Origin of the sequence: Pseudoalteromonas sp. CST2 (assembly GCF_028599385.1) — a bacterium.
Lineage (GTDB): Bacteria > Pseudomonadota > Gammaproteobacteria > Enterobacterales > Alteromonadaceae > Pseudoalteromonas > Pseudoalteromonas atlantica.
The window spans coordinates 115,344-346,029 of the sequence record NZ_JAQREO010000002.1 but is presented as its reverse complement, the minus strand read 5'-3'; the positions used below and the strand labels follow the sequence as shown (position 1 = coordinate 346,029).

The 230,686-nt window shown below is 40.1% G+C and carries 202 protein-coding genes, 2 tRNA genes and 3 pseudogenes (2 of these 207 only partly in view); 82 read left to right on the top strand and 125 right to left on the bottom strand.

The features are described 5' to 3' along the window. Positions 1–890: the 5' portion of a DUF1852 domain-containing protein gene (locus PSH41_RS04250; protein ID WP_004586506.1), read on the bottom strand. The gene continues 85 nt to the left of window position 1, outside the view; 890 of the gene's 975 nt are visible here — the first part of the coding sequence; its start codon is at positions 888–890; its stop codon lies beyond the left edge, outside the window. Between the two features lie 555 nt (positions 891–1,445). On the opposite strand from PSH41_RS04250, the gene PSH41_RS04245 reads away from it, so the two are divergent. From PSH41_RS04245 to PSH41_RS04230, 4 genes are all read left to right on the top strand, one after another. Beyond that, the gene (locus PSH41_RS04245; protein WP_273588227.1) at positions 1,446–2,459 is read left to right on the top strand and encodes a DUF5924 family protein; all 1,014 of its coding nucleotides are present in this window, start codon (positions 1,446–1,448) and stop codon (positions 2,457–2,459) included. A gap of 71 nt (positions 2,460–2,530) precedes the next feature. Further along, a complete protein-coding gene (locus PSH41_RS04240; protein WP_064385394.1) occupies positions 2,531–2,767 on the top strand; it encodes a hypothetical protein in 237 nt (78 codons plus the stop codon). A 17-nt stretch (positions 2,768–2,784) separates the two neighbouring features. Next, entirely contained in the window at positions 2,785–3,240 is a 456-nt protein-coding gene (locus PSH41_RS04235; RefSeq protein WP_273588228.1) for a hypothetical protein, read from the top strand. Positions 3,241–3,316: 76 nt separating this feature from the next. Then, the gene (locus PSH41_RS04230) at positions 3,317–4,222 is read left to right on the top strand and encodes a cation diffusion facilitator family transporter (protein ID WP_121637463.1); all 906 of its coding nucleotides are present in this window, start codon (positions 3,317–3,319) and stop codon (positions 4,220–4,222) included. Positions 4,223–4,235: 13 nt separating this feature from the next. Here the strand turns inward: PSH41_RS04230 and PSH41_RS04225 are convergent, their stop codons facing one another. Further along, entirely contained in the window at positions 4,236–5,435 is a 1,200-nt protein-coding gene (locus PSH41_RS04225) for an Nramp family divalent metal transporter (protein ID WP_273588229.1), read from the bottom strand. Between the two features lie 429 nt (positions 5,436–5,864). Between PSH41_RS04225 and PSH41_RS04220 the strand changes: the two genes are divergently transcribed. Together PSH41_RS04220 and PSH41_RS04215 are read left to right on the top strand one after the other, a co-directional pair. Then, entirely contained in the window at positions 5,865–6,665 is an 801-nt protein-coding gene (locus PSH41_RS04220; RefSeq protein WP_273588230.1) for a hypothetical protein, read from the top strand. A 162-nt stretch (positions 6,666–6,827) separates the two neighbouring features. Beyond that, positions 6,828–7,487, top strand: a pseudogene (locus PSH41_RS04215) (NADPH-dependent FMN reductase). Positions 7,488–7,545: 58 nt separating this feature from the next. Here PSH41_RS04215 and PSH41_RS04210 read toward each other — a convergent pair. Next, positions 7,546–9,561, bottom strand: coding sequence for a TonB-dependent receptor (locus PSH41_RS04210; protein ID WP_273588231.1), 2,016 nt, complete (start codon positions 9,559–9,561; stop codon positions 7,546–7,548). A gap of 235 nt (positions 9,562–9,796) precedes the next feature. On the opposite strand from PSH41_RS04210, the gene PSH41_RS04205 reads away from it, so the two are divergent. Next, positions 9,797–11,614: a protein kinase domain-containing protein gene (locus PSH41_RS04205; protein WP_273588232.1), complete on the top strand. Its 1,818-nt coding sequence runs from the start codon at positions 9,797–9,799 to the stop codon at positions 11,612–11,614. Between the two features lie 55 nt (positions 11,615–11,669). Here the strand turns inward: PSH41_RS04205 and PSH41_RS04200 are convergent, their stop codons facing one another. Both PSH41_RS04200 and PSH41_RS04195 read right to left on the bottom strand, forming a co-directional pair. Next, positions 11,670–12,194, bottom strand: a complete 525-nt coding sequence (locus PSH41_RS04200; protein WP_095206626.1) for a hypothetical protein — start codon at positions 12,192–12,194, stop codon at positions 11,670–11,672. A 23-nt stretch (positions 12,195–12,217) separates the two neighbouring features. Further along, positions 12,218–13,246: a YHYH protein gene (locus PSH41_RS04195; protein WP_273588394.1), complete on the bottom strand. Its 1,029-nt coding sequence runs from the start codon at positions 13,244–13,246 to the stop codon at positions 12,218–12,220. A 167-nt stretch (positions 13,247–13,413) separates the two neighbouring features. On the opposite strand from PSH41_RS04195, the gene PSH41_RS04190 reads away from it, so the two are divergent. Beyond that, positions 13,414–13,845: a DUF3859 domain-containing protein gene (locus PSH41_RS04190; RefSeq protein ID WP_004586517.1), complete on the top strand. Its 432-nt coding sequence runs from the start codon at positions 13,414–13,416 to the stop codon at positions 13,843–13,845. 255 nt (positions 13,846–14,100) lie between these two features. On the opposite strand, the gene PSH41_RS04185 is transcribed toward PSH41_RS04190, so the two are convergent. From PSH41_RS04185 to acuR, 3 genes are all read right to left on the bottom strand, one after another. After that, the gene (locus PSH41_RS04185) at positions 14,101–14,517 is read right to left on the bottom strand and encodes a VF530 family DNA-binding protein (protein WP_004586518.1); all 417 of its coding nucleotides are present in this window, start codon (positions 14,515–14,517) and stop codon (positions 14,101–14,103) included. Between the two features lie 73 nt (positions 14,518–14,590). Next, complete coding sequence (gene acuI, locus PSH41_RS04180; protein WP_273588234.1) at positions 14,591–15,580, bottom strand: acrylyl-CoA reductase (NADPH); 990 nt, start codon at positions 15,578–15,580, stop codon at positions 14,591–14,593. A 50-nt stretch (positions 15,581–15,630) separates the two neighbouring features. Beyond that, positions 15,631–16,263, bottom strand: coding sequence for an acrylate utilization transcriptional regulator AcuR (acuR, locus tag PSH41_RS04175; protein ID WP_273588236.1), 633 nt, complete (start codon positions 16,261–16,263; stop codon positions 15,631–15,633). A 608-nt stretch (positions 16,264–16,871) separates the two neighbouring features. On the opposite strand from acuR, the gene rmf reads away from it, so the two are divergent. Then, a complete protein-coding gene (rmf, locus tag PSH41_RS04170) occupies positions 16,872–17,042 on the top strand; it encodes a ribosome modulation factor (protein WP_004586522.1) in 171 nt (56 codons plus the stop codon). Positions 17,043–17,108: 66 nt separating this feature from the next. Here the strand turns inward: rmf and fabA are convergent, their stop codons facing one another. Continuing rightward, entirely contained in the window at positions 17,109–17,624 is a 516-nt protein-coding gene (gene fabA / locus PSH41_RS04165) for a bifunctional 3-hydroxydecanoyl-ACP dehydratase/trans-2-decenoyl-ACP isomerase (protein ID WP_004586523.1), read from the bottom strand. A gap of 203 nt (positions 17,625–17,827) precedes the next feature. On the opposite strand from fabA, the gene PSH41_RS04160 reads away from it, so the two are divergent. The 3 genes from PSH41_RS04160 to PSH41_RS04150 are packed head-to-tail and all read left to right on the top strand — an operon-like array spanning position 17,828 to position 19,936. Next, complete coding sequence (locus PSH41_RS04160; RefSeq protein ID WP_273588237.1) at positions 17,828–18,685, top strand: 6-carboxytetrahydropterin synthase; 858 nt, start codon at positions 17,828–17,830, stop codon at positions 18,683–18,685. Beyond that, a complete protein-coding gene (locus PSH41_RS04155; RefSeq protein WP_248442368.1) occupies positions 18,678–19,496 on the top strand; it encodes a M23 family metallopeptidase in 819 nt (272 codons plus the stop codon). The genes PSH41_RS04160 and PSH41_RS04155 overlap by 8 nt, the downstream gene beginning before the upstream one ends. 5 nt (positions 19,497–19,501) lie before the next feature. Beyond that, the gene (locus PSH41_RS04150; protein ID WP_024033640.1) at positions 19,502–19,936 is read left to right on the top strand and encodes an acyl-CoA thioesterase; all 435 of its coding nucleotides are present in this window, start codon (positions 19,502–19,504) and stop codon (positions 19,934–19,936) included. 199 nt (positions 19,937–20,135) lie between these two features. On the opposite strand, the gene PSH41_RS04145 is transcribed toward PSH41_RS04150, so the two are convergent. The 5 genes from PSH41_RS04145 to PSH41_RS04125 are packed head-to-tail and all read right to left on the bottom strand — an operon-like array spanning position 20,136 to position 25,719. Next, the gene (locus PSH41_RS04145) at positions 20,136–21,458 is read right to left on the bottom strand and encodes a Na+/H+ antiporter family protein (RefSeq protein ID WP_273588238.1); all 1,323 of its coding nucleotides are present in this window, start codon (positions 21,456–21,458) and stop codon (positions 20,136–20,138) included. Positions 21,459–21,466: 8 nt separating this feature from the next. Beyond that, the gene (locus tag PSH41_RS04140) at positions 21,467–23,428 is read right to left on the bottom strand and encodes a transglutaminase family protein (RefSeq protein ID WP_273588239.1); all 1,962 of its coding nucleotides are present in this window, start codon (positions 23,426–23,428) and stop codon (positions 21,467–21,469) included. Further along, on the bottom strand, positions 23,421–24,434 hold the full coding sequence (locus PSH41_RS04135; protein WP_443197742.1) for a DUF58 domain-containing protein: 1,014 nt from the start codon (positions 24,432–24,434) through the stop codon (positions 23,421–23,423). The genes PSH41_RS04140 and PSH41_RS04135 overlap by 8 nt, the downstream gene beginning before the upstream one ends. Further along, on the bottom strand, positions 24,418–25,323 hold the full coding sequence (locus PSH41_RS04130; protein WP_273588241.1) for an AAA family ATPase: 906 nt from the start codon (positions 25,321–25,323) through the stop codon (positions 24,418–24,420). The genes PSH41_RS04135 and PSH41_RS04130 overlap by 17 nt, the downstream gene beginning before the upstream one ends. 12 nt (positions 25,324–25,335) lie before the next feature. Next, positions 25,336–25,719: a response regulator gene (locus PSH41_RS04125; protein WP_273588242.1), complete on the bottom strand. Its 384-nt coding sequence runs from the start codon at positions 25,717–25,719 to the stop codon at positions 25,336–25,338. A gap of 466 nt (positions 25,720–26,185) precedes the next feature. Between PSH41_RS04125 and PSH41_RS04120 the strand changes: the two genes are divergently transcribed. The 6 genes from PSH41_RS04120 (at position 26,186) to PSH41_RS04095 (ending at position 32,923) form a co-directional block, all read left to right on the top strand. After that, positions 26,186–27,508, top strand: coding sequence for a hypothetical protein (locus PSH41_RS04120; RefSeq protein ID WP_273588243.1), 1,323 nt, complete (start codon positions 26,186–26,188; stop codon positions 27,506–27,508). A gap of 139 nt (positions 27,509–27,647) precedes the next feature. Further along, the gene (locus PSH41_RS04115) at positions 27,648–28,952 is read left to right on the top strand and encodes an ABC transporter substrate-binding protein (protein ID WP_064385375.1); all 1,305 of its coding nucleotides are present in this window, start codon (positions 27,648–27,650) and stop codon (positions 28,950–28,952) included. Between the two features lie 118 nt (positions 28,953–29,070). Then, positions 29,071–29,943, top strand: coding sequence for a carbohydrate ABC transporter permease (locus PSH41_RS04110; RefSeq protein WP_024033631.1), 873 nt, complete (start codon positions 29,071–29,073; stop codon positions 29,941–29,943). A gap of 2 nt (positions 29,944–29,945) precedes the next feature. Further along, on the top strand, positions 29,946–30,776 hold the full coding sequence (locus PSH41_RS04105; RefSeq protein WP_064385372.1) for a carbohydrate ABC transporter permease: 831 nt from the start codon (positions 29,946–29,948) through the stop codon (positions 30,774–30,776). A 10-nt stretch (positions 30,777–30,786) separates the two neighbouring features. After that, positions 30,787–31,800 (top strand): ABC transporter ATP-binding protein, encoded by a 1,014-nt coding sequence (locus PSH41_RS04100; protein ID WP_064385371.1) that lies wholly within the window; start codon positions 30,787–30,789, stop codon positions 31,798–31,800. 163 nt (positions 31,801–31,963) lie between these two features. Continuing rightward, on the top strand, positions 31,964–32,923 hold the full coding sequence (locus PSH41_RS04095) for a sugar-binding transcriptional regulator (RefSeq protein WP_064385369.1): 960 nt from the start codon (positions 31,964–31,966) through the stop codon (positions 32,921–32,923). 748 nt (positions 32,924–33,671) lie between these two features. On the opposite strand, the gene PSH41_RS04090 is transcribed toward PSH41_RS04095, so the two are convergent. The 14 genes from PSH41_RS04090 to PSH41_RS04025 form a co-directional block, all read right to left on the bottom strand. After that, on the bottom strand, positions 33,672–34,448 hold the full coding sequence (locus PSH41_RS04090) for a DNA/RNA non-specific endonuclease (protein WP_128581553.1): 777 nt from the start codon (positions 34,446–34,448) through the stop codon (positions 33,672–33,674). A gap of 468 nt (positions 34,449–34,916) precedes the next feature. Beyond that, the gene (locus PSH41_RS04085) at positions 34,917–35,741 is read right to left on the bottom strand and encodes an alpha/beta fold hydrolase (protein ID WP_064385368.1); all 825 of its coding nucleotides are present in this window, start codon (positions 35,739–35,741) and stop codon (positions 34,917–34,919) included. A gap of 338 nt (positions 35,742–36,079) precedes the next feature. Further along, positions 36,080–38,911 (bottom strand): response regulator, encoded by a 2,832-nt coding sequence (locus PSH41_RS04080; protein WP_273588244.1) that lies wholly within the window; start codon positions 38,909–38,911, stop codon positions 36,080–36,082. Then, entirely contained in the window at positions 38,908–40,071 is a 1,164-nt protein-coding gene (locus tag PSH41_RS04075; protein WP_064385364.1) for a hypothetical protein, read from the bottom strand. Before PSH41_RS04075 ends, PSH41_RS04080 begins: the two co-directional genes overlap by 4 nt. 9 nt (positions 40,072–40,080) lie before the next feature. Continuing rightward, complete coding sequence (locus PSH41_RS04070; RefSeq protein WP_064385362.1) at positions 40,081–40,896, bottom strand: type II secretion system F family protein; 816 nt, start codon at positions 40,894–40,896, stop codon at positions 40,081–40,083. Next, on the bottom strand, positions 40,893–41,768 hold the full coding sequence (locus PSH41_RS04065; RefSeq protein ID WP_064385359.1) for a type II secretion system F family protein: 876 nt from the start codon (positions 41,766–41,768) through the stop codon (positions 40,893–40,895). The genes PSH41_RS04070 and PSH41_RS04065 overlap by 4 nt, the downstream gene beginning before the upstream one ends. Further along, positions 41,761–43,059: a CpaF family protein gene (locus PSH41_RS04060; RefSeq protein WP_064385357.1), complete on the bottom strand. Its 1,299-nt coding sequence runs from the start codon at positions 43,057–43,059 to the stop codon at positions 41,761–41,763. The genes PSH41_RS04065 and PSH41_RS04060 overlap by 8 nt, the downstream gene beginning before the upstream one ends. 6 nt (positions 43,060–43,065) lie before the next feature. Further along, a complete protein-coding gene (locus PSH41_RS04055; protein WP_273588246.1) occupies positions 43,066–43,833 on the bottom strand; it encodes a hypothetical protein in 768 nt (255 codons plus the stop codon). Positions 43,834–43,897: 64 nt separating this feature from the next. Continuing rightward, entirely contained in the window at positions 43,898–44,287 is a 390-nt protein-coding gene (locus PSH41_RS04050; protein WP_024033620.1) for a hypothetical protein, read from the bottom strand. 395 nt (positions 44,288–44,682) lie between these two features. Further along, a complete protein-coding gene (locus PSH41_RS04045; protein WP_064385355.1) occupies positions 44,683–45,360 on the bottom strand; it encodes a tetratricopeptide repeat protein in 678 nt (225 codons plus the stop codon). Continuing rightward, the gene (locus PSH41_RS04040; RefSeq protein WP_273588247.1) at positions 45,357–47,276 is read right to left on the bottom strand and encodes a pilus assembly protein N-terminal domain-containing protein; all 1,920 of its coding nucleotides are present in this window, start codon (positions 47,274–47,276) and stop codon (positions 45,357–45,359) included. The genes PSH41_RS04045 and PSH41_RS04040 overlap by 4 nt, the downstream gene beginning before the upstream one ends. A 183-nt stretch (positions 47,277–47,459) precedes the next feature. Further along, positions 47,460–48,032, bottom strand: a complete 573-nt coding sequence (locus PSH41_RS04035; protein WP_024033616.1) for a tRNA-(ms[2]io[6]A)-hydroxylase — start codon at positions 48,030–48,032, stop codon at positions 47,460–47,462. Positions 48,033–48,107: 75 nt separating this feature from the next. Continuing rightward, positions 48,108–48,737: a sulfotransferase gene (locus PSH41_RS04030; RefSeq protein ID WP_064385351.1), complete on the bottom strand. Its 630-nt coding sequence runs from the start codon at positions 48,735–48,737 to the stop codon at positions 48,108–48,110. Between the two features lie 11 nt (positions 48,738–48,748). Continuing rightward, the gene (locus PSH41_RS04025) at positions 48,749–49,123 is read right to left on the bottom strand and encodes an MAPEG family protein (protein ID WP_054982679.1); all 375 of its coding nucleotides are present in this window, start codon (positions 49,121–49,123) and stop codon (positions 48,749–48,751) included. A gap of 118 nt (positions 49,124–49,241) precedes the next feature. Between PSH41_RS04025 and PSH41_RS04020 the strand changes: the two genes are divergently transcribed. Beyond that, a complete protein-coding gene (locus tag PSH41_RS04020) occupies positions 49,242–50,600 on the top strand; it encodes a DUF2254 domain-containing protein (RefSeq protein WP_064385350.1) in 1,359 nt (452 codons plus the stop codon). On the opposite strand, the gene PSH41_RS04015 is transcribed toward PSH41_RS04020, so the two are convergent. The 3 genes from PSH41_RS04015 to ggt form a co-directional block, all read right to left on the bottom strand. After that, on the bottom strand, positions 50,590–51,318 hold the full coding sequence (locus PSH41_RS04015; protein WP_004586601.1) for an SIMPL domain-containing protein: 729 nt from the start codon (positions 51,316–51,318) through the stop codon (positions 50,590–50,592). The genes PSH41_RS04020 and PSH41_RS04015 overlap by 11 nt on opposite strands. Before the next feature lie 153 nt (positions 51,319–51,471). Next, positions 51,472–53,166, bottom strand: coding sequence for an NAD-dependent malic enzyme (locus PSH41_RS04010; RefSeq protein ID WP_029773682.1), 1,695 nt, complete (start codon positions 53,164–53,166; stop codon positions 51,472–51,474). Between the two features lie 142 nt (positions 53,167–53,308). Continuing rightward, positions 53,309–55,087 carry a gamma-glutamyltransferase gene (gene ggt, locus PSH41_RS04005; RefSeq protein WP_273588248.1) on the bottom strand — a complete coding sequence of 593 codons (1,779 nt, stop codon included), beginning with the start codon at positions 55,085–55,087 and terminating at the stop codon, positions 53,309–53,311. Between the two features lie 97 nt (positions 55,088–55,184). On the opposite strand from ggt, the gene rrtA reads away from it, so the two are divergent. After that, positions 55,185–55,763 carry a rhombosortase gene (gene rrtA / locus PSH41_RS04000; protein ID WP_273588249.1) on the top strand — a complete coding sequence of 193 codons (579 nt, stop codon included), beginning with the start codon at positions 55,185–55,187 and terminating at the stop codon, positions 55,761–55,763. Positions 55,764–55,848: 85 nt separating this feature from the next. Here rrtA and PSH41_RS03995 read toward each other — a convergent pair whose 3' ends face one another. The 5 genes from PSH41_RS03995 to PSH41_RS03975 all read right to left on the bottom strand — a co-directional run bounded on the left by PSH41_RS03995 (position 55,849) and on the right by PSH41_RS03975 (position 63,114). Further along, positions 55,849–58,353, bottom strand: coding sequence for a S9 family peptidase (locus PSH41_RS03995; RefSeq protein WP_273588251.1), 2,505 nt, complete (start codon positions 58,351–58,353; stop codon positions 55,849–55,851). Positions 58,354–58,457: 104 nt separating this feature from the next. Continuing rightward, entirely contained in the window at positions 58,458–59,621 is a 1,164-nt protein-coding gene (locus tag PSH41_RS03990) for an endonuclease/exonuclease/phosphatase family protein (RefSeq protein WP_273588252.1), read from the bottom strand. A 116-nt stretch (positions 59,622–59,737) separates the two neighbouring features. Continuing rightward, positions 59,738–60,889, bottom strand: a complete 1,152-nt coding sequence (locus PSH41_RS03985) for a 5-(carboxyamino)imidazole ribonucleotide synthase (protein ID WP_004586607.1) — start codon at positions 60,887–60,889, stop codon at positions 59,738–59,740. 2 nt (positions 60,890–60,891) lie between these two features. Next, positions 60,892–61,374, bottom strand: a complete 483-nt coding sequence (purE, locus tag PSH41_RS03980; protein WP_024033606.1) for a 5-(carboxyamino)imidazole ribonucleotide mutase — start codon at positions 61,372–61,374, stop codon at positions 60,892–60,894. Between the two features lie 150 nt (positions 61,375–61,524). Next, positions 61,525–63,114 (bottom strand): ABC-F family ATPase, encoded by a 1,590-nt coding sequence (locus PSH41_RS03975; protein WP_083901794.1) that lies wholly within the window; start codon positions 63,112–63,114, stop codon positions 61,525–61,527. Positions 63,115–63,750: 636 nt separating this feature from the next. Here PSH41_RS03975 and PSH41_RS03970 point away from each other — a divergent pair. Then, positions 63,751–64,962, top strand: a complete 1,212-nt coding sequence (locus PSH41_RS03970; RefSeq protein ID WP_273588253.1) for a porin — start codon at positions 63,751–63,753, stop codon at positions 64,960–64,962. A gap of 203 nt (positions 64,963–65,165) precedes the next feature. Further along, on the top strand, positions 65,166–66,302 hold the full coding sequence (locus PSH41_RS03965) for an MFS transporter (RefSeq protein WP_273588254.1): 1,137 nt from the start codon (positions 65,166–65,168) through the stop codon (positions 66,300–66,302). A gap of 295 nt (positions 66,303–66,597) precedes the next feature. On the opposite strand, the gene PSH41_RS03960 is transcribed toward PSH41_RS03965, so the two are convergent. Both PSH41_RS03960 and PSH41_RS03955 read right to left on the bottom strand, forming a co-directional pair. Next, entirely contained in the window at positions 66,598–67,212 is a 615-nt protein-coding gene (locus PSH41_RS03960) for a MarC family protein (protein ID WP_273588255.1), read from the bottom strand. Between the two features lie 150 nt (positions 67,213–67,362). Continuing rightward, entirely contained in the window at positions 67,363–67,845 is a 483-nt protein-coding gene (locus tag PSH41_RS03955) for a GNAT family N-acetyltransferase (RefSeq protein ID WP_273588256.1), read from the bottom strand. Positions 67,846–67,944: 99 nt separating this feature from the next. Here PSH41_RS03955 and PSH41_RS03950 point away from each other — a divergent pair, with 99 nt between their 5' ends. Beyond that, a complete protein-coding gene (locus PSH41_RS03950; protein ID WP_004586614.1) occupies positions 67,945–68,148 on the top strand; it encodes a hypothetical protein in 204 nt (67 codons plus the stop codon). Positions 68,149–68,211: 63 nt separating this feature from the next. Here the strand turns inward: PSH41_RS03950 and PSH41_RS03945 are convergent, their stop codons facing one another. Further along, on the bottom strand, positions 68,212–68,406 hold the full coding sequence (locus tag PSH41_RS03945; RefSeq protein ID WP_273588257.1) for a CPXCG motif-containing cysteine-rich protein: 195 nt from the start codon (positions 68,404–68,406) through the stop codon (positions 68,212–68,214). Positions 68,407–68,642: 236 nt separating this feature from the next. Here PSH41_RS03945 and msrA point away from each other — a divergent pair, with 236 nt between their 5' ends. The 3 genes from msrA to PSH41_RS03930 all read left to right on the top strand — a co-directional run bounded on the left by msrA (position 68,643) and on the right by PSH41_RS03930 (position 71,266). After that, positions 68,643–69,242: a peptide-methionine (S)-S-oxide reductase MsrA gene (gene msrA / locus PSH41_RS03940; protein WP_054982523.1), complete on the top strand. Its 600-nt coding sequence runs from the start codon at positions 68,643–68,645 to the stop codon at positions 69,240–69,242. 222 nt (positions 69,243–69,464) lie between these two features. Continuing rightward, entirely contained in the window at positions 69,465–70,379 is a 915-nt protein-coding gene (locus PSH41_RS03935; RefSeq protein ID WP_138685692.1) for a 2OG-Fe(II) oxygenase family protein, read from the top strand. A gap of 137 nt (positions 70,380–70,516) precedes the next feature. Next, positions 70,517–71,266: a substrate-binding periplasmic protein gene (locus PSH41_RS03930; protein WP_273588258.1), complete on the top strand. Its 750-nt coding sequence runs from the start codon at positions 70,517–70,519 to the stop codon at positions 71,264–71,266. 53 nt (positions 71,267–71,319) lie between these two features. Here the strand turns inward: PSH41_RS03930 and PSH41_RS03925 are convergent, their stop codons facing one another. The 4 genes from PSH41_RS03925 to PSH41_RS03910 form a co-directional block, all read right to left on the bottom strand. Next, positions 71,320–73,428 (bottom strand): TonB-dependent siderophore receptor, encoded by a 2,109-nt coding sequence (locus PSH41_RS03925; protein ID WP_273588259.1) that lies wholly within the window; start codon positions 73,426–73,428, stop codon positions 71,320–71,322. Positions 73,429–73,518: 90 nt separating this feature from the next. Further along, positions 73,519–74,781 (bottom strand): DUF3526 domain-containing protein, encoded by a 1,263-nt coding sequence (locus PSH41_RS03920; protein ID WP_273588260.1) that lies wholly within the window; start codon positions 74,779–74,781, stop codon positions 73,519–73,521. Continuing rightward, positions 74,778–76,226 carry an ABC transporter permease gene (locus tag PSH41_RS03915; protein WP_273588262.1) on the bottom strand — a complete coding sequence of 483 codons (1,449 nt, stop codon included), beginning with the start codon at positions 76,224–76,226 and terminating at the stop codon, positions 74,778–74,780. The genes PSH41_RS03920 and PSH41_RS03915 overlap by 4 nt, the downstream gene beginning before the upstream one ends. Next, positions 76,226–77,041, bottom strand: coding sequence for an ABC transporter ATP-binding protein (locus PSH41_RS03910; RefSeq protein WP_273588263.1), 816 nt, complete (start codon positions 77,039–77,041; stop codon positions 76,226–76,228). The genes PSH41_RS03915 and PSH41_RS03910 overlap by 1 nt, the downstream gene beginning before the upstream one ends. 309 nt (positions 77,042–77,350) lie before the next feature. Between PSH41_RS03910 and PSH41_RS03905 the strand changes: the two genes are divergently transcribed. The 5 genes from PSH41_RS03905 to PSH41_RS03885 all read left to right on the top strand — a co-directional run bounded on the left by PSH41_RS03905 (position 77,351) and on the right by PSH41_RS03885 (position 82,540). Continuing rightward, positions 77,351–78,613: a hypothetical protein gene (locus PSH41_RS03905; RefSeq protein WP_273588264.1), complete on the top strand. Its 1,263-nt coding sequence runs from the start codon at positions 77,351–77,353 to the stop codon at positions 78,611–78,613. Positions 78,614–78,615: 2 nt separating this feature from the next. Further along, positions 78,616–79,056 carry a hypothetical protein gene (locus tag PSH41_RS03900; RefSeq protein ID WP_273588265.1) on the top strand — a complete coding sequence of 147 codons (441 nt, stop codon included), beginning with the start codon at positions 78,616–78,618 and terminating at the stop codon, positions 79,054–79,056. Beyond that, the gene (locus tag PSH41_RS03895) at positions 79,049–80,680 is read left to right on the top strand and encodes a sensor domain-containing diguanylate cyclase (RefSeq protein WP_248452134.1); all 1,632 of its coding nucleotides are present in this window, start codon (positions 79,049–79,051) and stop codon (positions 80,678–80,680) included. Before PSH41_RS03900 ends, PSH41_RS03895 begins: the two co-directional genes overlap by 8 nt. Before the next feature lie 154 nt (positions 80,681–80,834). Next, positions 80,835–81,536 carry a metal-dependent hydrolase gene (locus PSH41_RS03890; RefSeq protein ID WP_273588266.1) on the top strand — a complete coding sequence of 234 codons (702 nt, stop codon included), beginning with the start codon at positions 80,835–80,837 and terminating at the stop codon, positions 81,534–81,536. 401 nt (positions 81,537–81,937) lie between these two features. Beyond that, positions 81,938–82,540, top strand: a complete 603-nt coding sequence (locus PSH41_RS03885) for a hypothetical protein (protein WP_054982530.1) — start codon at positions 81,938–81,940, stop codon at positions 82,538–82,540. Between the two features lie 178 nt (positions 82,541–82,718). Here PSH41_RS03885 and PSH41_RS03880 read toward each other — a convergent pair whose 3' ends face one another. From PSH41_RS03880 to PSH41_RS03865, 4 genes are all read right to left on the bottom strand, one after another. Next, entirely contained in the window at positions 82,719–83,285 is a 567-nt protein-coding gene (locus PSH41_RS03880; RefSeq protein ID WP_273588267.1) for a hypothetical protein, read from the bottom strand. A 208-nt stretch (positions 83,286–83,493) separates the two neighbouring features. Continuing rightward, positions 83,494–85,545, bottom strand: coding sequence for an ATP-dependent nuclease (locus PSH41_RS03875; protein WP_273588269.1), 2,052 nt, complete (start codon positions 85,543–85,545; stop codon positions 83,494–83,496). 279 nt (positions 85,546–85,824) lie between these two features. Then, entirely contained in the window at positions 85,825–86,439 is a 615-nt protein-coding gene (locus PSH41_RS03870) for a hypothetical protein (RefSeq protein ID WP_273588271.1), read from the bottom strand. A 300-nt stretch (positions 86,440–86,739) separates the two neighbouring features. Then, positions 86,740–87,336 (bottom strand): cold shock domain-containing protein, encoded by a 597-nt coding sequence (locus tag PSH41_RS03865; protein WP_273588273.1) that lies wholly within the window; start codon positions 87,334–87,336, stop codon positions 86,740–86,742. A 415-nt stretch (positions 87,337–87,751) separates the two neighbouring features. Here PSH41_RS03865 and PSH41_RS03860 point away from each other — a divergent pair, with 415 nt between their 5' ends. Beyond that, positions 87,752–88,372, top strand: a complete 621-nt coding sequence (locus PSH41_RS03860; protein ID WP_058550084.1) for a trimeric intracellular cation channel family protein — start codon at positions 87,752–87,754, stop codon at positions 88,370–88,372. 82 nt (positions 88,373–88,454) lie between these two features. On the opposite strand, the gene PSH41_RS03855 is transcribed toward PSH41_RS03860, so the two are convergent. Continuing rightward, positions 88,455–88,964, bottom strand: a complete 510-nt coding sequence (locus PSH41_RS03855; protein ID WP_248461511.1) for a DUF421 domain-containing protein — start codon at positions 88,962–88,964, stop codon at positions 88,455–88,457. A gap of 185 nt (positions 88,965–89,149) precedes the next feature. Here PSH41_RS03855 and gloA point away from each other — a divergent pair, with 185 nt between their 5' ends. Beyond that, on the top strand, positions 89,150–89,677 hold the full coding sequence (gene gloA, locus PSH41_RS03850) for a lactoylglutathione lyase (RefSeq protein ID WP_248461512.1): 528 nt from the start codon (positions 89,150–89,152) through the stop codon (positions 89,675–89,677). A gap of 82 nt (positions 89,678–89,759) precedes the next feature. On the opposite strand, the gene htpX is transcribed toward gloA, so the two are convergent. The 6 genes from htpX to bioB all read right to left on the bottom strand — a co-directional run bounded on the left by htpX (position 89,760) and on the right by bioB (position 96,385). Beyond that, positions 89,760–90,623 (bottom strand): protease HtpX, encoded by an 864-nt coding sequence (gene htpX, locus PSH41_RS03845; RefSeq protein ID WP_024033579.1) that lies wholly within the window; start codon positions 90,621–90,623, stop codon positions 89,760–89,762. 229 nt (positions 90,624–90,852) lie between these two features. After that, complete coding sequence (locus tag PSH41_RS03840) at positions 90,853–92,424, bottom strand: FAD-dependent oxidoreductase (RefSeq protein WP_273588276.1); 1,572 nt, start codon at positions 92,422–92,424, stop codon at positions 90,853–90,855. 145 nt (positions 92,425–92,569) lie between these two features. Then, positions 92,570–93,253 (bottom strand): dethiobiotin synthase, encoded by a 684-nt coding sequence (gene bioD / locus PSH41_RS03835; RefSeq protein WP_273588278.1) that lies wholly within the window; start codon positions 93,251–93,253, stop codon positions 92,570–92,572. A 29-nt stretch (positions 93,254–93,282) separates the two neighbouring features. Beyond that, the gene (locus PSH41_RS03830; RefSeq protein ID WP_273588280.1) at positions 93,283–94,179 is read right to left on the bottom strand and encodes a methyltransferase domain-containing protein; all 897 of its coding nucleotides are present in this window, start codon (positions 94,177–94,179) and stop codon (positions 93,283–93,285) included. Continuing rightward, positions 94,176–95,333: an aminotransferase class I/II-fold pyridoxal phosphate-dependent enzyme gene (locus PSH41_RS03825; protein ID WP_273588282.1), complete on the bottom strand. Its 1,158-nt coding sequence runs from the start codon at positions 95,331–95,333 to the stop codon at positions 94,176–94,178. The genes PSH41_RS03830 and PSH41_RS03825 overlap by 4 nt, the downstream gene beginning before the upstream one ends. 11 nt (positions 95,334–95,344) lie before the next feature. Further along, on the bottom strand, positions 95,345–96,385 hold the full coding sequence (gene bioB / locus PSH41_RS03820) for a biotin synthase BioB (protein ID WP_004586639.1): 1,041 nt from the start codon (positions 96,383–96,385) through the stop codon (positions 95,345–95,347). A gap of 92 nt (positions 96,386–96,477) precedes the next feature. Here bioB and bioA point away from each other — a divergent pair, with 92 nt between their 5' ends. The 7 genes and pseudogenes from bioA to PSH41_RS03785 form a co-directional block, all read left to right on the top strand. After that, complete coding sequence (gene bioA / locus PSH41_RS03815) at positions 96,478–97,779, top strand: adenosylmethionine--8-amino-7-oxononanoate transaminase (protein ID WP_273588284.1); 1,302 nt, start codon at positions 96,478–96,480, stop codon at positions 97,777–97,779. 163 nt (positions 97,780–97,942) lie between these two features. Beyond that, the gene (locus tag PSH41_RS03810; RefSeq protein ID WP_004586641.1) at positions 97,943–98,755 is read left to right on the top strand and encodes a hypothetical protein; all 813 of its coding nucleotides are present in this window, start codon (positions 97,943–97,945) and stop codon (positions 98,753–98,755) included. Continuing rightward, positions 98,756–99,796 carry an extracellular solute-binding protein gene (locus PSH41_RS03805; RefSeq protein ID WP_004586642.1) on the top strand — a complete coding sequence of 347 codons (1,041 nt, stop codon included), beginning with the start codon at positions 98,756–98,758 and terminating at the stop codon, positions 99,794–99,796. Then, positions 99,797–101,296, top strand: a complete 1,500-nt coding sequence (locus PSH41_RS03800; RefSeq protein ID WP_126007128.1) for an ABC transporter permease — start codon at positions 99,797–99,799, stop codon at positions 101,294–101,296. It begins immediately after the preceding gene. Between the two features lie 14 nt (positions 101,297–101,310). Continuing rightward, on the top strand, positions 101,311–102,324 hold the full coding sequence (locus PSH41_RS03795) for an ABC transporter ATP-binding protein (protein WP_004586644.1): 1,014 nt from the start codon (positions 101,311–101,313) through the stop codon (positions 102,322–102,324). An 18-nt stretch (positions 102,325–102,342) separates the two neighbouring features. Next, positions 102,343–102,558 (top strand): hypothetical protein, encoded by a 216-nt coding sequence (locus PSH41_RS03790; protein WP_055253664.1) that lies wholly within the window; start codon positions 102,343–102,345, stop codon positions 102,556–102,558. Positions 102,559–102,784: 226 nt separating this feature from the next. Further along, positions 102,785–103,243, top strand: a pseudogene (locus PSH41_RS03785) (CatB-related O-acetyltransferase); the annotation flags it as partial. 18 nt (positions 103,244–103,261) lie between these two features. Here PSH41_RS03785 and PSH41_RS03780 read toward each other — a convergent pair. Continuing rightward, positions 103,262–103,696 (bottom strand): ATP-binding protein, encoded by a 435-nt coding sequence (locus tag PSH41_RS03780; protein ID WP_004586647.1) that lies wholly within the window; start codon positions 103,694–103,696, stop codon positions 103,262–103,264. Between the two features lie 446 nt (positions 103,697–104,142). Between PSH41_RS03780 and asnS the strand changes: the two genes are divergently transcribed. Beyond that, on the top strand, positions 104,143–105,540 hold the full coding sequence (gene asnS, locus PSH41_RS03775) for an asparagine--tRNA ligase (protein WP_024033570.1): 1,398 nt from the start codon (positions 104,143–104,145) through the stop codon (positions 105,538–105,540). 150 nt (positions 105,541–105,690) lie between these two features. Further along, positions 105,691–106,623, top strand: coding sequence for a PstS family phosphate ABC transporter substrate-binding protein (locus PSH41_RS03770; RefSeq protein WP_273588286.1), 933 nt, complete (start codon positions 105,691–105,693; stop codon positions 106,621–106,623). Positions 106,624–106,673: 50 nt separating this feature from the next. On the opposite strand, the gene PSH41_RS03765 is transcribed toward PSH41_RS03770, so the two are convergent. Both PSH41_RS03765 and PSH41_RS03760 read right to left on the bottom strand, forming a co-directional pair. Continuing rightward, on the bottom strand, positions 106,674–107,600 hold the full coding sequence (locus PSH41_RS03765) for an electron transfer flavoprotein subunit alpha/FixB family protein (RefSeq protein WP_121637523.1): 927 nt from the start codon (positions 107,598–107,600) through the stop codon (positions 106,674–106,676). Beyond that, on the bottom strand, positions 107,601–108,350 hold the full coding sequence (locus tag PSH41_RS03760) for an electron transfer flavoprotein subunit beta/FixA family protein (protein WP_273588289.1): 750 nt from the start codon (positions 108,348–108,350) through the stop codon (positions 107,601–107,603). 206 nt (positions 108,351–108,556) lie between these two features. Between PSH41_RS03760 and PSH41_RS03755 the strand changes: the two genes are divergently transcribed. The 6 genes from PSH41_RS03755 to PSH41_RS03730 all read left to right on the top strand — a co-directional run bounded on the left by PSH41_RS03755 (position 108,557) and on the right by PSH41_RS03730 (position 115,489). Further along, positions 108,557–110,203 carry an electron transfer flavoprotein-ubiquinone oxidoreductase gene (locus tag PSH41_RS03755; protein WP_273588291.1) on the top strand — a complete coding sequence of 549 codons (1,647 nt, stop codon included), beginning with the start codon at positions 108,557–108,559 and terminating at the stop codon, positions 110,201–110,203. A gap of 133 nt (positions 110,204–110,336) precedes the next feature. Beyond that, entirely contained in the window at positions 110,337–110,801 is a 465-nt protein-coding gene (locus PSH41_RS03750; RefSeq protein ID WP_004586653.1) for an acyl-CoA thioesterase, read from the top strand. 240 nt (positions 110,802–111,041) lie between these two features. Continuing rightward, the gene (locus tag PSH41_RS03745; RefSeq protein ID WP_024033565.1) at positions 111,042–111,611 is read left to right on the top strand and encodes an outer membrane beta-barrel protein; all 570 of its coding nucleotides are present in this window, start codon (positions 111,042–111,044) and stop codon (positions 111,609–111,611) included. Between the two features lie 292 nt (positions 111,612–111,903). After that, positions 111,904–112,608: a tRNA (N6-threonylcarbamoyladenosine(37)-N6)-methyltransferase TrmO gene (gene tsaA / locus PSH41_RS03740; RefSeq protein ID WP_273588294.1), complete on the top strand. Its 705-nt coding sequence runs from the start codon at positions 111,904–111,906 to the stop codon at positions 112,606–112,608. Positions 112,609–112,698: 90 nt separating this feature from the next. Further along, positions 112,699–114,423, top strand: a complete 1,725-nt coding sequence (locus tag PSH41_RS03735; RefSeq protein ID WP_054982550.1) for a proline--tRNA ligase — start codon at positions 112,699–112,701, stop codon at positions 114,421–114,423. Between the two features lie 226 nt (positions 114,424–114,649). Continuing rightward, the gene (locus tag PSH41_RS03730; protein WP_029773612.1) at positions 114,650–115,489 is read left to right on the top strand and encodes a UDP-2,3-diacylglucosamine diphosphatase; all 840 of its coding nucleotides are present in this window, start codon (positions 114,650–114,652) and stop codon (positions 115,487–115,489) included. 17 nt (positions 115,490–115,506) lie between these two features. Here the strand turns inward: PSH41_RS03730 and PSH41_RS03725 are convergent, their stop codons facing one another. The 4 genes from PSH41_RS03725 to PSH41_RS03710 form a co-directional block, all read right to left on the bottom strand. Further along, on the bottom strand, positions 115,507–118,563 hold the full coding sequence (locus tag PSH41_RS03725) for an ATP-binding protein (protein WP_273588297.1): 3,057 nt from the start codon (positions 118,561–118,563) through the stop codon (positions 115,507–115,509). 293 nt (positions 118,564–118,856) lie between these two features. Beyond that, entirely contained in the window at positions 118,857–120,065 is a 1,209-nt protein-coding gene (locus PSH41_RS03720; RefSeq protein ID WP_024033560.1) for an ABC transporter permease, read from the bottom strand. Beyond that, positions 120,058–120,846 (bottom strand): ABC transporter ATP-binding protein, encoded by a 789-nt coding sequence (locus tag PSH41_RS03715; RefSeq protein WP_024033559.1) that lies wholly within the window; start codon positions 120,844–120,846, stop codon positions 120,058–120,060. Before PSH41_RS03715 ends, PSH41_RS03720 begins: the two co-directional genes overlap by 8 nt. Beyond that, positions 120,843–121,655, bottom strand: coding sequence for a DUF3025 domain-containing protein (locus PSH41_RS03710; RefSeq protein ID WP_054982553.1), 813 nt, complete (start codon positions 121,653–121,655; stop codon positions 120,843–120,845). Before PSH41_RS03710 ends, PSH41_RS03715 begins: the two co-directional genes overlap by 4 nt. A 113-nt stretch (positions 121,656–121,768) precedes the next feature. On the opposite strand from PSH41_RS03710, the gene PSH41_RS03705 reads away from it, so the two are divergent. Together PSH41_RS03705 and PSH41_RS03700 are read left to right on the top strand one after the other, a co-directional pair. Continuing rightward, positions 121,769–123,394 carry a M28 family metallopeptidase gene (locus tag PSH41_RS03705; protein WP_273588300.1) on the top strand — a complete coding sequence of 542 codons (1,626 nt, stop codon included), beginning with the start codon at positions 121,769–121,771 and terminating at the stop codon, positions 123,392–123,394. Positions 123,395–123,542: 148 nt separating this feature from the next. Next, the gene (locus PSH41_RS03700) at positions 123,543–124,712 is read left to right on the top strand and encodes a putative manganese transporter (protein ID WP_273588302.1); all 1,170 of its coding nucleotides are present in this window, start codon (positions 123,543–123,545) and stop codon (positions 124,710–124,712) included. Between the two features lie 68 nt (positions 124,713–124,780). Here PSH41_RS03700 and PSH41_RS03695 read toward each other — a convergent pair whose 3' ends face one another. The 7 genes from PSH41_RS03695 to seqA form a co-directional block, all read right to left on the bottom strand. Beyond that, positions 124,781–125,146, bottom strand: a complete 366-nt coding sequence (locus PSH41_RS03695) for a DUF805 domain-containing protein (protein WP_054982556.1) — start codon at positions 125,144–125,146, stop codon at positions 124,781–124,783. A gap of 140 nt (positions 125,147–125,286) precedes the next feature. Then, complete coding sequence (locus PSH41_RS03690) at positions 125,287–126,885, bottom strand: dihydrolipoyllysine-residue acetyltransferase (RefSeq protein WP_273588304.1); 1,599 nt, start codon at positions 126,883–126,885, stop codon at positions 125,287–125,289. A gap of 8 nt (positions 126,886–126,893) precedes the next feature. Further along, on the bottom strand, positions 126,894–127,871 hold the full coding sequence (locus PSH41_RS03685; RefSeq protein ID WP_273588306.1) for an alpha-ketoacid dehydrogenase subunit beta: 978 nt from the start codon (positions 127,869–127,871) through the stop codon (positions 126,894–126,896). Continuing rightward, positions 127,871–129,085: a thiamine pyrophosphate-dependent dehydrogenase E1 component subunit alpha gene (locus PSH41_RS03680; protein ID WP_273588307.1), complete on the bottom strand. Its 1,215-nt coding sequence runs from the start codon at positions 129,083–129,085 to the stop codon at positions 127,871–127,873. The genes PSH41_RS03685 and PSH41_RS03680 overlap by 1 nt, the downstream gene beginning before the upstream one ends. A 265-nt stretch (positions 129,086–129,350) precedes the next feature. Further along, a complete protein-coding gene (gene astE, locus PSH41_RS03675) occupies positions 129,351–130,403 on the bottom strand; it encodes a succinylglutamate desuccinylase (protein ID WP_264389457.1) in 1,053 nt (350 codons plus the stop codon). 79 nt (positions 130,404–130,482) lie between these two features. Then, the gene (pgm, locus tag PSH41_RS03670; protein WP_264389456.1) at positions 130,483–132,120 is read right to left on the bottom strand and encodes a phosphoglucomutase (alpha-D-glucose-1,6-bisphosphate-dependent); all 1,638 of its coding nucleotides are present in this window, start codon (positions 132,118–132,120) and stop codon (positions 130,483–130,485) included. 10 nt (positions 132,121–132,130) lie between these two features. Beyond that, positions 132,131–132,706, bottom strand: a complete 576-nt coding sequence (gene seqA / locus PSH41_RS03665; protein ID WP_024033550.1) for a replication initiation negative regulator SeqA — start codon at positions 132,704–132,706, stop codon at positions 132,131–132,133. A 344-nt stretch (positions 132,707–133,050) separates the two neighbouring features. On the opposite strand from seqA, the gene PSH41_RS03660 reads away from it, so the two are divergent. From PSH41_RS03660 to fur, 5 genes are all read left to right on the top strand, one after another. Beyond that, positions 133,051–133,818 carry an alpha/beta fold hydrolase gene (locus tag PSH41_RS03660; protein ID WP_054982560.1) on the top strand — a complete coding sequence of 256 codons (768 nt, stop codon included), beginning with the start codon at positions 133,051–133,053 and terminating at the stop codon, positions 133,816–133,818. Positions 133,819–133,913: 95 nt separating this feature from the next. Further along, positions 133,914–134,135: a DUF2788 domain-containing protein gene (locus PSH41_RS03655; protein WP_004586672.1), complete on the top strand. Its 222-nt coding sequence runs from the start codon at positions 133,914–133,916 to the stop codon at positions 134,133–134,135. A 2-nt stretch (positions 134,136–134,137) separates the two neighbouring features. Next, entirely contained in the window at positions 134,138–134,416 is a 279-nt protein-coding gene (gene ybfE, locus PSH41_RS03650) for a LexA regulated protein (protein WP_004586673.1), read from the top strand. A 14-nt stretch (positions 134,417–134,430) separates the two neighbouring features. Next, positions 134,431–134,958, top strand: coding sequence for a flavodoxin FldA (fldA, locus tag PSH41_RS03645; protein WP_004586674.1), 528 nt, complete (start codon positions 134,431–134,433; stop codon positions 134,956–134,958). 188 nt (positions 134,959–135,146) lie between these two features. Next, a complete protein-coding gene (fur, locus tag PSH41_RS03640) occupies positions 135,147–135,590 on the top strand; it encodes a ferric iron uptake transcriptional regulator (RefSeq protein WP_004586675.1) in 444 nt (147 codons plus the stop codon). Between the two features lie 123 nt (positions 135,591–135,713). On the opposite strand, the gene glnS is transcribed toward fur, so the two are convergent. Beyond that, positions 135,714–137,378, bottom strand: a complete 1,665-nt coding sequence (glnS, locus tag PSH41_RS03635; protein ID WP_273588311.1) for a glutamine--tRNA ligase — start codon at positions 137,376–137,378, stop codon at positions 135,714–135,716. Between the two features lie 208 nt (positions 137,379–137,586). Here glnS and PSH41_RS03630 point away from each other — a divergent pair, with 208 nt between their 5' ends. Continuing rightward, on the top strand, positions 137,587–138,657 hold the full coding sequence (locus PSH41_RS03630) for a DUF3083 family protein (RefSeq protein WP_273588312.1): 1,071 nt from the start codon (positions 137,587–137,589) through the stop codon (positions 138,655–138,657). 62 nt (positions 138,658–138,719) lie between these two features. Here PSH41_RS03630 and sucD read toward each other — a convergent pair whose 3' ends face one another. The 8 genes from sucD to sdhC all read right to left on the bottom strand — a co-directional run bounded on the left by sucD (position 138,720) and on the right by sdhC (position 148,587). Beyond that, a complete protein-coding gene (gene sucD / locus PSH41_RS03625; RefSeq protein ID WP_004586678.1) occupies positions 138,720–139,592 on the bottom strand; it encodes a succinate--CoA ligase subunit alpha in 873 nt (290 codons plus the stop codon). Then, entirely contained in the window at positions 139,592–140,758 is a 1,167-nt protein-coding gene (gene sucC, locus PSH41_RS03620; RefSeq protein ID WP_004586679.1) for an ADP-forming succinate--CoA ligase subunit beta, read from the bottom strand. Before sucC ends, sucD begins: the two co-directional genes overlap by 1 nt. Positions 140,759–140,935: 177 nt before the next feature. Beyond that, entirely contained in the window at positions 140,936–142,459 is a 1,524-nt protein-coding gene (gene odhB / locus PSH41_RS03615) for a 2-oxoglutarate dehydrogenase complex dihydrolipoyllysine-residue succinyltransferase (protein WP_024033546.1), read from the bottom strand. A 3-nt stretch (positions 142,460–142,462) separates the two neighbouring features. Beyond that, positions 142,463–145,282 carry a 2-oxoglutarate dehydrogenase E1 component gene (locus PSH41_RS03610; RefSeq protein WP_004586681.1) on the bottom strand — a complete coding sequence of 940 codons (2,820 nt, stop codon included), beginning with the start codon at positions 145,280–145,282 and terminating at the stop codon, positions 142,463–142,465. Between the two features lie 89 nt (positions 145,283–145,371). Further along, the gene (locus PSH41_RS03605) at positions 145,372–146,088 is read right to left on the bottom strand and encodes a succinate dehydrogenase iron-sulfur subunit (protein ID WP_004586682.1); all 717 of its coding nucleotides are present in this window, start codon (positions 146,086–146,088) and stop codon (positions 145,372–145,374) included. Between the two features lie 10 nt (positions 146,089–146,098). Then, positions 146,099–147,871, bottom strand: a complete 1,773-nt coding sequence (gene sdhA / locus PSH41_RS03600; protein ID WP_004586683.1) for a succinate dehydrogenase flavoprotein subunit — start codon at positions 147,869–147,871, stop codon at positions 146,099–146,101. Beyond that, positions 147,872–148,219 (bottom strand): succinate dehydrogenase, hydrophobic membrane anchor protein, encoded by a 348-nt coding sequence (gene sdhD / locus PSH41_RS03595; protein ID WP_004586684.1) that lies wholly within the window; start codon positions 148,217–148,219, stop codon positions 147,872–147,874. Further along, entirely contained in the window at positions 148,210–148,587 is a 378-nt protein-coding gene (gene sdhC / locus PSH41_RS03590) for a succinate dehydrogenase, cytochrome b556 subunit (RefSeq protein WP_084554498.1), read from the bottom strand. The genes sdhD and sdhC overlap by 10 nt, the downstream gene beginning before the upstream one ends. A 416-nt stretch (positions 148,588–149,003) precedes the next feature. Between sdhC and PSH41_RS03585 the strand changes: the two genes are divergently transcribed. From PSH41_RS03585 to PSH41_RS03575, 3 genes are all read left to right on the top strand, one after another. Beyond that, positions 149,004–150,290 (top strand): citrate synthase, encoded by a 1,287-nt coding sequence (locus tag PSH41_RS03585; RefSeq protein WP_004586686.1) that lies wholly within the window; start codon positions 149,004–149,006, stop codon positions 150,288–150,290. A gap of 110 nt (positions 150,291–150,400) precedes the next feature. Next, positions 150,401–151,627: an aminotransferase class V-fold PLP-dependent enzyme gene (locus PSH41_RS03580; RefSeq protein WP_273588313.1), complete on the top strand. Its 1,227-nt coding sequence runs from the start codon at positions 150,401–150,403 to the stop codon at positions 151,625–151,627. A gap of 13 nt (positions 151,628–151,640) precedes the next feature. After that, positions 151,641–152,057: a SufE family protein gene (locus PSH41_RS03575; RefSeq protein ID WP_096739576.1), complete on the top strand. Its 417-nt coding sequence runs from the start codon at positions 151,641–151,643 to the stop codon at positions 152,055–152,057. Between the two features lies 1 nt (position 152,058). Here the strand turns inward: PSH41_RS03575 and tcdA are convergent, their stop codons facing one another. From tcdA to PSH41_RS03540, 7 genes are read right to left on the bottom strand one after another with little or no spacing between them, the layout of a single operon-like run. Further along, positions 152,059–152,862: a tRNA cyclic N6-threonylcarbamoyladenosine(37) synthase TcdA gene (tcdA, locus tag PSH41_RS03570; protein ID WP_273588314.1), complete on the bottom strand. Its 804-nt coding sequence runs from the start codon at positions 152,860–152,862 to the stop codon at positions 152,059–152,061. After that, positions 152,863–153,534 (bottom strand): TIGR01621 family pseudouridine synthase, encoded by a 672-nt coding sequence (locus tag PSH41_RS03565; protein ID WP_273588315.1) that lies wholly within the window; start codon positions 153,532–153,534, stop codon positions 152,863–152,865. It abuts the gene before it with no gap. A 2-nt stretch (positions 153,535–153,536) separates the two neighbouring features. Further along, the gene (gene kdsB, locus PSH41_RS03560) at positions 153,537–154,298 is read right to left on the bottom strand and encodes a 3-deoxy-manno-octulosonate cytidylyltransferase (RefSeq protein WP_248442250.1); all 762 of its coding nucleotides are present in this window, start codon (positions 154,296–154,298) and stop codon (positions 153,537–153,539) included. Then, positions 154,286–154,483: a Trm112 family protein gene (locus tag PSH41_RS03555; RefSeq protein WP_004586692.1), complete on the bottom strand. Its 198-nt coding sequence runs from the start codon at positions 154,481–154,483 to the stop codon at positions 154,286–154,288. The genes kdsB and PSH41_RS03555 overlap by 13 nt, the downstream gene beginning before the upstream one ends. Beyond that, a complete protein-coding gene (lpxK, locus tag PSH41_RS03550; protein ID WP_273588316.1) occupies positions 154,473–155,453 on the bottom strand; it encodes a tetraacyldisaccharide 4'-kinase in 981 nt (326 codons plus the stop codon). Before lpxK ends, PSH41_RS03555 begins: the two co-directional genes overlap by 11 nt. After that, positions 155,450–157,195 (bottom strand): lipid A export permease/ATP-binding protein MsbA, encoded by a 1,746-nt coding sequence (gene msbA, locus PSH41_RS03545; protein WP_096739572.1) that lies wholly within the window; start codon positions 157,193–157,195, stop codon positions 155,450–155,452. The genes lpxK and msbA overlap by 4 nt, the downstream gene beginning before the upstream one ends. Positions 157,196–157,255: 60 nt before the next feature. Then, complete coding sequence (locus PSH41_RS03540; protein ID WP_273588317.1) at positions 157,256–159,520, bottom strand: DNA internalization-related competence protein ComEC/Rec2; 2,265 nt, start codon at positions 159,518–159,520, stop codon at positions 157,256–157,258. Between PSH41_RS03540 and PSH41_RS03535 the strand changes: the two genes are divergently transcribed. Beyond that, entirely contained in the window at positions 159,500–160,012 is a 513-nt protein-coding gene (locus PSH41_RS03535; RefSeq protein ID WP_024033538.1) for a DUF2062 domain-containing protein, read from the top strand. The genes PSH41_RS03540 and PSH41_RS03535 overlap by 21 nt on opposite strands. A 137-nt stretch (positions 160,013–160,149) precedes the next feature. Here PSH41_RS03535 and PSH41_RS03530 read toward each other — a convergent pair whose 3' ends face one another. The 23 genes from PSH41_RS03530 to PSH41_RS03420 all read right to left on the bottom strand — a co-directional run bounded on the left by PSH41_RS03530 (position 160,150) and on the right by PSH41_RS03420 (position 191,345). Further along, complete coding sequence (locus PSH41_RS03530) at positions 160,150–161,886, bottom strand: DUF3466 family protein (protein ID WP_004586697.1); 1,737 nt, start codon at positions 161,884–161,886, stop codon at positions 160,150–160,152. A gap of 11 nt (positions 161,887–161,897) precedes the next feature. Then, positions 161,898–163,808 (bottom strand): ATP-binding cassette ATPase Uup, encoded by a 1,911-nt coding sequence (gene uup, locus PSH41_RS03525; protein WP_273588318.1) that lies wholly within the window; start codon positions 163,806–163,808, stop codon positions 161,898–161,900. Between the two features lie 13 nt (positions 163,809–163,821). Beyond that, positions 163,822–164,058 carry a glutaredoxin family protein gene (locus tag PSH41_RS03520; protein WP_004586699.1) on the bottom strand — a complete coding sequence of 79 codons (237 nt, stop codon included), beginning with the start codon at positions 164,056–164,058 and terminating at the stop codon, positions 163,822–163,824. Then, positions 164,051–166,168: a bifunctional 23S rRNA (guanine(2069)-N(7))-methyltransferase RlmK/23S rRNA (guanine(2445)-N(2))-methyltransferase RlmL gene (rlmKL, locus tag PSH41_RS03515; RefSeq protein WP_054982571.1), complete on the bottom strand. Its 2,118-nt coding sequence runs from the start codon at positions 166,166–166,168 to the stop codon at positions 164,051–164,053. Before rlmKL ends, PSH41_RS03520 begins: the two co-directional genes overlap by 8 nt. An 89-nt stretch (positions 166,169–166,257) precedes the next feature. Beyond that, a complete protein-coding gene (locus PSH41_RS03510) occupies positions 166,258–166,788 on the bottom strand; it encodes a cell division protein ZapC (protein ID WP_029772629.1) in 531 nt (176 codons plus the stop codon). A gap of 130 nt (positions 166,789–166,918) precedes the next feature. Next, entirely contained in the window at positions 166,919–167,929 is a 1,011-nt protein-coding gene (gene pyrD / locus PSH41_RS03505) for a quinone-dependent dihydroorotate dehydrogenase (protein WP_154944564.1), read from the bottom strand. 117 nt (positions 167,930–168,046) lie between these two features. Beyond that, positions 168,047–172,888, bottom strand: a complete 4,842-nt coding sequence (locus tag PSH41_RS03500) for an NAD-glutamate dehydrogenase (RefSeq protein WP_256845021.1) — start codon at positions 172,886–172,888, stop codon at positions 168,047–168,049. A gap of 213 nt (positions 172,889–173,101) precedes the next feature. After that, on the bottom strand, positions 173,102–175,423 hold the full coding sequence (locus PSH41_RS03495; RefSeq protein WP_096041646.1) for an efflux RND transporter permease subunit: 2,322 nt from the start codon (positions 175,421–175,423) through the stop codon (positions 173,102–173,104). Further along, the gene (locus PSH41_RS03490; protein ID WP_273588319.1) at positions 175,423–176,418 is read right to left on the bottom strand and encodes a WD40/YVTN/BNR-like repeat-containing protein; all 996 of its coding nucleotides are present in this window, start codon (positions 176,416–176,418) and stop codon (positions 175,423–175,425) included. The genes PSH41_RS03495 and PSH41_RS03490 overlap by 1 nt, the downstream gene beginning before the upstream one ends. Positions 176,419–176,545: 127 nt before the next feature. Then, on the bottom strand, positions 176,546–177,910 hold the full coding sequence (locus PSH41_RS03485; protein WP_024033529.1) for a DUF1329 domain-containing protein: 1,365 nt from the start codon (positions 177,908–177,910) through the stop codon (positions 176,546–176,548). A 13-nt stretch (positions 177,911–177,923) separates the two neighbouring features. Then, positions 177,924–180,017 carry a DUF1302 domain-containing protein gene (locus tag PSH41_RS03480; protein WP_004586707.1) on the bottom strand — a complete coding sequence of 698 codons (2,094 nt, stop codon included), beginning with the start codon at positions 180,015–180,017 and terminating at the stop codon, positions 177,924–177,926. A 250-nt stretch (positions 180,018–180,267) separates the two neighbouring features. Then, positions 180,268–180,489 (bottom strand): DUF2835 domain-containing protein, encoded by a 222-nt coding sequence (locus PSH41_RS03475; protein WP_024033528.1) that lies wholly within the window; start codon positions 180,487–180,489, stop codon positions 180,268–180,270. Continuing rightward, the gene (pepN, locus tag PSH41_RS03470; RefSeq protein WP_273588320.1) at positions 180,490–183,084 is read right to left on the bottom strand and encodes an aminopeptidase N; all 2,595 of its coding nucleotides are present in this window, start codon (positions 183,082–183,084) and stop codon (positions 180,490–180,492) included. It lies immediately after the preceding gene. Between the two features lie 42 nt (positions 183,085–183,126). Next, positions 183,127–184,587: a Na+/H+ antiporter NhaC gene (nhaC, locus tag PSH41_RS03465; RefSeq protein ID WP_171036153.1), complete on the bottom strand. Its 1,461-nt coding sequence runs from the start codon at positions 184,585–184,587 to the stop codon at positions 183,127–183,129. 180 nt (positions 184,588–184,767) lie between these two features. Beyond that, entirely contained in the window at positions 184,768–186,792 is a 2,025-nt protein-coding gene (gene prc / locus PSH41_RS03460; RefSeq protein ID WP_064385143.1) for a carboxy terminal-processing peptidase, read from the bottom strand. Between the two features lie 26 nt (positions 186,793–186,818). Then, complete coding sequence (gene proQ, locus PSH41_RS03455) at positions 186,819–187,457, bottom strand: RNA chaperone ProQ (RefSeq protein WP_004586712.1); 639 nt, start codon at positions 187,455–187,457, stop codon at positions 186,819–186,821. A gap of 15 nt (positions 187,458–187,472) precedes the next feature. Then, positions 187,473–187,751: a hypothetical protein gene (locus PSH41_RS03450; protein WP_004586713.1), complete on the bottom strand. Its 279-nt coding sequence runs from the start codon at positions 187,749–187,751 to the stop codon at positions 187,473–187,475. Beyond that, on the bottom strand, positions 187,751–188,209 hold the full coding sequence (locus tag PSH41_RS03445; protein ID WP_004586714.1) for a GAF domain-containing protein: 459 nt from the start codon (positions 188,207–188,209) through the stop codon (positions 187,751–187,753). The genes PSH41_RS03450 and PSH41_RS03445 overlap by 1 nt, the downstream gene beginning before the upstream one ends. A gap of 128 nt (positions 188,210–188,337) precedes the next feature. Continuing rightward, positions 188,338–188,718, bottom strand: a complete 381-nt coding sequence (locus PSH41_RS03440; RefSeq protein WP_004586715.1) for a hypothetical protein — start codon at positions 188,716–188,718, stop codon at positions 188,338–188,340. Positions 188,719–189,139: 421 nt separating this feature from the next. Then, positions 189,140–189,967, bottom strand: a complete 828-nt coding sequence (locus tag PSH41_RS03435; protein WP_273588321.1) for a CPBP family intramembrane glutamic endopeptidase — start codon at positions 189,965–189,967, stop codon at positions 189,140–189,142. 119 nt (positions 189,968–190,086) lie between these two features. Continuing rightward, positions 190,087–190,932: a LytTR family DNA-binding domain-containing protein gene (locus PSH41_RS03430; RefSeq protein ID WP_273588322.1), complete on the bottom strand. Its 846-nt coding sequence runs from the start codon at positions 190,930–190,932 to the stop codon at positions 190,087–190,089. Positions 190,933–191,111: 179 nt separating this feature from the next. After that, positions 191,112–191,202: transfer RNA gene (locus PSH41_RS03425), tRNA-Ser, on the bottom strand. 52 nt (positions 191,203–191,254) lie between these two features. Further along, positions 191,255–191,345: transfer RNA gene (locus PSH41_RS03420), tRNA-Ser, on the bottom strand. A 251-nt stretch (positions 191,346–191,596) separates the two neighbouring features. On the opposite strand from PSH41_RS03420, the gene PSH41_RS03415 reads away from it, so the two are divergent. From PSH41_RS03415 to PSH41_RS03385, 7 genes and pseudogenes are all read left to right on the top strand, one after another. Then, on the top strand, positions 191,597–192,262 hold the full coding sequence (locus PSH41_RS03415; RefSeq protein ID WP_054982586.1) for a Bax inhibitor-1/YccA family protein: 666 nt from the start codon (positions 191,597–191,599) through the stop codon (positions 192,260–192,262). A 55-nt stretch (positions 192,263–192,317) separates the two neighbouring features. Further along, the gene (gene tusD, locus PSH41_RS03410; protein ID WP_029772642.1) at positions 192,318–192,671 is read left to right on the top strand and encodes a sulfurtransferase complex subunit TusD; all 354 of its coding nucleotides are present in this window, start codon (positions 192,318–192,320) and stop codon (positions 192,669–192,671) included. After that, positions 192,668–193,024, top strand: coding sequence for a sulfurtransferase complex subunit TusC (tusC, locus tag PSH41_RS03405; RefSeq protein ID WP_273588323.1), 357 nt, complete (start codon positions 192,668–192,670; stop codon positions 193,022–193,024). Before tusD ends, tusC begins: the two co-directional genes overlap by 4 nt. Then, a complete protein-coding gene (gene tusB / locus PSH41_RS03400) occupies positions 193,021–193,287 on the top strand; it encodes a sulfurtransferase complex subunit TusB (protein WP_054982589.1) in 267 nt (88 codons plus the stop codon). The genes tusC and tusB overlap by 4 nt, the downstream gene beginning before the upstream one ends. Positions 193,288–193,290: 3 nt before the next feature. After that, a complete protein-coding gene (locus PSH41_RS03395) occupies positions 193,291–193,620 on the top strand; it encodes a TusE/DsrC/DsvC family sulfur relay protein (RefSeq protein WP_004586720.1) in 330 nt (109 codons plus the stop codon). Then, positions 193,620–194,306, top strand: coding sequence for a pseudouridine synthase (locus PSH41_RS03390; RefSeq protein ID WP_054982590.1), 687 nt, complete (start codon positions 193,620–193,622; stop codon positions 194,304–194,306). The genes PSH41_RS03395 and PSH41_RS03390 overlap by 1 nt, the downstream gene beginning before the upstream one ends. After that, positions 194,299–194,741, top strand: a pseudogene (locus tag PSH41_RS03385) (NUDIX domain-containing protein). Before PSH41_RS03390 ends, PSH41_RS03385 begins: the two are co-directional and overlap by 8 nt. Positions 194,742–194,795: 54 nt before the next feature. Here the strand turns inward: PSH41_RS03385 and PSH41_RS03380 are convergent. Beyond that, on the bottom strand, positions 194,796–196,064 hold the full coding sequence (locus PSH41_RS03380; RefSeq protein WP_273588324.1) for a sensor domain-containing diguanylate cyclase: 1,269 nt from the start codon (positions 196,062–196,064) through the stop codon (positions 194,796–194,798). A gap of 338 nt (positions 196,065–196,402) precedes the next feature. On the opposite strand from PSH41_RS03380, the gene mnmA reads away from it, so the two are divergent. The 5 genes from mnmA to PSH41_RS03355 all read left to right on the top strand — a co-directional run bounded on the left by mnmA (position 196,403) and on the right by PSH41_RS03355 (position 201,199). Further along, on the top strand, positions 196,403–197,503 hold the full coding sequence (mnmA, locus tag PSH41_RS03375) for a tRNA 2-thiouridine(34) synthase MnmA (protein WP_273588325.1): 1,101 nt from the start codon (positions 196,403–196,405) through the stop codon (positions 197,501–197,503). Beyond that, entirely contained in the window at positions 197,503–198,105 is a 603-nt protein-coding gene (hflD, locus tag PSH41_RS03370; RefSeq protein WP_004586725.1) for a high frequency lysogenization protein HflD, read from the top strand. Before mnmA ends, hflD begins: the two co-directional genes overlap by 1 nt. A gap of 32 nt (positions 198,106–198,137) precedes the next feature. Further along, positions 198,138–199,508, top strand: coding sequence for an adenylosuccinate lyase (gene purB, locus PSH41_RS03365; RefSeq protein WP_024033516.1), 1,371 nt, complete (start codon positions 198,138–198,140; stop codon positions 199,506–199,508). 77 nt (positions 199,509–199,585) lie between these two features. After that, positions 199,586–200,731 carry a cupin domain-containing protein gene (locus PSH41_RS03360; protein WP_273588326.1) on the top strand — a complete coding sequence of 382 codons (1,146 nt, stop codon included), beginning with the start codon at positions 199,586–199,588 and terminating at the stop codon, positions 200,729–200,731. 9 nt (positions 200,732–200,740) lie between these two features. After that, a complete protein-coding gene (locus PSH41_RS03355) occupies positions 200,741–201,199 on the top strand; it encodes a GNAT family N-acetyltransferase (RefSeq protein WP_024033514.1) in 459 nt (152 codons plus the stop codon). Positions 201,200–201,245: 46 nt separating this feature from the next. Here PSH41_RS03355 and PSH41_RS03350 read toward each other — a convergent pair whose 3' ends face one another. Then, entirely contained in the window at positions 201,246–201,692 is a 447-nt protein-coding gene (locus tag PSH41_RS03350; RefSeq protein WP_029772653.1) for a DUF4826 family protein, read from the bottom strand. A gap of 142 nt (positions 201,693–201,834) precedes the next feature. Beyond that, a complete protein-coding gene (locus PSH41_RS03345; protein WP_273588327.1) occupies positions 201,835–203,238 on the bottom strand; it encodes a M28 family metallopeptidase in 1,404 nt (467 codons plus the stop codon). Between the two features lie 228 nt (positions 203,239–203,466). Between PSH41_RS03345 and PSH41_RS03340 the strand changes: the two genes are divergently transcribed. Next, the gene (locus tag PSH41_RS03340) at positions 203,467–204,264 is read left to right on the top strand and encodes a hypothetical protein (protein ID WP_273588328.1); all 798 of its coding nucleotides are present in this window, start codon (positions 203,467–203,469) and stop codon (positions 204,262–204,264) included. Position 204,265: 1 nt separating this feature from the next. Here PSH41_RS03340 and PSH41_RS03335 read toward each other — a convergent pair whose 3' ends face one another. Then, positions 204,266–204,670 (bottom strand): GFA family protein, encoded by a 405-nt coding sequence (locus PSH41_RS03335; RefSeq protein ID WP_273588329.1) that lies wholly within the window; start codon positions 204,668–204,670, stop codon positions 204,266–204,268. Positions 204,671–204,880: 210 nt separating this feature from the next. Between PSH41_RS03335 and PSH41_RS03330 the strand changes: the two genes are divergently transcribed. Then, a complete protein-coding gene (locus PSH41_RS03330) occupies positions 204,881–205,720 on the top strand; it encodes a hypothetical protein (RefSeq protein WP_273588330.1) in 840 nt (279 codons plus the stop codon). A 91-nt stretch (positions 205,721–205,811) separates the two neighbouring features. After that, entirely contained in the window at positions 205,812–207,659 is a 1,848-nt protein-coding gene (locus tag PSH41_RS03325) for an ABC transporter ATP-binding protein (protein WP_273588331.1), read from the top strand. A gap of 77 nt (positions 207,660–207,736) precedes the next feature. Here the strand turns inward: PSH41_RS03325 and PSH41_RS03320 are convergent, their stop codons facing one another. After that, the gene (locus tag PSH41_RS03320; RefSeq protein ID WP_273588332.1) at positions 207,737–208,156 is read right to left on the bottom strand and encodes an MAPEG family protein; all 420 of its coding nucleotides are present in this window, start codon (positions 208,154–208,156) and stop codon (positions 207,737–207,739) included. Positions 208,157–208,300: 144 nt separating this feature from the next. Next, positions 208,301–209,395 carry an endonuclease/exonuclease/phosphatase family protein gene (locus PSH41_RS03315; protein ID WP_273588395.1) on the bottom strand — a complete coding sequence of 365 codons (1,095 nt, stop codon included), beginning with the start codon at positions 209,393–209,395 and terminating at the stop codon, positions 208,301–208,303. Positions 209,396–209,634: 239 nt separating this feature from the next. Here PSH41_RS03315 and PSH41_RS03310 point away from each other — a divergent pair, with 239 nt between their 5' ends. Continuing rightward, positions 209,635–210,897, top strand: a complete 1,263-nt coding sequence (locus tag PSH41_RS03310) for a valine--pyruvate transaminase (RefSeq protein ID WP_055253823.1) — start codon at positions 209,635–209,637, stop codon at positions 210,895–210,897. 78 nt (positions 210,898–210,975) lie between these two features. Here the strand turns inward: PSH41_RS03310 and PSH41_RS03305 are convergent, their stop codons facing one another. Beyond that, the gene (locus PSH41_RS03305) at positions 210,976–211,422 is read right to left on the bottom strand and encodes a hypothetical protein (protein WP_273588333.1); all 447 of its coding nucleotides are present in this window, start codon (positions 211,420–211,422) and stop codon (positions 210,976–210,978) included. On the opposite strand from PSH41_RS03305, the gene PSH41_RS03300 reads away from it, so the two are divergent. Next, a complete protein-coding gene (locus PSH41_RS03300) occupies positions 211,407–212,594 on the top strand; it encodes a PQQ-dependent sugar dehydrogenase (protein ID WP_273588334.1) in 1,188 nt (395 codons plus the stop codon). The genes PSH41_RS03305 and PSH41_RS03300 overlap by 16 nt on opposite strands. A gap of 153 nt (positions 212,595–212,747) precedes the next feature. Here the strand turns inward: PSH41_RS03300 and PSH41_RS03295 are convergent, their stop codons facing one another. From PSH41_RS03295 to lrp, 8 genes are all read right to left on the bottom strand, one after another. Continuing rightward, the gene (locus PSH41_RS03295) at positions 212,748–214,460 is read right to left on the bottom strand and encodes a DUF262 domain-containing protein (protein WP_054982604.1); all 1,713 of its coding nucleotides are present in this window, start codon (positions 214,458–214,460) and stop codon (positions 212,748–212,750) included. Positions 214,461–214,847: 387 nt separating this feature from the next. Next, positions 214,848–215,039, bottom strand: coding sequence for a hypothetical protein (locus PSH41_RS03290; protein ID WP_273588335.1), 192 nt, complete (start codon positions 215,037–215,039; stop codon positions 214,848–214,850). Between the two features lie 325 nt (positions 215,040–215,364). Beyond that, a complete protein-coding gene (gene serS / locus PSH41_RS03285; protein WP_273588336.1) occupies positions 215,365–216,675 on the bottom strand; it encodes a serine--tRNA ligase in 1,311 nt (436 codons plus the stop codon). Positions 216,676–216,684: 9 nt separating this feature from the next. Then, positions 216,685–217,065 (bottom strand): fluoride efflux transporter CrcB, encoded by a 381-nt coding sequence (gene crcB / locus PSH41_RS03280; protein ID WP_004586743.1) that lies wholly within the window; start codon positions 217,063–217,065, stop codon positions 216,685–216,687. Next, positions 217,058–218,401: a replication-associated recombination protein A gene (locus PSH41_RS03275; RefSeq protein WP_273588337.1), complete on the bottom strand. Its 1,344-nt coding sequence runs from the start codon at positions 218,399–218,401 to the stop codon at positions 217,058–217,060. The genes crcB and PSH41_RS03275 overlap by 8 nt, the downstream gene beginning before the upstream one ends. Further along, positions 218,394–219,020, bottom strand: a complete 627-nt coding sequence (gene lolA, locus PSH41_RS03270) for an outer membrane lipoprotein chaperone LolA (protein ID WP_029773538.1) — start codon at positions 219,018–219,020, stop codon at positions 218,394–218,396. The genes PSH41_RS03275 and lolA overlap by 8 nt, the downstream gene beginning before the upstream one ends. Then, positions 219,020–221,548 (bottom strand): DNA translocase FtsK, encoded by a 2,529-nt coding sequence (locus PSH41_RS03265; protein WP_273588338.1) that lies wholly within the window; start codon positions 221,546–221,548, stop codon positions 219,020–219,022. The genes lolA and PSH41_RS03265 overlap by 1 nt, the downstream gene beginning before the upstream one ends. A gap of 154 nt (positions 221,549–221,702) precedes the next feature. Beyond that, positions 221,703–222,182, bottom strand: a complete 480-nt coding sequence (lrp, locus tag PSH41_RS03260) for a leucine-responsive transcriptional regulator Lrp (protein ID WP_004586747.1) — start codon at positions 222,180–222,182, stop codon at positions 221,703–221,705. 142 nt (positions 222,183–222,324) lie between these two features. Here lrp and ald point away from each other — a divergent pair, with 142 nt between their 5' ends. Beyond that, a complete protein-coding gene (gene ald, locus PSH41_RS03255; RefSeq protein WP_004586748.1) occupies positions 222,325–223,446 on the top strand; it encodes an alanine dehydrogenase in 1,122 nt (373 codons plus the stop codon). A 115-nt stretch (positions 223,447–223,561) separates the two neighbouring features. Here the strand turns inward: ald and pssA are convergent, their stop codons facing one another. Further along, positions 223,562–224,887 (bottom strand): CDP-diacylglycerol--serine O-phosphatidyltransferase, encoded by a 1,326-nt coding sequence (gene pssA, locus PSH41_RS03250; protein ID WP_273588339.1) that lies wholly within the window; start codon positions 224,885–224,887, stop codon positions 223,562–223,564. A gap of 287 nt (positions 224,888–225,174) precedes the next feature. Between pssA and trxB the strand changes: the two genes are divergently transcribed. From trxB to infA, 4 genes are all read left to right on the top strand, one after another. Beyond that, positions 225,175–226,125 (top strand): thioredoxin-disulfide reductase, encoded by a 951-nt coding sequence (gene trxB / locus PSH41_RS03245; RefSeq protein ID WP_055253776.1) that lies wholly within the window; start codon positions 225,175–225,177, stop codon positions 226,123–226,125. Positions 226,126–226,218: 93 nt separating this feature from the next. After that, entirely contained in the window at positions 226,219–226,935 is a 717-nt protein-coding gene (gene aat / locus PSH41_RS03240; protein ID WP_273588340.1) for a leucyl/phenylalanyl-tRNA--protein transferase, read from the top strand. Continuing rightward, positions 226,928–227,632 carry an arginyltransferase gene (locus PSH41_RS03235; RefSeq protein WP_054982611.1) on the top strand — a complete coding sequence of 235 codons (705 nt, stop codon included), beginning with the start codon at positions 226,928–226,930 and terminating at the stop codon, positions 227,630–227,632. Before aat ends, PSH41_RS03235 begins: the two co-directional genes overlap by 8 nt. Before the next feature lie 90 nt (positions 227,633–227,722). After that, positions 227,723–227,941: a translation initiation factor IF-1 gene (gene infA / locus PSH41_RS03230; protein WP_002962494.1), complete on the top strand. Its 219-nt coding sequence runs from the start codon at positions 227,723–227,725 to the stop codon at positions 227,939–227,941. A 231-nt stretch (positions 227,942–228,172) separates the two neighbouring features. Here the strand turns inward: infA and clpA are convergent, their stop codons facing one another. Both clpA and clpS read right to left on the bottom strand, forming a co-directional pair. Next, positions 228,173–230,434: an ATP-dependent Clp protease ATP-binding subunit ClpA gene (gene clpA, locus PSH41_RS03225; protein ID WP_004586753.1), complete on the bottom strand. Its 2,262-nt coding sequence runs from the start codon at positions 230,432–230,434 to the stop codon at positions 228,173–228,175. 68 nt (positions 230,435–230,502) lie between these two features. After that, positions 230,503–230,686 carry the 3' portion of an ATP-dependent Clp protease adapter ClpS gene (gene clpS / locus PSH41_RS03220; protein WP_004586754.1) on the bottom strand. The gene runs 125 nt beyond the window's last position, so only the last 184 of its 309 coding nucleotides appear in the window; its start codon lies beyond the right edge, outside the window; its stop codon occupies positions 230,503–230,505.

Below are 230,686 nucleotides of genomic sequence, written 5' to 3'. Positions count from 1 at the left end.
GCTAATTTACTGCGCTCATCTCTGTCGTAAATAATTTGTGTGAGCGAGTGGTCGGCATTTTTTAAATTAGGCTTAAAGGCGTTACCCGCTTTGGCATTGGCGTTATAAATTTCTGGGCGATAAATTTTTTGAAAGGTTTCCATTGTGCTAATGGTGCTTATTAGCTCAAGGTTGGTGTAATCGTTTAGTAAGTCACCAAAGAAAAACAAGGCAAAGGGTGCGGCACTATTTGCAGGCATAAAGTAACGCACCTGTAGGCCCATCTTTTTAAAGTATTGCTCTGTTAACGAAGATTCGTTTGGTTGGTATTCAATACCTAAAATAGGGTGCTCGTTGGCAGTGCGATGATAGGTTTTGTTATCTGACACACTGAGGCATATTACCGGTGGCTTTTTAAAGTGTTGCTTATAGGTGTTTGAGCTTACAAACGATTGAAATAATTTACCATGCAGCTCACCAAAATTATCGGGAATACTAAATTGTGGTTTATTTTTATTATGTTGCTGCAGTAACACGCTAAAGTCGTAGTCGCGAACGTACGATGAAAAGTTATTACCAACAATACCTTCTATGCGCTTGTTTGTTTTGGTATCAATAATATTCGTTTTTAATATTTCTATAGAAGGAAAGCTTTGGCTGTTTTCATCTAAACCAATATCTACAGAAATAATCTCAAGCTCTACACTGTAGCGCTCAGCGGTTGGGTTATCCCAATTAGCAAGAGTGTTAAAGCGGTTGTTGATCATATTTAGCGCTTTTCTTAAGTTTTGTTGGCGGTGTTCGCCTCGTGCTAAGTTTGCAAAATTAGTGGTTATACGGGTGTTTTCAGCGGGTTGGTAGTTTTCATCAAGGCGCTGACTTTTAATATTAAATGTAATGTTTTTACTCATGGTGACTCTATCCATATTGTATATTTAAAACCTGAGCCTTTAGCGTGCTCAAAGGGTGGTTTTGTAATAAACAGGCTTAATGCTTATAAGCGCTGGCCGATGGATAATTTATACGTTGATTGGTGCTTTAATAAAAACGGTTTAATTTCACATAAAACATGAGTTTGATTCATTTATATAAATTAAATGTGTTACTGAGAGAACATAAACCTGTGTTTGGGCATGTAAAAAAATAGTGCAGCGTATAATTTATAGGTGTTTAGACGTCTGGATGTGTTTGTTGTGGTAATTTCACTTTGCGCATTAATAAAATTCAGGCACGGCTGTAACCCTTATTTTAATTAACGCTTAAAGTTACAGTTTTAAAAATTACTGTAGTTTTACGGCGAGTTATGGCACTTATTAATTAAAAAAGCGGTTAAAAGGGAGTGGTTTTTAATGCAACAACTAACAATAATACCTGCAGGCATCTATGTGTTGTTCATCTACGCTTAGTTACACTGGCTTAACTAACTTGATAATAATAAAGTACATTATGTACGGACACTAAAATAAATGAACAAACTAAAAAATCTCATTACTCAATTTATAGTGGCAATGCAAAAGCGACCAGGGCTATTGGCTGTATTGGCGTTTTGCTCAGGTGTTGCAAGCTATGTAATGGTTGATAGAAAAGAGTCTTTCTCGCAGGTTATTGCCATTGTTTTACTGGTGAGCTGGTTTTGGTTGATCATCGACAACTGGCTACGCGATAAAGTACAAGAGCGCTTTGGGGTAGCCGTATCTCCTAATGTAATGCGCTTTGCACTGCAAATGGTGCAACAAGAAAGCCTATTTTTTGCGTTACCGTTTTTTTTAGCGGTTACTCAGTGGGATCACCCACAAGCACTCTTTACATCGCTGATTATTATATGTGCCTTCATATCGGTAATAGATCCATTTTACTATAAAAAGTTAGCTAAAAACCGCACGCTGTTTACAGTATTTCATAACTTTGCATTATTTGTGGTTTTGCTTGTTACGTTACCTATTTTATTAAACCTAACTACGAGCCAAAGCTTAGCAATTGCGCTTGTAACCTCAGTGCTTATTACTTTACCTAGCTTAACAAACTTAATGCCTGATGCGCGCTGGTGGCGTTTTCCTATTTTAGTTTTAATTTTATGCGTAATAAGCGCCGGGGTTTGGCAGCTTCGCAGCTTTGTTCCGCCAGCAGCCCTGCGTTTAACCGATATTACCTTGGCACACAAAGTAGATGTTGAGCATAAAAAACCACTAGGTAGCATTGATACTCTTGATTTATATACACTTCATCATGAAGGGTTATACACATGGACCGCAGTAAAAGCGCCAAGAGGCCTAAACGAAAAAATATTTCATGTATGGATACACAATGAAAAAGAGGTCGACAGAATTACGCTCAATATTAATGGCGGGCGAAAACAAGGCTACAGAGCATGGACTCATAAAGTAAATTTTCCGCATGATGCTAAAGGTAAGTGGCAAGTAAAAGTGGTAACTGAGTCTGGGCAATTAATAGGGCTTACGAAATTTATTGTTACACCTTAACGCTATAAATTCGCTGATAATCAACTATAGATTTGATACGCTGTTTTTACATTACTTAATGGATGAGTGTTATGAGCATTGCTTTAGATATTGTTATGTGGCTAATAATAGAAACCATTTTAGGGTTTATTTTGTACTCTACCGGCTGTGCAATTTTAAACGTATTCACCTTTGGTAAGTTTAAAGCTGACATTAAAGATTATATGAGCTTTAAGGCAAATAAAGCTAAAAACGTTTACCTAATATGTTTACTTGGTTTTAGCTTTTACGCAGCGTTAATTGGTTTTGTTGCTAACCTAAGCCAATAACTTAGGTTTATAAGTATATGAAGTTTAATAAGCTATTGGTTATAGCGGGGGTTTTAAGTTTTATAGCGTCACTTTTACATATTACCTGTATTTTTGGCGGCCCTGATTGGTATCGCTTTTTTGGTGCTGGTGAGCACATGGCGCAGTTGGCTAAGCAGGGAAGTACGTATCCTACCTTTGTTACTTTAATTATATCAGCCATACTTGCTATATGGGGCATGTATGCGCTCTCTGGCGCGGGTGTTATTTTAAAGCTGCCTTTTTTAAAAACGGCTTTGGTATTAATAACAGGTGTTTATTTACTAAGGGGGATAGCAGGGTTAATCGCTCCTTTTGTAACAACCAGTCAGTTTATTCATCACAACTCAATTGTATTTTGGATTGTAAGCTCAATTGTATGCAGTATTTATGGGCTGTTTTATTTATTAGGTACGCTTAAACTTTTCCGAACACATACCTCATTAACCTTATAAATTAAACACAGTGAGCGCTAAAAATAGATTTTTCACAGCTCAGGTTAATCAAGTTATTTACTATGTAAGGAGCAACATGAGTCACGATCACAGCCATCATATTAGTCATTATAATCGCGCTTTTGCTATAGGCGTTTTACTCAATCTTATATTTGTCGTGATAGAAGCAGGGTACGGTTTTTTTGCCAACTCCCTCGCGCTTTTAGCCGATGCAGGACATAACCTAAGCGACGTGGTTAGTTTATTACTTGCGTGGGGGGCAAATGTTTTGGCAAGTAAAGCCGCTACCGACAAGCGCACCTTTGGCTATAAAAAATCAACGGTGTTAGCGTCTTTAATGAGCTCTGTTTTACTTATGGCTGCCCTTGCTAGCATAGCTTGGCATGCCATAGAGCGTTTTGAAAACCCTCAGCCGGTTACAGGCATGACAGTTATAGTGGTTTCGCTTATTGGTGTAGTAATTAACACATTAACTGCGTTGTTGTTTGTGCAGGGGCAAAAGCACGATTTAAATATTCGAGGTGCTTTTTTACATATGGCGGCCGATGCAGCGGTGTCTTTAGGGGTGGTAATTGCTGGCATTGTTATTTTATTTAAAAACTGGCAGTGGGTAGACCCTGTTGTAAGTTTGAGTATTGTTGTGATTGTGTTTATTGGCACGTGGGGATTATTTAAAGACTCGCTTAATTACGCCACAGACGCCGTACCCAAAAATATTAGTATAGAAAAACTAAAGCAGTATTTTTTAAGCATTGAGCATGTAACAGGTGTGCATGGGCTACATGTGTGGCCACTAAGTACCACAGAGTCTGCGCTTATTGTTCACTTAGTAACGGACAACAACGCATTAAATAACGACTTTTTAATTGAAGTACAGCACCATTTACATGACCACTTTGACATTGAACACGCCACCATTCAAGTTGAAAGCAGTCAAGGCAGCACAGGTTGTATGTTCAACCATGGGCATGCCCATGGTTAAACGTTAATTGCTTTTAAAAAATTAACCCTGATAGCTTGTAACAACTTAACGAAAAAATGAGTAGTAGCACGGGTAATATAACTACATTTAAAAGTGTTGAGTTGGTGTATTTTCCCATGACTGATTTTTGATTCACTAACCACACCAAGTACGCGGTAATGATGGGCAGTAGTAATCCATTTGCAGCCTGTGCAAATATAATTACCGCAACAGGGTCAAGCCCCAGTGAGGCCACAAATGCACCAAAAGCTAAAATAGTAATGGCGACTGTTTTAAAACGGGTGTTACTCATTTCGCTTGACCAACCAAGCATGCCACATACCGCATACGCGCCTGCTAATGGGGCTGTTATTGCGCTGGTTAATCCTGCGGCAAATAAGCCAATAGCAAAAAAGTAATGCGCTGCTTCGCCAAGTAATGGCTCAAGTTGCACGGCCATATTTGCTGCACTAATTTTACCGGCATCGGTGCCATAAAAGGCAACAGACGCGGTTGATAAAATGGCAAGGGTGATCACCCCACCGAGCGTAATTGATAAACCTGTATCTAAGTTAGTTTGTTTAATAACAGTGTCTTTATCACTTTTAGAATGATCTTGCGCTGCCAAAACACCAGAGTGCAAAAATAAGTTATACGGAACAATGGTTGTGCCAATGAGGGCCAATACCGTTGTAATTGAGCCACCTGGCATTGTAGGTATAAACCCAGCGAGCACTTTAGCCATTGGTGGCGCAGCCATAATTAGGGTAGATATAAATACCAGGCTCATAAGGATCACCAGCAGTATTAATGCATTTTCTACCACTTTGTGCTTACCACTGTATAAAAGAATAGCGCTACATACAGCAATTAACGGCGTCCATATTTGTGCACTTACCCCTGGGAAAATACCAACTAGCCCCATACTTGCACCACTGAGGTTTCCGGCTTCATATGCAGCGCTACCCACACCAATTGCACTTATTACTAAAAAACTAGCAAGCGCTTTAAGATAAGGGGTTTTAATGTGTGCACGTAACGCTTGTGCTAAATCTTGCCCTGTTGCTACTCCTAATCGAGCAGCCATAGACTGCAACAAAATAGTGGCAATAACCGAAAAAAGTAATGTCCAAATTAATGCAAACCCAAAGTTTGCACCGGCAACACTTGCCGTTGTGATTGTTCCGGGGCCAATAAATGCGGCTGTTACAAGTAATCCTGGGCCAAATCGCATACTGTTACCTTAATATTTGCTTTTAAATTTAGAACAACGTTTTATTACGTTGAACCTAGATTGCTGCCACTTTACGTGCCATGCAGCGAGAGCCCCACCTTGGCTAATTAACCTTAAACTCTGGGTAATTATTTTAATATGACTATCAAAAAGCCGCGTAGGATACCAACTTATATATAGATTTAAAGAGCCAAACGATTACCTGCTTGTTAATTGCACAATATGCGCGAGTTATATTTATAAATCAGCCATGTGCGTTGTTGGTTTCTCATTTTTATCCTACCTTATAGATTGTAAAATGAGCAAGTTACTTAGTTTTTTAATGATGTGAGCCATTTTTTAAATAAATTGTTTAAAAAGGCATCTTTTTATTGCTGAGCTTCGTTATATAGCACTACTATGCGCAACTTTTTGGTTTTGGACCTTTTAATGAAAACTAATTTAAAAATCTCTCACTTGATCTGCATTATTTCGCTGGCTTTAGGTACGAGTAAAAGCGCTGCGAATGAATCGCTACACGAGCTTGAGGTAGGTCTAGGGGGTAATATAAAAAGCGTTGCACACCCTGATCACGAAAATGAAAAATTAAATATTCATATTCATCCTTTATGGGAAAGCCATTATGTGACAGAAGGGCGCGATAACTTGCCTGGTAGCGCCTTAGCGTCTATTGCGGGCGAAATAAATTACAATGACTTTACGTTTATTCCCTGGTTAGCAACAGGCACTGATAATGACTACGATGAGCTAAATTTAAATGCGATTTATTCGACTGAGCTTGCAGAGCACCTAACTTTGTATGCAGGTTACAACCATATAAAAGCACGCGAGGAAGGAGTAAATTCCCATGATAATGAGCTTAGCCTCGATATAAGCTATTCATATGATTGGGATATACATGCAATGGCGAGTATCTACCACTCGTTATCGCTCAGCGGCTCTTTTATAGAGCTGGCAATTACAAAAGAGTATGCATTTAGTGATTTAATGCGATTGGAGCTGCAAACTGCGGCGGGTTTTAATAGTGGTTATGTAAGCGATGGCCACAATGGCCTTAATAACGTAAAACTTGCTGCTAATTTATCTTATCAACTATTAAATAATGTCATGCTATCTGGCTATTCCAGTTACAGCGTTGCAATAAACAAAGATGCTGCACACTATAGCGGTGATGAACATTTACGCTCCTTATTTTGGGCAGGGTTTGGTGTTAGTTATCAATTTAATTGAGGGTAGGCTTGGCGCTAGCGTTAAAGCGTAAGTGATGGGTGCCACCCTTATTAATTTTTGTTTAGAGTGCTAAAAATTGTGCAAACAAATAAAAGCCTCGCATTTTTAATATGTTTTAGGTTTAAGGTATAGTGGGTACAACACTCAATTAAAGAGGCTTTTATGAAATTTTTAGTTTTTTTAGGCACCGTTAGAGATAGCACACCCCCTAAGCCAGCACGATTAGGAGAGCGAGTAGCTGAGTCATGCCTCAAATGTTTAAACGAGCGCTACAGCGAGCACGAGTTTGAACTTATAGACGCGCTCGACTTTCCTTCAGAGGATGTATTTAAACCTCATTTTGCCTATGCAAAAAGCCAAGCTCCAGCACATTTAACAGCCTTAGCAGATAAAATTACCCAAGCCGATGGCTATATAATGGTAAGCCCAGAGTACAATCATAGTATGAGCCCGGCATTAGCTGATTTGCTAAACCATTTTGGCAGCTCGTTGTTCTCGTACAAGCCAAGCGCTATTGTCACCTATTCGGCAGGGCAATGGGGAGGGTTACGTGCGGCAATTAGTTTACGTACCTTTTTATCAGAACTTGGGTGTTTGCCAGTCTCTGCAATGGTTCATGTACCAAAGGCGCAAGAGGTGCTAAATAGCGACGGTTAAATGCAAGAGGGCGAAGAAGAAAAATCGTGGTTTAATTATTATTCGCGTACTTTTAGCCAACTGATGTGGTGGGCACAGGCGAGCAGCCAACATAGTAAAAACGTAGATCCCCACGCTATGTTAAAAAGTTTTAAAACAGCGCCATCTCAGCGAAATGCACCTTAAAAAATGTATTAAGGTGCGCTTTTATGTGTACTGTTTTTGTATACAGTATTTTGCTCGGTTAAAACAATAAGCTAATTGATAAGCGGGCTGTGCGAGGCTCAATAGGATGAAAGTGGTTATCTTCTACACCTTGTGCAGGCTCGCCCGGTAAGCGCGAAGCATAGTAGTAATCTATATCGTGATCGGTACTATCAAATAAATTCAGTAGTTCAAAATCGACTTTCCAGTGAGTTTGTTTATAGCTAATAGCACTATTAACTACCGTTAATGGTTCAGAGCGAATATCACCAGAGTCAGAAAGCGTACGTTTACCTATGTGGCGTACTCTAAATGATGATTGCCACAATTGCGTTATATGCCAATTTAAACCTGCACTTGCAACAACAGGTACTGCGCCTTCTATATAGTTTTTGTCAGAGTTTATATTTAATCTTGAATGAGTAAACGAGGCTTCCATGTCTAGGCTAAAGCGTTCATTAATCCAATAATACGCGCTTAGCTCTAGACCATAACGTTTTGAAGCATCACTCGGCTCTGTATTACCCGCATCACCTACAAATAAAAGCTCTGAGTCGAGTGTAAGCCACCATAAAGCGGCTGATAAATTAACGTTTTGATCATCGGCAAAACGCAGGCCTAGTTCAGCACCTTCGCTTTTTACTAGTAAATCTACTTTTTCGGCATTTTGTTGGCTAACAGGGTCAATATTAATGGTAGTGCCGCGGGCATCGTTTGAATGAAAAGACTGCCCCCAGTTTGCATAAGCGGCTAACAAATCAGTAAGTTTATAATTTAAACTGCCTTTAAAGCTTACTAAGTCATCGTTTGCTTTGCCCGAATTTACCTGTGTGATACTGCTTACATCGGTATCAAAATAGTCGTACCGCACGCCTGCTGTTGCCTCTAATTTAGGTGTGAAAAGTATTTTTGTTTGCCAATAACTCGAATAGCTTGTTTGTTTTATGGCATCTTGTCTTATTGTATTGAGTCGCTCTCGCGCTTTAGTGTTATAAAGCCCTACCTTGTCTATATCGTCATGGCGAACCTCAAGCCCTGCAGTGTGCTGCATATTTAAACCAGCAGTAAGGGAGTCAAATTGATAACGTAGCTCACCACCATAAATAGTGCGGCTATCTTGTTGGTTAAACTGATCGCCATTTATAGGGTCGTTTAAAAAATAGCTAAAGTTAGAAAACAGCGTTAAATCGTAATTTATGGCATAAATACTGGTTTTTATATGCTTGCCTTGCCAAACACTTGATAGGCTATAGCGACTCGAACTCCCCCCAAGGGTGGTATCAAGCGACCCTAAGGGTGACGTTATATTTTGTGACACTGCGCGCTGTGGAATTTGATCGGCTGATTGCCATGTGTTGTCGTAGGCCATTGCTGTAATAGATAAATCTCCATTTAAAGCTTTGCCAACATAACGAAGTAGGGCATTTTTCTTATTTACGTTTTCGTCTATATCATCCCATGGGCCATCGTAGCCTTGCCACTCAGCTGCTGCTATTAACTTGGCATTAGATACATCAACCGCACTAAGCACTACTGCACGTTTATAGTTATCTTCACCAATGCTTAGCTCTATTTGCTTGTGCTTTAAGTTATTAGCTAAATTAAATTGCGCACTCCCCGCACTTGAAAAGTCCCCTTGTGTAGCGCTGTATGATCCTTTTTGGTAATTAATAGTTGAAATAGCTTCTGGAATAATAAAATTAAGATCGGTATAACCTTGCCCGTGTCCATGGCTTCGCATATTTATGGGCATGCCCTCAATGCTGGTGGCAAAGTCGGTGCCATGATCTAAATTAAAGCCTCTAATAAAGTATTGATTAGCCTTACCCGAGCCACTGTGTTGTGTAACCGCCATGCCTGGAATAAGCTCTAACATTTCGGCGCTTCTGAGCATGGGGCGCTGCTGTATTTCTCCTTGACCAATAATACCGCTTGAGGCACTGATAGACTCGCCAATTAAACCATCTCTATGCCCATAAACAGTAATGGTCTCTATATTAGCGTAGCTGCTAATGCTATATAACGTGCTCAGTGTAAGTAAAGCTAATCTCTTCATCGCTAAAATCCCTATGTATTTACTATCTAAAATAAGCAGATAGTATAAATACGGCTTAGCTAATCGATTGGATGCAACATTTGTTATCAAGGTGTAATGGTGCATGTTTAGCACTTGGCTAGTTAGCTTTTTAGGTAAGAGTAAAAACTACAAGGTGAGTATTGTAATCTGGCTATATAACACTAATAATCATGTGGCTAACTCACTATTTAACCTATAAAACAAAGAGCCTGTATTGAAAGCCAAAGAAATTCGCAATTTTTATATTAACGAAGAGCAATCTGTTTATTTGCTGTCACATAGAGATGCCAAAAAACACCGTCAATGGCTTAATATTTGTATTAAACAACTGAGTGCGCTTGGGTATAAAAATGTAGAGATGATTGGCTCAGGCGCGTTTGGGTTTGTGTTTGCTGGCAATGACGAAAATGCCTTACCTTGGGTGTTTAAGTTCTCGCGTATTACGCTTGCCCAAAGCGTACGCGACCGCCTAGAAGACGAAGCGTATATGCTCTCGCAAATTAATAACCCCCTAGTGCCCACCTTTTATGCTTTTGAGCGTATAAAAAAACAAGGTATTTTAATGATGGCCCGCGCCATTGGAGAAGACCTTGAAAAAGTATCGCTCAAAAAAGGGCGTTTTAGTGCCGCCCATATTATGCAATTAGCGGTGCGGCTGCGTAATGTACTAATTGACCTGCGTAATCATAAAAATGGTTTAACCCCTCAACCTATAGTGCATGGCGATATTAAACCTTCTAATTTGGTATGGGATGAGCAAAGCGATGCGCTGTCTTTAGTTGATTGGGGAAGCTCTGTTTACGCACAGGTTGATAGTAAGGGTGAGCCTATAGCCAGTAATTTTATGGATTTAATGTCGGGAGATTTAAGCACTACTAATGCAAGAATGGGCGATGTGTATTTTATAGGTGATGCGCAAATGTCGGGTGAGCAGTCATCCCCACGCTTTGATGAACAAGGTGTGGCTTCTACTTTATATGCACTTGCCTCCGCTCAGTCGTGTCGTTTTGGCGCGCAAGCCATTCCTGCAAGCTCGCTTGGCTTACCCAAAGAGCTTGCCAATGTAATTGACGGCATGCTGTCTAAAAATAAAACCATACGCGATGGCGCAGGCGATTACTTTATGCGTAACATTACCAAAATGGCTCAGGCGTATTTACCTGAGCTTAAAAAAGCGGAGCCTCGTCCTGCTATCCCGTATTGGTTTGGCAAAGGTGATAAGCCCGACACCGTAGTATATAGCTCGCGCAAACAGTTTTTACGACAAGCCGATCATAATCAGCAGCTGCTAGATGTTAACGATGCTCAATTAGACCGCTACTATAAAGAGTTTTTGTTTGATACCGGCGATACCGAAAAAGCCTTTTTGGCCTCTATTAGCCGCCTAGCTAAATACCCGGTAGTGGGTGGATTGAGTTTTCATTGGAAAGATGAGTCGTTGTTTGTTGAGTCATCGCTTATTATGCATGATGAAAGTTTAAAAACAGCCTTTACCGATGCCATTAATAATACCGTAATGCTTGCTCAAGCGATAAGTCAAAAAGGTTTATTTAAGTGTTGTTTATTTGATGCGCGTAAAACTATTCAATTAGAGCGAGATGGAACCGGGGCGTTTAAGTTTGATAACCTCCCTGAGCTGGATTATGAAGTTGTCAGTATGAAGGCAAACGAAATTGCACGTCCACATTCTTACTTTGAAGATGGTAAAGATCCTGATGAGCAGCTGCAACTTCCTAAAAAAGTGATTAGATGCGTGTTTGAGCTAAATCAAATTCATCATACTGGCTGTATTATATTTGAAGCCCTGCCAGATAGAATGAAAATACACCATTACTATCGCTTACTCGATGAAAGCAAAGAAGTAGAGTTTAAACGGTTACTTAATAAATTAATGCAGTATGCAGTTAACATTACTGATGTGGGGGTAGCAGGATTTATGAAGCTTCCTTATAAAAACACCCGCGAATTTTCGCTTTGCGAAAAACAACCAGAGAATTTTTTTCCTAAAAATCCAAAATTATTAGCGCAGTAAAAATAAAAAAGGGCAGCTTAATATTAAGTCTGCCCTTGGCTACTTAATTGTTAGTTTAAAACACTGTGCTAAAAGGCGTACGCGGTGTTAAAGCAAACTGATGTGTCATTTTTTGCTGTTTGTTAGTAGCGGTAATGTGGTACTTATTTAAATCAGTATTTTGACTAAATAACCTAACGTTTAATTTTAGCTGTGCGCTTATATCAGGCACTGTATATCGGCCCGTAATCGTTATGTACTCAATGTTATTAGTATCAGTATGCGACACTTCAGGGTTTAGTAATAAGCCCTCTAAAGAAAACTTATAATGATGATCGTTTAAATAAACCCCTCGCATTATGGTTTTGCTGATTTGCTTTTTATGGGCGTTAAATTCATCCATAGATACTTTTTTATTTAAATCATCATCAAGGTTATTAAATGCAGAAATAGGCAGCGAGAGCACAATAAAGGCATGGTTATCAATCACGTTTAATGTTCCGTGTTGAGCCACCATTAAATGTGCATAAACAACCGGTGCTATAACAATGTTGGCCACTAAAATAAGCGCAACCAGTGCTTTTTTATGTAATTTCATCATGCTCACTTTGCCTATAAGTAAATTTATAGCTCGCCTTTAACACAGCGTTGAAAAAACGGATAAGTATCGGTTGCATAGTAATGGTATATGCCTTGTGGAAATTCAGGGGTCACCCCAAAGCGCCCGTTACACTCATCTAAATCGCCAGAACCAGCTACATACTCCCAATCTTGTGCAAAAGTTCCCAGTGGATAAATATCGGTAGAAGGGCGGTTATCGCTTACAGTACTAATATGTTGGTAGCTACCTGTCATCACTTTAAGTGACGAACTTGCATCATCCGCGGTGCTATAGCCATAACGCGCATAAATAGGAAATCCATCAGCCGCCCATGCAATTAGAGTCATTGTTGAGCTGTTGCCGCCTTTAAGGGAGATAAATCCCTCCGGCATGCCATGATAATGATATGTGCCATCGGGCTGTACGTGTGCGTTGTTATCGTCAGTACCAAAACTAAAGGTATCTTGGCTTAGTGCTTCAATACTCCAGTTGCCACTGTTATCGCCAAGCGAGCAATTATCGCCAAGCGAGCAATTATCGCCAAGCGAGCAATTATCGCCAGAGTCATCACAACTGCCGCCGGTACCGGCATCAATTTTAACGCCATTTAGTACTATGCCTAACACGCCTCGAGGGCCGCCCATTAAGGTTGCTGTATCGCTTTGTATAGGCGTTAACGTAAAGCTGTCACTCACAGTTTGCTCAGAAATGGTGTTTGGATTGTCGGGGTTAGGAAACGTGCCCACATCATGATCGGGAATGCCATTAGCAACTACATCGCGTGTTGTACCTGTGCATGCCCAATCAGCAGAGCTGGTGGTTTGCACTGATGTTGAGTCGTTGTATTCATTGTAACTGTATTCACATAGCACTTGCTCGGTTGAGCTGGTGCCACTTGTTGCTGTTGTACTTTCACTGCTTGAACTTGTACTTTCATCAGTGGCGGTTGTTAGGTTTTGCTCATCACTGCCACATGCAACAAGAGAAGAAATTGCTCCGCTTAATAACGAAATTTTTAATAGTTTAACTTTATTACAGAGAGTGTGATTCATCATACACAGCCAATTAAGTACTAATTGCCACTATTTTTGATCTTAAATGTGCAAGCAATGTGCAAAAATAAATCAACATTGAGTATGTTTGTTAATCAGGTGATTTTACTTAAGCTGCATGTATTATAAAATCAGTGCATTAACAGCCTAAAGTAAAGAATGGTGTAATGGCAAAATCAAAACCTGAGGTGTCGATTCAAAGTTGTGGGATTTATTCTACATGGGATAGCAAAAGTAAAGCGTTGCCACAAATTGAGCAATTTACTACCAATGTAATTGCCAAGCTTGATGTTGAATTTGGTTTAATAATTAATATCAAAAAAGCAAAAGGCGAAAAACTTCACTTTTGTATTTATCACCCCGATATACCAGACAGTAATGGCGAAATAATGCCGCCCTTTGAAGGCGTTGAATACATTAAAGAGAACGACTGGCAGTTTTATTTAGGTGATACGCTGTGGGAGCCTATTGAAAATAAACTCGGAGATTGGCGAATGACACTCACCCTAAATAATAAAATTATTGCCGATAAAACATTTAACGTAGCACTTGAAGAGCAAGGCTCTGTTAATGATTTTTGGCGTAAACGAGGTTACTAAGCCCTAAAATTGCAGAGCTAAAAAAAGCCAATATACATTGGCTTTAAAAATATAACTTAACCTGAACTCTGGTTAAGAGATAGACCAACATAATTTATCATGATGATCTTTAAGCTTAATTCTCTAGCCAGCGGTTTTCGGTGAAGACAAGGCGAATTTACGCGTCAATAGCTAGCCTATTGCAAGTAAATTCAACGCTGTTAGCGCTGAAAATAGCTGCTAGAGATAGATTTATTATCCAGAGTTGAGGTTAACTTAGTTACCCCACGGGTTAGTTGCATTTGAGCGTTGTTTTCGTGCCCTGGCGCGTTGTTTAGTGGCCTTTTTTTCCATAATTCGCTTTGCATCACTAAAACTTAATTCGCACGGCTCCCCCGGTTTATGATCAGCAGGAATAACTCTATCTCGTGGCGGTAATTCGTATTGCACATCGTCGGGTTTAGGTAAGTTTTTAAGGCGGTATAGGTAAAAGTTATCTACCTTTTCTTGTGCCCATTGTGTTTTACGTAAAAACTTAACCGCCGATTTTACATCAGGGTTGTTTTTAAAACAGTTTAATTGCAAATAAGCGTGTAGTAGCTCCCACCCATATTGCTCAACCAGTTCTTCAACCACTTGCTCTAATTTTACGCCTTGCAGTGGGTTATTACTGTAAAGATCTTGGTTGCTCATAGGTGTTGCCTCATTAATAAAAATACAAATGCCATTATAAATTTAATAACGAGGCTTTAATAGATAAAATTGCTTAACTTTGGCAATTAACAACTACGCGGCCGCGAATTTTACCTTCCATAAGTTGCTCGGCATTTTCGATTACTTGTTCAAGTGTAATTTCGGTTGAAATTTTATCAAGGTAATCGGCTTTAACTAAGCTTGCTAGTCTGTCCCATGCTTCTACTCTGTCTTTTTTAGGGCGCATAACGCTGTCTATACCAATTAAAGATACACCACGTAAAATAAAGGGCGCTACTGATGCGGGTAAATCCATGCCTTGGGCTAAACCACACGCAGTAACCACACCACCGTATTTAAGCGATGCACAAATATTAGCAAGTGTGTGGCTGCCTACCGAATCTATAGCACCAGCAAAGCGTTCTTTTTGAAGTGGCTTACCTGGGTTTGAAAGCTCATCGCGGCTAATAATTTGTGACGCACCTAGCTCTTTTAAGTAATCGCTTTGCTCCATTCTTCCTGTGGCAGCGGTTACGTTATAGCCCAGCTGATTTAATAAATAAATGGCAAAGCTGCCAACACCGCCGTTTGCACCGGTCACTAATATTTCGCCATCACTTGGAGTGATGCCTTGTTTTTCAAGGGCAATAACACTCAGCATTGCAGTGTAGCCCGCGGTACCAATTTGCATTGCTTGTTTTGGCGAAAGCGGTGCAGGGAGAGGGATTAACCAATCACTATTAAGCGATGCCTTTTGTGCAAGGCCGCCCCAGTGTTTTTCGCCCACACCAAAGCCATTTAAAATTACATTATCGCCAACAGTAAATTCATCCGTACTTGTCTCACTTACTGTGCCCACTAAATCGATGCCTGGCACCATAGGAAAACTGCGCACAACCGGGCCCTTACCAGTTATGGCTAGCCCATCTTTGTAATTGAGTGTGCTGTAAAGTACATCAAGTTGCACGTTTTGATCTGGTAGGTCACTTTGCTGCACTTCACTAAGCGCCGCAGCGTAGTTTTCGTCTTTCGTAATTACAATAGCTTTAACTGAGTTACTCATAACATATCCTTTTAGACCGATCGGTTTTTAATGGCTAAATAAAATGCGCATTAGGTAAGTAATGCGCGTAAAAACATTTCTGTATACAACGTAAGGGGTTTACTTGATTGGGTAAGTTTAGCGCGCATAACGGCGCCTTCCCAGCCAATCCAAAAATATTCACTCATAAGCTGCGTATCAACAGTTTTAGCAAGCGTGCCTTGTTGCTGTGCTTCATTTAAACACAGCTCAACTTGCTGCTGCCATGCTACGTAGCTTTGTAGTAGGCGGATTTTAAATTCATCACTTAAATGATTGAGCTCTTGATTTAAATTGCCGACCAAACAACCGCGTTTGTACTGGTATTTTTGCATGCCCATAATGGCACTTTGCGTAAAGTGAATTAAGCGCTCGAGGGGCGGGGTATTGCTATCGGTTAAATATTTTTTGAGCTTAGTAATAAAGTAGTCATCGTAGGCATTTACTAACGCAATACCAAACGCTTCTTTACTTTTAAAGTAATGATAAAACGAGCCTTTAGGCACGCCGGCTTTTTTTAAAATGGTATCAAGGCCAGTTGCGCTAAAACCAAATTCAGTTAAGGTTTCTAGGCCAACCCTAATAAGGTGCGCTTTGGTATCGGTGTTTTCGCGAGGTATTTTAGGGGGTCTTCCGCGCCGTGCAGGTGCCTGAGCAGTGTTCATTATAAGTAACCCCTAATAGCCTTTTTAAAGTTAACCCATATTAGACCGATCGACTTTAATTAATCAAGCATAAATACCAATTGTTTAAAAATAAATCGTTAAAGCTGTTTTTTAAACAAAAGGGCAAATTGCAATAAAATCGTCATGATTACATTTTTGTTTGGAACTTAGCCAAAAAAGGTGTGTCGGATAAATAGGTCGTGTTGATTTTTGCTGGTTAAATTTGCAGTGGTGTTTGGCATTTAGACAAGGCGGTAATGCACCATAAATACCAACTATATGCTTCCCATTAGCTGCTTTCATTAAGCAGTTATTTAATCGCTTTAATGGAGATATTTAAATCAGCAAAGTAGAACACGCCTTAGCACATAAGTGCATTTAAGCGGTTAGATAGCCGTATTGTAAATTAAAGAAGCAGTAAGAAATGAAGTGGTACGACCACTGTGTTTTTATTAATGTTAAATTATTTTTGCATCAGCATGTTAGTTAATGTCAAACAAATTAATTAATTTTGCTATTTGAATTTAACATTTTTATTAACTATTCATTAAATGTAGATTTCACTAATGCTACAAAATTTATAATTAAAAAAGGTGAGGATATTACCGATGAAGAGACAAAAAAGAGATCGTTTAGAAAGAGCTCATTCTCAAGGTTTTAAAGCAGGTTTAGCCGGGCGCTCAAAAGAGCTATGCCCTTATCAGCAAATCGATCCTAAGTCAGAATGGTTAGGCGGTTGGCGTGAAGCAATTGAAAACCGAAACATGTATAAAACCTAATTCATCAGATAAGAATTAACGTAAAAAGGCCTCCAACAGGAGGCCTTTTTGCATACATTACTAACTTTAGAATGCGCTTGTGTCTTGAAATAAGCCCACTTTTAAATCTTTTGCTTCGTAAATTACGCGGCCATCTACTTCAACTGTGCCATCAGCCATACCCATAAATAGTTTACGCTTAATTACACGTTTCATATCAAGGCGGTACGTTACTTTTTTAGCGGTAGGTAAAATTTGACCGGTAAATTTAACTTCACCCACACCTAAAGCACGGCCTAAACCTGGGCCACCAGACCAGCCTAAGAAAAAGCCAACGAGTTGCCACATAGCATCTAGCCCTAAACAACCTGGCATAACTGGGTCGCCTTTAAAATGGCAATCGAAAAACCATAGGCTTGGGTCAATATCAAGCTCAGCTACAATTTGGCCTTTACCGTGCTCGCCGCCATCAGCAGTGATTGAAGTAATACGGTCCATCATTAACATGTTGTCGCTTGGTAAACGGCAGTTACCTTCACCAAACATTTCACCTTGACCACATAGGATCAAATCTTCTTTTGTATAGCTATTTTTAGGTTCCATAACACTTATCTTCGCTTAGAAATTGCCAAGTACTTTAGCGTACACTTGTACGCTAAACAACTCGGAGCAGTTGAAAAAACACTTTTTTGCGTGATTTATCGCCAATCAGTAGTGGCGATTGCTTTTTGCACTATAAAACCGCGCAATTACAATCAGAAATCATTATAATTACCCCTGACTTATAACCAGTTTAAAGGAAGTTTATGATCCTTTTTGTTAACTCACTAACAGTGATTGATTTTTCTTACTTATGTAACAAACGCGGCGCCGTTGGCGAGAGCTGGATTGTTGACTTAACGTTGCATGGCAAGCTAAATGAAGAGTCTATGGTGTTAGACTTTGGCTTAGTTAAAAAGCAAATTAAAGGCATAATTGACGACTGTTTAGACCACAAACTAGCAATTGCTAAAGGTTTAAATGGCACAGTACAAGAATTTGATTCGCACAAAACGCTCGATTGCACATTTGGTGATAACCACCATTTAGCCATGAGTGCTCCGCATCAAGCTTATTGCATGATAGACGCGCCAGAAATTAGCGTTGAATCAGTGACTGAATTTCTAATCGACACTATTTTACCAAAATTGCCAGAAAACATTGAAAAAATTGAGTTGTCGCTGAAACCAGAGCACAGCCAAAGTTTTTATTACCATTACAGCCATGGCCTTAAAAAGCACGATGGTAACTGTCAGCGTATTATTCATGGCCATCGCTCGCAAATTGGTATTAGTTTAGATGGTATGTCTATGCCACGCTTACAAAAGCAATGGGCAGAAAAATGGCAAGATATTTACTTAGCCACGGCTGAGGATCAAATCGCTGCAAGCGAATTAAAACACATAAGCGCTAAAAACGATGATGTGTGTTTTGCTTATACCGCTGCACAAGGTTACTTTGAAATGGCGATAAGCGAGTCACGCTGTGACATTTTACCTGTTGATACAACGGTAGAATGTATTGCTCAACACCTTGCTGAGCAAGTTAAGGCAGAATACCCAGACAAAGACGTAAAAATTACCGCATATGAAGGCGTAGGAAAGGGATCGATTAGTTATGCTTAAAACTCTTTTAGCCACAGCGCTTGTAACCACAACTAGCTTTAGTGCATTAGCGCTTGAGCTAAAAGGGCACCTAACGCAGGGCGGCTTAGTGACTGGCAAGCTTGAAAATGTAAAGTCGGTATCGCTAGATGGTAAAACATTAAAGTTATCAGACTCTGGCGATTTTGTGTTTGGCTTTGGTCGCGACGCGAAAGCAAAACACGCCCTTACGTGGGTAGATAATAACGGTAAAACACACACGCAAGATTTAATGATTACTAAACGTGATTATAAAATTGATAAAATTACCGGTGTGGCAAAAAAGTATGTGTCGCCCCCTAAAGAAGTAAGCGCACGTATTAGCCGTGAAGCGCAAGCAATACGTAAAGCGCGCGCGGTTAACTCTGATTTACAGTACTTTTTAGACCCCGTATTAAAGCCTGCACAAGGCCGTATATCGGGTGTTTATGGTAGCCAACGTTATTTTAACGGCGAACCGCGACGCCCACATTTCGGTTTAGATATTGCCAATAAAACCGGCTCGCCTGTTTATGCTCCGATCAGTGGCACCGTGGTGTTTGCCGACCCCGATTTATACTACTCTGGCGGTACGCTTATTATTGACCATGGCCATGGCGTTACCTCTACATATATTCATTTAAGCAAATTAGATGTAAAAGTAGGCGATACAATAAGCCAAGGCGACAAAGTTGCCGAAATAGGTGCAACAGGGCGTGTAACAGGCCCACACCTTGATTGGCGTTTTAACTGGGAAGGCGAGCGCCTAGACCCAGCATTATTGATGCAAGATAAGCTTGCTAATAAAAAGTAGATACTATGACAGACATTAACCGCGATGCAATTATTGCAAAGCGTATTGAAGACTCAACGACCTCGGTTACTAAAACGGTGTTTCCTGGGCGCACTAATCATCACAACACATTATTTGGTGGCGATGCGTTAGCATGGATGGACGAGGTTGCTTTTATTGCCGCCACTCGTTTTTGCCGAAAGCCGTTAGTGACTATTTCATCTGATAGAGTTGATTTTAAAGAGGCTATTCCAGCAGGTACTTTTGCTGAGCTAATTGCTAAAGTTGTGCATGTGGGCAATACATCACTTAAAGTGGATGTGGATATTTGTTTAGAAACCATGCATAAAGATGATAAGCACTCGGCTATTTCAGGCAGCTTTACCTTTGTAGCCGTAGATGATGACCACAGACCGACACCGGTGGTATGCGATAAAATGATTTACGGTTTTGATAAGTAAATGGCCTTTAAATAAGCACCAGTATTAGGTGCTTATTTAATTATAGCATAAGAACACATCATACTATCTTGTTGTAAAAAGAAATCTTAGCAGCTATAAAAAATATATAGATTTCGTTAGCAAAATAGGGAGGTATAAAAAAGGCATGAAATACATGCCTTAAAAATAATGAATTATACACACTATAAGTGCAGAGGTGTTAAAGCACCATAGCCGCAATCCAACCAAATATAAGTAATGGAATATTAAAATGTATAAAGGTGGGGATCACCGAATCTCGTATATGGTCATGTTGACCATCGGCATTTAAACCCGAGGTTGGTCCAAGTGTAGAGTCAGAGGCAGGAGAGCCCGCGTCACCTAATGCACCCGCTGTGCCCACTAAAGCCGCAGTTGCCATAACCGAGAAACCTAAATCTAAACATAAAGGCACAAATAAGGTAGCTATAATTGGTACTGTAGAAAACGAACTACCAATACCCATTGTTATCAATAATCCCACCAATAAAATAGAGGCCGCAGCGAGGGGCTTATTGCCATCAAATAATGCAGCGCCACTGTGAACTAAACTTGCTACATCACCGGTTGCTTTCATTACTGAGGCAAATCCTTGAGCCGAAATCATAATAAAGCCAATCATCGCCATCATGGCGACGCCTTTACTAAATACGTCGCCGTTTTCTTCCCACTTAACAACACCAAATACACTAAATATCATTACGCCAACAAGGCCGCCTAATATCATAGAGCCACTTAGGTTTTGTGCAACCAAGGATGAAAGCACAGCAAACAAACCCACGATCATCACTTTTTTTGGTTTCTCAATCTCGCTAGCTTTGCTTTGTGTTGTTAACGGTTGCGCTTTGTAGTCACGGCGTTTTGCGTAACTTATAAATACCGCAATAATTAACCCAACCAACATACCGCAGGCAGGAATGATCATTGCCATAGGCACTTGGGTGTTAACTATGTCTAGGCCGTTATCAACTAAGTTTTTATGCAAAATAGAGTATAAGTAAATGCCACCAAATCCATAAGGCAATACCATGTAAGAGGTAGCTAAACCAAACGTTAATATACAGGCAATGGCGCGGCGGTCTAAACGTAGTTGATTAAACACAACGAGCAAAGGGGGGATTAAAATAGGTATAAACGCTATGTGCACAGGCACTAAATTTTGAGAAGAAATAGCGCAGCCTAATATAATTAATAAAATAAAATAGCTTAAAAAGGTTTCGCTGCCTGCACCTTGTGCATTCACTTTGTTTAATAGCTTTTCGGCGAGGATACGGGTTAATCCCGATTTTGAAATAGCCACAGCAAAGGCACCTAACATTGCGTAACTTAGTGCAATTTCAGCGCCTGCCGACAAACCAGAATTAAATGCATCAACACTTTCTTTTATCCCTAAACCCGCTGTTAAACCAGCTACAAGTGCACTAATTATCATAGCTACAATGACATTTACACGGGCTAAGGAGAGCCCAAGCATTAAAATAACGCCTATAACAACCGCATTCATAGTTTTCTCTATTTTGAAGATTTAATTAATTTTATCAGATCTTTAGCCTGATTTTTACGTTCTTTAGTAAAAGGTTTTTTAGCGTAGCGCACTTGATTAAATAAATAGCTAAATTCGCTTAAAGGTTCCGCAGTATCAGGGCTTTGCTCAGCAAAGTATATTAACTGCTGATTTGGTGAATAGTGACTAGGCGCCGCTATGTCGTTTTTATCTGCCCAGTGCTTAATTGCCTCAAATTCTGAAACTAACGGCGGGCGTTTACTTTTATTGCGTGGCCAATTTAAATAAATAAAGTAAGCAGCAAAGCTAAAAGCAAGTCCTAAAATAACCGCTAAAGGGACCAGCCAAAGATGTTTACTACCAAAAAGTGATTTTAAAAAGTTGCTTTGCTTTTCTTCGTCAAAGCCAAGTACCCAGCTGGTCCATTGGTAATCAAGGGTTTCTAGTTTGAGCCTTAACCAATTAACGGCTGCAAAGTTACTTAAACTCACTAAGCCAAAATCAAGATTACTTTTAAATTCATCATTGAGTTCTTCGTTTTGTGAAAGTGAACCATTTAAACGCTCGGGGGCGACCACCGCAGTGGCATCAAAAATTTGCCACTGATTATTAATATACACTTCAACCCAAGCGTGGGCATCGTATTGGCGAACCGATAAATAATTATTTGTTTGGTTTTTTTCGCCACCTAAATAACCGCTGGCCAAGCGCGCGGGAATACCGGCGCTTCTAAAAATATACGCTGCTGCACTGGCGTAATGGCCGCAAAAGCCGCGTTTTTTATCAAATAAAAATTGATCAATAGTGCTGTCACCCGTCATTGGCTCAGGGGTTAACGTGTAACTAAATTCTTGTTTAGCAAAGTAGCTAAGCAATGCATTATAAAAGTCGCTTTGCGAGGTTGTTGATTGTTTAAGTTCGGCAGCAAGCTTGGCTGCTTGTTGGTTTGTTTGGTTATTTAAACGTGTGTAATAAGCGGTTTGCCAATCTGAAAGTTGCTCTGTACTCAGTGCTGCACTTGATACCTGATACTGCAAGCTTTTAGCTTGATATTGTTTTTTTCGTAATAGCCCTAGCGCATTACTTTCAACATTTTTATTGTTACTGGTTGCGTAACCAAGCCCATATAACCATTTTTGATTAGCAGGCTCGGCAATAATAGTGTAGGTATTTTGTACTGCAATTTGTTTATTGGGATCAGCACTTTGATTATTATATTTTAATAAATCAGATGTTTTCCACGCTTTACCATCAAAGGTGTCATGCACAAGTGCTCGCCAATAATAAGGTGAGGCGGGCGTGTCGTTATCAAAACGCGCTCTAAAAACCAGTTCATCAGAATTAGACAGCTTTGCAATATCAAACGGATCTACCTGTTCAGAGAGCCCTGTTTTAGCAAGCTTTGGCCCAGGTAACTGCCAAAAAGCGGGCATTTTAGGTAAAAACAACAGCAAAAATATTGCTAAAGGCAAGGCAATAAATAACAGCTTAGCACTTTGTTTAGAGGCTAATTTTAAACTATGCGAAGATTCAATTAAGCTCAATACTGCAAAATTGAGTAAAAATAGGGCGCTCATGGTTAAGGTGGTTATTATGCTTTGGTTAAACAAATACGCCGATGAAATAGAAAAAAACGTGAGTGTGACAATAATATGGTAATGTTTTTTTGTTTTAGCCTGCAGTAATTTAAAAATACTAGAGAGCAATAACATAGCAACAAACAATATGACTGTATCGCCTATACCTATGGTGTAAATCATTAATATTAAGGCTAATCCGGCCAAAATATTTGCAAGCCACGCGTTAGGTTTAGGGTTGTTAGTCAGTGTTAAGTACACATTCCAAAGGCATAAAAGCGATAAAACCCCAATAAACAGTACGGGCATATGCGATAAATAAAACGCAAATAAGCAGGCGTATATAAAGCTCATTGCTAAATTAATTGCCCGGTAATTTAATAGCTCAGCCATTATTTGCTCCGCCGTATTCGCTCAGAAGTGCTAAACACTGTGATTTATCGTGCGTGTCGTTAGTTGCTTTGTAACTTGCTGAGGGCAAAATTAGTGTAAACGGCGTGTTGTTTTCGCATGCATTACACACTAAAAAGCAAAGCTGACTCAAGCGTTGCTCGGTGTTACCCGTTAGCAGGTTAAAATCAAAAACAATATCGGACTTTTTATAATCTATAAATTCTTTTACTAGCAACTGCTGCGATTTAGCGTAATGTTTCCATGAAATTCGCTGCAATCCCATTTCTGGTAAATGCGTAATTAGCTCATCAAACTCTTCGCTGCCGGGCTCTTTAATACTGCCTGTTTGCGTTGTGTGTTCAAACGTACTGTTGTAAGTGTCGTTTAATACATGCTCTGGCGCAGGGTAAACGTAAACAGAATCATTAGGTTGTATATAACTCCACACGCTTACCAGCCCAAATGGGTAATTACTGTGTATTTTAAAACGTTCAAGGGTATATTTACCGCGAGTATTGTAAGGTAGGTTAATAATTAAAGCGCTGTCTTTGGGTGTAACTTGCGTTAAGTGCTTTGCATATTCTTGGTCATTTGAGTAGCTAAGCGATACTGATTGAGTAAGTGTAGGGGCTTTTAAAATAAATTTAACAGAGCCTTTATTTGGTGAGAAGATGGCAAAACTTTTTATATAATCAACTTTTAGCCCTTTGGCATTTGTATAACCAAGCAGAACGGCAATAATCATCACCACAAACATTAAATAAGCCATCACCAAAATTAAGTTATTTTGATAATTAATGCCCATAACAAAATTTAAAATAGCCACAATAATAAAGTAAAAGCCGAGCTGCGAGGGCACTACATATATATTGTTATGAGCCAGCGTTATGGATTGCTTTGAATGCTTGTTTTTAAGTAGTTTATTAAGTAAACGCTTTTTTAAAGCGCCTAATATACCGACTTTTTCGGCTTTTTTTTTGTATAACACGTTAAACTGGCACAGCAACGGTTTTTAAAATTTCATTTACTTGCGCTTCGCCCGACTCGTTATGCAGTCCTAATCGGTGTTGGCACACACTGGCAAATACAGCTTGTACATCGTCAGGGGTTGCAAACTCTCGCCCTTCAATAAATGCCCACGACTTAGCCGCTTTGGCAAGCGCTATACTTGCCCGTGGAGAGAGCGAGCCTGCAAATGCTGCGCTTTGACGAGTATGTGTTACTAATTCAATAATGTAATCGATTACAGGGCTACTTATCACAATTTGGTTAATTAAGGTTTGAATTTGCTGTAGCTGCTTAGCGTCTATTCTTTGTGGTAATTGGCTGTAGTCTCGCGGTTTAATGTTTAAAATAAGTTGTTTTTCAGCCTCTTTAGGAGGAAAGCCTAAACTTATGCGCATTAAAAATCGATCTAACTGCGATTCTGGAAGTGGGTAAGTACCCGACTGATAAAGCGGGTTTTGTGTGGCAATTACAAAAAAAGGATTTGGTAACGTGTACTTAGTACCATCTACTGTAACTTGCTGCTCTTCCATTGCCTCAAGCAATGCACTTTGCGTTTTAGGGCCCGCGCGGTTTATTTCATCTGCTAATACAACTTGGCTAAAAATCGGCCCTTTATGAAATGTAAACGTGTGCTCATTAGCGTTAAATACATTAGTTCCTAAAATATCGGCAGGTAAAAGATCGCTTGTAAATTGTATACGCTGATACGACAGCCCAAGCACTGCAGCAAGTGCATGTGAGAGCGTAGTTTTGCCCATACCAGGTAAATCTTCTATCAGTAAATGTCCTTCACTGAATAAGCAGGTGAGTGCTAGTTTTATTTGTTGTTTTTTTCCAAAAATAACACTCGATAAATCGTCGATAATTGCCGTAACAGTGCTTTGCATACTGACCTTATATTATTCGCTTAGTTCGAGGCGCTTCATAACAGAATTAACTTTTTTAGCGTTAAAAGGTTTTTCTATAAAGCCTTTAGCGCCTAATTCCCATGTGTTTTGCACGTTTTCAAGGGTGTTGTGACCCGAGCACATAACAACGTGAGCGTGAGGGTAGCTATCATTAATATGTTCTAGAATATCAGAGCTTTCAGAATCAGGTAAGTCCACATCCAAAAATATGACATTGGGTAATTTTTTATCAAGAAGGGGTTTTGCAGAAAGGTAATCGTTGCTTTCTAAAATATCTTCAAAGCCTAGCTCCGTTAATATTTGGTTTAGGTAGTCACGTATTTCCTTAACGTCATCAATAATAAGTATAGGCTCAAGCGGGCGCACAAATTCCATATGTTAATTACTTCTATTTTTTATACATCTAAAGTAATTTAATTTTATGCTAAGCACTGTATAAGCTCAAGAAAGTAAATCAAAAAACAACCAATTAGCGCTTTTACGCGCCTAAACCTGCCGTATTAATTAAACGCCCATACCATTTAATTGGTTAATAAATGTTAAATAACGCACTTCAATAGCCCTCTACAGAACATTTTAAATAAGACTTTAGTTATAACTTGCAATTTTATTTTGGAATTCAAAACTATTAAACCCTTGTTTATAAATGTAAATTTTTATAAACACCATTTCATGTAAATGTTTTGTAATAAAAGATGTTGACGTTACATTATTCATTTGTGATTATGCTCACTAGCTGAGCCTATGCCCATTAAGAAGCTTAAAAACACATTAAAGTAAAATGCTCATTCGCTTTAGCTGCACACTGAAAATACACAACACACTAAATAGAGAGTTCATTATGTTAAATAATAAGAAAGCTAAATTTGCGCTAACTTTAGTAGCAGCAGCATTGGCGGCGCCTGCACAAGCAGAAATGTCAGATTACTTTGACCGCCTTGACGTTAACTTTCTAGCCATGCAAAACTTTCAGTCTATTCAAGCTAAAGACGGTGCATTTCGTCCTGGAGATGAAGAGCAATCATCAGGTTTTGGGCGTATCAGAGCTAACTTAATGCTTAAGTTTCATATAAATGAATACATTACTGCCGACATTGATATAGCCGAAGAGCCAAACGATTTTGGCGGCGGCGACCGTGATTTTTCGTTTCATAACGACTTTGCAGGTATTGAGTTTGATTTACTTGGCTTATACGGGACACCAAACGAAAACGAAAATTTAACGCTTCGTTTAGGTAATATTGGCGCCTCTCCATTTCAGTTTAAAGGTTTTCAAGACGGCGCTGATAACCAAGGTAATGCCTTAATTGGTAACGGCATTAACGACTACGCAACCGCAGAAAACGGTGCACAATTAAGCTACACAGAAACTTTTGATAGTGGTGTACTTCGTTCTTATAACGTGGCAGGTCACATTACTACATCAAGCTTTGGCGAAGCATTTCAAGAAGATAGAGGCTTTAATTACCGTTTACAAGGTACATTAGAGTTTGAAGGTGGCTTTAAAGTTGGCTTAAATTACTTACAAGCTAACCAAGGCGACCAACTTCGTTTTGAAAATGGCGTAGCGAGCTTAGATGGACTCACAACAACAAATTACCGTTTTGGTGATGGCGAAAACTATAACTTTTCGGCTTCTCCTTCAAGCGAACGTGATACTCACGTAGGTGTTATGCCAGGGCTTGATCAGTCTATCATTCAATTAAATTTAGCGTATCAGCCATCAGATCAAACCAGCATCATTTTAATGTTGGGTAAATCGTCTGACGATTACACCTTTGCAGACTCTGCAGGTAACGCAGTGGCAGGTATTACCTACTTTGGTACAGATGGCGTGGCAGACGAAAACGGTACCACATTTGATTCTAACAGTGTAATTAAAGGCGAAAGCTCAGTAGAATATTACGCAGTTGAAGCACAGCAATATATCATTCCTGAAAAACTTTACGTAGCCGCACGCTATGCAGAGTCAGAAAACACTTCCGATTTAATCGGCCAAAACGATAACACCGTTGAGCGCCTACAAGTAGCCGCAGGTTACTGGTTTACAGATTCTACACTTTTAAAAGTTGAGTATGTAAACCAAGAAGAAGGCGCAAACTCAGGCGGCCAAATTGGTCGTGGTTTTGACGGTTTCACCTCAGAAATCTCAGTTAAATTTTAAATAGCTTACTAACTTACTGTTTGGTTTAAAGGTAATTTCAGCGCTGTAAATACGTTGAAATTACTCACCGCTTTATTTACTAAGGCGCTTTACAGTTATTTTTTAAGCGTCATTTAACATATTTATGAGGGTTAACCCGATGAAAACTAAATTATTAATGCTCGCGTGTTCAGTTATGGCTATTAACGTAGCCGCTAAAGAAACCATAACCATTGCCACTGTTAATAATGGTGACATGATCACCATGAAAGAGCTTAGCAATCATTTTGAAGAACAAAACCCAGATATTTCATTAAAATGGGTAACACTAGAAGAAAATATTTTACGTCAACGTGTAACAACCGATGTTGCCACAAAAGGCGGCCAATACGATGTAATGACAATTGGCACATATGAAGTGCCAATTTGGGGTAAACAAAACTGGTTAACTGAGCTTGATAACCTAGGTGAAAGTTACGACGTTGATGACTTACTACCGGCTATTCGCAGTGGTTTAACGATAGATAACAAATTATACGCGGCCCCATTTTATGGCGAAAGCTCTATGGTTATGTACCGTACAGACCTAATGGAAAAAGCCGATCTAGAAATGCCAAACGCGCCTACGTGGAGCTTTATTCAAAAAGCTGCAAAAGCGATGACCAATAAAGATGAAGGTGTTTATGGCCTTTGCTTACGTGGTAAAGCAGGTTGGGGCGAAAATGTTGCTTTAATTACTTCAATGGCAAATTCGTTTGGCGCTCGCTGGTTTGATGAAAATTGGAAACCACAATTTAACACCCCTGAGTGGAAAGCCACACTCCAGTACTATGTAGATGTTATGAAAGAGTCTGGACCTGCGGGTTCGTCAGCGAATGGGTTTAACGAAAACCTAGCGTTATTTCAAACGGGTAAATGTGGTATTTGGATTGATGCAACGGTTGCTGGCGCATTTGTAACCAATAAAAAAGATTCTGAAGTCGCTGATAAAGTAGGCTTTGCACTTGCACCAGATAATGGCTTAGGTAAACGCGGTAACTGGCTATGGTCATGGACACTTGCAATTCCTTCTAGCAGTAAAAAATCTGATGCTGCAATGAAATTTATTAGCTGGGCTACATCAAAAGAGTACAGCCAATTAGTTGCCGATAACAAAGGCTGGGCAAAAGTACCGCCGGGTACTCGCGCATCACTTTATGAAAACGAGCAATACATGAATGCAGCACCGTTTGCACAAATAACGCTTGATTCTATTAATTCGGCAGACCCGAAAAACCCTACTGTTAAACCCGTGCCTTATGTTGGCATTCAGTTTGTTGCTATCCCTGAATTTCAAGGAATTGGCACTGCTGTTGGGCAGCAGTTTTCCGCTGCACTTACTGGGCAAATGACTGTTGAGCAAGCGCTTAACACATCACAACGCCTAGTTGAGCGCACAATGCGTAAAGCGCGCTACCCAAAATAAATAAGTAGGCGGGTAAGTTTAACGCTTACCTCGTATTTTTCGTCAGCATTAGCATGTTATCTAGTAGCCGTTTGTCGTTGTTGCTAAGGTTAATGCTGACTTTTTCAAGGTCACTGATATGGCAACTACACAGTCTCGTACGCTTGCACGCATAATGCTATTTCCTAGTGTAATTTTATTACTAGGATGGATGATAGTGCCGCTGTGCATGACACTCTATTTCTCGTTTGTAGATTACAACTTACTTATTCCTGGTGAACGTGAATTTGTAGGCTTTTTAAACTACGAGTTTTTTTTAACAGATCCGGCATTTGTTGAATCCTTTTTTAATACCCTTTATTTAGTAACGGGTGTATTAGCTATCACAATTTGTGGTGGTATCGGTTTAGCTGTTCTCCTCGACCAAGCAATATGGGGGCGAAACTATGTTCGTATTATGGTTCTCGCCCCATTTTTTGTTATGCCAACCGTATCGGCTTTGGTGTGGAAAAACATGTTCATGAACCCTGTAAATGGATTATTTGCACACTTTGCAATTTGGCTCGGCTTTGAACCTATCGACTTTTTTGCGCAAATGCCTTTGTTTTCAATCATTATTATTGTTTCTTGGCAGTGGTTACCGTTTGCTGCGTTGATATTACTCACGGCAATTCAATCACTTGACCGCGAACAACTCGAAGCAGCCGATTTAGATGGTGCAGGGCCTTTTAGTAAGTTTTTTTACATCGTGCTGCCGCATTTATCACGCGCTGTTACCGCTGTTATTTTAATTGAAACTATATTTTTACTGTCTATTTTTGCAGAAATTTTAGTGACAACCAGTGGCGGGCCTGGGTATGCATCAACCAATATTACTTACTTAATTTACACCCAATCGTTATTACAATTTGATGTAGGCGGGGGCTCAGCAGGGGGCATAGTTGCAGTAATTATTGCCAATATTGTAGCCATATTTTTAATGCGCCTTATTGGTAAAAACTTAGAGGGTTAATCATGGCTAGTGCAGCAAATAAAAAATCAAAACTAATTTATACCCTGGCAGCATGGACCATCAGTGGGATGATATTTTTCCCAATTTTATGGACAATAATCACCAGTTTTAAAACTGAAGCAGAAGCAATAACAGCCACACCAGCGTTATTTGCTTTTGATTGGACACTGGAAAACTATCAAGATGTGTTAGCCCGCTCGCCGTATTTTGATCACTTTTGGAACTCGGTGGTTATATCACTCGGCTCAAGTTTATTGGGCTTATTAATAGCCGTACCAGCCGCGTGGTCAATGGCGTTTGTGCAAACGAAAAAAACTAAAAACCTACTTATGTGGATGCTTTCTACAAAAATGCTCCCGCCGGTAGGGGTGTTAATTCCTATTTATTTACTCTTTAGAGACTTTGCTTTATTAGATACAAAACTGGGCTTAGTTATTGTTATGACCTTAATAAACTTACCGATTATGGTATGGATGTTATACACCTACTTTAGAGAAATTCCGGGTGAAATTTTAGAGGCGTCACGAATGGATGGTGCAACTATTGGCGAGGAAATATTTCATGTATTACTGCCAATCGCATTACCCGGCATAGCCTCAACATTACTGTTAAACGTAATTTTGGCATGGAACGAAGCATTTTGGACACTCATTTTAACCGCTGCGAATGCCGCACCACTAACGGCATTTATTGCCAGTTACTCAAGCCCTGAAGGGTTATTTTACGCCAAGTTGTCGGCAGCATCTGCCATGGCCATTGTGCCAATATTAATTCTTGGTTGGTTTAGTCAAAAACAATTAGTGCGCGGCTTAAGCTTTGGCGCAGTAAAGTAGGAGAACACACATGGGCAGCATCACACTAAAAAAAGTAACTAAAAGTTTTGATGAAGTTAAAGTAATTAAACCGCTTGATTTAGAGATAAAAGACGGTGAATTTATTGTATTTGTAGGGCCATCGGGCTGTGGTAAATCAACATTACTGCGTATGATTGCCGGATTGGAAGACACAACCAGCGGCACAATTGAGATTGATGGCCAAGATGCCACACAGACGCCACCGGCAAAACGTGGTTTAGCTATGGTATTTCAGTCGTACGCTTTGTACCCGCACATGAGTGTACGCAATAATATTGCGTTTCCACTAAAACGTGCAAAAGTAAGCCCTGCTGAAATAGAAAGTAAAATAGCAAATGCCGCTAAAATACTTAATTTAACTGATTACTTAGACCGTAAACCAGGGCAATTATCGGGCGGGCAACGCCAACGTGTAGCAATAGGGCGCGCAATTGTTAGGCAACCGTCGGCTTTTTTGTTTGACGAACCGCTTTCAAATTTAGATGCATCGCTGCGTGTAAATATGCGCTTAGAAATTTCTGAACTACACAAAAGCTTAGCTACAACAATGATTTATGTAACACATGACCAAGTTGAAGCGATGACTATGGCAGACAGAATTGCGGTATTTAATGGGGGGATTATTGAGCAAGTCGGTACGCCACTTGAGCTGTACCAGCACCCGGTAAATAAATTTGTGGCAGGCTTTATTGGTTCACCAAAAATGAACTTTATTGAAGTAGATAACGATAGCCATGCACAAACGCATAGTTTAGGTGTGCGTCCTGAGCACTTTGAAATTTCAACTGAGTCAGGAACTTGGCAAGGTACTGTGGGCGTAATCGAGCATTTAGGTTCTGAAAGCTTTTTACATGTAACTATTAACGATGGCAGTACGGTTACGGTAAAAGCAGATGGCGATTGCCCACTACAATATGGCGATACAATATATTTAAGTGCGCCTGAGCACAAGGTACATAGGTTTGATAAAAATGGTTTAACGATTAAAAACCCAACAGTTTAATCCGCCGTTTTAGGCCAATACTTTAGGAATAGCAAATTTACCTAAAGTATTGGTTATTAAATTAATGTGACACTTCGGCATTTTATAAATGAATGATATATTTGCAAATATTATAAAATGATTTATCGCTAAACTAAGCGGCTTATCAAAATAAGAGGTTTATGTGGCAAAGCTATCAAATACAGAAATACGTAAGCTCGATGATGCAGCTAGAGCAGGGTGGCTCTATTATGTTGCGGGTAAAACACAAGACGAAATTGCCAAAAAACTCAATGTATCTCGTCAATCGGCTCAACGTATGGTGGCATTATCTGTAAGCCAAGGGCTTATTAAAGTAAGGCTCGATCATCCTATTGCTAAATGTATGGATTTAGCAGAAAAAATTAAAAGCCGTTTTGGCTTAGACTCTTGTGAAGTAGTGCCTAGCGATGGCTCAGATCCAAACTCTACAGTGGGTTTAGCGCAAGCCGGTGCAGCTGAAATACAACGCCATTTAAAATCAGAAACACCTAAAATTTTAGCTATGGGTACTGGGCGCGTATTACGTGCATGCGTTGATGAACTGCCAACGCTAGATTGTAGCCAACACAAAGTAGTGGCGATGCTTGGTAACATGGCACTTGATGGGTCGGCTTCACCTTATGATGTAGTTGTTAGAATGGCGGAGCATATAAATGCAAAGCATTACCCAATGCCGCTTCCTGTATTACCAAGAAGTGTTGAAGAAAAACAGCAATTGCATTCACAACATAATATTACCAGTAACTTAAAATTGGCCACTCAAGCCGACGTAACATTTGTGGGTGTAGGTAGCCTAGGCGAAAAATCGCCATTGCATATTGATGGCTTTGTTGATGAGCAAGAGCTAAAAGAGCTACAAAGTTTAGGGGCTGTGGGCGAAATGATCAGCTGGGTTTACGACAAACGCGGCCAATTAATTGACTGCACTGTAAACCAACGTGTTGCCAGTACGCCATTAAAAATTGAAGGTAATAAACAAATTTACGCTATAGCCGCCGGTGAAGATAAAGTACTTGCGATACTTGGTGCAGTTAGATCAAATATGATCAGCGGTTTAATTACTAACGAATACACAGCAGAACGTATTTTAAGTATGGATTAGCTAAGGTTGTTTTAGGTAGCTTTTTAAAAGCTACGGATAATAACTGACTGAATGAGCCTTTATTTTCCAAAAAGGAAAATAAAGGCTCACTTAAAATACCAATAAAGTTTTAAAAAATTTAGGCTTTTTGTAAAACGTTTTAAATAGCGCTTTAATAAAAGAGCGCCGTAATAAAAGAACGTTGATGAAAATAGCAAAGCAAAAACTGGTGTAGTTAAAATTTTAAAGTAGCCAATGCTTAAAGTTCTTTGTAAGTAATATAGCTAGTAAAGTTTTAAGTGTAATGAATAATAAAAGCATAATGACCAGGAATAAACTAAAAGTACACAGCAAAGTAAGACTAGGTATAGCTTGGTAAAAACAACCTTAATGTCCGATACCGTCTAGTATTGGACATAGCAGGAGTGTAATACACACTCCTTATTATAATACACATAACTACCTATAATTTATATTATGTTAAATAAGTTAAATTAATACATAATCAAAGTTAAGTAGCTTCTATTATGTAGCCTTTCAATCTTATAAAACCAAGCAATTACAAATTCCATATAGCAGCCTCTATATTCCCTTTATAAAAATTAATTACCTTTTTTAAACAGGCTCAAATTTTGTAATTTTCGTTTCTATCATTTTATTTAAAGCTAACTTATTGCTACAAGATTTTTTGCGACTCATATCAGGTTTAATTTAAAGCCTTAGATTTAAGTTCTTCAAAACCTAAGGCCTACCGCAAAAATAATATGACTTAGTTACAACCTAGCTCAGACCTTAAACCATACACTGATGATTCAATTGTTTGTGCACTGTTATACGATAAGTTTGGCATTACATTTATACCCGAACGCGATTCAACTTCATCAATACTTACTTCGGTATTACAAAAGTTATCACTGCGACTTGCTGTTTGCTCCATAATAAATGCCGATGCTTTAATTGTGCTACCAGTTTGCTGCATAACAATTTTAAAATAGCCACTTGGAATGGTATGCGCTTCGTTAGCTTGTGGTAACTCTGCAAAATAATATTCGTATAATGGGCCTGTTACTACATATAAATCATTTCCATTTCCTACGTGATTTCGCACTGCAGATTCAAGCCTAACCCATGGGCCTTGATTTAATGCGGATGATTGCGGCGTAATATTAGAAAGTAAGTTTGTTAGTTTCCAATCATCCGTATTGCTAAAAGATGCTAATGGAACTTGATGGCCTCTATCGGTATTTATTGTTGCATATGCATCGGTGTAATCATTAGGCTCTAACGTGTAATGTGAGTATAGATCAGGATCGGCTTTCCAACTTCTGCTTCTCGATGGTCCACTCATAGTGCTAGTCGTAACATGGTAAGCCACCCAATCTGCAAACTTTGTATAACGATTATTTTTTAAAGTATAAATACTTCGCTCAATTGTATTACCATTATCTAAACCTGTTGGGCAACCTTGTAAACAATTGTCTGCACTTGCACTGTGTGCAAAACATAAACCTGTAAGTACTATTGATGCCTTTATTATTGTCTTCATTGTTTTATCCTCAATTAAATGAGGGTAAAAATTAGCAGTACATTATTACAGCAATATGTATCTAACTAATTGTTTATAAATACAATAATATCTTCTTAGGATTTTGGTATTACTAATAAAAGTCGCGAGTATACAGTTACCCTCGCCTTATATTCAACGTAGTAACATCACTTGTAGACCTAGCGAATAAAGGGGTTTTTATATACCTACATGCATTATGTTAAATTGAGTTCTTTGTGGTTTTCTATGCGTAATCACCCTGATATAAAGCGTTTACGCATACTTTTAATGTATGAATATTGAGCTATTAATAGCGGTTTATACTTAAATGGTTTAATACTAAAAAATAGATGAAAACAAAAAGCCGTTTGAGTAACTAATTATATAAAAATTAATAAAGCTCAAACGGCATGGTTTTATATACATGTTAGCCAAAGTGGCTAACTAGTCCTTTAAAACTAAGGTGTTTTAAAACTTTTTATCAGCCAAAAATTCACCCATTAACGAAGTTACTCGTTCTGGTTTTTCATCTATAACCCAGTGCCCTGCTTTTTCTATCCAAGTTAGTGTTGCATTTGGTAAGGTTTGAGCTAACTGAGGTGCATATTTAGGTTTTTGAAAGTTATCTTCATCACCCCATAAAATGAGGGTTTCATGCTTTAAGCTTTTAAGCTCACCGGCAATTGCTTGTGTATACTCTTTATTAAGTCGGCGCATATTATTAAATAACGATGCTTTACCTTGCTCATTACTCCATTGCTTTAAATACTGTTTTTTCAGCTCATCGGTCATTATGCTTTTATCGTATACACCTTTTGGCATAAAATCATTTAGCGTATCAACAAACTCATCAACTGATGTTTCTTGCTCTACACCAGGCTCAAGCAAAGGTTCAAACTCGGGTATTGGCCAAGAATCAAAGCAAACACTATCAATTAATATTAAGCTGTTTACTTTTTCTGGGTAATTTACCGCCATGAGTTGTGCAATTCCGCCACCTATATCATGAGAAGCAATGTTTGCTTTAGCAATACCTAGCTCATCCATAAATTGACTGATTATTTTGCACTGAGCATTAATTGATACATCGGTATTTTCTGGCATATCAGATTCGCCGTAATTGAGTAAATCAGGTGCAATAACACGATGTTGCTCACTCAGTGTTGGCATAACATTTCGCCATAACGATTTATTAGTCGGAATACCATGTAATAATAGTAGAGGTGTGCCCTCGCCCATTTCTTGATACGCTATTTTGTGGCCTTCAACGGTAATGGTTTGTGTTTTACTCATACTTAATATCCTCATCAATATTTAAAATTTAGCCTAAACCTGTGTATGTATAGTGATGAGCAATTATCATCCCAGCTTGTTTTTAAAATATTTTTTTTGATGTTTTAATAATTACAAAAACCTGAGAGCGTTTTAAAATGCGGTCTGCGGCTATTAATAGTAAGTAGGATTTATTTTGAGTTAAGCGAAAACAGTAAAAAATAAAGAGTTATAAAATAACCTTCATTTTTAAAATTATGAAATAAAGTAGTAGCTACATGAAATAATTACTGCCAGTTCGGGCCTATTAAAAATAATAGGCCCTGTGTATTTTACAATTTTATATTGTTTAATTTGGCCTAGCTTAGCAAATGCTTAATTTTATTAATTAATACTTGCTGCTTTACTGGTTTTTCAAGCATGTCGTCAAACCCAAGCTCAACATACTTAGCATTACTATTTGTGTCAGAATCTGAAGTGTGGGCAATAATTTTGGTTTGCTTGTCTGCGTTATGTTTTTTTATTTTAAGCATCGCGTCAGTGCCCGAGAGTTCTGGCATAACAATATCCATTAAAATAATATCGTAATTATTTTGCGACACCATCAACATAGCTTCTATTGCATTGCTTGCATAATCTATTGTTACGTTTTCATCTTTCAGCATGGCTTTAATAACCATTTCTACGAGCGGTTCATCATCAACTAATAACAACGATTTGGTGTTGTTAAATTCTGTATGCGTTGTAGTTACAGTAATGGGTTCTTGCTTGTTTGCACTTACGGGTAACAATTCTACCGTGTTAACTAATAACGATAAATTAATAGATGTTGTTTTACCGCGCTCGTGCACAGTAATATTTTTACCGCCGAGCATTTTAAAAATTGAGATAAAAAACCGCAGCTCTAAAGTAGCATCAAAATTAATATCGCTTTCAAAAGACCGTTGTTTGCTTACCATTTGTAACTGACTATAAAAATTCCCCTGATTTGCTAAGTTATTTATAGAAAAATCCAGCGACAAATAATGTTTACCTTGCTCGTTAATCAGCTCAGAATTTAACGACAATTTGCCTTGATGTGTGCTTTCTATAAGCTCACTAGCCAGCTGAATAATTAATTGCATAATCAGCTTTTCATCACTGCTTATGCCTTTATCTATGGGCACATTGTTATTAATAATTATATTTTTATCATCAGAGTCTTTATTAAGAATATCGGCCGTATTTTTAAGTAAGTCAGCTAAATTAATAGCGCTCATTTTAAGCTTTAATTTACCGGTATCGGTTTTATTTATATTAACCAACTGCTGCACAACACAACTTAACTGTGTGCATGCATTTTCTAACTCATTGCTAAAATTGGCTTTACTGTTTTTATAATTAAGCTCTACTATAGATTGCAGTGAACTAAGTGGCGCTTTTAATTGCATTGCTAAGCGTGCTACAAATTTATCTTTTAGCTGGTTAGCTTGCTTAGACTTTTCTACTACTTGGGCAAGTAATAACTCTTTTTGATGCGCTTGTGTTTCATCTCTAAAGTAACAAACAAAGCCACCAAAGTCGGTATGCCTTTGCACAACGGTGATCCAGCGGCCATCGCTAAATCCTATATCTATTAATTGGCTATGTTCATTAGCTAATTTATTATGTTCTTGATAATGGGTAATAATATTATTTTGTTGAGAAATACTCATTATTTGGCTGTAACTTAATTGCTTATTGTTTTGAATAACATGAGAAAACAATTCGTTAAATGCCTGATTAGTTATTACCGGAAATTCGTTACTATTAAAAATGGCAAAGCCATGCGGAAGTGCATCAAGCGAGCTTGAAAACAACGATTCTCTATTAAGTATAAGGGTATTTTTTTGTTTAATTTCGTCATGTAAGCGCCTTGGTAAACGTAAAAAATAATAAACAAATGCAAATATAGCTAAGCTAATTAATGCCAGTTTAAATAAGTCGAACCTAGATACATTTGCAGGCGTTATGGGTTTAATGGGTTGCACATGCAAGCGCCACGTAGCAGGAAAACGGCTACTTGCTGCGCTTATGCTGTTAGGGATAGTTTTAACATTTAGCTCCCCCCTACTTCCTAATATAAACTGAGGGGTTGATATAAATAAATTATAATTTTGCGTATTTAGCTTACCTATTATGGCATTTAAAAACTTACTTAAATCAAAGGCTGTGAGTGTATAAATAGCGCTATTACCCAAGTTTATTTCTGAAATTAAAAACGCTGTATCGGCTACAGTAAATACCTCTACTGATTGTTTATTTGCTCGCATTGAAAATGCGTTTAGCCACTTAGTAAAGCCGTAAGCTGCTAAATCAAAGTTGTTTTTAGACCATATGGCAAGTTGTTTATAGTCATTATCAAATACAACAAAACCTTTATACGTTAAACTGCTTGATACCTGCGTTTTTACTAAATCACTTAATTGTTGCTGAGTATAACTTTGTTGGCTTTTTAAAAAGCCTGCGACAATTTTATCTTTTTGAGTAATATAAAGTGCTTGGTTGTCAAAGCGCTCTAATGCATCAAACAGCGTTTGCCTTAACTGCTGAGTTTGTATGGCATAGGCACTTTTTTTATCTTTTTTATCTAACGTATATAAAAGCAAAGCCGAGAACGAGCAAATAACCAGCGCAATTAAAAAGGCCACCGGCGCTAAGCTAAATAAGTGAACAAAACGATTTAGTGATTTTGTCTCACTCGGTTTAATTGTCTTAGTTGGGGTAAAATGCTTATTAAGCTGGGTTTGCAGTAATTGCGCAAAAGATACAAATTGCTCTTTTTGAGAGCCTATAAGTGTTTTAGGTGAAATATCGGCAATGATCAGTACGCCAATTAAGCTGTTATCTAAATTATAAATGGGATATTGAGAGTAAAAGCGTACCTGTTGGCAGCGCCCTTTTGTTAGTGGGTCAAATAAGGTGTCTTCAATTATGTAGAGTTTTTCTTGTGTGCACGTTTGTGCCAAGCTATTTAATTCACTGTCGGCTTTGTATGGGTCATCGCAGCTAATAATTTGTTGCGTATACAAGGCATTATAATCAACGAACTTAACAATAGAAACATCATAAAACTGCTTCATTAGGGTCAGCGTTTCGGTTATTTCTTGTTTTATTTCATCTATTTGTGTGTTGTTAAATTCATTTATATTATTTGCATATGAACTGTTCATGGGCGCACTCCTTCACCTTTCGGCGGTGTAGAAATCCAACGCGTGCTGCTAGCACTTGTATGTGATGGAAGTTTTACTCTAAATGGCGGAAGTAAGTTATTTAAAGCAGGTTCGCCTTGTGTATTTAACACCGGCTCTGCCGAAGTTAAATTTAGCGAAGCCTCGCAGTAAGTTACGCCAGGCTCTATGCCAATAAGGGCCAGCGTTTGAATAATTATGTCGTTATTTATTAAATCGATACCTAGCAGCTCAAAGGTTGTTTCTAAAATTGTAAATACCAGTGTTTCTACTATATTTTCATCTTCTTCTAGTTGCGTACCTTGTGGGCAGCAAATACTGCCTAGCTCTACATCTACACTGCTTGCTACACCTATGAGCGACAGTGCATCAAGCGCGGTTCCTAATAACACTTCAACTTGTGGCAAATATAAATCAAGAATATCGCCTTGTGGCTCATACCCTGTTTGGCAACTATTGCACGACTGCGATAATTGCTGACTGTCTATTCCTAATAACGGATTACCAAGCGCAGTTACACCAACCAAGCAACTACTATCGGCTTGCTGTTTAGCAATTGAAAAGCTTTCGCACGGGTTACCAGTAACTACCTTTTGAGACATATAGCGCGATACAATTTCGTCACCTGTTGCCGGGCACGCTAATGCTGTACTTTTTAGTAATTGCCCCATTACGGAGTTACTTAATTGGCCAATGGCATAATTAGGCCCTTGCTGTAGCGCATTGATATAACTTACATTGCCACTATTAGCGGTGTTACTAACTCCTAGACTATCTGAAAACTCATCACTTAAACTTTTTATACACGGGTTGCCTTGGCAATTAGGCGCATCGTAATAAATGGCTTCTCGTGAGGTGAACCTGTCATCGCGTATCCCAATTAAAGCGCGATATGTTGCATTTGCTTGGCGGTCTGTGTAAAAAATTAAAGGGGCCTGGTGCTCATCAAACCCAATGGCGATTCCCAAAGGGGTGTTATTAGCATCAACCACTGTTATTTGGTTATCTACTTTTGTGTGATAGCGCTTAATAAGTGCATCGCGCACTAAAATAACACCACCAATAGAGCCAATAATTAAAATGGTAATAATTAAAATCAGCTCAATAGTGAGTATGTAGCCCTGTTGGTATTGTTTATTCATAGAGCGCTCCTATAGCACTTCAACCAGCATTTTTAGTACATTCATTACCTGCAGCGCCGCAGGAAAAAACACCAGTACTAAAAACATAGGAAAACAAATTAAGATAATGGGAAAGGTGGTATGCAATGCTTTTTTATTTACTTTTTTAGCTAATAAAATATTTTTTTTAAGCGCAAAGCTTTCTAATTGTGACTCAACCGCCTGTATTAACGGGGTGCCAAGCTTAGAGCCAATAAGCATTAAATTAGCTAATTTTTTTAAACCCGAGACCCCTGTTCTGTCATATAACGAATTAAAGGCTGTTTCGCGGTCTTTACCGGCACTGAGCTCAAACAAAAATAGTTTAAGCTCTTTATATAAAGGGTGTTTTTTACTTAACCCGTGATCAACCGCTAAAGCAAATGCGCGCTCTAGCGAAAAGCCAGCGCGCATATACACTAACAGCACACTTAAAAAAAACTCTAAGCTATTGTTAATTTGTACTTTACGCTGGCCTTTTTTAAATAAAAACCACATATCAGGCGCAAAAAAGCTAATAAAACAGATAATGGCTACAAGCGGTGTACTTAATACATAACCAGTGATCTCTATGGCAGTATAAGCACAAAATGTGGCGGCCATTTTAAAGCAGTACATGCTCAACAAAATTTTATTTAACTGATACCCTGCTTGTCTAAATTGGTTTTTTGAAATAACAATTAATGGATACCAATTTATATTTGTTTTGATAGGTTGCTGAACCTCAGCCTTTAATGACTGCTTTTGAATATGGATAAATGCACCCATACTTACCAATAAGCCAACAAATAAAAATATGTCTATCATAGCGTTACCCTCAAGCTTAGGCGAAGCCATAAAAAGCCAAATAACTGGCAAAGCACAGCAACGGTAATAAAGGCCATGCCATTGGGGTTATTTAACAGCGGATCGAACCAGGTTGGATCGGTGTAATTAAATAAAGGCACTAAAGCGTAGGGTAAAACGCCACTAAACAGCGCAGCGTATTTAGTACCAGAAAGCTTAGCTTTGAGCTGCTGGCGATCTAGCGTTCTTAACGACATCATTTTGCATACACTTTTAAGCATGTCAGTTAAATCGCACTGGCTTTGTGTATGAGTAATTATGCTATGTGCAAATAACCGCACGGTTTCGCAGTTGTAGCGTTTAATTAAAGGGGCAAACGAGTTTTGTATATCACTGCCCATATTTAAGCGCTGCAGTAATAAATGACTTTGCGGTTTAATGTATTTATCGGCGTGTTCGTCGGCAAATTGCATAGCCTGAACAAGTGAAAGCCCAGTACTTAAACACGATTGTACGGTTTCTATGTACTCTAAAAATAAGTGCTCAAACTTGGCTAATTTATAGTGTGCTAAATCAATAATCACTATAAAGCAGGTTATAAATACAACCAAAGAAACAATTAATGCACTTGTAGTTGCTTGAGGATAAAAGTACTGTGCAACATACCAAGTACTGGTGGCAAGCGAGCAAGCAACGCTTATAAATAAAGCATTACTGATGTTAATCCCAAGTACCCGCAGTGACACTGTGATAATGTCTTTATCTTCAAGTACATCAACCTCGTGCTTAGTATTTGCAGCGTGTGTTTTTACTTTAAGTGTTATAAAAACACTCAGTGCTAAGGTAAATGACATAACACTTGCTATGGCCAGTAAGTAATCAAGCTTATTCATAATTACGCTCCCTGTCCGGTTGCAGTAATGCACTTATTTCGTTTGCGTTGGCACCTTGGCTTTGCATAAAGCTCACCACGCTTGAGGTACTAATTGCCTTATCATTTACTTGCTCGGTATCACTTACGCTATACAGCGCAGAGTATTGCGCACGTGCGTCTACTCGCTTTATTTCGCCAATACTTTTTAGGGTTCTTACACCGTTTGTATTTCGAGAAACATGCACAATTAACTGAATGCTTGATGCGATTAATGCGCTGGTGTGGGTATCGCTTAGCTGCGCGTTATGTAATTGCACTAGCGTTGATAATCGGGTTACCGCATCGCTTGCACTATTAGCATGTACGGTGGTCATTGAGCCTTGGTGGCCGCAGTTCATGGCTTGCAGCATGTCTATTACTTCACCTGCGCGTACTTCACCTACGAGTATTCTATCGGCGCGCATTCTTAGTGCCGCTTTTACTAAATCACGCAGGGTAACGGCGCCTTTTCCATCGCTGTTGGTGTCGTGCGCCTCTAACTGCACCACATGATTATGATGCAAATTTAGCTCTGCACTTTCTTCTATAGTTACTACCCGCTCGTTGGTATTTATTGAATTAGCCAGTACATTTAACAAAGTAGTTTTGCCTGCGCCGGCATTTCCACATACTAAAATATTAACCCCTAAGGCCACCGCGGTTTTTAAAAAAGTGAGGCAGTTTTTGCTTAAAAACTTATTTTCGATTAAAAAATCATCGTTAATTTTTTTGTGGTTAAATTTTCTAATCGAAACAATAGCAGCACTGGTGCATGCCGGTGGCACTACAATATGTACCCTGCTGCCATCTTTTAGTTTGCCATCTACAATGGGAGTCAGTGCGTTAACTTGTCGAGCGCAACTATCAAGTAATCTATCAACAAAACGACGTAAGTGACGTTCATCGTCAAACTTACTGGCTGTACATAGCAATTTACCTTGCTTATCTATCCAAATATTTTGCGTATCGTTAATTAAAATATCGCTTACTTGGTCATCCAGCATAAATTGCGCTATTGGTCCTAAACCTTGTATTTCGTCGTAAACGGCTTGTACTACTTGAGCTTGTTGATGGCTATTAAATGATGATTGTGCAAATTCGTCAATATCACTGCAAAGGGCAGATATTTTTTCAAGCAGCGCATCATTCAGTAAAGCACTTGGGTCTTGCTCGTATTCTTCAATTACTGCATCGTGGAGAATTTTTTTAAGTGATTCAAAGGTATTTAAATTGGTTTCTACAGACTCTGGTTTACTTGATAAATTAAACATAGCGCCTCACTTAGCTACATAAACAGCTTGGTTTTTAACGCCTTTAACCACTTGAATTGTTCGGCTAGTTTGTAATTGGGAGAAATTTTGTAAGCGCCCTTGTTCAATGTCATAAGCGCTGTGCACAATTATTGATACCTTATCTTGGGTATCAATTGCGGCTAACGAATACACATCTTTAGGAAGTACAGCCAACACTAATGACACACCCGCGCTGGTTGCCGGCTCTTTTTTTGCTAGGCTGTCCATCACGCCATTTTTTTGCGCTTTACTGCTAGGACCCTTTGAAATGCCAATAAGCTGCACATCGCGCGCAACGGTTCTTACAAGCCGGTTTGTTTTAGCAACAATATCTAAGCGGTCGCCTTTGTGCACCCGCGATAATGGAATATCTAAAGTGGTTAATTTTAATGTATACAGCACTCTGCCTGCGGGGATCGCCTCTGATAAATTTTGGCTTTTAACCTGCATAAAATCTGTTTCAAATAGTGGTTGTTCACCCATTTTATTAGTGGCTAATTGCTTACCAATAAAGGCGCGGGGATTTTGTATACTTAGCGCCATATTTGCATAGTTACTGGGGTTTACATCTTTTTGGCTAATGTCGTGCACACTCACTACTTGCCCCGCCGACATATTTTTATTTACCACCCAGGCAGTAACTAAGTCTTGTTCGTTTACTTGTCTGATGCCAAGCGCTGAGGCCAACATGCCAGAGGTGATAAGTAAGGTGAGTGCAGCGGTAGTCGCCCCTTTATTATTTTTACTTTTCATAATTTCCTCCTGACAAATTTCACTGCCACACGGTTGTGGCAGTGTGATTTAGGTAGTTATAATTTTAATTACCTTGTGAACCACCTGCTGCTGTACGTGTTGCAGCATCGCCACTTGGCGTTGCATTAATAAGTGCAGCACTTTCACTAAAGTCAGAGGCAACAAAAGTAAACGAGCTACCATCACCTGCGTAAACATCTACTGCATCAACATAGCCAGAGCCTGAAATTTCTGCAGTGCCTTCGGCGTTGATCATGCCATCAAATACATAGCTTTGATCTAACGAGCCAATTGCTTCTGCAACATCTTCAAGCTCGCTGGTTACAGAGTCTCGTAAGGTTGATAAACCAATTACCAGCGCTGCCACCATAGAAGTTGAAAGAATAATTAGCTCAGAAGTAAGTACAAAGCCTTGTTGTTTTTTACCGTTTAAGTTGCTTTTCATAGTTTTCATAATGATCACCTTAAATGTGTTAGAGCTTATGCCCACTTTATATATAGCGAGGACCGTGCCATTAATTAAATCATTAAAAATCAACAGTTTAATTTTATTATTTAAAATATGCTTTGCTTATCCTTGTTATGATTCGCATTTTGCAAATCATTATTAAAGTGCGTTACAAGGCAAGCAGAGATTAATTAAAAGGCAAGGTGTTAACTCATTTATGGCAAGCTTTTAAAAGTAAGAGAGACGAGCAATTAGATGTGGGGTATTTGCAAAGTGAGCTAGGTTTAAACAACGACAGTAAGTCTATTTTAATTGTTTAGGTCGGTACGTTGTTTTTACTTTTTATGAGCGGGTTTAACTAAGGAGTGCGTAGTTTAATAAAATAAAAAGGCCTTGCGGCCTTAACTTTTACAATTACCAAGTACCGAAAGTTTCGCGTAGCGCGCTGTGGCTTGGCTGTGCTGCGCATCAAAACCTATTGCCTCATTATAATAATGACACGCCAATGCGTTATCAGGTGTCGCCTCAGCTATTAGCCCTTTGTGATAGTAATAATGGCTTTTACGCGTGCCAAATTTATAGGCAAGCTCTAAATAATTAGCTGCGATAACATAATGCCCTTGCGCATAATAAATAGACGCCATTTGTAAATACGGTGAAGCCTCAGTACCAAATTCATCAATAGCGTATTGGGCAATTTGTTTAGCTTTGGCTAAATTGCCTTGCTCAATAGCCAAGTTAATACCTAAAGATAGCGCGTTTAAAGGCGGATTAGGTAAATTAAGAAGCTTGTTTATTACCGATTGCGCCTGATTAGCTCGTCCGCTTTTATACAGCGCATAAGCTGATACAGATAAAATAACCTTATTGTTTGGGTGCTCAAGCATTAACTGATTAAGCTCATGCACTAAGGCTAAACAATTAACCGCGCTTACCCCTTCACAAGTTAAATCACTGCTGTTTAGTGCATACTTAGTAACAATATCACTTAGTGCAGTATGTGGGTTTACACTGGGCGCATAATCTATATGTGCGCAGCCCGATATACTCAGTAAAATAACGATATATATTATTTTCATAACCCTTGCTCCTGTATAAAACTGGCCATTTGGCTATCTAAATCAACTGTTTGCCACACACGTAAATTATTAACCGGCTCGCGGACTAAATTAGGGGTAACCACAATAATCAACTCGCGGTTGTTTTCGCTTTTACTGGTTGTTTCGCTTAATTTACCTAACAGGCTCTCGCCGTTTGCATCAGGTACAAAGTCGTGACTGGCGTTGTTATCTGTACTAATTAAGCCACCAATAATTAAAGGTTGTCCGTCTTGTAAACGGGTAGATGTTTGCATGCTGCGCGTATTAAATGCACTGCTGTTTAAACTGCTGCCGGTGCTTTGTGCTATTTCTGCTGTGAGTGTGGTGTCTGGCAATGAAATAACAGGATTTAAATCAAGGGTTATGCGGTCTTTGTCATCCACTAAAGCACGAACATTGAGCTCAACGCCGAAGGATTTAAACTCAGTACCACTAAACACTGAACCGCTGTTACCTTGTTGCCCGCTGGTAACGCCAGATGGGCTGTAGCTTGTAGGTACTGGCACTTCGCCGCCTACTTTAAATACCGCGCTTTCGCCTGCAAGTACGGTAAGTGTAGGTCGCGAAAGCGTTCTTGAAATTCCCTCTTGCTCTAGCAAAGAAAACAACATATCAATGGCAAATTGCGAGGTTGATAACTGCAAGTTATTTGTTAATTGTCCGCCAATTAATTGCAGTGCGTTTTCTATTGATGCTGAGCCAGACTCACGGGCATTCATGCCTTCTAGGCCAAATAAACCTTGCTCGTTGTTATACCCATTCGAAAGCACACTAATATCTGGACGCCATTGCTTTAAGCGGCGCTGATTAACTTCATAAAGCTGCACCGACACCCTCACTTGAGGTAAGTCTTCTACTTCAATGCTTGAGAGCACTTTACCTTTAGCCACCGAAAGCAAAGTAGCCCGCGCTACGTTTGAATTAACATTGCTTAAAGTCAGGCCAGAATCGTCATTTAATAACCCGCCAGACTCATTTGCGAGTACTTCAATAGCGCTTGTTTCGTTTTGCGTTGCACTACTGATAAGCCCGTTTGGATCTAGTGCCGAAGTGGGTGCTTGGCTTGCTTGCTCTGGTTCAAATAATTTATTGATGGTATTTAACAAACGCACCAGTTCAATTTGATTTTTAACAGTGCCGCTGAGCATAAACACATCGTTATCATCGTTTGATAATTCATCAACCGAAATACGTTTTACAGTTACTTTGTCAGCCCCCATCGATTTTAACACCTGCGCTATGCGCGCTTCCTTAGGCTTTGGCGCTTGCGTAACTTTAATAAGATTAATAATCGCTACTTTACTTGAGCTTTGTGCTAAGCCATTGTTTAAATTACCCATGCCCTGTAAACGCTGCGCTAAAGAATTAAACATTCCTTGGTTAGGCGCAGAGGTAATAACAGGTTGCGCCGATTGCGAGCTACTAGCGTATAAATAGTTTTTTGCCGCTTCGTGGGCTGCATGGCGATAATTAAGCGTAGGTACTTCGCCGCGTAGAACTACTGCGTGTCTATCAGGTGCGATGGTGAGCGCTAAGTTAGGGTGAATATCGTTAAGGGCATTTTCAAGTACGCTGTAGTCTTCGGTCACACCCAGTAAAAATGTTTCTGATGTGTTGTCGTCATACCACACCATCATAGAGGTGCGGCCCAACTTTTTAGCTAAAATTAATAGCTCGCGTCCGTTTACTACGTTTACATCGAGTGTGGTTTCGTGGCCTAGCGCAACACGTGCTATATCGCGGTTAAATACAAAGCGAGTATGGGTCCACTTAACTAAGTGGGATACTTTTTTTACTCTATCGCCATTGGCGTTTTCTATGTAATTTAAATTGCTTTGCTTGGCGTATACACAGCACGGTAAAAAAAGTATTACAAAAATAATGGCTTTAAACATATGCGCGTCCTCAAGTATGCGTTGAATTAACAGAGCAAGTTTAAGACCAGCTAATATTTAGCTTTAAATTCAATAAATTAAAATGATCGGAGATGTAAGCACAGGCGGCTTTAGTATTTTGATTTGCAAAATGCAAATGAAGTTAGGAGAGAAGGCACAAAGCAGTGCTTTGTGCCAAAAGTATTAATGCAGTGCGGCAGTAAAAGGAATATTTTTACAAATTTCAGCTTCAGCGACTAGTAGTTCTTCTAAACGAACATCAACTTCTTCTTTATCAAAGTATTCGTACGCTAACTCTACAAATAAGTTTTTATGTTTTTCTTCTGATTTAGCAATCGCCACATAAAAGTCTTTTTCTTTACCCTCTGGTAATGCTTGAGCAACCAATGAAAAGCGCTCGTGGCCGCGGGCTTCAATAACGCCGCCAACCAGTAATCTATCCATTAAAAATCCATCACGGCCATGTCTAAATAAAGCGCGTATTTGTTTTATGTATGGATCTTTTTTGTCATCACCTAAATTAGTATCGCGTTCAATAAGCAGTTTAAGCACTTGTTTAAAGTGTATTAACTCTTCAAGCGCTAAATCGGTCATAGCTTTTACCAGTTTACGTTTGTCTGGGTAATGAGACAGCATAGAAATAGCCATGCCCGATGCCTTTTTTTCAGCGGCAGCGTGGTCTTGTAAAAACGTATTAAAGTCGGCTAAAACCGCTTCGGTCCATTCAAAGGGGGTGTTGTATTTTAATTCAAACATTTTTTGTACTACTTAAAAAATAATGCGGGGATTTTAGCGTATTTAATAGTAAAAATCTTGCAGCGCAGGGCAAAATTAACGCATATAAGGTAAATGCTTATCTATGCGCCCTTTTGCTGTTGAGTCAATTTTTAACGGGTGTTTAATATCGTTCCATGCGGTCACTTTGCCGCCTATGTTCATTTTTTCAAAGTCGGTGCGCTCGCTTTTAATGCCCAAAAACGCAGTAAGCTCGGCAAAACTTTGTGGCTTTGCTATATCAATTTCTAAGTAGTCGTTACTGCGGTGCTTAAAATACTCACGCGCGTTGGCTAAATGTGTGTTGTAGCACTTTGCTAAATAATCATCTTGGTTAATATTATCAATCGATAAGTCAGTAAAGGTCGTTAAGTAACACCGTTTTATATGAATATTAAAACCGCCGTCTGGGCGCGTTAAATTAGTATGCATTCGCAGCAGCAATTGCCTAATTGAGGCAACCCAGGGTGTTTTTTCGCGCGCTAAATATATAAATTTAGCGCCGGGGTAATGGCTATCTAACGCTGGGTAGTCATTAAACACAGGGGTATCGGCTATGGCTGTAGCGTTTTCAAAACAATACGAGGTGTACGCAGTGTGCGCCGTGGCAATGCCAAACTCTAAAAAAGCATGGCATACACTAGTGGTGCCTGTACGCGGAAGCCCTATTATAAATATTTTACTCATAACAGCTATTACTAACTATTGCGTGTTACAAGCAATAAAAAGGCACTAATAACCATCACTAAAAAGGTGGCAATGGTACCAATTTGGCGATATTTAAGATTGTTTTCAACAATGCCTAAATTGTGAAAAACGCGCCCTATTAATAATGCGCCCCCTAAAATATTACAATAATGGCTGGCAAGGCCTTGGTATTCGGCTAAAAAAAGCAAAATAATCGCAAAGGGTACGTATTCCATAAAATTAGCATGGGCACGCACAGCACGTTGTAATTTAGGGTTGCCGTTATCGCCAAGCGACACTTGCTCACTGCGGCGCACTTTGATCACATTAAAACTTAAGTAAATATAATAAAACGCTAAAAGCGCAGCATACGTAGAAACTATCACGGTGTTGTCCTGTTTTATTTTTGGCAATAATAACATAGTTTTGCACAATCATAAGTTTACTTAGTAACTATGCTACAGTGTGTATTAGTTGAATTTTATAACGTAATGAAAGGAATTTATGTTTGTCCCTCGCAAAGTAGCCGACCGCTATCGTGAAATGATCAACAGCATTGGCTTTTACCCTTCTGTACTTTCGGTTGGTTTTTTACTTTTTGCTGTAATTACCATGTCGCTTGAATACATAGCGCCTGTAGAGCAACTCAAGGCGTTTATATCTGTTGTGCTGGTAGATAGCGCCGAAAATGCCCGCACCATTTTAAGCACGCTAGCAGGCAGTATTATATCGCTTACGGTGTTTAGTTTTTCTATGGTGATGGTGGTTTTAAATTCGGCCAGTGCCAGTTTATCTCCGCGGGTTGTACCTGGGCTTATTACCCGTAAGTCGCATCAAATGGTATTGGGCTTTTATTTAGGCAGCATAATTTACTCAATTATTATGCTCATTAATATTAATAAGCTTGAAGGTGGCGATACCGCTATTCCATCGCTTGGGGTGCTGCTGTCATTGGTGTTTGGCTTAGTATCGCTTGGCTTGTTTGTATTTTTTATTCATTCAATATCTAAAGCCATTCAAGTAGATAATGTACTTAACGGTTTATTTAGCCAAACTAAACGCGAAATTAAAGCCATTGTCGATAGGCAATCAGAAAAACCGTTCACTGACTTTCCTGATTTTACACAGTGGCACTCAGTTAATAGCACCACCGAGGGTTATTACAAAGGGGTGCATACAGATAAGTTATGCGCCATATTAGCCGAGGAAAATATTCGGGTGTATATCTCGGTAAACCAAGGTTACTTTACTGTTAAAGGCTATCCGTTTTTAAAATGTGATAAAGACATTTCTAACAACGAAGAACTTATTGCCAAAATTTTAGACTGCTTTATTTTTTATATAGAAGAGTACATTAGCGATCATTACCGTTATGGATTAACGCAAATTTCAGAAATTGCCGTTAAAGCAATGAGCCCAGGTATTAACGACCCCGGTACAGCGGTTAAATCGATAGATATGCTGAGTATTATATTAATTGAGCGCCTGTCGCTTAACGATACAAACTATTCGTTTAAACACAGCGACAACGCCCCGCTACTCTTTATACACGAAACCAGTTTTGATGAGTTACTGCACGATAACTTTACGCCACTGCGTAATTACGCAAAAGGCGATGCGTATGTAATGACGAACGTTTTAGAGGCATTTAAAAATATATTGTTTGTAGCGCATGGCAATGATGCAGCCCGAAACAGCCTATTTAATTACTTAAATGCCATTGTAGATGACATAAACGAGCATGTAAGTAACGAATACGACAGACAAGAAATTACCAACATGCTTAACGCTATTGCCCGTATTAGCAAGCCACAAGGGGATAAACTAGTGGCTCGTTTTACCTGCCAACATATTAGTCAATAAAGTAAACCGCATAGCTAGACGCTGTTACTTTAATTTCTCCAGCATGATACGCATCAGGAACAAAATTACCGGGTGCGCTATCTGCCACCATCATGGTTTTTTCTGAGCGTGCATAAGGCTGCGCAGGTACGTTCATCGGGCTTAGCGATGCCGTATATAACCCTTTAAGCTCAACGCCGTAATCGGCACTTAGTTCTTTAGCGGCTTTACGGGCATCTTGAATGGCCAATTTTTGCGCCTGTTTGTGCAGCTCTTCATAGTTACTCGCTAAAAATTGCGTTTGGTTTATTTGGTTAATGCCGTTATTTACTAGGTTTTGTAACAGCTGAGGATATTTTTCGATTTGCGAGAGTTTAACGCTTAACGTGCGCGACACTCTAAAGCCTTTAAACTCTTGCTCGCCAGAGCTTCTGTTGTATTGGCTTTCGCGATTTATAGAAATATGCCCTGCATTAATATTACCGTCTTTAATGCCAAGCTCTTTTACTAATTTGATCGCTTTAGCCATGGTTTTATCGGCCTTGTTTTTAGCATCAATTAGGTCTTTATCTATTTCTACAATGCCTACGCTTAATTGTACGTAGTCAGGCATAGTGGTTACGGTTGCTTCACCTTTAACATAAATATGAGGAGCGTTAGGTGTTGAGTTTGCATGCGCATCAACACTTAAGGTACTTAAGGCAATTGCGCTACTTAATAAAAGAATGTGTGTTTTCATTGCATTATCCATTGTATTTTTGTTGTCACCATTAAAGAGCCTACGTGGTTAACAATAAATGAACAAGCACAAAAAAACAGGCAATTGCCTGTTTTTTTGTAACTGGCTGTAACGCAACGTACAGCCTTATTTACTTTACGTTACTTAGCGTAATTAAATGCTACAACGTTTGTAGTTACGGTATTTAGGTAACCAGTAATTTTTATCAATAGCAGCCCACAGTGCATCGTCGCTAATCTCAAGAGCTACGCCCTCTTCAATTGCTTTTTTAGCCACTGCAAATGCAATACGCTTACTTAACGTTTCAATTTCAGTCAGTGCAGGTAATAAGCTGCCTTTACCGGTGTTTGCACGGGGTGATGACTCAGCAAGCATTTCGCTCGACATACTCAGCATTGCATCGGTAATGCGTGTTGCTTTTGCTGCAATTACACCTAGGCCAATACCTGGGAAAATATAACTGTTGTTACATTGTGGAATTGGGAACACTTCACCATTAAATTCTACTGGCTCAAACGGGCTTCCCGTTGCTACAAGTGCTTTACCTTCAGTCCATTTAATAACATCTGCTGGGTGTGCTTCAACCTGCTTAGATGGATTACTTAATGGGAAAATAATCGGCTGCTCACAGCCTGAGTGCATAGCGCGGATAACTTGCTCGGTAAATAAGCCCGGTTGACCCGATACACCAATTAAAATATCAGGTGCTGCACAGTGCATTACATCTAATAATGAAGCGTATTCGCCGCTGTAAGTCCACTCGCTTAATGCAGCTTGTGGTTGCGCTAGTGCTTGTTGGAAATCGCGTAAGCCTTCCATGCCTTCAGTGAGTAGGCCAAAACGGTCAACCATAAATACTTGGCTGCGCGCTTGTGCTTCGCTAATGCCTTCAAACACCATTTGGCTAATAATTTGCTCTGCAATACCACAACCGGCTGAGCCTGCGCCAACAAATACCACTTTTTGCTCGCTAAGGGTTGAGCCTTTAACACGACACGCAGCTAATAAAGAGCCTACAGTTACCGCTGCAGTACCTTGAATGTCATCATTAAAGCTACAGATTTCGTTACGGTAGCGTTTAAGTAAAGGCATAGCGTTTGGCTGTGCAAAATCTTCAAACTGCAGTAATACATTTGGCCAGCGACGTTTAACTGCTTTAATGAACAAGTCTAAAAACTCATCGTATTCATCTTGCGCAATACGCTTATGACGCGCGCCCATGTACATAGGGTCATTTAGCAGTTTTTCGTTGTTAGTACCTACATCAAGCATTACAGGTAATGTGTACGCTGGGCTAATACCACCACACGCTGTGTAAAGTGATAATTTACCAATAGGAATACCCATGCCACCAATACCCTGATCGCCTAGGCCTAAAATACGTTCGCCATCGGTAACCACAATTACTTTTACTTTGCCTTTGGTGGCGTTACGTAGAATGTCGTCAATTTGATAGCGATCTTCGTACGAAATAAATAAGCCACGTGCACTGCGGTAAATATCTGAGAATTTTTCACAGGCATCACCAACCGTTGGCGTGTAAATAATTGGCATCATTTCTTCAAGATGATCACGCACTAAACGGTAGTAAAGTGTTTCGTTGTTATCTTGAATGGCACGCAAGTAAATATGCTTGTTTAAGTTATCGTTAAAGCTTGAATACTGCTGATAACAACGCTCAACCTGCTCTTCAATTGTTTCAAAACGTGGAGGAAGCAAACCCGCAAGGTTAAAGTTTTCGCGTTCTTTTTTACTAAACGCGCTGCCTTTGTTTAAAAGCGGAGTTTCAATTAGGCCAGGGCCAGAGTAAGGAATATAAAGGTAGTTAGGATCAGTATTAGTTGTCATATTTCCAGGCTTTAACGGAGTCTTAAGTTATGATCTGCCATTATCATTGTAAAAGGTTAAATTGCAATGACAATTAAGCTTGTCAGACCATTGAGAGAAAACACATGCAGGCTTCACTGCCTGCATGGCTATTATACATAAATTAAAATTTGATAGTGGCGTTTTTGTCAGTTAAATCCGACAAAGCAACCCCTTCACGGCGCGGATCGGCACCGCCATACAATTTATTGTTTTTAACCTCTACGGCATGTAAGCCAGAGTTTAAATCAAGTACGCGTACCGCATGGCCGCGTTTAGTTAATTGTGGGGCTATGGCTTCAAGCGCAGTGCCTTTTTCAAGGCTCGTGTAATCGTTACGATTGGTGGTTCTTGGCAGGTTAATCGCCTCTTGCGCCGATAAATTCCAATCCAGCACACCAATAACCACTTGCGCTACGTAATCAATGATACGGCTGCCACCTGGCGAGCCAACCACTAAGCGTAAGCTGCCGTCGTTGTTAAACACCATTACCGGCGACATAGAGCTACGTGGGCGTTTGCCCGCCTCAACGCGGTTAGCTACTAATTTGCCGTCAATGCGTGGCGAAAGCGCAAAATCGGTTAATTGGTTATTTAAAATAAAGCCATTAACCATCACAGTTGAGCCAAACGCCATTTCAATTGAACTGGTCATTGATACGGCATTACCAAAGCTATCTACAATGGATACATGCGATGTTGATGGCAACTCAAAAGAATCATCTTTTGCGTAGCTTAAGTAGCCTACCGGATTACCTGCTTCTGCTTTTGTGTCTTGCTCAGTAATAAGCTTGGCGCGCGATGCAATGTACTTTTTATTTAACAGCTCTTTGGTAGGCACTTGTGTAAAATCAGGGTCGCCCATGTACATATTACGATCGGCAAATGCTATGCGTGAGGCTTGGCTAAAGTAATGAATTGCCTCTTCGCTATTAGGTTTAAGCGCGCTCATGTCTTTGTGTTCAAGCAAGCCTAAAATTTGTAATACCGCTACACCACCACTGCTCGGTGGTGCCATAGAGCACACATTATAAGCACGGTATTTAATACATACCGCGTCGCGTTGCTTGCTTTTGTAATTAGCCAGGTCTGATTCGCTTAATGTACCCGGTGCAATTTTTGAATTTTGCACTGCGTTTACCATTTGCTTAGCGTTATCGCCTTTATAAAATGCATCAATGCCTTGTTTAGCAATGTCTTTGTATAAATTAGCTAAGGGCTGATTTTTTTTAATCGTACCGGCTTTAATTAATTCGCCATTAGGGTAAAAGTACTCGTTAATCACCGGCATACTCATTACACCTGGGTTTAATTGGCGTGCCAATAAACCGTGTAAACGTGGCGACACCTCAAAACCCTGCTCGGCAAGTTTAATAGCGGGCTTAAATAACTCGCTCCACGCAAGTTTACCGTATTGTTGATGCGCAGTTGCAAAGGCATGCAAAATACCTGGCACACCCACAGAGCGACCGCCAACAACTGCTTCAATCCACTTAACGGCTTTACCGTGTTTATCTAAAAACAGGTTTTCGTCTGCATTTTGCGGCGCGGTTTCACGGCCATCAAAGCTTGTAAGTAGGTTATCGGCTTTGTTGTAGTACATCATAAATGTACCACCACCAATGCCCGATGATTGTGGCTCAACTAAGGTAAGCACTAATTGCGTTGCAATTGCCGCATCTACCGCGCTTCCGCCTTTAGCTAAAATCTGTTGTCCAGCTTGTGAGGCATACGGGTTGGCCGCGGCCACCATGTATTGATCACCAGTTACTAATTGTTTTTGTACAATTGAGGTGGTGGCTTCTGGCTCACGAATTTCTAATTTTGCAGGTTCTTTTGCTATTGTTGGCAGCGTTACTGCAAACAAACCAATAGTAAATAATGACTTAAGTTTAAAATGCATAAAAATACTAAAAACACTTAATTACGTAGTTGTATTTGGCATCTTAAAGTTAAACGGGCACAATATGCAAAAATTTTGACTAAAAAAACATAATAAAATGCTTAATTTACCGCTACAACCTCGTTATTTACTTCCGCCATTATTTTTGATGCTTTTTAGTATTGTTTTTGCTGCATTTGATTTAAATAATTTACTTGAATTTAACCGAGCGCTCATTGAAAACGGCGAAGTTTGGCGAGTGTTTACCAGTCAATTCGTACATGCTAACTGGGCGCATTTAGGATTAAACGCATTAGGCATATTTTTAATTTGGTTGCTGCATGGCGAATACGCATCACCTGCACGTTATGCCTTTAATGTGTGTTTTTTAGCACTGTGGTGTGGGCTCGGCGTATTATGGTTTTGCCCTGCTATATCTATATACACGGGGTTAAGCGCCCTATTGCATGGTGTCATTATTTGGGGAGCGGTAAAAGACATTACCCTGTCGCTTAAATCGGGTTATTTATTATTTATAGGCGTGTGGATAAAAATAATAATGGAACAAGTAAACGGCCCCGATGCCAGTATTGGCCAATTAATTGATTCAACCGTTGCCATTGATGCGCACTTAATTGGCGCTATTGGCGGCACATTACTAGGCATACCTTTAGCAATTAAATACTTAAAAAAATAGCGATTAAGCTTTTCAATATTTATAAAAACGCCGCGTTAGTTAACGCGGCGTTTTTGTTTTTATACTTTAATTTAAAAATTTAAGATTAAAGTGTTTCTTTAAATAATTTATGAATACGGCGGTATTCATCTAACCAGCTTGACGGCTGCACAAAGCCATGCGGCTCTACCGGGAAGATAGCTGTTTCAAAGTTTTGTTTTTCAAGTTCAATTAATCGCTGTACTAAACGTACTGAGTCTTGAAAAAACACGTTATCGTCAACCATAGGTGCGTTAATTAATAAGCGCTTGTTTAAGCCCTCTGCGTAATAAATTGGCGAGCTTCGCTCATACGCAATGGGATCTACATCTGGGTGATTTAAAATATTAGCCGTGTAAGCGGTGTTGTAATGCGCCCAATCGGTTACTGGACGAAGTGCTGCCCCCGATTGAAATAGCTCAGGGGCAGTAAATAGCGCCATAAAGGTCATAAACCCGCCGTATGAGCCACCGTATGTGCCTACTGCGTTGGTATCAACATTTGCGTTTTGCGCCATCCATTTAACGCCATCTGCTAAATCTTGCGTTTCAGGTGTACCCATTTGGCGATAAATCGCAGTACGCCAATCGCGGCCATAACCTTTAGAAGCGCGGTAATCCATATCCATCACTATGTAACCTTCATCGGCAAGTAATGAATGAAACATAAACTCACGAAAATACACAGACCAACCCATGTGTGAGTTTTGTAAATACCCTGCTCCGTGGTTAAAAATAACCGCTTTACGGGTTTTGCCTGTTTCACCTTCTACATAGTCACTTGGGTAATACACCTTGGCATAAATAGGTTGCTCTGTGTGGCTAGATGGCACAGCAACAATTTTAGGTGCGGTGAGCTTTTTAGCTAAAAATTCATCCGACACCGTATGGGTGAGCTGTGTCGCTGTGGTGTTTGCTTTAGCATCGGCAACAAAAAGCTCTGTTGGCATTGTTATTTTAGAGTGCTTAAGCAGTAATTTACGTTCGTCTGGGCTTAACGTGTAGTCGGTCATACCGTTAAGGTCAGTTACTTGCTCGTTTTTACCTGTTTGTGGGTTAACACGGTAAATTTCGTAAAGGCCTGGGTGCTCTACGTTTGCCTTGTAATAAATAGCGCTATTATCATGAGTTAACGTAATGTCCGATACTTCAAACTGGCCACTAGTTAAAGCGGTTGCTTTGCCGTTAAGCGGTTTTTTGTAAAGCTGACTATAGCCCGACTCTTCTGATAAGTAATACAGGGTGTTTGAATTATGTAACCAGCCAAAATTGTTAAACGCGTAAGCTATCCAAGCATCATCATGCAGGCGGTGCTGCGACACAAGCTCGTTTTTATCAAAGTCGATTGTGGCTATCCAGCGGTCTTTGTTATCCCACGCCTCTAGCATAATGGCAACTTGCGTGCCGTCATCGTTCCACACTATGGGGGCTTGGTTTAAACCCCAATTAGTAATTAAGTTAATACCGCGTGGCGCTTTTTTAGATTTATACGTTTTACCATCACGCGCGTAGTTTTCTTTTTTAACCTCGGCTAAAACATCTTCATCAAAGCCCGGTAGCGTATCAAAGCTCAGTGGCGTTTGTGTTTTATCTACAAGGTTAATGTGTATCACCGATGATGTTTGCTCTTTTGCATCAGCCACACGACGGCGCACTTTTTTAGGCACAATAGTGGCATCATCGGTGATGTAATTAGGCATAATATCGCCTTTATCACGCCACGATTGCTGCTTTTGCAGCACAACAATTAAAGCATCACCGTTTGGCGATAGTTGCGCTTCTTTAATTACATTGCCATCACCTAAATAAAAAGCGGTGTTAGCAATGGAGCTATTTTGCGCGTTTATTTGCTCATTGCGTGTTTGCGTATCCTGTTTGTTTTTATGCTGCAGCGCCACAAACTCAATCAGTTTGTTCTGCTCTTTTGCTATGTAACTAGTTGGCTCTTGTAAGCCTTTTGGCTCATCGGCCAATTTTAAGTTAGCAAGCTCTGTACTTAGCCCTGTTTTTAAATCAACTTTAAAAAACACATTACCTTGGCGGTAAACTAAATCGCCATTGTTTAAAAACTGTGGTTTAGACTCATTTGCTGAGGTAGCAGTTATTTGTTTAAGTTCACCCGTTGTTAGGTTTTTAACAAATACATTGCCTTTAAACGTATAAGCTTGAAGTGTTCTATCTGATGAATAAACCGCTTTAGAAGCACCTACAGTATGCAGTTTATCAAGTGATACTTGCATCGCTTTTTTGCTGTTAATTGGCTGGCTATAAATATCGTTTAGGTTACTGCCTTGCTGCTTTTGAGCATAAATAATGGTGGCTGAATCACTTGCCCAGTACGCATTTTTAGGCTGGTTGCCTATCCAATCAGGATTTGCCATGGCTTGTTCTAGCGTAATATTTTGCGAGCCAGTATCAGCAGGTGTGTTTACAACCGCAGCAACGGAAGTTGCTGGTAAAGCGCTTTGCTGTGATGAAGAGGTATTAGCGGTAGCACTACAACCTGCAAGCATAATGCTAGAGGTTACAGCAAGCGCTACTAATGTTTTTGATGACGATAGGTTAAAAATCATAGTGCTTCTATACGGTTATTATAATTGAGCCGTATTTAAGCAGAAGCACTTGAGTTATTGCAATTTTTTAAGATAAATAACACATTTTCACGGTAAAGATGAGTTTACTCTATTAGCAAATCGAGCCACACCAATCGGTGATCGCTCGATGCGTTTCTATCTTTTATTAATCTATATTGCTCGCTGTTTTTAGTGGGCCAAAACACCCCGCCGTCTTGTATTTTAAACCCATAGGTAGAAGGTAATACATAATCTACACGCGCTTGCCAGTTAGCGGTAAAGTGCTTTGCATATGGCTGCGGGTATTGCTCTTTAGCACCGGCGCTTTGCGGTACAAATTGCGAATTTATAAGTGGGTTACTTAAAATTTGATTAGTGGTTTCAACCCGTGCTTTATCCCCTTCAGGCGCGGCGTTTAAGTCACCTAAAATAACAAACCGCGAGTTTGCTTTTAATCCGCCTTTTTGGCCGTTATCGTCGTAAATATAGGCTTTATTAGCAACATAATCGGCAATTAACCTAACTTCATCATGATTACGTTTGCCGTTTCTGTCTTCGTCACCATCAAACACCGGCGGTGTTGGGTGCGAGGCAAGTACATGTACTGTTTTATTATTTACTACAACAGGTACATCCCAAAACGATTTAGAGCTAAGCCTAAGCGCCTGCCATTCTTGCGTGTTATACCAATTCTCTTTTGTTTTTGGGTCTATTGGCATTTGCGCATTAGGCATATCTTTATATTTAAACGTTTGAAGCGTGCGCAATTTCTCAAGGTTAATGGGGTATTTAGATAAAATAGCCATCGCGTAATGACCTTCAAAAAAACCAAAACCTTGTGCATCGCCCATTACAGCGGTTTTTTTACCGTTGTTATCAAGGTCAAACTCAGTAGCAAGGCCTGTATTTACAGGGGCAATAAAACTGTATGGGTAATCAATGGGAGCTTGTTTATTTTGGCTTACATTTAAAAACTGGCGTTTAAAATAATCTATACCTTGCGCTTTTGGTACGTAGTCAAACTCGTTTAATAAAATAATGTCAGGGCGAACACGCTGAATTATTTCGGCTATATTTTTTATTTGCTGGTGGTTTGATTTTAGAGCATTAACTAGCGCATCGGGGTTAACTTGCTCGCCTTTTGGCGTGTGATTAGTTGCATCCATACTCACATTAAAAGTGGCAATACGCAGGCTTTGGCTGGCTGTAGCATTTAAACTAAATGAAGCGGCAATGGCTAATGCGCCATAAAGTATGTTTAGTTTCATTTTTTTTACTTCAAAAAATTAAAAAATAGACTTTACCAGTATTACACAATTAATACCTATTTTTATGACAAAAAAATACCGGCATAAGCCGGTATTTAATTAGTTAATTGCAGCCTTTACTCACTTAGCATAAGTGCAGTAGCAGCTTTTAAAATGCCGGGGTACGCTTGCTCAGGTAGGTAATCGGTAAGTTGCCCAAGCTTATCGGCAAGGTTATTAATGTTATCTGCAGATACATTAATATGCCCCATTTTACGTCCAGGTTTTGCCGTTTTTCCGTACCAGTGGCTGGTTACATCACTGACTGTTAAAACCTCGGTAGGAATACATCCTTGGCCCAGCACATTAATCATGGCGGTAATATGCTTAAGTTCTGTATTACCTAGCGGTAAACCCGCTACAGCTCGCATGTGGTTTTCGAACTGCGAACAATGACAGCCTTGCTGTGTCCAGTGCCCTGAGTTATGAACTCGCGGCGCAATTTCGTTCACCAGTAAAGTACCGTTTACATCAAAAAACTCAATGGCAAGTACGCCAACATAATTAAGCTCGTTGGCAATTTTTGTAAATGCACTATGGGCCTGCTGCTCAACCAGCGTGTTATTTTTACCCGCAATCGACAAAGTAAGCACTCCGTTGGTGTGCTCGTTTTCAGTAATTGGGTAAATGGCCACATTACCTTGCTTATCGCGTGCACCAATAATAGAGACTTCACGGTCAAACGGGATCATTTTTTCAGCAATAATGCTGTGTGGCGCATCCTGTGTGCCAGAGGCAATAAAATCAGCCATTTCCGACCAAATTTGCTCTATTTGGTCATCTGATTTTAAACGCCACTGCCCTTTACCATCGTACCCTGCTTGGCACGTTTTAATAACCAGCGGTTTACCTAGGGTTTTAACCGCTAATTCTAAATGCGCTTTTTCTGTGATCAGTTGATACGGCGCGCATGCTACGTTTGTTTTATCTAGTAACGCTTTTTCTAATGCGCGGTCGCCACCGGTTTTAATGGCAGCTTTTCCTGGGTAAAATTTATTACTGTTGCAGCACAGTGTAAGTACATCATCGGGAATATGCTCAAACTCTGCGGTAATCGCATCAGCGTCACTAATTGCCTGCTCAAGTGTGGTTGTGTAAATTTCACCGGTTAGCGGATGCATAATTTTTTGGCTGCCTACGTCGTACGCAACCACATTTAAATTAAGGGGGGCGCCTGCTAGGCTCATCATTCGCGCAAGTTGGCCGGCACCTAAAATTAAAATTTTCATTTTTACTCTGCAGGATTAGGGTTAGCTAAAATAGTCTCGGTTTGCTCTTTACGAAATGCTTCAATTTTTGCAAAAATTTCTGGGTTTTGGCACCCTAAAATTTGTGCAGCAAGTAAACCTGCGTTTGCAGCGCCTGGCTCACCAATAGCCAGTGTACCCACGGCTACGCCTTTTGGCATTTGGCAAATAGATAACAATGAATCTACACCGTTTAAGGCTTTAGATTTAACCGGTACACCAAGCACAGGAAGCGATGTAAATGCCGCTGCCATACCCGGTAAATGCGCAGCACCACCGGCGCCAGCAATAATCACTTTTATACCACGATCTGCGGCTGAATTTGCATAATCTGCAAGAAGTTGAGGAGTGCGGTGCGCAGAGACCACTTTTGTTTCGTACTCAATACCAAATTTTTCGAGCATGAGCGCTGCGTGTTCCATGGTTGGCCAATCTGATTTAGAACCCATAATAATGCCAACAGTCATAAATACTCCTCAGTAATGTATTTTAAAAATAGCGGACTTATGTCCGGTTTTAGGCGGGTATTATACCCAAACCAAGTTTAATTGCGACTCACAAAAACAAAAAAAGCCACGTTTAAACATGGCTTTTAAAGGGTTGCAGTTACAAAGTGCTTATACTTCTTTGCTTGCTAGGTATTCGCTATAGTTGCCTCTAAAGTCAATCACCTGGCCGTCTTTTATCTCCCAAATACGGGTAGCAACCGATGATACAAACTGGCGATCGTGCGATACAAACAGTAATGTGCCTTCGTACGCTTCTAATGCAAGGTTTAACGCCTCGATAGACTCCATATCCATGTGGTTTGTTGGCTCATCCATTAACAGTATATTTGGTTTATGCATCATAATTTTACCAAATAACATACGGCCTTGTTCACCACCTGAAATAACCTTTACAGACTTTTTAATATCGTTTTGCGAAAACAACATGCGTCCTAAAAAGCCACGAACCACTTGCTCGTCGTCGCCTTCTTGTTGCCATTGCTCCATCCACTCAAACAAGTTCATGTCTTTTTCAAACTCGTCAGCATGATCTTGCGCGTAGTAACCAATATTGGCATTTTCAGACCACTTAAACTCGCCCGACTTAGGTGCTAAACGCCCAGCAAGCGTATTAAGTAAGGTTGTTTTACCTACACCGTTTTCACCGATAATAGCAATGCGCTCGCCTACTTCTACTAAACCTTCTAAATTTGAAAACAACGTATTGTCTTCAAAACCTTGGCTTAGGTTGGTCATTTCTAATGCATTACGAAATAGCTGTTTTTCTTGCTCAAAGCGAATAAACGGCGATTGGCGAGAAGAGGCTTTTACTTCTTCTAACTGAATTTTATCAATACGTTTTGCACGCGACGTTGCTTGTTTAGCCTTTGACGCGTTTGCAGAAAAGCGCGATACAAACTGTTGTAGTTCAGCAATTTGGCTTTTCTTTTTCGCGTTTTCACTTAATAGGCGCTCACGTGCTTGTGTTGCTGCAAACATGTACTCATCGTAGTTACCTGGGTAAATACGAAGCTCGCCGTAATCAATATCGGCCATGTGCGTACATACTGAGTTTAAAAAGTGACGGTCATGCGAGATGATGATCATGGTGCAGTCGCGTTGATTAAGCACATCTTCTAACCATTTAATGGTGTAAATGTCCAAGTTATTGGTTGGCTCATCAAGTAGCATAATATCAGGGTCAGAAAACAGCACTTGCGCAAGTAACACACGTAGTTTAAAACCGGGTGCTATTTCAGACATAGGGCCGTAATGCTGCTCTGTCGAAATACCTACCCCTAATAAAAGCTCACCCGCTTTAGACTCAGCTGAATAGCCGTCCATTTCGGCAAACTCAGTTTCTAAATCGGCTACTTTCATGCCGTCTTCTTCACTCATCTCTGGTAATGAGTAAATGCGATCGCGCTCTTGTTTAATATCCCATAATTCTTTATGGCCCATGATCACAGTATCAATTACAGAGTATTCTTCGTAAGCAAACTGGTCTTGGTTTAGTTTAGCCACACGTTCATTTGGATCTGTACTTACGTTACCTGCAGAGGGCTCTAGTTCGCCACTTAGGATTTTCATAAATGTAGATTTACCACAGCCGTTTGCACCAATTAAACCGTAACGGTTTCCTTCGCCAAACTTTGCAGATATGTTTTCAAATAACGGTTTAGCACCAAATTGCATGGTGATGTTAGCTGTACTAATAATAGCGCTACCCTCCAAGGGGACATGATGTATTTAAATTGCGCGCAGTTTAAACTAAATACAGCTTTTTTTCTATGAAAGTTTAAGGTTGAAAGTGCATGAACTATGCCCTATTCCACTCATTAAAGGCGTAAATTAATGCCTAACAAATAGTGCCTAAAAACGTAATTAAGCCAGTGAATGCTTATTCAACTAAAAAATGCGCTTAGCTAAAAATAATAGCGTGATTTGTGCGCCATATCAGGGTTTAAATTTTAATTAATAAACCCGTTTAACTTAATAAGTCGATTGTTTATCGCAAAGCATTTTAAAAAACAGATAACTGGGTATATGTTTATGATATAAAATGCTTTTTAGAGTTTTTGCACTAGCGTTTTATTTTTATCCAACATGAAAAAAACTCAATTTAATACCCACTTACTTGCGCTATTTTCAGCACTATTTACGTAGTTTTTAATCAAAAAAAACATATCCCTTAACAGATAAAAAACACCATTAACCTCCAGTGAATATTTATTCATTTTTGGCGCTAATTTCATTGATTATTTTTCACTTTTGAGCCCATTAGGGCTTTGCTAGTCTTCATGCCTTATAAATTTAATGTCACTTTTTAAAGTTAATACACACAAGGCATCACAAATGATTAAAAACTTTGTAACCCTACTATTAGGAACAAGCATAGTAGTTGCGCCAGCTGCTTCAGCAGTAGAGCTCTATAAGGATGAAAAGAACACTATTAAAGTAGGTGGTTACCTTGATGTGCGCGTTATTAATACGCAAAACCAAACCGAAGTGGTAAATGGTACATCGCGTATAAACTTTGGCTTTACTCGCCAACTTAAAAAAGACTGGTCGGCACTAGCGCTAGTTGAATGGGGTGTAAACCCTGTTGGTAGTAGCGATATTATTTACAATAACCGCTTTGAATCTATTCAAGATGAGTTTTTATATAACCGTTTAGGTTATGCTGGCGTTTCGCACGAAAAGTACGGGCAAATTACCATTGGTAAACAATGGGGTGCGTGGTACGACGTAGTTTATGGCACCAATAACAGCTTTGTATGGGATGGTAATGCTGCGGGTGTTTACACATACAATAAAGACGACGGTGCAGTAAATGGTACTGGCCGTGGTGATAAACTAATTCAATACCGTAATAGCTACAACGACTTTAGCTTTGCAGTTCAAGCGCAACTTAAAAACAGCGAATTTTATACCTGTGATGTTGATGACATTTCTGAAGAAGCGTGTGAAGCCCTGTGGAATGATGGCGACAGCGCAGCTCAAGAAGTAGAATTTAACTACACCTTTGGTGGGTCTGTAACTTATAACGCAACCGACATGCTAACGTTAACAGCAGGCGTAAACCGTGGTGAATTTGATGTAACGTATGGCGATGGCACAACACAAACTGTTGAAGACTTAATTTTTGGTGCGGGTGTAATGTGGGGCAGCATTGAAAAACCAGGTTTATACGTTGCCGCTAACATAAATAAAAGTGAAAACCACGATACCGATAACCTAGGGCGCTTAATTAAAGACTCTATTGGTGTAGAAACATTTATGTCGTACCGTTTTGATAACGATGTGCGCCCTTTTGTGGCTTATAACATTTTAGATGCCGGTGACGATTACGTTATTCAACCTAACTTTAATACCGATCCTAATGATGTATTCAAACGTCAGTTTGCTGTGATTGGTGTTCATTACTTAATTGACGAAAACACCATTGCCTACGCTGAAGCCCGTAAAGATTTTAGCGACTTTGAAAGTGAAGACAAAGACCAGCAATCGCAAATGGAAGCCTCAGAAGACGACGGGATTGCATTTGGTTTTAGATACAAGTTTTAATTTCCCACCATAACAACACACAAAGCCCAGCTATATGCTGGGCTTTTTTATTTTAAACGTTAAATGATGAAAAAATTTAAATGTTTGAATGCGTTAACGATGGCTATTATTTGCTATAACACTTTATAAAAGCTGTGTGCGCTGCGTATTAATAATGCCTGTAAACATGCTTACAAATTCACCCGTAAATTAATGGAGAGAAAATGAGTTCACTCAAAACCGCCGGTAATTTTACTCTACTATGCATTGCCAGCTTAACCATAATGGTTGGCACCCTGTTAGCGCCGGGTTTAGTTACCATTGCTGATGGCCTAGGCATACAAAGCAACAGCGTATTATTAATTACTTTACCTTCTTTAGGTGCGGTGGTGTTTGCCCCCCTAGCCGGAAGATTAATAGACAAATACGGCGCATACACTTTACTTATAATAGGTTTATTTTTATACGGATTAGTGGGTGCATGTGCTTACTTTTTACATGGCCCAACCTTAGTATTTATTAATCGTTTTGCATTAGGTGGTATTACAGCAATAGTGATGGCAAGTTGCACCGTATTAATTTCAACGTGGTACAGCGGCGAAGCTCGACTGAATATGATTGCCAAACAAGGCATGGCGATAGAGCTAGGTGGCGTTATATTTTTATTTTTAGGCGGTGTTTTAGCGTCAATGTATTGGGGATTACCCCTTGCTTTGTATTTAATTGCTTGGGTATTTTTAGCTATGTTGCTCATGTTTGTACCCCGGAAGCAGCAATTAAATACCCAAAACACAGAGCAAACTCAACAAATAAAAAAGAGCAATTCAAACGCATTAACGCTTAAAGGGGTTTATATAGTATCAACCCTAGCTATGACCATATTTTTTACCTCAACCGTGCTTTTACCTATTACCTTGCACGCACTAAATTTTAATGAGTCTGAAATAGGCCAACTATTGGCTTTTATATCGTTAATTGCGGTATTTACAGCGGGATTTATGCCTAAAGCAACTAAACGCCTTAGTGAGAAAAATGTATTAGCAATTGCATTTTTTGCCTTTGGTTTATCATACCTTTGCTTTATACAATCAAGTACATTGATATTAGTATTAGGCGCGCTATTAATTGGTATTGGCTTTGGTTTTAGCATTCCTCTTTTAAACCACATGACCGTAGAGCTAAGCCCAGAAAATGTACGCGGACGTAACTTATCGTATTTCACAATGGCTGTGTTCTCCGGTCAGTTTTTTACCTCGTTTATGGAATACATACCTGGGGGTGAACATAACGTATTTATAATATGCAGTATTTTAAGCGCCGTTGTAGCTATCGCCCTTCTTGTTAAACCTAAAGCGCACTAAGTAGCAATCAATAACCGGTAAAATTATTAAATTAAGTAGCCAATTATCCCCTATTTATTGGCTACTTTTAATCTTCTTCACTCTTTAGCTAAGTTAAGCACTTAATAACAATTTAGTATGATGTGTTCTTTTGCTATAAGCCCACCAGCAATGGTTGTTGCTTTAGTTAATTGCGTTGTAAAGTCAGTTTTTTAGCCTTAGCAAACAAGTATTAATTAAAGCGATTATAAGCAAAAAGGCATGCACTGTATATAAATACAGTGCATGCCTTTTTTATAACAAACCTTAAGGTTGATCAGGGCCCTAACGTTACCCACTGCTTAACTTCAAGTGCAGTCATTATCAGCTCTACAGAAAAAGCAGCCAGTATCATCCCCATCACACGTGTTAAAATAGACGCCCCGCCAATACCAATAAGCTTTATAATTTTGCCCGACAGCAACAACAAAATTAAGGTTACACCCAACACTGCCAGTGCAATTAACGCTGTGCCTATTTGGGTTGTAATTGGGTGAATGTGATTATCGGTAAGTAATATAACGGCTAAAATAGCCCCTGGTGTGGCGGTAGCAGGTATAGCAAGGGGAAACACTGCAATATCGTGCCCTGGGTCTTGTTTTGCTTTATTTGAATCATTGCCAAATATCATTTGTAAGCCAAACAAAAATAAAATTATCCCGCCCCCTAACTGAAACGATACCAGCCTTATACCCATCGCATTTAAAATAAGCTGCCCTATTAAAATAGAGCCAAGTAACACAGCGCCTGCATATAGCACAGTTTTAAAAGCAGTTTTACGACGTTGTTGATCAGTTAAATGAGAAGTGAGCGCAGCAAAAAGCGCCATAGTCCCTATTGGGTCAATAGTGGCCCAAATAACGAGGGCATCTTGAGATAGTTTTTCTAGCATATAAAATCCTTGTTAAGCGAACACGTTTTAAAAACTCGGGTAACAAATTCATTTGCTTACGCTTAACTATAAGCCAAATTGGCTATTTTTTATATTGCATTTGTTCCTCTTATGATGAAATTTCCTAACGTGTATAATGTAAATGCAGTCCTAAACGTGTTTATACCAAATAGAATGCTCACCCAAGCTAAAGCCTAATTTAACTAATAAGTTATGCGAACGCGCATTATGTGCACTTACCTGCGCCGCTAAGTAATTAAGCGGTATAGCCTGTTTAAGTGTTTTAACAAAGCCGGTTATTACCTCAAACATAATGCCCTTATCCCAATACATAGGATCAAGCTCAAACCCAATAAACGCCCTACTTTTACAAGGCGATAAATTATAAAGCCCGCAGGTACCCATAAGTTTGCCATTTATATTATGTTCAATAGCCACTCTTATCACTTCGCCTTCGTAATAGGCGGTAATATCGTCTTGTATTAATTGCTTAATTTGGCATTTACTTAAGGGGGTTTGATAGTCGTTAAATTCGCTCACTTGCGGGTGATTCAAAATAGAATATAACTGCGGGGCATGCTTATGGGTAATTAAACGCAATGTAACGCGTTCAAGCTGAGTTGTTTTAAACATTTTATACAGGAGTTAAAATAGCGCTTTATGGTTAAGCATTATTAACTTACCATAGCGTATTCACAAGCATTATCTTTATAGCCAATATTGAGAGCAATAATGAGCGACGATTTTAAAGTAATTCAACCTACCACAACCGTATACTGCCCTAAACGTGGTGAGGGCTGGACCCTAACAGGCATTACTAATATAAACGAGTTTACCTCGGTAATGTTTGACGGCACACGTTATACACTCCCCGCACGCGAAATAGTAGAAGAGCTGTTACCAAACCAACTAGCCCGAGAGCAAAATAATAGCTAGCGCCCGTGTATAAACGGAAGTGGCTGCCACTGTGCAGCCACCTATATAAAGAGTAACGAAGGATTAAAATGTATCGTCTTCACTGTATACATTTACTTTTAACTCGTCTTCATCTTCAAAAGCAACAAACGAAATAGGCTTACAACATACTTGGCAGTCTTCTATGTATTGCTCACCAATATCTGCCGCGTCTAATAATACTTCTATGCTTTCGCCGCAATACGGGCAACTTATCGATTTTTCGGTTAACTGGTTCATTTAACACCTGCTACTTTTATCTCAATGCTTTCACTTTAATAAACACACTCTAATAATACAACTTTGTGCTATAGAGGTTAGCTAATGTACGTATGGCCTTAATTAAAAACCATTACGTATATTACTTTTTCAGCTATTAACGTTAGCCTACTAAAAACAATGAAATAGGTTTTATAGTTAAAGGGTCTAACTATTAAGAATATGTATTTAAACTCATACTAGAGGTAGATTATTATATGAAAAAATCACTTACGCTTGCATTAACATCTGCCGCAATTTTGTTTAGCACCTTTTCACATGCAGCAAAAACCGAAAAAGCGGTTTTAGCCGGTGGATGTTTTTGGTGTATGGAAAGCGACTTTGAAAAGCTCAAAGGCGTAAAAGATGTTATATCGGGTTTTACCGGCGGTAAAATTAAAAACCCGACCTACAATGGTAACCATCAAGGCCATTATGAAGCAGTACAAATTACTTACGACCCTGATGTAGTAAGCTACAAAGGCATACTTGATCATTTTTGGGTAAATATTGATCCCTTTGATGCCAAAGGCCAATTTTGCGATAAAGGCCCAAGTTATTTAAGCGCCATATTTGTAGCTAACGAGCAAGAGCGCAAAATAGCAGAGCAAACCAAACAAGCCGTAATAGCAGAGTTTCCAAATCAAACAGTGGTAACGCCTATACTTAATGCCAGCACTTTTTACCCAATTAAAGGTAAGGAAAGCTACCATCAGGATTATTATAAAAATAACCCCATACGCTACAATACCTACCGCTGGCGCTGCGGACGCGATAACCGCCTAGAAGAAATTTGGGGCGATAGAGTCACACATTAAAAATCTATAGTTAAACGCTTGATGGGTTTACACAAACCCATCCCCATTACAGCTAACAGCTAACAGCTAACAGCTAACAGCTAATTCTATTCATTCCGCCCCTAATTATAAACATTATTTTGATACTGTTTCCTAAAACAGCTTATTTATCTAACTTTATAAATATAATAAATTGCACTCCTAGATTGATAAAACTTAATTCAATAACTGGAGTTACACATTATGTCTGCCACCCAATTACAACTTGCTCGTGCTCTAGCGTTACCTTCAAGAGAAGCCATGTTAAATCGTGAGCACTCAGTACAGCATTTTTGGTACAACAACGACCAATTACTTACACAAGCCTGGAAAGAGTGGGAAGAAACCGAAGTAGATACAACCACCTTTACCCTTGACGATTCATTACTAGATAAAAACTTACGTGAAGCCGTTAATGCTGCATGGCAAGATCCATCAAAAGAGCATTTAGTAAAATCACTACTAGAAGAAGTAGCAACTGATGTGTATCAATTTCAATTTTTTGATCCTGAGCGCCTAGCAGTTTTACGTGGTTACCTAGAAAAAGTATGGAATGCTAACATTCCTATGCGTCCACCGTACGGTATTGTATTAAACCGCCGCGGCGCCATGCTCGACAAACGCTCAGAGGGCTATTTAGCTGCTCCTAGTTTTCAGGAATTTTACAACCAAGTATTAAATACATACATGCGCCCTATTTCACGTTTATTATTTCCTGAGATCATAGGTTACGATACGCAAACATTTGGGTTTTCTATTTATTACGACCCAAGTACAGATGCGTCTATTCGTCCGCATACTGATGCATCATCAGTAACATTAAATATTAATTTAAACTTACCTGGGGAAGAATTTAGCGGGTCAGAGCTTGATTTTTACGACCAAGTAAACGCAAAAGTTGTACAACTTAGCTTTAAACCAGGCACCGCCATGATCCACAAAGGCAATGTACCACACGCGGCAAAACCTATAACCAGTGGCGACAGAACAAACCTAGTGTTATGGCTTTTTGGCGATAATGGCCGTATACCAGCGCCGGGTTCTAAACGTACAGATATTGATGCAAAAGAGCGTTGGACTACGCCAAAAACAACGCCAGACGGCTACGCACCTTTTTAAACGGTGCCAAGTTTAACTTTTTGTGCCTAATACTTGCCCATTAAAGGTATTTAATCATACTTTAATGGGCTATTTACTTGTTACATAACCACTTAGTTACTATCTTTTTAGTATGCTAAGTTAATTTAAACAGCCTAATGAAGTTAAACTTTTTTATAATAACTACACTGCTTGTATCCTCTTTTGCCTGTGCATCGCCTACTAAACAAAAATTAGTTGTAGGTTTTGGCGAAACCCTACCACCTTTTGTAATGTCACATACCAACAGCGGGCTAACCCTCGATATTATTAAAGCCGCATTAACGCCTTTAGGGTATGAAATAGAGCCACGCTATTATCCTTATACTCGCCGCGCTAAGGGGTATATAGATGGAAAGCTCGACATACTAGCCGACATAAACTTAAGCACAGAAAACGGTAATCTCCTAAGCGGTTATATTTCAAATGAAGCCTATGAATACGAAAACGTTGCGATAGCCCTAAGGAGCAAGCATTTTAACTTTACTAAAATTTCAGATTTAACACATTACAGCTTAATCTCGTGGCCCAGCGCCGGCATACATTTAGGTGAAGAATATGCAAAAATGGCAAAAGCCAATACACAATATTACGAAGTGCACGACCAATCTCTTCAAGTTAAAATGCTTTTTTCAAATAAGGCTAATGTGATTCAAATGGATAAACAAAGTTTTGATTACTATCGCTCAACCCTTAAAGGTATTGATAGCACACAACCTGTAGATCACTTTGCGCTGTTTGGTAAAAGCCCTAGTGGCTATTTATTTAAATCAAAAAAATTACGTGATGACTTTAATATTCAGCTGCAAAAGTTAAAAAATTCAGGCGAGTACTCTAAAATATTAAAAAAATACAAACACGCCAAATAAAAAAGGTCGCTTTAACTAAGCGACCTTTTTACGTTTACAGCGCAAAATACCAATTAAAACTTATAAGAGGCAGAAAATTTAACGTTACGCGGTGTACCAGGTTGTACCCATGCATCGGCAAACGAGTTTGTGTAATACGTTTCATCAAACAGGTTATTTACCTCAGCCGTAACACCAATCGCGTCTGTTACATCGTAATTTACAAATACACGCGCGGTTGTATAACTGGGTAGTTTAAAGTCGGTACCAAAATAGCCATTGCGTTCGTCTACAAATAATAGCCCGCCACCAAATTTAATTGCATTGCCATATAACTCGCCCGATTTAACAAGCTGCAAGCTAAGTTGATGCTCTGGTACATTTAAAAGTGACTCGCCGGCCTCTACTGTGTAGCCAAAGTTAGCATCAAAAAATGAGTTTTCTATTTGGGCATCTACATACGCATACGACGCCCAAATTTCTAAACTATCGCTAAGCTCACCCGTTAGGTCTATTTCTATTCCCTTACTTTGCGCTTCGCCAATGGCTGCGTAGGTAAACGCTGTTGGGTCATCTACTACTAGCATGTTATCTTGATCTACTTTAAATACGGCAACGGTACCAAATAACGCGCCATCGTTAAGGGTAAATTTTACACCTAGCTCAGCAGAGGTAGATTGGTTTGGCTCAAAACCATCGCCATTGGTATCTGTGCCTGAAAGCGGGCGAAAGTTTTCACCATAGGCTGCATAAACAGATACATAATCGCTTGCTTCATACACCACACCAAACTGCGGGCTCACGCGCGACTGCGTTTGTTTAGTATTAGTGCCTGCTAAACGGTTATTTAAGCGCTGCTCGTAATCATCAAAACGGGCACCAATACGAATATCTAACTTATCAGTTACGCTTATTTGGTCTTGAATAAATACCCCTACCGACTCTTGAATCTCTACGCGGTCGGTATTACATGTAGGCGTTGGTAATTCATACGCGCCGTATACAGGGTTAAATACATTAATGTATTGATCGCCCCGTACACGTAAAATAAATTGATCGTTTTCAAATTTATCAGCGTCAACACCCATAATTAAACGGTGCTTAAAACCGCCAAGCTCAAGGCTGCCGCTTAGCTCTGCACGCAATACATGGTATTTAGCATCAAAATCGCGGTAGCGCCTAAAGCGGTTTACTTCGCCATTAACTACGCCGCCAAACCCGGTTTCGGTTGCAAAGCCTTCCATAGATGTATCACGGTAGTTTGCACCAAATAAAATGCTCCAGTTATCATCAAAGTCATGAATGTACTCTAACTGATGCCCTAGTACATCGGCTTCAATTGGGCCATCGCCCGGCTCACCTAAAAAACGGCTTTGTGGAATAAGCCCAAGTTCGCCATCTATGGCTAATACGCCTCTATCAAACGGTACTTCTTGGTCGCTGTATTCAAGCTCGTAAACAAGTTGGCTGCTGTCGTTAATATTCCACACTATTGACGGGCTAAAGCCGTGTTTAGTTTTTTCTATGGTGTCTCTAAAGCTCTCGGCGTCTTCGTAAAAACCAACCAGTCTAATTGCAACGTCGTCGGTAAGCGCCGTGGTGTAATCAACATCGGCGCGGTAAGTATCAAAACTCCCTACCGAAAGTTTAATTTCACCTTGCGTATCAAACGTTGGGCGTTTAGTAACTAGGTTGACTGTACCACCTGGCTCACCACGGCCAAATAAAGCCGCGCGTGGGCCTTTTAAAACCTCAACCGACTCAATACCCGACAAATCACGCGAGCCACCAAAACCGCGCCCAGCATTAAAACCATTTACTAAGTAGTTACTGGGTAGATTTTCATCGCCTACAAAGCCACGTAACGAAAAACTATTCCAAAGCCCACCAAAGTTATTTTGCCGTGCAACAGAGGCCGATAAATCAAGCGCTTGGTCAAGGCTTACTGCACCTGCATTTTCAAGCGCTTCTAAATCAATTTTAAGCTCTGATTGTGGAGTTTCTAGTTGGCTAAAGTTACCTTGGTAAGCTTGGCGCGTAGCAACCACAGACAGCCTTTCAATATTTGTGTTAGCACTGTGTGTTTGCTGGTTTTGCTCAGCAGCCAAAGCCTGGCTGCTAAATAAGCTTACTAGGCACGCACTTAAATAGGTGAGCTTAAGCCCTGTTGTGTTGGTTTTCATTGTGAACCTTGTTAGTAATATAAGTATTTTATAATTATGGTGTTGTTACTAGGTGCGCTAAACAACGGCGTTTAGCGCACCTAGTAAGGATTACTTTGCTATAGCCTCAAAGCGTGGCTTGTTATTGAGAACTGATTTAGGCGGGTTACCCTTATAAAATAACCAAGGGTAATAAAACTCACGTAATTGCTGATGATAATCACGAATTTGCTGCTCGTATGCATACGCCGCTACTGAGTCGGTTTGGGCGGCTCGCGTTAAGCTGCGCTGCAATAAAAGCGGTGGCGAAAACCACGACACAACGCCTGCTAAGTCATATTTTTTAGCGGCTGCGTCTCGGTATGCTTTAGAGAGCGGCGCTGCTTTTAAATCGCCCATTTGCTGAAATGCGTAATACCATTTCCACTCAAACTCACTGCTCATAGCAATGTATGGCGCAAGTGCTGGGTACTCTTTAATAAAAGGCTGCATAGTGGCAGATTTTGGTAAATCCCAGGCATCATTTACCGCCTCACGCTGAGTAAGCATAATGTCGCCACCCTTAGGCGAATGCACCGACTTGTTTATAGCAAGGTCGCCTAAAATAGGAATAATAAAAGCAAATAATACCCATAAACCAATTAGGCCAGAGGCAACGCGCGGCGCACTAGTCGCGTTTTTGCCCCACCACACACTCAGCGCAGTCCAAAATGCAAGGTACGCAATACAAAGCAGCGATACATACGCAATTTCAAACGCGCTTGCAGCAGCTATAGCTGCACCTATAAAAAATGGCAGCATTAAACACACTATTACTGCTAAAAACCTTACCGTTATACGTGCGCCCCACAAAGCAAAGTACGATTTAGACGTAGTAACCAGTAGGTCGTGCCTGCCGCTAGTGCGCTCATTTGCAAATAAGTCATGAAACAGCAAAATAATAACCAGTGGTGCTAAGGCGCTAATTACAAATACAAAATCAATTTTACCGGCTTGTGCCAGCTCGGCATTTTGCGCATCGCTTTCGTAAATTTGCCCCTCTATGGCCAATAAATTAATACGGTGTTTCCACGGGAATATATCGCGTTCCCCTAATGCTGCAAAAGCAAGGTTAGATGGCTGAGAATACGTTAAATGAAAACTATAATAAGCCAACATGCCCGGATCGTCTTGCTTTTGCTGCACTTTAGCGCGATCGCTTTGATCTGCAGCTTTTAAACGCTCTATTGTTTGCTGCTGCGCGCTTACTTCGCTAAGCCCGCTATATATTGCAAAGCCCGATAAAACAAAGCTACATAACAGCAATACCACAAGGTACTTTTGACGCAGTAAAAAGCCCCATTCTCGTGTAAGTTGTGTAATTAAATAACTCATATCAAACGTTTTCCTACCAATTTAATACCGCCGACAAGTACTACAATCCACAGTATTAACTGTAAAAAAGCAGGTACACTTCTTTGCGCGCGAACATCAGCGCTATCTACATCAAAGGTAAAGTTTTGCAGTATTTGCCAGTTCTCTGATCCTACGCGCGCTTTTTTAGTAGCCTCGGTATTGGCGTTGCGGTTCATATCAACTTGGTAATCAAGCTTTTCAATGTGTACTTTGTTAAGCCCTTGCACAAAATCAAAGCGTAGCTGTTCGGTTTCGCGTAAAAAGCGATGATGGGTTTCTATGCTGGTACCCACTACAATCATCGACAGCGAGCGAATAGCCACCATAGGCGATACCCAACCAAAGTAACGCGATACCTGCGTTTGTTTAAGCTCACTTTGCATGCGCTGCTCGGCAAACTGGTTTAATACCTTAGTTTGTTTAGCCTCTGATTCACTGGCCACTAACCCTCTAAAGTTTACTGGTAGCTCATCAATGCTGCTTACGTTGTATTTTTTAAGCAGAGATTGTTTAAATTGCTTAAAGGCGGGATCGTTGGTGTTATGGCCATCACCTAGTTTTCTAAGCTCAGCTTTTACTGCAAAGTCGGTTTCTATTTTACCGGCCGATGGCACAGCCGTAGAGGCACTGGTACTTGCTACGCGCGGCATAACAATGCACAGTAAAATCCACACAAACGCAAGCGCTGTAAAGCTGCCACTATTTTTACTAAACACGCTCGATGCTAATAAAACAACTAACACCCACACGCTTAAATACAATGCATAGCCCACAATAAAACTAACAACTGCTAAAAGGCTCTCACCCGCGCTAAGCGTAAATAACGCCGACACCGCTAATGGCGCAATAATTAACCCAACAACACACAAAAGCGCCAGCCCTTTACCCGCAATCAGCGTGCTGCCTTTGGTGCCTTGCGCCAATAAATACGACAGCGTTTGCGATTCGCGCTCACGGCTAATAGAGCTGTAACCTATTAAAATAAGCAGTAACGGCGCTAATGTTTGCACAATAAAAGCAGGCGTTAAGCTGCCAAGTTTTGTTAAAGCTGTGCCTTGGCGCTGCTCGGCAAACATTGCACTGTTTTGCCTATGCCCTTCTAAAAATATTGAGTTACCTGTGTAGGCATCAATCCCCGGATCGAGTGTGCTAAGTGGTGTTGGTGTTCTAAAAGCGTAATGCCCGTAATGCACCATTCTGTGTGGGTGGCGATCGGGCTGCTCAGCAAAGCTTTGCTCTGCATTGCTTTGTAATTCATTACGAGTGCGGCTAAGTTCGTGCATTGTAATGGCAGTCACCACCACAGATGAAAGCGTAAGTAATAAACCTATGGCTAAAACGGTCATCGCCAGTTTTGAGCGAAGCCAATAGCGCCACTCATCTTTGGCAACTATCACCACCTTTGAAAAATTATTTTTGCTCATTACGCGCCTCTTTGTGCAAACGCGGCATGAACTTGCTCGGTATCAATTCGGCCGTTTTCTGGCGCGTCAAATTCGCCCACCAGCTCGCCCGCTCTTAATAAACCAATTCGGTTTGCAACTTGGCATGCACCGTAAACATCGTGCGTTACCATTAAAATAGTGGCGCCGGTTAATGCAAGCTCACGCACTAACTGGTTAAACTCATCAATAGCAACAGGGTCAAGGCCCGATGTTGGCTCATCAAGTAAAAATATCGGGGCTTCACGTAAAATGGCTAATGCAATTGCGGTTTTTTGTCTCATGCCTTTAGAATACGTTTGCATAGGACGCTCCCACGCGCCTTCTTGCAAGGCTACACGGTTAAATGCGGCATTAATTTGCTCATCTGTTTTTTTAATATCAGCAAGCGATAAAAAATACGCCACGTTTTCGCGGGCAGTTAAATGCGGATATAACGTGGCCGACTCTGGCAAATACGCCGTTTTACCGCGTACAAAATCAAGTGCGTGTCTTACCTCTTTGCCCGCTACTTTTACAGAGCCTTGAGTGGGTTTATTAAACCCAAGCAAAGTTTTTAACGTGGTTGATTTACCCGCGCCGTTACCGCCAAGTAACGCGTAAATCTCGCCCGAGCCTACGCTAAAGTTTAAGTTTTTTAAAATAGCGTTGTTTTTAATGCTAAAACTTAACGAGTCCACTTCAATAATGGCTTCGCTTTTAACGGTTTGAGCATTATTTAATTCAGAATTACTGATATTTTCAGGGCGTTGAGATTCTATTGGTGATGTTTGATTAATTGCAGTAGGTGTAGTCACATTCAAACTCTATATAAGGGGGAAATTAGAATTCGGTGAATGTTATACTATATCAAACAATAATTGCAACACTATAACATCCTTATAGTTAACAAATGATGCCAATTTTTAGTTACGTAAAACAGCCCTTTTTTAAATTTAAACCTATTAGCTTTTATTTTTAGGTAAACTTAAAAACAATCCTAAATACCGGGTGATTTTTTTTGTTATCAGCCTAATTTATTCAGTAAAAACTGTGTAGTTAAGTTGGGTATCTAAGATATTGTGCTATCTTTTTATTATATTAAATTTAAATAAATATGGGCTAACATGTTGCTTCGAAGCACAATTGTCATCGCTTTACTGGCAATCTCTGCGGCTAACAAAACCTATGCAAACGACATTGACGTGCAATTTAGTGGTTTTGCATCCTTAACCCTTAGTTACACTGACGATTCAGATATTGGTTTTGCATCTAGTTATTCAAATGTGAACGAATCTGGTTTTTCAGCAACGCGTGATTCAATTTTAGGTGGTCAGGCTAATATATCACTGGCCAAAAATTGGGACTCTGTAGTTCAACTAGTAATACAAGATCATGCCTATAAAAGCTTTGATAATTTTTTAGAGCTCGCCTTTGTACGTTATCGCCCATCACGTAACTGGGCCATCCGCGCAGGTAGGTTAAACAGCGACCTTTACTTACTATCTGAATACCCTTACGTTGGATACGCTTACTTATGGGTGCGCCCGCCTCATTCGTATTACTCGTTTGCAAATATTGCCGGTAATTTTGATGGTGTTGATGTTGAGTACAGTAAAGTTATTAACGATGGATTTTTACGTTTAAAACTCGCTTACGGTAGTTCTACAGCAAAACTACAAGCCTATAATGACGACTTTTTTATTGATTTTGATAATTTAACAACCCTTAGTGCAACATACTCTTTAGATGCATGGACAATGCGTTTTTCGTTATCAAGGTCAAATTTTGGCGATTATAAACTAACTGCGTTGGACGAATTTATAACCGCACTCGATTTAGTACCACAAAGTATATGGCCGCAAGCACAAAGTATATCTAACAAATTTAACACCAAAGGCAACAGCATTGAATACGCAGCTTTTGGCACTACTTACGATAATAATAATTGGCTTATTCAGTCTGAGTTAGGGGTTTCAGAGTCTGATTGGATAGTCGCGCCATCTGTAATTAGTGGCTACATCAATGTGGGATACAGAGTAGATAATGCAATATTTTACACAGGCTTTACGGCAGCTAAAAACCGCCATGACGTAGTTAAAATAAACAACCCTGTTTTTTTACCAGGCACAGCCCAACAAATTTCAGTACCCATACAGCAACTTGCAACTGCAACTCAAGCAGCGACTAAAATTACCAATGTTCACCAGCACTCGGTTAACGTAGGCGTAAAATGGCACTTTTCGGATGGTTTAGTATTTAAAGCGCAGTTAGACCGCTTTGATATAAAACCTCAAGGTGCAGGCCTTTGGAGCCTTAGTGATCCGTCAGACGCAAATGAAAGCAATAAAGTACATATACTTAGTTTAAATGCTAGTATGGTGTTTTAGTTATGATAAGCGCACGTAACCTAACCCTTAATGTAATGCTCCCCTTATGCCTGCTTTTTGTGAGCTCTTATGCAAAATCGACAGAATTTGTTGTAGTAGTAAATAAAAGCAACACTATTAACGCATTATCAAAACGGGAAATTATAGATATTTACATGGGTAGATATTTAACTTTTCCAGATGGTGAAACCTCAAAGCCACTTGATTTGCCGGCTAAATCAACACTTAAAAACGACTTTTACTTAAAACTGGTCAATAAAGACGAGCAAAAAATAAATGCGTATTGGGCAAGGTTGTTGTTTTCTGGCCGTGCAAAGCCCCCTACACCGTCAACATCCGTTGAAGATGCAATAAATAAAATTGCAGCATCGCAATTTGCTATTGGTTACATTCCGTTATCGCAAGTGACAGATGCGGTAAAAGTGGTATACAGATTTGATTAAAATTATTAGCCAAAAACTCTACATACGCGTTGCTATAGCAATTGCGTTAGTCGCTATTGTTGTGACTTTAGTCTCGTCAATGCTGTCTTATTATTCAGGCTTTAAAGAAAAGAAAAACACTAACTACTTACTCGTCCAACAGTTAGCCCAAACAATGGGAAAAACAGCCGCCATAGCTGCTTATTTAAACGATAAAGAGTTAAGCCAAGAAATAATTAATGGCTTGCTAAGTAACGATTTAGTGCAAGGCGCAAGCCTAGAATCAGAAGCAAACGTAAAAGGCGAAATGGAGTTGTTTATTGCAAATGGCACTATTAACAAACAAAAAGAAGCAGTGTTAGTTAAGCTAGTTCATCCTTTTTTAGATGACAACTTTATAGGTGTTTTATCAATATACCCCGACGATAATTTTATACAGCAACAAGCACAGGCTGCACTTAAAAAAGAATTTATTTTAATGCTAATACAATCTATTGTTATCGCATTTTTTGTATCGCTTGTAGTACAGCGTTGGCTTACTCAACCTATTCAAAACCTTACCGACAGTTTTGCTAAAATTAACCCTAGCGAGCCAGAAACCCTTAATATGCTGACCTTTAAGCAAGGCAAACGAGACGAAATAAGCCGTTTAACACACGGTATAAATGCTCTAATGCACGAATTGCATTTAACTATTAGTAATGAGCAAACACTTCGTAAAAAAACCCAAGAACTAGAAGCTAAATTTAGACTTATTTTTGAGCAAGCAAGCGCTGGTATTTGTTTACTCGATAGCAAAAATAATATCACCACCTTTAACCCCGCGTTTAAACATTACTTTACCGTACCCGGTGAAAAAGAGTTATCAACCCTGCACTTCCCTGAATTATTAAACAACGTTGATGAATTACACAGCCTACTGGAAGAAATTCGCTTTGCTCATAACCCACCACAAACTACGTTAGATGTAGAGTGTAAAGTTGGTTATAAAACGCTCTGGTTTCACTGCTTATTTGTAAGATTAACAGACCAAAGAAATACCAACCGAGGCCCACAACAAGAGCAACTAGTAGAAGTAATTTTACACGATGTAACCGAGCGCGCAGAGCGCGAACTTAAAACCCGCTTTGAAGCCGACCACGACCCGCTCACCGGCCTATTAAACCGCCGCGCCGGTGAAAAACGCCTTCAAAAAACGCTACGCGAATGCATAAAACATAATAAGCACTTAGTTCTTATGATGATCGATTTAGATAAATTTAAACCCATTAACGACACCTACGGCCACGAAGCCGGAGACAAAGTACTTATAGAGACAGCGCACCGATTTAAAACACTATTTCACGAACAAAACGATATGTGTATTCGCCTAGGCGGTGACGAATTTATTGTTGCAAGGCAGGTAAATACATTCAACAAAGCTGCAACCCTGGAGCAAGCAACTACCTTACTAAAGGAGCTACAACAGCAGGTTAGTATTTCAAATACTAAAACATGCGCAGTAGGTGCAAGCATAGGTATTGCAGTAGCGCCTACTGATGGCACTGAGCTACACGAATTAATGCACAACGGTGATAAAACCCTTTATCACGTAAAAGAAACAGGCCGAGGAAAAGTCGCCTTTTACGACGATATAAAAAATTAGATAGCGAATGCTATAGCGTTTTTATGGCTTTCAAATAGTCTTTATTATAAAAATACGTCGCTAAACCAGATTTACATCCAAACCTTTAAAGTAAATTGAACAATTAAGTTTTTGATTGCTAAAATGCCAACCTATTTTTCTATCAAGAGATACAATGGCAAATTTCAATACTCATCTTAATACTGCAGTCATCATCACAGGTTTAGGCTCGGCCACTTTATTAACTGCAGGCCATACTGATTTAAACGGCGCACTCTGGCTATGGTTTTTAGGCTCAATTGGCGGCTTATTACCAGATATAGATTCAGATAACTCAACATCACTCGACACTATTTTTAACTTATTTGCACTGAGCGCTGTATTACTGGTGCTGCAATACATAACCACCGAGCTAATAATCGAAATTAGCTTTATTGAGCTAATCGTAGTGCCGTTATTAGTGTACGGGTTTATGAAATACATTATTAGGCCCATTTTTGAATGGATCACCGTGCACAGAGGCAGCTGCCACTCATTATTATTTTTAGTGCTATGCGCGCTGTTAACAACGCAAGTAACGTGGCAACTAAACGAGCAAACAACCACACAAGCAGCCACCTTTGCCTGGTTAACAGGTGGGTTTATTTTAATCGGCGGGTTAATTCATTTATTACTCGATGAAATTTATAGTGTAGATTTAAGCAATGTCACCATTAAACGCTCCTTTGGCACCGCGTTAAAAATAGCCGACTTCGACAATAAATTAATTACCTTGGCATCAATAATTGCCATTGCAGGTTTAATCTATGTAGCCCCGCCTACAGAGCAAACTATTACCGCATTAAGTGATTGGTCTCACTTTAGGCTTTTATCTTAATAAATAACATTTATAGGCTTAGTCACACAAAATACCCATAAACATTGTTTGTGGGTATAGATTCTTATTTAAGTGATTGTTTTAATTCCATTTATTAAAAACAGCCACCTTAGTTAGTCGAAATCACCCCAATATTAAATTTAAAAGTTAATTCACAAAAGGATAAGAGTCACTGAATTTTTAAAGGCTTAATAGCTTAACTCAATGCGGCTTTGCCAATTTAAGTTTCATTAAAAGCGCAAGTTTTAGCCTATTTAATATTAATTATTATTTTTATTGGTTTTAGTGAAATAATTACTCCGCTTTACCTGTCTTATAGCAGCAATACTTTCATCTGTTTGATGTATGCAAAGAGACTGCAACTTTTAAAGCGTCAAATATAAAATTATAAGAGGTACATAATGGAATTTACACATAAACGCACCACCCTAATTACAGCATCGTTATTGTTGGCGTTGGCGATAACCCAAGCTATTTTTACTGCCCTTTACAGTGCTGAAATTAGCTTTTCAAGACAGTATGCATGGGGACTAGAAGCCGTGCTGTTTACTGTGCTTGTGGCCTTTGCAAGTACCACTATGGTGCAAGCTAAAAACGCTCAACTAGGTTGGTCGGCTATCACATTTAGCGCAATACTTAACATAGTACAGGTAAGCATTGGCCTAACGTTGTTTTCAACATTTGGCAAAGTAGCGGGCGCAGTAGAAGGCGCACAACCTTTAATTGGTGGCGTGGTGTCTTTGTCATTCATGATTTACTACGCAGCTAAATTATTATTAGGCTTAGCAGCTCTTGTATTTGGCCTATCTTTCATTGCTAAAGGTGGCAAAGCCATTGGCGGCCTTACAGCCCTAGCAGGAGCAGTTGCAATGCTTGCAAATGCAGTATTAATTATTGCTGGGCGTGATGGATTCCTACCATCAGGCGTTGCTGGTGCATCAGGCATGATTGCAACGTTACTTCTAGCAATCTGCTTATTTAGCCTTAACCGTAAGCAAGACTAAGGCATAATACCTTATAAGTAAGGTGGCTACTTAAATAAGTTATAATCATCGGCGTTTATTAGGGTTCTAATTCGCCGATGCCTTACATCTGGTCACAGCCATCTTATTTTTAAGACGAATTCACAAAGAGGATTAGAGGCGCTACGCTTTTAGAGGCTATAAATAGCTTATAACCAATTTATGTTTGATACATGAAGTCAATAGCGTTGAAAATATCTTCCCATTTCATAGCAAAAACTTTAACACTTTCTACATTGTCGATTACATTCTGCATTTCACTTAAATACCAGCCTTTAGACAAAAATAACTCTGAAGTAAGAACTATCAATACTTTGTTTTTAAAACCACTTTTCTCAAGGAATTTTGCTTGCCTTATAAGCTGAGTACCTGCGCTTGTAAATTTACTTCCAATTTTATTTTCGATTAATACGATTGTATTTTCGTTTTTAGAAAACGAAAGTAAATCTGCAGGCATCTGCCCCCATATATCTACAGTTTCTGAATCTGAAAAAAGAGGATATTCACAATAAAATGGGGATGAGCAATTAATATATTCTGAAGCAAAAAGTTTGTCAGATAAATATGGAATTGAATAAAGGTTAACATTACTCCAGCCAATAGAGCTATTTGCATGATGATAGGCCAATAACGTGCTCAACTCTGTCTCATTGCTAGCTTTTAAACCAGTAATTGGATCTATCATTTCATTAGGTATACTTTGGATGAATTTTCTTTTTGTTGTCAATGCAAGGCTCCTTTTTGACAAGCTACATGTGTAGAGTTTCTTACTTTGGGAGTTATTATACTGTAGGTATAAACTTAATTTTTTTAGTTAATGCCACTTTATAATCTAAAGAATAACTCACAAAAAGGTTATGAGGTGCTTCGCTTTTAGAGGGTAGAAATAGCTAATATCAAAAGCTTTTAACCAACTCATATTTTGATGTATGAAGTCAAGGTTTGACTTTATCAGCCAAGCTATGGCTGTCTTCAGTGATTGAATCTTCTTTTACGGTACTTTCTTTCTCAGGTAACCCAAGCATTATCTCAATCATCTTAATTAAAGAAGGCGACTTCAAGTTATCATTCCATGCTGACTCTAGTGCATCTGATACTGCAAGTGGATTTTTGGTTAATCCCTTTGCTCGTCCATACTTTTCAGCAGCCTTATTTTTATGTTCTTCCCACTTATCTCCTAATTCAGATTTTAAGGTGTCCGTAATATTACTTTTCCAAATAGTAATATTGGGAAAAAAAACATGATCTTCAGTCGGCCAGTTAAGTAGTTGACTTTGCTCGCAAAGTGTCAAAATTGAAGCATTGTCTTTCTTATGCTTTGCTATTTCAGAAAACAAATGTGTTGCTCTTTTAACTTTAGACTCATCTGTATCGTCTTTAATTGCTTCATATTCAGCTTGTTTGTTAGCATCACCATCTATTAATACAAAAACAGGTATCTTTAACAATTTTGCTATACACAAAGGACGTATAATTTCGCTTTTTCCATGCACAGGAACTATGTGACAACCTTGCCTTCTAAATTCATTATATCTCCCCATTAAATGAAGGTAGGTTGTTAAAATTGACACATCCTCGATTCCTTCAACAAAAATAACTTTCTGTGAGAAAAACATCTCATTAAGTTCTGGACTTAAAGCCGGACTAACTTTAGCAACGAGTGCCGATGGTGTAGTTGGTTTACTTTCGATCGTATTAAGTCTAGTCGAAATATCTTCGTAAGAAACTTGTGATACAAGTGACTCACTCGGTAAACCGTGCTCCCTAACAATTCTTAAAGCAGTAATATTGTCTGAGGGCACAAAGTATGGGCTATGAGAACATAACACTATCTGTGACTTTTCATTCGCGAGCCTAAAAAATGTTTCAGCAAGATACTTCATCTGAGGAGGGTGCTGATAAAGTTCAGGCTCTTCGATTGCCATTAACAATGTAGGACTTCCTGTATCATCCATTTCAACTAATTCTTGTAAAAGAGCAAAGATATAAGAGCGTTGCATACCATGACCAAATCTAGCTAATTCACCTTCAAATCCGTTGTCACCTATTAATACTTGAGCTGCTGGATCTTCTACTTTTATAGTTTTTTGGTCGTCATAATTCCATTTAACTTTGGCTTGTATGTCTGGTTTTGACCAAACCTGCAAGCGACTTTCAATTGAAGCGGATACAGAGGATAATACGCCTTGTTGAGCATCTAACATTTTTTGATAAGCTACTTTAGCATCATCATAGATTTTAGTTACTTCATCATCAAAGTTTACTTTCGCTCTAACTGTTCTCTCAAGTAGTATTGTTAAGGCTGAGTTTTTGGTTTCTTCACCTTCAGTAGATATGTCTTTGGTTGCAGGTATGAAAACCCACTGTATATGAGGTGCCAATCGATTAGAGCCTTTAGTGGCACCATAAAATTGATCTTCACTCGGCATTAAGGTACAAAGAGCAGAATTAGACTCCTCAAAATCCCTGAGTGCAGTTTCCATTCCACCTTTAGTTCCAATATTAGGTAGTGATGTGTAATTAGTTAAAGCCCTTATGTCGGCATAAATCGTTTTTAATTCAGCTACTTTTACACCATCTTTTGAAGCAGAGAACCATGGAGCAAAATCAGAAATGACTTTTCGCTGACCATACTGTTTTACAGTAGCAAAACCAGTATATTCATCAAAAGTGGCTTCGGCAGTAATAGTTAATTCATCTTGACGTATATATGCAGCTAAATCAGATTTTGCTTCGTCAGATAGCCCGCCAAAAGTAACTGTTATTTTGATTGGTTTCTTAGTGTTTTTATGGTGGTAGTCATCTTCTGTTAATTTTATTAAATCCGTTTGTGTATTTTTATTTTCTCTGAAAAATAAATTTAGCGCATTAATAGCTGTAGATTTTCCTGAGCTATTTGCTCCTATAAAACAGTTATAATCCGTAAATGATATAGTTTCACTTTTATATGATCTAAAATTTTCAATTTGTAATGTAAGTATTTTCATATCAACTTCCTTGTGCTGTAAACTCTAAGTTTGTATAACGACGCTGCAGGATAACTCCTTTAGCCAAACTCAATTAAAAGCGATTTATATAGTTATCCTAAGTTATTAGAGTATTAGGTAAAGTATTTGGAACCCATAAAGCAAGCTGTTTTTCTTAAAAAAGAGTAATTCTGCAGCCTCAACGCCGCACTAAGCGGACTAAAATAGTGGGTTATAATGTGTAGCGAAGCAAAAGATAACCCACTGTTTTAGTTGCATTTATGTACCTTGTTAGAATATTTATAGTTGCCATGCCAAACTATCAATAGACATACAAATATCCCACACATAATTAGCTGAAATTATTAACCCTGCCTCAGTTATCTCCAACCCCTTATGTGAGACAGTAAGTATGGAACCATGAACCAAGGAATTTCTAACTTCTCGTACATTGCTATTCAAAAAAACAACTGTAGGATCAGTGATAAAGTCACGATCATCTATTTTCTCTAACCATTTTACATAATATAAGAAAATAGACTCATTTCTTTTTTTAGCTCTAAAAGTCATATTTTGATGACTGCTAAGTTCACGTACAATGTAGCCAAAAGTATCTTCTAGCATTGCCCAAAGCATTAATACTTGGGATTTTCTAATATAATTAGGTAAATCTTGTTTAAAAGTAGCTTCCAAATCATATTGGTCATTACTAATATTTGAAACTGATACACTTTCAGAGTGCTCATGACTCGAAACACCTCTCCCGCCTGTCAAAAGCATATCTGAAAATTTTGAAGTGTAACTTTCTAGTTGGTAATTTTGTTGCTCTATGAATGCCATCATTAGAGTCACTTCTTCATATAAACCTCTACGCAGGCAAGCTTCCATATCTATTTTCTTTGAAAAATTTTCCATGCTACCAAGCCTATTAATAAGGTGAAATCACAAGCATTTTAACAGCTTATTGAATCCCACTTTGGGGCGGTCTAACACCCCAAAACGGCTTATATCACGTTGTTCGATAATCACACCAAACAACTCGTTTATAATCAGACCATAACAATTGCTACTCAGTAGCCTGTGTTATTTAACCCCATAACGCCTTTTAATTATGTTATGGCGCAAACCTCGCAACACTGTACTTATATACGCACACAGTAAAACCTATCTTAAACTTAACCTTTAACTAATTTATTTCTAAAATTACCACTCATTTTAAAACCTTGTATCGTTCTCACAAGGTTTACCATCTCTATCGCCATCCATTTTTGTATTAGGGCAGTTATTTATAAAAAACACCGCCTCTGCACGTGAGGTCATTTGGCTACAGTGCTGCCTGCCATCACAGGTAAAATTTTGTGTGTTTTTTGGAATAACGATTTTTGAGTATTGCTCATCAAAGCTGGCTAAATCGGCGTTGGTAATAACAGGAGTTTGGCTATTAAATTGCTCGTTACTTTGATAATGGTTGTATTTATTTACTGCGACAAAGCCAAGTACGGCGATAATGCTAATTGAGGCGACTTTGCCTAAAAAACTATCGGTAAAATTAGATTTAGCAACACGATGATGGTTTGGTTTTTTAGGCGTGACTTTAAGCGCAGCTACGCCTTCTATCCGGCAATTAACGGCTTTGCTTTTACCATCGGGTTGTGTAGCGACTTCAAAATAGATGATGTCGCCCACTTTGGGCTTGCGGCTCATGTGTTTGAGCGCTGAAATGTGTATAAAGGTGTCGTGAGCTAGGGTGTCTGATTTAATAAAACCAAAGCCCTTTTCGTCATTCCACGCTTTTAACAATCCTTTGTTCATGTATTTACCTGTGCTGATTAAGCTGCGATTACGCAAATTCCATTTAAGTTAAGAATGGTTAGTATACGTTCCTAAATTGCTACCACGCAACCAAATATTCATATTAGGTTAATTTAAACACACCAATTAGTTGGCAAAACACTTAACCGTATAGGGAAAATACCGATCTTTGAGCTTTAAAAAACAGCAAAAAATAGCCTGTTTTATTTTATAAATTACGGCCATTTGTCCTTTATTCTACGACAGCTAACTTTTGCGAAGCGATTAGCTTAACAGCTTGTTTACACTCGGTTTTGTTATTAGTTATTTCTATCTGAATTAAGCGTTTTTAGTGTGATTTTTCATTCGTTATTTACTTAATTTATCTATACAATCCACACCTTATTTTTACGTGCAATTTTCAAGTGATTATCTCATGCTATTAACCGTTGTTTATATTATTGGTATTACTGCAGAAGCCATGACCGGCGCACTTAGCGCTGGGCGAATGAAAATGGATTGGTTTGGCGTTGTACTGGTTGCCAGTGCAACAGCAATTGGTGGTGGCAGTGTGCGAGATATTTTACTTGGCAATTACCCGCTTACCTGGGTTCAGCACCCTGAATACCTTTTAATTACTTGTATAGCGGGCATTGTGACTACGTGGCTTGCTAAGTGGGTGGTTAAATTTAAAGGCATTTTTATGCGCTTAGATGCGCTAGGGCTTGCGGCGTTTAGCATTATTGGCTGCCAAGTTGGGCTAAATATGGGCCTGCACTATGGTATTTGTGTTGTGGCTGCGGTTGTAACGGGTGTTTTTGGTGGCTTACTGCGCGATTTAATATGTCGCCAAGCGCCGTTGGTATTACATAACGAGCTATACGCGAGTGTATCGTTACTTGTTGCCTGCTTATTCTTGGCACTGCACCATTACAATATTGATGACAATATCAGCATTATTGTAAGCCTTGTTGCAGGCTACTTAATACGTATGGCGTCAATTCGCTTTAAGTGGCGTTTACCTACCTTTAGTTTGTTAGAGCAGCACGCTAAATAAATTAGGCTTTAATAAATGATAAGGCAGGAATTAAACCTGCCTTAATTAATATAAGTATAAGTATAAGTAATAGCGCCTTACTTTATTGCTCGCTTACATCACTTAACGCGGTTTTTAACCCACTGTTATTTTGCTTAAGTACGCTAAAACTGCCGTCGGTTTCTAGCACTACAGCGGCTACATCATCTATGGCTAATATACCCGCACCACGAATGGCAGCGCGAATTTCTGATTTAGTTACCCGCTGCGATTTAAGTGCCGCCGTGCAATATTCTCCATTACTCAGCAATAGCGTAGGTTCTGCTTTTATAAGCGAAGCAAAGTTAGATGAGCGTACACTTAGCCACGTAATAAAATATTGCAGCCCTATTAACACAATAAACGCGAGCATGCCCTCTAGCAGCGCAACGCTTTTTGTAATAATCACCGAGGCTAAAATAGAGCCCAGCGCAATAGTGACAATAAAATCAAACACGTTCCATTTAGAAAGCGTACGCTTACCCGATATACGCAGCCAAAACACCAGCGCTACATAACCAAGTACGCCAATAATAAGTACGCGTATTAAGCCCTGCATATCATCAAAAAACATAGTTACTCCCTGTAGTTAAAATTACGTATAGCCTTTAGTTAAACCGTACATGCTTACAAATTAAAACTGTATGAATAAGATAGGCAATAGTAATTTAAAGCAGTTTAAATTTAGACGATGGTTGATTATGATAACTTAAGCATTATATCTAAGTTTTCGCTTCTTAATTTATACAAAGGATTACCATGTCTAGCTATAACGAATCGCCAGAGCAAATTGAACAGGCCACTAAAGGCTATGTGATGCAGCAAACTATGTTGCGTATTAAAGATCCCAAACCGTCGCTCGAGTTTTATCAAAACGTATTAGGTATGAAGCTGTTAGGTAAGTATGACTTTCCTGAAATGAAGTTTACGCTGTACTTTTTAGGCTACGAGCCAGAGCAGCCGCAAGGTGATGATAAAACCAAAGCTAAATGGGTATTTGGTCGCCCTGCACTAATCGAGCTTACCCATAACTGGGGCACAGAAGACGACGATAGCTTTGAGGGCTACCACAGCGGTAACCAAGAGCCTAAAGGCTTTGGCCATATTGGCATTAGCGTACCCGATGTATACGCTGCCAGTGAGCGCTTTGCAAAATACAATGTAGAATTTGTTAAAAAGCCAGATGATGGCTCAATGAAGGGCCTAGCATTTATAAAAGACCCTGACGGCTACTGGATAGAAATACTCTCACCAGAGGGCATTACCGATATTATTTTTGGTAAATAGCCTGAACGCTTAATAAACCGGTTACCACATACTAAAAAGCCAGCTAATTAGCTGGCTTTTGTGTTTTTAAATAAGAGTTAGCTTATTTACGCAGGGCGTCTATTCGCGCATCTAGCGGTGGGTGAGATGAAAACAGTTCAGCCATCCCTTTACCACTTGCTATACCAAAGGCCATCATTGAGCCTTGTAATTGCGACGGGTGGTTTTGCTTTAATCGCTCAAGCGCTGAACGCATTTTGTCTGCACCTACTAATTTAGCTGCGCCGCTGTCGGCTGCAAATTCACGCTTACGGCTGTAACTTGCTACCACTATGCTTGCAAGCACACCAAATACAACTTGGAATAACATATCGAATAAAAAGTAAGACCAGCTACTACCGCCCTCTTCTTCATCGCCATTTAAAAAGTTATCAACTATGCCTGCCAGTACTTTTGCGGCAAATATTACAAAGGTATTTACCACGCCTTGTATTAGCGTAAGCGTTACCATGTCGCCATTAGCAACGTGCGATACTTCGTGGGCAAGTACGGCTTCGGCTTGGTCTTGATTCATGTTATGTAATAAACCTGTGCTTACCGCCACAAGCGAGTTGTTTTTGCTTGGGCCGGTTGCAAAGGCGTTCATTTCTGGGCTGTCGTAAATTGCTACTTCAGGCATTTTTATACCTGCTTTTTGAGCTTGTGCTGATACCGTTTGTACAAGCCAGTGCTCGGTTTCGTTGCGCGGTTGTGTAATTACCTGTGCGCCCGTTGATTTTTTTGCAATCCACTTAGACATAAATAACGAAATAAACGAGCCACCAAAGCCAAATACAGAGGCTATAAGTAATATTCCGCCAAGGCTACGATGGCTTAAACCCAGCGCGCTCATTATTATTGAAAGCACTACACCTAATACCAACATAACCGCTAGGTTAGTTAATAAAAACAAAAATATACGTTTCATATTGTCCTCACAAAAATAGGTTTGATCACCGAACATAAAATTAAATTAGGTTAAAGCAATCATTACGCTATGACACACTATGTCATCACGTTGAGGCTATTCTGTGACAAACTATGTCATAACGCAAGGGTTATTTGCAGGTTTATTAATAAATTTTTTGAGGAGTTTAAAAAGGGAGTAAAGTGTGGCGTAACGTAGTTATTAAACCTCGTTACGCCAATAAAAACAATTAGTTGCTGGTTATGCCGCTAGTTGTAATGCAATTATTAATTGTTGCCATATCTGTAGGAAAGCCGCGCTCTTTTGCGAGTAATTGTGCAACCTTGGTTATATCTGCATGGTTGTGTTGTTGAAGATACGTCCACTGGTGATGAGTACGATGCTCATTTATGTGCGCATCGTCGCTTATTAAGCCAAGTTTAGTAAATTCAGCCACTATTTCATCAGCAGCGATTAAGGTAGATGACGCTTTTACGTTTTCGGCACGTGCGTAGCTAATATGCGAATATAAGCTAACATCTGCGACGCGCAAGGTATCGTCTTCTCCTGGGATTTGCTGGCCACCAAACAAGGCATTGTTTTGCGTGTTGGCGTTTTTAAATGCCGGAACAAACTCGGCTACATAATCAATGGCTTTTTGGCTACGTGCTTTTAGTACCTGCTGATCCCACCCATTGTTTATGTAATTTAAATATTTAGCTGGCAATTGCGGCTGTGCACTTTGCTCGTTGGTATCGGCTAGGCCATCGTTAAACAAGGTAATTGAGTTGGTCATACCATGAATTTGATAATAGCCATTAGGATAAGGCGTTAGCTGTGCCATACCTTCTGGCGTACCACGGTTACCATAAATAATAATTTCTGGAATTTGCCCGCCAGCGCCTTGCCAATGCGTAATGTAAGAGGCTTTAAATTCGACCATACGTTTGGCCTCTACGCCTACCATGTCATCTACAATACCGGTTTGAAAGCCGCAGGCATTAATAAGGTAGTCTACCTCTACTGTTTGCGTAGTATCGCTTTGGTTATTTTGGTATTCAATTTTCCAAGTTGGCGATTGGTTATTGGCACTGGTTTGCTCAGCTTGGCTAACTTGCTTTACCTCTGTGCTGGTAAGTACATTAGCGTGTTCGTACTGGGCAAGCGCAAGTTGGGCGCTGGCCGATAACCTAAATATATTCCACCCGTATTCTTGAGCAACAATTAGCGGGTATTTTACTTTGTTTAAGTTTAGGTGCTTAGCAACGGGGATCATCCACTCATCTAGCGTTTTAGGCTCTGCAACCTGCTCTTTTTTACTCAGCGCTATCATTTGTTCATGGCTATACAGCTGGTAGTAATTGTCGGGCTCGCCAAGTACTTTGTTGTTAGGGTCTTGCTCAACTAACTCTTTATACGCGTTGGTGATTTTATTTAATCGTGGTAGTAAATCATCGGGTGAATCGTCATCGCGCGTAGGCACTGCAAACACGGTTGGGCGTACGTCTATGGTGTAGGGGTATAGGCGTAAAATATCGATACATTGTTTGAGTAAATCTATGCAGTCTTCGTCTGGTATTTCACGGTATAAATTACCACCGGCATGTAAATGGCACATAGGTGGGCCATCTATAAGTGACTTTTTTTTCTCAAAAATAGTGGTATGAATCCCTAGCGCTGCCAATCTAATAGCTATTGTTGCCCCTGCTGTGCCGCCACCTAAAATGCCCACACGGGTTTTAGGCTGAGCACTTGGCTTTACCTCGGGTTCCCCCGTTACCTGTGTGTTTTGAGCGAAGCGTTTAATATATGGGTGCGTCATGTAGCGGTTTATTTCCTTAGTAACAATAGCTTTAACTTGTAATATGTGTACTAAAGGGGGCAATTTCAAGGCGTAAATACAATTAATAAGCTCATGTATTTAATATAAAAACTGCTTTGCATTTAAAAACGCAAAGCAGCCACAATTAGCTCTGTATATTGAGGGTATTAAGTAAGGTTTTGTATATTTGCAGTTTAGGGGTTTGCTCGCTGTATGGGCTTATAGCCAAAATAGGAAATGGCAAGCGTGCTTTTAACGAATCAAGGTTAGCTTGGTATTCGTCCATATTTGGGTCAACTTGGTTTGCAATCCAGCCTACACAATTAATGCCTAAACTTTGCATATGGGCAGCGGTGAGTAAAGCATGGTTTAAACAGCCTAGTTTAATGCCTACTACTAAAATTACGGGTAGTTGCTCGGCCTTAACCCAGTCGTATAAATAATCGATATTATTAATTGGCAGTGCCCAGCCACCAGCGCCTTCGGTTAGGTGGTAATCGGCACCTTGTTGTTTAAGTGTTGAGTACGCTGTGCTTAGTTTATCGAGCGTAATATTAACCCCTACTTGCTCTGCGGCTATGTGCGGCGCAATGGGCGGCGCAAAGGCAAAGGGATTTATTACATCGTATTTGGCACTTACCGTGGCGCTTTCCATTAGCATTAGTGCATCGGCATTAACTAGCTGATCAAACGCCATTTCGCAGCCTGCGGCAAGTGGCTTAAAGCCAATTGCGTTTTTTTTATGCTGGGCAAGTAGCTTTAATAGCAAACTAGTCACGTGGGTTTTTCCGGCGTCGGTGTCGGTACCGGTAATAAAAAATTCTTTCATTTTAGTGCCTTGATTAATTTTAGTATTAGCTACTCATGGCTTTTTTGTAATGATAACAATACCACATGGTAAGATACACACGCTTGATTGTTTAAAAGCGGATACGCATTACACACCCGCTGTAGCGCCGACTTCGTTAATAACCCTTGGCGCGAATTAGCATGATTTTGTGTTGTAGCACCAATGGCTTTAATAGATTTAATGGCTTTTAACGGGCTTGAATAACAATCGGTATAAATTACTTTTTGCGAGCTATTAATACTAAACCCTGCCTTTTGGACCGACTGGTTTATATAAGCGTGTGTATTAAATGTATTTATATGGCTACGGTTATCTAGCGCTGCAAACGCTGTTTTAATTTCGTTAAGCGAGCCCGCAACCACTGTGCTTATATAAGCCTGCCCGCCAGGCTTTAAGCTTTTATAAAGCGTATGCATTAATTTTTCAAAATTAGCCGACCACTGCACTGCAAAGTTACTAAATATAGCGTCAATACTGCTTGCTTGTAGCGGCAGGTTATCCATATCAGCGCAAACTTTTGGGTTAGTTGATGCAGCGCTTTTAAGCATGTTTAAGCTTAAATCTATCGCGATGACTTGGCCGTATTGTTTGCTTAGCTGTGAGGTATTAACCAGTGGACCAGCTCCTAAATCTACACAGCATTTACTTTGGTTGTATGGCTGGGAGTTTATTAATTTAAATAAATCGCTTGCTGCCTGTTTTTGTACATTGGCATGGCTGTTGTATTGCTCAGCTGCTTTAGAAAACTTATCACTCGCCCCCTTTTTAAGCGCTGTATGAGGGCGTACTTGCTCAGCACTTTGTATAAGCGCACGCTTTTGTGAAGCCCCATTTATAGGTAAAAGCGCGCGTTTTTTATTTAAAGCTTGCTTGCTGTCGGTATGAGCTAAAGCCTGCGCAATCATGCTATTGCGCCTTTTAAGTTTTCAACAAGAGCTGTTATATCTGCATGGGTATGCGCCGCTGTTAAGGTTACACGTAACCGCGCGGTATTATGCGCAACCGTAGGTGGGCGAATAGCGGTTAGCCAAATACCCTGCTGTTTAAGCCTTTGTGCTGCGTGTAACGTTTGCTCAGCGCAGCCAAGTACAATGGGCTGAATAGCAGTGTTTGACTCCATTACCGCAATGGCGTGTTGTTTACAAAGCTGCTTAAAAAAAGCAATGTTACTACTAAGCTGCCCGCGTTTAACATCTGCACATTTAATGGCGTGTAAGCGCGTAAGCGTAAGTGCTGCCATAAGCGGCGACATAGCGGTTGAATACGTGTAGTCGCGGTTAAACTGCAGCATGTAATTAATAAATTGGTTATTTGCTAATACACAGGCTCCGCTGCTTGCTACTGCTTTTCCAAAGGTAATAACCAGTATATCGGGAAGTGCTAAGCCTTCATCTAATAATGCCTCACAGCTACCTAAACCGGTTTTACCTAGTGCGCCAAAACCATGTGCATCATCAATCATAAGCCAAGCATTGTGCTCTTTAGCTAAAGCAAGCAGCTCTTTTATGGGGGCGGTGTCGCCATCCATCGAAAACACCCCTTCGCTAATAATTAGCTTATTGTGTGCTTTTGATTTTTCGAGCCGCGAACGTAAATGCTTTAAATCGTTATGGTTAAAGCGTATTAATGCGGCATTTGAGTGCATTGCGCCGTCAATCAAACTGGCGTGGTTTAGCTTATCTTGAAAAATAGCACTGTTTTGCGCAGTGCTTTTATCGTTAAACAGCGCTTTAATTACACTGCTATTTGCACTAAACCCCGAATTAAACAACATGCCAGCTTCGTAGCCAAGCGCGCTACATAAGTATTGCTCTAGCTGGTGTTGCTGCGCCTGATACCCAGTAACTAAAGGTGAGCTGTGGCTACCGAGTACGTTGTTTTGCTCAAGGTTAATACTGCAATCACCAAAACCTAGGTAGTCATTACTGGCAAAATTAAGGTACGTTGCGTTATTTACCGTAATGGTACGTGCTGTGGCGCGCTGCACCACATGGCGTTTACGCAATAACGCATGTTGCTGTTGTTGCTGCAAATGCGTATTTAAAAATTCAAATGGCATAAAGAGTAAGCTTAGGCTTCGTAAAATAAGGCTGAGGTTGCTTTATCGGCCACTTGAGATGACAGCGATGCGGCAACGGCTTCGTCTGAGTAGTCTTGGTGTTTTTCTGGGTTCATGCCTAATTTTTTAATTAGCTTCATGTCGGCATCGGCCTCTGGGTTTTCGGTAGTGAGTAGCTTATCACCATAAAATATTGAATTAGCGCCTGCAAAAAAACACATCGACTGCATTTGCTCGTTCATGGCGCTGCGCCCTGCCGATAAACGCACGTAGCTGTGTGGCATCATAATACGGGCAGTAGCTATAGTGCGTATAAATTCAAAATGATCTAAATCGTCTACGTTTTCAAGCGGAGTGCCTTTTACTTTTACCAGCATATTAATAGGTACGCTTTCAGGCTGTTGTGGTAAATTAGCCAGCTGCATTAATAAACCGTAACGGTCGCTTGCTTGCTCGCCCATACCGACAATACCGCCTGAGCATACTTTCATGCCGGCATCACGCACGTGATCTATGGTGTTTAATCTGTCTTCAAAGGTGCGCGTTGATATAATTTGCTCGTAATATTCAGGCGAAGTGTCGAGGTTATGATTGTAGTAATCAAGCCCTGCACTACTTAGCTCATGTGCTTTTTCGTTGGTAAGTTTTCCAAGTGTCATACAGGTTTCTAGGCCAAGTTCTTTTACTTCTTTTACCATTTTAGAAATATACGGCATGTCTCTGTCTTTTGGATCTGACCATGCTGCGCCCATACAAAAACGGGTTGCGCCTTTTTGTTTAGCTAGGCGTGCTTGCTCTACCACTTTTTCTACTTCTAGTAGGCGCTCGCGCTCTAAGTCGGTTTTATAGTGCCCCGATTGCGGACAGTATTTACAATCCTCTGGGCAAGCCCCTGTTTTAATAGATAATAAAGTAGATATTTGTACTTCGTTAGGATTAAAGTTAGCGCGATGAACCGATGCCGCTTTAAATAATAAATCGTTAAATGGCATTTCGAATAATGCCTTTACTTGGGCGTGGGTCCAATCGTGGCGAACAGGTGCAAGTTCCATAGTAGTCTCTTATTTTTCTCAGTGGTGATGTTGGATTAGTCTACGTCTTGAAGTACCATTGTCAACGAAACCCACCACGTTAAAGTTTACATATGAATAAAAAACAAACGATTGACCTTGATTTTGATCGTGACCATATTTGGCACCCTTACACATCAATGACACAGCCTATCCCGGTTTACCCTGTTACTCATGCAAATCATAATTTAATTTACCTAGAAACCGGCGAGCAACTCATTGATGGCATGGCCTCATGGTGGAGCGCAATTCATGGCTATAATCACCCGGTATTAAATAACGCCATGATTGAACAAATTAATAGCATGAGCCATGTAATGTTTGGCGGCATTACCCATAATAGCGCGATAGAGCTGTGTAAAAGGCTTATTACAATTACCCCAAAAAGTTTAACTAAGGTGTTTCTAGCCGATAGCGGTTCGGTAAGTGTAGAAGTAGCGATTAAAATGGCGCTGCAATATTGGTTAAGCCAAGGGTTTACACACAAGCAAAAATTAATGACGCCGTATAAGGGTTATCATGGTGATACATTTGCCGCTATGAGCGTGTGCGATCCGGTTAATTCTATGCATAGTTTGTATAAAGGTTTTTTACCAGAGCATGTGTTTGTACCCGCCCCTGTAAGTAAATTTAATGGCGAGTTTAACCAAGCAGAAGCCCAAACGCTTGAACAATACTTTAAAACGCACCACCACGAGGTAGCCGCCTTTATTATTGAGCCCATAGTACAAAACGCCGGCGGCATGAACTTTTATCACCCCGCGTATTTAGCCTGCGTTCGTAAATTATGCACACAATATAATGTATTACTGATTTGCGATGAAATAGCCACAGGGTTTGGCCGCACAGGTAAATTATTTGCTGTAGAGCACGCTAATATAGAGCCAGATATTTTATGTATTGGTAAAGCCCTTACCGGTGGCTCAATGACTCTTTCGGCCACACTAACCAGTGATAAAATAGCCACAGGCATTAGTGAAGGCGAAGCCGGCGTTTTGATGCACGGACCTACATTTATGGGCAACCCGCTTGCTTGTGCAGTTGCGTGCGCCAGTATAGATTTACTTTTAGCGCAGGATTGGCAACAACGCATTAGCGATATAAACACTCAACTACAACAGCTTAAAAAGTGCAATGAATTAGATGCGGTAGCCAATGTGCGTACCTTAGGCGCAATAGGTGTTGTAGAGCTAACTGATGCCGCTGGCAATGTAGATGTTGCTAAAATTCAAGCCTTTTTTGTAGAGCAAGGCGTATGGATTAGACCCTTTGGTAAACTTATTTACCTAATGCCCCCGTATATAAGTGACTCAGCCAGTATAAACACCTTATGTGATGCCATTTACACTGCAATTGCAGGTAAGCATTACTGCTAAGCGTTAAATTATACCTAAAAGGCATAGTCATTATTTGCCTGTTAGGTATTAATTTTGCTCAGGTTTTGAGCTTTGCATTGACGTATTTGTTATATTGATTTTAGTAAATATTACGGATATGATAATGTCTATCATTTACAATTACCTTTTCGGACTCTTTACTATGAAACACCTTTCTAAATCTGTAAAAACATTAGGTGCAAGCTTATTGTTAGCTTCTGCTTTTGTAACGCAACCGGCGCTAGCTAACGGCCCAATTGGTGAACACGTAAACCATTTACAAGAAAACATTAAAGACTATTCAGAAGAAGTTGAATGGATGGTTGGTAAAGTAGACACCATGGTAACTGACTACAGCAAAAGCGGTGCAAAGGCTGTAAACAGCGACGATTTAATTGAATATTGGGAGTCGGTTAAGTTTCACAGCGCCATTGAAACTAACTTTGTGCCTGTATATGCCTCAATTTGGCAAGGCATTTATGGTGTAAAAATGGCTATTGATAACAACAAGCCTGCCCAAGAAGTGCGCAATCAGCAAAAAGCCATGAACATAGCCTTGTGGCAAGGTCTTGGTGCTGTTAAGCTTGCGGCAAAATTCCAGCAAAAAGGCTTACTTGATACAGTTAAAGCCACTGCTACAGAAGGCATGACCCAAAGTGCCACCATTGACGAAATCAAGCACAAGCTTGACCGTGTTGTTGCTAAATTTGCAGAGCGCTTAAACGAAGAAGCCACTGAAATTGTTCACGATACGTATTTACACCTTTTTGAAGGCGTAGAAGGTACGCTTATCGAACAAGATGCAAAACTAGTAGAAGTGCTGGAAAAAGATTTTAACGTAACACTACCGCAAACAATTAAAAGCGCTAAAAGCGTTGATGAAGTACGTGACGTGGTAAGTGATATGCACACTAAATTAGACCGCGCTAAAACGCTAATAGAAAAAGCGGAGAAGTCGCGTAAGGATGTTTTTTAAGTGAAGCGTAGGACCTTTATACAAGGCCTAGCTGCGTTAGGGGTTGTTGGCGCTTTGCCACTGCCCCTTTCTCGCGCACTAGCTGCCGATATAGCAAACCCAGTTTCTGTTGATAATTTACCAAAGCTTAAAGGTGATTTAACCTTATACCTAGGCCGTGGTGAAGGTGGTTTGTATGAAAATGTATTACAAGCGATTCAGAAAAAAAATCCTGACTTTAACTTAGCTATTCGCCGCGGCCCGACTGCTGCACTTGCCAATACTATTGTGGCAGAGGCAAAGGCAGGTGTACGCCGCGCCGATTTATTTTGGGCGGTTGACTCAGGCGCTATTGGCCTAGTTACCGATGCAGGCCTTGCAAAGCCCCTACCGAGTGATTTATCTGCACAGTTACAACCGCAATTTAGATACGATCAATGGGCGCCGGTTACCGGTCGGATCAGAACCTTACCGTATAACACATCGCGTTTAACTAAAGATCAAATTCCAACAAGCATAATGGACATTGCAGATAGCGATTTATCAATTGGTTGGGCGCCTGCTTATGCATCGTTTCAATCGTTTGTTACCGCTATGCGTATTTTAGAAGGCGATGATAAAACCGCTAAATGGCTTAAAAAAGTTAAAAAGCGCGCTAAAACATACGCCGGTGAACTCGGTGTTGTAATGGCAGTAGAACGTGGTGAAGTAGATATTGGTTTTGCTAATCACTACTACACGCTGCGTCTTAAATCGGGTAAACCAGATGCTAAATTAGACTTAGCCTTTACCGAGCAAGATGCAGGTTGTTTAGTCAATGCCTCGGGTATTTTAACGCTAAACGATGACCCACTTGCTACTAACTTTATGCGTTACTTATTAAGCGAAGAAGTACAAGGTTATTTAGCCCGAGAAGCGTATGAAATACCGCTTGTTAATGGCATTACTCAACCGGCAGGCTTACCGTCGCTGAGTGACATATCTCCACCAAAGGTTGATTTAACTCAACTTGCGGATTTACGCCCCACCATCAACTTGATGCGCAACAACGGCGTTTTATAAATGCGAATACCTGCTTCTTACCCAATGGCGCTGCTTGCAGCGCTCATTACGATTACCCCTGTTTATATTTTAATTACCCTTGCTAGCGACACCAGTACCCTTTTTGACAGTCATAATTTAAAAATACTGGGCAATACGTTATCGCTAATGGGCTTAACCGTATTAGGCTCAATTTTGATTGGGGTACCACTGGCTTTTATAAGTGCTTATGTGCATTTGCCTTTTAAAAAAATATGGCTGGTGATTTTTGCTGCGCCCTTGGCTATTCCAAGTTATATTGGCGCATTTACTTTGTACGCTGCGTTTGGCCCAGGGGGTGAAATAAATAACCTACTTGGCTTTGAAACCCCACCCATGTATGGGTTAAGCGGTGCAGCCATTGTAATGACCTTGTATACCTTCCCTTTTGTAATGATGACCACACGCTCGTCATTGCTCAGTTTAGATGCCAGCATGGTAAATGCAGCGCGTACCTTGGGTATGTCGATGACACAAAGTGTGTTTAAAGTAATTTTACCCCGTGTAGTTAACGGTATTGCAGCGGGCTCATTATTAGTGGCGCTGTATACACTTTCAGACTTTGGTACACCCGCAATGATGCGACTAGATACCTTTACCCGGGTAATTTACGTAGAATACAATGCGTTTGCATTAGGACGTGCGGCGATGTTGTCGCTGCAATTAATGGTTATTGTTGGCTTTTTACTTTTAATAGAATCACAAATAAAAACCGCCTCTGAACGACACGGTCGCCCACTGGTTTTATTTCCCACTAAATGGCAAATAACCGCAATGATTGCTGCGTTTGGCCCTATTTTATTGTTAGCTATTGGTTTGCCGCTGGCGATATTTTTTGTTTGGTTAGCACGCGATGGTTATAGCAATTTTGACTTTAGCATAGCGTGGAACTCAGCGTACGCCTCAGCCATTGCTGCCATAGTGGCGGTTATTGTGGCTATTCCTGTTGCTCATGCCGCATTAAGCGGAAAAGCCGGCAGAATAATGGAGCGTGTTACCTATTTTGGTTTTGGTATTCCTGGCATTGTGATGGGTACCGCGCTGGTATATGGCGGCTTGCAACTCCCATTTTTATATCAAACATTAGCGCTTCTGATTATTGCTTACATGCTACGATTTTTACCGCTTGCAGTTGGCTCTATTCGCACCAGTACAGAGCATTTGGATCAAAGCTTAATAAAGTCGGCGCGCGTATTAGGTGCAAGCCCGCGTGAAGCCTTTACTCGCATTACCCTGCCGCTAACAATGCGTGGTATTATTGCCGGTGCTGCATTGGTATTTTTAGAATCAATGCGCGAGCTTGAAGCAACGCTATTGCTAGGCCCGACCGGGTTCGAAACCCTTTCAACCTATTTATGGCGTGTGTACGAAGCCGGTTACTTTGGCCGTGCTGCCATTCCCGGATTATTGTTAGTGGTGATTTCTGCCTGTGGCTTAGCTATTATGATGTCTGGCGAAAAACGTAACCAACTAGAACATTGAGGATTTAAAAACAAATGCTATCTGTAAGCCAGTTGTCTATAGATTACGGCAGTAACCGTGTAGTAAGCGATTTAAATATATCGTTAGGTGAAAATGAAATTCTCATGCTAGTAGGCCCTACGGGCTGCGGTAAAAGTACAATATTGCAAGCACTTGCAGGGCTTATCCCCATTAGTGAGGGTGAAATAAACGTAGGCAAATGGCGCGCAACGCCAAAACGTAATGTGCCCCCTGAAAAACGCAGTGTTGGTATGGTGTTTCAAGATTTTGCATTGTTTCCTCATTTAACGGTTGAGCAAAACATTTGTTTTAGATTAAAAGACACCGCCATTGCCGATCATTGGATTAAACTACTTGGTCTAAATGATTTTAGAGCAAAAAAGCCAGCCACCCTCTCTGGTGGTCAAAAACAGCGTGTAGCACTTGCTCGTACACTTGCTCACCAGCCAGATTTTGTGTTACTTGATGAGCCACTTTCTAACCTTGATGCCGCATTAAAAGACATGCTGCGCTGGGATATAAGAAACGCCCTAAAAGAAGCGGGAGTGCCTGCCGTGTGGGTTACTCACGACCAAGAAGAAGCGCTTTCGGTAGGTGACCGTGTAGGTGTATTACAAAACGGTAAAATACAACAACTCGACAGCCCTGAACAATGCTTTAGCATGCCAAACAACCGCTTTGTAGCACGCTTTTTAGGTGAGGCAAGCTTTATTGCTGGGCAGTTTGAAAATGGCCAAGCAACCACTAGCATTGGCGTAGCACCAGGCCAAGGTATAGACTGCGACAGTGGCGATGTAGATGTGTTGCTTCGCCCTGACGATGTACAGCTTATTCAAAACTTAAATCAACCTAACGGTGAAGTTGTTTGGGTACGCTTTGAAGGTGGCAGCCGTTTATGTGCGGTTAAATTAAGCTGTAATACGCTCGTTACTAGCCGTGTAAGCCACGAGGTTGTTGTTAATCCGGGTGACAGCGTTCATGTATCTATTGTTACTACTCACCCGCTGGCTGTGTATAAAAAACAATAATTAAACTATGAGGTAGCTATGTCTAAACAGGGCCCTAATCCAAATAACCCAGCCCCTGTTGAGGGCTTTCCTCAGGTTGGCTTTTTAAAAAACTTTATTACCTCGCCTAATATAGTGGTGGGTGATTATACCTATTACGACGATCCTGACGGCCCTGAAAACTTCGAAAAAAATGTCCTTTACCATTTCGATTTTATTGGAGATCGAGAGGGTCTGTTTATCTTTCGAGATTAAATTTGCAGTAGTGTGTTTGGTTTTTAGACAAGGCAGAGCCTATGTAGTGTGGTTATTTCACATAAATAGGCGATAACGCAGCATAAAGACCAAACACGCACTGCCCGAAGGGTTCTGCCTAGGGGCAAATAACTCTTTGTTGCTCCGTTTTCACTTAGCCCACTAGGTCACAAACCTCGCGCCGCGATTAAATTGCCACTAGTTTGAACAAATTTTAATCCTGAAAGGTAAACAGACCCTTATTGGGAAATTTTGCGCCATAGCTAAAAATGTGACCTTTATAATGAACGGCGCTAATCATCAAACCGCGGGGTTTTCTACCTATCCATTTTTTATATTTGGCAACGGCTGGGAAAAATCGGCCCCGCAGGCTGGCGAGTTACCCTTTAAAGGCAATACGGTTATCGGTCACGATGTATGGATTGGTTATGACGCAACCATAATGCCAGGGGTAAATATTGGCAGTGGCTCTATCATTGCAAGTAAATCGGTGGTTACCTGCGATGTACCCCCTTATAGCGTGGTAGGCGGTAATCCGGCAAAAGTAATTAAGCCCAGGTTTGATAGCAACACAATAAGTACGTTATTAGATATAGCTTGGTGGGATTGGAGCAATGAAAAAATCACTGCTCATCTAGATGCCATTACTCAATGTGATTTAAGCGCTTTAATAAAGCTTAAATAACCCATAAGTAACACTCACCTACCACTCAAACATGTACGCCATTTTACTAATGGTTTTTAAAGGCACGTTATGCGTGTTGCGCTTAGCGTATAAATGCTGCATAGACTTGTCTTTTACTTCACCAACAATAACTTCTTTAACTTGATAACCAAGTGCATGTGCTGCTTGAGAGTACGCAATAAACTCCCATTTTTTTATATTGGTGTTATCAACAATTACAAGCGGAATATTTTGCGCTAAAGCATTTATAAAGCGCGCTAAATTTAAATTATGATATTGCGGTAGTTTAAATTTATCAAAGTGATACTCGCCCTGTTCATTGACAAAGTAGTCATCGGTTGAACAAATTAAATACTGGCTTGTATCTACTCCACCAAGCTCATCGGCTAGGGTTTGTGCATAGTAAGACTTACCACTTCCTGGTAGCCCTCTTAAAATAAAAACTTGTTTCATAGCATCCATTTCTGGGTAATGGTAAATATTAAATAGTTAAATTATGATGTGCTGATTTACCGGCTTAATTGTTACTTATTATTTCATCATTGTAAGCCATTAGAATAACGCTGAAGCAGTTAGCGCGCCCACTAGCTTACACATTTTGCTCGGTGATTAAATAGCCTTAAGGTTGGCTAATTTCAATCCGTAGAGTCAACACGCAGTAATAATGCCACAAAATCACTAAATTTCAGAGCACCAAATAACAATAGTGGTAATTTAAAGCAAAAAACGCTTTAAAAGTAACCCACTTGCATAAAAACTTTTAAAGAGTTGCTCACAATAGTTTTTTTATTTTATTTAACTAGGTAAGATACACGGTTCAAGTTCAACGCACTAAATTTAACCGCTGCGTTGAGTAGTTAATATTATACAGTTAGGCAACTTATATCATTGGAGTGAAGATGAGCCATTTAGCGATTTCAGAGCTATTAAAAGGCAATGTTGCGGTAGACAGCCAAGTAACAGTAAAAGGCTGGATCCGTACACGCCGCGATTCAAAAGCAGGAATATCATTTTTAGCCGTTCATGACGGTTCGTGTTTTGATCCTATTCAAGCGGTAGTTCCTAATTCACTAAATAATTATGATGAAGTTACTAGCTTAACAGCCGGTTGTTCTGTGTCGGTTACTGGTGTGTTAGTGCAATCTGCAGGTAAAGGTCAGTCATTTGAAATTCAAGCTAATTCTGTCACAGTTTTAGGTTGGGTAGAAAACCCAGATTCATACCCTATGGCTGCTAAGCGCCACAGCATTGAGTATTTACGTGAGCATGCTCACCTTCGTCCACGTACAAACATGATAGGTGCGGTAACACGTGTGCGTAACTGTTTAGCACAAGCAATTCACCGTTTTTACCACGAGCAAGGCTTTTACTGGATCAGCACCCCAATCATCACAGCCAGTGACTGTGAAGGCGCAGGTGAAATGTTCCGCGTATCAACACTTGATATGCAAAACTTGCCACGCACTGATAAAGGCGACGTTGATTACAGCGAAGACTTTTTTGGTAAAGAAGCCTTTTTAACGGTATCTGGCCAGCTAAATGGTGAAACATACGCATCGGCTATGTCAAAAATTTACACCTTTGGCCCAACATTCCGTGCAGAAAACTCAAACACGTCTCGTCACTTGGCTGAGTTTTGGATGGTTGAACCTGAAGTAGCATTTGCTGATTTAGAAGATATTGCAAAACTTGCTGAAAACATGCTTAAGTACGTATTTAAAGCGGTACTTGAAGAGCGCCGTGACGATATGGAGTTTTTTGCACAACGTATCGAAAAAACAGCGATTAGCCGTTTAGAAGAGTTTGTAGAAAAAGACTTCGCCCAAGTTGATTACACTGACGCCGTAGAAATACTTAAATCATGTGGTAAAAAGTTTGAGTACGCCGTTGAATGGGGTGTAGATTTACAATCTGAGCACGAGCGCTACTTAGCTGAAGAGCACTTTAAAGCACCGGTTGTTATTAAAAACTACCCGCGCGATATTAAAGCGTTTTACATGCGCCAAAACGAAGACGGTAAAACCGTTGCCGCTATGGACGTTGTAGCACCAGGCATTGGTGAAATTATTGGTGGTTCACAACGTGAAGAGCGCCTTGATGTGCTTGATGCGCGTTTAGATGAAATGGGCTTAAACAAAGAAGATTACAGCTGGTACCGCGATTTACGTAAATACGGTAGCGTGCCACACTCTGGCTTTGGTTTAGGTTTTGAACGCCTAGTTGCTTATGTTACAGGTATGGGCAACGTACGTGATGTAATTGCCTTCCCTCGTACTAAAGGCAGCGCAACGTACTAATCAATTAATTGATTTTAAAAGCCAGCTTTTTTGCTGGCTTTTTAATGCCTGTTGTTTTTAATTATGGCTTTGTTAAATACTGTTTATAAATTAGAGATTTATAAATTTTGAACTATAGTTTTATAACGTATTCGTTATTTGGCTAATAGCATGATAAAAAACCTTATTTTAGCAGCCACCGTTCTGCTTTCTTCCTCTAACATTGCAACATCAGTTTCTGATATCGCCCCCGATCACAAGCCTTTACTTATTGGCGGCTCTTCTTCGGTCTCGCACCTGTTGCTTTTATTAAAGCCCAACTATGAAGAGCAAACTAATACGGCCATGCAAGTCCGCTCTATGGGCAGTACTAAAGGCATTAAAGCCATAGCACAAAACATTATTGATATTGGTACTTCATCGCGCTATTTAACCAATGCAGAGCAAGAGCAATACCCTCATGTACGTCAAATTGTTATTGCGCAAGATGCGCTGGTATTTTTTACTAACAAAAAAAATAATATTGATTCGCTAAGCGTAGAGCAACTCAGCGACATTTATGCGGGCAAATATAAAACGTGGCAAGAAGTTAACCCAGATTATAAACCAGAGACACAAAGAGATAATAAAATTCTCCTGTTTAGTAAGGCCTATAACCATGGCACCTTTGATATTTTATTAGAGTTTTTAAACCTATCTTTTATGCGGGTTCCAAATGGTAATACAATTAAACTAAAGCAGGCAGGTAACCACGGGTTATTTCCTAAAATGGAAGTGCAGATGTATGACGAATTTAACCAAGCCCTTGGCATAGTACAACGCATGCCCAATGCCATTGCTTTTGACTCTTACGGTGCAGTCTCGCAGCTGCTTGGCTCTAAAAAAATAAATAAAATAAATTTACTGGGTATCAATGGCGTTAACGTTTCAGATGAAACTATTAAAAATGGTGAATATACGTTTGTTCGCCCCCTAATTTTATTGGTAAATAGCCAATCTAGCCGCTCTGTAGAACAAGCAGAGGTGTTGCTTAATTTATTAAAAGATAAGCGTGTTTTAGATACTTTGTCAGCGCATCATTATTCTATGCTTGAGGTGGAATAAAAAAAGCCGCAGGAACCTAAGTTCACCGCGGCTTTACAACCAGAATATGTTTATAGCGCGTTTTCAAGCTGCGGTAATACCTCAAATAAATCAGCAACCAGGCCGTAATCTGCCACCTGAAATATAGGTGCGTCTGGGTCTTTATTAATCGCTACAATAACTTTTGAGTCTTTCATACCTGCTAAATGTTGAATAGCACCGCTTATGCCCACGGCAATATACAGATTAGGCGCTACGATTTTACCTGTTTGCCCTACTTGCATATCGTTAGGTACAAAGCCTGCATCAACGGCAGCACGAGACGCACCAATTGCAGCGCCTAACTTGTCAGCAATACCGTTTAATAAGGCAAAGTTTTCACCATTTTGCATGCCACGACCACCTGATATAACTACCTCAGCTGCAGTTAGCTCAGGACGCTCTGACTCGGTTTGTTCAACACTTACAAAGTCACTTAATTGAGTATCACTTAGTGTATCTAATGCATTTATGCTGGCAGGTGATTGTTGGCTTTGTAAGTCAAAACTACTCGCTCGTACGGTGATCACTTTTTTACTATCAAGCGATTTAACCGTGGCAATTGCATTACCGGCGTAAATGGGCCGTTTAAATGTATCGCTATCTATTACTTCTATTATTTCTGACACTTGTGCAACATCTAAAAGCGCTGCAACGCGAGGCATAAAGTTTTTACCTGTGGTGGTTGCACTGGCAACAATATGTGTATAATTATCGGCAATAGTTAAAACAAGCTCGGCCATATTTTCAGCTAACTGATGCTGATAAAGTGCATTATCGGCAGTGAGTACAGTTGTTACACCTTCTATACTGGCAACCTGTTCGCTCATTGCACCTACATTTAAACCCGCAATAAGTACATCTATATCAAAGCCTAATTTACTTGCCGCATTGATTGTTTTTGAGGTTTCTGGTTTTAGTGCACCGTTATCGTGCTCTGCAATTACAAGTGTTTTCATTTAAATCACCTTTGCCTCTGTTTTAAGTTTCTCTACCAGCTGGGCTACATCTTCAACAACAATCCCGCCACTGCGCTTAGCCGGCTCTTCTACTTTCATTAACTGTACGCGGGGTGTTAAATCTACACCTAACGAATCTGCTGCTATTACATCAAGTGGTTTACGCTTTGCTTTCATTATATTTGGCAGCGATGCATAGCGAGGCTCGTTTAAGCGTAAATCGGTAGTTACAATAGCGGGCAGTTTTAGTGCAACAGTTTGTAAGCCACCATCTACCTCACGGGTTACATTCACTGTGTTACCGTTTATATCCACCTTAGAGGCAAACGTACCTTGGCCGCGCTTAGTTAAAGCCGCCAGCATTTGGCCAGTTTGGTTGTTGTCTGAGTCAATAGATTGCTTGCCTAAAATAACCAGTTCTGGGGCTTCTTGCTCAACTAATTTTGCTAATAATTTAGCAATGTGCAGCGATTCTAGTTTTTCATCGGTTTCGATGTGAATGGCTTTATCTGCACCTAATGCAAGTGCGGTGCGTAGCTGCTCTTGCGCTGCTTTTGCACCAATTGTTACCGCTATAACCTCTGTTGCTGTGCCCGCTTCTTTTAATCGAATGGCTTCTTCTATCGCAATTTCACAAAATGGGTTCATTGCCATTTTTACATTTGCTAAGTCAACGTCGCTGTTATCAGCCTTTACGCGTGCTTTAACGTTGTAATCGATCACTCTTTTTATTGGAACGAGAACTTTCATAGGAACTCCATCTATATTTAAACCTACAAGCTAACGTGTACGTCAACCTATTTATTTTATGAATTCAGACTACTTCCTGTTGACGTAAACGTCAACCTAAAATAACCTTAAAGTATTCACAGCCTGTAACATTTAATGTGCAAGTATTAAAAAGGCTGCATTGCTTATCTAATTTAGCTAAGCCCGTCATTGATTAAGAGGTTATTATGGTCGAACGTGAAACCATGGAATTTGATGTAGTTATTGTAGGTGCGGGCCCAGCAGGCCTTGCCAGTGCTATTAAGCTCGCACAGCTAGCGCAAGAAAAACAACAAGAACAAACTATTTGTGTGGTAGAAAAAGGCTCCGAGGTAGGCGCGCATATTCTTTCAGGCGCGGTATTTGAAACCAAAGCTTTAGATGAGCTTTTGCCTAACTGGCAAGAGCTTGGCGCCCCCGTCACTACACAAGTGACACAGGATGAAATTTATTGGTTTAATAACAGCGAAAAAGCCACTACTCTCCCTCGCTTTGCGACCCCTAAAACATTTCATAATGAAGGTAATTACATTGTTTCTATGGGCAATGTGTGCCGATGGCTTGCCGAGCAAGCTGAAAATTTAGGCGTTGAAATATTCCCAGGCTTTAGCGCTCACTCTTTAATTATTGAGCAAGACACCGTTAAAGGCATTGTTACAGGCGATATGGGCGTTGATAAAGACGGCAATGAAAAAGATGGTTATATGCCAGGTATGGAACTTCGCGCTAAATACACTGTATTTGCTGAGGGGTGTCGCGGGCATTTAGGTAAGCAGCTTATCAACGAGTTTGCGCTTGATAAAGATGTGTCACCACAGCACTATGGCTTAGGCTTTAAAGAGATTTGGCAAATAGATGCCAGTAAACACCAGCAAGGTAAAGTAGTGCATGGTACGGGCTGGCCGCTAAGTGGCGATACCAATGGCGGCTCTTTTATGTATCACTGCGATAACAATCAAGTGGTTGTAGGGTTAATTGTTGATTTAAATTATTCTAACCCGCATTTAAGCCCGTTTGATGAGTTTCAACGAATGAAACACCACCCTGTTTTTAAACAAACCCTTGAAGGGGGTGAACGCATTGCCTATGGCGCCCGTGCAATTGCAAAAGGCGGCCTTCACTCGCTGCCTAAAATGCATTTTGCTGGTGGCTTATTAATAGGTTGCGATGCCGGTACGCTCAATTTTGCCAAAATTAAAGGTAACCATACCGCAATGAAATCGGGCATGGTGGCGGCAGACGTTATTTTTAAAGCACTCCAAAATGGCCAAGCTAATACTGATTTAGCCGATTATAAAAACGCGTTTGAAAAATCTTGGGCTTATAAAGAGCTTTACCAATCGCGTAATTTTGGCCCCGCTATGCATACCTTAGGTAAGTTTGCTGGGGGTGCGTATAATACCCTTGATCAAAACATCTTCAACGGTGCACTGCCCTTTACCTTTAAAGACAACACGCCCGATTACGACACGCTAAAAGATGCAGCTAACAGCCCTCACATTGACTACCCTAAGCCTGATGGCCTACTTAGCTTTGATAAACTCTCTAGCGTGTTTTTATCTAATACTAACCATGAAGAGTCGCAGCCTTGCCATTTAAAGCTTAAAGATCCCGCCATTCCTATTGCGGTTAATTTAGTAAAGTTTGACGAGCCCGCACAGCGCTATTGCCCTGCAGGGGTATACGAAGTGCAACAAATTGAAGGTGAAGATCAGTTTGTGATTAATGCTCAAAACTGTGTGCACTGTAAAACCTGCGACATAAAAGACCCAAGCCAAAACATTACTTGGGTAACACCCGAAGGTGCTGGCGGGCCAAACTACCCTAATATGTAACTATTTTATGCACAAAGGTGCATTAAAAACCTATCTTTTACATATAAATTATAAACCTATCCTAAATTGCAGGGGCTTCGGCCCCTTTTTTACGGTATGCTCATAGGTAAGTTTCATAAAGTGAGTATTTAATATGCCGTCGTCAAATGTTGTATTTCGTTTTTTAGCAGAGCCTACCGATGTAAATTTTGGTGGGAAGGTTCATGGTGGTGTGGTCATGAAATGGATTGACCAAGCGGGTTATGCCTGCGCTGCAGGTTGGAGCGGCCATTATTGCGTTACCGTTTCTGTTGCTGGGGTTAAATTTAGACGCCCTATTTTGGTTGGGCAAATTGTCGAAGTTGAAGCAAAAATTGCGCATACAGGGTCAACAAGTATGCAGATATTTATTCAGGTACGGTGTGGCGATCCTAAAACTCAAAACATGGTAGAAACAAACCACTGTGTTATTAGCTTTGTAGCAATGGACGAAACAGGTTACCCGGTAGAGGTTCCTGCTTTTAAAGCACAAACAGAAGAAGATATTAAATTGGAAAACTACGCTATTAAAATGAAACAAATTGCAATTGAGACAGAAAATTTGCTTCATAAAGTATAAAAGTACAATGTAAAATTCACATAGACCGTGTAAAAGGTACAACCTTTACTTAGAAAACAAAAAACTAAAAAAGTTCACCCTGCTTATAAAAAATACAAAATAGCCGTAAAAATGCCGTATAAGTCGTTTTTACGGCTATTTTGTAACCACAGCCTATTGTTGGCATGCTCACTGCAAATAACTAATTGTCGTTTGATAAGTTAAATCAAACATTTATTATTTTTTTAAAGGAGCTATACAATGATTAAAACACTTTCTCTTTCTGCAATTGCTTTAGCAACACTGGGTTTTAACTCTGCAGCACACGCTGACATTACGGATTTTGATTCTCCTCGCATTTATACAGGTGTTGGTTATGGCCAATACTCATTTGAATTTGAAGACAGCGAAAACGACACTGAATTTGATGACGATGCACAAATGCTAAAAGGTTACATTGGTACACAATTTAACGAACACTTTAGCGTTGAGTTAGCTTATCAAAACTTTGATGAAGTGAGCGACATCGACAGCAAAGCAGAAGTTGATGGTGTGTCATTAGCAGCTATTTTAGCGGCTCCGCTTTCTGAAAGCTTTTCAGTATATGCTAAAGGTGGTTGGTTTGAATGGGATGCAGATGTAGAGCAAGAGCTTCCTGTTGGTAGCATTTCAGCATCACAAGACGGCGGCGACGTGTTTTACGGAGCAGGTATTCAATACGCGTTTTCTAGCAATGTTCAAATGCGCTTAGAGTACGAACGCTACGAACTAGATGATGAAATTGACCCAGAAATGGATGTTGCATCTGTATCAATTCAATACATGTTTTAATTAGCATTTAAAACACTTAAAGGTGAGCCATGTGCTCACCTTTTTGTTGCTTATAAATAATACCCATCCGTAATAATAGCTAATCATATCGCGGCGCTAAACGTGTCGCTCCAGCCTCAAAATAGCTCCACTTAATTTAGCAGATTGGTATAAACACTAATTACTATATTTTAAACCGCTTAGTCTAATACTCGATTAAACCAGTCAGTCTAAAATATAACGCATTAACTGTACTGCTATAAATACTAAATAGAGGTAGAATAGCACCCTATTTTTTTGTTAACTGAGCATTATGAGCGATTATAGCATTTCGGCTGTTGGCCACATTCAATCCCCTTATAAACAAAAGTTTGCAATACCTAGGCAACCACGTTTAGTGCCTCAAGCTAAAGCCAAACTTATTTTTACTGCTGAGTTTAATCGTGAAGAATTTGTGCGAGGCATTGAAGAATTTAGCCATATTTGGCTGTTATTTAGGTTTCATGAAACCGCCGATAAAGGGTATTCAGCTATGGTGCGCCCACCACGTTTAGGCGGCAATGAGCGCAAAGGTGTTTTTGCAACGCGCGCCACATTTAGACCCAACGCCATTGGGATGAGCGCTGTAAAACTTGAAGGCGTTGAGTATAAAAACGGCCAACTTAGTTTACTGCTTGCTGGTATAGATTTACTCGATGGCACGCCTATTGTGGATATAAAGCCTTACTTACCGTATTCAGATGCAATGCATGACGCCAGTGCCGGTTTTGCCGATACCCGACCAGAAACACAAATGAGCGTCGCGTTTTCACCCGAGGCAATTGAATTTATTGCCAAGCAAACACACTACCCTGAGCTTGAAGATTTTATTACTAATGTACTAAAACAAGACCCACGCCCTGCCTATAAAAAACAAAAACAAGGCGAGCAAAGTTATGGTATGACACTGTATAATTATAATATACGCTGGCAGGTTAACGGCGAGCATAACTTAGTAACAATTATAGAAAATAACTAAAAAGTGCAGTTAGCGCTTTAGTGTAAAAGCAAGCGCTGGTAAACTTAGCGCCCTATTAAAAAGAACATATTACTTAATTTCGGAAAAATCATGCGTACCAGTCAATATATACTCGCAACACTTAAAGAAACGCCATCAGATGCTGAAATTGTTTCGCATCAATTAATGCTTAGAGCAGGTATGATCCGTCGCGTCGCTTCGGGTTTATATACATGGTTACCCTCTGGTTTACGCGTGCTTCGTAAAGTAGAAAATATTGTTCGTGAAGAAATGGATAAAGCAGGCGCAATAGAAATGTTGATGCCGGTTATTCAACCTGCTGATTTATGGCAAGAGTCTGGCCGTTGGGAGCAATTTGGTCCTGAACTTGTTCGCTTTAACGACCGCCATAACCGTGAGTTTGCGCTAGGTCCTACTCATGAAGAAGTAATTACAGATTTTGTTCGTAAAGAGATTAGCAGCTATAAACAACTGCCTGTTACTTTGTACCAAGTACAAACTAAAGTGCGCGATGAAAGACGCCCACGCTTTGGTGTAATGCGTGCACGTGAATTTACGATGAAAGACGCGTATTCATTTCATTTAAGTGAAGCGTGTTTAGATGCCACATATAAAGTAATGCACAAAGCGTACTGTAATATTTTTGAACGCTTAAACTTAGAATACCGCCCTGTACTTGCTGATACAGGCTCTATTGGTGGTAGCTTATCACATGAGTTTCATGTACTTGCTGAATCAGGTGAAGACGCGATTGCCTTTAGTGATGCAAGCGATTATGCAGCTAACATCGAAAAAGCAGAAGCGTTAGCTCCAACTCAAAGTCGTCCTGAGCCATCTAAAGAGCTTAAAGCGTTTCCTACACCAGATGCTAAAACAATTAGCGAGCTTAAAAAGCACTACGGCGTTAAACCACACCGCGGCGTTAAAACATTAATTGTGTACGGTACGCCTGATGAAAACGAACAACGTGGTTTAGTTGCGCTTGTACTACGTGGCGATCACGAGTTAAACGAATTAAAGGCTGAAAAGCACCCACTTGTAGACTCTCCACTTGAAATGGCCACTGAGGCTGACATTGTTGCAGCAATTGGTGCAAAGCCAGGCTCACTTGGCCCTGTGGGTTTAACAATGCCAATTATTGTAGACAGAACCGCTAATGTAATGGCAGATTTTGTTGCCGGTGCTAATAAAGATGACGAGCACTTTAGCGGAATTAACTGGGATCGCGATGTTAAAGAATATCAAGTTGCTGATATTCGTAACATTGTTGAAGGCGATCCGAGCCCGTGTGGACAAGGCACTTTACAAATTAAACGCGGTATTGAAGTTGGTCATATTTTCCAACTTGGTACTAAGTACTCAGAAGCCATGAAAGCAGGCGTACTGAGCGAGTCGGGTAAAAACCAAGTAATGACTATGGGTTGTTACGGTATTGGTGTTTCGCGCATTGTGGCAGCGGCTATTGAGCAAAATAATGATGATTACGGTATTATTTGGCCTCAATCTATTGCCCCATTTGATTTAGCTATTGTGCCAATGAACATGCATAAGTCGCATCGTATTCCTGATATTGCTAATAATCTATACCAAGGTTTAAAAGATGCAGGCCTAGATGTTTTATTTGATGATCGTAAAGAGCGCCCTGGCGTTATGTTTAACGACATGGAATTAATGGGTGTACCTTATACTTTAGTGATTGGTGAGCGTAACCTTGATGAAAATAAAGTTGAGCTTAAAAATCGCCGCACCGGTGAAAAGTTAATGGTTGATTTAGACACCGCAATAGAGACTATTAAAGCGGCTGTTAAAGGTTAACAACACCCACGCTTAAAACAAACTATAAGGCCGCATTTAAACATGCGGCCTTTTTTATGCGCGTTTAATGATAATGTATAAAACCGCTCACCTAATCTCCTTTCCATAACAATAAACTTTAATTAGCTGGTTTGATTTAAATTGTCATGGAGGCTTCGCTAAAGTGTCTCATAAGTGTCATTAGATTTATCTACAGTGTTTAATTATTACACTATGGATGACGGGCATGACAAACAATCAACAGCGTAAAAAACAACATTATCCAGCCGTTTGGATATCGGATGTACATTTAGGGTATAAAGACTGTAGAGCCGACTATTTATTAGATTTTTTAAATTCAATTGAATGCGATACGCTTTATTTAGTGGGTGATATTGTTGATCTGTGGTCGATGAAGCGCAGTTTTTATTGGCACCCATCTCATTACCAAGTGCTTAGTTGTATACAACAAAAAGCACTTGATGGCACCCGTGTAATATATATACCTGGTAACCACGACGAGACCTTTCGCCACTACATAAATCAAACTTTATTTGGTGTAGAGGTCCACCAGCAGTTTATTCATACCACTAAAGCCAATAAACGCTTTTTACTGATCCACGGTGATGACTTTGACTCGGCAACCCGCTACAACAAGCTCATAAGTATTGCAGGCGATGCAGGTTACGACTTACTGCTGTTTTTAAATCGATGGACTAACCGAGTTCGTAAAGTGTTTGGCGGTAACTACTATTCGCTTGCTGCGTGGATAAAAGCACGCGTACATAAAGCCCGGGAAGCCATTGCGGCTTTTGAAGATGCCGCTATACATGAGGCAAAAAAACAAAAGGTCGATGGCATTATTTGCGGACACATCCATCACCCTAAAATTAAAGTAGTAGATGGCATAGTGTATTGTAATGATGGTGATTGGATTGAAAGCTGTACCGCATTAGTTGAGCAACCAAACGGTAAAATAGAGCTGTTGCATTGGTCTGATACGCAAAAAGTACTTGATACAGCCGATGTAACCAGCTTAGTTAAACCTATTCAAACTGATACCAAACCGAGTAAGTCAGCAGCGTAACTGCTGACTTAGCTCATTTAGTTTAACCAGGTTAGCAGCCTATTTTTAAGCGTTTTAGGCTTTATTGGCTTGGTTATATAATCATTCATGCCGGCGGTAATGCAACGCTCTCTATCGCCTTCCATTGCACTTGCGGTCATGGCAATAATTGGAATGCTAATATACTCAACCCCAGCTTTAGCATTTCTTATCTCGCTGGTGGTATCGTAGCCATCTAGGTTAGGCATTTGGCAATCCATTAAAATTAAGTCAAACGGTTGCTCTTGATTAAATTTAAGGGCAGAGAGTGCTTCTATACCATCACTTGCACAGGTAATTTTTATCCCTGTGCGTTTTAAAATAGCCTTCGCTACCTCAATGTTGATCATGTTGTCGTCTACCAATAATACATGATACTTAGACAACTCAGGCTCTGGCTCTACATCGTTTGCTTGTTTAGGCGCGGTTAAAACAAACTCATTATTAGCACCAAAAATACTGCCTAGCTTATAGGTAAATTGATCTTGCGTAAGTGGTTTGTGCAAAATGTGGCTATGCTCAGGAAACACCTTTTTAAATTGCTTATTAACCACCATGTCTCGCAATATAAGCACGTATTTTTTATCTGCCTTTTCGCAGTAGCTTATTAGCGCATTAACTTGCGGGTGTTCGTCATCAATAATCAGTAAATCGGCATCAAATTCGCTGTGTTCACTAAAGTAGTCGAGCCTTGTAATATGGCTTGGCTGAATTTTACAGGTTTGAGTTAATAACCCGCATACATTTTTAAATACGTTATCGCGGGCAATAAGCGCCGCCACACTGACCTCTTTTGAAAGCTCAATGCCAGCATTAAGTTTTTGCTGTTGCGCCACATGTAGCTCTACCGTTGCAACAAAGGTGCTGCCTACGCCCTTTTCACTGCTAACGGTGATATTACCGCCCATTAATTGCGCCAGTTTTTTACATATAGATAACCCTAAACCGGTGCCACCAAAATGGCGCGTTGTGCTTGAATCTTCTTGGGTAAACACATCGAACAGTTTATCGATGTTTTCAGGGGCAATACCAATACCGGTGTCTTTAATTATAAAGCTCATTAAAATTTTACTGTCGGTAATGTATTTAGAGTTTAAGGTTAAACTTACTTCGCCTTTATGCGTGAACTTAAACGCATTATTTATTAAATTAATTAAAATTTGCTTAAGGCGATGGCTATCACCAATAACCATTCTATCAACCACGTTTTGGGTATTTAAAAAGACCTCTAGCCCTTTACGTTGGCCCTGCAACGCAATTGAATTAATCATATCGCTACAGACAGAGATAACATCAAACGAGTGATTATCAATATCTAGTTTACCCGCTTCAATTTTAGAAAAATCTAAAATATCGTTAATTAAATTCATTAACGAGTGCGCACTGCTATTAGCTAATTTTAAATAGTGTTGCTGTTGCTCAGTGAGGCTGTCTTCTTTTAGCATTTCAAGCATGCCTAAAACACCGTTCATGGGTGTGCGTATTTCGTGGGAAATATTGGCTACAAAGTCACTTTTTGCTTGGCTTGCGGCAAGGGCTTGGTCAATCGCTCGCTCAAGTTCAACAGTACGCTGAGATACCTTTAACTCTAACGTGCTATTTAAACCCTGTAACTGTGATTGAGTTTGCTTTAACGAGCTGATATTACGCAAAATAGCAGCAACCTGATAACGGTTGCTAAATACATCAAATACGCTGGTCAGCGTGATTGAATAGTATTCTTTATTGCCATCATCACCAGTATAAACCGCTTCAAATGGCATTTTAGAGCCATGCTCTATGGTTTCACTAATGCAGTTTTTATCTTCATCTGCAAGGGTAAATAAGTTACTAAAGCGGGTGTTGTCATTACCTAGCCTACTTGCAAAAACTTTTTTAGCCGTTTGATTACAGTGAATAATAGTTTCATCACTGTCTATGGTAAAAATAGCGTCGAGTGAATTTTCAATCACTTTATTATTTTGCTCTGTTAAAGAGTGTATAAGCAGCTTGCGATTAATATAACGCTGATATAACAGCGTTATAATTATAAATATAGTAAAAAATGTGGCGGTGATGGCAATAAAACTTTCGCGCCTTTTTGCAACGCGTTCCAACAAGGTTTCAGAATCAATAGAAACGGCCATCTCTAACGGCAGCATGGCAATATCGCCTTCAAAACTTACTCGTTTATTTAAAAAGTACTGTTTTGGCGCATCACCTATTAACAAGGTTTCGTGAGAGTTCATGTTTTGTGTGGGGCTAAATTCATCGCTCCAGGTTTTGGCTTGGTTAAATTCAAAGCCAAACCGTAAATCTGGATTTGGGTGGTATAAAAATTCGCTTTCATTATTAAGCAAATAAATATTAATCCCAGGTGGAAGTTCAAACGTTAAACTTTCAAATAACTTATCTGCGGAGTAGTTTGTCACTAAAATTGCAAACACTTGCTTTAAATGATCAAAAACAGGCTTAGCTACGCGGTATGTACTCACAAAGGGTTTTTGTATTTCACCGTTTTCGCGGTTGTAGTTAATAGGCGATATATACACGCTTTTTTCATCAAGCATGCTGGCTTTAAGTACGTAGTCTCGCCCGCCTTTTTTTTGCAGTTGTGCGCCCTCTAGCCTAATTATGTCACCTAAAAAGCGGTCTACACGTACTATCTCTTGGCCATTTTCAGCAAGCATAATGTAACGTGCTTGCAAAATAGAATCGTCGGTTTGCATAAACCCGCTAAAAATATCAGCAAGGCGGTCTTGCCATACAGCAATTGGGGTTTGTAATAGTGGGTCAATTAATTGGTTGTCGGTCGCTCTAGATATACCTTGAATAGGTGGAGTGGCGTTTAAAAAGCGAATAGCGGTAATACTGTCGTTTAAATGATTTTTTAAAGACGCGGCTTTTGTTTCAAGCTCACGGTTGAGTTCACTACGTGCATCGTTATATATCTCTGCGCGCACTTTTTTTTCAAACACATACACCGAAGGCAATGCAATAACTAAAAAAACAATAATGGCAACCAGTAATAATTTATTACCTTTTGCTGCTGTTATAAATACATTCCTTTTTAGCATTGAACCCTCACTCCTCACTATTTTCTAGGTTAGATTATAGAGGATTATTTGATAAAAAATAGAAGTAAAAATAATTAGTTACTTAAAAAAGTGTAATTAAAGTTTGAACAAATACTCTAAACCAATCACTTAGTATTACTATTAAAAAGCAGTGTTAATTTAAGATGAATACCACTCTAAAAAACGTACAAATTAATATAGACGGCAAATAAAAAAATTATAAGCGATAACAGTTAATGGGTAGTAAAAGTAAACGAGCAAGGCAATACCCTGCCCGTTTATAAAACCTTAAACTATCTAAATAATACGTCTTCGCGGTTAAACCACTTAACACAAAAGGCAAGTAACGCGCCGGCTATAATAGCTGTTGCTAAAAATATTAAGCCTACAAGGGTGTAATCTACCGTGCCTTTAACAATTTCTTTAATTGCGAGAGCTACATTAGTAACAGGAATAAAAGCAGTTTTAGCTGTTAGCTCTACATTAGGCATAATGGATACAATGATGGGAAAAAACACCCCCATACTTAATGGTGCCATGTAGTTTTGCGCTTCTTTAAATGTACGAGCATAAATAGATATTGCTAACGCCAATGCTGAGAATATCGCGGCAATAGGTAATAACAATACAAAAATCATTAATAAATCGCTTACCGCTAATGAGCTAAATGCTGTTTTAATTACTTCAAGGTCTGCAAATGCAAGGGCTACGGCTATCCACCCGCCCATACTGAGTACAGTTATAGTTGTTGATGCAATTGAGGTTGTCAGTAAGGTTATAAATTTGCCTAGTACAAGCTCTGTACGCGTAATAGGTGTAAGCAATAAGGTTTCTAATGTACCGCGCTCTTTTTCACCTGCACCTAAATCTATTGCTGGGTACGTAGCGCCCATAAGAACTATGGGAATAAGTAGGTAGGGCAAAAAGCCTCCTAGTTTTTCACCTAAGTTTTCACGTTTATCGGCGGTATCAACCTTTACTACTTCAATAGGGGTTAAAAGTGCTAAATGGGCTTCTTTTTCAATACCAAAACTGATTAATTTTTCTGTTTGTAATGCATCGCTATATTCTTTGGCGAGCTCTTTTACACGCTGAAATAAAAAGTTGATAGATTTAGCATCATTAAATACCACTTCCCACTTACTTTGCTGGGCATCATTTAAGGCTTGTTTAGCGTTAGTGGGTAAATATATACCCATGTCTATATCACCTGCGATTACCCCTTCTTTTAGCTCTTCAATGCTATTAAAGGTTTTAGCACCTTTATAAAGTTCAAAGCTTTTATGATAAAACACTTTTTCGGTAAACTCTGGCGCGTAGTCGCCATTAATAATGGCGTAGGTATGTACCTTTTGTTCAGCATCGAGTGCCGCTTGAGAGCTAATAAACGCCATAACGGCAAATAATAAGGGAAACACCGCAACGGGTAGAGCGACTACAAACAACAAGGTTTTTTTATCGCGTAGGAGTTCTGTTAATTCCTTTTTAAAAACTTCAAACATCGTGTTTCTCCGTTAATATGTTCATAAACGCTTGGTTTAGCTCTTCACTATTACCTGCCTGTTTGAATTCAGCAAGCGTGCCATCAAAGCAGCTTACGCCTTCATTAATTACCGCAACACGGTCACATAAAAGGGCGACTTCATCTAAATGGTGCGTTGAAAAAATAACAGGCGTGCCTTGCGCCTTTAAGCCTTTAATAAAGTTTATAACCGTTTGTGTGGTCATGATATCAAGGCCTGTTGTTGGCTCATCGAGTACCACCACTTCTGGGTGATGTACCACAGCGCGGGCAATATTAGCTTTTTGCTTCATGCCGGTAGATAGGTTTTCTGCACGTTTATCAATAAATTTATGCATGTCGAGCAAAGTAAAAAGTTCTTCACAACGAGCCGCTATTTGCTCTTTGTTCATTCCATGAAGCTTTGCAAAGTATTCAATATTTTCTTTAACGGTCAGGCGACCATACAAACCAGTTGAACCGGATAAAAAACCAATAGACTTGCGCCCTACTAACGGCTTTTTAATTATGTCGTTGCCGGCAATAGTTATTGTGCCTTCATCGGGCTTAAGTGCAGTTGAGAGCATACGCAATGTAGTAGTTTTACCCGCGCCATTAGGGCCTAGTAACCCTAACACTTCACCTTTTGCACATTGAAAGCTGACATCTCTTACAGAATGAAAAAAATCTTTATCTTCACGCGGGTCTATATCATCAACTTTATTTTTTTTATGATCCTTGGTTAACTTAAACTTTTTTTTAAGCCCTGCGACTTCTATCATTTTCGTATCCTTCGTTTAGCTCTAAAGTAGTCGGTATTATCATAGAACGATTCATTCTCATTTGCGTCATGCCACCCTGGTACACCTAATAATGGCAATGGAGAAAGCTGTTTGTTATCGGCTAAGCAATGCTCTATTTTTATCTTCTCATAAAGTACTTGGTCTAGGTACTGATATTGAGTAACTAAATCTTTACAAAATATTTCATCCGGTACATTTACAAATAACGCTTTACCCGTTAAACCAATATAGGGCTTTGTGAGCATTTCATAATTAGCGTGGCCAAACATAAAAGGTTGTATTGTTTTGCCCCACTCTTCTCGGTGAGTTATAAATGCAGTTTTCCATTGGTGGTCTGTTAAAAGCGTTTGCCACTTAGTATCACTAATGGCAAGCACCACGCCGCACTCGTCAAATAATGTGAGTGCATTACGATGTTTAGTACGTTGCTTTAAGCCATGTTGCGCTATTTCTTGTACGTGGCGCTGATTAATAAGCGCCTTGGTTTTTGGAAACAAACACCAAATAAAGCCACCAAATAAGTCGTGCCAATTTTTACTGCGTGTTGGCACTACGCCAGTTTCAAAAATGACTTGCTCATAATAGCGCTCACCAAAATCAACGTTTGCATCGTCTTCAAACGTTATGGGGAGGTTATTAGCATTAATGGCATTCAAATACACAGTGAACCAATCGGGGGTTGGCCAATCAGTCTGTTTATCAATATTAAACAGTGTTCGTAAGTGCTCAAACGCACCGCTTTTCAAACTACTAACTTGCCATTGCTCGGGCGGAGTAAAGCGCTTCATTTATACCTTTAACAATTTATGCTGTTAATTTGCGGGCAGTTTACCGCAAAAACTGGTTCTAATTAATAGAAGTTAATATACTAATCACATCTTAGAACAAGAATAGAGCTACTATGAAACGATATTTCTCTCTCACACTGATTGCTGGCGCTGTGTTAGCTGGCTGTGCAACAACAAGTATTACACCTACCGATGTAACAAATGGTTACAACAGTATTAAAGCAGATGAACTTGCAGCGCACATTAAAGTACTTGCCTCTGATGAATTTGGCGGTAGAGCGCCTTCATCTGAAGGTGAAAAACTAACCCTAGATTACTTAACTACACAATTTAAAGCATTAGGGTTTGAACCCGGTAATGGTGATAGTTTTTTACAAGAAGTGCCGCTTGTTTCATTAGAAGCTGATTCAAATATGGTATTAAGTATTGGTGGTAAAGATTATCAATACAAAAAAGACATGGTTATGGGCAGTAGCCGCATTAGCGCACAAGAAGGGATTGAAAATTCAGAGCTTGTATTCGTAGGTTACGGTGTAAATGCCCCTGAATATAACTGGAACGATTACGAAGGCCTAGACGTAAAAGGCAAAACTGTTGTAATGCTTGTTAACGATCCGGGTTTTGCTACAAAAGATCCTGCGTTATTTACCGGCGATGCAATGACCTACTATGGCCGCTGGACTTATAAATATGAAGAAGCGAGTCGTCAAGGAGCAGCCGGTGCTATCATCATTCACGAAACCGCCCCTGCATCATACCCGTGGTCAGTGGTTGAAAACTCATGGAGCGGTGAGCAGTTTGGTTTTCAAAAAGAGAACAACAATATGGACCGCGTTGCGGTTGAAGGCTGGGTGACCACTGATGTAGCAAAAGAGTTATTTGCTAAAGCGGGTCTTGATTTTGAGACTGCAAAAGCCAATGCAGCTAAAGGTGCGTATAACGTTGACATGGGCGATTTAACTGCATCGGTTAATGTTAAAAATACAATTAAAAAATCGGTATCGTATAACTTTATTGCCACGTTGCCGGGTAGCGAAAAAGCGGATGAACATGTTATTTATTCAGCGCATTGGGATCACCTAGGTACAGATACAACCCGTAAGGGCGACCAAGTTTATAATGGGGCACACGATAACGCCACAGGCACTGCGGGGCTAATTGAGGTTGCAGAGGCATTTACTAAGTTGCCAAAGCACCCTACTCGCTCAATGACATTTTTAGCTGTTACGGCTGAAGAGCAAGGCTTACTTGGATCTAAATACTACGCTTCTAACCCTGTTATTGCTGCTGATAAAACAGTCGCCAATATAAACATGGATAGCCTAAACTTATTAGGTAAAGTAAAAGACATGAACGTAGTAGGTTTAGGTAAGTCGCAAATGGACGACCTACTAGCCAAAGCAGCAAAAGAGCAAGGTAGAACAATAGCGGGCGACCCTAAACCATCATCGGGTGGTTATTACCGCTCTGATCACTTTGCATTTGCAAACATGGGCATTCCAGCTATGTATGCAGGCGGCGGAACTGTTGCCGCTGATGAGGATACAGCAAATTATCGTAAACGTATGAGCTTAGTGCTACGAGGTTGTTACCATCAACCCTGTGACAGATACCGCGATGAGTGGGATTTATCGGGTGCGGTGCAAGACTTACAATTGTTTTATAAAGTAGGCTTTGATATTTCTGAGCAAGCACAATGGCCAGCATGGTACGAAAACTCAGAGTTTCAACGCAAATAATATAATTCGCCTGAGCGCCTGAGCGTAGGTTATTTACCATCGAAAAACTCAAACTGAGCTATCGATTTAAATAGATGCAAATGATATTGATTATCATTTGCAAGCTGTATACAGTGTGTCCTAGTTAAACTAAAACTGGGGCACACTTATGATTTTACTCTCTCAAATAGGATTTATTACGCCAGCTTCCAAACGGTTTGTTAGCCAAAATAAACGCTTACTCCTACCACTTTTTTTATTGGTATGTTTAGCTGTTCCTAGTCTTCGCGAAATAACCATTACTGCTCTCAGTGATGCGTTTTTTCAGGTTAGTGTATTTGTAGCGGCTACGTTACATATTTACTACTACGCAATAGAACATATCCCTCAATTAGAAATGAGCTACTTAAGCGCTAAATCTAAGTCACTTGAAGTGCTGTTTGCATCCGTTCTTGGCGCTTTACCCGGCTGTGGTGGTGCAATTATTGTGGTTACTCAATACACTAAAGGCCAAGCAAGCTTTGGGGCTATTGTTGCTGTACTTACCGCCACGATGGGCGATGCTGCTTTTTTACTGCTTGCTACGCGCCCCACTGAAGGTTTAACAATAATGGCGATAGGTTTAGTGGTAGGCACACTGTGTGGATTAATAGTTAATGCAATTCACAAACCTGATTTTTTACGTCCCAGCGCACAAGAGCAAAAACACCAAGTAAAAGTTTTGCCCACTAAAATAATAAAAATTAGCAAACCTGTGTGGATGTTTGCCATTATTCCAAGTTTAATCATTGCGTTTTTAATTGCATTTAATGTGGACTTTAATCAATTTGGTCAATATACCAGCACCGGTATTAGCTTATTTGGTGCAGCAATGGCACTGTTTACGGTTGTTATCTGGGCCTACTCTTCTAAAGGCGAAAGCTATAAAGAAGTAACCTCTGAAGACGATGAATGTAATCCGCCTTCAAAGCTTATAAAAGTATTACAAGATACCCATTTTGTAACTGCTTGGGTGGTGGCTTCGTTCATGCTGTTTGAAATATTAGTCAGTGTGGTAGGCCTTGATTTAAAAACCTGGTTTATGCACTACGCCTATTTAGCACCGTTAATTGCAGTCGTCATTGGTTTTTTACCTGGCTGTGGGCCACAAATAATTGTAACCACGCTTTATATACAGGGCATTATTCCTTTTAGTGCATTAGCTGCTAATGCGATTTCAAATGATGGCGATGCGTTGTTTCCTGCTATTGCAATGGCGCCAAAAGCGGCTGTAATTGCTACCTTGTATACCTCTATACCTGCTTTAGTTGTTGGTTACGGGCTTTACTTTTTAAGTTAACAGTTTAAAAAATCATAAGTACAAAAAAGCTCAGCAATTGCTGAGCTTTTTTAATGTTAGCGTATTATTTATACAGAAACAGGTTCAGCCGCTAACTCTTTTGGATTTGGGCCATAATCGTTCTCACCTTCATGTGAGTCTTGCGCAAGGAATACAATTATAACAATCCAGCCAATGATTGGCACTAACCAAAGTAGCTGCCACCAGCCAGAGCGGCCAGTATCGTGTAAACGGCGTGCACCAGCGCTCAATTGAGGAATTAACAGTGCCAAGCTATAGATAGTACCAATTACAGCTACACCCATAAGCTCATCAACAACACCTAGTACTATGCTGATTAATAAATTTATTAAGTAAAACATCCAAAATGCTTTACGGCGATTACGTCCTGAAAAATCTGCGTAGCTACGCAGCGCGTTCATATAATGTTCCATTACAATTCCTTAGTGTTAGTTTTTATATTCCCTAGCGGGTTTGTTTTATTACCTTTTAGTAACATTTGTATCTTAATTAAAAACACCGCGCTTTAAAACAAAAAACCAGCAAATTGCTGGTTTTTTTGTCAGTTTAATTTTTAACTCATTGCCATCATCATCGCCGATGGGTTTTCTAAATACGATTTCCACAAATTATTAAAGCGAGCAATTGTACCGCCATCAATAACACGGTGATCGCCTGACCAACTCACTTGCATAATAGCTTTGCTAACAACTTGGCCGCTTTCATCAAAGCGCGGTAAGTGTTGTAACTTCCCTAATGCTACAATAGCAACTTCTGGCTTATTAATAATCGGGGTCGCAATAGTGCCGCCAATTGCCCCAATATTTGAAATGCTAATGGTGCCCCCTTTTAAGTCATCTGGTGCTACGCGCCCCTCGCGTGCTGCATCAGTTAAGCTTGTTAAACTGTTTGCAACTTCAACAATACTCTTAGATTGGCACGATTTAATATTAGGCACTAGCAAACCCACTTTTGAATCCACTGCTACCCCAATATTATGATCGTCAAAGTAGGTAAGCTCAGTGCAATCATCATTTACTTTAGAATTAAGCACTGGGTACTCTTTCATCGCAAGCGATAACGCTTTGATAAAAAATGGCATCATAGTGAGCTTTACACCTTGCGCTTTATATTGCTCTTTTAAACTCGCTCGCAGGGCAATTAATTGCGTTAAGTCTATCTCGTCACTAAAGGTAAAGTGAGGGATTGTAGAGACCGAGGCCATCATTTGCTTTGCCATAGCCGCTTTAATGCCTTTAATTGGCTCTGCTCGCATACCACCGTTTTGTGTTTGTGGCGATTGTGGCTCTTTATTTTGAGTAACGCTGTTTTGAGTAGTAGCACTACTAAGTGGTGATGTATCTATTGTATTAGGTACCTCACCTTTAATAAATTCTTCTATGTCTTGTTTATAAATACGGCCATTTTTACCACTGCCCGGTACGCACGTTAAATCAACATCAAGCTCTCGGGCTTTGCGCCTTACAGCTGGTGAGGCAACCGCTTTTTTATTAACAACTTTATTTGCTGTTGTTTGCTGCGTTGCTATAGATTTATCTGCCGCTTTACTTTGTGCTTTTACAACGGCGTCGTTTACATCTACATTTGGTTTTGCTGTACTGCCGGCTATGCTCATTTGAAATAACGGGCTATGTACCTGAGCAATTTCACCTTTTTGATAGTAAAGCTTTTGCACTGTCCCTGTGTATTTAGCCGGAATTTGTACCAGTGCTTTGTCGGTCATTACATCACACACAGCCTGATCTTCTTGTATTTCATCGCCTTCGGCAACTAGCCAATCAACTATTTCACACTCAACAATCCCCTCACCAATATCTGGAAGAATAAAATCTTCTAAATGCTCTGACGATGCGTTGTCGCTTTGTGTATTTTGCACTTGCTCTGTGTGTGTTTCATCGCTTTGGCTTTGCTCATCGGCTACATTCATAGCAAACAAGGGTGCATGAACCTGCGCTATCTCCCCTTTTTGATAATACAATTTAGTGATTACGCCATCGTGCACAGCCGGTATTTGCACTAGGGCTTTATCGGTCATCACGTCACAAATGGGTTGATCTTCTTTTACTGTGTCACCCTCTTGTATTAGCCATTCAACCACTTCGCACTCAACAATGCCTTCACCAATATCGGGTAATATAAAATCTTTAGCCATGGTATCCCCTAAAAATCCATTGATCGTTTAATTGCGGCCATTACTTTTAGCGCATCAGGCACATATTCTTTTTCAAGTGCTAATGGGTAAGGTGTATCTAACCCACATACTCGCATAATAGGTGACTCAAGGTGTAAAAAGCACTCTTGCTGAATAGTCGCCGCAATTTCGGCACCAAAGCCATTGGTAATAGGCGCTTCGTGGCTTATCACTAAACGTCCTGTTTTAGTGACCGACTTAGCAATTGTCTCAACATCCCAAGGTAATATGCTTCTAAGGTCAATCAGCTCACAACTAATGCCTTGTTCATTGGCTTGTTTTGCTGCGTTTTCAACAATTTCCATTTGCGCGCCCCACGCAAGTACAGTGATATCTGTACCTTCTTGTACTACTTCGGCTTTACCCAGCTCAATGCTGTAATCATCCTCTGGTACTTCGCCGGTAGAAGCGCGGTATAAACGTTTAGGCTCGAAGAAAATAACGGGGTTATCGTCTTTAATACTTGCTCGTAGTAACCCTTTTGCTTGGTACGGATTACGCGGTACCACTATTTTTAACCCTGGCGTATGGGCAAAGTATGCCTCTGGCGATTGTGAATGATATAAGCCCCCCGCAATACCGCCACCATACGGTGTTCGTATCGTTAAATTGCCCACGTTAAATTCATTACCACTGCGGTATCTAAACTTGGCAGACTCATTAACTATTTGGTCAAATGCCGGAAAAATATAATCAGCAAATTGTATTTCAGCAAGTGCAGGCGCGCCAAACGCGGCTAAGCCATTGGCAAAACCTAAAATACCTTGCTCTGTAAGCGGTGTGTTAAATACGCGGTGTTTACCGTACTTTTCTTGCAAACCTGAGGTCGCCCTAAAAACACCACCAAAATAGCCAACATCTTCACCAAAAATACACGCCTGAGGGTGCTCATTCATGGTGATATCGAGTGCAGAATTAATTGCGTGTAGCATGTTCATTTTAGCCATTACTTAATTCTCCCTGCTGTGATTGGGTACGCATCTGGGTGCTGCTTTATATGTGCTTTTAAATCGTTATATTGGCGCTCAAGTGAAGGAATTGGCGTATCGTAAACATCTGATATTAGCTCTTCAAGCGCTGGCTTTTGCACTTTTTCAGCACGTTTAAGGGCGGCTAAAATATCTTCACGAATAGTGTCTTTCGCTTTAGCATCGTCCTCTTCGTTTAACCACTCTTGTTTGATCAACCATTTTTTAAATTTATCAATTGGGCAAACTTTATGCGTGGCCTCTTCATCTTTTGAGCGATAACCACTTGGATCATCTGAGGTTGAGTGAGCACCTAATCTGTACGCTATTGATTCAATTAATACCGGCTCGCCCTGCGTTGCTGCAATTTCGCGGGCCTTTTGTGTTGCTGCAAACACGGCTAATGCATCTGAGCCATCAACTCGTATGGTTTTAATGCCATACCCTACGCCTCGCGATGCTATACCATCGCCTTTAAATTGCTCATCTGCAGGTGTTGATATTGCATACCCGTTATTACGTGCAAAAAATATAACAGGGGCTTTGTGTACCGCAGCCATATTTAAACCCGCATGAAAGTCACCTTCAGATGCTGCGCCCTCACCAAAGTAACAAATAGTCACATTATCTATGGTGCTTGCAAGTTCGCCGGTTTTTGCGTTAATGTGTTTTACTTTTTGCCCGTAGGCATACCCTGTAGCTTGAGGAATTTGCGTACCGAGGGGCGATGATATGGTCATATAATTTAATTCTTTTGAACCATAATGAATCGGCATTTGGCGGCCTTTTCCTAAATCTAACTCATTAGAAAACATTTGATTCATAAATTGGTCAAGCGTAAATCCGCGGTAATGCAAAGCGGCTTGCTCGCGGTATTGCGCCATAATCATGTCATCTTGATCAAGTGCGGCAGCAGAGGCTGTAACAGCGGCTTCTTCACCTAAACATTGCATATAAAAGCTTACGCGGCCTTGGCGCTGCGCCCCTTGCATCCGCTCATCGAGTAGGCGAATAAAACGCATTGTTTCGTATAGTTTAATCGCTGTGTGTTTAGAAATAGTCGGTGCGGTAGCACTAGGATGAATGTCGCCGTCCTCAGTTAAAATACTAAGGGTTGGAATAGTTAGCGCATGACCGTCTATAAACTCGAGGTCGTGGTTAATATTCAGCGATACGTTATTTGGATTACTCATAACCTACCTTCTCTTGTTGTCTGTGATACAGCACCCCTTTTAAGTTTTTATTATGGGTGAGGCTTGCGAATAAACTTTGCAGCATCTGCGCTGTATTTAATTAAAGCTGCCACCACCTTACGTTAACGTAAGATGTTATTCAACAAGTGTAAGACGAAACAAAAGTAAAATACGATTAAAAAGATGGAAAGTTAACTGTACGCATTTATTAAACTAATAAAAACATACAGTTAAATATTTAAGGTAAGTGGTCTGATGAGTTTTATTAGACGAAATTACTATCTACTTGCATAGGAATAACGGTAAGCAATGCCCTTTGCCCAAGCGCAACGTGCGCATTTGGAAAAATAATAGCTTCCCCTTCCACATCGGCATAATAAGGGGTATCGCCGTCTGTTGCTAGCAACTCACCTTTAGCAAACCCTGTGAAATTTTCTGCATCATCAGAAAACGGAAAGCTAAAGTCCTGCTGCGTTCTATTAATTGTGCGATGCACGGCAAACAGCTCAAAATCACTTGCATTAAATTGAGGGTATTGGACTTCTTTTTGGCTAATTAATGCAGTTAGCGTTTGCTTGGTTTTTGCAAAGCGAGCCATGTCGTTTTCACCAAACGGTTTAACTTGACCCAGTTCAACGGTAAATGAATCAGCGCCATGAACAAACGAAGAATAGTAACTGAATGTGGTTGCCGGTGATTTCATCATTAATACGGTATTTACACCGCAGCTAAGTAAAAATTGTAACTGTGATTTTTTCCATGGTTTACCATGAAGATAAGGATACACAGCGAATTTTTCATTTTTTGAGCCACGTATAGCAGTATGTAAATCATAATGATAACGTGCACTGCCTTGCTCACCTCGTGTAAAAAAGTCAGTTACATACTCTTCTAGTTTTGCTGCGCGTTTGCGCTCATCGTTCATTGGCACACCTTCAACAGTGTGGTGGCCGTTAAACAAACGGTTTAGGTTTTCTTCTACAAAACGCAGGCCAATATTTATTGATTTTGGATTACCAAATATAAAGAGCACACGCTGATTTAATGCAAGCTCACCTTTTATTATGGTTTTTATTAGCTCGTCACATATTTCTATAGGTGCGGTTTCGTTACCGTGTACAGCGCTTGAAAGCACAACATCTTTTGTTGTTGTACCCTGAGGTTGAAATTCAATAACACCTGTATCGTGAACAGTTACGCGCGTGCCATGTACTAGCGTGAATTCACTTGCCTCTAAATGCCATTCATTGTCGCGACTGAGTGTTAAAAAGTCGCCGCTATTTATTAGTTCATTTAAATAATCTGGTTTGGCTAACATGATAAGCCCTTTTATAGTGTGAGAGATACAAACAAAAACGGCTGAATAAATCAGCCGTTTTTAAATAGTGTAAGCCGTGTTAGCTGATCACAGAATCAACTAATTGCTTCGCTTCTTTTTCTAGTAGTGCTAAATGCTCTTCACCTTTGAAAGACTCAAGATAAATTTTATAAATATCTTCAGTACCAGAAGGACGCGCTGCAAACCAGCCGTTTTCAGTCACTACTTTTAAGCCGCCAATGGCCGCATCATTGCCAGGGGCATGAGTCAATTTTTGTAAAATAGGTTCGCCAGCTAATGTATCGGCTTTAACATCGCTTGCACTAAGTGCTTTTAAACGTGACTTCTGCGCACTGCTAGCAGGGGCATCTAAACGCTTATATAGTGGAGAGCCAAATTCTTGCTCTAGCTCTTTATAAAGCGCTGATGGTGTTTTACCCGTTACTGCGAGTATTTCAGCTGCAAGTAACCCCATAATAAAACCGTCTTTGTCGGTACACCATACGCTGCCATCAAATCGTAAAAACGCAGCACCAGCACTTTCTTCGCCACCAAAGGCAAGCTTGCCTTTGTTTAAGCCATCGACAAACCACTTAAAGCCTACCGGCACTTCTTTAACTTTACGCTCATTACGAGCTACTACGCGGTCAATCATTGAGCTAGAAACCAGCGTTTTGCCAATTTCTACACTGCTGTCCCAGTCGCGGTGTTTTAATAAATAATCAATCGCTACCGCTAAAAAGTGATTAGGATTCATTAACCCATCTGGGGTAACAATGCCATGGCGGTCGTAATCTGGGTCGTTGCCAATAGCAATATCAAAGTCGTCTTTTAATTTAATTAAATTAGCCATTGAGTAAGGTGATGAACAATCCATACGAATTTTGCCATCTTTATCAAGTGGCATAAATGCAAAACGCGGATCAACACTGTCGTTTACTACGGTTAAATCTAAATTATATTTTTGCGCTATTAATGGCCAAAAGTTAATACCAGAGCCACCTAGCGGGTCAATACCTACTTTAATACCCGCATCGCTAACGGCTTTTAAATTAACGATACTTTCTAAGTCGTTAATGTATGGCGTCATTAGGTCTTCGTATTTAATAAACCCTGAACGCGATGCTTTAGCAAATGGAAACAGCTCAACTTCTACTAAATCTTCTAATAGTAATTGATTTGCTCTGTCTTCAATCCATTTAGTTACGTCGGTATCTGCTGGGCCGCCGTTAGGTGGATTGTATTTAAAGCCACCGTCTTCTGGCGGGTTATGTGAAGGCGTTACCACAATACCGTCGGCTAATTCGTTAGGATTTAATTTGTTATGGCAAACAATAGCATGGCTAATGACAGGGGTTGGCGTGTAATCGTGATTTTGCTGGGTAATTACTTGCACCTCATTAGCCACTAATACTTCTATGGCAGAGTTAAAAGCAGCTTCACTTAATGCATGCGTATCTTTACCTAAAAAAAGCGGACCAAAAATGTCGTTTTGCTTTCTGTAGTCACAAATAGCTTGTGTAATGGCTAAAATATGAGATTCGTTAAACTTAACATCGTAAGAGCAACCACGGTGACCCGACGTACCAAAAGCAACACAATGCTCTGGGTTTTGCTCTAAGTCTGGCTCATTTAAGTAATAAGCCGATACCAGTTTTGGTACGTTAACTAAAGTTGAATGTGGCGCAGTTTTCCCAGCACCTGAATGAATAGCCATGTTTATTTCCTTACAAGTAATCGCGAATTTCTTCTGCTTGCTCTGCTGAATAACCTAAGCACAGCGCAACCTCGTGTAGCATCATTTTTTTACGTGTCGTGTTTGAATTTGTCATTACCCAGTACTCACTGTCGGTAATGTTTTTAGGGTTCATACTACTGCCGCTATTAACTAAGTCTTCTTTGCTGGTTGCAAAGTAAACGCGGTCGCGCCCTTTTATATCAAGCACAGCACTAAACTCTTTTTTATGCGTTCTATAAAAAGCACTTAAAATAAATAAAAACCTGCCTACCACCCCTTTTTGCATTGCTAGTTCTTCTTTATTTAGAATATTAAATACATTAGCGTTTGTTTGCTTCACGGGTGTGACAACCTCTTGCTCTTGGCTGTCGTTAGTAGCTGGCGTGTCGTCAAGTGGGGCTTGAGTAGCTGTTTGGTTGTTTTGATTGTTCTTAGCAACGGGAGTGTTGTCATCACCGTTTAGATTTAATAAACGACGTAAAATAGTGGATGCGCTTTCGCCAATACTTTGTGTATTGCTAGCAATATACTGATATAACTCGTCGTCTATGTCGATTTGTTTCATGTTGTTCCTGTCATTACGGGCCACATTTTTTCTTTCCCCGTGATTATACCCAAACCAAATATAAATGCGAGTTACAACAAGCACTCGCACAAACATAACCTATAAACGCGCTAATAAAGGTGTGTTGATTATTTGCTTATAAACCCAATGTAGTAATTAACAGCTTTTAAAAGTACTACCCATATTATTATCTCCATTAGGCTGGTAACACCAAAGAGCCCATAACTGGCGTAAAAATAAACGGTGTTACCCCATAAAAGGCGCGTGCAGAGCAGTTAACCGTTATATCTTTTGCTTTTTAGGGCAATGCTCGGCAAACTAAGCCAAAATTTTAGGAGGCGGTCATGCTATTAAACTATAAACAATACGGTGAAGGTCCGGATGTAGTGATCATTCATGGTTTATTTGGCTCTTTAGAAAACCTAAATGTTATTGCAAAACCATTGAGCGAGCACTTTAGGGTAACGAATGTAGATTTGCGTAACCATGGCGCTTCACCGCACAGTAATGAAATGAACTACCCTGCAATGGCCGCAGATATTGTTGAGCTAATGAACGCGTTAAATATTAACAATGCGCACCTGATTGGCCATTCAATGGGCGGTAAAGTGGCGATGGAAGTGGCGCTAATGCATAGCCAAAAAGTAAATAAGCTGGTGGTACTTGATATTGCCCCTGTGAGTTACCCTGCCCGCCACACACAAATTATTAATGCACTAAAAAAAGTGGCAACTAGCCAGGTTACTGATAGAAAACAAGCTGATGCTATTATGAGCGAGTACATTAATGAGCTAGGTGTTAGGCAGTTTTTACTAAAAAGCTTAGCTAAAAACGACGATGGACAGTTCAAATGGCGATTTAATTTAGATGTACTTGATGAAAAATATTCGACAATCACAGCCAATGTTAATGAAAATAATTCTTGTTTGTGCGATACTTTGTTTATCAAAGGTAACGATTCTGATTACATACTGCCAGAATACCGCGATGAAATAACAAAGCGCTTTAAAAATACACGAGCAAAAATTATACACGGTGCAGGACATTGGCTTCATGCACAAAAACCCGCTGCAGTTAATAAAGCAATAAATGACTTTTTAACAGGGCTTTAATGCAATTTTAATCATGTGTTTTTGGTTATCCGTACTAAATTAATGCATATTTATATGCTATAGTACGCGCCGTTTAATTTAAAGGTTATACGTTGATGGTCAGTCAGTTTATTAACGAATTTGATACCCTAGGGTTGTACTTTGGCTTAGCCGGTATTTTTGTATTCATCGGCCTGGCAATTAAAGACGTACTTAATAGTGGTAACGTACCTAAGTTTGGTCGCTACATTGTGTGGGGCGTCCTCTTTTTAGGGTGTTCTGGCTTTATTGCGAAAGGACTTATACAAGTTTTTTGGCAAGGTGCAGGTGTAGGTTAGGCATGGCGAAGTCAGAAACAGATAGAACAACTCCCGATTTATTTGAATACGAAAAGCGCCCAGGCAGGCCTAAAACGAACCCTTTACCAAGGGATATGCAGTTAAAGGTTAATAAACGTAATCAAATAAAACGAGATAAAGCACGCGGTTTAAAGCGTGTAGAATTTAAAGTTTCATCACAGTTATATCAGGCACTGAGTGATATGGCAGATGCACAAAATATTAGCCGTAGTGCGCTGATTGAAACAATTTTACAAGAAAGATTGGCTATTGATAGATAAAAGGTTTGAAGTCCATGGCAAGTGTAGGCATTTTTTTCGGAAGTGACACAGGTAATACAGAACACGTAGCAAAAATGATCCAAAAAGAATTGGGTAAAAAGCTTGTGGCTGTACACGACATTGCAAAAAGCTCTAAAGAAGAGATTGCAGAGTTCGATTTAATCTTATTCGGTATTCCTACTTGGTACTACGGTGAAGCACAATGTGATTGGGATGACTTTTTCCCTGAGCTTGAAGAAGTAGACTTTGAAGGTAAGCTAGTGGCTATTTTTGGTTGTGGCGACCAAGAAGACTACGCAGAATACTTTTTAGACGCTATGGGTATGATCAACGATATCGTTACCGAGCGCGGTGCTATTGTGGTTGGCCATTGGTCTAGTGAAGGCTACGACTTTGAAGCATCTAAAGGTATGGCTGATGACACGCACTTTGTAGGCTTAGGTATTGATGAAGACCGCCAACCTGAATTAACAGAGCAACGTGTTAAAGCATGGTGCGCACAAGTATATGATGAAATGTGCTTAAGCGAACTAGCAGACTAACCTTCCCCCCTTTTATCGCTAACTGTTTAAATAATTATCAAACAGTTAGCGACTTTAGAATTAATAGCAAAATTGATCAATTGTTCTTTGCACTCAGTGCTTAGGCGCGTTATCCTTGTTATTGCTAATGTGTCGTGTGCATCTGTAAGAGATGTCTAGTATAACCAAACAAATTTGAGACAGATTTAATGACTGATCATAACTTGGAACTTAAAAAAGCCGGTTTAAAAGTAACTTTACCGCGTATTAAAATCTTAGAAATTCTACAATCTCCAGATAACCAACACATCAGCGCTGAAGATGTATACAAAATTCTTTTAGATTTAGGTGAAGAAATTGGTCTTGCGACTGTTTACCGTGTATTAAACCAATTTGATGACGCAGGTATTGTAAGCCGTCACCATTTTGAAGGCGGAAAGTCAGTATTTGAACTTTCTGGCAGCACTCACCACGACCACCTAGTGTGTTTAAAATGTGGCAAAGTTGTTGAATTTGAAGATGACTTAATTGAACGTCGCCAGTTAGAAATAGCCGAAGAAAACGGTATTACACTAACAAATCACTCTTTATACCTATACGGTGAGTGTCAAGACAAAGCAGCGTGTAAAGCATTTAGCGATTCAAATAGCTAATAACGCGCTATAGTAATAAAAAAACCTGCTATTGCAGGTTTTTTTGTGTTTAAAATTAAGCATTTAAACTGTGTTTAATACCAATTTGCAATAATATATTATGCAAATTGGTATTTTAAAGCGTTACTGCTTCTCGATTTTAGCCCATGAATCTCTAAGACCAACCGTTTGGTTGAATACTAAATTTTCTGACTTTGTATCACGTGAGAAATAGCCGGTACGCTCAAACTGGAAGCCTTGTGCTGGTTCGGCTTTAGCAAGCGATGCTTCTAGTTTTGCATTTTCTAATACAACTAACGAATCAGGGTTAAGTGTTGATTCGAACTCTTCAGCTGCACCTGGGTTTGGTACATTAAATAAACGGTCATACAATCTAACTTCTGCATTAACCGACTCAGGCGCAGAAACCCAATGAATAACCCCTTTTACTTTACGACCGTCGCTTGGGTTTTTACCTAGTGTTTCGTTGTCGTAAGTACAGTAAATAGTGGTAATTTCACCATTTTCATCTTTTTCTACACGCTGGGCTTTAATTACATAAGCACCACGTAAGCGTACTTCTTTATTAAGTACTAAGCGTTTAAATTTATTATTCGCTTCTTCGCGGAAATCTTCACGCTCAATGAAAAGCTCACGAGTAAACGGTACTTCACGACGCCCCATTTCTTCTTTATTAGGGTGGTTAGCTACCGACAATGTTTCTACTTTTTCTGCATCAAAGTTTTCTATTACAACTTTAACTGGATCGAGTACTGCCATTGCGCGTGGTGCGTTTTCATTTAAGTCTTCACGGATACACGCTTCAAGCATGCCCATTTCAACCATGTTTTCTTGCTTAGTCACACCGATACGTAAACAGAACTCACGTATTGAAGCCGGTGTATAACCACGACGACGTAAACCAGCAATAGTTGGCATACGTGGGTCATCCCACCCTTCTACATAGTTATTTACAACTAAGTCGTTTAGCTTACGCTTAGACATAATTGTGTATTCAAGATTTAAGCGCGAAAACTCAATTTGCTGTGGGTGGCACTCAAGGCTGATATTATCAAGTACCCAGTCGTATAAACGACGGTTATCTTGAAACTCAAGTGTACACAATGAATGGGTTATCCCCTCAAGCGCATCAGAAATACAATGTGTGAAGTCATACATTGGGTAAATGCACCACTTGTCACCTGTTTGATGGTGATGAGCAAAACGAACGCGATAAATAATTGGATCGCGAAGCACCATAAATGAGCTTGCCATATCAATTTTAGCGCGTAGAACACACTCACCTTCTTTGAATTCACCCGCGCGCATTTTTTCAAACAAGGCGAGGTTTTCTTCTACTGAGGTGTCTCTGTATGGGCTATTTTTACCCGGCTCTTTTAACGTACCGCGATACTCACGCGCTTGATCGGCCGTTAAAAAACAAACGTACGCTAAGCCTTTTTCAATAAGCTCTACTGCATAGCCGTATAGGGTATCAAAATAGTTTGACGAATATTTTATCTCACCACTCCAGTTGAAGCCTAACCACTGCACGTCTTCTTTGATTGAATTAACGTAGTTAATATCTTCTTTTTCTGGGTTTGTATCATCAAAACGTAGGTTACATAAACCATCGTAATCTTTTGCAATGCCAAAATTCAAACAAATTGATTTTGCATGGCCAATATGTAAAAAGCCATTTGGTTCAGGTGGAAAACGTGTATGCGTAGTTGCATGTTTGCCACTTGCTAAATCTTCATCAATTCGAGTTCTTATAAAGTTACTTGGGCGATTCTCAATTTCCGCCATAGGAGTGCGATCCTCTGAATATTCGTGATAACAAAACTAATGCATTATTACAAAAACAAACACTAACATACAGCACTAGATGCGGGTTTATTCTAGTTATTATGGCAATGGTGCATTAGTTTATTACTTAAATTTGTTTTAGCGCAATATTTGAGTCATGAAAGGCATTTATAGTACCTAAACTTAAGCTCCTTAAAAGGATTCAAAGATGGCCAGTTCTACACAACACAGAGTTTATATTCCAACAAATGCGCGAGCTAATCACTATTTACTCGCTGAAATTACACCCACTGATGACTTTTACACTAGTTTTAGCGATATCGATAGTTGCTATACCCGCATTGCCAAGCAACTATTTGCAGGCTGTGATGAATACGAGCTACATAATGTACACCTACTCGCTAACGACAAATTACCCGTTGTCAGATTTCATGATGAGTCGTATCAATTAGAAACAGCTAAGCAAATGTTGTTTTTTTACAACCCGCGTTACCACGAGGCGCACAAACTACACTACACCCCTACTTTTAAAAGTAAAAAAATTCGCTTGTTATTTTTAGCTACCGGTGATGATTTGCGCGCAAGCTCGGCACAATTTCACAGCAGGGTGCAAAAAGTGTTAGATAATTTACAAACACAATTATTTATTGAACAACCCCAGTTTAAGCTTCGCGATCATCAGCATTTAACCTATGACTTATTTGCCAAGAGCAAAGGCTGTAACCAAAGTTACGGCTACAAACTTAGAAGCCTATACCCTCGTTATTTAGCTCGCCAATGTAAAATACCCGCCGAGCATGCAGAAATGACCTATGCAACGTTTTCTATACCGGTTTCGCGCGGCATTAAAACGCAATTTCAAAGCTTAATAAATAAAAATAATTACACTGAGTTTTATAACTACTTCGCCCAATCATTTAAAGGGTGCTGCGAGCGATACGAATTATATCACGGCGCTATGGTTGCTAATGGTGCAAGGCCCATAGTGCGTAATAGCCAAATAGATAAAAATGATGGGAATTCAGAATTACAAAAAATAAGTTTTGATGTGAATGGCACAGCCACGCAAATACATATTTTTTTCAATGCTGAAAAGTTAGTTGAGTCACTACATTTTGTGATTGTTGCCACCCATAAAGATAAACATGAAATGGGCTACGGCCGCTTTATGAATCAAGTAGAAAAAACAATACACGCTATGTGCTCAGAGCTGGCAATAAATAAAGAACGACAAGATTTATCAGTACGGTTTTTTCAACACATTAGTTACCCATACTAATTTTTAAGCCAATAACAAAAAGGCTCGCAAATGCGAGCCTTTTTAAAGATTAAGCAAACTGATTACCAGCCTGTTTTCTCTTTAAGTGCTTTACCGATATCAGCAAGTGAACGTACAGTTTGTACGCCAGCAGCTTCTAGTGCAGCAAATTTCTCATCAGCAGTACCTTTACCGCCTGCGATGATTGCGCCAGCGTGACCCATACGCTTACCTTCTGGTGCAGTTACACCAGCAATGTAAGAAACAACAGGCTTAGTTACGTTAGCTTTAATGTACTCTGCAGCTTCTTCTTCTGCAGTACCACCAATTTCACCAATCATTACAATTGCTTCAGTTTGTGGATCTTTTTCGAACATTTCTAGCACGTCGATAAAGTTAGTACCTGGGATTGGGTCGCCACCAATACCAACACACGTAGACTGACCAAAACCAGCGTCTGTAGTTTGTTTAACCGCTTCGTACGTTAAAGTACCAGAGCGAGAAACAATACCTACTTTACCAGGCTTGTGGATGTGACCAGGCATGATACCAATCTTAGTCTCACCAGGAGTGATAACACCTGGACAGTTAGGACCGATCATACGAACACCAGAGTTATCAAGCTTAACTTTAACGTCAACCATGTCTAGTGTTGGGATACCTTCAGTGATACAAACAATTAGCTCGATGCCCGCATCGATAGCTTCTAAGATTGCATCTTTACAGAACGGTGCTGGTACGTAGATAACTGACGCTGTTGCGCCTGTTTCTTTAACTGCATCGCGTACTGTGTTGAATACTGGAAGACCAAGGTGCGTTTGACCGCCTTTACCTGGGCTTACACCACCAACCATTTGTGTACCGTACTCAAGCGCTTGCTCAGAGTGGAAAGTACCTTGGCCACCAGTGAAACCTTGACAGATAACTTTTGTATCTTTATTGATTAATACAGACATTATTTGCCCTCCGCAGCAGCTACAACTTTCTCAGCAGCGTCTGTTAGTGATTCAGCAGCGATGATATCTAGGCCAGAGTTCTTAAGAACGTCACGACCTAATTCAGCGTTAGTACCTTCTAAACGTACAACTACAGGCACGTTTACACCTACTTCTTTAACTGCGCCAATGATACCTTCAGCAATCATGTCACAACGTACGATGCCACCAAAGATGTTAACTAAAACAGCTTTTACGTTATCGTCAGAAAGGATGATTTTGAATGCTTCAGAAACACGCTCTTTAGTCGCGCCGCCACCAACATCTAAGAAGTTAGCTGGCTTGCCGCCGTGTAGGTTTACGATGTCCATAGTACCCATAGCTAGGCCTGCACCGTTAACCATACAACCTACGTTACCATCTAGTGCTACGTAGTTAAGCTCGAAGCTTGCTGCGTGAGCTTCACGTGCATCTTCTTGAGATGGATCGTGCATTTCACGGATTTTTGGTTGACGGTAAAGTGCATTACCATCGATACCGATTTTGCCGTCAAGACAGTGAAGGTTACCTTCATCTGTGATTACTAACGGGTTGATTTCAAGAAGAGCGAAATCAAAATCGTTGAACATGTTGCCAAGACCCATAAAGATCTTAACGAACTGCTTCATTTGTGTAGGGTTAAGACCCAGTTTAAAACCTAACTCACGTGCTTGGTAAGCTTGAGGACCCACTAATGGATCGATCTCTGCTTTGTGGATAAGCTCTGGAGTTTCTTCAGCAACAGTTTCAATTTCAACACCGCCTTCAGTAGACGCCATGAAAACAACTTTGCGAGAAGCACGGTCAACAACTGCACCTAAGTACAATTCGTTAGCGATATCTGTACAGCTTTCTACTAAAATTTTAGCAACAGGCTGACCATTTTCGTCTGTTTGGTAAGTAACTAAGTTTTTACCTAACCAGTTAGCAGCGAATTCTTTTACTTCTTCGATTGTTTTAACTAGCTTAACACCGCCAGCTTTACCACGGCCACCTGCGTGAACCTGAGTTTTAACAACCCACATATCACCGCCAATTTTTTCGGCAGCTGCTGCAGCTTCTTCAGGTGTATCGCAAGCGAAACCTTGAGAAACTGGTAAACCATATTCGGCAAAAAGTTGTTTTGCCTGATACTCATGCAAATTCATGATGCTTTATCCAATTTTTTATACTAAAAGAGCTGAATATTTATGCAAATAAACAGCTATCCCAAATTGCGCACCTAGTATAGATCCCAAGGCTTAACATGAAAACCCCAGTAACACCAAAGGCGCAAAAAAAAAGCTGTGAATTGTCATTCACAGCTTATATTTCATACTACTCGATTAAACATCCAGTAATAAGCGAGTTGGATCTTCAAGTAACTCTTTAATAGTCACTAAGAAACCAACAGATTCTTTACCATCGATTTGGCGGTGATCGTAAGATAGTGCCAAATACATCATAGGAAGAATTTCAACTTTACCATTTACAGCCATAGGACGCTCTTGGATTTTGTGCATGCCCAAGATTGATGACTGTGGTAAGTTAATAATAGGTGTAGAAAGTAACGAACCAAATACACCACCGTTAGTAATGGTAAAGTTACCACCTGTCATATCGTCAAGTGTTAGTTTACCGTCACGGCCTTTAAGGGCTAATTCACGAATACCTTTCTCGATTTCAGCAACAGATAGTTTGTCGCAATCTTTAAGTACTGGTGTAACTAAACCACGTGGTGTAGATACAGCGATGCTGATATCAAAGTAATTGTGGTAAACAATGTCGTCACCATCAATTGATGCATTTACGTCAGGGAAACGCTTAAGTGCTTCAGTTACTGCTTTCACGTAGAAAGACATAAAGCCTAAACGAATACCGTGACGCTTCTCGAATACTTCTTGGTACTGCTTACGAAGGTCCATAATAGGTTTCATGTTTACTTCGTTAAACGTAGTTAACATTGCTGTTGAGTTTTTCGCTTCTAATAAACGATTAGCAATGGTTTTACGTAAGCGCGTCATTGGTACACGTTTTTGTGTACGGTCACCCATAGGTGCAGCAGGTGCTGAAGCGGCTTCTTTTTTAGCAGCTGGAGCAGGTGCTTTTAAGAAAGTATCAACGTCTTCTTTAGTTACACGGCCATTTTTACCTGTGCCTTTAATTTTAGACGCATCAAGCCCTTTTTCAGCGATTAAACGACGTACAGACGGCGTTAACACATCTGAGCTATCGTTAGACTCACTTGCAGCAGGCGCTTCTTCTGCTTTAGCTGCAGGTGCCGCTGGAGCGCCGCCCGCTTTAACGTTACCAATAACTTGTTCGCCAAGTACAGTATCGCCTTCTGCGTTTAGTTGCTCGCCCATGATACCGTCTTCTTGAGCTACTACTTCAAGAACAACTTTATCAGTTTCAATATCTACCAAGTTTTGGTCGCGAGTTACCGCTTCACCTGGTTGTACATGCCATGTAGCAATTGTTGCGTCTGCAACTGATTCTGGAAGTACAGGTACTTTAATGTCCACTTCTTTACCTTCTGATGCTGGAGCTGATTGCGCCGCAGGCGCGTCTTCTGATTTTTCAGGTGCGGCTTCTTCTTTAGCCGGAGCACTGTCACTTGCTGGTGCTGCATCAGCATCACCAAGTAAACCGATAACTTGGTCGCCAAGTACCGTTGCACCCTCTTCTTGTGATATTTCAGTAATTACACCGTCATTTTGTGCAACCACTTCTAAAACCACTTTATCTGTTTCAATGTCTACTAAGTTTTGGTCACGGCTTACTTTGTCGCCTACACTTACATGCCATGTAGCAACGGTAGCATCTGCAACCGACTCAGGAAGAACAGGAACTTTAATTTCTGTGCTCATTGCTTATCCTTTCTTTTGTATAGTAAGCGCGTCTGCAACGAGCGCTTGTTGTTCTTTAGTATGTACTGACATGTAACCACACGCTGGAGATGCCGACGCCTTACGCCCTGCGTAAGTCAATTTAGCACCCTGTGGGATTGCATCAATAAAGTGATGTTGCGAACAGTACCAAGCACCTTGGTTTTGTGGCTCTTCTTGACACCAAACAAAATCAGTAACGTGTTGGTAACGTTCCATAATCGTGTCCATTTCTGCATGTGGGAACGGGTATAACTGCTCCACACGTACAATAGCAATATTGTCTTGCTCAAGCTTACGACGCTCTTGTAATAGTTCGTAGTAAACTTTACCACTACAAAATACTACGCGTTCTACTTTCTCAGGGTTAATATCATCGATTTCGTCGATCATATTGTGGAATACACCTTGTGAAAGTTCTTCAAGTGAAGATACCGCAAGTGGGTGACGAAGTAGTGATTTTGGTGTCATTACAATCAATGGACGACGAAGTGGTCTAACTGATTGACGACGTAGCATAGCGTAAACTTGTGCAGGTGTTGAAGGAACACACACTTGCATGTTGTGATCGGCACAAAGCTGTAAGAAACGCTCTAAACGTGCAGAACTATGCTCTGGGCCTTGACCTTCATAACCATGCGGAAGCAAACATGTTAAGCCACATAAACGGCCCCACTTTTGCTCACCAGAGCTTAAGAACTGGTCAAATACGACTTGTGCACCATTTGCGAAGTCACCAAACTGGGCTTCCCAAAGGACTAATGATGTAGGTTCAGCTGTTGCATAACCATATTCAAAAGCAAGTACCGCTTCTTCTGATAAAACAGAATCAAATACTTCAAAGGTACCTTGGTCTTCACTTAAATTTTGAAGAGGGAGGTAAGTTGAACCATCCGACTGGCTATGTACTACAGCATGGCGGTGGAAGAAAGTACCACGCCCTGAGTCTTGACCAGTTAAACGTATATCTGTGCCTTCAGAGGCAATTGTTGCATAAGCAAGTGTTTCTGCCATACCCCAATCTAGTGGTTTTTCGCCACTTGCCATAAGCTTACGGTCATCGTAAATCTTTTTAACACGAGACTGTGCTTTATATTGCTCAGGGAACTGCGCAACTTGTTCGCCAAGTGCTTTTAGCTTATCTACCGGTACGCTTGCGTCGTACTCAACATTCCACTCATGGCCAACATATTTTGCCCAATCAGATGAGTGCGAAGTTTCTGGCTGAATTTCTTCAACAACACAGTTACCTTCATCTAAGCCGTTACGGTATTCATCAGCTAATGCTTTAATTTCACTCTCAGTGAATGAGCCTTCAGACATAAGTTGATCAGCGTAAATTAAACGCGGAACCGCATGCTTTTTAATTTTTTGGTACATAAGAGGCTGTGTTGCATTAGGCTCATCAGCTTCGTTATGACCATGGCGGCGATAACATACTAAATCGATTACTACGTCACGTTTAAACTGGTTTCTAAAATCAAGTGCAAGTTGTGTAACAAATGCAACGGCTTCAGGGTCATCAGAGTTAACATGGAAGATTGGTGACTGAACCATTTTAGCAATGTCAGTACAGTAATCTGTAGAACGTACGTCGTCTTGTTTTGAGGTTGTAAAACCAACTTGGTTATTTACAACAATACGGATACTACCACCACATGAGAAGGCATTTGTTTGCGACAAGTTAAATGTTTCTTGTACAACACCTTGGCCTGTAATCGCTGAGTCACCGTGGATAGTAATAGGTAATGCTTTGCTACCTGAACTGTCACCTAAACGGTCTAAACGCGCTCTTACTGAGCCCATAACCACAGGGTTAACAATTTCTAGGTGAGAAGGGTTAAACGCAAGTGCCATATGAACATTGCCACCTTTGGTCGCAAAGTCAGATGAATAACCCATATGGTATTTTACGTCACCAGAGCTTAACGTGTCTTTGTGTTTACCAGCAAACTCATCGAATAACTCAGATGGGTTTTTACCTAACACATTAACTAGTACGTTTAAGCGACCACGGTGGGCCATACCAATAACTGCTTCTTTTTGCCCGCTTTCGCCAGCACGGTGAATAAGTTCTTTAAGCATAGGAACTAACGCATCACCACCTTCAAGTGAGAAACGCTTAGCACCAGGGAACTTTGCACCTAAATATTTTTCAAGACCATCTGCTGCGGTTAATCCTTTAAGGATACGCAGTTTTTCTTCTTTAGAAAAAGTAGGTCGTGATTGAACAGATTCTAAACGCTGTTGTAACCAACGCTTTTCTTCTGTTGATGTGATGTGCATATACTCAGCACCAATAGAACCACAATAGGTGGTTTTAAGTGCCTGGTATAGTTCACCTAAAGGCATAGTATCGCGGCCTACGGCAAACGATCCTACGTTAAATTCGCGGTCAAAATCAGCTTTAGATAAGTCGTGGTATTCTAGCTCTAAATCTCGAACACGCTCTCGTTGCCAAATGCCTAATGGATCTAGGTTAGCATTTTGGTGTCCTCGAAAGCGGAAAGCATTAATAAGTTGTAGTACTTTAACCTGTTTAAGGTCACCGCCACTACCCTCTGCTACCACTACCTCTCTATGCTTGTTTTTAGCAAGCGCCGCAAACTGTGAACGAACTTCTGAATGCTTTACTTCAACATCCACACCATCTACTTTAGGTAATTGTTCGAACACTTCTCGCCATTCTTCTGGCACAGAAGTCGCATCATCTAAATACGCTTCATAAAGCTCTTCTACATAAGCAACGTTGCCGCCGTTTAAATGTGAAGATTCTAGCCATGCCTTCATCACACCTTCGTGCATTTATAAGCCCTTTTCTTTAGCGCAGAAATTAATAGTTGTCATAACAAGATGGCTAATAAAAATATTAGCCATCTTACGTTACTAAGTGATTAAACCGCGCGGTTTAATAACATAGATTTAATTTGTCCAATTGCTTTGGTCGGATTAAGACCCTTAGGACAAACGCTAACACAGTTCATGATACTGTGGCAACGGAACACACTGAACGCATCGTCTAAGTCTGCTAAACGTTCTTCAGTTGCCGTATCGCGGCTATCTGCCAAGAAACGGTAAGCATGAAGAAGGCCTGCTGGACCAATGAACTTGTCTGGATTCCACCAGAACGAAGGACACGATGTAGAACAACATGCACATAAAATACACTCGTAAAGTCCATCTAATTTATCACGTTCTTCAATAGATTGAAGACGCTCACCAGCCGCTGGCTGATCGTTAATTAGGTATGGTTTAACTTTTTCGTACTGAGTGTAGAACTGACTCATGTCAATAACAAGGTCACGTACCACAGGTAAGCCAGGTAAAGGACGAATTACAATAGTACCTTTGCCGCCTTTTTGCAGCGTAGATAATGGTGTAATACACGCTAAACCATTTTTACCATTCATGTTAACGCCATCAGAGCCACACACGCCTTCTCGACATGAGCGACGGAATGATAATGTTGGATCTTGCTCTTTTAATAATAAAAGTGCATCCAATACCATCATGTCCTGACCTTCCTCTGTTTGCAAAGTATATTCTTGCATACGAGGTGCGTTATCAACATCCGGATTGTAACGATAAACTGAAAATTGTACTTGTGCCATCGTCTCGCTCCTAGTAGGTACGTGCTTTAGGTGGGAACGCTTCACGCGTCTTAGGCGCGTAGTTTACGTCACGCTTGCTCATTTCATCCGTTACCGGATTGAATACTGAGTGACATAACCAGTTTTCGTCATCACGATCTGGGTAGTCAAAGCGAGAGTGTGCACCACGGCTTTCAGTACGGAAGTTTGCAGCTACTGCAGTTGAGTAAGCTGTTTCCATTAAGTTGTCTAGTTCAAGACATTCGATACGCTGCGTGTTGAAGTCTGATGATTTATCATCAAGACGTGCATGCTGCAGACGTTCACGAATTTCTTTAAGCTCTTTAAGACCTGTCGCCATAGATTCACCTTCACGGAATACCGAGAAGTTAAGCTGCATACATTGTTGTAGGTCTTTTTTGATTTGAACTGGGTCTTCACCTTGGCCAGCCGTTGAATTTTCCCAACGGTTAAAGCGTGCAAGAGACGCGTCAATATCAGATGCTGTCGGTGCTTTAGTAATTTCAACTTCGTTTAGGTATTTACCTAGGAAGTTACCCGCAGCACGGCCAAATACAACTAAATCAAGTAATGAGTTACCACCTAGGCGGTTTGCACCATGTACAGATACACAGGCAATTTCACCTACTGCAAATAAGCCTTCTACTACTTTTTCGTTGCCGTTAGCATCGATTTGTAGCGCTTGACCATTTACGTTAGTTGGAACACCACCCATCATGTAGTGACAAGTTGGTATTACTGGAATTGGCTCTTTAGCAGGGTCAACGTGTGCGAAAGTTTTAGCAAGGTCACATACGCCTGGTAGACGTAAGTTAAGCGTTTCTTCACCTAAGTGGTCAAGTTTCAGCTTAAGGTGTGGACCCCAAGGACCATCACAGCCACGGCCTTCACGGATTTCAGTCATCATTGAACGTGCTACAACGTCACGAGACGCTAAGTCTTTAGCGTTTGGTGCATAACGTTCCATGAAGCGTTCGCCATCTTTATTTAAAAGATAACCACCTTCACCACGACAACCCTCCGTTACAAGTGTACCAGCGCCTGCAATACCCGTTGGGTGGAATTGCCACATTTCCATATCTTGCATAGCAACGCCTGCACGGGCTGCCATACCAACACCATCACCCGTATTAATGTGAGCATTGGTTGTTGATGCGAAAATACGACCAGCACCGCCGGTTGCAAGTACAACAGCTTTTGATTTGAAGAAAGTGATTTCACCTGTTTCAATCTCAATTGCTGTACAGCCTACTACATCGCCATTGTCGTTTTTAACTAAATCTAGTGCATACCACTCAGAGAATACATTAGTTTGGTTTTTAACGTTTTGTTGGTATAGAAGGTGTAATAAAGCGTGACCAGTACGGTCAGCTGCTGCTGCAGTACGTGCAGCTTGTTCACCACCAAAGTTTTTCGATTGACCACCGAAAGGACGTTGGTAAACACGGCCATTTTCAAAACGAGAAAATGGTAAACCCATGTTTTCTAATTCAGTAATAGCTTCTGGGCCTGTTTGACACATGTATTCGATAGCGTCTTGGTCACCGATAAAATCGGAACCTTTAACGGTATCGTACATATGCCATTCCCAGTTGTCTTCGTGTGAATTACCTAGCGCTACTGTAATACCACCCTGTGCAGATACAGTGTGTGAGCGTGTTGGGAATACTTTAGATATTAATGCACACGTTTTGCCAGATTCGGTAATGGCAAGAGCGGCGCGCATACCAGCACCACCTGCACCAATTACTACGGCGTCAAATTCACGAACAGAATATTTCACTTAAACACCCCATAAAACGATTAGACCAATAGCTACGTAAGCAACGGCCATCAGGTTTAATACAAAGCCTAAAACAGCGCGTAGTTTAGCGTTTTTAACGTAATCCGTTAAAACTTGCCAAAGGCCAATGCGGGTATGAACCATCATGCATACAAGAGTAATAAGTGTAAAACCCTTCATTGCTAGATTAGAGAATAGGCCTGTCCAGGCTTCGAAAGTGACTTCTGGCGTTGCTAAAAAATAGCCGATAATAAAAATCGCGTATGCGGTGATTACTAGTGCCGTGGTACGTAAAGATACGAAATCTTGTACACCATCACGTTTAAGAGTTGCTTGATTTAAGACCATATCCACACCCCTGCCAGTACGGCAAATACAACGCCAAGTGCCATTGCAATTTTAGCGCTAAGGTTACCTGATTCAAGTTCTTCCCAGTGGCCCATATCCATAATGATGTGACGGATACCACCAATAAGGTGATAACCCAATACAGAAAGTGTGCCCCAAGCTATGAATTTGGCAATGAATCCGCTAAACAGACCCTTGACGAATTCAAAACCTTCAGCTGAAGAAAGAGACTCAGACCAAGCCCAAATGACAAACGTTAAAGCAAAAAATAATGCAACACCGGTGACGCGGTGAAAGATTGATGCTTTAGCCGTTGCCGGCATAGATATAGTTGTTAGATCTAGATTTACAGGTCTTTGCTTTTTCACAGTTACTTGCCCATCTTGCTCACATTGGAGCTCATCTACTTGTTTTTCTAAAACCCACCAAAATTTCTGGTGGAACTATCAAAGTAAACGTGTCAATACAGCAAAAGTTCACAAATCTGCAAAAATTACGCTGTAAAAATATGTTTACCTAAATACAAAGCGGTTTAAAACCTCCGATAGTATATATACCCAAAGGTTGTTTTACAATTCTTGTTTAGTTAGAGACGTTTGCGAATTAGCCGATAGTATAATATTTAATTAATACCGAATATTTATTATACATATATGCATAATGTTTATAAAAATTGACTTTAACCCCCTCTTTCACGTTAAAATGCGAAGATGTGCTTAAAACAAGATTTCAGAACTTTAAAAATCTAAAAATCAGAATAGATATCTTAATAGGAGATACATAGATGGCAGATAAAAAAGCCACAGTCCATATTGATGGACTAGATCCAATCGAACTTCCAATTTATCAAGGCACTGCTGGCCAAGATGTGATCGACGTACGTACGTTAGGTTCACACGGTCACTTTACTTATGACCCAGGTTTCATGTCGACTGGCTCTTGTGAATCTGCAATCACCTACATTGATGGTGGTAAAGGTGTATTACTTCACCGTGGTTACCCAATTGAGCAATTAGCTGAAGACTCTAACTACATCGAGCTTTGTTACTTACTATTAAACGGTGAGTTACCAACTAAAGAGCAATACGATGCATTTGCAAAAGAAATCACGCACAACACAATGCTTGATGAGAAAATTGCTAACTTTTTCCAAGGTTTCCGCTTCGATGCTCACCCAATGGCAATGCTATGTGGTGTAGTAGGCGCATTATCTTCTTTTTACCACGAAGATCTTGATATTACTGATGCAAGCCAACGTAAAACAAGCGCGATTAAACTTGTCGCTAAATTACCGACTATTGCAGCTATGGCGTACAAAACAAACATTGGTCAACCGTTTGTTTACCCACGTAACGATTTAAGCTACGCAGAAAACTTCTTACACATGATGTTCTCTGTACCGGCTGAAGAATACAAAGTTAACCCTGTGACAGCTAAAGCAATGGATAAAATCTTCATGCTTCATGCTGATCATGAGCAAAACGCTTCAACGTCAACAGTACGTTTAGCAGGTTCTTCAGGCGCTAACCCATATGCATGTATTGCAGCGGGTATCGCATCTCTTTGGGGCCCTGCTCACGGCGGTGCTAACGAAGCATGTTTAAACATGTTAGAAGAGATTGGTTCTGTTGATCGTATTGATGAATACGTAGCAAAAGCAAAAGATAAGTCTGATCCGTTCCGTCTCATGGGCTTTGGTCACCGTGTTTACAAAAACTTCGACCCACGCGCTACAGTAATGCGTCAAACGTGTCACGAAGTATTAGAAGAGCTTAACATTCAAGATCCGCTTCTTGATATTGCAATGAAGCTTGAACAAATTGCCCTTGAAGACCCATACTTTGTAGAGAAGAAACTTTACCCTAACGTTGATTTCTACTCAGGTATTATCTTAAAAGCGATTGGTATTCCAACAAGCATGTTTACTGTAATTTTTGCAATGGCACGTACTGTTGGTTGGATCACTCACTGGGATGAGATGCTATCTCAACCTGGTCATAAGATCAGCCGCCCTCGTCAAATGTATACTGGTTACACGCAACGTGACTTCGTATCAACTGACAAGCGCTAAGCTTAGTTAGTTAAAAAAGGCCGCTTTTGCGGCCTTTTTTGTGCGCTTTGCTTGTCAATTTTATGAAACCGATTACAATTCCTGCCTAAATTTATAGATGTTGAATAGCCATGCCTTCTCAAGAGTTTGATATAACAAAAATCCGCAACGACTTCCCTACTCTAAACCAAACCCTTAATGGCAACCCTTTAGTTTATTTAGACTCTGGCGCAACGTCGCAAAAGCCACAAAGCGTTATTGATGCAACGACTCGTTTTTATAATTTAGGCAACGCAAACGTTCACAGAGGCCGCCATACTTTAAGCGAGCGCGCTACAGAACAATATGAAGAGGCAAGATTAAAAACAGCGGATTACTTTAACGTAAATGCTAAAGAAATCGTCTGGACAAAAGGCGCGACAGAGGCGCTAAATTTACTTGCTCATGGCCTACAAAGGCAAATTACAGGTGAAGATACGGTATTAATTACCCCCCTTGAGCACCACGCTAATATTGTACCTTGGCAGGTATTAACACAAAATACCGGGGCTACGCTATCTGCACTCCCCCTTGAGCAAAACGCGACGTTTAATATAGCGCGCTGTATAGACATGATCACGCACACTAAAGCAAAGGTGCTGTGTATCAGCCAAGCATCTAACGCATTAGGTAATATTACCAATTTAGCGCCATTAATAGCTGCAGCGAAAGCAGTCGGCACGTTAGTTGTTGTTGATGGCGCACAAGGAGCCATGCATTTACGCCCTAATTTAAAGCAGCTTGGATGTGATTTTTATGTATTCTCAGCGCATAAAATGCTTGGCCCTACGGGTGTAGGGGGCTTATATGGTCGCTATGAATTACTTAATGCGCTTACCCCGTATCAAACGGGTGGTGAGATGATAGATACTGTAACCCTTGAAAAAACCACCTACAGAGACGCTCCTGCTAAATTTGAGACCGGCACCCCAAATATAGCTGGCGTCATTGGCTTTAGTGCAGCAATTGATTATTTATCAGCCCTAAACATACAACAGTTACAGCGCCATGAGCAGGCTATTTTTAATTATGCAGCTACTCAGTTGAGTAAAATTGACGGTATTACTATCTATAGCGACCTAAACAACAATATTGGCACCCTTAGTTTTAATTATAAAAGTGAACACCCTTACGATTTGGCAACTTTGCTTGACGGATTTGGTATTGCAGTACGCAGTGGACACCATTGTACGCAACCATTAATGCACCATTTAGGGGTAAAAGGCACTGTTCGAGCAAGCTTTGCATTTTATAATACCCATCAAGATGTTGATAATTTCATCAATGCCTTGAAAGAAACGATTGAATTATTAGACTAATTTAGGATAACTCATGACAAATACGTTTAAAAACGTAGTAAAACCTATACAACAGGCGCAATCTTGGCAGCAAAAATATCGCGAAATAATGCTTCTGGGCAAAACACTTCCCGCTTTAGCGGATGTACTTAAAACCGATGACGCACTGGTGCCAGGGTGTGAGAGCAAAGTGTGGATGTTTATGGAGTTTGACGATAGCGAGAATCGTTTAGTGGTTATTGGCGACTCAGACACCCGTATTGTAAAAGGCTTATTAGCGATAATTTTAGCGCTTTATAATGGCTTAACACCTGAAGAAGTCGTGAATATTAATGCGTATGACGAATTTGAAAAGTTAGGCTTAATTAAACACCTTAGTGCATCTCGAGGGAACGGAATTAAAGCCATGGTCGAGGCAATTCATAGCATGGCAACTAACAAGCTCAATTAAACTATTGAGCTTGTTGTAAACGTTGTTTTTTATCTAAATATTTACGTACCGCTTTAGCCGCTACAAAAAAGCCAAAACTTCCGGTGATCATAGTTACCGAGCCAAACCCGTTATTACAATCCATATTCATTGTACCATCAGCATTTTGTTTAGCATGGCATACACTGCCATCACTGCCTGGGTAAACAAGTTGCTCAGTTGAGTACACACAATCAATATTAAATTTGCGTTTAGGGTTGTTACTAAAATTATATTGTTTGCGTAAAATATAACGCACTTTAGCAAGTAGCGGATCTTGCGTGGTTTTAGCCACATCACCAAATGTTATTTGGCTAGGATCAGTTTGCCCACCCGCGCCGCCAGTAGTAATAATAGGCATTTTATTGCGCTTACAATGAGCAATAAGCGCTGCTTTTTCTTTAACTGCATCGATACAGTCAATAACGTAATCAAAACCTTGAATATGATCACGAATATTTTCAAGAGTAATAAAGTCATCTATCACAGTTACTTTACACTCTGGGTTTATCAGTTCGCAGCGGCTTTTCATTGCATCTACTTTGGCTTGGCCAATACTGCCGCTAAGTGCATGAATTTGCCTATTTACGTTCGTCGCGCAAATATCATCTAAATCAATTAAAGTGATTTTACCCACGCCTGTACGTGCTAAAGCTTCGGCGGCCCAACTTCCAACACCGCCTATCCCCACTACACAAAAATGGGCTTGTTGTAGCCAGTCAAATTGTTGGTTACCGTATAGGCGTTTGATCCCGCCAAAACGAATATCTGTTACTTTTTCGCTCATTTACCAATCCAGTTGCCACGGCGATTGCCATGTTTGAAATTCTTGATGATTAATTAATTGCTGGTACTCATCACCCGTAGTAGGTAGCAAAGAGCAATTAATTTGCTCCCCATGCCATAAAAAACTTAACGCATAGGCATGAAGATACGCCCGCTCAGCTGCGCTGCCACTATAAAGTGTATCGCCTAAAATTGGCGCCCCTAAACTTTTTAATGCCACTCTAAGTTGGTGGGTTTTACCCGAATACGGCTTTAAAATATACGCCCTAAACCCCGGCTTATAACTAAAAGAATAAAAGCGGGTAATGGCCGGGTTTTGCAGGGTAGGTAAAAGCTTAAACATGCCCCTGCGAGACTTAGCCATATCACCTTTTATCCACCCTTGCTTTTTTTTAGGTTTAGCATTGCTTATAGCTAAATAAAACTTGTTTATTGCGTGCTCAGTAAAAAGAGACGTAAATTTGGCAGCGGCTTCTTTATTGCGACTAAGAATAATAAGGCCAGATGTCACTTTATCAAGGCGATGAACAGCAAATAATTTTTCGCCAGTTTGCTGCTCAGCTAATACCACAAACCCTTTTTCACCTTCTGAGTGAAAATTAAGCCCCGCTGGTTTTTCAAATATATAAAAATCAGCGTGGCTAAACACTATGGGTAATTCACTTTTAACCATTATTAGGCTTGCTTAGCTTTTAGGTAGGCAATCACTTTTTCTAAATCCTCGGCCGTATCAACCCCAGCATGTGGTGTTACTTTGGCCTGCTCAATCTTAATAGCGTAACCATGGTACAACACCCTAAGTTGCTCTAGCGACTCAAGTACTTCAAGCGGCGATACACTTAGCTCAATATACTGCTTGATGAAGCCCGCACGATAAGCATATATACCCACATGGCGCTGAAAAGGCGTTATATCTAACACACTGTCGCTATTTAACATTGCGCTTCTGTCAAACGGAATACTGGCACGTGAAAAGTACAACGCATTTTTATTAATATCACTAACAACCTTCACGGCATTAGGATTAAACACTTCGTCTTGCTCTTCAATGGCTACACTTAATGTTGCCATTGGCGCACTTGAATTATTTAGTAAAGTGGCAACTTGCGATACGTTTTCGCTGGCAAGTAATGGCTCATCGCCTTGTACATTGACCACCAGGGTTTCTGCGTCTAGCTTAAGAAGGTCAACAACTTCTGCTAAACGTTCGGTACCCGATTGATGATCTTCTCGCGTCATCAGCACATCGTTTGTGAACAATTTAACAGCATCAAAAACTTTTTGATGATCGGTTGCAATAACCACTTTACTTGCACCAGATAAACACGCTTTTTCATACACGTGTTGAATCATAGGTTTACCGCATATGTCAGCTAATGGCTTGCCAGGCAAACGGGTAGACGCGTAACGTGCAGGTATAACAACTACGAATTCCACTTATCAACCTCATCTTGAGATAGCTCACGCGCTTCATTTTCTAAAAGTACCGGTATATCATCGCGTACTGGGTATGCAAGTTTAGCTGCAGTACTAATAAGTTCTGCATTTTCTTTATCAAAACGAAGCTTTCCTTTACACACAGGACAAGCAATTATTTCAAGTAATTTTGTATCAAAGGCCATTGAGGATCCCTTTTTGTTTTAATAATAAATCTAATTTATGTATTACAGCGTCTGTAGGTTTTGCATTTACGGGTAGGTAATACCAAGTATCTTTTGCAAAGTCTCTACATTTTACTGCATCTTTTTCTGTCATTAATACGTTGTCATCATTAAATTGAGTAAAATCAGCCATGCTATAAGCATAGTGATCTCGATAATGATGAGTCGAAAGCAGCTGAATATTTTGCCCCTTTAATGAATCTTCAAAACGTTGTGGGTTACCAATGGCACTTACCGCATGGCCTTTTTCAATTGTTTTATTAACAGGGGTATTGTTAGCAACGTGTTTAAGTGCACCAGTTTGCAAAACGTAGCTAAGGGATGCATCTCCCCCGTTTTCAATCACTAAATCAACACTATTTAATCTGTTTGTGGTTTCGCGTAATGGCCCTGCAGGCATAACAAAGCCATTTCCAAATCGTCTTTGGCTATCAACAATGCAGCACTCTATATCGCGTGCCATTTTATAATGCTGCATACCATCATCTGAGATTATGACATCCACACAAAATTGCTGCTCTAATAATGTAATGTTGGCTTTTCTATCGGGTCCGACAACAAGCGGACATTTTAAGCGATTAAATAAAAGTATTGGCTCATCACCAGCTTGTGCACTTGTTACGCCGCGCTCTACCACCAGCGGGTAGCTGTTGGCTTTACCGCCGTAACCTCGGCTGATAATGCCCACTTTTAGGCCTTGCTCTGACAAGTATTCGTAAAGCCATAACACAAATGGCGTTTTGCCATTTCCACCTACACTTATATTGCCCACCACAATCACTTTAGATTTAGCTTTAAAAGGCGTGGCAAAGCCAACCTTAAAAAACCATTTCCTAATACTTGAAATTAACCAAAAAAGCGTAGCTAATGGCAGTAAAAGTAGCGTTATAAAACTAAATGGTTTATACCAGCTTTGCTCTATTTTACTCACCCGTGCTCACCAAACTGCATTTTACATAGAGCTGAATAAGTACCATCTTTAGCTAATAAACTCTGATGATCGCCACTTTCAATCACCCGACCACCATCAATAACGTATATTTTGTCGCTGTTCTCAATAGTTGAAAGGCGATGGGCGATTACTATAGACGTTTTGTCTTGCATTAGGGTATCAAGAGCTTGCTGAATTAATTTTTCAGACTCTGTGTCTAAGGCTGAAGTTGCTTCATCTAAAATTAAAATAGGTGCATCTTTTAATATAGCGCGAGCAATTGCTATACGTTGACGTTGACCACCAGAGAGCATTACCCCGTTTTCACCGACCATGGTATTGAGTTGCTCAGGTAGGTCTTTAACAAATTCCCACACGTGAGCTTGTTTAACCACCTCTTCTAATTGCTGCGGTGTTATTTCGCGGCTTATGCCATAACAAATATTATTGGCAATTGTGTCGTTAAATAACACAACTTGCTGAGATACTAAGGCAAACTGGCGGCGTAAATCAGCCAGTTTATATTTCTCAAGCGCAACGCCATCTAATAAAATTTCACTTGGTGCTTCTAAATCATAATAACGCGGTAATAAATTAGAAATAGTCGATTTACCCGAGCCTGAGCGCCCTACAAGCGCGATGCTTTCACCGGCTTTTATACTTATTGATAGGTTATTTAAAACAGCTTCATCTTTAGTTGGGTATTTAAAGGTAACGTTTTTAACCTCAATTTCGCCCTTCACTTTATCTACGCTGTAAGTACCTTTGTCTTTTTCAATTTCTTCATCTAAAACTAAAAAAATACTTTGCGCTGCAGAAATACCGCGCTGCATATCACTGTTCACGTTTGCTAATTGTTTAAGCGGGCGTAAAAGCATCATCATAGAAGAAATGAGTACCATAAAATCGCCAGAGCTGATCGTATCTATCATTGAAGGCATAGATACAACCCACAAAATAACAGCCATTGCACTTGCTGCAAGCACTTGAATTACCGATACGCTTAACGCTTTAGTGGCATCCATTTTAATACGTTGCTGGCGATTATGATTATTGATTTTTGAAAACTGATCGATTTCTTGTTTTTGCCCACCAAAGCCATGAATAACTTTGTGTCCACTTAGCATTTGCTCAGAGCTACGGGTGACCTGCCCCATTGCAGACTGTATATTTTTTGAAATATGGCGAAAGCGTTTAGACACAAACGTTACAATAATTGCCACTAATGGAATGATCACTAAAAAAATCAGCGAAAGCTGCCAGCTGGTATAAAACATAAGGGCAAGTAAAAAAACGACAAAAGCGCCTTCTCTTACAACAATTAACAGTGCTTTGGTGATTGCTTGTTGAACTTGTTCTGTATCAAAAGTAATTTTTGAAATTAAATCACCTGTTGAGTTTTTATCATGAAACGAAACAGGCAAATGCAATATGTGTTCAAATAACTGCTGGCGTAACGAACGAACTACTTGCGAGCCTACATAGCTTAGACAATACGAAGACATAAAATTAAACAGGCCACGCCCTATTACCAGCGCAATTACCACAAATGGGGCATAAGCTAACACTTCGCTATTACGTTGGTTTAGGCCTTCATCAATAAAGGGTTTCATTAATTGAATAAATAAAGCATCCATACCCGAATAGCCGATCATTCCAATAATAGCGACGAAGGCAACGCTTTTATAATCACCAACGTAAGAAATCAACCGTTTATAAATTTGTGTAGTACTTTGACTCATATTACTCTCGTTATACAATTACAGCCCTTATTGTATCCTTCAAACCATTAAAACTAAACGTCAATCTTCTATAAACCAATAACTTTCGTGTTTGCGCGCCGTTGTCACTTTAAAGCTATCTTGATAAATACTTACCGTAATTTGCCCATCACGTGCCGTAACATATTGTTTAGCATTTATAGCTTTGTAGCGCGAAACCACTTTTTCACTGGGAAATTGCCATTGGCCTTGAAAAGCTGTTGAGTGAATAACCGTATGCGGATTTACATGGTTGATAAATTCCGTGCTTGAAGACGTATCGCTCCCATGATGAGGGCTTAAAATCACATCGGCTTGTAATGAGTGAGTTTTAATAAGGCTCAGCTCACGTGCTTTAGAAATATCACCCGTTAATAACATAGTAAGTTGGGGTGATTTGATTAAAAGCACACACGAATTATCATTTTCGTTATTAAATGAGCTATCAGCAAAGCTGCTAATGCGCAATCCATTAAAGTTATAATCTAAAGAGATACACCGTGTGGTTGTGCCGTGTGGGTGAAAACGCTTAAAGCTTTCACCATACCCTGCATTAATAAAATGTGCTGCGCCCCCTGCATGGTCGTTGTCTTGATGACTTATTATTGCATCACTAACGGTTAAGTTATGTTTTTTTAAATAGGGAATTAACACACTGTATGTACGGCTAAAACGGTTAAAATAACTCGGACCAAAATCGTAAACCAACGCTTGATTGTCTTTTTCGAGTAACGTCATTAATCCGTGCCCAACATCAAACACATGCAATTGCCAAAGAGGCTTTGGTAAATACAGATAATCTATTAATGTAACGCATAGAGGAATGAGTGCTAAACGTTTAAAGGGGCTAAACCAAGTAATTAGTATGCATAGGTAAGCTGCAACTAAGTACAATGTACGCGGTTTAGCTATATCTAACCATCTGTAATGCCAAGGGATTGCATCCATATACTTAAACAATGTTATAAGTACACTATCGAATAATAAAATGACGGGCGTTATATCTACCACAGCACTTATTATCGTAAATAGCAGCAAAAACGGCATGATCACCACGCTTAATAATGGAATTGCCAATAAATTAATAACCAACCCAGCAATACTTACCCCATTAAAATAAATAAGGGTAATGGGCAAAAGCCCAATAAATAAAGCAAGCTGAATAATACACAGCGCTATAAACACGCTAAGCCAATTATATTTAGTTTTAGGAAGGTACTTTATAACAAGAAAAATAATTGCAACCGCAATAAAGGAAAAATATAAACCTGGGTTTAAAACATTAAAAGGATTGATGAGTAATACAGCGACTAAAGCATATAGAATGCTTCGCCAGCGCAGTGGCTGTTTGGCAATAAAGTAAAGACCTAATACGCAACTTAACATAATAAATGCGCGAGTCGCTGAGAGTAAAAATTCACTTAAATAAACATATATAAATGCCGCTAACCAGCCGATAAAACTATAAATAATAGTTAAATTAATAGACTGCAATACATTAATTTTAAAGATGTATGCTGTGTACTTACTCAGTAAATAAAAACAGCTGAATATAAGCCCTATGTGCAACCCTGAAATGGCTAATAAATGGCTGAGCCCTAAACTTTGCATTGTTTGTTTATTTTCAAACGACATCAGTGATTTATCACCACTAAGCAATGCATAATAAAGCCAATTAAGCGTTGTTTTTTGATAAGTGTGTTTTAAAAAGGCTCTGTATTTATAAATTATTGAAGGTGAAGCCGCGTTAGTAATGCGCAATTGCTTATTAAGTACTTTGCCTTTAAATAGTATGCGTTGTTTAAAGGCATGCACATTATTATCAAACACACCGATATTTTTAATTGTTCTGAATTTTTTCAGCGCTATTATTGCCTCAAAAGTATCGCCCTGCTTAATAAGCTGTGCAGAATCGACACTTAACATGGCTTTAGGTGCTTTAAATTTGTGTATTTCATCCCCATTTAACTTTAATAACGTTGCTTTTATATACTGTGGTTGCTTTGCAGAGATAACCTCATCAACGAGAATTGTGGCAGGGTAAGCATAGTTATTTTCATCATTTGGCAATGTATAGCTATAAAACAGGTAAAAGTGCACAACAATGCAGCAAATAGCTAAAATAAACCCTAACAAAACATTCAAAAACGGCTTAAAATAGGCGCTCGCAATAAGGACAGATATTGTGATGACTGTAAATTCATGGGTTTGATAATAAAATACGGTTGAAATACAACCTATTACAAATCCAAGACTAATCCACACTGAAGTAAATGGTTGCTTGAAATGCCTAAGAAAACGATCCAACGATTTTTACCTGATCCTAATAAAATTAGGCATCATAAAACACTTAGAATATTCGGCCGCCTATTACAAGACGCCAACCTATGGCATTTAAACAGACGCTCTGCAAGGGGCGCATTTGCAGTTGGTTTATTTTTTGCGTTCATCCCTGTTCCTTTTCAAATGGTTTTAGCCGCTGCGGCAGCTATTGTATTTAGAGTTAACTTACCTATTTCTGTGGCATTGGTGTGGCTTACCAACCCACTGACTATGCCGCCAATATTTTACGGCTCATACCTTGTAGGTACGCTTGTTTTAAATCAACCAGAGCAGCATTTTGCATTTGAAGCCAGTTGGGCATGGTTCTTAGAAAGCCTTTCTACCATCGGTCCTGCATTTTTAATTGGCTCACTGGTGTGCGCTTCTGTTGCTGCTATTATTGCTTATTTAGGTATTGATATTATTTGGCGACGCTCTGTGCGCAAAGCCTGGTTAGCGCGAAATACTAATACGTAATAAAGCCAACTATTCAAGTGCGTAAATAGAATGACTTAATGAAGCAAATTGAGATAACTAATTAACGCCAAGCACTTTATTATAGACGAAAAAAAACCAACTTTTATAAGTTGGTTTTTTTATGAAAAGCAAAAAGCTTAAAATCTAAATACTCTGCGTAAGCCCACTAGCGGCAATAATAACAGTGTGTACCAAGGGAAGCTTGCTGAGCTTCTTTCATAAAGCTCTTCTTCTATAGGTGTACAGTCTTCTACTTCACCATCAATAGGTGTTAGTTTTACTGCAACAGCAACACTTTCGTACTCAATATTACCTTCAATATCGGTTTCTACATTACCAAAGGTATCGCGCTTTTCAACGGTTTTGGTAGCTACACCAAAAATTTCATTGTCTTCATTAATGACTTTCGCTTCAGCCATTGTGTAGGCGTAGTCTGTTTCACCATCTGTTTCGTAACAAGGTAGTAAATCGTTTAAATTGGTAATTTTATCGTCACCAATTTTATATATAAACGCTTCTTTACGACGGCTGTTTTCAGATGTACCTACCTCGCCTTCACCAACAACATAACCTTGGTTATTAATATCATTACCATAAGCGCTTGAGCTATTAAAGTAACCGGTAGGGAAAACGGTATTGCCAGTACTTATATCATGATAGAAAAACTGATCACGGATCGTGGTTTCAATACGCTTTGATGCATAACCAACAATTACATCGTTGTCATTGACAGCAAGCGCTTTGCCAGAAAGCCAATCATCTTCTTGGTCTATAAAATTAAACACGTCACCATTTTTAAAATAAACAGGCATTGTTAAAATAGTGTCGTCATTTTTATAGTAACGAGCATTTGAAGAGCCCACCACTGTGCCATTATTATTTAGCGCAAGAGCGGTACTTGTAAAAGCAAAGTCATCATCTTCTTCTGGCGTTAAGGCAAGGCCTAGTATTTCAGTAGAAGTGATATTAAATGCTTCATCAAGCTCCCATTTTACCGCGCGCTCATCAAATACGCCGGTGGTTACACTTGAATTTAATAATTCCACACAGGTATTGGTTGGCTCGTCTTCGTTATCACAGTTATCTTCAATATTATCAAGCCTGTCTTCAGGAATACCTGTTGAAACATAACCAACAACAGTGTACCCGTCATTTGTTTTAACAATATCGTTAGCTCGGCTAGTACCGCCGTAATCGTCAAAGTCTGGAACTAACTCAACCTTTTGCGTTCCATCTTCAGAAATAACTATTCCGCGCTCAATAAAGTCATGGGTAAACCATGTTTCTTCTTCATCTTCATCATCTGGCGTAAATAAAACTTTATCATATGGAGCTGCACTCCAACCAACGCTCACGCCATCTTCGCTTACCGCATTATAAAAGTTACTAACCGAACGCGTTAAACCATCGTAATCTACCGACTCTTCATCAAACAGTATTTGCTCAGTTACTATGCCATCGTCAAACTTAATACCAACTACCGAGCTTAACTTTTGGTACTCGTAATCTGTTGGTCTGCCAGCTAAAAAACTAACCATAAATGAATGTGCATCGGCGTTATTAAAAACCGCATCGTTATTTTCTATATCATCAAGTGTAAAAGTAATTTCTTTATCACTTAGCTCAAAGTTGTACTCTTCACTATCGTACGCATTTTCAATAACGCTTTCGGTAAAGTCGATATAGCTAATATCGATTGGTAAATTATACAATCCGTTGGCAGTACCAATAATGTGCCCGCTTTCGCTTACGTCAGTCACGTAAGAATGTTTAGCGCCGTCAAGAGTACCTAGTTCTGTTAATTCATAGGTTGCACTTAATGCAGATGTACTCAATGTCGCTAAAATACTGGCAGCGAGTAATTTATATTTCATTTTAATCCTTACTACTGATTCTGTAATTCTTCAAGTTCTTCCCAGCGCTCAAACGCGGCTTCAAGGTCAGACTCAAGTTTTGCTAAATGGTTCAATGCATTAGTGGTTACGTCGCTATCTTGTTTGAAAAAGTCAGGATCGCTCACTACAGCTTGCTGCGCTTCTACAGCGGCTTCAAGTTGTTCCATTTTATTGGGTAGTTGCTCTAATTCAAGTTTTAATTTGTAAGAAAGCTTAGTGCTTTTGTTTTCAGGCTTTGTAGCGGCTACAGGCGCAGGTTTAACGTCTTTTTTGGGTGCTTGTTGCTGTTTTTCCTGCTCGGCTAAATAGCTTAAATAAGCTTGGTAATCGGTGTAACCCCCTACCATATCAGTTATTTTTCCATCACCTTCAAACGCCCATACACTACTACACGTATTATCAATAAATTCACGGTCATGGCTTACTATAAGCACAGTACCCTGATACTGATTAATAATTTCTTCGAGTAACTCTAATGTTTCAATATCCAAGTCATTGGTTGGCTCATCGAGTACTAAAATATTTGATGGTTTTAGAAATAGTTTTGCAAGTAAAAGCCTGTTTTTCTCACCACCAGAGAGTGCTTTTACAGGTGTACGCGCGCGTGCCGGTGGAAACAAAAAGTCTTGCAGGTAACCAAGTACATGACGAGAACGCCCGCCCATCATTACCTCTTGTTTACCCTCTGCAACGTTATCTTGAACAGTGGCGTCTTCATCAAGCTTTTGCCTATATTGGTCAAAGTAAGCAAATTCTAAATTAACGCCTTGTTTAACATGGCCGCTATCGGCTTCTAAATCACCAAACAACAGTTTAAGTAAGGTTGTTTTACCAATACCATTTGGGCCAACTAAGCCAATGCGGTCACCGCGCATAACAAGAGTAGAAAAATCATTAGCAATCACTTTATCTTTAAAGGCATGACTAAGGTGTTTTGCCTCAAACACTAGCTTGCCGGATCTATCAGCCGTTTCAATATTAAAATCGGTTTTACCTACTTGCTCTACACGAGCTTTGCGCTCAACACGTAACTGTTTAAGTTCACGTACACGGCCTTCGTTGCGGGTACGACGGGCTTTAACACCTTGGCGTATCCAGGCTTCTTCCTCTGCTAAACGCTTATCAAAGAGTGCATTTTGTGATTCTTCTACTTTTAAGTCATGCGCTTTTTGTTCAAGGTAGGTCGCGTAATCGCCAGGGTAAGAGATAAGTTTACCGCGGTCTAAATCTAAAATACGCGTTGCAACAGCACGGATAAACGCACGGTCATGCGATATAAATACAATACCGCCTTTAAATTCTTTTAAAAACTGCTCTAGCCATTTAACACTGTCTACGTCTAAATGGTTTGTCGGCTCATCAAGTAACAATAAGTCAGGCTCACTCACAAGAGCACGTGCTAAAGCAACTTTACGCAACCAACCACCTGAGAGCGATTCTAACTTAGCATCAGGGCTAAGCTCTAAACGCGTGAGTACTAATTGAATACGCGAATCAAAACGCCAACCGTCACACGCTTCTAAATCGTTAGATAAACGCTCAAGCTTATTTAGCAGTTTGTCGGTACAATCGGTTTGTAACTGCGTGCTCACATGATGATAATCAATCAGCAAATTAGCAATATCAGGCATACCCTGCGCTACATAATCGAATACTGAGCCGTTTGCTCCTTTAGGAGGATCTTGCTCTAAGCGAGATATTTTGATCCCGCCAAGCTGGTTAATTTCACCATCATCTAAAATAACTTGGCCATCTAGTACTTTTAAAAGTGTAGATTTACCTGCCCCATTTCGCCCTACAATACAGACGCGCTCACCGCTTTCTATCACTGCATCAGCATCACCAAGTAATGGGTGCGTACCATAAGCTAACTGCGCTTTTTGTATTCTAATTAAATCCATAAATACTGCTCTTTTATTCTTGCGCTAAAAATTCATGCACTGTTTGTGCATCAAACGGCCAATACAAATGGTGGCCGCTTTTGCTCTCAAATACGGGAATACTTAACTGAAAACGCGCTATTAGCTGCTCATCAGTGAGTATATCAATTAATTTAAGCTCACTATTTTTATCCAAAACCGATAATAAAACCTGCTCGGCTTGCTCACATAAATGACAGCCATCGGTGTGGTATAAAACATAATTAGCCATGGGTAATTAACCAACTGTTGTGTATTTTTTTATTACGTTTGAAATCAGGTGATAACGTTTTTTCTGAAATATTTTCAGCTTTTAACCCTAAACCCATCAAACCTACTTCATCCATTACAAAACCACGTTTGTTATTAGAAAAAATTAATGTACCCGACGGACTCAAGATTTTTTTAACCCAAGTAAGTAATTTTATATGATCGGTTTGCACATCAAACGCGTCTTTCATTCGTTTAGAATTAGAAAACGTAGGCGGGTCTAAAAAGATTAAATCGTATTGGCCTTGTGCGTATTCTAGCCATTTTAAACAATCAGCTTGCTCAAAACGGTAGCGAGTATTGCTAATATCATTTAGCGCAAAGTTATCTTGGCCCCACTTAAGGTAGGTTTTTGATAAATCAACGGTGGTAATTGCTTTTGCCCCCCCTAATGCCGCGTGCACAGAGGCTGTACCTGTGTAGGCAAATAAGTTTAAAAAGCGTTTGTCTTTTGCATTTTGCTGAATATAACGACGCGCTAAACGATGATCTAAAAACAGCCCTGTATCGAGGTAATCAAACAAGTTTACTTTAAACTTAGCGCCAAATTCTTCCACCACCATTGTACGGTTTTGTTTAGCCATTGGGGTGTACTGCTCTTCCCCTTTTTGTTTTTTACGCACTTTAACGGCTATGTTTTCAGGTGCTATGTTTAGCTGCTGTGCAGTTAAGCTAATCACATCTTGAAGACGCTTTTCTGATGTTTTTTCGTCAATTTCTTTAGGTGCTGCGTATTCAAAAATAACAGCAGAATCGCCGTAAATATCAACCGCTACGTTGTACTCAGGAATATCAGCATCGTATACGCGATAAGCTTGTACTTCGTTTTGTTTAAGCCAATTTTTTAGGCCTTGTTTGTTCTTTTTCAAACGATTAGCAAACGACATTGAGCCTTCAAAATTCAGAGCCGGTTTGTCATCGCTTGTCAGGCTTACCTGTTTATCATCTAACTGATATAAATTTAGCTCTACATCTAATGGGCCGTTTTTAAATTTATAACGCTTTTGTTTAACCAGTTTTAACAGCTTAAATAGGCTTTCATCCATGCCTAGTAACGCAAGCTTCCAATGATTAAAGTGCTTTTTAAAACCCACGCCCATGCTGCGGTGTAGATTTACCAGCTCAGCCATAGAGCCAATACGTTCGCCGTACGGTAAGTTAGAAATAACCACCCCGGGTAATTTAGCAACAGAGGTAAGCTTAGTTGCATCACTTTGCTTAAACTTAATAACATTACCCAGCTCTGCTCGCTCGGCATTGGCAATGGCTTTATCAAGAACTTGCGCATCGTAATCGTGGCCAATTAACCACAATTTAGGATCGGTAATTTGCTCAATTAATTCTTCACGCAGTTGTTTAAATTTGGCCGCCCTAAAACTAGGTAAACGCTCAAAAGCAAACCCTTCTCTAAATAAACCAGGTGCTTCGTTACGCGCCATGCCCGCCGCTTCAATTAAAATAGTGCCGGCACCACAACATGGGTCAAATAAAGGTTGATTTACATTTTCAAGCCAACCACTACGTTTAATAATCGCGGCCGCTAAGTGCTCTTTAATAGGCGCTTTACCTTGGCCTTGGCGATAACCGCGCTCAGATAAACGAGGACCCGAGTAATCAATATACAAAGCCACACCATGGCGGTTTAAACGCGCCACAACACGCACATTGGCATCTTGCTTATCTACATTTGGGCGCTGTTCGTATAAATCGTTAAAGTAGTCAACAATCGCATCTTTAATTACCAAGCCTGAAAACTGGGTATTTTTTAAAGAGTCGTTGGTACCATTAAAATCAACGGCAAATGTTTGTGTAGGGCCAAACCATTCTTGCCATGGCTGAAAACGAGCAAATTTATACAGGCTATCTTTATCATTAACGCCTTCTTTTTCTTCAATAAGCATCAGCACACGTGTTGCGTAACGAGTTGATAGACAAACCTTTTGCGCCAATGTTGAATCTGCCTCAAAGCGAACAGAACCCACAGTTTGTTTAGACACGACGGCGCCTAATTCTGTTAGTTCATCAACAAGTAAATTTTCGATTCCGATAGAAGTAAGTGCGATAAATTGCAAAGTAATAACCCTTAATAGCTAATTGCGCAGGATTATAACATAGGTTGGCTGACAAACACTTGATAAACGCAGCTCGATTTGTAAATTTGCTAAGCTGATTTAGTGTGATATTGCTCAAGTAATAGCGGGTGAACACGATTGTTTAAAACGCGGATAACTTCAAACTGTTCAAGGGACAAATTATCATCAAGTTTGAATGTTTCGTTAAGGTTTAGGCAAATTGAAGCATCAGGGCAATGTTCAACAATTAAAAACTCACCGGTTTGCGCTTTTGAGGTAAGTTTAACGATGGCTTCTGTACTTGGCTGGGTGCCAGTGTACTCTTCAAAAAACCAACTTTTAGCCAGTACCGGTTTTAAATGAAATTTTACAGCGGTGGCATTGAGCGCAATTTGGCAAATTTGTGCAGGCTTATACAGCTCAAAACCATCTAAGTAATTGTATACCTGCTCATAAAAGGCAGCATCTTCTAAGCTAAAACGCGGGTTTTTAAATACACAGTCGGTGAGTTGTCTCAATTTATACGGGGTGCATAGTTGCATATCGTCATTTAAATCAAGTAGTAAGCGGTTTTTATTTGCACATGCAATCCACTGCCATTGTTTTGTTGCTTGTAACATTTGCCTCCTCCTTGTTTAAAAATTTATTTTTAATTAAGACATTAATATTAGATTATAACGGCTTTTGACCATTTTTAAAACATTTGTTTAGAACATTTATTGAACGATCAAAAGCTTACATAACTGATCCTTATAAGGAATCAACGATCGATTTTACCAATTGTGGCCCTTTGTAGATGAACCCAGTATAAACCTGCACTAAATTTGCGCCTGCATTTAGCTTTTCTTGAGCAGATTGCGCATCATCAATACCGCCTACACCAATAATTGGTAATTTACCTTGTGTTAAACGTTTAAGTTCGCTAACAACGTGTGTAGAGCGCTCTCTTACAGGGCTGCCAGATAAACCACCCGCCTCATCGGCGTATTGCTGACCCATTACTGCACTACGTTCAAGCGTAGTATTTGTTGCGATTACGCCATCAATTTGATTAGTTAATAGTGACTCGCTAACCTGATCAATTTGGATTTGATCAAGATCTGGCGCTATTTTAACCAGCATAGGCACTTGCTTATTATGCTTGGCAATTAAATCAAGCTGTTCATTCTTTAAACTTTGCAGTAAATCATCTAACGCGGCGCCATATTGTAAATCGCGCAGCCCTGGGGTATTTGGAGATGAAATATTGACCGTAATATACGAAGCATGCTCGAACACTTTACGCATACAATGAATGTAGTCGTCTTTACCTTGCTCATTTGGGGTATCTTTATTTTTACCAATATTAATACCTAAAATACCGGTGTACTTGGCATTTTTTACGTTATTAACTAAATTATCGACCCCTTTATTATTAAAGCCCATTCGGTTAATAATGGCATTTGATTGCGGTAATCTAAAAATGCGCGGCTTATCATTACCTGCTTGCGGGCGCGGGGTAACTGTGCCAACTTCTACAAAACCAAAGCCCATTTGGCTAAAGGCATCAATGCACTCAGCGTTTTTATCTAAACCTGCAGCCAAACCCACAGGGTTTTTAAACTCAAGGCCTAAAAAATTAACGGGTTTGTTTTGTAGTTGTTGTGACCAAGCTGCGTTTAAAGGGGTGTGTGCAAAACGGCGTAAATTATTAAGCGCAAACTCATGTGCCCATTCAGCATCTCGGGTGAACATAAAACGGCGGGCTAAATCGTAAAACATGAATTGTTCCTCTTTAAATTACAGACAAAAAAATACCTCAGACTAGGCTGAGGTATTGTATAACAATTTTAACAATTAACTGATTATTTACTGAATAAATAACCAATTAAAGCTAAATTATTTTCCTGATGTATCACAGTTATGGCTTAACAACATTAATTCGCGCAGTGCAACTGAGAACTTAGCAAAGTCGTGACTTTGCGAGGTTTTAAATTCAGCTAACATTTGCTTCCAACGCTGTAGCAGCAGATCTTGGCTGGCCATCCATTGATCGATTTGATTATCAACATCGTTTTCGTCACCTTCAAAGCTGTTTAGCACAACATGAGAAAGCGTACGTTGTTGCCAATCAAGCTCTTCACGGTACGACGCACGGGCAAGTGCTTGCCAATGGTTAGAAACAGGCTGGTTAGTAATTTGATCTAAGAACCAGTGTAAGCCCATACGCGAGCCAAGTTTAAAGTAGGTATTAGATACCATCGCCACACTGCGGCCTGAATTATGCGCTATTTCAGCAATATCCATTACAGAGAACAGGCTAGAAAGGTCAATAATACGCTTAGCAATTTGCTTAGGTACACCTTTTTCAACTAGCTCATTTGCTTTACCAGTTAAACATTCGTGTTCTTTGTCTTGCATGTACGTATTTAAGTTTTCGCTTAAATCTTTAAACGTTGGTGCAAAGAACTCGATAGCTTGTTCAATTGTTTGTGCCTTATTACGATGACGTAAGAACCAGCGTGTTGCACGACGAACAGTACGACGTAATTGGTACAGCATTTCGGTTTGAACTGCTGCTGGGATTTTATTATCTAGCGCACTGATTGATGACCAGGTTTCACGCATTTCAAAAATCTCACTCGCAATTGAGTAGCACATTGCGATTTCAGCTTCGTTAGCACCGGTCTCTTCGTTCATGCGTACCATGAAGTTTAAGCCCATGTCATTAACGATATTGTTCGCCAGTTTTGTTGCAATGATTTCTTTGCGCAGTGGGTGGTTATCCATCGCGTCATTAAATTTTTCACGCAGTGGACGCGGGAAAGACTTAACTAGTAGCTGACGGTAGTAAGGGTTTTCGGTAATTTCATCTGTTACTAAAGACTCTTTAAGCACCATTTTAGCGTACGAAACTAATACTGAAAGCTCTGGACGTGTTAGGTCTTTACCTGCTGCAGCGCGTTCTGCCAACTCTTCATCAGTTGGTAAAAACTCGATTGCACGGTTTAGCTTGCCTTCTTTTTCAAGGGCATGAATAAAGCGGATCTTCTCTTTAAGAGTTGATGCACCTTTAGACTGTGTAATCGACAATGTATGTGTTTGACGGTAACAATCTTTAAGTACAAGCTCAGATACTTCGTCGGTCATAGAGTAAAGTAACTCATCACGTTGTTTACGTGTTAAATCCCCTTCTGAAACTAAGCCGTTAAGTAAAATTTTAATATTTACTTCGTTATCTGAACACGCAACACCGCCTACGTTATCAATAAAGTCGGTATTTACACGCCCGCCTTTTGCTGCAAACTCGATACGCCCTAATTGGGTTGCACCTAAGTTACCACCCTCACCTAATATTTTAGCGCCTAGGTCTTTACCGTTTATGCGCAGCGCATCGTTTGCACGATCCCCTACATCAGCGTCTGTTTCGTGGCTGTTTTTAATGTAAGTACCAATACCACCGTTCCATAGTAAATCAAATTCCATCATTAATGAGGCTTTGATTAACTCGTTCGGTGTCATGCTTGCTTTTTTAGTGCCAAGCATTTTTTTCATTTCTGGGCTTAAAGAAATCGATTTAGCTGCGCGCGAGAAAATCCCACCACCCGCTGAAATCAGATCTTTATTGTAATCTTCCCATGATGAACGAGGCAGGTTAAACAAGCGCTCACGCTCTGGGTAAGAGGTCGCTGCATCTGGTGTAGGGTCTACAAATATGTGCATATGGTTAAACGCGACTTGTAAGCGAATGTGCTTAGACAATAACATACCATTACCAAATACGTCGCCAGCCATATCACCAATAGCAACCACAGTGAAGTCGGTAGTTTGACAGTCAATATCCATTTCACGGAAATGACGTTTAACAGACTCCCATGCACCTTTTGCTGTTATGCCCATTTTCTTATGGTCATAACCTACTGAACCACCTGATGCAAACGCATCACCTAGCCAGAAGTTGTATTCGTTAGCAATACCGTTAGCAATATCAGAGAAGGTAGCTGTACCTTTATCGGCTGCAACTACTAGGTATGGGTCGTCTTCATCGTGACGTGTTACATTAGCTGGCGGTACAATTTCACCACGCTCAATGTTATCGGTAATGTCTAATAAACCACGGATGAAAATTTTGTAACACTCTTGACCTTCTTTAATAAAGGCTTCGCGTTCACTAGGTAGCTGCTTACATACAAAACCACCTTTAGAACCTACCGGAACAATTACAGTGTTTTTAACTTGTTGCGCTTTTACTAAGCCCAGTACCTCAGTACGGAAATCTTCACGACGGTCTGACCAACGAAGGCCACCACGAGCAACTTTACCACCCCGTAAATGCACACCTTCTACACGCGGAGAGTATACAAAAATCTCAAATGCTGGCAGCGGAAGCGGCATATCAGGAATTAAGCTAGGCTGTACTTTAAACGACACGTAAGATTTAAACTGACCTGTTTCATCTTTTTGGAAGTAGTTCGTACGCAGTGTTGCGACAATCATATCTACGTATAAACGTATAATACGGTCATCATCAAGGTTCGCTACGTTTTCAAGCTCTAAGTAAATTTGTGCACTTAATTTCTCAAGTGTTTTAGGACTTGCAGGGCTTTTTACTGAGAATTTTTTAGCAAATAAGTTAACTATTTGCGCAGCAATATGCGGGTAATTTGCAAACGTACTCTCAATGTAGGTCTGTGAGAAAGTAACCCCAATTTGGCGCATGTATTTTGCATAGGCACGTAATATAGAGGCTTCACGACCTGTTAAACCACCCATTAATACTAAGCGGTTAAAGCCGTCGTTTTCAAGGCGGTTGCCCCATACATTAGTTAATGCAGCGCGAAAACGAGCAGAAATCTTATCAAAGTCGGCCATTCCTTTGCTGTCAATCAGCATAGAGAAGTCCATGATCCAATTGATACGACCATCACTTGTTTTAACAGAATATGGCGTTTCACCTACAACGCGTAAACCAAAGTTTTCTAGCATTGGCATAACATCAGATAAGTGAATTGGCTCATCTTTATGGAACAAGCTTAGGCGTACAATATTGCTGTTAGCTTCTTCTTGCGGACGGTAGAACAGCATTTCTAGCTTGTTCTCGTCGTTTAACAATTCTAGTTTTTCAATATCTACAACCGCAGCACTTGGTAGTACTTCATCTTTGTAAGAGCGTGCAAACGCGTTGCAATATTTACGATTTAGCTCATTACCGCGGGCTTCCCCTGCTGACTCTAACAGTGCAGATTGTAATTTATCTTCCCATGTACGAGCAGCTTCTACTAGGTTGTTTTCGATGTCTTTCACGTTATATTCGATATTGTTATCGGTCACACGAACGGTGTAATGTGTACGCGCCAGTGTTGACTCAGAGAAATAGGTAGTAAATTCGACTTTTTCGTCAGAATTAAAGGCGTTAGCTAAAATGTCTTGTGTTTCTCGGCGCAGCGCTGTGTTATATCGCTCACGCGGAACGTACACCATACAAGAGAAGAAACGTCCGTAGGCGTCTTTACGCACAAACAAGCGACACATGTCACGCTCTTGAATTTGTAAAACACCCATTGCTACTTCGAGTAACTCGCTCTCACGAGCTTGAACTAATTCATCACGTGGGTACGTTTCTAAAATATTAAGTACCGCTTTGTAGGCATGGGTACCTTTAGCAAAGTCACACATATCCATGATACGGTTAATTTTAGTTTTTAGAACAGGCACATCTGCTGCGCTGTTGTTGTAAAAGCTTGATGAAAATAGGCCGATAAAACGGTCTTCACCAACCACATTGCCTTCATCATCAAAGCGTTTAATACCAACGTAATCTATGTACGCTGGACGATGAACGCGCGATACAGAGTTCGTTTTTGTTAATACTAATAAGTTACTGCTGAGGGCTTCTTGGCGAGCAAATTCTGGTAATTCAGATAATAAACGTGTGTGCTCATCGGTTGAATTTTTCATCAGGCCAAGGCTTGTGTCCATTTTACCTTTTAACTGGTAATCACCTTGTACAGGGGTAAGCTCGTACTCGCGATAACCCATTAAAGTAAAGTTATCTTTAGCCAGCCAATCTAAAAACTCTACGGCTTCAGATACTTCGTTTTTATTTTTATTGTGCTTACGTTTTGGTACTTCTTTAGTAACAGAGACTAATTTTTCGCGAATTGGCTGCCAATCATCTACCGCAATAGAAACATCAACCAATACTGATTCGAGCTCTTTTTTGAAAGAAGCAATAACAGATGCATCGGTTTGGCGGTCAATCTCAATAAAGAACACTGTTTTAGTAGAGCTCGATTCTTGCTCTGCTTTTAAATTTGATAAACCGGAAATTTTAGCGTTATCGTCACGCTGAATTTTTAGTGGGCAGTGAAGTAATAAGTGAGAAGCTATATTTTCACGGGTCATAGCCATACGAACAGAATCTACTAAAAATGGCATATCTTTAGCAATAATTTCTACAATTGTATGTGATGACTGCCAGCCATCTTTTGCTACTTCAGGGTTGAAAACGCGAATTACTGCGTCGTCCGTGGTGTTTTTTTCTAGTGCATTCCAAAGGCTGAGTGCAGCACCGTATAGGTCACTATCATTGCGATTTGCCAAATCCTCTTTAGACATATTGCTGTACAAGGCTTTGGCGAATTTCTCAACGAGTAACACATTATCAGCGTGAACTTTTTTCTGGATAAGCTTACAGACATTATCTAGGATAACCGAGGCTTGGCCTTCATTTCGTGTCATTGTATGTTCCTTAATCTATTACTGCTTTTAGTTAAGCAGAATATTTGTACAGCCATTTATTAGCGTGGAGTCAGTTAAATTCTAACCCTTTTAGCACTAATAAACAGCCTTTTCGATGAAAACATTTTAAGCATTTCAGCTATTTGGTCATCTATTCACAAAATATAGATATAAATGACCATTACAGGTCATTTAGGAGCACAATTATTCACTTTATTTTTTCTGGTCGGTCCACAGCAGACTACCAATTGCGGGTAATAGTAGTACCGCACCTAACATATTTACTAAAAACATGAAGGTAAGCAGTATTCCCATATCTACTTGAAACTTAAGATCAGAGAATATCCACGTACTCACACCTATCGCAAGGGTAATACCGGTAAACAATACAGCACTGCCACGCTCAACAAGGGCATTACGGTACGCCACGCTCAGCGGTACGTTTTGCTTAAGTTGGCCCATCATCGAAGAAAGTATATAAATACCGTAATCCACACCAATACCTACACCTAAGGCTATAACAGGTAAAGTAGATACCGTTAAGCCAATTTCTAATTGCACCATAAGTGCTTGTGCAAGAGTTGATACAATATACAGAGGTAATACCACTGCGATTGTCGCTTTTACGCTCTTAAAGCTTAACAAACACAAAATAATAACTGCGCCGTAAACGTAAAGCATCATCGGAATTTGCGCCGCAGAAACAGACTCGTTTGTTGCCGCCATAACCCCTACAGGCCCAGACGCTAACTTAAAGGCTAACTTGTCTGTGCCTTCTTCTTGTGCAAATTGCTTAACACGTTGAATAACGGTATCGATTGTATTTGCTTTGTGATCATCTAAAAATATAATCACCGGCATGACTGAGCAATCGCCATTGAGTAATCCTGTGCTTGTTTCTACACGGGCTGTTGATTGCACTAAGCTGGCTGAATTACGCGGCAAGCTTTGCCATTTTAAGTTACCTTCGTTGTAACCTGCGTTAACCGACTGCGCCACAGAGCTTAAACTAACCGCCGATTGTACGCCTGGCACGTTTTCTACCTTGTACTGAAAACGGCTAATGCGCGCCATTACATCGTGCTCTGTACACGCCGCAGGGTAAGCCTCAACAATCACTTTTAAAATATCCGACGAAATGGTGTATTTGTCCGATATTAAAAAAGTATCTTGATTGTAGCGAGCATCTTGATGCAACGAAGGCGCACCTGCATGTAAATCACCAATTCGCATTTTATCTGCTTGCCAGTAACCTAATGCAAATAACACCAGCGTAAAACCAATAATCATTTTTGCGGTTTTAGGGTCTGTGGCTTTTACTAATAAATCGCGTATCGCATCTAGCATATTTGGCTTTTGCGCATCGCCTGATTGAATATGCACAGTGTTGGCAAAATTCATATACGAGGCCCACACTGGCAATAAAATTAAATTAGTAAATATAATAACCGCAACACCTAAACTTGCTGTGATAGCAAGTTCACGAATAATACCTATATCAATAGTCAGCAGGGTTAAAAAGCCCACCGTGTCTGAAAGCAGCGCAATACCACCAGGTACAAGTAATGCTCTAAAGCTTGATTGACAACAAATGCGGGTACTTTTTCCCTCACCTACTTTTTTACCAATGGCGTTGATCATCTGCACGCCGTGGCTTACACCAATCGCAAATACTAAAAATGGTACCAATATAGACATAGGGTCGAGTCCAAAGCCTAAACTCGACAGCAAACCCATTTGCCAGATTACGGCAATAATTGAACACGCTATAGGTAAAATGGTGAGCTTTAAACTGCCACAAAATAGCCATACCATAATAAAGGTAAAACCAATGGCAATAGCAAAAAATAGCACAACGCCTTTTGCCCCTTGAGCAATATCGCCGGCCATTTTGGCAAATCCAATAATATGAATACTGACTTTATCTGTACTTAAAGGCTCTCTTACTTGCGTTTCTAACTTATCTGCAAATGCGAGTGTATCAAGCTTTTGCTGAGTTTGCGGGTCGGTTTCGAGTAGCTGCGCGGTCACCATGGCACATGAGTAATCGCTGGCAATCATTCGCCCTACTACTTTTGCTTTTTCAATGTTTTCTTTAACTACCGCTAAACCTTTTTGGTCAGCTTTAAAGTTTGCAGGAATAATTGGGCCGCCAGCAAAACCATCTTCAACCACTTCGACAAAGCGCGCACTGGGCGCAAAAATAGAGTTAACTAATGGGCGGTTTACACCAGGAATAAAATACAGTTGATCGTGTACTGCTTTTAATTGGGTGAAAAATTCGGGGTTAAAAATGTTGCCACTGTCATCACACACCGAAATTAAAATGCTATTTGCGCCACCAAATTGTTTTTCGTGTTTGGTGTACACTTTCATGTATTCATGATTTAGCGGAATATTTTTGTTAAACGAGGCGTCTAGTTCAATGTGAGTGGCTTTATAGCCTAAAAAACATGTGATTAGCGCAAAAGCGATCAACATGATAGTACGGTGTCTAAACACCGCCTTTTCTAAAAAATCTAAAAACGTATGCATTAAGGGTTTAACTCCTTCACTTTAATGCCATCTTCTGTTGCCATGACTAATTTATTATTAATTATTACGCCATCAAGAATAGCTTTACCATCGGGGCGTTGTTCATGTGTAAGTAAGCCGTCTTTTAAATGAAAGATCACACCACTATTTGCCAGCAGTAACCAATGCTCATTATTATAATTTATAATGTTATTAACCGTGGCCGTTTTAACATTTTCAAAATGCTGCCATTGTTGTTCATTTTTATTTTTAGCAAATACATTTCCTCTGAGCCCTGCCACAATTTCTTGCTGCGGATCTGATGCTACCGCAAAAAAAGAACCTGGGTAAATTTCATCAAGGCGTTGCCATGTTTGGCCATTATCACTGCTTTTGGCCATTAACCCCATTTCACCGACTAACATCAAACCACTGTCTGTTTTTTCAATACGGTTAAAATGAGGCAGTATAGATGCTGTTTCGGCCTCGTAGCCTTGAGGATCATTTTCTTTTAAATCATTCAAATACTCTCTGTCTTCACTAAACAGTAAAGAGTCTAAAAAGCGTTTATGCCAATGCTTGCCGCCGTCACTGGTTTGATAAAACATGCCATAAGCGCCCACAGCAAAACCATTTGACTCATCTTCAAAGTAAATATCTAAACACGGCTTATCAAGCTCTGGCTTTGCTTGTTGTAATTGCCAATTTAAACCACCATCGGTGGTATTAATTATGGTGGCATCGTGCCCGCACGCCCACCCGTGGGTGTCATTAGAAAAATCGACAGCCGTTAACAATACCTGTGTAGGGACGCTTTGCGCTTGCTGCCATTGCTCAGCGTTTTTGCTTGTTATTACCGTACCGTGCTTACCTACAGCCACTAAACCTGCACCTGTATTGGTAATATCAGTTAGTAGGGTTTTATTTGCGTTGATTGCGCTAATAGCATACTGAGGTGCATCTTGTGCAATACTCGCACCGCTTATGATCAGGCTGGCATATACCAAATACTTCATAAATTTTAATCGCCTTGAACTGAAGAATTGTTTGTCTGTTTGCTGAGGAAAATCCTGCGTGTCGTATAGACAAACGCGATGAGAAAGAAAAAAGCAGCTAACGGGCTGTTAGCTGCATATTACGTTGTTATCTACCTTCACGGCGTAATGCGCTTGAAGTAAATTCGTTATCGTTAAACGACTCTGAAAAGTCGTACATTTTTTCTTGGTTATCTAAACCAATAGCTAAGTAACGGCGCGAATTTAAATCATGATACACTTCTAAGGTACTCCACTGCGTAGGTACTTCGTAGTAGTTTAAGCCATATGCCATTGCTACACGATAAAGCTGGTCGCGATTATCATAAATATCGGTCACTTGTACTTGCCAGCTATCTTCATCAATATAAAACACGCGTTTTTTATAAATATGGCGTGTATCATCTTTTAAGTTAGCTTCAACAACCCATACACGGTGCTTTTCATAACGCGTATGCTCTGGGTTAATGTGGCCTGGTTTTAAAATATCGTCGTACTCTAGTTTATCACTGTGTAACTTGTAGCTATTGTACGGAATATATAGTTCTTGCTTACCTTTTAACGTCCAGTTGTAACGGTTAGGTGAGCCATTAAACATATCAAAATCATCAGTAGTACGTAAGCTATCTGCGGCTGTACCTGGAGCGTCATATGCAACATTTGGTGCACGACGAACACGACGCTGACCTGAGTTATATGTCCACGCTTGGCGAGGCGTTAAAATTTGATCCATGGTTTCGTGTACAAGTAGCGCTGTACCGGCAAGGCGTGCTGGCTCTGTCACCTTTTGCTTAAATTTAAACAAAATGTTTGAGTCTTGAAGCTCTGCAGGAGTCGCTTTAGGATCTGAATATTTAACCAATAGTTGTTCATCAAAGCCAACATAATTGTACGAACCCGATGCGGTGGGTGCAGCTTGTCCACCAAAACGCTCTATTGATTGTCCACGATAGCGTAATAAGTGATTCCAAATAGCTTCTAAGCCAGATTTAGGAATAGGAAATGGAATACCAATTGCGGTATTTTTTATTCCGTTGCCACCTTCAATAAGCTCAGCCGTTGCAGCAAACTCTTTTGTTGCATCGTATACAAACTGTGGGTAAGACGCAGAGCGGCGCGTTTCATAAACAGGCATTTTAAACGTATCTGGGTATGCTTCAAATAAAGCAATTTGGCCAGGGCTTAAATTAGCTTTGTACTTATCAAGGTTTGTTTTATCAATGGTAAACAACACTTTGTCCGCAGAATACGGGTCTAAATGGTGCATCCCTGGTTCATAACCTTCTGGTGCAGATGTAATACCGCCATTCCACGCTGGAATTGACCCATCAGCATTGGCTGCTTTTTCTGCGCCAAATGGCGTTAAGTCTTGTCCTAAACGTGCAACTTCTTCAGCGCTCATTTTTGCCATTGCCGCTGAACTTAAAAACATGCTACACAAAGCGGTAGCGATGAGGGTAGGTTTTTTAATCATACTAATATTACCCCTAAATTGAATATTTTAAATTGAAAGAAACGTAGTCACGATCTGAGAAAGTATTGATATCGCCACCACCCCAAAATGAGTTGTAGCTCACATCAAGTGACCATGCATTTTGGTAATTAAAGTTCATCGTTACACCCAACGATTTACGGTCTTCAATAAACAAGAACATAGGATCAGGTGTGTTACCGTTTACATCATGAGAAAATACAAATCGTGGAGAGAAGTTAATGCCATTGTAAAGGTTAAAGTAATCACCTTTAGCAATTAGGCGGTAACCCCAAGATGATGCCGTTGCAAACGACTTTTCTTCTGGGCCATTAGAAAGGCCTAGTTGTAATGTTGTGTAGTCAGTAGTGCCTGGGCCTGTGATCACACCACTTCGACCTGTACCCGACACATTTAAACGCATTTCGTCGTAGTCAGGCATATCATGAATTTTAACAGCACCTACTTCACCTACTACAGCCCAGCTATCAGCACCTAATGACGGGCCAAATAAATGTGTTGCAGTAAACTGAATTTGTGATGTGTCGCGTTCAATATAACCTTGTGCAACTTCACCTGCCGCTACAGAGCTAATCGCATCACCAAAACTCATTTGCGAAATACCCGCAAAGTCTGGGCGAATACCGGCAAGCGCCAATTGTTCAGGCATGGCGGTATAAAGTAGCTCTACATCGTCTATTTGTAATGGTTCGTCTTTACGAAATGCAAACTCACCAGCAAACGCAGTTTCGCCAATTGTGGTGTTAAAGCTTAAACCGTAAAGTTTAATATCTTCTGGGTAATCATTTTCTGCTTTTGAAAACGCAACTAAATCTGCCACGTTGTCATCTGTAATTTCTGTTGTTGCAATCATCGCTAAATCTTGTGCGATGGCAGCTTGAGAAAAGTTAGATACACGACCAGAAATTAGCGGACGTCGACTATGGTAATTAACGTGGTATAACGCCACTTCTGTGTCGTTCCACTCTGGTAAAAATACACCTAAACGTAAACCATATTGGCCGCCGTCATCTGGCTCTGTTTTACCGTTATCGCCTTTACCTTTAAGCGCAACTTTAGTTGGATGAGCTAAATACATGTTTGCAAGCAGGGCTTGGCCTTCAGCACTTGTTGGGTCAATACCCTGTGCAGCGGCTACCTGAGCAAAATTAGTATAAAGGTTATTAAGGCTGTCGGTTAAAAAGGCCATATCAATGTCAGGGTTTGAAGTAAAACCTAACTGTACATTTTGCTGATAGCCGTTTTCTGCTGCAAAGTCATTGGTAGAAAAATAAGTACCCGCAGCCGGTAGGCGTGTTTCATGCCATTGGTACTGATAAAAACCTTCTAAAGTAATATTTTCAGTGATCCCTAATGACGCCCAAAGCATACCTACAGGAATAAATGCTTCTTTAAGCTCAGCACCAGGCGCTTTTAAGCGGTCAATATCGACCGGGTTTACGTTAATACCATGAGAGATAAGTGTACTCTCACCCCAGTTAACTACTTGTTGACCAAGGCGAATTGACAGCGGGTTATTGCCATCGTTTAAGTCAAAATTTGCCCAAACGTAGGCATCTAATAAACGGATGTCGGCACAGCTTTGCTCTTTTGTGTCGTCATCATCACATGGATCTACGCCTTGTCCTGAGGTTGGGTTAACGTAGGCTCTATCACCATCCATTAACTCAAAATCGTAAAAGTACATAAAACGTGTGAATAAACCGTAGTTATCTTTGCTAATTGAAAGGTCGTGTGTTCCTTTCAATAATTTTGAAAACGAATCACCGCTATCAAAATTAAGATTACCTGCATCGCCATTATTAGAGTAAGAGCCTGGTTGAGCCCAAACATCTTGAGAAGAATAAATTGTATTTAATGAAGGATTATACCCAGTCCAATCAAATGCAGGATTATTGCTTTTACCAATAATGTCGAAATCTCTGTCTTCAACACGGACGCTTTGACCATAGGAAAAAGTTGAGTCGAAGGTAACATCAAAGCCCCCTACCTCAAAATTTGCTGCATTCGCTGCTGCAGATAAACCTAAGCTTGCGGCTGCTAAACCTATAGCTATTTTGTTTTTAACAAAAAGCGATCTTCTTATCATTGTGTATCCCCCCTGTCGTGGGTAATTATGTGTGATCAAGTTATTGTTTTTAGTGTAATCTTAACGATAGAAGCGATTATAAAAAATTACAAATGGTCGCGTTCAATCAATTATTATATTTTTTGAGCTGACGTTTACGTATTGGTAAGACGTCATACCAGATAATTTATACACGTAAATTAACAATAGAACAAATTGAAATTAACAAAAAGATAATATTTTTATGTATCTATAACATAAAAACAGCAGGTTAGGCGATACGTTCGAGGCGAATAAATTTATTCTCGGGGGTAAGTAAAAGTCTAAAACGCCCTCTTATTCCTATAGATGAAATGTAAGGGCGTAAGTGCGAGGCGGCAAAGCGTATTGTTTTACCGTTATCCTCAACCACTTGTACTGAGCTAAAACGACCATGGTAGTAGTCCATACATTTGTTATAGCTCAGGTGTAAAGAGAAGTAATACTCAATCATTTAATTAAGCGCTTTTTCAACCTTTTCAAATAAATCAGCACTTAATCCTTCAAGGTTTGCTAAGCGTTGCAACTGTGCTTTCATTGCTTGAGCACGGATTGTGTCAAAGCGTTTCCACGACATGAAAGGCGTTAACATTCTAGAGGCATTTTGCGGATTAATCGCGTTTAACTTAATAAGTAAATCACCTAATAATACGTAACCTTCACCATCTTTTCGGTGAAATTGTGCGGTATTAAAATGACTAAAGCTGCCCACTAATGCCCGTACACGATTTGGATTTGAAAAATCAAAGCTAGGATGCGCGTACAACGCTTTTATATTCTCAATAGCATCATCACCAGATTGCATAGCCTGCAGCGCAAACCATTTATCCATAACTAAAACATCATGACGCCACTGGCTATCAAAATGATCTAACAACGTTGTTCTTAATGGGTGTGATGCTTTTACTACCGCACTTAATGAGGCTAAAACATTGGTCATATTCGGTGAATCTGCCGATTCTTTGATAAAGCGGTCAACTTGCTCAGAAGGTATTTTAGCTAAGTAATGTAAACAAACACCTTTAAGCGCTCTTATAGCCACTGCATCTGGATTTATACTGCCATCATCTACTAACGAGCTGTAACAATGTAAAAGCTCATCAGATAATTGCTCGGCAATCTGTTGCTCAAACAATCTTGTGATTGTAATGATTTCGTCAACAGGAATTATGTCAAACTCAGCGGCAAAGGTGTCAAAGCTTGGCAGTTTTATAAGCTCTGCTACCAGTGCTAAATCGCCACTTTGTGCGCTTATTAACACACGTAGTGCATTAATAACGTTTTCACTTAATGTTGCGGGTTCAGGTGCGTTAACTGCTTGCTTAACTGCATTAATAAATAATTGCTGCTGCGCATCCCAACGCGAAAAATCGCTGCGCGCATAACGCATAATATGCAGTAAATCAGGTTCTGAATTTTGCTGGCTTAAAATACAGGGCGCAGAAAAATCTTCAAGTAGTACAGCCACTGGGCGAGCAGGTATTTGATCAAAGTAAAACGTTTGCGTTGGCGCAGTTACGTTAAGCACGTGGTCGCGTTTTTCACCTTGATAAGTAAGTGCAATACTTTGCCCATTTTCATCTAATAATTCGATGGCAAATGGAATGTGCAGGCTCTTATTATCTGGCTGATTTAGCGGAGATGATTGCTCAATTGTTAAAGTATAAAGTTGCTTATCGTGATCATAGTGCTGTGTTGCATTTAATCGTGGTGTACCTGATTGGCTATACCAACGCTTAAATTGCGTTAAATCTATGCCTGAAGCATCACTCATTGCAGCAACAAAATCATCACAGGTAACCGCTTGACCATCATGGCGTTCAAAGTAAAGCTGCATCCCTTTTTGAAAGTTAACCTCACTTAACAGGGTGTGCATCATTCTAATAACTTCAGCCCCTTTATCGTAAACCGTTACGGTATAAAAGTTATTCATTTCGATAACTTTTTCAGGGCGAATTGGGTGCGCCATTGGCCCCGCATCTTCACTAAACTGATGTGTGCGCATTACTTTAACGGCATCAATGCGGTTAAGTGCGCGTGAGCCTAAATCGCTACTAAATTCTTGGTCTCTAAATACTGTGAGCCCTTCTTTTAACGATAGCTGAAACCAATCTCTACAGGTAACACGGTTACCCGTCCAGTTATGAAAATACTCATGACCAACAATCGACTCTATCGTGTGATAATCTTTATCGGTGGCGGTTTCTTGGTTAGCCAATACGCATTTACTATTAAATACATTTAGCCCTTTGTTTTCCATTGCTCCCATATTGAAAAAGTCTACGGCAACAATCATGTAAATATCTAAGTCGTATTCTAGGTTAAAGCGCGTTTCATCCCAATGCATGGCTTTTTTTAATGAGTTAATTGCATGTGGTGTTTTCGATAAATTGCCTTTATCAACAAATAACGCAAGCTCAATTTCGCGCCCACTTTTTGTTGTGTAGGTGTCTTTTAGTACATCAAAATCACCAGCTACTAATGCAAATAAGTAACTTGGCTTTTTAAATGGGTCTTGCCATTTAGCAAAATGGCGGCCATCAGCTGTTTCACCACTGTCAATTTGGTTACCATTTGACAGTAAATGCTTAAAGCTTTTATCAGCAATAATCGTCACATCGTACGTGCTTAGCACGTCAGGGCGGTCTAAAAAGTAGGTGATTTTTCTAAAACCTTGCGCTTCACATTGCGTGCAATACGCTCCACAAGATAAATACAAGCCTTCTAAAGAGGTATTTGTATCAGGAGAAATTTCTGTAACAATTTTAAGCTGGCATGTGTGAGGTAAATCATTAATGATTAGGTGCTCACCTTCAATCTTATAATTAGTATAAGCAACATTATCTACTTGCAGCTCCACTAATTGTAAGTCTATGCCATCTAACACAAGCGCTGAATTTTGATTTGTTGTTCTTTTAAGTGTTAGTAGCGCCGTCACTTTTGTATTTAGTGGTTGTAAGTCAAAAGTGAGTTCAGTGTGCTCTATAGAAAAATTAGGCGCAGTGTAGTCTTTTAAGTATTGCGCTTTTGGCTTTGCTGAAACAGTCATAGTTACTCCAACTAAAGCTCCTTAAAAAGGAGCTATTTAGATTTAAGCAGGTTGCTTGGGTTCAATGCGTAAAATTTTAATGCCTACGTACGCGTAAATAATGGCTAAGAAAGGGTTAATTAAATTAAAGAAAGCATACAAGGCATAGTCAAATGGGTTTATTAATAAAACGCTTTGCATGTACGCACCACAGGTATTCCACGGAATTAGCGGGCTTGTTATTGTGCCGCCATCTTCTAAAGTACGCGATAAATTAACGGGCTTTAAACCACGCTTTTTATATTCTTCTTTAAACATACGACCTGGCACTACAATAGCAATGTATTGATCAGCCGCTATTAAGTTTGTGCCCACACAAGTAGCAATGGTTGATGTAATAAGCGAGCCCGTGCTTTTTGCAATTTTTAAAATGCTCTTAACAAAAATATCTAATAAGCCGGTTTTTTCCATAATGGCACCAAACATAAGAGCCGTCATGATCAGCCATGTTGTAGTTAACATACCTGCCATTCCACCACCACTGAGTAGTGAATCCATTTTGTCATCACCTGTATCGATGCTAAAACCATCGAAAAAAGTCGTCCAAATAATTTTAAAATAACCAACCAACTCACCCTGAGAAAGGTCGATTTGTGTCGCAATTAAATCAGACTGAAACAACATTGCCCACACAGCACCAATTACAGCGCCAATTGAAATAGCCGGAAACGCTGGCATTTTTTTAATAGCTAAAACTAGCAGCACAATTAATGGAATTAACATTTCAAAGCCTATATTAAAGTTTTGCTCTAAAATCGCTGTTATTTCGTCAATCCTGCCGGCTTCGTTAGAAGCCGTTGCATTAAAGCCCATAAATATAAAAATGATTAATGCAATGACAAAGCTAGGAACAGTAGTCCATAACATGTGGTGAATATGTTCAAATAAATCAGCTCCAACAACAGCCGGTGCTAAGTTAGTAGTTTCAGAAAGCGGACTGAGTTTGTCACCAAAGTAAGCACCCGAAATAACCGCCCCTGCCGTCACAGTTTGATCAAGCCCTAACCCGGTTGCCACCCCTAAAAGCGCCACACCTATGGTGGCAGCTGTGGTCCAAGAGCTACCTATACTCATTGCAACAATGCCACAAATTAAGCAGCTTGCAGCGTAAAACCAGCTTGGGTTAATAACCTGTAAGCCATAATAAATAAGCGTTGGCACGGTGCCCGACAACAGCCAAGTACCAATTAAGGCACCCACCATTAATAAAATTAAAATAGCCCCCAATGATAAGGTAATACCTTCAATCATGGCTTCTTCAAGCTTTTTCCACGTATAGCCATTTTTTAGCCCTATTAGTGCCGCAGCAAAGGTGGCAAATAATAACGCTATTTGGTTAGGACCTGATGACGAGTTATCGCCAAATAAATATACCGCTGCGCCTAAAAGGCAAATTAAAACAGTGATAGGAACAAGTGCATCAAAAAACGAGGCGGGTTTAATCGGTTTTTCTAAAGGCTTCAAAATAGTGACTCCTGCACACCACATATCGTGGCGTGGTTATTTATTATTTTTAGCGTATCAGTGCTTTTTTAAGCCACAGTAATGTAACTCAATTTAGTAATTCGCGATTATAGCAATTTAGCGAAATTTAGGTAACAAAAAAGGCGCAAAAAGCGCCTTTTAAACGGGGTAAACACGTGTTTATTTTTTAGCGATACGGCCAAAGTTAATGTAATCTTGAGTGATCAGTGCTGCCTCTTCTAAGAAAGGGTCAAGCTCTTCAATTACCTCAGGTACATCATCTAGGTTTTCTATTGGCTCTTTACCTAAACGCTTTAAACGCTCATTAGTGCGCGCTAGAGTACGTGCTTCATTTTCATCTTTTTCTTTAATACGGTCTGCTTCAACTAAAGAAATAGTTTTGCGGTCTTTCTCTTCATTGTAACGGGCAATATCATCAAATACGTAACCAAACTCTGGCTCTGACTTAATACGTACTTCGTGCTGTTTTTCAAGATAAGTGATTACAGGCGTTAAATTACCCTGCCTATTATACTTAGCTCGTACTATGCTATCCCACGGCAATGCATTATCTTGCTTGCTCTCGCCCCACTCTGCTGGGTCTATCGCCGAAGGGAATGAAATATCAGGAATAACCCCTTTATGTTGAGTACTGCCGCCGTTTATACGGTAAAACTTAGCAATAGTGTATTGTACGCTACCTAAGTCGTTGTCGTATAAATCGTACGCACGACCTAAGCCTTTGTGCTGCTGAACCGTTCCCTTACCAAAGGTTTGCTCGCCTATAATTACTGCGCGGCCATAGTCTTGCATTGCGGCGGCAAAAATTTCAGAGGCTGAAGCACTGTAACGGTCAACTAAAACAGTTAATGGGCCATCGTAGTAGGTAATTCCGTCACGGTCTTTTTGCTCTTCAATACGGTTATTTAATGTATGAATTTGTACAACCGGACCTTGGTCAAAAAACAAGCCTGATAGCTGTGTAGCTTCATATAATGATCCACCGCCATTTTGGCGCAAATCAATAATAATACCGTCTACGTTTTCTTCTTTAAGTTTAGCTAATTCAACTTTAACGTCTTTTGAAAGATTATTGTAAAAGCCTGGGATCTCAATAACACCAATTTTTGAAGTTAAATTTGAATAACTCGCTTCAAATACTTCAGATTTAGCAGCCCTATCTTCTAAGCGAATTTTATCACGGGTGATTTCAACTACTTTAGGCGTGCCATGTGCATCAGAGCCTTTAAGATACTGTAAACGTACCTTAGTGCCTTTAGGGCCTTTAATTAAATCAACTACATCATCTAAACGCCAGCCAATAACATCAACAAACTCTTTTTGATCTTGGGCAACACCAATAATTTTGTCGTCAGCTTTTAGCTGCTCTGTTTTATCGGCAGGTCCACCTGGTACTAAGCTACGAATAACGGTGTAATCTTCATCTGGGCTTAAAACGGCGCCAATGCCTTCAAGCTCTAAGTCCATATCCATTTTAAATTGTTCTGCGCGGCGCGGCGATAAGTACGACGTATGCGCCTCAATGCTTCGCGCTAGCGAGTTCATTACAATTTGAAATGCATCTTCTGAATTTGTTTGCACTAAACGTTTTTGTGCATTTTTATAACGCTTAGTAAGGACCTCTTTGATCCCTTCCCAATCTTTGCCTGTCATTTTTAAACGTAAGGCATCGTATTTAACGCGTTCACGCCAAATTTCATCAAGCTCAGCTTGCGATGCAGGCCACGCTGAATCTTCACGGTCAAAAAAGTATTCATCGTCTTTATCAAACGTCATTTCTTTATCTAGTAATGATAAAGAGTAATCATAACGTTCAAAACGGCGCTTTAAGCTTAAGTTAAAAATATCAAACGTAAAGCCAAGCTTACCGGTGGTAATCGCATTATCAAAATCGTTGCGGTATTTTTCAAACGCAGCAATGTCGCTTGCTAAAAACACACTTTTATTAAAATCAAGGGATTCGATATAACGATCGTACACTTTGCTAGAAAGCGCATCGTTAAATCGAACCGGTGTATAGTGTGAACGAGCAAATAAGTTAGCCACTCGTTTGCTGGCAGTGCCATGTTGACTTTCTTGTTTAAGTACAGGCAAGTCTTCAAGTTTTGCCGCTTCTACGGAAGCGAATAAAGAACCCGAAAACAGGGCAGCAACTAACGGAATGAGCGTAAACTTTTTACTCATACACAACTCCTTAATTTATTTACAACTTAAATAATGTATAAGCTGTCAGCTTTGGTTTTAACTTGCATGCCAGTTACTAATTCAACATGAACTTCGTCTTTGTTTACTTCAGTAATTACCGCATTTACAAGTGCTTGGCCAAGTTTAACCTTAACCTTGTTATTAACCTTGACCTCACTTGCAGGTAAAGGTTCAACTTTTCCTGAACGTTTAGCAGGGGCTGCTTTAGCTGGTTTGTTAGCTTGTGCATTGTTTTTGCTAGCGTGGGCTGGTTTTTTCTTGAAAGATTTAGAATCTGAATCTTGGCGTGGACGCTGTTGTTTTTTGCGTTTTGCCATTTTAGCACGGCTTTCTTCTAGTGCTTTTTGAGCGTGGTCAATGTGCTCTTGCTCAACTTTTTCACCTTGATTGCCATCAAGATCAATACGAAACTCTGACTTAGTCACAGCTTCTAAATAACGCCAGTTAGACGTGTATTTTCTAAGCGCTTGACGTACTTGAGTCTTACTTACTTTTTCAGACCCTTCGATACGCTCGGCAATATCTTTAAAAATACCGACTTTAAGCGGTTTAATACCGTCTTTTTGTTTAAAACATTGTGGAAATTCTTGATAAAGAAATTCCAGCACTTCATTAATATCTTTTAGCTTGTTTGTGGTTTCCATTTTAGAACCTATTTTTCACATCTTTTCATCAAGGGACGAGTCAACGTAGTGTATTACCCAGTCGATTAACTCTTCGAAGTCGGCTTCAAGTACAGCCAAATCACCTCGAAGGTGTTCCCAAATACCATTTATTATTTCATCGATTGATTCACAATCTAAATCATCTGGAAGTTTATCCCAGGCTATGTGAATCAAATCATTGAGCGTTTCCGCTACATGTTCTTCTTCCCCTTCCCAATCGCCTACATCTTGTACTGCGAATAGGTAGTCTTGAACATTTAGCAAGTCTTTCATTATAAGCTTGCCTCTAAGCATTTAACTAATGCTTCAAGACCTGCTTGGTCATCAGTATCAAATCGACCAATAGTTGGGCTATCGATATCAAGAACAGCAACTATTTTATCATTTTTCATGATAGGTACAACAATCTCAGAGTTAGACGCTGCATCGCATGCTATGTGGCCATCAAACGCATGTACATCTTCGATTAGTTGAGTTTCTAACGTTGCTGCAGCCGTACCACACACCCCTTTACCAACAGGGATACGAATACACGCTGGATTACCTTGAAAAGGCCCAAGCACTAATTCACTTGGCGAATCCATAAAGTAAAAGCCCGCCCAATTTACATCTTCTAAAGAGGTAAATAATAGCGCACTTACGTTAGCCATATTAGCAATGACATTAGATTCACCAGCAATTAGTGATTCAGTTTGCTTAACTAATGACTGGTAAAAATCGTGCTTTTGCATACCAAACTACTTCTTATTAAACAGACAGTAGCTAAAGGTACTCTTTGTCGTGAAAAATTGAAACCTTTTACAGGCAAAAAAACAGAAATAGCGCCGTTTTTCAGCGCGCTTGATTAATATTTCTGCAATTATTTTTTTGATGTTTTACGCAGGCCAAATAAAAATAGTCCTGCGGCAAAAGCGGCCATTACACTATTAATTAAAAATATCTCGCCTGTTGTAGCACTAAGTAAATAACTAAATATTGCACCACCGAGCAGCCCAAGAGTCAGTACACCTGAATAATTCACTTTTGCATACTTAAACATAAGCAAATAACCCGGTACGACAAAAGCGGCCATAGTCAGTCCAACAATATGTGCGTTCGCGATTGCACTCATCAGTAGTTGTAAAAAAATGGTAGCCGCATCGCCATTCATAGTGAGCCCATAATAAAGGCCAAGTAAACTACCAACAATCACAGGGGATAATAAAGAAAGCGCGACACTTTTGGCTAGTTGATGTTTCATATAAGTTCCTAAATACACACTACAAACATTATCTTAAGCATGCACCAAGTTCTTAAGGTTAGAAACAGAGACTATGGTCGTAATTTATGATGGGAAAACAAGCACTCTTTAAACTGCTGTAACTAGGCATTTTAATTTTATAAAAATATACCTTAGCGTTTATAGCAAAGGTATTTAACCCCCTTTGCAAGATGTGATAATTTGAAGATTTAATTTATGTTGGGCTGTTTAGTGAATGGTTTAATAAATGGTTTTGCTAACAAAAAACAAACACGCATTGTGCTGCCAGCCCACACTTACTTTGAGCTGCTTATTCGCCTGTAAGGCAAAGCTCACTACTTTACAGGCGCTATCTTCAATAAAACCTAGCCTTGAGATTTCAATATAAATGCGTTCTTCAATTAATGGCTAATTTACCCATTTAGCCTGCGGCACTAATCTGCGGTTTGATCGGGTTATTAAGCGTCGCTGCTGATGTATTTATAAATAATGTGGACATAGTGACTTCGCGTTTTTTCCCTCGGCGGATCAGTGCTTCTACATACACGATACTTAATACAATAGCGGTGGCTTTATAAAGGTTGCCGTGCAAATCACCCACTGCGCCACCCGACATACTAAAAATGCCATAAGCTGCATTCATAAAAATATGCATCCACATAGGAAACCAAATTTTATAACCGCACTCACAATAAAGCCACGCAAACCAAGTACCCGCAACGGTGGTTACTGCGACCGCCATTAGTGCAGAAATGGCATCGCCACCTTGGTACATGTGCCCTACTCCAAATACCACCGAGCTTATCAACGCTGCGGGAATGAACCCCCAGCGGCAAAATCGGTATAAAGCGCCAAATAAAGCCGCCCTAAATATTAGCTCTTCAAAAAAACCAGCATAGATTGAGCCTGTTATTAGCCCAGACAAAGATAAATTTAAATTATTACTTAAATATGCATAGCCAAGTGTCATAGGTACACAGCACAGCAAAGCTGCAAAGGTATAGTTATTAAAGCCAGCGGGGTTGAGGCCAATTGCGTCAAGCATGTTACCTCTTTTAAATAGCAAAGTGGTTAGCACTAACAAAGGAGCATATAAAAATAGGTATTTAGCGGGGATAAATAAAACATCAGTAGACGCATCGGCCTGGGTTAATATTTTCGTCCATTCGCTACCCCAAAAGCTTTTCATTATGTAATGGCAAAAAACAAACGTGGCTATCACTAACAGTGATTTTAAAATAATGTTCATAGTAACCTTCTTAAGTTGTATTTTTTAGTTCAACTTAAGCATGCCTACTCCATCGTAAAACTACGAACAGTTAGGGATTAACAACATTTTTAGGTATCAAATACAAGTATTTGGGATGACTAACAAGCACTTGGGGTGAGTAACAAAGCCGCTTTTACATTATTTACGTAGCTGCGCGATACAGGAACGGGTAAAGGTGTATTTTTAAGTGTCAATTGCAAGCCGCCAGCGTTGCCACTATACGAATGAATAAAGGCTACGTTAACTGCATAAGAGCGATGGCACCTAATAATTGCAGAGTTAATCGAGAGCTGTTTAAGTAAGCGAGTTAAGGAAATACGCAATAGAGTTTGCTGTATTGCGTGTCCATCATAAACATTAATTTCGCAATAATTATCAGCCGCTTTTATAAACAAAATACGCTCTAATGCTATGCTGATTGCATCACTTTTATTATCGCCCACTAACGTAATTTGCTCTAGCTCTAAAGGAAGGGTTTCACTTTGCTTGTTTTGTTGCGGCTGTGGTGTTTCATCAATGCTAAACTGACTAACATGGCGATTTAACATATACATAAAAATTAGCGGAAATGCGCCAATAGCAAATATATAGCCAATAAACAGCATCTGATTTTGCCAATGCCACTTTCCTAAAAACGCCACAACAAAATAAGCGTGGTTAAATAAAGCGCAAATTAAAATATAAAGGCCGCTTATAAGCATAATACGAAGTGGCTTATAAAAATCATAACGTAACAGCACTATTTCAATAAAGCCCGATAATAGCAACGCAACAAAAGTGACTAAACCATAGCCTGAAAGCCTGAGTATTTTATATGACGATGTATCGTTAATTGTGCCAAAAGGCTGGAATACAAATAAGACAAACAACGTTACCAACGAGAACATCATTGCACGATAAACAATAAGTTTTCTTGAAGATAAATCATCCTTGAGCCACAACATACTATTTTAATTACCAATTTTAAAATCTAAAAAATAAAAGTAACACATTAATATGTTAATGATCTATTAATAGCGGCTAATAGCAAACCGAAATGGGGAAATAAGCGAGAAAACCTAAAGGTGGCCTGATCATAAAGCGTAGATACAAAAAAGCCCGCTTTAAGCGGGCTTTAATATAATGGTGGAGAGATAGGGATTTGAACCCTAGATGGGCTACAAACCCATGCCGGTTTTCAAGACCGGTGCATTCGACCACTCTGCCATCTCTCCGAAAGTGCTATAAACTACAAGTAAGAGTGTACTCATAGTTATTGTAATTAGGTGGTGGAGAGATAGGGATTTGAACCCTAGATAGGCTACAAACCTATGCCGGTTTTCAAGACCGGTGCATTCGACCACTCTGCCATCTCTCCGCACGGCCTGCATAATAGGGAAACCCATTGGCTTTGTGAAGCTTTTTTTTAAAAAAATTGTTTAAGTGCTTAAAAAACAATTAATTTGTTTAAAGATAAAACAAAAACTTTCTTTTTGGTGCTTTTATGAACTTTAATTAAAAAATAACACTCTATTGATCTACAAAGGTTTGCCCAAACATATAAGAGTTGGTAATCTAATTTTAGTTAAATTATCGAAACAAACATGTTTCACTTAAAGGAGCTCTACAATGGCATTTAATCATTCGTACAATACCGCTAAACCGGTAATGTCGACCATTGAAACAAACAAGGTACTTAAAAACACCTATTTCTTACTGGCCATGACATTAGCATTTAGTGCTGTTACGGCGGGTATTTCAATGGCATTACAATTACCTTACTTTATGGGAATTGTGTTCACACTGGTTTCGTTTGGTTTATTATTTGTTGTAAACAAAAAAGCAGACTCAGCTTCAGGCGTATTTTGGGTATTTGCTTTTACAGGCTGTATGGGCGCAGGCCTTGGCCCACTACTTAACTACTACGCGGCTATGCCTAATGGTCCAATGCTTATTATGCAGGCCCTTGGTTCAACTGCATTAATATTTTTTGGTCTATCGGCTTATGCATTAAACACTAAAAAAGACTTCTCATTTATGGGTGGTTTTTTAACAGTCGGCTTAATCGTTGTTATTGTTGCTAGCATAGTTAACATTTTCATTGGCAGCTCGCTAATGTTTATGGTGCTTAACGCTGCGGTTGTGTTAATTATGTCTGGCTTAATTTTGTTTGATACTAGCCGTATTATTAACGGCGGTGAAACAAACTACATCCGTGCTACAGTATCTTTATACTTAAATGTGTATAACTTATTTACTTCATTACTGCACCTTCTTGGCGCAAGTGATGACTAATTAAATAGTTCTGTTAAAATAGCCCCTTTATTGGGGCTTTTTTATTGGAATTGTTTTGGCACGATTTGTTCTTTCTTTACATACTCCTCCTTCAGATCATGACTCAACGCAACGTATTATAAAGTTTGCGAATGCATGTTTAGCACAAGGCCACACCATAGATGCGATATTTTTGTATCAAAATGGTATTTATCACGCATCAGCTCACTTTGAACTAGCCTCTGACGAGCTGCAAATTCCTACGCAATGGCAACAACTTGCAGATAAAAACGTTAACTTAATGCTATGTATTACCGCAGCAGAAAAACGCGGCTTAAACACAAGCCAAACAGGTGTGTTTACTGTAGCCGGGCTTGCAGAATTTGCCATGCTAGTGAGTGATGCAGATAAATGGATACAGTTTAAATGAAAAACGTTTTAGTAATGAGCCAATCCAGCCCTTTTGATGAGCTTAATACCCGTGATGCCCTAGACATGTCACTGATATTTGCCGCAGTTGATCAAAATATTAGCTGGCTATTTAGCGGCCCTGCAGTGCTTGCTTTAAAACATAATCAATCAACACAGCAACTTGGTGTAAAAGATTTTTTTAAAAACATCAAAACGCTTGAAATCTATGAAGTAGAAAACATATATGTATGTGAAAAATCGTTACTAGATTATAACTTAAACAAATCTCAATTAATTATTGATTCAACCAGCCTCAATTACACTGAGCAACAGAAGCTGATCGGCCAGCAAGATTTTGTGGTGAACCTATGAGTACATTACACATTTTTTCAAAGCCACTGGCTTATTACGACTCTACTCAGCTGGAAAACTTAATTAAAGACACAGATAAAGTACTCCTTGTTGGTGATGCCTGTTATGCCGCTAAGCAGTATTTTCAATTAAACGATTCATTATTGTTGCTTTTAGAGGATGCGCAGGCACGCGCAGTTAAACTAAGTCCAGGCCAAACACTTATTAATTACGATGAGTTTGTTGCCCTTACTCTATCTACTAACCAATCTATTACCTGGTAATCCATGCTTGAATTTAATAATCAACAAATCGACACTGATAAACAAGGCTACTTGCTAGATTACACCTTGTGGACAAAAGAGTTAGCCCCCATCATCGCCGAGCAAGAAAACATTATCTTGAGTGAACAACACTGGGAAGTGATTAATTTTGTGCGCAATTTTTACTTAGAATATAACACCAGCCCAGCAATAAGAATGCTTGTTAAAGCCATGGCTAAAGCGCTTGGCGAGGACAAAGGCAATAGTATTTATTTGTATAAATTATTTCCCAAGGGGCCTGCAAAACAAGCCACAAAAATTGCCGGCTTACCCAAGCCCGCTAGGTGTATTTAATGGCGAACAAACCAATGCATAATCGCGCAAGTAAAAGTACCACTAAACGAACCACGGGTAGAACTTACTCACGCAGCGCGCTCACTAAAAAAAGTACAATTTCGCGTGAAATTAAACCCGCTATAGCGCCTAAAGATAGAAAAATTGTTTTATTTAACAAACCTTACGATGTGCTTTGCCAATTTACAGACGATGCCAATAGAAAAACCTTGGCTGAATTTATTCCCATTAAAGATGTATACGCTGCAGGCAGACTCGACCGTGACAGTGAAGGCTTGTTACTTTTAACAAACTGCGGAAAGCTTCAAAATACCCTTACCGCACCGAATAAAAAAACCAATAAAACCTATTGGGTGCAAGTTGAAGGCGAGCCTAGTGAAGAGGCCATTAATGCCCTGTGTAAAGGTGTTGAATTAAAAGATGGGATGACCTTACCTGCAAACGTAAAAATTATTGACGAGCCAAAACTTTGGCCTCGCGTGCCGCCGGTAAGAGAGCGAAAGTCGATTCCTACAACGTGGTTAAGTATTACAATTAATGAAGGACGTAATAGGCAAGTTCGCCGTATGACCGCCCATGTTGGGCACCCTACATTAAGGCTTATTCGCTACAGTATTGGCAATTACACGCTAGATGGCATAAGCAGCGCACAGTACAGTGTTATAAAAGGTGAGGTAAATGCATAAACCCCATGTAACGGTGGCTGCTGTAGTAAAAAAGGAGAGCGTTTTTTACTGGTAAAAGAGCGAGATAAATTTACTTCTAATATTTGTTATAACCAACCTGCCGGCCATTTAGAAGTAAACGAAACACTGGCTCAAGCAGCCAGTAGAGAGCTTTTTGAAGAAACAGGTTTGTCCCTAACGCCCACTGGCTTAATCGGTATTTATAACTTACATGCGGCTAATGGGGTGCATTACTTACGCTTTTGTTTTATGTTTGATGGCACTCAAATCACCACTGAGCCCTGCCCAAAAGATGCTGATATAATTAGTGCCAACTGGCACAGTTTAGAAGACATTAAAGCACTGCCTCTAAGAAGCCATTTAGTTTTAAAATGTATTGAAGACAGCCTAAACCGCCCTATTCAAGACATAGACTTTATTTACGACGATAATTAAACATCTGCGCTTTATATAATTCTCAAAGCTATATAAATAGCCCAAGGCTATAAATTAACTTAATGCTAAACAATTTCTTCCTTGCCTTTTTGAATAATAAAGTGCGCTGTCGGCGGCCTTAATAAACTCTTTTTGATCGCAACTATCCTCTTTATTAATTGCGTGAATACCCATGCTCAGGGTTAAGTAGCCGGTAAAGCTGTCTTCATGAGGGATGTGCAGCTCTTCAATTGCCTTTTGAATATGCTCAGCAATAAATAAGGCCCCTTGTTTATCGGTTTGAGGCAGCAATACAACAAATTCTTCTCCGCCATAACGCGCCACAAAGTCCTCGGTGCGGCTTACCGTGCACGCTATTGCTTGCGCCACGTTATACAAACATAAATCACCTTCAACATGCCCGTAGCGGTCGTTAAAGAGTTTAAAGTGATCAATATCGATTAATATAATCGCCAAATCGTCACCACACTCAACGGCTTTTTCAAACTCTTTACTTAGCTTTTCATCAAAACGACGTCTATTTGCTATTTGTGTTAGCGAATCTAAAAATGCCATGTCGCGTAAAATATTTTGATCTTCTAAACGCTTGGTCGCATCATTAAATACAGCAATATATTCATCGCCCAAATTGATTCCAGATACTTCCATAGTAATTGTATTACCGTTTTTACAAGTAACATGGTAATCATGCGCGGGGATGTCTTGCCCTGTTTCATTGCCAACTTCTAACGCCGATTGCCACGTTTTTTTCACGGCCTCTCGATAGTGAGGATCTGGGTATGCATTAACCCACCACTGCTCTAAGTTAGGTAAGTCATCAACGGTATAACCAAATACATCTATAAAACGCTGATTAACTCTAATAATATCACCGGTTTTAGCACACACATTAGAGATAGGCATAGGCAAAATAGTAAATAAATGGGCGTAGTGGCTCATCTCGTGGCGCTTCATAGGATGATGCATTTTTTTAGAAAGGAAACTGTATGGCGCATCTTCTTTTTCGTGAGAAAGCGAATGCTCCATAGTTAATACAAAGTACCACTCGTTCCACCATTTTTGTGTTGCTTCAATTAACGCCACTTCAGATTGGTTAATTAAATCTAAAGATGCGGTAACTGAATCAAAAATAGCATCAACGGGACTAGTCTGTTGAGATTCTACGGGTACGCTGTGTTTAAATATTTCATGAAAAAGTTTGTAGGCAGATTGCTTAAACTCACTCGTCGGGTTTTCAAGTAACTGCTTTACATGAAAGCTTGAGTTAGTCGTATAAAACGTAATTAGGGTCGTAAGTTTTTTTACCTGAAAGGCGTAATTCATATATTCATTCCGTTGAAAATATTAAGGCAATAAAATGCAAATTTAATACAAAAATCTTGCCTGTTCCTTAATTGTACAACAAACACAAGGTAATATGGACGCTATTATTATGCGCTCAGACAATAATGGCACCGAAAAATCTTTTTACAATGACTTATTTAAATTTTTCATCATTTTTTATGTTAAATGCGATTCAGTCTTATTTGCTATTTATTATATGAATAAAATAACTACAAAATCGTGTGTTTGCGCCACTCCTCCCTTTAAGCAAAAACAAAATGCGTGCTATAATCGCGGCCTTTCCAAGTTAACAGCAATCTGTATAAGCGAAATTATTCATGAGCGAAAATAGTCACATTAAAGTCATCGTTGGTATGTCCGGCGGTGTTGATTCTTCTGTATCTGCATATTTATTACAACAACAGGGCTATCAAGTAGAAGGCCTGTTTATGAAGAACTGGGAAGAAGACGACAATGACGAATACTGTGCAGCCGCTGAAGATTTAAAAGATGCACAAGCAGTGTGTGACAAATTAGGCATCGAGCTTCATACCGTTAACTTTGCAGCCGAATACTGGGACAACGTTTTTGAGTACTTTTTAGAGGAGTACAAAGCGGGCCGTACGCCAAACCCAGATATTATGTGTAACAAAGAAATTAAATTTAAAGCATTTTTAGAATTTGCAGCACAAGCACTTGGCGCCGATTATATTGCAACAGGCCATTATGTTCGTCGTGAACTACGAGGCGACAAATACGTTATGTGCCGAGGCTTAGACGATAACAAAGATCAAAGCTATTTCTTATATACCTTAAGCCATGAACACATAGGCCAAACGCTTTTCCCAGTAGGCGATATAGCTAAACCAGACGTACGCCGTATTGCAGAAGAGCAAGACTTAATCACCCACGATAAAAAAGACAGCACCGGTATTTGTTTTATTGGTGAGCGTAAATTTAAAGACTTTTTACAAAAGTTTTTACCTGCTCAACCAGGTGTGATTGAAGATACTGACTGCAACAACGTAGGTGAGCACGAAGGGCTTATGTATCATACACTTGGCCAACGTAAAGGCTTGTTAATTGGTGGCATGAAAGAAGGCTCTGGCGAGCCATGGTACGTGGTAGATAAAGACGTTGAGCGCAATGTGCTCGTTGTAGGACAAGGTAAAGACCACCCTCGCCTTTACAGCAATGGCCTAAACGCCAATCAATTACATTGGGTAGACCGTGTTGGTCCTCAAGGTACAACGCGCTGCACCGTTAAAACCCGTTACCGCCAAGAAGATATTAATTGTACTCTTCTCGTTGGGGAAGATGGTATGGCACGCGTATTGTTTGATGAACCACAAAAAGCCGTTACACCGGGTCAATCAGCTGTATTTTATGCCGATGATGTGTGTTTAGGTGGCGGTATTATAGATTCGGTGATTAAGTAATGAATCAACACCAAGTCATGGCGCTTGCCGCCATGTGCCAAGTGGCTAAACAAGTACAAAAAATCGCGCAATACGGCAGCGCAAACGATTCAGACTTAGACGTGCTATTTACAAGTATTGTACAAACATCACCCGCATCGCCGGTTGATGTTTATCAAGGTACGCATAACTTGCGCGACGGCTATAAAACATTAATGGCGCAGCTTACTGCTGGCGCTCAAAAAGATGTCGAAATAGTTAAGTACGTAGGTGGTTTAATGCAGCTTGAACGTATTTTAAATAACGAGCCAAAAAGCTTAGCTGAACTTGGCCGTCGTATCGACGACATTCATCGTCGCTTAGATCACTTTGCCATAACCGATGACACCGTAGTTGCCGGTTTAGCAGATATATACTCGTCGGTGCTGAGCCCCCTTGGGCACCGAATTCAGGTTTATGGTAAACCCGAGTTATTAAAACAGCAGCAAACGCAAAATAAAATTCGTGCCCTTTTATTAGCAGGAATTCGCAGTGCTGTATTATGGCGACAAATGGGCGGTAAACGCCGTCACTTTTTCTTTGCAAAAAGAAAAATTCTCGCTATTGCAAAAACAAACATTTAATTATCGTTCAAAACTAAAATTTAGGAGTTATTATGGAGCTTTCAGCGTTAACCGCTATCTCTCCAGTGGATGGTCGCTACGGCAGCAAAACCACTGAACTACGCAGTATTTTCAGCGAATTTGGCTTAATCAAATACCGCGTAACCGTTGAAGTGCGTTGGTTGCAAGCCTTAGCTGCAGCAAGCGATATTAAAGAAGTACCTGCATTTAGCGAACAAGCCAATGCACTTTTAAATGCCATAGTTGATAACTTCAGCGAAGCAGACGCACAGCGTGTTAAAGACATTGAACGCACCACAAACCACGATGTTAAAGCGGTAGAATATTTACTAAAAGAAAAAGTAGCCGATAACAGCGAAATTAACGCTATTAACGAGTTCATCCATTTTGCCTGTACATCAGAAGATATTAATAACCTATCTCATGGTTTAATGCTAAGCGAAGCTCGTGATAATGTGCTCCTTCCATACTGCGACCAACTACTTAACGCTATAAAAGAAAAAGCCATTGAGTACAAAGCAGTACCTATGATGACGCGTACCCACGGCCAACCAGCTACGCCTTCAACAATGGGTAAAGAGTTTGCTAACGTATACATGCGTTTAAAACGCCAACGCGACCAAATCGCACAGGTAGAAATGCTAGGTAAAATTAACGGTGCTGTAGGTAACTACAATGCTCACCTGAGTGCTTACCCAGATTACGATTGGCATACCCACGCAAGCAACTTTGTAACTAGCCTTGGTTTAACCTTTAACCCGTTCACTACACAAATAGAGCCGCATGACTACATTGCCGAGCTATTTGATGCTATTGCTCGCTTTAACACTATTTTACTTGATTTTGATCGTGACGTTTGGGGTTACATTGCCCTTAACCACTTTAAGCAAAAAACCATTGCTGGCGAAATCGGCTCTTCAACAATGCCGCATAAAGTAAACCCTATCGACTTTGAAAACTCAGAAGGTAACCTAGGTTTAGCAAATGCTATATTTGCTCACCTTGCACAAAAACTGCCTGTTTCTCGTTGGCAGCGTGACCTTACCGACTCAACCGTTTTACGTAACTTAGGTGTGGGTATGGGCTACACGCTTATTGCGTATCAATCTACACTTAAAGGCGTAAGCAAGCTTGAAGTAAATGAGCAACGTTTACTTGATGAGCTTGATCAAAACTGGGAATTACTTGCTGAGCCAATTCAAACGGTTATGCGTAAATACGGTATTGAAAAACCATACGAAAAACTTAAAGATTTAACGCGTGGTAAACGTGTAAATCAAGAGATTATGGCCGACTTTATCGATGGTTTAGACCTGCCAGAGCACGCTAAAGTAGAAATGAAAAAACTAACACCTGCCAACTACATTGGCCGCGCTGTTGAGTTTATTGACGATTTAGTTTAAATACTAAATTGCGCATATAAAAAGCGAAAGGATAATCCCTTTCGCTTTTTTTGTACTAAAAATTATAGGCCAACTCTATGTACCAATTAAAAATAAACAACCTCTGTGAGCAAGAATTTTTAAACCAATACTGGCAAAAAAAACCGCTATTAATTAAACAAGGCTTTACAGACTTTCAAGACCCAATAGAGGCAGAAGAGCTTGCCGGTCTTGCTATGGAAGAAAGTATAGAGTCGCGAATTGTTACCAACCACAATAACGATTGGCAAGCATACCAAGGCCCATTTGAAGACTTTGAAAAATTAACTGAGCAACACGCTACTTTATTGGTACAAGCGGTTGATCATTGGCATAGCGATGCAGCACAACTGCTTCACCCATTTAGGTTTATACCTAACTGGCGAATAGATGATTTAATGATCAGCTACTCAACCCCTAAAGGTGGCGTAGGTCCGCACCTAGATCAGTACGATGTATTTATTATACAGGGCGAGGGTAAGCGTCATTGGCGTGTTGGCCTGCCTGATCCAACACTTAAACAATTTGCGCAAAATAAAAAACTACTGCAAGTTGAGCAATTTGAAGCCGTTATAGATTGTATTTTAGAACCCGGCGATATTTTATATATACCACCTGGGTGCCCTCACGAAGGTTATGCAATAGAAAACGCCCTTAACTACTCGGTTGGATTTAGAGCGCCTAATCAACAAGACTTATTTTCTAGTTTTGCCGATCATGTTATTGATACCGACAGCGGCCAAAAACGCTATACCGATCATACTTTAGCCCTTAGGGACTCTAAAGGTGAGCTTTTACAGAGCGAAACCGATAAAGTTAAAACCCTTATGCAAGCGCTACTTAATAACGATGAGCTATTTAAGCATTGGCTTGGTAATACCTTAAGCCAAGCCAAGCACGAAATGGACTTAGCCCCGCTTGAAGAGCCTATAACCTGCGAGCAAATGAGTGGGTTAATAGCAAACAATGCAGAAGAATTTGAGCGTTTAGGTGGTATACGTGCTATCTATCAGCAGCTAGAAGACACCCTATTATTAAGTATTAATGGCGAAAACTACCCGTTACCACTTTGCGACTTAAATGCCGTTAAACTATTAACAGATCATGATTATGTTAATACCGACGATTTAAACGCAGCGCAGCCCAGCCTAGTTTTTATTCAAACCTTTACTACACTAGTTAATGAGGGGATGTGGTTTAATTAGAGGTGCGCTATGGGCTATCAAATTAATAAGGTCGAGTGGGATAGGCAAAAAGACCAGCTACAACAAATACGTGAAAAAGTATTTGTGTATGAGTTACACATACCCAAACGAATAGAATTTGATAGCCAAGACAAACTAGCACACCATGTGCTAGTTACTCACAACAGTAACGCACCCGTAGCCACAGGTAGGCTGTGTACAGATGGCTTAATAGGCCGAATAGCCGTTTTACCCGCACACCGTAATCGCCACGTTTATACTTCATTACTTACTTTTATTGTTAATCTTGCCGCTAACGATGGGCACCAAGTTATTAGTATTAATTGTATTTTAAACGAAGTTGAACGCTTTAGACGAAACGGCTTTATACAACAAGGCGGTGTTTTTATGGAAGCAGGTATACCTAGGCAGCGAATGCAATGCCAAGTGTCTGAGTTTGTCACTAAACCATTTACATTAGTACATTAAAAAAGGGCCGTTAATAGCCCTTTTTTACGTTTATACAAGCGATACCTTATTTTGGTTCATTAGCCCAAAGTTGCTCGTTTTCATGCATTTCGTATAAGCCGTGTGCACGGTTTATAAGTAAGTTAGCAAAGTCGACCTGGGTTTTATCACGCGCGCCAACACTCATTATTTGATCTGCTTTCAACTGCCATTGTAATGAAAAATAACGCATAGCATCGCGCGCATCTTTTGCTGCACTTACTTCTGCATGATCAGTAGGTAAGCGCCCTGTTATTACCCAGTAGCTCTTGCCGTTTTGCGCTTTAAATTTCCACATAGCACACAATGGCGCTAAAAAGCGGCTGTCTTTGTCTATTACTGATTTAGGCATAATGCCTTTTTCGGCTAAGTATTTTTGGGCGTTTTGAAAACACTCGCGTTGCCAAGCAACCCGTTGTTGCTCTATTTGTGCTTGCTCTTGCGCTGTTAATGGTTTTTTTTCTTCTTGCTGCATTTTATTAACCTTTACTGCTTTTTTTCTACACTCTAAGTGCATAACAAATAAGGTGCAAGCATAAAACACCTGCTTTGCACCTTAAATACACCATTTGATTTGTTTTTAATCACAATTGCGCTTAAGCAATAATAAATCGCTGTTATTTTATATTGTGATCAAACGAGCCTACATCACCTGGGAACACCACTGGCGATTCAATCCCGTCTTTGCTTATCGCTGCAACACCAAAATAGTAATTATCTATAACAACGTTTTTAAGTGTAGCTTTACTTACATTGCCCACATCTTGACTAAATTGCCATTGTGGCTCACTGGTATAGCGCCAATAAATACGATAACCGGCTATATTATCATCATCTGAACTTTGCCACGAAAGCGTAGTGTCAGCCTTAACCGCGCCTTCAATTTTTACCTGTTTAGGGGGAGCTGGCGCCCAAGCCATTGAAGCCATTGTTACTGCGTTCAGTGACGTAAGCTTTGCTGTGTAGTCAAAATCAACGCCATCTATGGTATCGCCATAAACCACACCATTTTCTGTACGTAAATCTTGATGTTGTCGGTCGTAATGCTCATTAGTTTCCATAATTCTGACTGCTGCAAAACCTGCATCGTTAAACGGTCTATGGTGCCCGCCCCGGCCAAATCTATCTAACCTGTAAACTAACATTGTATCTAAATTTGGAATGTACCTATCGGCAATTGTATCTATATAGCGCGCTAAATTACGACTCGCCGAATCGACTTCACCACCTGTAAAACGGCGCGTTCTTGCTTGTTGTTTCGTTTCTACTACACGCGTGCCTTCTGAGAAAATACGAGCTGTTGTATTGTCGGTAACGCCATTAATACCGGTAATATTGCCAATCATGTCGTTATTTAAAACGCCATGTACTTGCCAATTGTGCTCTTGCGCATACGCTGTGAGTATTTTACCGCCAAATAAACCCTGCTCTTCGCCAGACAACGCTGCATACACTACTGAGCCATTAAATTTATGCTTGCTTAGTACACGTGCAGCTTCAATAACCCCTGCCACGCCTGAAGCGTTATCATTAGCACCCGGTGAATCACTGGTAAAGTCCATTACATCGCTCACCCGCGAATCAATATCACCCGACATAATAACCATTCGGTTTGGCTCAGTACTACCACGCTGAATGGCCACTATATTCACTACTTCAACAGGATTAGGAATTCGTTTTTCACCAGATATAGTGTCTTTAACTTCAATAACTTCTAGGCAACCACCACATTTCGCTGATATTTTTTCAAACTCTTTTTTAATCCAGCGCCGTGCAGCACCTATGCCCCGTGTATCTGACTTAGTTTCAGAAAGCGTATGGCGGGTACCAAAATCCACCAGCGTTTGTATGTCGCTCCCAATACGCTTAGCTGATACCTGCGCTGCAATATCATGTAGCTTTTGTTGTTCTTCATATTTTATGCTGGCATGAGCGTGTGCTGATAATCCTGCCGTACAAGCAAAGGCTAACGTACTCAATTTAATAAGTTTAGTTGTAATAGAAAAAGGGGTTTTGCGCATTATAAGCTCCTTATTTTTTACCTTACCATTACTCAACAACCTATTTAGTGCAACTATTTTGAGTTAAAGCTTTATACAAGTAAGCTCAACTGTAAAAATTAGCCACACATAAGTACTCCCCTCTTTTAAATAACCAAGCGTATTACAAACCTTGTTACATAAATACGCTATATACATAGCGTGTTTTCGTGGCAAACTAATGGGGTGTTTTATTTGTATTTGTAACCTATGCGCCAGCTTAAAGCCGACACTGTCTCTGCTAATTTAATTGCCACTAGTAACAACCAATATGGGCCTATTTGTGTTTATCAAAATACGGCCTATCGCTGGTTAACACTTGCCCAAAATGCACAAAGCGATATCACTATTCAAGGGGTGATGAGCCTTAATAAGAATGAGCAATTACTGATTGCGGTTAATCAATGTATGCTGTTATTTTTACTTAAAACAGCTGAGCCACTACGGGTTTTAAATTTAGGCTTAGGTACTGCGGGCATTGAGCGAGCCATTCATTATTTACATAACAAAACGGCTTATATAAATAACTTAGCTGTGTTTGACAGTGTAGAAATAAACCCCGCGATGATAAGCGTTGCTAAGCACCATTTTAACTTGCCCGCTAATCATACGGTGCACTTACAAAATGCAGAGCTGTTTGTTGCAACGTGCACACGCACATACAATGTCATTACAATTGATATTTTTAGTGGCGATGTACATCAAGACTTTTTATCTAACAGCGTATTTTGGCAAAACATACGTCGCTGCAGCGGGCTAAATGCGCAAATTATTATAAATTTAAACCCTAAAACAGGAAAAGAGCTCCAAGCTTTACTCGTCCTGTTTAGGCAACACTTTAGCTGTATTGCCCTTATAGAGTTTAACGAATACAAAAATATTGTCGTGATGCTTTCTCAGCAAAGCTTAGTGCACATTAATAAAGAAGAAATAGCCCATTCGCCATTATTTAAAACGTGGGCACCTTCCCTTCACAACGACATAAACAGCATTTACCACATAGAGTAATTTAGCGACCTGGTTCGTGTTTTTCATAGCACGGCAAATGGGTTTCTAATTGCTCCCAATTGGCTTTAGAGGTAACAAAATTATGCGACATTACATGTTCTGTAATATCGTCATCTATCAACCCTAGGCGTATTCGCAAGCGAGATTTATCCTCTGCATTAGCACTGTAAATAGGTGAGCCACATGTTTTACAAAAAAAGCGCGCACGCCCAGGTTTGAAATTAAATTCAGTTAAATTATCTTCACCTTTGGTAAGTGTAAATTCTTGAGTGTTTACAAAACCATTCGTGGCAAAAGCAGTTCCGCTGTTTTTTCTGCATAGTGAGCAGTGACAATGAATAATTTGAGAAATAGCCCCTTTAATTTCAACACTTACCGCTTTACATAAGCACGTTCCAGTATACATATAATCCCTTTTATTATTTTTAATTGCGTGTTGTTAGGTATTTTACGCGTTTAAAATAAAAACGTCAGTAGAATAGATAAAATACAATATTGGTTGACTAATTTACACTAAATTGGTTATATAAATTTTAAGTTTGAGAAATTAAAAGTTATATATTGGTTTACCAATTTATATACTTATACTTATACTTACATTAGTAAAAGAGGGATTATGCGCGTTAAATACAGCTTACTGTTAGTGGCTTGCTCAGGATTATTAGCCTGTAGCCAAAACAATCAAAACGCTCCCTCTGCAAAGTGGTTATTAGTAGATAACTTTGAACAACCGCTAAAAGGTTGGACAAAGGCCGACACAGACAACCAAACTCAACCTTATGTCGCTAACCCACAAGTAACTAAAATAGAAGTTGAGGACACAGCCAAAGGGATTAACCATTTTTTAATTAAAAAGCCTGCCGAAAATGGTATTGTCGGCAACCGCAAAGCCCTCAGCTATAAAAAGCTTCCAAAAACAGTGCCCGTTGGCGAAACCTACACTTTTTTTACCCGTATTAACGTTGCCTCTTTTCCAAATAACCATGCTTTTGGATTAAGTAACTTAGAGCCAGAGCAAATAAACGTTCATGGCTACGACGCCTTTGAAGCCACTCTACGAGTAACCGATAAAACCGAATCAAATGGGTTAGTCAATACCGGGGCGCTAATGGTCAAAACTGATAAAGGCTATAGTAATATCCAAAACTATGCACAAGCGCAATCGGCTAAACCACTTGATACAAACAGTTGGTACAACATTTGGTACGTTGTTAATAATGCATCGGTAAAAATGCAAGGCCAGCAATACAATGTATATGTTCAAGGCGGCGAATTTAAAAACCAAACCTTAGTGTATAAAAATGCCACCTTTAGAATGAAACGCGAACGCCCACTTAGCTATTTTTTAGCTAACTGTAATACGGGCCCACATAAAAAGCCTTACGAAAATGGCGGTTTACGCTATGACGACATTTATATGATTAAAGGCGTAAACCTCACAAACCCTATTCGATAAAAGTAGCAGTGTAAATTAATCGCTAAAGATCTACAGCGCGCCACTTAAATGGTATGATCATTTTCTATTATTTGTCATTTAAGTTTATAAAATGTATCGATTATTCGAAAAAATGACCAACGCATTTCCTGAGCAAAAGCCAACGCAGCCGCCCTCTACATTATTTGCGTTTTGTCGTCATTACACTAAAGGTATGGAGCTTTCGTTAGTTTTAATGTCTGTTAGTGCTGCCCTGCTTGCCATTTTAGAAGTATCGTTATTTAGCTATATGGGCCAATTGGTTGATTGGTTGGGCACCTACACACCGCAAACCCTGTTTGAAGAGCAAAAAGCCGAACTTATAAAAATGGCGGTAGTGCTTTTAGTGGTATTGCCTATTGTGGTGTTTTTTCACTCGGCTATTTTGCACCAAGCATTACTGGGTAATTACCCTATGTCGATTCGTTGGTCGGCGCATAGATACTTATTACGCCAAAGTGTTAGCTTTTATCAAAACGAGTTCGCAGGGCGTATTGCCACAAAAGTAATGCAAACATCACTGGCCGTACGAGAAGCCGTAATGAAACTGCTCGATGTACTAATGTATATTGTGGTTTATTTTGGCGCTATGGTGTTTTTAGTTGCAGAAGCTGATTGGCGTTTAATGCTACCACTTTTAGTGTGGGTAATTATTTATGCCGCCATTCAAATGTACTTTGTGCCAAAACTTAAAAAAATTGCCAGCTCGCAGGCCGATGCGCGCTCTGAAATGACCGGCCGTATAGTCGACAGCTATACAAATATATCGACCATTAAGCTTTTTTCGTACACACAACGTGAAGAACAATACGCTAAACAAAGTATGGATGTATTTTTACAGCCTGTTTATAAGCAAATGCGTTTAGTAACCAGCCTTAACTTTGCTATTAATAGCCTAAATTACTTATTAGTATTTAGTGTGGCCGCACTATCCCTTTATTTATGGTCGTTAAGTGCAATTAGCGCAGGCGCCATTGCTGTTGCTGTTAGTTTATCGCTTAGATTAAATGGCATGGCGCAGTGGATCATGTGGGAAATAAGCAGCTTGTTTGAAAACATTGGTACCGCCACCGATGGCATGAAAACCTTATCTACGCCCATTAAAGTAGATGACAAACCCGATGCAAAAACGCTTAACGTTTCTAAGGGCGATATAGCGTTTTCAAATGTTCACTTTAACTACGGCAAAGCCGCTAACGAAACCAATCGCGGTCCGGTAATGAACGGCCTAAACCTACATATAAAACCCGGTGAAAAAATTGGCTTAGTGGGTCGCTCTGGCGCTGGTAAATCAACGTTAGTTAATTTACTTCTACGCTTTTACGATACCGATTCTGGTACGATTAAAATTGATGGCCAAAACATTACCGATGTAAGCCAAGAAAGCCTTCGCCGCTATATAGCCATGGTTACGCAAGACACTTCCCTGCTTCACCGCTCTGTAAAAGATAATATTTTATACGGCCGGCCCGATGCCTCAGAAGCCGAAATGCTCAGCGCTGCCAAGCAAGCTAAAGCACTCGAGTTTATAAGCGATTTAGAAGATAGCAAAGGCAATAAAGGGTTTGATGCTCAAGTAGGCGAGCGCGGTGTAACCCTCTCTGGTGGGCAACGCCAGCGTATCGCTATAGCGCGGGTATTACTGAAAAATGCACCTATTTTAATACTCGATGAAGCCACCAGTGCGCTCGACTCAGAAGTTGAAGCCGCAATACAAGCAAGCCTAGATGATTTAATGACAGGTAAAACTGTGATTGCCATTGCTCACAGGCTATCGACCATTGCGCAAATGGACAGACTTATTGTACTTGATGGAGGACGCGTTGTAGAGCAAGGCAGCCACGAAGCGCTCATTGCACAAAATGGTATTTATGCTGGCCTTTGGGCGCATCAAACCGGTGGGTTTATTGGTGTCAGCTAAAAACTAAAAAGCAAAAGGGCTAATTACAGCCCTTTCGCTTTTATACTATCGGCTTAATAGCCTTTAACCGCATGATATTAAGCCATTAACCTTAAACCAATTAAAATTAGCATGACAATATTGGCTATAAAACTGATTAAAAAGAAGTACGTGCGTGGGCTTGGGTTTTTCTCTGTGGCTATAACGTAATACAGCGCCATATGAATTAATCGCGCTATTACATACACCCAAACACACATGGCAAATATAGGGCTTTGGTAATTTATAACAAATGCGAACAGCACAGTACCAATAAACAACGCGCTGTTTTCTAGTGTGTTATGAAAAGTACGATGGGCTCTAAATATAAAACTATCGTGCGATAAATCATCGCTAATTTTACCTGGTATAGCATTAGGCTGTTTAGCTTTGCTAAAGGTAGCTACCGACCATTGTACCACTAACATTATTAAGTAAACGTAAAACGCCATATAGGCAGAAAGCGCAACTTCAGTCATTTTTATGTCCTTAAAATTGTTTTAACTCAGTAGTAATAGCAAGTTTCAAGCCTAAAATAAGTTCATTATAATTAATAACTTATAATTTATAGGTTCAATAATAATGTAAAAGCTGCAAACCTATTTATAAATGTTACCCACGTATTAACTCCTTAACGTTAGCGTAATTGATACCACTGCGTGATCGGTTGTTAAATCGTCTCGTTCGTATTCTGGGTTTATTAAATGCCTGTCGTATGTATGATAATCACTCACTTCATAAAAGCTATCATCGTAACCTGGGTCAAATTCACACGAGAGTAAAATATAATCAAGTACCGTACTACTTGTTCCATAGTAATGGGTAGGGCTGCGATTTAATAACGGCGCAGCGGGGGCATTACTTTGTTGAGCATCTGCATGGCTGCCAGCGTTTTGCTGTGTATTGTGCGCCGTAAATTGGCTCATTTTTAGTGTTTTAAATAACTGCCACGCGTCATTTAAACAATATTTAGCAAGGTATGTTTTAACATCAAATGCTGGGGCAAATCGCAATGTATTCGTTAATAAATGGCTTAACACGCCATCGGCTAGGTCGTTATTAAAATCGCCCATTAGCACCATAGGCTGTTGTGTAGTTTCGCGTCGAGCAATCATTTCTATCATTAGTAAAGTGGCTTCACTTCCGCGCTGAATGGTTGAGCCCCACGAGCCGGCCACATTTGCTTTGAGAGTGTCTATTATGTTTTTTTCGCTTGAGAGCGGCTCGGTTTTGGCTGAGCTAGTAGTACTTTCATCACTTTCAATCATGGCTCGTTTTGACTTAAAATGCACTACATAACAGTCAGTATTACCTACATGGGGTAATCTAATGGTGGCTCTTAACACCTTACGGCTAAACGTAAAATTACTATTAAGGCCAAGCATTTCAACAAGCTCGGTATTGTGCTTAACCGCAGCAACATCAACAATCTCAAATTTAGACGCTATAGCCACTACCGGGCGCTTAAAAATAAAATCATCAATCACCTCTGGCGTATCAACCACAGCAAAATATGTATAGCCTTGCTGCGCCATTAACGCCTTTAGCGATTCAATACTAAATACTTCTTGAAAACCTACTACATCAGGCGCGTACTCATTTAAATACTCCACAATCCAGCGCTGTTTGCGTGCCCATTGCTCTGCGGTATAAATTTTTTCAAAATCGTAATACGCATTAGGCGGCTCAAGGTAGTTAAATAAATTAAACGTGGCTATTTTAAATTGCGTGTTTTTGACTACAGGCTCGTTTAAATCAGCAGCAGGTTCAGCCTCAAGCGTAGTGTGATGTAAAGTCGATTCAAAATTACTGATAACAATAGCCTAGCGAATAAAAGTGCGTTAATTATACCCTAAAGGGTTTAAAGTTCTAAACCGTGAATTATTCTCAACATGCAAATAAAGCCCTTTATTTGCGCTATACTGCCCTCCTCGTTATTAGCGCACACATAGGTATTATGAACTACTCAAATTTTGGTACTAAATTTACACAACCCAACGGAATAACGCAGCTTATGGAAGATTTAGGCAGCGCTAACGCAAGCAATAATCCCAATATTGTTATGCTAGGTGGCGGTAACCCCGCACACGTACCACAGGTTAATGCCGTATTTTTAGATGAATTACAAAAGCTAGTAGCCAGTAATAAAGTATCGCAAGTATTTGGTTTGTACGACGGGCCAACTGGCAATGACGAATTTAGAGCGGCCCTTGCTAAACAGCTCAATAGCGAGTTTGACTGGGGCTTAACACCACAAAACATAGCACTGGGTAACGGCAGCCAAGCTAACTTTTTTGTATTGTTTAATATGCTTGCGGGCAAAATGAGCGATGGCACTAATAAGCGTATATTGTTTCCGCTTGCGCCTGAATACGTAGGTTACGCCGACCAAGGTTTATCTGATGATATGTTTGTGGCAATCAAGCCCGACATCGAAATTTTAAATACACCCAGTGGCTCTAAGCAGTTTAAATATGTCATTGATTTTGACGCGGTAGAAAACGTATTAGCCAACGATACCAGTATTAGTGCACTGTGCGTATCGCGCCCTACCAACCCAACTGGTAATGTCATTACCGATGAGGAAGTACGCCATCTAGACGCCCTTGCACACAAGTACAATATTCCCCTAATTATTGATAACGCCTACGGCGACCCTTTCCCGGGCTGTATTTACACCGATGCAAACCTTACGTGGAACTCAAACATTATATTGTGTATGTCGCTTTCAAAACTTGGCTTGCCAGGCCTGCGCACTGGTATTGTGGTTGCCAATAACGAAATAATTAAAGCCATAGGCCGTGTTAACGGCTCTATGGTGTTATCGCCTAACGCTATTGGCCCAAGCTTAGTAACCCGCTTAATTAACGAAGGCGAATTACTGCCTTTGTGTAAAAATACTGTATTGCCTTTTTATAAAAATAAAGCAGAGATAGCCATAAACCTGTTTGATGAAATTTTTGCAGACTTGCCTGTTTATTTACATAAACTCGAAGGCGCGTTTTTTATGTGGCTATGGTTTAAAGACTCAAAAATAACCAGCGAAATGCTTTATCAAAAACTCAAAGAGCAAGATGTATATATAATTCCTGGGCATAACTTTTTTATTGGCATTGAAGATAGCTGGGAGCACAAACACCAGTGCGTACGCATTAACTACGCCAACGATGAAGCCACACTCAGAAAAGGCCTAGAGGCAATTAAAGCGCTTATTATGTAGCGCTTTAATTAACGGTTTACATCGTATTTTAACGAGGTGGTTAACGCTTAGCGTTAGCCACTGTGTTTTTTATTTAACCTACTGTTTAGGGGCTAACGCCTTGGTTAATAAGGCAAACAGCAAGCCACCTAAAGCACCTGCTAGTAACTGCAAATAAAATCCCCATCCACGAGCGCCCGCTATAATATGAATATTCATAATCGACTCAATCGCCACTAAAACCACGGCAAAAGCAGTGATACCCGATGCCACAAATAACGCCATGCTGTATTTTTTAAACTTTTTAGCAAGTAACACAACAGCAAAAAAAGCGATAGCCAAAGCAATGGCAATAATAGCGCCATAGGTAGGTAATAGCCCTAACCAATCATCTAGCGTTAAATTAATACGGTCGCTTAAGCTGACCACAACACCCACATCAATTAATTGATTGACAACATATTGGCTATGAAACAAGCTAGCAAGCGTAAAGGTAAATAACCAAGAAACTAAAAATATAGGGAGTAAACGTGTTAAAAATGGCATGGTTATCTCAACTTAAAATAAAGCTTTTTTCTTACAGTAGCAAAGGCTTGCAATGTAAACAACGACTCTCTCAATTAGCGCTATGGCTGTTTGTAGTGCTTTTTGCGTCTACCGCCATTGCAGCTACATTACCTAAAGAGCAGTACAGTACCCACACAGTTGCTACAAAATTAAATTCGCCGTGGAGCATGGTTAAACTGCCAAATGATACATGGCTAATTACAGAGCGCGACGGCCACGTTGTTATTGTAAAAAACAATCAGCAAACTAGAGTAAATTTAAACCTTGAAGGTTTATACGTTGCAGGCCAAGGCGGCTTACTTGATATAGTGCTCTCGCCTAATTTTAACACAAGCAAAGAAGTTATATTTACCTACGCACAAGGCACAGCTGAGGCTAATCGCCTAGTAATTGCAAAAGCTACCTTTAATGGTACCGGCTTTTCAACGCCTGTTATTATTTACACAGTAGCGACTGATAAAAATACCCCACAACACTACGCTGGCCGCGCCCTCTTTTTGCCCGACAACACTTTACTGTTTTCAACTGGTGATGGCTTTGATTTTAGAGAGCAAGCACAAGTAATAACCAGCCAACTTGGCAAACTATTACGCATAAACCTAGATGGCACTATCCCAAAAGATAACCCATTTATTAATCACAAAAACCCCAATGCACACGCTGTTTACTCGCTCGGTCACCGAAACCCACAGGGCTTAGTGTATGATTACGATACCGAGCAAATTATTAGCCACGAGCACGGCCCCGCCGGTGGCGATGAGCTAAATTACTTAACGCCAGCTACCAACTACGGCTGGCCGGTGATCACCTACGGTGACGATTATTCACAAGCACGTATTTCTCCTTTTAGAGATTACCCCGGCATGCAAAAACCAAACGTAGATTGGACGCCTTCAATCGCCCCGTCAGGCATGGCGTATTATGGCTCTAAACAGGCCGTATTCCCTTCACTTCAAAAACATGTGCTCATTACCACCCTCGTTGATAAAAAGCTCTACAGCGTTAATCTGGCTAATGGCGAATTCACCCAATCACACATATTTCCAGAAGCAACAGGAAGATTAAGAGATGTGTATGTCACCACTGAGGGTAATGTAGCAGTATTAATGGATGGGAAAAATGCTGAGCTGGTGTTGTTTAAATCTAATTAATTCACAAGATGGTAAGAAGAACTGCTCTTTTTGAGAAAAACAGCGGCTTTTAGTAAGCCGCTTTAATACGTTTAAGTTATGTTGCCCGAAGTAAAATAATACGGATTTGAGCTCTTAGTTTCCCCATAAACAGTCTGACATGTAACAGTAGCTTTATACTACATTATATACATGTTGAGATATTGCCTTTCCGCGCTCTAAAACTTTTTCTTTGTCCCAATCCTGCCCATGAATGAAGTTCGCCTCTAATGGATAGCCAGTTTTACTAAGTATGGAAATCTTCTCTGTTGGCAGATTATCTTTTAATTTATGACCATTTGTACTCGCATCAGTAAGTAACAAATTTCCTACATTACCTATTATAAAAGGGTCTGAACCAGATTTGATCATCGCTTCTGGAATAATGTGTTCAATCGTTAAGTTAGAATGGTTAATATCAAGCCCATTAGATTGAGTGCCTAAAAGCTTACACAAAGAGTACTTTATAACATTTTTAGACTTTGTTTTATTTGATAGGTAGTCCAAGTCTAAGAACTTAACCTCAAACTCACCATATGAAGGTAGCTTTTCATTTAACTTACGTTTTAAACCAGTTAATACTCTTTGTACTGCATCATTATCCTGAGCTTCCGTCAATCTAATTGAGTTTTGCGAATACATTGTCGCAATGCTACCTGAGGATCTTTGCTGCGTAACAGCATTAAACGCAAAGTGAAAATGCTCAATCTGTTTAAGCGTCGATTTGAGTTGCTTCAGTGTTATCTTTTTAGAGTCGTATGCAACAAGAAGCGCCAATACAAATGATGATTGCTGTTTTACTTTAAAACTATTTAGAGCTATTAAGGATGTTTTAACTTCAAATAGCTCTTTAGTCCACTCGGAACTTTCTGGGCTCAACATTCTGCTATAGCAAACTGCATACTCCCCAAGGTCATGTAACAAAACTTTAGCGTTGTTCGAGTCTATCTTTATATATTCTTTTATTAGGGCAAATAACTTCTTGTCAGTCGTATAAGCATGCTTTGATATCCAGAAATGTAAAAGAAAAGCATCGATAACACTGGAATCGGAGATATCATCAAAGCGCTTTACAAGGCTGCTCCATGCTTCTTTTGGGCTATCAAGTGAATGATGTGAATTTTTTATTGTTTTTAGAATCAAGTTTTTAACAAGATCTGAAGTCTTTAGATCACGACCACGAGCATTTAGTGTTTCGAAGATTAAATAAGCATCATCTTCGTTATCTAGTTGAATAAAAACGAGTTTTAAAGATAAAAATTTATCCCTTAGTTCTTTTAACTTTAATACTGGGTCTTCATGAGCGAAGATTTCCATTTGTGGATCTTCTGCTTCAGTAAAAGGTATGTATTGCTCTAATTTATCTGAAAGTAGCTCATAGGCTGCTTTTAAATTGGATTCTTCGGCACCAACCTCACAATTAATTTTAATACTAGAATTGTTATCATTAAAAGCTTGGATATGGTTTTGAAGATATGGAAATGAAGTCTCGGCATTAAGAACAAATTCATTTACATAATCATTATTTGGTGTCTCAATAAAGCGATGAATACCCTTTGCTAAGTTTTCTTCACCAAGTCTAAGAAAGGCGTCTCTTATCACTGAGAGGGCGATTGTAATAGTCGTCAAACGCTGTTGTCCATCAACGATACCAAAATATGGCTTTCGAGTTTGGTATACAACCATCGAGCCAATAAAATAGCTATCTGTTTTATCCCCAATTATATCCAGCCAAAAATTTTCAACTTCATCTTTACCCCATGAATATGGGCGCTGAAACCTTGGAATTTGAAAATAGCCGGAAGAAAAAATATCTTGTACTTCTTTATCATTAGCTTCGATTTTCATTATTTAAACAGTCCTTTTTATAAAAAACTTACATATTGCAGCACGACTCGTCATGCATCGAAATATATTGCGCCACATAACCTTTTACTCAGCGGAAAGCGCGACCAATGAGTGGTTTTCCAATGATTTAACTTGCTAAATGCTATTTATTGTCACTCTCAACTTTTTGTCTGATTTTAGGCATTTGTATGTGTAACAGGACAAATGCTAGCACTTATGGACCAAATGCAAACCAAGCTTGCATTTGAAAAGCCCAAAAGTAAATGAACCAACCTTGGGAAATAACTAAGCCAATGAGTTTTAAACAGCACGAGAAGAGCATTAGGTCTTCCATTGCAGCTAAAGCTAACCCAAAGCCTAGTACACCCAAGCCATATAGATATAGAGCTATAGATTAAAACTTACAGATGAATAAATAACTTCAGAATCTATGGCAATGCCAAATATAAATGGAATTAATACCAGCATCATAATGCTTAAGAGAAAACGCTCATTACTTTGGTGTTTCGGATGATCTTTATTTTTCTTTGAAAGTTTCTCTAATGTGTCCATGGCATTTAACATCTTAGTATCAGGCATTTGTCGCTTTCCAAACTGACAAATGTCCAAATATTACGAACCATACAATTTAACCAGCGAATAGACACATGTAAACAACTACTTAGCTATCATCTAAATTTACTGGATGCGAGAAAACACCAAAATGGTAGAGATCAGTAATAAAGGACAAAAGAGTAATACACTAATAAATAACAAAACTTAGACTTTTTTCTTTCGCCTTGAACCTTTTACCTTTAAGTTTTTACCCACAAAAAAGCCGCTGTTCGTTTAAAACAGCGGCTTTTCTACTTATAGCTTATAGCTTATAGCTTATAGCTTATAGCTTATAGCTAAAAACTAATAGCTAACCTTCAACTTTCCCAATCACTTCAAGTCCACCCATGTATGGGCGTAATACTTCTGGTACAACTACTGAACCATCGGCTTGTTGGTAGTTTTCTAGTATGGCTACGAGTGTACGGCCAACGGCTAAACCTGAGCCATTTAGTGTATGTAGTAATTCTGGCTTTTTAGCACCTTCACGGCGAAAACGTGCTTGCATACGGCGCGCTTGGAAATCGACCATATTTGAACAAGACGAAATTTCACGGTAGGTATCTTGGGCCGGTAACCATACTTCTAAGTCGTATGTTTTAGCTGCGCCAAAGCCCATGTCGCCCATACATAAAATTACTTTACGGTATGGTAGTTCTAGTCCTTGTAAAATTTGCTCTGCGTGGCCTGTTAGCTCTTCAAGCGCTTGCATTGAATCTTCTGGTTTTACTAGTTGAACTAGTTCAACTTTATCAAACTGATGCTGGCGAATTAAGCCGCGTGTATCACGACCGTAGCTGCCCGCTTCACTTCTAAAACACGGCGTGTGCGCAGTTAAGCGAATCGGTAAATCGCTTTCTTCGTAAATTTCGTCACGTGCGCTATTAGTCAGCGGTACTTCTGCTGTTGGGATTAAGCTAAAGCCAGCTTGTTGTTCACCGTCGTCGTTTATTAGGCCTAATGTATGGAATAAATCGCCTGCAAACTTAGGTAATTGGCTTGTACCGTAAAGGCTTGCGCTATTTACTAAGTACGGTACATACATTTCTGTATAGCCGTTTTTATCTGTGTGGGTATCTAGCATGTATTGCGTAAGTGCACGGTGCATACGCGCTACTTGGCCGCGCATTACTGTAAAACGTGCGCCACTAATTTTAACGCCCATTTCAAAGTCTAGGCCGTTTAGGTCTTGCCCTACGTCTACGTGATCTTTTACTTCAAAGTCGTACTTTTTAGGCGTGCCCCAGGTAAGTATTTCAACGTTGTCGTCTTCATCAGCGCCTTCTGGTACTGATTCATCTGGCAAGTTTGGAATTGCTAATGCAATGTCGTTAATGGCGTTGAGTACTTCGTCTTGCGCTTTTTTAGTTGCGTCTAATTCGCTGCCTAAATTTGCCACTGCGTCTAATAGTGGTTGAGCGTCTTCGCCTTTTGCTTTTGCTTGACCAATGGCTTTAGCACTGGCGTTACGTTGACTTTGAAGCTCTTGCGTTTTTACTTGTAATGTTTTGCGTTGTTCTTCAAGTTCTGTCACTTTTGCAACATCAAGCTCGTAGCCACGAGCCGCTAAGCGTGCTGCAGTTTGCTCAACGTCTTGTCGTAAATATTTAGAATCTAACATGTTAGTTTTTTAACCTTTTTGCATTACCAGCTGAAGGCCCAGCCAAGCCATAAAAATACAGATCATCACATTTAAGATGATATTGAGGGCCATTTTAATAAAGTGACCTTGTTGTAATAACAACAACGAGTCCATTGAGAATGTTGAAAAGGTGGTTAACGCACCTAAAAAGCCAATACCAATAAGGGTTTTAGCGGGGCTTGTGGCGATAATTTCTTTCTCTATCAAACCGTACAAAATGCCCATTAACAATGAACCCAGAATATTAACCGTCAACGTGCCAAAAGGGAATCCCCTACCAAGGAGTTTTAGCATGGTTTCACTAATAAAAAATCGTAAACAGGCTCCTGAGGCGCCGCCAAGGGCGATCATCATATAAAGTTTAATCATTTTCGTATCGTTTAAGTGGGCTTTGCGCGTCGCGTTCTTTTAAGTAATCAAGCTTTTGCTTAATTTTTTTCTCAAGGCCACGATCGCTCGGTAAATAATAGTGTTTGTCTTGAATTTCTGGCGGTAAATATTTTTCACCAGCGGCAAAGGCACCCTCTTCGTTATGTGCGTAGCGATACTCGGCGCCATAGCCTAAATCTTTCATTAGGTTTGTAGGCGCGTTTCGTAAATGCTCTGGCACTGGGTAGCTTGGCTCGTTTTTGGCATCAGCCTTTGCTTGGTTAAATGCCATATAAACGGCATTACTTTTAGGTGCGCTGGCTAAATATAAAGTGGCTTGTGCAATGGCGCGTTCGCCCTCGCTTGGGCCTACACGCTGAAATATATCCCATGCGTTTAACGCCACTTCCATTGCCCGTGGGTCGGCGTTACCTATGTCTTCTGTGGCAATGGCAAGTAAACGCCTTGCTACATAAAGAGGGTCGCCGCCACCGGCTAAAATACGGCAATACCAATACAGCGCACCATCGGGTGAGCTGCCTCGTACTGATTTATGAAAAGCCGATATTAAATCGTAAAATTCATCGCCGCCTTTATCGTATTTAGCTAAATGGGTTGGTAGTACTTGGCTTAATACGTGCTCATCTACGTTGTATGTGCCGTTTTGCTCACTCGTTAAATCAACCGCTTGCTCAAGCAGGTTTAACACTTTACGGGCATCGCCGCCGCTTGCTTGGCAAAGCGCTTGTTTGGCGTTATCGGCAATAACAATGTTTTTTTGGTTTAGTTGCTCATCTTGCTTAAGTGCGCGCTCTATCACTGTGTATAGGTCGGTATCGGCTAGCGACTTTAAAACATACACGCGTGCACGCGATAAAATCGCATTATTAAGTGCAAATGAGGGGTTTTCGGTTGTCGCGCCTACAAATATAAAAGTGCCGTCTTCTATGTGAGGTAAAAATGCATCTTGCTGCGATTTATTAAAACGGTGTACTTCATCCACAAACATTAAGGTGCGTTGCCCGCGGCTTTGTAGGTTATCGTGCGCTTGCGTTACGCTGTCGCGAATATCTTTTACGCCTGCGGTAACAGCCGACATTTGTATAAGTTCGGCATCGGCGTGGTTTGCAATAATTTGCGCAAGGGTGGTTTTACCTACCCCAGGCGGCCCCCACAAAATTAAGCTGTGGCAACGCCCTGCAACAATGGCTTGGTGCAAGGGCTTGTCGCTACTTAGTAAATGCTGCTGACCTATGTATTCGTCAAGCGTTGTTGGGCGCATGCGCGCCGCAAGTGGGCGTACATCGGGCCCAAAGTTAAAGCCTAAATTATTCACCGTTACTCTGATCGTCTATTTCTACACCCTCTGGTGGGGTAAATTCAAAGGTGCTTGTATCAAGCGAGGTATTTACTTGTGCATTGTTAAAACTAAACGACGAAAGCTGACCAGAATTATCCGTCACAACTAACTTAGCAAGGCCTTGCTCGTTACCTGCAAAGGTAATATCAAGTTGCTCTACTTGGCTTTCTACGCCTTTATTTGGGGTTACACTAAAGCCAGAGTCTGTGGCTTGAACACTGTATTTTTCCCATTGTGCGGGATCTTTTGAAGTAAGCAGTACAAACGGTGTTGAATCTATAAGGCTATGGGTATCCATAATAGTTACTTGCTCAGCAAAGCTGTCGAAGTAATAGGTTTTGTCACCATTGGATACAAATAAGGTATCGTCTGGGTTTGTTTGCTGCCAGCGGATCATCATAGGTTGTTTAAGGGCAATTGTGCCCTCGCCTTGCATAACCGCTTGGCCTTGCGGATCGGTTACGTTTTGAGAAAACTGCGCTTTAAAACTTTTAAGGGTTGCGAGTTTGTCTTGCAGTGCTTGGCTGTCATCAGCAAAGCTAGGCGTGGCAATTAAACTGCCAAGCACTAATAATAAACTGTTTAATTTTTTCATTAATTTGCTCCATTAGGTACTAATACATCGCGAGCGCCGTTATGGCCTGGTGAACTCACGATACCCGATGTTTCCATTTGTTCTACTAGTCGTGCTGCGCGGTTATAGCCAACACGTAATTTACGTTGTACTGAGGATACCGATACTTTGCCGGTTTCGATTACAAACGCAACGGCTTCGTCGTATAGCGGATCTGACTCTTCATCTGCATTTTCACTGGTTTCACCTGGTAATAAAACATCTTCTGTTGCATCACCATTTAAAATTTCATCAATGTAATTTGGTTTACCGCGTGCTTTCCAATCGTTTACTACCGCATGTACTTCATGGTCGTCTACAAATGCGCCATGCACACGCTCTGGTACGCTTGTGCCTGGCGGTAAGTAAAGCATATCACCCATACCTAATAAGTTTTCGGCGCCTTGTTGATCCAATATGGTACGCGAGTCTATTTTGCTCGACACCTGAAACGCCATACGCGTAGGTATATTGGCTTTAATTAAGCCGGTAATTACATCTACCGATGGGCGCTGTGTTGCAAGTACTAAATGTATACCTGCGGCACGTGCTTTTTGCGCAATACGGGCAATTAGCTCTTCAACTTTTTTACCTACAATCATCATCATGTCGGCAAATTCGTCTATTACTACCACTATGCTCGGTAGTTTATCTAACTCGTCTGGGCCTTCTTTCATGCCGTCGGTGTCTTTAAATAATGGGTCAAGAATTGGGTAACCCGCTTCTTTGGCCTCAAGTACTTTTTGGTTGTAACCTTTTAAGTTACGTACACCCAACGCCGACATTAATTTATAACGGCGTTCCATTTCGCCTACACACCAACGTAGTGCGTTAGCGGCTTCTTTCATGTCGGTAACTACTTCACACAATAGGTGCGGAATACCTTCGTAAACCGAAAGCTCAAGCATTTTCGGGTCAATCATGATCATACGAACATCATCAGGGCCCGATTTGTACAGTAAGCTTAATATCATTACATTAACGCCCACTGACTTACCCGAACCTGTGGTACCCGCTACCAGTAAATGGGGCATTTTACCTAAATCGGCACACACAGGTTGCCCTGCAATATCTTTACCTAACACCATGGTTAGTGGCGATGGATTTTGCTCAAATTTAGGGGCGTTAATTACCTCAGATAAACGTACAATTTCGCGGTACTTGTTAGGCAGCTCTATCCCTATGTAAGTTTTACCTGGGATCACCTCAACCACACGTACGCTAATTGCCGATAACGAACGGGCTAAATCTTTTGATAAACCAGTAATTTTAGACACCTTTATACCCGGCGCTAAATCAAGCTCAAAACGTGTTACAACTGGGCCTGGGTATACGCCAACCACTTTTGCTTGTACGTTAAAGTCGAGTAATTTTGTTTCAACAAGACGCGATACACTTTCAAGCTCTTCTTCCGATATCGGGTTTTTGGCTTTATCCGGTCTGTCGAGTAAATCAAGCGACGGTAATGGCCCTGGCGGTGGCTCTTTATCTAGTAACTCTTCAAACTTTTCTTTTGCTGTTGGCGGAGGCTGATATGCAGGTTTTGGCTTAGGCATAGGCCTTGCTGGCGATACCACCGTGGTAACCGGTTTTTCAGGCTCAACAACTTGGCTTTGATCAAGCGCGTTGAGTGCAGCCGCTGTATCCATAGGCTCATCGTCTATGGCGCTAAAGCCAATTTCTTGGTCGAGTATATCGTCTAGCTCATCAAATGGGCTGTAGTCATCACTAATTTGCGGCTCGCTAAAGGTAGGCTGCTCTTTAGTAATGGCTTTTTGTTTAGCTGGTTTTTTACTTTTAGCAGGTTCTTGTTCAAATTCTGATGATTGCTCGAGTGTGGCATCGCTTTGCTCATAATCGTCAGGCTCATCATTAAATTGCGCATCGGCTTGCACCGGATTTGCCGCAATACGCTCTCGTTGCATCCAACCTTGGGCGTAATTAGCAATGTAACGGTAGCCTCTAACCACTAAATCGCCGAGGTAATCTACAAATTCAACCCACGACACACCGGTTAATAAAGTAAGCCCAGCAAAAAAGAAGCACAATAATAGTATAGAGGTACCGGTAAAGTTAAATGCTGGCATCATGGCCGATGCAATCACATCGCCCACTACCCCGCCGGATGAAAAGTTATAAATATCATCAAAGTTAATGCTGCTGATTGCCGTTGCTGAGGTAATAAATAAAGCAAAGCCAATAACACGCAAAGCAAGTGTGGTGTAGTCGAGCTGTAAAATACGATGAGGTTGTTTAAACAGTAAATAGCCAAATAGCTGAATAGCGGCCGGCACTAAATAAGCAAGCCAACCAAATGAAAGTAATAATATATCGGCTACCCAAGCACCGGCAGTGCCTGTAATATTTTTTACATTTCTAAATTCACCCGTTTGCGACCACGCAGGGTCAGCGGGATCAAAGCTGATTAAAGCACATAATATGAATATTGCCGCAAAGGTACTGATGATCAGCCCTGTTTCTAATAGTCTTTGCACACCGTTTAGGCGCATAACTTCCTATCCCTCTTTATTGTTCTATTGGCACTTGCTTGCAATCAAATACCTTAGCAGGAAATGCAATTTGATGCACTTTATCTTAATGTGTATGGCCTGATTATGAACAAGTTTTTATAAATTAGAGTGTGTTTATCTTTTGCGGTTAAATTTACGCAATGTAAGGGCGAATAATTACGCCGTCTTCACCTTTTACTTCTTCCATTACTACATAGGTGCGGCTTTCACTCACGTTTGGCAGCTTTAAAAGAATGTCGCCTAGTACACCGCGGTATTCTGACATATCGTTTACGCGTGTTTTTAATAAAAAATCAAAATTGCCCGATACCAAGTGACACTCTATTATCTCTTCGTGCTGTTTAACCGCCGCACTAAATTCATCAAATACGTCGGGCGATGTTTTGGTAATGGTTACCTCAACATACACAGATAAGCCTTGGCCAAGCTTTGCTGGATCAACCACCGCTTTGTAGCCAAGTATATAACCTTCACGTTCTAACTTTTTTACGCGCTCCAGACAGGGCGTGGCGCTCAGGCCAACTCGTCGGGCCAGTTCTACATTAGAAAGGCGTCCATCGTGCTGTAATTCCATTAAAATTTTACGGTCAATTCTATCTAATAACTGATGCATACACCCAACTAGTTTAATATTCTGTTTATTTTTATTATTTAGATAATAACACTAGCTAGCCTTTTAAAAAAGGTGAGACACACTGCCTTATGATGAATATAATAGTGAAAAATGTTAATCCGTTCTTAATAAGGCAAATTTTATGATTATTGGTGTACCTAAAGAAATTAAAAACCATGAATACCGTGTAGGTATGGTTCCTGCGAGTGTTCGTGAATTAGTAAATCACGGCCACCAAGTGATTGTTGAAACAGATGCAGGTATGGGCATTGGTTTTACTAACGAAGATTACACACAAGCTGGCGCTGAAATTTTAGCCACTGCAGCTGATGTTTTTGCAAAAGCAGACATGATCGTAAAAGTAAAAGAGCCACAAGCTGTTGAGCGTGCAATGCTACGCGAAGACCAAATTTTATTTACTTACCTTCACCTTGCACCTGATCTTCCACAAACTGAAGACCTTGTTAAAAGCAAAGCGATTTGTATTGCTTACGAAACAGTGACTGATGCACGTGGCGGCTTGCCGCTTCTTGCACCAATGAGTGAAGTAGCAGGTCGTATGTCTATTCAGGCCGGCGCACAAGCGCTTGAAAAATCTAACCACGGCCGTGGCATGTTACTAGGTGGCGTACCAGGCGTTGAAGCAGCTAAAGTAGTTGTTATTGGCGGCGGCATGGTGGGTCGTAGCGCAGCGCAAATGGCTGTTGGCATGGGCGCAGACGTTGTAGTACTTGACCGCAACATAGATGTACTTCGTGCACTAGACGCGCAATTTGGTAACAAAGTTAAAGCGATTTACTCAACAGCTGACGCACTTGAAAAACACGTACTAGAAGCTGACTTAGTAATTGGTGGCGTACTAATTCCAGGTGCTGCAGCACCTAAACTAGTAACAGCCGATCACATTAAAGCAATGAAGCCAGGCTCTGCAATTGTTGATGTTGCTATTGACCAAGGTGGTTGTATTGCAACTTCTAAAGCAACAACGCATGCTGATCCTACATACATTGTTGATGAAGTTGTTCACTACTGTGTTGCTAACATGCCAGGTGCTGTACCACGTACTTCTACCTTTGCACTTAACAATGCAACATTGCCGTTTATTATTAACCTTGCAAACAAAGGTTACAAAAAGGCACTACTAGATGACGCGCACTTCTTAAAAGGCTTAAACGTAATTAAAGGCCAAGTAACTTACAAAGAAGTAGCTGAAGCGTTCAACATGGAATATGTTGACCCTCGTACAGCAGTAGAAAACGCGTAATTTTGCGTTTAGTCGTTAGGTGTTATTGAACAAAATAGTTACCTAACTACAAGCAATAAAAAAGCAGCTAATTAGCTGCTTTTTTTGTATCTAAATTTTGACTATATAAATTAATTTATATAAAACGCTTAATTATAAAATCAACTTTTACGCGTTTAGCCTGACCAAGTAGCTTTTTAACCGGTTGCGGGTAATTTTCTACTGTTTCTAAATCATTTGGCCCAGTTAAACGGCGGCAGTGTTTTAAAATTTCCTGCTTTTCGTTATCTATGGCTTGCATAATACTTTGCTGTGGGTCTTCAATTAAAATACCGTTTTCGATATCAAGGCCCCACGCTCGCGGATTAAGGTTATGCCCGCTTAATAAGTGGCGTTGTCGGTCGGCGCAAATACCTTTTAAGTGAAACGAGTTACTCTCGTGCTTCCATAAATACACGTTTAAATTGCCGTTATCTATATGGCGCTTTTGCGATTTTACAAATTTATGCAAAATAGTTTCGTATAAATACGGTAGTGCACCAATTTTACTAAACGGCTCACTTGGCGGCAGATAAAAATCGTTTGCGGTTTTATCACCTACTACAATGGTTACTTGCTTACCTTGTTTTAATAATCGACGTAGTGAGCGCATAAGCGGCGCCGGAAAATTAAAATACGGTGTGTAAAGTACAAGCTCTTGCTCTGTGGTATCAAACAAGTTTTTAATTAATCGGTTAAGGCTATTATTACGACGCCCTAAACCTAAAAACAAACGCACCCCGAGTGGGTCGTTATTGGGCGTAGTTGGGTTTGCATAACTGGCCGACTTGAGCTCGCGCATTAATTGCTTTTGTTCAAATTTAAAGTCTATTAAGCGCTTAAGCGGGCGTGTATCAATACGTGGCACGGCTTGCGAGCCTATTAGCTTAGACTCAATAAAATCAACCACGGAGTCGCACAGTGCTGCTTGGTCAACTAAAAAGTAACGGTCGAGCCTGTAGCGTTCGTTGTATTGTAAGTACACGTTATTTAAGCTGGCGCCGCTGTACAATAAAGTATCATCTACAACAAAACCTTTAAGGTGTAACACACCAAACAACTCTTTGGCTTTAACTGGCACACCGTAAACTTGTACGTTTGATTTAAATTTTTCTAAATAGTCACAATATAAACTTGCGTTACCGTCCGATTTTTTTGCACCAATAAGACCACGTTGAGCACGATGAAAATCAACCAACACTTTTATTTCAAGGTTGGGGTTTGCCAACGACACACGATGCAGCGCTTCAAGTATTTCGCGCCCTGCTTCGTCATCTTGTAAATAAAGTGCCGTAATGTAGATTCTTTTTTTTGCATTGCTAATTAAACGTAGCAATTGCGTACGGTACTCTTGTGCGTTGGTTAAGACGTTAACGTCTTTTGAAGTCAACCCAAATGCGGGTTTTTCCTGCCAAAATAACATAGTTGCCTATTCACTAAGGTCACATAATCTATCAGTGACAAATAAAATTAGGTAAAACATATCAAAAAAATACTAACGGGTCATGAATTAACGAAGCTTTGTTGCTCATCTGTTTGTTTTTTAGCCTTTACACGGGCTATTTTATCGTTCCAGGCAAAGTCAGTACATAATATTGCACAGCTTTTAATTTTGTCAGAAAAAAATATTCACATAATTTGTTTACTTGTGCCTTGTTTTTCTTAGAATCGAAGCCATTAAGTTCAGTATTAAACGTTTAGGAAAAGATCATGACTGAAGCAAAACACTCTAAGTTACTAATTTTAGGCTCTGGCCCTGCGGGTTACACTGCCGCAGTATACGCCGCACGTGCAAATTTAAACCCCGTTTTAATTACCGGCATTCAACAAGGTGGCCAATTAACGACCACAACTGAAGTTGAAAACTGGCCAGGCGATGCGCACGGTTTAACAGGCCCTGCATTAATGGACCGTATGAAAGAGCACGCTGAGCGCTTTGAAACGGAAATTGTGTTTGACCACATTAATAAAGTAGATGTGTCTAAGCGCCCTTTCACGCTTACTGGCGACCAAGGTACTTACACATGTGATGCATTAATAATTGCCACTGGTGCATCGGCTAAATACTTAGGCTTAGAGTCTGAAACTAATTTTCAAGGTCGTGGTGTATCTGCATGTGCTACATGTGATGGTTTTTTCTATAAAGGGCGTAAAGTTGCCGTTGTAGGTGGTGGTAACACTGCTGTAGAAGAAGCGCTTTACTTATCTAACATTGCGGATGAGGTACACGTTATTCACCGTCGTGATAGCTTCCGCAGTGAAAAAATTCTTGCTGATCGTCTTAACGAAAAAGCGCAAAATGGTAACGTAGTCATGCACTACAACCGTACGCTAGACGAAGTACTTGGCGATGAGATGGGTGTAACTGGCGTACGCATTAAAGATACACAATCTGATGCTACCGAAGAGCTTGATTTAGCGGGTGTGTTTATTGCTATCGGCCATAAGCCAAACACCGACATGTTTGAAGGCCAACTAGAAATGAAAGACGGCTATTTAGTGGTTGAGTCTGGTCTTAACGGTAACGCTACACAAACAAGCGTACCTGGCGTATTTGCCGCAGGTGATGTGTCTGATCACATTTACCGTCAAGCAATTACGTCTGCAGGTACAGGCTGTATGGCAGCCCTAGATGCAGAGCGTTTCTTAGATAACCTATAAACGCTACAAAATTAATAAAGGCTGTTAGTTCAGCCTTTTTTTATGCCTAAAATATAGTTACACTTTTATGATAATTAATAAGTTAAGCCCTCTATGAGAAACCAGCTATACCAACTAAGTGAAACCGATATAGCATTTCCAAACCCCGAATATGCACTTACCTCCCCCGATGGACTGCTTGCCATAGGCGGCGATTTATCTGTAAAGCGCTTAAGTAATGCCTATAAAATGGGTATTTTCCCGTGGTTTAGCGAAGGTGAGCCCATTATGTGGTGGTCGCCAAGTGAACGCAGCATTGTAGAGCTAAATGACTTTCATATAAGTAAAAGCTTGCGTAAACATTTAAAAAAACACCCTGTTAAAGTAACTGTTAACAATGCATTTGCGGAGGTGATAGAAGCGTGCTGTGAGCAACGTATAGACACCGAAGGCACATGGATAACAAACGACATGTTAAGCGCTTATATTGCTGCACATGACGCTAATATTGCACATAGTGTTGAGGTATGGCAAAAAGGCGAACTTGCCGGTGGGCTGTATGGCATTATGCAGAATGGCGTTTTTTGTGGCGAGTCGATGTTTCATCATCAAACTAATTGCTCAAAACTGGCCATGTGGGCGTTAGTTAATTGGTTAAAACGCCATAACGCACATTTTATTGACTGCCAACTAGAAAACCCATATTTAACCTCTTTAGGCGCAAAAGTGATCCCTCGCTCAGAATTTTTGACTAAACTTAAACAAGCAAATGCTTACACCCTCAACTCAACCATGTGGCAACCACAGGAGTTAACAGCAATTTATGAGTGAACATATTCCTGCACGCGTTGGTCTTAGCCAAGAGTTTGCTTGTAGCTATTTACCTGACAGGCAAGAGCAATTATTGGTAATACTTGACCCGACCTGTTACAGCACGCATAAATTTGAGATGCTTTTATCGCTCGGTTTTAGGCGTAGTGGTAACCAAATTTATCGACCGCACTGCCCTTCGTGTAGCGCCTGTAACTCGGTGCGCGTGTTAGCCCAAGAGTTTACCCCTTCAAAGTCACAAAAAAGAAAACTAAATAAAGTAAAAGCAAACTTTGAAGTTAAATACACACAAGCTAAGCGCGAAGAATATTACCCACTTTATAGTAAATACATTTCAATGCGCCACAGCGATGGCACTATGTTTCCGCCTAATTTAGAACAGTTTCAAAGCTTTTTATTTTGTAGCTGGTTAGAAATAACGTTTATTGAGCTTTGGCACCAAGACACTTTAGTTGCAGTGGCCGTAACAGATTGCATGGATAACGCTGTCTCGGCTATTTATACGTTTTTCGATCCCGACTTTGAGCACTACAGTTTAGGGACTGTGATGATTTTACAGCAGCTCGAATTTGCCAAACAGCAAAATAAAGAATTTGTGTATTTGGGCTACCAAATCGATGAATGCACCAAAATGAAATACAAAACTCAGTTTTTACCCGCGCAAAAACACGTTAATGACCAGTGGTTGGCTATTTAATTTGCAAAAATGCCCGCTGCGCCTTTACTTATTGGCGTATTTTGGGCAAAATCTGCAGCGTTTAACTATTAAAGAGGTGTTACGCTAAACATGGCGAAAGAAGACGTAATCGAAATGCAAGGGACAGTCCTTGATACTTTACCAAATACAATGTTCCGAGTTGAGCTAGAAAATGGTCACGTAGTTGTGGCTCATATTTCAGGTAAAATGCGCAAAAACTATATCCGTATTTTAACCGGCGATAAAGTAACGGTAGAAATGACTCCTTACGATTTATCGAAAGGACGTATCGTATTCCGTGCTCGCTAAGTGCGTAAACGAGATTTAGTTTTTGGCTAGTGAATAACTAGCTTAAAGCGTTTATTAAATGTAATTGATGGTACTGACTAGCAATTACATTTAATAAACAAAAAACCCAGCTTTTGCTGGGTTTTTTGTTGCCTATAAAAAAGCACAAAAAAGCCCACGCGTATCGCGTAGGCTAGTTTTTATACCCATTCGCTTAATTTGCGGATTGGTATTATAAGTGAATACACTTATTTAAGCGGGTGTTAAATTACTTTCATAGTCAAAGTTAATTTTCTTATCTTTAACTGATACTTTAACAGTACCGCCATCAACCAGTTCACCAAAGAGTATTTCGTTAGCCAATGGCTTTTTAAGCTCATCTTGAATAACACGAGCCATTGGACGTGCACCCATTGCTTTATCGTAGCCTTTATCTGCTAACCACTCTCGGGCCTTAGAGGTCAGCTCAAGGTTAACTGACTTCTTATCTAATTGTGCTTGCAGCTCAACTACAAATTTATCGACCACTTGCAAGATAACGTCTTTTTCAAGGTGGTTGAACCAAATAATATTATCTAAGCGGTTTCTAAATTCAGGTGAAAATACCTTGTTAATTTCACTCATTGCATCGTGCGTATGATCTTGCTCGGTAAAGCCAATCGATTTACGTGTGGTTTCTTGCACGCCGGCATTGGTTGTCATAACCACCACCACGTTTCTAAAGTCAGCTTTACGACCATTGTTATCGGTTAACGTACCGTGATCCATTACTTGCAGTAGTATGTTGTAAATATCTGGATGGGCTTTTTCAATTTCATCCAATAATACAACTGCATGCGGGTTTTTAATAACGGCTTCGGTAAGTAAACCACCTTGTTCAAAACCAACATACCCAGGAGGCGCACCAATTAAACGGCTTACTGCATGGCGCTCAACATACTCTGACATATCAAAGCGAATAAACTCAACACCCATACATTTAGCAAGCTGTTTAGTAACCTCGGTTTTACCTACACCCGTTGGCCCCGCAAATAAGAACGAGCCCACTGGCTTATCTTCGTTTGCAAGCCCAGAGCGAGATAAACGAATCGCAGATGTTAGCGCGTCGATAGACTGATCTTGCCCAAACACTAACATTTTAAGATTACGATCAAGATTTTTAAGCGTTTCTTTATCAGTCGAAGACACGCTTTGAGCTGGGATACGCGCCATTTTAGCAATAATCGATTCAATATCTGATACACCAATGGTTTTTTTGCGTTTAGAGCTTGGCTGCAAACGTTGGTTGGCACCGGCTTCATCTATTACATCAATGGCTTTATCAGGTAAATGACGCTCATTAATGTATTTAGCACTTAGCTCAGCAGCTGCTTTTAATGCTTTTTGCGTGTAACGAATACCATGGTGTTCTTCGTAACGCTCTTTTAAACCATTTAAAATTTTAGTGGTATCGGCCACACTTGGTTCAAGTACATCAATTTTTTGGAAACGACGCACTAACGCACGGTCTTTTTCAAAAATATTTTTATACTCATTGTAAGTGGTTGAGCCCATACAACGTAACTGCCCGCTTGAAAGCAGCGGTTTAAGTAAGTTAGAGGCATCCATAACACCACCCGATGCAGCGCCTGCACCAATAATAGTGTGTATTTCATCAATAAATAAAATTGAGTTAGGTTTTGCTTGTAACTCTTTTAATAAGCTCTTAAAGCGTTTTTCAAAGTCGCCGCGGTACTTAGTACCGGCAAGCAATGCGCCCATATCAAGCGAATATACAACAGCATCGGCAATCACTTCAGGCACTTGTTCATTAACAATGCGGTATGCAAGGCCCTCTGCAATGGCTGTTTTACCTACCCCAGCTTCACCAACAAGCAGTGGGTTATTCTTTTTACGACGACATAAAACCTGTACGGTGCGCTCTACTTCGCTGTCGCGCCCTACTAATGGGTCAATGTTACCGTCTTTGGCTTGGGCATTTAAATTAGTGGTAAAGCTATCTAACTTACTTGCCTCTTCGTTTTGAACCTCTTGTACTTCTTCATGAATATCGTCAGTGTCATCTCCTAACTCATCATCCGTTTTAGAAATACCATGAGAAATAAAATTCACTATATCTAAGCGAGAAATATCGCTTTTCTTAAGTAAATAAACCGCTTGGCTTTCTTGTTCAGAAAAAATAGCAACGAGCACGTTAACGCCTGTAACTTCGTTTTTACCTGATGATTGAACATGAAAAACCGCCCGTTGAAGCACGCGCTGAAAGCCCAGTGTTGGTTGGGTTTCGCGTTCTTCTTCTAAATCGGGAATAACCGGTGTGGTTTCGTCTATGAATTCTAATAGTTCGGTTTTTAAACCTGAAATATCAACACCGCAGGCGTTTAGCGCTTCGCCTGCTGAAGGGTTATCTAAAAGCGCAAGTAAAAGGTGTTCTACCGTCATAAACTCATGGCGGCGCGTACGCGCTTCACGAAACGCGGCATTTAACGTTAGTTCTAAGTCTTTGTTTAGCATTGGCAACCCCTTACTGAGATAATTATTTTATACCACAACAATGAGATGATTGATCACCTAATTGGTATTTATTCCTGCTCACAACTACAAAGCAGTGGATGCTCGTTATCCCGTGCATAACGGTTAACTTGTTCCGCTTTGGTATGGGCTACATCGGCGCTAAATACACCGCATATCCCTTTACCTTTTTCGTGAACTTGTAGCATCACATCAGTTGCTCTATCGCTATCCATATTGAAAAACGTCATTAGA

Coding starts and splice junctions, on each gene's coding strand:
- PSH41_RS04245 (WP_273588227.1), top strand. CDS start 1,446: ATGAACAAACTAAAAAATCTCATTACTCAATTTATAGTGGCAATGCAA.
- PSH41_RS04240 (WP_064385394.1), top strand. CDS start 2,531: ATGAGCATTGCTTTAGATATTGTTATGTGGCTAATAATAGAAACCATT.
- PSH41_RS04235 (WP_273588228.1), top strand. CDS start 2,785: ATGAAGTTTAATAAGCTATTGGTTATAGCGGGGGTTTTAAGTTTTATA.
- PSH41_RS04230 (WP_121637463.1), top strand. CDS start 3,317: ATGAGTCACGATCACAGCCATCATATTAGTCATTATAATCGCGCTTTT.
- PSH41_RS04225 (WP_273588229.1), bottom strand. CDS start 5,435: ATGCGATTTGGCCCAGGATTACTTGTAACAGCCGCATTTATTGGCCCC.
- PSH41_RS04220 (WP_273588230.1), top strand. CDS start 5,865: ATGAAAACTAATTTAAAAATCTCTCACTTGATCTGCATTATTTCGCTG.
- PSH41_RS04210 (WP_273588231.1), bottom strand. CDS start 9,561: ATGAAGAGATTAGCTTTACTTACACTGAGCACGTTATATAGCATTAGC.
- PSH41_RS04200 (WP_095206626.1), bottom strand. CDS start 12,194: ATGATGAAATTACATAAAAAAGCACTGGTTGCGCTTATTTTAGTGGCC.
- PSH41_RS04195 (WP_273588394.1), bottom strand. CDS start 13,246: ATGAATCACACTCTCTGTAATAAAGTTAAACTATTAAAAATTTCGTTA.
- PSH41_RS04190 (WP_004586517.1), top strand. CDS start 13,414: ATGGCAAAATCAAAACCTGAGGTGTCGATTCAAAGTTGTGGGATTTAT.
- PSH41_RS04185 (WP_004586518.1), bottom strand. CDS start 14,517: ATGAGCAACCAAGATCTTTACAGTAATAACCCACTGCAAGGCGTAAAA.
- acuI (WP_273588234.1), bottom strand. CDS start 15,580: ATGAGTAACTCAGTTAAAGCTATTGTAATTACGAAAGACGAAAACTAC.
- acuR (WP_273588236.1), bottom strand. CDS start 16,263: ATGAACACTGCTCAGGCACCTGCACGGCGCGGAAGACCCCCTAAAATA.
- rmf (WP_004586522.1), top strand. CDS start 16,872: ATGAAGAGACAAAAAAGAGATCGTTTAGAAAGAGCTCATTCTCAAGGT.
- fabA (WP_004586523.1), bottom strand. CDS start 17,624: ATGGAACCTAAAAATAGCTATACAAAAGAAGATTTGATCCTATGTGGT.
- PSH41_RS04160 (WP_273588237.1), top strand. CDS start 17,828: ATGATCCTTTTTGTTAACTCACTAACAGTGATTGATTTTTCTTACTTA.
- PSH41_RS04155 (WP_248442368.1), top strand. CDS start 18,678: ATGCTTAAAACTCTTTTAGCCACAGCGCTTGTAACCACAACTAGCTTT.
- PSH41_RS04150 (WP_024033640.1), top strand. CDS start 19,502: ATGACAGACATTAACCGCGATGCAATTATTGCAAAGCGTATTGAAGAC.
- PSH41_RS04145 (WP_273588238.1), bottom strand. CDS start 21,458: ATGAATGCGGTTGTTATAGGCGTTATTTTAATGCTTGGGCTCTCCTTA.
- PSH41_RS04140 (WP_273588239.1), bottom strand. CDS start 23,428: ATGGCTGAGCTATTAAATTACCGGGCAATTAATTTAGCAATGAGCTTT.
- PSH41_RS04130 (WP_273588241.1), bottom strand. CDS start 25,323: ATGCAAAGCACTGTTACGGCAATTATCGACGATTTATCGAGTGTTATT.
- PSH41_RS04125 (WP_273588242.1), bottom strand. CDS start 25,719: ATGGAATTTGTGCGCCCGCTTGAGCCTATACTTATTATTGATGACGTT.
- PSH41_RS04120 (WP_273588243.1), top strand. CDS start 26,186: ATGTTAAATAATAAGAAAGCTAAATTTGCGCTAACTTTAGTAGCAGCA.
- PSH41_RS04115 (WP_064385375.1), top strand. CDS start 27,648: ATGAAAACTAAATTATTAATGCTCGCGTGTTCAGTTATGGCTATTAAC.
- PSH41_RS04110 (WP_024033631.1), top strand. CDS start 29,071: ATGGCAACTACACAGTCTCGTACGCTTGCACGCATAATGCTATTTCCT.
- PSH41_RS04105 (WP_064385372.1), top strand. CDS start 29,946: ATGGCTAGTGCAGCAAATAAAAAATCAAAACTAATTTATACCCTGGCA.
- PSH41_RS04100 (WP_064385371.1), top strand. CDS start 30,787: ATGGGCAGCATCACACTAAAAAAAGTAACTAAAAGTTTTGATGAAGTT.
- PSH41_RS04090 (WP_128581553.1), bottom strand. CDS start 34,448: ATGAAGACAATAATAAAGGCATCAATAGTACTTACAGGTTTATGTTTT.
- PSH41_RS04085 (WP_064385368.1), bottom strand. CDS start 35,741: ATGAGTAAAACACAAACCATTACCGTTGAAGGCCACAAAATAGCGTAT.
- PSH41_RS04080 (WP_273588244.1), bottom strand. CDS start 38,911: ATGAACAGTTCATATGCAAATAATATAAATGAATTTAACAACACACAA.
- PSH41_RS04075 (WP_064385364.1), bottom strand. CDS start 40,071: ATGAATAAACAATACCAACAGGGCTACATACTCACTATTGAGCTGATT.
- PSH41_RS04070 (WP_064385362.1), bottom strand. CDS start 40,896: ATGATAGACATATTTTTATTTGTTGGCTTATTGGTAAGTATGGGTGCA.
- PSH41_RS04065 (WP_064385359.1), bottom strand. CDS start 41,768: ATGAATAAGCTTGATTACTTACTGGCCATAGCAAGTGTTATGTCATTT.
- PSH41_RS04060 (WP_064385357.1), bottom strand. CDS start 43,059: ATGTTTAATTTATCAAGTAAACCAGAGTCTGTAGAAACCAATTTAAAT.
- PSH41_RS04055 (WP_273588246.1), bottom strand. CDS start 43,833: ATGAAAAGTAAAAATAATAAAGGGGCGACTACCGCTGCACTCACCTTA.
- PSH41_RS04050 (WP_024033620.1), bottom strand. CDS start 44,287: ATGAAAACTATGAAAAGCAACTTAAACGGTAAAAAACAACAAGGCTTT.
- PSH41_RS04045 (WP_064385355.1), bottom strand. CDS start 45,360: ATGAAAATAATATATATCGTTATTTTACTGAGTATATCGGGCTGCGCA.
- PSH41_RS04040 (WP_273588247.1), bottom strand. CDS start 47,276: ATGTTTAAAGCCATTATTTTTGTAATACTTTTTTTACCGTGCTGTGTA.
- PSH41_RS04035 (WP_024033616.1), bottom strand. CDS start 48,032: ATGTTTGAATTAAAATACAACACCCCCTTTGAATGGACCGAAGCGGTT.
- PSH41_RS04030 (WP_064385351.1), bottom strand. CDS start 48,737: ATGAGTAAAATATTTATAATAGGGCTTCCGCGTACAGGCACCACTAGT.
- PSH41_RS04020 (WP_064385350.1), top strand. CDS start 49,242: ATGTTTGTCCCTCGCAAAGTAGCCGACCGCTATCGTGAAATGATCAAC.
- PSH41_RS04015 (WP_004586601.1), bottom strand. CDS start 51,318: ATGAAAACACACATTCTTTTATTAAGTAGCGCAATTGCCTTAAGTACC.
- PSH41_RS04010 (WP_029773682.1), bottom strand. CDS start 53,166: ATGACAACTAATACTGATCCTAACTACCTTTATATTCCTTACTCTGGC.
- ggt (WP_273588248.1), bottom strand. CDS start 55,087: ATGCATTTTAAACTTAAGTCATTATTTACTATTGGTTTGTTTGCAGTA.
- rrtA (WP_273588249.1), top strand. CDS start 55,185: ATGCTTAATTTACCGCTACAACCTCGTTATTTACTTCCGCCATTATTT.
- PSH41_RS03995 (WP_273588251.1), bottom strand. CDS start 58,353: ATGATTTTTAACCTATCGTCATCAAAAACATTAGTAGCGCTTGCTGTA.
- PSH41_RS03990 (WP_273588252.1), bottom strand. CDS start 59,621: ATGAAACTAAACATACTTTATGGCGCATTAGCCATTGCCGCTTCATTT.
- PSH41_RS03985 (WP_004586607.1), bottom strand. CDS start 60,889: ATGAAAATTTTAATTTTAGGTGCCGGCCAACTTGCGCGAATGATGAGC.
- purE (WP_024033606.1), bottom strand. CDS start 61,374: ATGACTGTTGGCATTATTATGGGTTCTAAATCAGATTGGCCAACCATG.
- PSH41_RS03970 (WP_273588253.1), top strand. CDS start 63,751: ATGATTAAAAACTTTGTAACCCTACTATTAGGAACAAGCATAGTAGTT.
- PSH41_RS03965 (WP_273588254.1), top strand. CDS start 65,166: ATGAGTTCACTCAAAACCGCCGGTAATTTTACTCTACTATGCATTGCC.
- PSH41_RS03960 (WP_273588255.1), bottom strand. CDS start 67,212: ATGCTAGAAAAACTATCTCAAGATGCCCTCGTTATTTGGGCCACTATT.
- PSH41_RS03955 (WP_273588256.1), bottom strand. CDS start 67,845: ATGTTTAAAACAACTCAGCTTGAACGCGTTACATTGCGTTTAATTACC.
- PSH41_RS03950 (WP_004586614.1), top strand. CDS start 67,945: ATGAGCGACGATTTTAAAGTAATTCAACCTACCACAACCGTATACTGC.
- PSH41_RS03945 (WP_273588257.1), bottom strand. CDS start 68,406: ATGAACCAGTTAACCGAAAAATCGATAAGTTGCCCGTATTGCGGCGAA.
- msrA (WP_054982523.1), top strand. CDS start 68,643: ATGAAAAAATCACTTACGCTTGCATTAACATCTGCCGCAATTTTGTTT.
- PSH41_RS03935 (WP_138685692.1), top strand. CDS start 69,465: ATGTCTGCCACCCAATTACAACTTGCTCGTGCTCTAGCGTTACCTTCA.
- PSH41_RS03930 (WP_273588258.1), top strand. CDS start 70,517: ATGAAGTTAAACTTTTTTATAATAACTACACTGCTTGTATCCTCTTTT.
- PSH41_RS03925 (WP_273588259.1), bottom strand. CDS start 73,428: ATGAAAACCAACACAACAGGGCTTAAGCTCACCTATTTAAGTGCGTGC.
- PSH41_RS03920 (WP_273588260.1), bottom strand. CDS start 74,781: ATGAGTTATTTAATTACACAACTTACACGAGAATGGGGCTTTTTACTG.
- PSH41_RS03915 (WP_273588262.1), bottom strand. CDS start 76,226: ATGAGCAAAAATAATTTTTCAAAGGTGGTGATAGTTGCCAAAGATGAG.
- PSH41_RS03905 (WP_273588264.1), top strand. CDS start 77,351: ATGTTGCTTCGAAGCACAATTGTCATCGCTTTACTGGCAATCTCTGCG.
- PSH41_RS03900 (WP_273588265.1), top strand. CDS start 78,616: ATGATAAGCGCACGTAACCTAACCCTTAATGTAATGCTCCCCTTATGC.
- PSH41_RS03890 (WP_273588266.1), top strand. CDS start 80,835: ATGGCAAATTTCAATACTCATCTTAATACTGCAGTCATCATCACAGGT.
- PSH41_RS03885 (WP_054982530.1), top strand. CDS start 81,938: ATGGAATTTACACATAAACGCACCACCCTAATTACAGCATCGTTATTG.
- PSH41_RS03875 (WP_273588269.1), bottom strand. CDS start 85,545: ATGAAAATACTTACATTACAAATTGAAAATTTTAGATCATATAAAAGT.
- PSH41_RS03870 (WP_273588271.1), bottom strand. CDS start 86,439: ATGGAAAATTTTTCAAAGAAAATAGATATGGAAGCTTGCCTGCGTAGA.
- PSH41_RS03865 (WP_273588273.1), bottom strand. CDS start 87,336: ATGAACAAAGGATTGTTAAAAGCGTGGAATGACGAAAAGGGCTTTGGT.
- PSH41_RS03860 (WP_058550084.1), top strand. CDS start 87,752: ATGCTATTAACCGTTGTTTATATTATTGGTATTACTGCAGAAGCCATG.
- PSH41_RS03855 (WP_248461511.1), bottom strand. CDS start 88,964: ATGTTTTTTGATGATATGCAGGGCTTAATACGCGTACTTATTATTGGC.
- gloA (WP_248461512.1), top strand. CDS start 89,150: ATGTCTAGCTATAACGAATCGCCAGAGCAAATTGAACAGGCCACTAAA.
- htpX (WP_024033579.1), bottom strand. CDS start 90,623: ATGAAACGTATATTTTTGTTTTTATTAACTAACCTAGCGGTTATGTTG.
- PSH41_RS03840 (WP_273588276.1), bottom strand. CDS start 92,424: ATGACGCACCCATATATTAAACGCTTCGCTCAAAACACACAGGTAACG.
- bioD (WP_273588278.1), bottom strand. CDS start 93,253: ATGAAAGAATTTTTTATTACCGGTACCGACACCGACGCCGGAAAAACC.
- PSH41_RS03830 (WP_273588280.1), bottom strand. CDS start 94,179: ATGATTGCGCAGGCTTTAGCTCATACCGACAGCAAGCAAGCTTTAAAT.
- PSH41_RS03825 (WP_273588282.1), bottom strand. CDS start 95,333: ATGCCATTTGAATTTTTAAATACGCATTTGCAGCAACAACAGCAACAT.
- bioB (WP_004586639.1), bottom strand. CDS start 96,385: ATGGAACTTGCACCTGTTCGCCACGATTGGACCCACGCCCAAGTAAAG.
- bioA (WP_273588284.1), top strand. CDS start 96,478: ATGAATAAAAAACAAACGATTGACCTTGATTTTGATCGTGACCATATT.
- PSH41_RS03810 (WP_004586641.1), top strand. CDS start 97,943: ATGAAACACCTTTCTAAATCTGTAAAAACATTAGGTGCAAGCTTATTG.
- PSH41_RS03800 (WP_126007128.1), top strand. CDS start 99,797: ATGCGAATACCTGCTTCTTACCCAATGGCGCTGCTTGCAGCGCTCATT.
- PSH41_RS03795 (WP_004586644.1), top strand. CDS start 101,311: ATGCTATCTGTAAGCCAGTTGTCTATAGATTACGGCAGTAACCGTGTA.
- PSH41_RS03790 (WP_055253664.1), top strand. CDS start 102,343: ATGTCTAAACAGGGCCCTAATCCAAATAACCCAGCCCCTGTTGAGGGC.
- PSH41_RS03780 (WP_004586647.1), bottom strand. CDS start 103,696: ATGAAACAAGTTTTTATTTTAAGAGGGCTACCAGGAAGTGGTAAGTCT.
- asnS (WP_024033570.1), top strand. CDS start 104,143: ATGAGCCATTTAGCGATTTCAGAGCTATTAAAAGGCAATGTTGCGGTA.
- PSH41_RS03770 (WP_273588286.1), top strand. CDS start 105,691: ATGATAAAAAACCTTATTTTAGCAGCCACCGTTCTGCTTTCTTCCTCT.
- PSH41_RS03765 (WP_121637523.1), bottom strand. CDS start 107,600: ATGAAAACACTTGTAATTGCAGAGCACGATAACGGTGCACTAAAACCA.
- PSH41_RS03760 (WP_273588289.1), bottom strand. CDS start 108,350: ATGAAAGTTCTCGTTCCAATAAAAAGAGTGATCGATTACAACGTTAAA.
- PSH41_RS03755 (WP_273588291.1), top strand. CDS start 108,557: ATGGTCGAACGTGAAACCATGGAATTTGATGTAGTTATTGTAGGTGCG.
- PSH41_RS03750 (WP_004586653.1), top strand. CDS start 110,337: ATGCCGTCGTCAAATGTTGTATTTCGTTTTTTAGCAGAGCCTACCGAT.
- PSH41_RS03745 (WP_024033565.1), top strand. CDS start 111,042: ATGATTAAAACACTTTCTCTTTCTGCAATTGCTTTAGCAACACTGGGT.
- tsaA (WP_273588294.1), top strand. CDS start 111,904: ATGAGCGATTATAGCATTTCGGCTGTTGGCCACATTCAATCCCCTTAT.
- PSH41_RS03735 (WP_054982550.1), top strand. CDS start 112,699: ATGCGTACCAGTCAATATATACTCGCAACACTTAAAGAAACGCCATCA.
- PSH41_RS03730 (WP_029773612.1), top strand. CDS start 114,650: ATGACAAACAATCAACAGCGTAAAAAACAACATTATCCAGCCGTTTGG.
- PSH41_RS03725 (WP_273588297.1), bottom strand. CDS start 118,563: ATGCTAAAAAGGAATGTATTTATAACAGCAGCAAAAGGTAATAAATTA.
- PSH41_RS03720 (WP_024033560.1), bottom strand. CDS start 120,065: ATGTTTGAAGTTTTTAAAAAGGAATTAACAGAACTCCTACGCGATAAA.
- PSH41_RS03715 (WP_024033559.1), bottom strand. CDS start 120,846: ATGATAGAAGTCGCAGGGCTTAAAAAAAAGTTTAAGTTAACCAAGGAT.
- PSH41_RS03710 (WP_054982553.1), bottom strand. CDS start 121,655: ATGAAGCGCTTTACTCCGCCCGAGCAATGGCAAGTTAGTAGTTTGAAA.
- PSH41_RS03705 (WP_273588300.1), top strand. CDS start 121,769: ATGAAACGATATTTCTCTCTCACACTGATTGCTGGCGCTGTGTTAGCT.
- PSH41_RS03700 (WP_273588302.1), top strand. CDS start 123,543: ATGATTTTACTCTCTCAAATAGGATTTATTACGCCAGCTTCCAAACGG.
- PSH41_RS03695 (WP_054982556.1), bottom strand. CDS start 125,146: ATGGAACATTATATGAACGCGCTGCGTAGCTACGCAGATTTTTCAGGA.
- PSH41_RS03690 (WP_273588304.1), bottom strand. CDS start 126,885: ATGGCTAAAGATTTTATATTACCCGATATTGGTGAAGGCATTGTTGAG.
- PSH41_RS03685 (WP_273588306.1), bottom strand. CDS start 127,871: ATGGCTAAAATGAACATGCTACACGCAATTAATTCTGCACTCGATATC.
- PSH41_RS03680 (WP_273588307.1), bottom strand. CDS start 129,085: ATGAGTAATCCAAATAACGTATCGCTGAATATTAACCACGACCTCGAG.
- astE (WP_264389457.1), bottom strand. CDS start 130,403: ATGTTAGCCAAACCAGATTATTTAAATGAACTAATAAATAGCGGCGAC.
- pgm (WP_264389456.1), bottom strand. CDS start 132,120: ATGGCTATTCATTCAGGTGCTGGGAAAACTGCGCCACATTCAACTTTA.
- seqA (WP_024033550.1), bottom strand. CDS start 132,706: ATGAAACAAATCGACATAGACGACGAGTTATATCAGTATATTGCTAGC.
- PSH41_RS03660 (WP_054982560.1), top strand. CDS start 133,051: ATGCTATTAAACTATAAACAATACGGTGAAGGTCCGGATGTAGTGATC.
- PSH41_RS03655 (WP_004586672.1), top strand. CDS start 133,914: ATGGTCAGTCAGTTTATTAACGAATTTGATACCCTAGGGTTGTACTTT.
- ybfE (WP_004586673.1), top strand. CDS start 134,138: ATGGCGAAGTCAGAAACAGATAGAACAACTCCCGATTTATTTGAATAC.
- fldA (WP_004586674.1), top strand. CDS start 134,431: ATGGCAAGTGTAGGCATTTTTTTCGGAAGTGACACAGGTAATACAGAA.
- fur (WP_004586675.1), top strand. CDS start 135,147: ATGACTGATCATAACTTGGAACTTAAAAAAGCCGGTTTAAAAGTAACT.
- glnS (WP_273588311.1), bottom strand. CDS start 137,378: ATGGCGGAAATTGAGAATCGCCCAAGTAACTTTATAAGAACTCGAATT.
- PSH41_RS03630 (WP_273588312.1), top strand. CDS start 137,587: ATGGCCAGTTCTACACAACACAGAGTTTATATTCCAACAAATGCGCGA.
- sucD (WP_004586678.1), bottom strand. CDS start 139,592: ATGTCTGTATTAATCAATAAAGATACAAAAGTTATCTGTCAAGGTTTC.
- sucC (WP_004586679.1), bottom strand. CDS start 140,758: ATGAATTTGCATGAGTATCAGGCAAAACAACTTTTTGCCGAATATGGT.
- odhB (WP_024033546.1), bottom strand. CDS start 142,459: ATGAGCACAGAAATTAAAGTTCCTGTTCTTCCTGAGTCGGTTGCAGAT.
- PSH41_RS03610 (WP_004586681.1), bottom strand. CDS start 145,282: ATGCACGAAGGTGTGATGAAGGCATGGCTAGAATCTTCACATTTAAAC.
- PSH41_RS03605 (WP_004586682.1), bottom strand. CDS start 146,088: ATGGCACAAGTACAATTTTCAGTTTATCGTTACAATCCGGATGTTGAT.
- sdhD (WP_004586684.1), bottom strand. CDS start 148,219: ATGGTCTTAAATCAAGCAACTCTTAAACGTGATGGTGTACAAGATTTC.
- PSH41_RS03585 (WP_004586686.1), top strand. CDS start 149,004: ATGGCAGATAAAAAAGCCACAGTCCATATTGATGGACTAGATCCAATC.
- PSH41_RS03580 (WP_273588313.1), top strand. CDS start 150,401: ATGCCTTCTCAAGAGTTTGATATAACAAAAATCCGCAACGACTTCCCT.
- PSH41_RS03575 (WP_096739576.1), top strand. CDS start 151,641: ATGACAAATACGTTTAAAAACGTAGTAAAACCTATACAACAGGCGCAA.
- tcdA (WP_273588314.1), bottom strand. CDS start 152,862: ATGAGCGAAAAAGTAACAGATATTCGTTTTGGCGGGATCAAACGCCTA.
- PSH41_RS03565 (WP_273588315.1), bottom strand. CDS start 153,534: ATGGTTAAAAGTGAATTACCCATAGTGTTTAGCCACGCTGATTTTTAT.
- PSH41_RS03555 (WP_004586692.1), bottom strand. CDS start 154,483: ATGGCCTTTGATACAAAATTACTTGAAATAATTGCTTGTCCTGTGTGT.
- msbA (WP_096739572.1), bottom strand. CDS start 157,195: ATGAGTCAAAGTACTACACAAATTTATAAACGGTTGATTTCTTACGTT.
- PSH41_RS03535 (WP_024033538.1), top strand. CDS start 159,500: ATGCCTAAGAAAACGATCCAACGATTTTTACCTGATCCTAATAAAATT.
- PSH41_RS03530 (WP_004586697.1), bottom strand. CDS start 161,886: ATGAAATATAAATTACTCGCTGCCAGTATTTTAGCGACATTGAGTACA.
- uup (WP_273588318.1), bottom strand. CDS start 163,808: ATGGATTTAATTAGAATACAAAAAGCGCAGTTAGCTTATGGTACGCAC.
- PSH41_RS03520 (WP_004586699.1), bottom strand. CDS start 164,058: ATGGCTAATTATGTTTTATACCACACCGATGGCTGTCATTTATGTGAG.
- PSH41_RS03510 (WP_029772629.1), bottom strand. CDS start 166,788: ATGTTACAAGCAACAAAACAATGGCAGTGGATTGCATGTGCAAATAAA.
- pyrD (WP_154944564.1), bottom strand. CDS start 167,929: ATGTTTTACGATTTAGCCCGCCGTTTTATGTTCACCCGAGATGCTGAA.
- PSH41_RS03500 (WP_256845021.1), bottom strand. CDS start 172,888: ATGACACGAAATGAAGGCCAAGCCTCGGTTATCCTAGATAATGTCTGT.
- PSH41_RS03495 (WP_096041646.1), bottom strand. CDS start 175,423: ATGCATACGTTTTTAGATTTTTTAGAAAAGGCGGTGTTTAGACACCGT.
- PSH41_RS03490 (WP_273588319.1), bottom strand. CDS start 176,418: ATGAAGTATTTGGTATATGCCAGCCTGATCATAAGCGGTGCGAGTATT.
- PSH41_RS03485 (WP_024033529.1), bottom strand. CDS start 177,910: ATGATTAAAAAACCTACCCTCATCGCTACCGCTTTGTGTAGCATGTTT.
- PSH41_RS03480 (WP_004586707.1), bottom strand. CDS start 180,017: ATGATAAGAAGATCGCTTTTTGTTAAAAACAAAATAGCTATAGGTTTA.
- PSH41_RS03475 (WP_024033528.1), bottom strand. CDS start 180,489: ATGATTGAGTATTACTTCTCTTTACACCTGAGCTATAACAAATGTATG.
- pepN (WP_273588320.1), bottom strand. CDS start 183,084: ATGACTGTTTCAGCAAAGCCAAAAGCGCAATACTTAAAAGACTACACT.
- prc (WP_064385143.1), bottom strand. CDS start 186,792: ATGAGTAAAAAGTTTACGCTCATTCCGTTAGTTGCTGCCCTGTTTTCG.
- proQ (WP_004586712.1), bottom strand. CDS start 187,457: ATGGAAACCACAAACAAGCTAAAAGATATTAATGAAGTGCTGGAATTT.
- PSH41_RS03450 (WP_004586713.1), bottom strand. CDS start 187,751: ATGAAAGACTTGCTAAATGTTCAAGACTACCTATTCGCAGTACAAGAT.
- PSH41_RS03445 (WP_004586714.1), bottom strand. CDS start 188,209: ATGCAAAAGCACGATTTTTACCAGTCATTAGTTAAGCAAACTGAATCA.
- PSH41_RS03440 (WP_004586715.1), bottom strand. CDS start 188,718: ATGAAACATCAACTAGCCAAAAGTGTCGCGCTTTCTTTATTATCCCCT.
- PSH41_RS03435 (WP_273588321.1), bottom strand. CDS start 189,967: ATGAACATTATTTTAAAATCACTGTTAGTGATAGCCACGTTTGTTTTT.
- PSH41_RS03430 (WP_273588322.1), bottom strand. CDS start 190,932: ATGTTGTGGCTCAAGGATGATTTATCTTCAAGAAAACTTATTGTTTAT.
- PSH41_RS03415 (WP_054982586.1), top strand. CDS start 191,597: ATGGCATTTAATCATTCGTACAATACCGCTAAACCGGTAATGTCGACC.
- tusC (WP_273588323.1), top strand. CDS start 192,668: ATGAAAAACGTTTTAGTAATGAGCCAATCCAGCCCTTTTGATGAGCTT.
- tusB (WP_054982589.1), top strand. CDS start 193,021: ATGAGTACATTACACATTTTTTCAAAGCCACTGGCTTATTACGACTCT.
- PSH41_RS03395 (WP_004586720.1), top strand. CDS start 193,291: ATGCTTGAATTTAATAATCAACAAATCGACACTGATAAACAAGGCTAC.
- PSH41_RS03390 (WP_054982590.1), top strand. CDS start 193,620: ATGGCGAACAAACCAATGCATAATCGCGCAAGTAAAAGTACCACTAAA.
- PSH41_RS03380 (WP_273588324.1), bottom strand. CDS start 196,064: ATGAATTACGCCTTTCAGGTAAAAAAACTTACGACCCTAATTACGTTT.
- mnmA (WP_273588325.1), top strand. CDS start 196,403: ATGAGCGAAAATAGTCACATTAAAGTCATCGTTGGTATGTCCGGCGGT.
- hflD (WP_004586725.1), top strand. CDS start 197,503: ATGAATCAACACCAAGTCATGGCGCTTGCCGCCATGTGCCAAGTGGCT.
- purB (WP_024033516.1), top strand. CDS start 198,138: ATGGAGCTTTCAGCGTTAACCGCTATCTCTCCAGTGGATGGTCGCTAC.
- PSH41_RS03360 (WP_273588326.1), top strand. CDS start 199,586: ATGTACCAATTAAAAATAAACAACCTCTGTGAGCAAGAATTTTTAAAC.
- PSH41_RS03355 (WP_024033514.1), top strand. CDS start 200,741: ATGGGCTATCAAATTAATAAGGTCGAGTGGGATAGGCAAAAAGACCAG.
- PSH41_RS03350 (WP_029772653.1), bottom strand. CDS start 201,692: ATGCAGCAAGAAGAAAAAAAACCATTAACAGCGCAAGAGCAAGCACAA.
- PSH41_RS03345 (WP_273588327.1), bottom strand. CDS start 203,238: ATGCGCAAAACCCCTTTTTCTATTACAACTAAACTTATTAAATTGAGT.
- PSH41_RS03340 (WP_273588328.1), top strand. CDS start 203,467: ATGCGCCAGCTTAAAGCCGACACTGTCTCTGCTAATTTAATTGCCACT.
- PSH41_RS03335 (WP_273588329.1), bottom strand. CDS start 204,670: ATGTATACTGGAACGTGCTTATGTAAAGCGGTAAGTGTTGAAATTAAA.
- PSH41_RS03330 (WP_273588330.1), top strand. CDS start 204,881: ATGCGCGTTAAATACAGCTTACTGTTAGTGGCTTGCTCAGGATTATTA.
- PSH41_RS03325 (WP_273588331.1), top strand. CDS start 205,812: ATGTATCGATTATTCGAAAAAATGACCAACGCATTTCCTGAGCAAAAG.
- PSH41_RS03320 (WP_273588332.1), bottom strand. CDS start 208,156: ATGACTGAAGTTGCGCTTTCTGCCTATATGGCGTTTTACGTTTACTTA.
- PSH41_RS03310 (WP_055253823.1), top strand. CDS start 209,635: ATGAACTACTCAAATTTTGGTACTAAATTTACACAACCCAACGGAATA.
- PSH41_RS03305 (WP_273588333.1), bottom strand. CDS start 211,422: ATGCCATTTTTAACACGTTTACTCCCTATATTTTTAGTTTCTTGGTTA.
- PSH41_RS03295 (WP_054982604.1), bottom strand. CDS start 214,460: ATGAAAATCGAAGCTAATGATAAAGAAGTACAAGATATTTTTTCTTCC.
- PSH41_RS03290 (WP_273588335.1), bottom strand. CDS start 215,039: ATGCCTGATACTAAGATGTTAAATGCCATGGACACATTAGAGAAACTT.
- serS (WP_273588336.1), bottom strand. CDS start 216,675: ATGTTAGATTCTAAATATTTACGACAAGACGTTGAGCAAACTGCAGCA.
- crcB (WP_004586743.1), bottom strand. CDS start 217,065: ATGATTAAACTTTATATGATGATCGCCCTTGGCGGCGCCTCAGGAGCC.
- lolA (WP_029773538.1), bottom strand. CDS start 219,020: ATGAAAAAATTAAACAGTTTATTATTAGTGCTTGGCAGTTTAATTGCC.
- PSH41_RS03265 (WP_273588338.1), bottom strand. CDS start 221,548: ATGCGCCTAAACGGTGTGCAAAGACTATTAGAAACAGGGCTGATCATC.
- lrp (WP_004586747.1), bottom strand. CDS start 222,182: ATGCATCAGTTATTAGATAGAATTGACCGTAAAATTTTAATGGAATTA.
- ald (WP_004586748.1), top strand. CDS start 222,325: ATGATTATTGGTGTACCTAAAGAAATTAAAAACCATGAATACCGTGTA.
- pssA (WP_273588339.1), bottom strand. CDS start 224,887: ATGTTATTTTGGCAGGAAAAACCCGCATTTGGGTTGACTTCAAAAGAC.
- trxB (WP_055253776.1), top strand. CDS start 225,175: ATGACTGAAGCAAAACACTCTAAGTTACTAATTTTAGGCTCTGGCCCT.
- aat (WP_273588340.1), top strand. CDS start 226,219: ATGAGAAACCAGCTATACCAACTAAGTGAAACCGATATAGCATTTCCA.
- PSH41_RS03235 (WP_054982611.1), top strand. CDS start 226,928: ATGAGTGAACATATTCCTGCACGCGTTGGTCTTAGCCAAGAGTTTGCT.
- infA (WP_002962494.1), top strand. CDS start 227,723: ATGGCGAAAGAAGACGTAATCGAAATGCAAGGGACAGTCCTTGATACT.
- clpA (WP_004586753.1), bottom strand. CDS start 230,434: ATGCTAAACAAAGACTTAGAACTAACGTTAAATGCCGCGTTTCGTGAA.